General features: G+C 69.3%; 205 protein-coding genes, 1 tRNA gene and 4 pseudogenes (1 of these 210 cut by a window edge). 83 read left to right on the plus strand and 127 right to left on the minus strand.

The features are described from left to right. The first annotated feature begins 946 nt into the window (after window positions 1-946). From ASD21_RS23410 to ASD21_RS14580, 5 genes are all read left to right on the plus strand, one after another. Complete coding sequence (locus ASD21_RS23410; protein WP_082554781.1) at window positions 947-1,489, plus strand: curli assembly protein CsgF; 543 nt, start codon at window positions 947-949, stop codon at window positions 1,487-1,489. A 2-nt stretch (window positions 1,490-1,491) separates the two neighbouring features. Then, on the plus strand, window positions 1,492-2,280 hold the full coding sequence (locus ASD21_RS14560; RefSeq protein ID WP_082554782.1) for a CsgG/HfaB family protein: 789 nt from the start codon (window positions 1,492-1,494) through the stop codon (window positions 2,278-2,280). A gap of 86 nt (window positions 2,281-2,366) precedes the next feature. Next, window positions 2,367-3,425: a hypothetical protein gene (locus ASD21_RS14565; RefSeq protein WP_056442528.1), complete on the plus strand. Its 1,059-nt coding sequence runs from the start codon at window positions 2,367-2,369 to the stop codon at window positions 3,423-3,425. A gap of 37 nt (window positions 3,426-3,462) precedes the next feature. Next, on the plus strand, window positions 3,463-3,846 hold the full coding sequence (locus tag ASD21_RS14570) for a hypothetical protein (RefSeq protein ID WP_156398388.1): 384 nt from the start codon (window positions 3,463-3,465) through the stop codon (window positions 3,844-3,846). Between the two features lie 288 nt (window positions 3,847-4,134). Beyond that, on the plus strand, window positions 4,135-7,056 hold the full coding sequence (locus ASD21_RS14580; RefSeq protein ID WP_056442535.1) for a M16 family metallopeptidase: 2,922 nt from the start codon (window positions 4,135-4,137) through the stop codon (window positions 7,054-7,056). Window positions 7,057-7,120: 64 nt separating this feature from the next. Here the strand turns inward: ASD21_RS14580 and ASD21_RS14585 are convergent, their stop codons facing one another. Both ASD21_RS14585 and ASD21_RS24485 read right to left on the minus strand, forming a co-directional pair. Next, complete coding sequence (locus ASD21_RS14585) at window positions 7,121-7,537, minus strand: GFA family protein (RefSeq protein WP_056442539.1); 417 nt, start codon at window positions 7,535-7,537, stop codon at window positions 7,121-7,123. Window positions 7,538-7,547: 10 nt separating this feature from the next. Further along, a complete protein-coding gene (locus tag ASD21_RS24485) occupies window positions 7,548-7,691 on the minus strand; it encodes a hypothetical protein (protein WP_200941439.1) in 144 nt (47 codons plus the stop codon). A gap of 71 nt (window positions 7,692-7,762) precedes the next feature. Between ASD21_RS24485 and ASD21_RS14595 the strand changes: the two genes are divergently transcribed. Then, a complete protein-coding gene (locus tag ASD21_RS14595; protein ID WP_056442546.1) occupies window positions 7,763-8,686 on the plus strand; it encodes a LysR substrate-binding domain-containing protein in 924 nt (307 codons plus the stop codon). Between the two features lie 101 nt (window positions 8,687-8,787). Then, complete coding sequence (locus tag ASD21_RS14600) at window positions 8,788-8,997, plus strand: DUF3126 family protein (RefSeq protein WP_028041048.1); 210 nt, start codon at window positions 8,788-8,790, stop codon at window positions 8,995-8,997. 133 nt (window positions 8,998-9,130) lie between these two features. On the opposite strand, the gene ASD21_RS14605 is transcribed toward ASD21_RS14600, so the two are convergent. Continuing rightward, window positions 9,131-10,408 (minus strand): MFS transporter, encoded by a 1,278-nt coding sequence (locus ASD21_RS14605; RefSeq protein WP_235523910.1) that lies wholly within the window; start codon window positions 10,406-10,408, stop codon window positions 9,131-9,133. A gap of 69 nt (window positions 10,409-10,477) precedes the next feature. Here ASD21_RS14605 and ASD21_RS14610 point away from each other — a divergent pair, with 69 nt between their 5' ends. Then, window positions 10,478-11,128, plus strand: coding sequence for a TetR/AcrR family transcriptional regulator (locus ASD21_RS14610; protein WP_082554783.1), 651 nt, complete (start codon window positions 10,478-10,480; stop codon window positions 11,126-11,128). Beyond that, window positions 11,128-11,814 (plus strand): GNAT family N-acetyltransferase, encoded by a 687-nt coding sequence (locus tag ASD21_RS14615; protein ID WP_056442549.1) that lies wholly within the window; start codon window positions 11,128-11,130, stop codon window positions 11,812-11,814. The genes ASD21_RS14610 and ASD21_RS14615 overlap by 1 nt, the downstream gene beginning before the upstream one ends. Window positions 11,815-12,005: 191 nt before the next feature. Here ASD21_RS14615 and ASD21_RS14620 read toward each other — a convergent pair whose 3' ends face one another. From ASD21_RS14620 to ASD21_RS14640, 5 genes are all read right to left on the minus strand, one after another. Then, window positions 12,006-13,994 carry an OPT family oligopeptide transporter gene (locus tag ASD21_RS14620; RefSeq protein WP_056442555.1) on the minus strand — a complete coding sequence of 663 codons (1,989 nt, stop codon included), beginning with the start codon at window positions 13,992-13,994 and terminating at the stop codon, window positions 12,006-12,008. Window positions 13,995-14,087: 93 nt separating this feature from the next. Next, window positions 14,088-14,420 carry a hypothetical protein gene (locus tag ASD21_RS14625; protein WP_056442568.1) on the minus strand — a complete coding sequence of 111 codons (333 nt, stop codon included), beginning with the start codon at window positions 14,418-14,420 and terminating at the stop codon, window positions 14,088-14,090. 55 nt (window positions 14,421-14,475) lie between these two features. Then, entirely contained in the window at window positions 14,476-14,814 is a 339-nt protein-coding gene (locus tag ASD21_RS14630) for a hypothetical protein (RefSeq protein WP_056442571.1), read from the minus strand. Between the two features lie 220 nt (window positions 14,815-15,034). After that, entirely contained in the window at window positions 15,035-15,340 is a 306-nt protein-coding gene (locus tag ASD21_RS14635; protein WP_056442574.1) for a hypothetical protein, read from the minus strand. Between the two features lie 214 nt (window positions 15,341-15,554). Next, window positions 15,555-16,340, minus strand: a complete 786-nt coding sequence (locus ASD21_RS14640) for a PhoH family protein (RefSeq protein WP_156390807.1) — start codon at window positions 16,338-16,340, stop codon at window positions 15,555-15,557. 315 nt (window positions 16,341-16,655) lie between these two features. Here ASD21_RS14640 and ASD21_RS14645 point away from each other — a divergent pair, with 315 nt between their 5' ends. From ASD21_RS14645 to ASD21_RS14665, 5 genes are all read left to right on the plus strand, one after another. Then, complete coding sequence (locus ASD21_RS14645; RefSeq protein WP_056442582.1) at window positions 16,656-17,186, plus strand: gamma carbonic anhydrase family protein; 531 nt, start codon at window positions 16,656-16,658, stop codon at window positions 17,184-17,186. 74 nt (window positions 17,187-17,260) lie between these two features. After that, entirely contained in the window at window positions 17,261-18,409 is a 1,149-nt protein-coding gene (locus ASD21_RS24775; protein WP_235524892.1) for an MASE1 domain-containing protein, read from the plus strand. 50 nt (window positions 18,410-18,459) lie between these two features. Then, the gene (locus tag ASD21_RS24780; protein WP_056442587.1) at window positions 18,460-19,341 is read left to right on the plus strand and encodes an ATP-binding protein; all 882 of its coding nucleotides are present in this window, start codon (window positions 18,460-18,462) and stop codon (window positions 19,339-19,341) included. Window positions 19,342-19,428: 87 nt separating this feature from the next. Next, on the plus strand, window positions 19,429-20,079 hold the full coding sequence (locus tag ASD21_RS14660; RefSeq protein ID WP_056442590.1) for a glutathione S-transferase family protein: 651 nt from the start codon (window positions 19,429-19,431) through the stop codon (window positions 20,077-20,079). 84 nt (window positions 20,080-20,163) lie between these two features. Further along, window positions 20,164-21,828, plus strand: a complete 1,665-nt coding sequence (locus ASD21_RS14665) for a choline dehydrogenase (RefSeq protein ID WP_056442592.1) — start codon at window positions 20,164-20,166, stop codon at window positions 21,826-21,828. A gap of 113 nt (window positions 21,829-21,941) precedes the next feature. On the opposite strand, the gene ASD21_RS14670 is transcribed toward ASD21_RS14665, so the two are convergent. After that, entirely contained in the window at window positions 21,942-22,490 is a 549-nt protein-coding gene (locus ASD21_RS14670) for a PAS domain-containing protein (RefSeq protein ID WP_056442595.1), read from the minus strand. A 186-nt stretch (window positions 22,491-22,676) separates the two neighbouring features. On the opposite strand from ASD21_RS14670, the gene ASD21_RS14675 reads away from it, so the two are divergent. After that, the gene (locus tag ASD21_RS14675; RefSeq protein ID WP_056442597.1) at window positions 22,677-23,591 is read left to right on the plus strand and encodes a hypothetical protein; all 915 of its coding nucleotides are present in this window, start codon (window positions 22,677-22,679) and stop codon (window positions 23,589-23,591) included. A gap of 72 nt (window positions 23,592-23,663) precedes the next feature. Here ASD21_RS14675 and ASD21_RS14680 read toward each other — a convergent pair whose 3' ends face one another. The 3 genes from ASD21_RS14680 to ASD21_RS14690 form a co-directional block, all read right to left on the minus strand. Then, the gene (locus tag ASD21_RS14680) at window positions 23,664-24,161 is read right to left on the minus strand and encodes an HXXEE domain-containing protein (RefSeq protein WP_056442600.1); all 498 of its coding nucleotides are present in this window, start codon (window positions 24,159-24,161) and stop codon (window positions 23,664-23,666) included. Window positions 24,162-24,236: 75 nt separating this feature from the next. Further along, window positions 24,237-25,067: a serine O-acetyltransferase gene (gene cysE, locus ASD21_RS14685; protein ID WP_056442604.1), complete on the minus strand. Its 831-nt coding sequence runs from the start codon at window positions 25,065-25,067 to the stop codon at window positions 24,237-24,239. Between the two features lie 111 nt (window positions 25,068-25,178). Continuing rightward, window positions 25,179-25,787 carry an NUDIX domain-containing protein gene (locus tag ASD21_RS14690; RefSeq protein WP_056442607.1) on the minus strand — a complete coding sequence of 203 codons (609 nt, stop codon included), beginning with the start codon at window positions 25,785-25,787 and terminating at the stop codon, window positions 25,179-25,181. Between the two features lie 160 nt (window positions 25,788-25,947). Between ASD21_RS14690 and ASD21_RS14695 the strand changes: the two genes are divergently transcribed. After that, window positions 25,948-26,565 carry a nitroreductase family protein gene (locus tag ASD21_RS14695; RefSeq protein ID WP_056443170.1) on the plus strand — a complete coding sequence of 206 codons (618 nt, stop codon included), beginning with the start codon at window positions 25,948-25,950 and terminating at the stop codon, window positions 26,563-26,565. 328 nt (window positions 26,566-26,893) lie between these two features. Then, window positions 26,894-29,701, plus strand: a complete 2,808-nt coding sequence (locus ASD21_RS14700) for a TonB-dependent receptor (RefSeq protein ID WP_235524893.1) — start codon at window positions 26,894-26,896, stop codon at window positions 29,699-29,701. A gap of 65 nt (window positions 29,702-29,766) precedes the next feature. Here the strand turns inward: ASD21_RS14700 and queF are convergent, their stop codons facing one another. Then, on the minus strand, window positions 29,767-30,222 hold the full coding sequence (gene queF / locus ASD21_RS14705; protein WP_029907399.1) for a preQ(1) synthase: 456 nt from the start codon (window positions 30,220-30,222) through the stop codon (window positions 29,767-29,769). Window positions 30,223-30,292: 70 nt separating this feature from the next. Here queF and ASD21_RS14710 point away from each other — a divergent pair, with 70 nt between their 5' ends. Continuing rightward, the gene (locus ASD21_RS14710; RefSeq protein ID WP_162250239.1) at window positions 30,293-31,117 is read left to right on the plus strand and encodes an SDR family NAD(P)-dependent oxidoreductase; all 825 of its coding nucleotides are present in this window, start codon (window positions 30,293-30,295) and stop codon (window positions 31,115-31,117) included. Between the two features lie 255 nt (window positions 31,118-31,372). Further along, window positions 31,373-32,089 (plus strand): TorF family putative porin, encoded by a 717-nt coding sequence (locus tag ASD21_RS14715; protein ID WP_056442615.1) that lies wholly within the window; start codon window positions 31,373-31,375, stop codon window positions 32,087-32,089. A gap of 72 nt (window positions 32,090-32,161) precedes the next feature. Here the strand turns inward: ASD21_RS14715 and ASD21_RS14720 are convergent, their stop codons facing one another. From ASD21_RS14720 to ASD21_RS14735, 4 genes are all read right to left on the minus strand, one after another. After that, window positions 32,162-33,427: an MFS transporter gene (locus ASD21_RS14720; RefSeq protein WP_056442617.1), complete on the minus strand. Its 1,266-nt coding sequence runs from the start codon at window positions 33,425-33,427 to the stop codon at window positions 32,162-32,164. Further along, the gene (locus ASD21_RS14725) at window positions 33,427-35,826 is read right to left on the minus strand and encodes a TonB-dependent siderophore receptor (RefSeq protein WP_056442620.1); all 2,400 of its coding nucleotides are present in this window, start codon (window positions 35,824-35,826) and stop codon (window positions 33,427-33,429) included. Before ASD21_RS14725 ends, ASD21_RS14720 begins: the two co-directional genes overlap by 1 nt. Window positions 35,827-36,120: 294 nt before the next feature. Next, complete coding sequence (locus ASD21_RS14730) at window positions 36,121-36,846, minus strand: GntR family transcriptional regulator (RefSeq protein ID WP_442856979.1); 726 nt, start codon at window positions 36,844-36,846, stop codon at window positions 36,121-36,123. A 200-nt stretch (window positions 36,847-37,046) separates the two neighbouring features. Next, the gene (locus ASD21_RS14735) at window positions 37,047-37,859 is read right to left on the minus strand and encodes a MetQ/NlpA family ABC transporter substrate-binding protein (RefSeq protein WP_056442626.1); all 813 of its coding nucleotides are present in this window, start codon (window positions 37,857-37,859) and stop codon (window positions 37,047-37,049) included. 165 nt (window positions 37,860-38,024) lie between these two features. Here ASD21_RS14735 and ASD21_RS14740 point away from each other — a divergent pair, with 165 nt between their 5' ends. Further along, entirely contained in the window at window positions 38,025-38,273 is a 249-nt protein-coding gene (locus ASD21_RS14740; RefSeq protein WP_156390805.1) for a hypothetical protein, read from the plus strand. 12 nt (window positions 38,274-38,285) lie between these two features. On the opposite strand, the gene ASD21_RS14745 is transcribed toward ASD21_RS14740, so the two are convergent. The 4 genes from ASD21_RS14745 to ASD21_RS14760 all read right to left on the minus strand — a co-directional run bounded on the left by ASD21_RS14745 (window position 38,286) and on the right by ASD21_RS14760 (window position 41,691). Then, window positions 38,286-38,651 carry a hypothetical protein gene (locus ASD21_RS14745; protein WP_056442631.1) on the minus strand — a complete coding sequence of 122 codons (366 nt, stop codon included), beginning with the start codon at window positions 38,649-38,651 and terminating at the stop codon, window positions 38,286-38,288. A 9-nt stretch (window positions 38,652-38,660) separates the two neighbouring features. Next, window positions 38,661-39,326 (minus strand): methionine ABC transporter permease, encoded by a 666-nt coding sequence (locus tag ASD21_RS14750; RefSeq protein ID WP_056442634.1) that lies wholly within the window; start codon window positions 39,324-39,326, stop codon window positions 38,661-38,663. Next, window positions 39,323-40,324 (minus strand): methionine ABC transporter ATP-binding protein, encoded by a 1,002-nt coding sequence (locus ASD21_RS14755; RefSeq protein ID WP_056442635.1) that lies wholly within the window; start codon window positions 40,322-40,324, stop codon window positions 39,323-39,325. The genes ASD21_RS14750 and ASD21_RS14755 overlap by 4 nt, the downstream gene beginning before the upstream one ends. A 71-nt stretch (window positions 40,325-40,395) precedes the next feature. Then, window positions 40,396-41,691, minus strand: a complete 1,296-nt coding sequence (locus ASD21_RS14760; protein WP_056443173.1) for a Xaa-Pro dipeptidase — start codon at window positions 41,689-41,691, stop codon at window positions 40,396-40,398. A 178-nt stretch (window positions 41,692-41,869) separates the two neighbouring features. On the opposite strand from ASD21_RS14760, the gene ASD21_RS14765 reads away from it, so the two are divergent. After that, window positions 41,870-41,956, plus strand: a tRNA-Leu gene (locus ASD21_RS14765). A 10-nt stretch (window positions 41,957-41,966) separates the two neighbouring features. Here ASD21_RS14765 and ASD21_RS14770 read toward each other — a convergent pair. The 8 genes from ASD21_RS14770 to ASD21_RS14805 form a co-directional block, all read right to left on the minus strand. Beyond that, window positions 41,967-42,182: a hypothetical protein gene (locus tag ASD21_RS14770; RefSeq protein WP_235524894.1), complete on the minus strand. Its 216-nt coding sequence runs from the start codon at window positions 42,180-42,182 to the stop codon at window positions 41,967-41,969. A gap of 256 nt (window positions 42,183-42,438) precedes the next feature. Further along, on the minus strand, window positions 42,439-44,781 hold the full coding sequence (locus ASD21_RS14775) for a TonB-dependent receptor (RefSeq protein ID WP_162250240.1): 2,343 nt from the start codon (window positions 44,779-44,781) through the stop codon (window positions 42,439-42,441). A 44-nt stretch (window positions 44,782-44,825) separates the two neighbouring features. Then, a complete protein-coding gene (locus tag ASD21_RS14780) occupies window positions 44,826-46,070 on the minus strand; it encodes an MFS transporter (RefSeq protein ID WP_056442644.1) in 1,245 nt (414 codons plus the stop codon). Between the two features lie 17 nt (window positions 46,071-46,087). Continuing rightward, window positions 46,088-47,185, minus strand: a complete 1,098-nt coding sequence (locus tag ASD21_RS14785; RefSeq protein ID WP_082554787.1) for a YeiH family protein — start codon at window positions 47,183-47,185, stop codon at window positions 46,088-46,090. A 2-nt stretch (window positions 47,186-47,187) separates the two neighbouring features. Further along, complete coding sequence (locus tag ASD21_RS14790; RefSeq protein ID WP_056442647.1) at window positions 47,188-47,772, minus strand: RBBP9/YdeN family alpha/beta hydrolase; 585 nt, start codon at window positions 47,770-47,772, stop codon at window positions 47,188-47,190. A gap of 66 nt (window positions 47,773-47,838) precedes the next feature. Beyond that, window positions 47,839-48,894 (minus strand): 3-keto-5-aminohexanoate cleavage protein, encoded by a 1,056-nt coding sequence (locus ASD21_RS14795; protein ID WP_056442650.1) that lies wholly within the window; start codon window positions 48,892-48,894, stop codon window positions 47,839-47,841. Between the two features lie 54 nt (window positions 48,895-48,948). Next, complete coding sequence (locus tag ASD21_RS14800; RefSeq protein WP_056442652.1) at window positions 48,949-49,836, minus strand: TauD/TfdA dioxygenase family protein; 888 nt, start codon at window positions 49,834-49,836, stop codon at window positions 48,949-48,951. Window positions 49,837-49,853: 17 nt separating this feature from the next. Further along, window positions 49,854-50,828 carry a quinone oxidoreductase family protein gene (locus ASD21_RS14805; protein WP_056442655.1) on the minus strand — a complete coding sequence of 325 codons (975 nt, stop codon included), beginning with the start codon at window positions 50,826-50,828 and terminating at the stop codon, window positions 49,854-49,856. Window positions 50,829-50,944: 116 nt separating this feature from the next. Here ASD21_RS14805 and ASD21_RS14810 point away from each other — a divergent pair, with 116 nt between their 5' ends. After that, the gene (locus ASD21_RS14810) at window positions 50,945-51,976 is read left to right on the plus strand and encodes an AraC family transcriptional regulator (RefSeq protein ID WP_082554788.1); all 1,032 of its coding nucleotides are present in this window, start codon (window positions 50,945-50,947) and stop codon (window positions 51,974-51,976) included. Window positions 51,977-52,009: 33 nt separating this feature from the next. Here ASD21_RS14810 and ASD21_RS14815 read toward each other — a convergent pair whose 3' ends face one another. Genes ASD21_RS14815 through ASD21_RS14825 form a run of 3 tightly spaced genes read right to left on the minus strand, consistent with a single transcriptional unit; the run spans window position 52,010 to window position 57,498 of the window. Further along, a complete protein-coding gene (locus ASD21_RS14815; RefSeq protein WP_056442661.1) occupies window positions 52,010-53,398 on the minus strand; it encodes a peptide MFS transporter in 1,389 nt (462 codons plus the stop codon). A gap of 7 nt (window positions 53,399-53,405) precedes the next feature. Beyond that, window positions 53,406-55,388: a serine hydrolase domain-containing protein gene (locus tag ASD21_RS14820; RefSeq protein ID WP_200941440.1), complete on the minus strand. Its 1,983-nt coding sequence runs from the start codon at window positions 55,386-55,388 to the stop codon at window positions 53,406-53,408. A gap of 19 nt (window positions 55,389-55,407) precedes the next feature. Beyond that, window positions 55,408-57,498: a TonB-dependent receptor gene (locus ASD21_RS14825; RefSeq protein WP_056442667.1), complete on the minus strand. Its 2,091-nt coding sequence runs from the start codon at window positions 57,496-57,498 to the stop codon at window positions 55,408-55,410. Between the two features lie 242 nt (window positions 57,499-57,740). Here ASD21_RS14825 and ASD21_RS14830 point away from each other — a divergent pair, with 242 nt between their 5' ends. Together ASD21_RS14830 and ASD21_RS14835 are read left to right on the plus strand one after the other, a co-directional pair. Next, window positions 57,741-58,409, plus strand: coding sequence for a helix-turn-helix domain-containing protein (locus ASD21_RS14830; protein ID WP_056442669.1), 669 nt, complete (start codon window positions 57,741-57,743; stop codon window positions 58,407-58,409). 136 nt (window positions 58,410-58,545) lie between these two features. Further along, complete coding sequence (locus ASD21_RS14835) at window positions 58,546-59,538, plus strand: dipeptide epimerase (protein WP_056442671.1); 993 nt, start codon at window positions 58,546-58,548, stop codon at window positions 59,536-59,538. A 25-nt stretch (window positions 59,539-59,563) separates the two neighbouring features. On the opposite strand, the gene ASD21_RS14840 is transcribed toward ASD21_RS14835, so the two are convergent. The 5 genes from ASD21_RS14840 to ASD21_RS14860 all read right to left on the minus strand — a co-directional run bounded on the left by ASD21_RS14840 (window position 59,564) and on the right by ASD21_RS14860 (window position 71,494). Next, entirely contained in the window at window positions 59,564-60,859 is a 1,296-nt protein-coding gene (locus tag ASD21_RS14840; RefSeq protein WP_056442674.1) for an MFS transporter, read from the minus strand. Continuing rightward, window positions 60,852-61,934 carry a LacI family DNA-binding transcriptional regulator gene (locus tag ASD21_RS14845; protein ID WP_056442677.1) on the minus strand — a complete coding sequence of 361 codons (1,083 nt, stop codon included), beginning with the start codon at window positions 61,932-61,934 and terminating at the stop codon, window positions 60,852-60,854. The genes ASD21_RS14840 and ASD21_RS14845 overlap by 8 nt, the downstream gene beginning before the upstream one ends. A 273-nt stretch (window positions 61,935-62,207) precedes the next feature. Beyond that, window positions 62,208-65,213, minus strand: coding sequence for a TonB-dependent receptor plug domain-containing protein (locus ASD21_RS14850; RefSeq protein WP_056442680.1), 3,006 nt, complete (start codon window positions 65,211-65,213; stop codon window positions 62,208-62,210). Between the two features lie 192 nt (window positions 65,214-65,405). After that, complete coding sequence (locus tag ASD21_RS14855) at window positions 65,406-68,456, minus strand: glycosyl hydrolase family 28-related protein (protein WP_056442683.1); 3,051 nt, start codon at window positions 68,454-68,456, stop codon at window positions 65,406-65,408. Window positions 68,457-68,485: 29 nt separating this feature from the next. After that, window positions 68,486-71,494, minus strand: coding sequence for a glycosyl hydrolase family 28-related protein (locus ASD21_RS14860; RefSeq protein ID WP_056442685.1), 3,009 nt, complete (start codon window positions 71,492-71,494; stop codon window positions 68,486-68,488). Window positions 71,495-71,661: 167 nt separating this feature from the next. On the opposite strand from ASD21_RS14860, the gene ASD21_RS14865 reads away from it, so the two are divergent. Further along, window positions 71,662-72,255: a gluconokinase gene (locus ASD21_RS14865; protein WP_235524895.1), complete on the plus strand. Its 594-nt coding sequence runs from the start codon at window positions 71,662-71,664 to the stop codon at window positions 72,253-72,255. On the opposite strand, the gene ASD21_RS14870 is transcribed toward ASD21_RS14865, so the two are convergent. Next, complete coding sequence (locus ASD21_RS14870) at window positions 72,226-72,903, minus strand: FadR/GntR family transcriptional regulator (protein WP_056442687.1); 678 nt, start codon at window positions 72,901-72,903, stop codon at window positions 72,226-72,228. The genes ASD21_RS14865 and ASD21_RS14870 overlap by 30 nt on opposite strands. 227 nt (window positions 72,904-73,130) lie before the next feature. On the opposite strand from ASD21_RS14870, the gene ASD21_RS24785 reads away from it, so the two are divergent. Beyond that, window positions 73,131-73,562 (plus strand): helix-turn-helix domain-containing protein, encoded by a 432-nt coding sequence (locus tag ASD21_RS24785; RefSeq protein ID WP_235523905.1) that lies wholly within the window; start codon window positions 73,131-73,133, stop codon window positions 73,560-73,562. A gap of 112 nt (window positions 73,563-73,674) precedes the next feature. Here ASD21_RS24785 and ASD21_RS14880 read toward each other — a convergent pair whose 3' ends face one another. Further along, window positions 73,675-74,478 carry a TOBE domain-containing protein gene (locus tag ASD21_RS14880; protein ID WP_056443184.1) on the minus strand — a complete coding sequence of 268 codons (804 nt, stop codon included), beginning with the start codon at window positions 74,476-74,478 and terminating at the stop codon, window positions 73,675-73,677. Between the two features lie 187 nt (window positions 74,479-74,665). Between ASD21_RS14880 and bcsA the strand changes: the two genes are divergently transcribed. The 5 genes from bcsA to ASD21_RS14905 all read left to right on the plus strand — a co-directional run bounded on the left by bcsA (window position 74,666) and on the right by ASD21_RS14905 (window position 84,566). Then, the gene (gene bcsA / locus ASD21_RS14885; protein WP_056442693.1) at window positions 74,666-79,012 is read left to right on the plus strand and encodes a UDP-forming cellulose synthase catalytic subunit; all 4,347 of its coding nucleotides are present in this window, start codon (window positions 74,666-74,668) and stop codon (window positions 79,010-79,012) included. Next, a complete protein-coding gene (locus ASD21_RS14890) occupies window positions 79,009-82,566 on the plus strand; it encodes a cellulose synthase subunit BcsC-related outer membrane protein (RefSeq protein WP_056442696.1) in 3,558 nt (1,185 codons plus the stop codon). Before bcsA ends, ASD21_RS14890 begins: the two co-directional genes overlap by 4 nt. Then, a complete protein-coding gene (bcsD, locus tag ASD21_RS14895; protein WP_056442699.1) occupies window positions 82,563-83,075 on the plus strand; it encodes a cellulose biosynthesis protein BcsD in 513 nt (170 codons plus the stop codon). The genes ASD21_RS14890 and bcsD overlap by 4 nt, the downstream gene beginning before the upstream one ends. An 11-nt stretch (window positions 83,076-83,086) precedes the next feature. Then, window positions 83,087-84,196 carry a glycosyl hydrolase family 8 gene (locus tag ASD21_RS14900; protein ID WP_200941441.1) on the plus strand — a complete coding sequence of 370 codons (1,110 nt, stop codon included), beginning with the start codon at window positions 83,087-83,089 and terminating at the stop codon, window positions 84,194-84,196. An 85-nt stretch (window positions 84,197-84,281) separates the two neighbouring features. Next, window positions 84,282-84,566 (plus strand): hypothetical protein, encoded by a 285-nt coding sequence (locus tag ASD21_RS14905; protein ID WP_056442702.1) that lies wholly within the window; start codon window positions 84,282-84,284, stop codon window positions 84,564-84,566. A gap of 20 nt (window positions 84,567-84,586) precedes the next feature. Here ASD21_RS14905 and ASD21_RS14910 read toward each other — a convergent pair whose 3' ends face one another. The 4 genes and pseudogenes from ASD21_RS14910 to ASD21_RS25250 all read right to left on the minus strand — a co-directional run. Continuing rightward, window positions 84,587-85,033: a hypothetical protein gene (locus ASD21_RS14910; protein WP_056442705.1), complete on the minus strand. Its 447-nt coding sequence runs from the start codon at window positions 85,031-85,033 to the stop codon at window positions 84,587-84,589. 61 nt (window positions 85,034-85,094) lie between these two features. After that, the gene (locus tag ASD21_RS14915) at window positions 85,095-85,439 is read right to left on the minus strand and encodes a hypothetical protein (RefSeq protein WP_056442708.1); all 345 of its coding nucleotides are present in this window, start codon (window positions 85,437-85,439) and stop codon (window positions 85,095-85,097) included. A 199-nt stretch (window positions 85,440-85,638) separates the two neighbouring features. Next, window positions 85,639-85,998 carry a hypothetical protein gene (locus tag ASD21_RS14920; protein WP_056442711.1) on the minus strand — a complete coding sequence of 120 codons (360 nt, stop codon included), beginning with the start codon at window positions 85,996-85,998 and terminating at the stop codon, window positions 85,639-85,641. Between the two features lie 175 nt (window positions 85,999-86,173). Then, a pseudogene (locus ASD21_RS25250) lies at window positions 86,174-86,362 on the minus strand (LuxR C-terminal-related transcriptional regulator); the annotation flags it as partial. A gap of 118 nt (window positions 86,363-86,480) precedes the next feature. Between ASD21_RS25250 and ASD21_RS14925 the strand changes: the two are divergent. Beyond that, entirely contained in the window at window positions 86,481-86,870 is a 390-nt protein-coding gene (locus ASD21_RS14925; RefSeq protein ID WP_056443190.1) for a helix-turn-helix domain-containing protein, read from the plus strand. Here ASD21_RS14925 and ASD21_RS14930 read toward each other — a convergent pair. Next, the gene (locus tag ASD21_RS14930; RefSeq protein WP_056442713.1) at window positions 86,867-87,634 is read right to left on the minus strand and encodes a competence/damage-inducible protein A; all 768 of its coding nucleotides are present in this window, start codon (window positions 87,632-87,634) and stop codon (window positions 86,867-86,869) included. The genes ASD21_RS14925 and ASD21_RS14930 overlap by 4 nt on opposite strands. A gap of 51 nt (window positions 87,635-87,685) precedes the next feature. Here ASD21_RS14930 and sfsA point away from each other — a divergent pair, with 51 nt between their 5' ends. From sfsA to ASD21_RS14950, 4 genes are all read left to right on the plus strand, one after another. Beyond that, the gene (sfsA, locus tag ASD21_RS14935) at window positions 87,686-88,399 is read left to right on the plus strand and encodes a DNA/RNA nuclease SfsA (RefSeq protein WP_056442716.1); all 714 of its coding nucleotides are present in this window, start codon (window positions 87,686-87,688) and stop codon (window positions 88,397-88,399) included. 12 nt (window positions 88,400-88,411) lie between these two features. After that, window positions 88,412-89,242: a type I methionyl aminopeptidase gene (gene map / locus ASD21_RS14940; RefSeq protein ID WP_056442720.1), complete on the plus strand. Its 831-nt coding sequence runs from the start codon at window positions 88,412-88,414 to the stop codon at window positions 89,240-89,242. Window positions 89,243-89,334: 92 nt separating this feature from the next. Next, on the plus strand, window positions 89,335-90,096 hold the full coding sequence (gene radC / locus ASD21_RS14945; RefSeq protein ID WP_056442723.1) for a RadC family protein: 762 nt from the start codon (window positions 89,335-89,337) through the stop codon (window positions 90,094-90,096). Between the two features lie 199 nt (window positions 90,097-90,295). After that, window positions 90,296-91,546 (plus strand): dipeptidase, encoded by a 1,251-nt coding sequence (locus ASD21_RS14950; RefSeq protein WP_056442727.1) that lies wholly within the window; start codon window positions 90,296-90,298, stop codon window positions 91,544-91,546. Between the two features lie 132 nt (window positions 91,547-91,678). Here ASD21_RS14950 and msrQ read toward each other — a convergent pair whose 3' ends face one another. The 4 genes from msrQ to ASD21_RS14970 all read right to left on the minus strand — a co-directional run bounded on the left by msrQ (window position 91,679) and on the right by ASD21_RS14970 (window position 97,518). After that, complete coding sequence (gene msrQ, locus ASD21_RS14955; RefSeq protein ID WP_056442731.1) at window positions 91,679-92,320, minus strand: protein-methionine-sulfoxide reductase heme-binding subunit MsrQ; 642 nt, start codon at window positions 92,318-92,320, stop codon at window positions 91,679-91,681. Further along, the gene (msrP, locus tag ASD21_RS14960) at window positions 92,320-93,240 is read right to left on the minus strand and encodes a protein-methionine-sulfoxide reductase catalytic subunit MsrP (RefSeq protein WP_056442734.1); all 921 of its coding nucleotides are present in this window, start codon (window positions 93,238-93,240) and stop codon (window positions 92,320-92,322) included. Before msrP ends, msrQ begins: the two co-directional genes overlap by 1 nt. A 219-nt stretch (window positions 93,241-93,459) precedes the next feature. Further along, window positions 93,460-96,348, minus strand: coding sequence for a bifunctional [glutamine synthetase] adenylyltransferase/[glutamine synthetase]-adenylyl-L-tyrosine phosphorylase (locus ASD21_RS14965; protein ID WP_156398390.1), 2,889 nt, complete (start codon window positions 96,346-96,348; stop codon window positions 93,460-93,462). Between the two features lie 39 nt (window positions 96,349-96,387). Further along, window positions 96,388-97,518, minus strand: a complete 1,131-nt coding sequence (locus tag ASD21_RS14970; RefSeq protein WP_056442740.1) for a threonine aldolase family protein — start codon at window positions 97,516-97,518, stop codon at window positions 96,388-96,390. 134 nt (window positions 97,519-97,652) lie between these two features. On the opposite strand from ASD21_RS14970, the gene ASD21_RS14975 reads away from it, so the two are divergent. The 3 genes from ASD21_RS14975 (at window position 97,653) to ASD21_RS14985 (ending at window position 99,575) form a co-directional block, all read left to right on the plus strand. Beyond that, complete coding sequence (locus ASD21_RS14975; protein WP_035078147.1) at window positions 97,653-98,021, plus strand: BlaI/MecI/CopY family transcriptional regulator; 369 nt, start codon at window positions 97,653-97,655, stop codon at window positions 98,019-98,021. Further along, entirely contained in the window at window positions 98,011-98,910 is a 900-nt protein-coding gene (locus ASD21_RS14980) for a M56 family metallopeptidase (protein WP_056442742.1), read from the plus strand. Before ASD21_RS14975 ends, ASD21_RS14980 begins: the two co-directional genes overlap by 11 nt. Window positions 98,911-99,023: 113 nt before the next feature. Then, complete coding sequence (locus tag ASD21_RS14985; RefSeq protein WP_056442745.1) at window positions 99,024-99,575, plus strand: hypothetical protein; 552 nt, start codon at window positions 99,024-99,026, stop codon at window positions 99,573-99,575. Window positions 99,576-99,658: 83 nt separating this feature from the next. Here ASD21_RS14985 and ASD21_RS14990 read toward each other — a convergent pair whose 3' ends face one another. From ASD21_RS14990 to ASD21_RS15045, 13 genes are all read right to left on the minus strand, one after another. Further along, complete coding sequence (locus ASD21_RS14990) at window positions 99,659-101,065, minus strand: sensor histidine kinase (protein WP_056442748.1); 1,407 nt, start codon at window positions 101,063-101,065, stop codon at window positions 99,659-99,661. A gap of 3 nt (window positions 101,066-101,068) precedes the next feature. Next, window positions 101,069-101,383 carry a type II toxin-antitoxin system RelE/ParE family toxin gene (locus tag ASD21_RS23425; protein WP_082554790.1) on the minus strand — a complete coding sequence of 105 codons (315 nt, stop codon included), beginning with the start codon at window positions 101,381-101,383 and terminating at the stop codon, window positions 101,069-101,071. After that, window positions 101,384-101,605: a hypothetical protein gene (locus ASD21_RS14995; protein WP_056442751.1), complete on the minus strand. Its 222-nt coding sequence runs from the start codon at window positions 101,603-101,605 to the stop codon at window positions 101,384-101,386. Between the two features lie 47 nt (window positions 101,606-101,652). Continuing rightward, on the minus strand, window positions 101,653-102,324 hold the full coding sequence (locus ASD21_RS15000; RefSeq protein WP_056442753.1) for a response regulator transcription factor: 672 nt from the start codon (window positions 102,322-102,324) through the stop codon (window positions 101,653-101,655). A 140-nt stretch (window positions 102,325-102,464) separates the two neighbouring features. Further along, window positions 102,465-104,036 carry a trypsin-like peptidase domain-containing protein gene (locus tag ASD21_RS15005; RefSeq protein WP_056442754.1) on the minus strand — a complete coding sequence of 524 codons (1,572 nt, stop codon included), beginning with the start codon at window positions 104,034-104,036 and terminating at the stop codon, window positions 102,465-102,467. 145 nt (window positions 104,037-104,181) lie between these two features. After that, window positions 104,182-104,646 (minus strand): cytochrome c-type biogenesis protein, encoded by a 465-nt coding sequence (locus tag ASD21_RS15010; protein ID WP_056442755.1) that lies wholly within the window; start codon window positions 104,644-104,646, stop codon window positions 104,182-104,184. Beyond that, entirely contained in the window at window positions 104,643-106,619 is a 1,977-nt protein-coding gene (locus ASD21_RS15015) for a heme lyase CcmF/NrfE family subunit (protein WP_056442756.1), read from the minus strand. Before ASD21_RS15015 ends, ASD21_RS15010 begins: the two co-directional genes overlap by 4 nt. Beyond that, on the minus strand, window positions 106,616-107,119 hold the full coding sequence (gene ccmE, locus ASD21_RS15020) for a cytochrome c maturation protein CcmE (RefSeq protein ID WP_056442757.1): 504 nt from the start codon (window positions 107,117-107,119) through the stop codon (window positions 106,616-106,618). The genes ASD21_RS15015 and ccmE overlap by 4 nt, the downstream gene beginning before the upstream one ends. Beyond that, window positions 107,116-108,237: a c-type cytochrome biogenesis protein CcmI gene (gene ccmI, locus ASD21_RS15025; RefSeq protein WP_056442758.1), complete on the minus strand. Its 1,122-nt coding sequence runs from the start codon at window positions 108,235-108,237 to the stop codon at window positions 107,116-107,118. The genes ccmE and ccmI overlap by 4 nt, the downstream gene beginning before the upstream one ends. A gap of 67 nt (window positions 108,238-108,304) precedes the next feature. Next, window positions 108,305-109,645 (minus strand): hypothetical protein, encoded by a 1,341-nt coding sequence (locus tag ASD21_RS15030; RefSeq protein WP_056442759.1) that lies wholly within the window; start codon window positions 109,643-109,645, stop codon window positions 108,305-108,307. A gap of 372 nt (window positions 109,646-110,017) precedes the next feature. Beyond that, a complete protein-coding gene (locus ASD21_RS15035; protein WP_056442762.1) occupies window positions 110,018-111,400 on the minus strand; it encodes an ATP-binding protein in 1,383 nt (460 codons plus the stop codon). 152 nt (window positions 111,401-111,552) lie between these two features. Next, window positions 111,553-112,230: a response regulator transcription factor gene (locus ASD21_RS15040; protein WP_056442765.1), complete on the minus strand. Its 678-nt coding sequence runs from the start codon at window positions 112,228-112,230 to the stop codon at window positions 111,553-111,555. A gap of 38 nt (window positions 112,231-112,268) precedes the next feature. After that, window positions 112,269-112,586, minus strand: a complete 318-nt coding sequence (locus tag ASD21_RS15045; RefSeq protein ID WP_056442768.1) for a PepSY domain-containing protein — start codon at window positions 112,584-112,586, stop codon at window positions 112,269-112,271. A gap of 261 nt (window positions 112,587-112,847) precedes the next feature. On the opposite strand from ASD21_RS15045, the gene ASD21_RS15050 reads away from it, so the two are divergent. Continuing rightward, entirely contained in the window at window positions 112,848-113,822 is a 975-nt protein-coding gene (locus ASD21_RS15050; protein WP_056442770.1) for a hypothetical protein, read from the plus strand. A 277-nt stretch (window positions 113,823-114,099) separates the two neighbouring features. Here the strand turns inward: ASD21_RS15050 and ASD21_RS15055 are convergent, their stop codons facing one another. From ASD21_RS15055 to ASD21_RS15075, 5 genes are all read right to left on the minus strand, one after another. Next, window positions 114,100-115,044 carry a DnaJ C-terminal domain-containing protein gene (locus ASD21_RS15055; protein ID WP_056442771.1) on the minus strand — a complete coding sequence of 315 codons (945 nt, stop codon included), beginning with the start codon at window positions 115,042-115,044 and terminating at the stop codon, window positions 114,100-114,102. A gap of 85 nt (window positions 115,045-115,129) precedes the next feature. Further along, window positions 115,130-118,966: a baseplate multidomain protein megatron gene (locus ASD21_RS15060; RefSeq protein ID WP_056442772.1), complete on the minus strand. Its 3,837-nt coding sequence runs from the start codon at window positions 118,964-118,966 to the stop codon at window positions 115,130-115,132. A gap of 10 nt (window positions 118,967-118,976) precedes the next feature. Further along, window positions 118,977-119,399, minus strand: coding sequence for an NlpC/P60 family protein (locus ASD21_RS15065; RefSeq protein WP_235524896.1), 423 nt, complete (start codon window positions 119,397-119,399; stop codon window positions 118,977-118,979). A gap of 148 nt (window positions 119,400-119,547) precedes the next feature. Next, window positions 119,548-120,198 carry a baseplate hub domain-containing protein gene (locus ASD21_RS15070; RefSeq protein WP_056442776.1) on the minus strand — a complete coding sequence of 217 codons (651 nt, stop codon included), beginning with the start codon at window positions 120,196-120,198 and terminating at the stop codon, window positions 119,548-119,550. Beyond that, window positions 120,198-120,833: a DUF2460 domain-containing protein gene (locus ASD21_RS15075; protein WP_156390801.1), complete on the minus strand. Its 636-nt coding sequence runs from the start codon at window positions 120,831-120,833 to the stop codon at window positions 120,198-120,200. Before ASD21_RS15075 ends, ASD21_RS15070 begins: the two co-directional genes overlap by 1 nt. 63 nt (window positions 120,834-120,896) lie before the next feature. Between ASD21_RS15075 and ASD21_RS15080 the strand changes: the two genes are divergently transcribed. From ASD21_RS15080 to ASD21_RS15090, 3 genes are all read left to right on the plus strand, one after another. Next, window positions 120,897-121,430, plus strand: coding sequence for a hypothetical protein (locus ASD21_RS15080; RefSeq protein ID WP_056442781.1), 534 nt, complete (start codon window positions 120,897-120,899; stop codon window positions 121,428-121,430). Window positions 121,431-121,507: 77 nt separating this feature from the next. Then, the gene (locus tag ASD21_RS15085) at window positions 121,508-121,969 is read left to right on the plus strand and encodes a DUF805 domain-containing protein (protein WP_056442786.1); all 462 of its coding nucleotides are present in this window, start codon (window positions 121,508-121,510) and stop codon (window positions 121,967-121,969) included. A gap of 65 nt (window positions 121,970-122,034) precedes the next feature. Next, entirely contained in the window at window positions 122,035-122,328 is a 294-nt protein-coding gene (locus ASD21_RS15090; protein WP_056442789.1) for a GIY-YIG nuclease family protein, read from the plus strand. Window positions 122,329-122,471: 143 nt separating this feature from the next. Here the strand turns inward: ASD21_RS15090 and ASD21_RS15095 are convergent, their stop codons facing one another. From ASD21_RS15095 to ASD21_RS15140, 10 genes are all read right to left on the minus strand, one after another. Then, a complete protein-coding gene (locus tag ASD21_RS15095; RefSeq protein ID WP_056442792.1) occupies window positions 122,472-123,011 on the minus strand; it encodes a hypothetical protein in 540 nt (179 codons plus the stop codon). Beyond that, a complete protein-coding gene (locus ASD21_RS15100) occupies window positions 123,008-123,193 on the minus strand; it encodes a phage tail assembly chaperone (protein WP_056442795.1) in 186 nt (61 codons plus the stop codon). Before ASD21_RS15100 ends, ASD21_RS15095 begins: the two co-directional genes overlap by 4 nt. Before the next feature lie 13 nt (window positions 123,194-123,206). Beyond that, window positions 123,207-123,500: a GTA-gp10 family protein gene (locus tag ASD21_RS15105; protein WP_056442797.1), complete on the minus strand. Its 294-nt coding sequence runs from the start codon at window positions 123,498-123,500 to the stop codon at window positions 123,207-123,209. Window positions 123,501-123,654: 154 nt separating this feature from the next. Next, window positions 123,655-124,071, minus strand: coding sequence for a phage major tail protein, TP901-1 family (locus tag ASD21_RS15110; RefSeq protein ID WP_056442800.1), 417 nt, complete (start codon window positions 124,069-124,071; stop codon window positions 123,655-123,657). A 15-nt stretch (window positions 124,072-124,086) separates the two neighbouring features. After that, window positions 124,087-124,500, minus strand: coding sequence for a DUF3168 domain-containing protein (locus ASD21_RS23985; RefSeq protein WP_156398391.1), 414 nt, complete (start codon window positions 124,498-124,500; stop codon window positions 124,087-124,089). Then, the gene (locus ASD21_RS23990; protein WP_056442807.1) at window positions 124,497-124,766 is read right to left on the minus strand and encodes a head-tail connector protein; all 270 of its coding nucleotides are present in this window, start codon (window positions 124,764-124,766) and stop codon (window positions 124,497-124,499) included. Before ASD21_RS23990 ends, ASD21_RS23985 begins: the two co-directional genes overlap by 4 nt. Window positions 124,767-124,918: 152 nt before the next feature. Then, complete coding sequence (locus tag ASD21_RS15125; RefSeq protein WP_056442810.1) at window positions 124,919-126,145, minus strand: phage major capsid protein; 1,227 nt, start codon at window positions 126,143-126,145, stop codon at window positions 124,919-124,921. Between the two features lie 158 nt (window positions 126,146-126,303). Further along, window positions 126,304-126,723, minus strand: coding sequence for an HK97 family phage prohead protease (locus ASD21_RS15130; protein ID WP_056442812.1), 420 nt, complete (start codon window positions 126,721-126,723; stop codon window positions 126,304-126,306). Window positions 126,724-126,881: 158 nt separating this feature from the next. Continuing rightward, window positions 126,882-127,124 carry a hypothetical protein gene (locus ASD21_RS15135; RefSeq protein WP_056442814.1) on the minus strand — a complete coding sequence of 81 codons (243 nt, stop codon included), beginning with the start codon at window positions 127,122-127,124 and terminating at the stop codon, window positions 126,882-126,884. Window positions 127,125-127,284: 160 nt separating this feature from the next. Next, window positions 127,285-128,439 (minus strand): phage portal protein, encoded by a 1,155-nt coding sequence (locus tag ASD21_RS15140; RefSeq protein WP_056442817.1) that lies wholly within the window; start codon window positions 128,437-128,439, stop codon window positions 127,285-127,287. A gap of 136 nt (window positions 128,440-128,575) precedes the next feature. Between ASD21_RS15140 and ASD21_RS15145 the strand changes: the two genes are divergently transcribed. Then, on the plus strand, window positions 128,576-128,965 hold the full coding sequence (locus ASD21_RS15145; protein ID WP_056462920.1) for an endonuclease domain-containing protein: 390 nt from the start codon (window positions 128,576-128,578) through the stop codon (window positions 128,963-128,965). Window positions 128,966-129,057: 92 nt separating this feature from the next. Here the strand turns inward: ASD21_RS15145 and ASD21_RS15150 are convergent. The 3 genes and pseudogenes from ASD21_RS15150 to ASD21_RS15160 form a co-directional block, all read right to left on the minus strand. After that, window positions 129,058-130,215, minus strand: a pseudogene (locus tag ASD21_RS15150) (DNA-packaging protein); the annotation flags it as partial. Further along, complete coding sequence (locus ASD21_RS24790; RefSeq protein WP_235524898.1) at window positions 130,193-130,663, minus strand: hypothetical protein; 471 nt, start codon at window positions 130,661-130,663, stop codon at window positions 130,193-130,195. The gene ASD21_RS24790 and the pseudogene ASD21_RS15150, both read right to left, overlap by 23 nt. A 213-nt stretch (window positions 130,664-130,876) precedes the next feature. Further along, a complete protein-coding gene (locus ASD21_RS15160) occupies window positions 130,877-131,317 on the minus strand; it encodes a DUF1801 domain-containing protein (protein WP_056442827.1) in 441 nt (146 codons plus the stop codon). Window positions 131,318-131,623: 306 nt separating this feature from the next. Between ASD21_RS15160 and ASD21_RS15165 the strand changes: the two genes are divergently transcribed. Continuing rightward, window positions 131,624-131,851 carry a DUF4287 domain-containing protein gene (locus ASD21_RS15165; RefSeq protein WP_056442829.1) on the plus strand — a complete coding sequence of 76 codons (228 nt, stop codon included), beginning with the start codon at window positions 131,624-131,626 and terminating at the stop codon, window positions 131,849-131,851. Between the two features lie 214 nt (window positions 131,852-132,065). Here the strand turns inward: ASD21_RS15165 and ASD21_RS15170 are convergent, their stop codons facing one another. From ASD21_RS15170 to ASD21_RS15180, 3 genes are all read right to left on the minus strand, one after another. Then, window positions 132,066-133,511, minus strand: coding sequence for a dienelactone hydrolase family protein (locus tag ASD21_RS15170; RefSeq protein WP_082554792.1), 1,446 nt, complete (start codon window positions 133,509-133,511; stop codon window positions 132,066-132,068). Between the two features lie 379 nt (window positions 133,512-133,890). After that, window positions 133,891-134,574: a DUF3313 family protein gene (locus ASD21_RS15175; RefSeq protein ID WP_056442834.1), complete on the minus strand. Its 684-nt coding sequence runs from the start codon at window positions 134,572-134,574 to the stop codon at window positions 133,891-133,893. Between the two features lie 144 nt (window positions 134,575-134,718). Then, entirely contained in the window at window positions 134,719-135,204 is a 486-nt protein-coding gene (locus ASD21_RS15180) for a YcgN family cysteine cluster protein (protein WP_056442837.1), read from the minus strand. Window positions 135,205-135,272: 68 nt separating this feature from the next. Here ASD21_RS15180 and pbpC point away from each other — a divergent pair, with 68 nt between their 5' ends. Beyond that, window positions 135,273-137,423: a multimodular transpeptidase-transglycosylase PbpC gene (gene pbpC, locus ASD21_RS15185; protein WP_056442840.1), complete on the plus strand. Its 2,151-nt coding sequence runs from the start codon at window positions 135,273-135,275 to the stop codon at window positions 137,421-137,423. An 89-nt stretch (window positions 137,424-137,512) separates the two neighbouring features. Here pbpC and ASD21_RS15190 read toward each other — a convergent pair whose 3' ends face one another. Both ASD21_RS15190 and ASD21_RS15195 read right to left on the minus strand, forming a co-directional pair. After that, the gene (locus ASD21_RS15190; RefSeq protein ID WP_056442843.1) at window positions 137,513-138,259 is read right to left on the minus strand and encodes a hypothetical protein; all 747 of its coding nucleotides are present in this window, start codon (window positions 138,257-138,259) and stop codon (window positions 137,513-137,515) included. 736 nt (window positions 138,260-138,995) lie between these two features. Next, window positions 138,996-141,497 carry a response regulator gene (locus ASD21_RS15195; protein WP_056442846.1) on the minus strand — a complete coding sequence of 834 codons (2,502 nt, stop codon included), beginning with the start codon at window positions 141,495-141,497 and terminating at the stop codon, window positions 138,996-138,998. A gap of 566 nt (window positions 141,498-142,063) precedes the next feature. Here ASD21_RS15195 and ASD21_RS15200 point away from each other — a divergent pair. The 6 genes from ASD21_RS15200 to ASD21_RS15220 all read left to right on the plus strand — a co-directional run bounded on the left by ASD21_RS15200 (window position 142,064) and on the right by ASD21_RS15220 (window position 150,044). Next, complete coding sequence (locus tag ASD21_RS15200) at window positions 142,064-144,925, plus strand: TonB-dependent receptor plug domain-containing protein (protein ID WP_056442847.1); 2,862 nt, start codon at window positions 142,064-142,066, stop codon at window positions 144,923-144,925. A gap of 292 nt (window positions 144,926-145,217) precedes the next feature. Then, complete coding sequence (locus ASD21_RS15205; RefSeq protein ID WP_056442850.1) at window positions 145,218-147,050, plus strand: ABC-F family ATP-binding cassette domain-containing protein; 1,833 nt, start codon at window positions 145,218-145,220, stop codon at window positions 147,048-147,050. Between the two features lie 176 nt (window positions 147,051-147,226). Further along, on the plus strand, window positions 147,227-147,310 hold the full coding sequence (locus tag ASD21_RS23995) for a hypothetical protein (RefSeq protein WP_145688053.1): 84 nt from the start codon (window positions 147,227-147,229) through the stop codon (window positions 147,308-147,310). Window positions 147,311-147,406: 96 nt separating this feature from the next. After that, window positions 147,407-148,498, plus strand: coding sequence for a 3-deoxy-7-phosphoheptulonate synthase (locus ASD21_RS15210; RefSeq protein WP_056442853.1), 1,092 nt, complete (start codon window positions 147,407-147,409; stop codon window positions 148,496-148,498). Between the two features lie 247 nt (window positions 148,499-148,745). Beyond that, a complete protein-coding gene (locus ASD21_RS15215) occupies window positions 148,746-149,021 on the plus strand; it encodes a hypothetical protein (protein ID WP_056442855.1) in 276 nt (91 codons plus the stop codon). A gap of 90 nt (window positions 149,022-149,111) precedes the next feature. After that, a complete protein-coding gene (locus ASD21_RS15220) occupies window positions 149,112-150,044 on the plus strand; it encodes an iron-containing redox enzyme family protein (protein ID WP_056442858.1) in 933 nt (310 codons plus the stop codon). A 201-nt stretch (window positions 150,045-150,245) separates the two neighbouring features. Here ASD21_RS15220 and ASD21_RS15225 read toward each other — a convergent pair whose 3' ends face one another. From ASD21_RS15225 to ASD21_RS15240, 5 genes are all read right to left on the minus strand, one after another. Further along, window positions 150,246-152,159, minus strand: a complete 1,914-nt coding sequence (locus ASD21_RS15225) for a potassium transporter Kup (protein ID WP_056442862.1) — start codon at window positions 152,157-152,159, stop codon at window positions 150,246-150,248. A 138-nt stretch (window positions 152,160-152,297) separates the two neighbouring features. After that, on the minus strand, window positions 152,298-153,185 hold the full coding sequence (locus ASD21_RS15230) for an EamA family transporter (protein WP_056442863.1): 888 nt from the start codon (window positions 153,183-153,185) through the stop codon (window positions 152,298-152,300). Between the two features lie 101 nt (window positions 153,186-153,286). Further along, on the minus strand, window positions 153,287-153,433 hold the full coding sequence (locus ASD21_RS24490) for a hypothetical protein (protein ID WP_200941442.1): 147 nt from the start codon (window positions 153,431-153,433) through the stop codon (window positions 153,287-153,289). A 48-nt stretch (window positions 153,434-153,481) separates the two neighbouring features. Further along, window positions 153,482-153,817 carry a hypothetical protein gene (locus ASD21_RS15235; protein WP_156398392.1) on the minus strand — a complete coding sequence of 112 codons (336 nt, stop codon included), beginning with the start codon at window positions 153,815-153,817 and terminating at the stop codon, window positions 153,482-153,484. Between the two features lie 212 nt (window positions 153,818-154,029). Continuing rightward, complete coding sequence (locus ASD21_RS15240; protein WP_056442871.1) at window positions 154,030-154,227, minus strand: hypothetical protein; 198 nt, start codon at window positions 154,225-154,227, stop codon at window positions 154,030-154,032. Between the two features lie 120 nt (window positions 154,228-154,347). Here ASD21_RS15240 and ASD21_RS15245 point away from each other — a divergent pair, with 120 nt between their 5' ends. Beyond that, window positions 154,348-154,620, plus strand: a complete 273-nt coding sequence (locus tag ASD21_RS15245; RefSeq protein ID WP_056442874.1) for a hypothetical protein — start codon at window positions 154,348-154,350, stop codon at window positions 154,618-154,620. Between the two features lie 15 nt (window positions 154,621-154,635). Here ASD21_RS15245 and ASD21_RS15250 read toward each other — a convergent pair whose 3' ends face one another. After that, entirely contained in the window at window positions 154,636-155,268 is a 633-nt protein-coding gene (locus ASD21_RS15250) for a TetR/AcrR family transcriptional regulator (protein ID WP_056442877.1), read from the minus strand. A 243-nt stretch (window positions 155,269-155,511) separates the two neighbouring features. Between ASD21_RS15250 and ASD21_RS15255 the strand changes: the two genes are divergently transcribed. The 5 genes from ASD21_RS15255 (at window position 155,512) to ASD21_RS15275 (ending at window position 163,829) form a co-directional block, all read left to right on the plus strand. Beyond that, entirely contained in the window at window positions 155,512-156,591 is a 1,080-nt protein-coding gene (locus tag ASD21_RS15255; protein ID WP_056442881.1) for an efflux RND transporter periplasmic adaptor subunit, read from the plus strand. Between the two features lie 202 nt (window positions 156,592-156,793). Continuing rightward, window positions 156,794-159,874 carry an efflux RND transporter permease subunit gene (locus ASD21_RS15260; protein WP_056442884.1) on the plus strand — a complete coding sequence of 1,027 codons (3,081 nt, stop codon included), beginning with the start codon at window positions 156,794-156,796 and terminating at the stop codon, window positions 159,872-159,874. A gap of 214 nt (window positions 159,875-160,088) precedes the next feature. Further along, entirely contained in the window at window positions 160,089-161,738 is a 1,650-nt protein-coding gene (locus ASD21_RS15265; RefSeq protein ID WP_056442887.1) for a phytoene desaturase family protein, read from the plus strand. Between the two features lie 157 nt (window positions 161,739-161,895). After that, a complete protein-coding gene (locus ASD21_RS15270) occupies window positions 161,896-163,065 on the plus strand; it encodes an aromatic ring-hydroxylating oxygenase subunit alpha (RefSeq protein ID WP_056442890.1) in 1,170 nt (389 codons plus the stop codon). Window positions 163,066-163,238: 173 nt separating this feature from the next. Further along, window positions 163,239-163,829, plus strand: a complete 591-nt coding sequence (locus tag ASD21_RS15275) for a TetR family transcriptional regulator C-terminal domain-containing protein (protein WP_056442893.1) — start codon at window positions 163,239-163,241, stop codon at window positions 163,827-163,829. A gap of 39 nt (window positions 163,830-163,868) precedes the next feature. Here the strand turns inward: ASD21_RS15275 and ASD21_RS15280 are convergent, their stop codons facing one another. The 12 genes from ASD21_RS15280 to ASD21_RS15335 all read right to left on the minus strand — a co-directional run bounded on the left by ASD21_RS15280 (window position 163,869) and on the right by ASD21_RS15335 (window position 180,172). Next, window positions 163,869-164,108: a hypothetical protein gene (locus ASD21_RS15280; protein ID WP_056442896.1), complete on the minus strand. Its 240-nt coding sequence runs from the start codon at window positions 164,106-164,108 to the stop codon at window positions 163,869-163,871. A 197-nt stretch (window positions 164,109-164,305) separates the two neighbouring features. Further along, the gene (locus tag ASD21_RS15285; RefSeq protein WP_056442899.1) at window positions 164,306-164,491 is read right to left on the minus strand and encodes a hypothetical protein; all 186 of its coding nucleotides are present in this window, start codon (window positions 164,489-164,491) and stop codon (window positions 164,306-164,308) included. A gap of 249 nt (window positions 164,492-164,740) precedes the next feature. Next, window positions 164,741-166,006: a Xaa-Pro dipeptidase gene (locus tag ASD21_RS15290; protein WP_442856980.1), complete on the minus strand. Its 1,266-nt coding sequence runs from the start codon at window positions 166,004-166,006 to the stop codon at window positions 164,741-164,743. 185 nt (window positions 166,007-166,191) lie between these two features. Next, on the minus strand, window positions 166,192-167,541 hold the full coding sequence (locus ASD21_RS15295; protein WP_056442905.1) for an amino acid permease: 1,350 nt from the start codon (window positions 167,539-167,541) through the stop codon (window positions 166,192-166,194). A 271-nt stretch (window positions 167,542-167,812) separates the two neighbouring features. Beyond that, window positions 167,813-170,179 (minus strand): TonB-dependent receptor, encoded by a 2,367-nt coding sequence (locus ASD21_RS15300; RefSeq protein ID WP_056442909.1) that lies wholly within the window; start codon window positions 170,177-170,179, stop codon window positions 167,813-167,815. A gap of 127 nt (window positions 170,180-170,306) precedes the next feature. Further along, the gene (locus ASD21_RS15305; protein WP_056442912.1) at window positions 170,307-172,328 is read right to left on the minus strand and encodes a tetratricopeptide repeat-containing sulfotransferase family protein; all 2,022 of its coding nucleotides are present in this window, start codon (window positions 172,326-172,328) and stop codon (window positions 170,307-170,309) included. 203 nt (window positions 172,329-172,531) lie between these two features. After that, window positions 172,532-173,821, minus strand: a complete 1,290-nt coding sequence (locus ASD21_RS15310) for an NAD(P)/FAD-dependent oxidoreductase (RefSeq protein ID WP_056442915.1) — start codon at window positions 173,819-173,821, stop codon at window positions 172,532-172,534. Between the two features lie 133 nt (window positions 173,822-173,954). Beyond that, window positions 173,955-175,355 carry a glutamine synthetase family protein gene (locus ASD21_RS15315; RefSeq protein WP_056442919.1) on the minus strand — a complete coding sequence of 467 codons (1,401 nt, stop codon included), beginning with the start codon at window positions 175,353-175,355 and terminating at the stop codon, window positions 173,955-173,957. Window positions 175,356-175,818: 463 nt separating this feature from the next. After that, the gene (locus ASD21_RS24000; protein WP_156398393.1) at window positions 175,819-176,571 is read right to left on the minus strand and encodes a hypothetical protein; all 753 of its coding nucleotides are present in this window, start codon (window positions 176,569-176,571) and stop codon (window positions 175,819-175,821) included. Further along, the gene (locus tag ASD21_RS15325) at window positions 176,568-177,971 is read right to left on the minus strand and encodes an aspartate aminotransferase family protein (protein ID WP_056442925.1); all 1,404 of its coding nucleotides are present in this window, start codon (window positions 177,969-177,971) and stop codon (window positions 176,568-176,570) included. Before ASD21_RS15325 ends, ASD21_RS24000 begins: the two co-directional genes overlap by 4 nt. Before the next feature lie 118 nt (window positions 177,972-178,089). Then, complete coding sequence (locus tag ASD21_RS15330; RefSeq protein ID WP_056442928.1) at window positions 178,090-178,890, minus strand: gamma-glutamyl-gamma-aminobutyrate hydrolase family protein; 801 nt, start codon at window positions 178,888-178,890, stop codon at window positions 178,090-178,092. A 211-nt stretch (window positions 178,891-179,101) separates the two neighbouring features. After that, a complete protein-coding gene (locus ASD21_RS15335; protein WP_235524902.1) occupies window positions 179,102-180,172 on the minus strand; it encodes an ABC transporter ATP-binding protein in 1,071 nt (356 codons plus the stop codon). Between the two features lie 82 nt (window positions 180,173-180,254). Between ASD21_RS15335 and ASD21_RS25255 the strand changes: the two are divergent. Further along, window positions 180,255-180,368 (plus strand): annotated as a pseudogene (locus ASD21_RS25255) (hypothetical protein); the annotation flags it as partial. A 48-nt stretch (window positions 180,369-180,416) separates the two neighbouring features. Here the strand turns inward: ASD21_RS25255 and ASD21_RS15340 are convergent. The 5 genes from ASD21_RS15340 to ASD21_RS15360 form a co-directional block, all read right to left on the minus strand. Then, window positions 180,417-181,268, minus strand: coding sequence for an ABC transporter permease (locus tag ASD21_RS15340; RefSeq protein ID WP_056442934.1), 852 nt, complete (start codon window positions 181,266-181,268; stop codon window positions 180,417-180,419). A 19-nt stretch (window positions 181,269-181,287) separates the two neighbouring features. Continuing rightward, window positions 181,288-182,175, minus strand: a complete 888-nt coding sequence (locus ASD21_RS15345) for an ABC transporter permease (RefSeq protein ID WP_056442940.1) — start codon at window positions 182,173-182,175, stop codon at window positions 181,288-181,290. A 144-nt stretch (window positions 182,176-182,319) separates the two neighbouring features. Next, window positions 182,320-183,420 carry an ABC transporter substrate-binding protein gene (locus ASD21_RS15350; protein WP_056442943.1) on the minus strand — a complete coding sequence of 367 codons (1,101 nt, stop codon included), beginning with the start codon at window positions 183,418-183,420 and terminating at the stop codon, window positions 182,320-182,322. Between the two features lie 178 nt (window positions 183,421-183,598). After that, entirely contained in the window at window positions 183,599-184,972 is a 1,374-nt protein-coding gene (locus tag ASD21_RS15355) for a glutamine synthetase family protein (RefSeq protein ID WP_156398400.1), read from the minus strand. 8 nt (window positions 184,973-184,980) lie between these two features. Further along, the gene (locus tag ASD21_RS15360) at window positions 184,981-186,348 is read right to left on the minus strand and encodes an aspartate aminotransferase family protein (RefSeq protein ID WP_056442949.1); all 1,368 of its coding nucleotides are present in this window, start codon (window positions 186,346-186,348) and stop codon (window positions 184,981-184,983) included. Between ASD21_RS15360 and ASD21_RS24795 the strand changes: the two are divergent. Next, window positions 186,349-186,432: pseudogene (locus ASD21_RS24795) on the plus strand (hypothetical protein); the annotation flags it as partial. It abuts the gene before it with no gap. A gap of 88 nt (window positions 186,433-186,520) precedes the next feature. Here ASD21_RS24795 and ASD21_RS15365 read toward each other — a convergent pair. From ASD21_RS15365 to ASD21_RS15375, 3 genes are all read right to left on the minus strand, one after another. Further along, window positions 186,521-187,978 (minus strand): NAD-dependent succinate-semialdehyde dehydrogenase, encoded by a 1,458-nt coding sequence (locus ASD21_RS15365; RefSeq protein WP_162250241.1) that lies wholly within the window; start codon window positions 187,976-187,978, stop codon window positions 186,521-186,523. Beyond that, a complete protein-coding gene (locus ASD21_RS15370) occupies window positions 187,975-189,462 on the minus strand; it encodes an aldehyde dehydrogenase (protein ID WP_056442952.1) in 1,488 nt (495 codons plus the stop codon). The genes ASD21_RS15365 and ASD21_RS15370 overlap by 4 nt, the downstream gene beginning before the upstream one ends. A 244-nt stretch (window positions 189,463-189,706) precedes the next feature. Beyond that, the gene (locus ASD21_RS15375) at window positions 189,707-190,396 is read right to left on the minus strand and encodes a GntR family transcriptional regulator (protein WP_056442958.1); all 690 of its coding nucleotides are present in this window, start codon (window positions 190,394-190,396) and stop codon (window positions 189,707-189,709) included. A gap of 143 nt (window positions 190,397-190,539) precedes the next feature. Between ASD21_RS15375 and ASD21_RS15380 the strand changes: the two genes are divergently transcribed. From ASD21_RS15380 to ASD21_RS15390, 3 genes are all read left to right on the plus strand, one after another. Continuing rightward, entirely contained in the window at window positions 190,540-191,850 is a 1,311-nt protein-coding gene (locus ASD21_RS15380; protein WP_056442961.1) for an aspartate aminotransferase family protein, read from the plus strand. 169 nt (window positions 191,851-192,019) lie between these two features. Then, window positions 192,020-192,505 carry an endonuclease domain-containing protein gene (locus ASD21_RS15385; protein WP_056442965.1) on the plus strand — a complete coding sequence of 162 codons (486 nt, stop codon included), beginning with the start codon at window positions 192,020-192,022 and terminating at the stop codon, window positions 192,503-192,505. Further along, the gene (locus tag ASD21_RS15390; RefSeq protein WP_056442968.1) at window positions 192,502-193,281 is read left to right on the plus strand and encodes a site-2 protease family protein; all 780 of its coding nucleotides are present in this window, start codon (window positions 192,502-192,504) and stop codon (window positions 193,279-193,281) included. The genes ASD21_RS15385 and ASD21_RS15390 overlap by 4 nt, the downstream gene beginning before the upstream one ends. A 40-nt stretch (window positions 193,282-193,321) precedes the next feature. Here ASD21_RS15390 and ASD21_RS15395 read toward each other — a convergent pair whose 3' ends face one another. After that, window positions 193,322-193,948 carry a glutathione S-transferase family protein gene (locus tag ASD21_RS15395; protein ID WP_056442971.1) on the minus strand — a complete coding sequence of 209 codons (627 nt, stop codon included), beginning with the start codon at window positions 193,946-193,948 and terminating at the stop codon, window positions 193,322-193,324. Between the two features lie 105 nt (window positions 193,949-194,053). Here ASD21_RS15395 and ASD21_RS15400 point away from each other — a divergent pair, with 105 nt between their 5' ends. Next, window positions 194,054-195,748 (plus strand): acyl-CoA dehydrogenase family protein, encoded by a 1,695-nt coding sequence (locus ASD21_RS15400; protein ID WP_056442975.1) that lies wholly within the window; start codon window positions 194,054-194,056, stop codon window positions 195,746-195,748. A 311-nt stretch (window positions 195,749-196,059) separates the two neighbouring features. Here ASD21_RS15400 and ASD21_RS15405 read toward each other — a convergent pair whose 3' ends face one another. Both ASD21_RS15405 and ASD21_RS15410 read right to left on the minus strand, forming a co-directional pair. Then, the gene (locus ASD21_RS15405) at window positions 196,060-196,518 is read right to left on the minus strand and encodes a response regulator (protein WP_082554795.1); all 459 of its coding nucleotides are present in this window, start codon (window positions 196,516-196,518) and stop codon (window positions 196,060-196,062) included. Next, on the minus strand, window positions 196,479-197,864 hold the full coding sequence (locus ASD21_RS15410; protein ID WP_082554796.1) for a sensor histidine kinase: 1,386 nt from the start codon (window positions 197,862-197,864) through the stop codon (window positions 196,479-196,481). The genes ASD21_RS15405 and ASD21_RS15410 overlap by 40 nt, the downstream gene beginning before the upstream one ends. Before the next feature lie 313 nt (window positions 197,865-198,177). On the opposite strand from ASD21_RS15410, the gene ASD21_RS15415 reads away from it, so the two are divergent. Beyond that, entirely contained in the window at window positions 198,178-199,584 is a 1,407-nt protein-coding gene (locus ASD21_RS15415) for an amidase family protein (protein ID WP_056442981.1), read from the plus strand. Here the strand turns inward: ASD21_RS15415 and ASD21_RS24005 are convergent. Then, complete coding sequence (locus ASD21_RS24005; RefSeq protein WP_156398396.1) at window positions 199,581-199,733, minus strand: hypothetical protein; 153 nt, start codon at window positions 199,731-199,733, stop codon at window positions 199,581-199,583. The two genes, ASD21_RS15415 and ASD21_RS24005, sit on opposite strands and share 4 nt — an antisense overlap. Window positions 199,734-200,055: 322 nt before the next feature. Between ASD21_RS24005 and ASD21_RS15420 the strand changes: the two genes are divergently transcribed. After that, on the plus strand, window positions 200,056-200,400 hold the full coding sequence (locus ASD21_RS15420; protein ID WP_056443197.1) for a hypothetical protein: 345 nt from the start codon (window positions 200,056-200,058) through the stop codon (window positions 200,398-200,400). A gap of 143 nt (window positions 200,401-200,543) precedes the next feature. Here the strand turns inward: ASD21_RS15420 and ASD21_RS15425 are convergent, their stop codons facing one another. Both ASD21_RS15425 and ASD21_RS15430 read right to left on the minus strand, forming a co-directional pair. Beyond that, a complete protein-coding gene (locus ASD21_RS15425) occupies window positions 200,544-201,032 on the minus strand; it encodes a CPBP family glutamic-type intramembrane protease (protein WP_056442985.1) in 489 nt (162 codons plus the stop codon). A gap of 49 nt (window positions 201,033-201,081) precedes the next feature. Further along, the gene (locus ASD21_RS15430) at window positions 201,082-201,513 is read right to left on the minus strand and encodes a hypothetical protein (RefSeq protein ID WP_235524900.1); all 432 of its coding nucleotides are present in this window, start codon (window positions 201,511-201,513) and stop codon (window positions 201,082-201,084) included. Window positions 201,514-201,683: 170 nt separating this feature from the next. Here ASD21_RS15430 and ASD21_RS15435 point away from each other — a divergent pair, with 170 nt between their 5' ends. Then, the gene (locus tag ASD21_RS15435) at window positions 201,684-202,046 is read left to right on the plus strand and encodes an ArsR/SmtB family transcription factor (RefSeq protein WP_056442986.1); all 363 of its coding nucleotides are present in this window, start codon (window positions 201,684-201,686) and stop codon (window positions 202,044-202,046) included. After that, on the plus strand, window positions 202,043-202,501 hold the full coding sequence (locus ASD21_RS15440; protein ID WP_056442989.1) for an SRPBCC family protein: 459 nt from the start codon (window positions 202,043-202,045) through the stop codon (window positions 202,499-202,501). The genes ASD21_RS15435 and ASD21_RS15440 overlap by 4 nt, the downstream gene beginning before the upstream one ends. A 47-nt stretch (window positions 202,502-202,548) precedes the next feature. Here the strand turns inward: ASD21_RS15440 and ASD21_RS15445 are convergent, their stop codons facing one another. Next, window positions 202,549-204,084, minus strand: a complete 1,536-nt coding sequence (locus ASD21_RS15445) for an ATP-binding response regulator (protein WP_056442992.1) — start codon at window positions 204,082-204,084, stop codon at window positions 202,549-202,551. A gap of 383 nt (window positions 204,085-204,467) precedes the next feature. Next, window positions 204,468-207,296, minus strand: a complete 2,829-nt coding sequence (locus ASD21_RS15450) for a TonB-dependent receptor (protein ID WP_056442994.1) — start codon at window positions 207,294-207,296, stop codon at window positions 204,468-204,470. Between the two features lie 535 nt (window positions 207,297-207,831). Between ASD21_RS15450 and queC the strand changes: the two genes are divergently transcribed. The 7 genes from queC (at window position 207,832) to ASD21_RS15485 (ending at window position 211,336) form a co-directional block, all read left to right on the plus strand. After that, on the plus strand, window positions 207,832-208,584 hold the full coding sequence (gene queC, locus ASD21_RS15455; RefSeq protein WP_056442997.1) for a 7-cyano-7-deazaguanine synthase QueC: 753 nt from the start codon (window positions 207,832-207,834) through the stop codon (window positions 208,582-208,584). A 123-nt stretch (window positions 208,585-208,707) separates the two neighbouring features. Continuing rightward, complete coding sequence (gene queE, locus ASD21_RS15460; RefSeq protein WP_056443000.1) at window positions 208,708-209,340, plus strand: 7-carboxy-7-deazaguanine synthase; 633 nt, start codon at window positions 208,708-208,710, stop codon at window positions 209,338-209,340. A gap of 72 nt (window positions 209,341-209,412) precedes the next feature. Next, the gene (locus ASD21_RS15465; protein ID WP_056443003.1) at window positions 209,413-209,778 is read left to right on the plus strand and encodes a 6-pyruvoyl trahydropterin synthase family protein; all 366 of its coding nucleotides are present in this window, start codon (window positions 209,413-209,415) and stop codon (window positions 209,776-209,778) included. A gap of 99 nt (window positions 209,779-209,877) precedes the next feature. Beyond that, entirely contained in the window at window positions 209,878-210,192 is a 315-nt protein-coding gene (locus ASD21_RS15470) for an ArsR/SmtB family transcription factor (protein WP_200941444.1), read from the plus strand. Window positions 210,193-210,201: 9 nt separating this feature from the next. After that, the gene (locus ASD21_RS15475; protein WP_156390793.1) at window positions 210,202-210,417 is read left to right on the plus strand and encodes a hypothetical protein; all 216 of its coding nucleotides are present in this window, start codon (window positions 210,202-210,204) and stop codon (window positions 210,415-210,417) included. Beyond that, the gene (locus ASD21_RS15480; protein ID WP_200941445.1) at window positions 210,417-210,881 is read left to right on the plus strand and encodes a hypothetical protein; all 465 of its coding nucleotides are present in this window, start codon (window positions 210,417-210,419) and stop codon (window positions 210,879-210,881) included. The genes ASD21_RS15475 and ASD21_RS15480 overlap by 1 nt, the downstream gene beginning before the upstream one ends. Before the next feature lie 83 nt (window positions 210,882-210,964). Continuing rightward, complete coding sequence (locus ASD21_RS15485; RefSeq protein WP_056443010.1) at window positions 210,965-211,336, plus strand: YciI family protein; 372 nt, start codon at window positions 210,965-210,967, stop codon at window positions 211,334-211,336. A 151-nt stretch (window positions 211,337-211,487) separates the two neighbouring features. On the opposite strand, the gene ASD21_RS15490 is transcribed toward ASD21_RS15485, so the two are convergent. Further along, window positions 211,488-211,721, minus strand: a complete 234-nt coding sequence (locus ASD21_RS15490) for a hypothetical protein (RefSeq protein WP_056443013.1) — start codon at window positions 211,719-211,721, stop codon at window positions 211,488-211,490. Window positions 211,722-211,891: 170 nt separating this feature from the next. Here ASD21_RS15490 and ASD21_RS15495 point away from each other — a divergent pair, with 170 nt between their 5' ends. Further along, the gene (locus ASD21_RS15495) at window positions 211,892-212,566 is read left to right on the plus strand and encodes a tetratricopeptide repeat protein (RefSeq protein WP_056443016.1); all 675 of its coding nucleotides are present in this window, start codon (window positions 211,892-211,894) and stop codon (window positions 212,564-212,566) included. An 18-nt stretch (window positions 212,567-212,584) separates the two neighbouring features. Here ASD21_RS15495 and ASD21_RS15500 read toward each other — a convergent pair whose 3' ends face one another. Continuing rightward, window positions 212,585-213,091 (minus strand): response regulator, encoded by a 507-nt coding sequence (locus tag ASD21_RS15500; RefSeq protein WP_056443019.1) that lies wholly within the window; start codon window positions 213,089-213,091, stop codon window positions 212,585-212,587. Window positions 213,092-213,406: 315 nt separating this feature from the next. Here ASD21_RS15500 and ASD21_RS15505 point away from each other — a divergent pair, with 315 nt between their 5' ends. After that, window positions 213,407-213,619, plus strand: coding sequence for a hypothetical protein (locus ASD21_RS15505; RefSeq protein ID WP_056443022.1), 213 nt, complete (start codon window positions 213,407-213,409; stop codon window positions 213,617-213,619). Between the two features lie 160 nt (window positions 213,620-213,779). Here the strand turns inward: ASD21_RS15505 and aroC are convergent, their stop codons facing one another. Continuing rightward, window positions 213,780-214,904: a chorismate synthase gene (aroC, locus tag ASD21_RS15510; protein WP_056443206.1), complete on the minus strand. Its 1,125-nt coding sequence runs from the start codon at window positions 214,902-214,904 to the stop codon at window positions 213,780-213,782. Window positions 214,905-215,087: 183 nt separating this feature from the next. Next, on the minus strand, window positions 215,088-216,455 hold the full coding sequence (locus ASD21_RS15515; protein WP_442856978.1) for a pectate lyase: 1,368 nt from the start codon (window positions 216,453-216,455) through the stop codon (window positions 215,088-215,090). Window positions 216,456-216,764: 309 nt separating this feature from the next. Here ASD21_RS15515 and ASD21_RS15520 point away from each other — a divergent pair, with 309 nt between their 5' ends. Continuing rightward, window positions 216,765-217,877, plus strand: coding sequence for a cache domain-containing protein (locus ASD21_RS15520; protein WP_056443026.1), 1,113 nt, complete (start codon window positions 216,765-216,767; stop codon window positions 217,875-217,877). 167 nt (window positions 217,878-218,044) lie between these two features. On the opposite strand, the gene ASD21_RS15525 is transcribed toward ASD21_RS15520, so the two are convergent. Then, window positions 218,045-219,463, minus strand: coding sequence for a hypothetical protein (locus ASD21_RS15525; RefSeq protein WP_056443029.1), 1,419 nt, complete (start codon window positions 219,461-219,463; stop codon window positions 218,045-218,047). 230 nt (window positions 219,464-219,693) lie between these two features. On the opposite strand from ASD21_RS15525, the gene ASD21_RS15530 reads away from it, so the two are divergent. Then, a complete protein-coding gene (locus ASD21_RS15530; protein WP_056443032.1) occupies window positions 219,694-220,284 on the plus strand; it encodes an SH3 domain-containing protein in 591 nt (196 codons plus the stop codon). Window positions 220,285-220,401: 117 nt separating this feature from the next. On the opposite strand, the gene ASD21_RS15535 is transcribed toward ASD21_RS15530, so the two are convergent. Next, window positions 220,402-220,908, minus strand: coding sequence for a VOC family protein (locus ASD21_RS15535; protein WP_056443034.1), 507 nt, complete (start codon window positions 220,906-220,908; stop codon window positions 220,402-220,404). A gap of 264 nt (window positions 220,909-221,172) precedes the next feature. On the opposite strand from ASD21_RS15535, the gene ASD21_RS15540 reads away from it, so the two are divergent. Next, a complete protein-coding gene (locus tag ASD21_RS15540) occupies window positions 221,173-222,819 on the plus strand; it encodes a serine hydrolase (protein WP_056443036.1) in 1,647 nt (548 codons plus the stop codon). Between the two features lie 249 nt (window positions 222,820-223,068). Here the strand turns inward: ASD21_RS15540 and ASD21_RS15545 are convergent, their stop codons facing one another. The 3 genes from ASD21_RS15545 to ASD21_RS15555 all read right to left on the minus strand — a co-directional run bounded on the left by ASD21_RS15545 (window position 223,069) and on the right by ASD21_RS15555 (window position 224,624). Further along, window positions 223,069-223,668 (minus strand): TetR/AcrR family transcriptional regulator, encoded by a 600-nt coding sequence (locus tag ASD21_RS15545; protein WP_056443039.1) that lies wholly within the window; start codon window positions 223,666-223,668, stop codon window positions 223,069-223,071. Window positions 223,669-223,752: 84 nt separating this feature from the next. Then, window positions 223,753-224,400: a TetR/AcrR family transcriptional regulator gene (locus ASD21_RS15550; RefSeq protein ID WP_056443043.1), complete on the minus strand. Its 648-nt coding sequence runs from the start codon at window positions 224,398-224,400 to the stop codon at window positions 223,753-223,755. After that, entirely contained in the window at window positions 224,397-224,624 is a 228-nt protein-coding gene (locus tag ASD21_RS15555) for a hypothetical protein (protein ID WP_056443045.1), read from the minus strand. The genes ASD21_RS15550 and ASD21_RS15555 overlap by 4 nt, the downstream gene beginning before the upstream one ends. A gap of 64 nt (window positions 224,625-224,688) precedes the next feature. On the opposite strand from ASD21_RS15555, the gene ASD21_RS24010 reads away from it, so the two are divergent. From ASD21_RS24010 to ASD21_RS15565, 3 genes are all read left to right on the plus strand, one after another. Continuing rightward, window positions 224,689-224,955 (plus strand): hypothetical protein, encoded by a 267-nt coding sequence (locus ASD21_RS24010; RefSeq protein ID WP_156390792.1) that lies wholly within the window; start codon window positions 224,689-224,691, stop codon window positions 224,953-224,955. Then, window positions 224,952-225,149, plus strand: a complete 198-nt coding sequence (locus ASD21_RS15560; protein ID WP_056443047.1) for a twin transmembrane helix small protein — start codon at window positions 224,952-224,954, stop codon at window positions 225,147-225,149. Before ASD21_RS24010 ends, ASD21_RS15560 begins: the two co-directional genes overlap by 4 nt. A 222-nt stretch (window positions 225,150-225,371) precedes the next feature. Next, on the plus strand, window positions 225,372-225,766 hold the 5' portion of the coding sequence (locus ASD21_RS15565; RefSeq protein WP_056443050.1) for a cob(I)yrinic acid a,c-diamide adenosyltransferase. It continues 184 nt past the right edge of the window; 395 of the gene's 579 nt are visible here — the first part of the coding sequence; the start codon lies at window positions 225,372-225,374; its stop codon lies beyond the right edge, outside the window.

The following is a 225,766-nucleotide window of genomic DNA, read 5'->3' on the forward strand; positions in this document are numbered from 1 at the left end:
TGAGGGCCTGTTTCATCCCGATCGACGTTCCCCCTCGGACGGGCAGGATCAGGTCGCCCGGAAGGGGCCGTCGGCGACTCCGACTGATCCTGGAACAGGCCGGTTTGAACTCCCGGCCCCGTCGACCCCGGCTGTCTCGCGGTCGYCCATCCCGGGCCTTGGATCCTTCTGAGACCCGCTTCCCGACACGATCCGCCCGCCAGGCCAGCCAGGCCCCGCTCGGTTCGATCTCCATCGCCTGCTTGGGCCGGTACCAAGAGCCCTCCCCCGCGATGGGGACGGGTATGATTGTGCGCCGGGTTTGAACGCTGGCGCGGTTGTGACGCTGATTTTTCTGCAACGCGCTGGAAAGGTTGGAGTTCTTCGCGACACTGGCGGGGATAGACCTTCGCCCATCCCCTAAACCCCGTCATCCCGGGCCTTGTGCCCGGGCCCCCTGGTTCAGCCGACGGTGCAGTGCAATGGCGCGCCGGCGCGCCACACCCCCGCCCCTTGCGGCGGACAGAGGGGTCCCGGGCACAAGGCCCGGGATGACGACTGAAAAGTAGGGAAACATTCGTCAAACACCCGCCCGCAGCGGCGAGGCCGCGCCGAAGCCGGGAGGCGGACGCGGCCGCCCTCACCCTTCCGCCTGTGCGCCGCACACCGCCACCTTGCTCAGCGGGTCGCCCATGGCGATCGGCCTAACGCCATCCACGACGCTTCCAAAACCGTTCCCGTTCCAAGACAGGCAAGCGCAGCGGACGAAGTTGGCGACACAGTATTGGAAGTCGACATTCCTGTATTTCACCAAGCATGGAATACACAGACCTCATTTCCACACTACAGCCAAAACTAGGTAAAAGACCTGATTGACACCCCCAGACCCGGGGAGCAAGGGTTTGGCCATTATGGCGCCGCTTGACGGTTTGCCGTCAAGACGATCGCCATCCAGGATGGCTTGACTATGCACAGTTTCACTTACGCACCCCCCGGCGGGCGGGTGCGAAATCTCGCCGGTTCCGGCGAACGAGATCTTGCGCCGTCTCGTCGGCGGGGTTCCCGACAGGGCTCCCGGCGGCCGGGCTGGGTCGCGGGCGGCGCGGCGGCGCTGAGCCTGTCGCTGGCGACGACGCCGGCCCTGGCCACCGATCTGCGCTACGCGCCGATGTCGCCCAACTTCGGCGGCTTCAATCCCGTCGCCTTCCAGATGGCGCAGTACAAGAAGTCCCTGGAGGCCGCCGAAGCGGCGGCCGAGGCCGCGGCGGCCCGCTCGGCGACGCCCAGCGACCCCAACCAGGCCTTCATCAACGCCATCGTCTCGCAGCTCAACGGCATCGTCGCCCAGACCATCGCCCAGAAGATCGCCAACGCCCAACCCGGCCAGGCCGGCACCGTCCAGTCGGGATCGGTGACCATCACCTACGTCAATTCGGACGGGCAACTGAGCGTGACCATCACCTCGCCGACCGGCACGACCACCCTGGTCATCCCCTCCGGCGGGGCCTGAAGATGCGGGGGGGCCCAGCGTTCATCGGATTGATAGCGGCGGCCGCCCTGGCCGGCTGCGTATCCGCGCCGGTCAGCCCGCCGGAGGTGCTGGCCCAGCCGCAGATCGCCCTGCCGCCGGCGCCGGCGCGCGCCCTGACGGTCGGCGTCTACAGCTGCATCGACACCTCGGGCCAGCGGCGGCCGACCCGCCTGCCGCAAGAGCTCAGCACCGCCGTTCCGATGGACTGCACCCCCTATCTGATCGACGCCGTGCGCTCGGTGCCGCGAGGATACGTCTTCCTGGTCGAGCGGCAGCATGTCGACGAGCTGTTGCGCGAGCGGCAACTGGCCACCCTGGCGCTCAACGCGCCGACCGAGACCACCGCCCCCGCCGCCGGCCTCGAGGCGCTTCCACCGCCGCCGGTGCGGCGTCTGATCACGCTGAGGGTCGCCGAGATCCTGCTGATCGGCCAGGTGGTCGCCTACGACCGCGCCACGCGTCAGGTGGCCGGCGGCGTGGCGGTCAATTCCACGGGCGGCAGCGGAGAATACGTCACCGACCTGGTGACCTTCAGCCTTCGGGCCGTGGCCGTGCAGACGGGCGAGGTCCTCGGCCAGACCACGGTCAGCAAGTCGGTCACCTCGCTGTCGATCGGCGGACACATCTCGAAAATCTACACGGCCGACGTCGTGGAACTGGAATTCGGCGGCGCGGGCAACGAGCCCGTGGGTCTGGCGCTGGGCGCCGCCGTGCGCAGCGCACTCATCGCACTAATCAACCAGGGGCTTCGCGACGGATGGTGGTCCTGAACGGGTCCCGATAAAAAGGGAGTGAGGAAATGTCTCGGTTTCAATTCGCCGCGGGCCGTCAAGGCCGCCTGGCGCGATCGGCCAGAATGCTTCTGCTGGCGTCAGCCGCCTGGCTGGCCGCCGACGGAGCCTTCGCCGCCAACACGCTCAATATCGACATCAGCGGCGGTGGCACGGTTCGGAGCCTGCGGATCAGGCAGGACAACGTCGGACCCACCCACGTGATCACCGCGAACGGCGCCACCAACGGCGCGGCCCTGCCGATTCGGGGAGCCTGGAACACCATCGCCATCACCCAGATCGGCGAGAGCAACACCCTGGGCGGCGCGTTCACCTCGAGCGGCTCGACGACCGCCGCGCTCAGCCTCACCTATGGGGCCGCGGGAACCGGCGGCAACAACCATCACACCCTGACGATCGGCGGGACCACGGCGCCGGTCAATCCCAGCGTCACGGTGGCCGTCATCAACAGCGATCCCACGAACGCCGCCAACACGATCACCGACGTGCTGGACGGCTCGAGCCTGACCTACAACCTGACCCTGAACGGGACCGACAACGTCATCAGCAACACCTTGGCGGCCACCGGCGCGGTCACTCTGACCGAAAGCATCGCCGGCGGCGTCCTCGGGCTCGGCAACACGGTCACCAACAACGTCACCGGCGCGACCTCGATCTCCGGCTCGATCACCATCGCCTCCGACGACAACGACGTCAGCAACGTCTCAAACGGGGCCGGAGCCAAGACCTTCAGCGTCACCCTGCCGGTGGGCGGCGCCGACGGCAATACGATCAGCAACGACTTCACCGGCGGCACGGGGACCCAGGTCTCCAACCTGACCGTCACCGGCGTGACCTCCCGCGTCGACTACAGCGTCGAGGCCAGCGGCGTGGGCTCGACCGTCAACACCACGCTGAGCAATACGGTGGGCGCGGCGGGCGCGGCGGGCGTGGTGCGCGTCGTCCAGACGGGCAGCGGCGCATCCCTGGGCCTGACCGTCAACGGCGGCGCCTTCACCATGGGCTCGGACACGGTGGACGCCCTGACCGGCGGCATCCTGGTCAGCCAGGAGAGTCCCGGGGCCACCGCCAACCTGATCGTCACCGCGGGGGACAATGGCTACACCTTCGCGATCAATCAGTAGATCCAGGGTCCTGGCGTGCGCGCTGGCGATGGGCGTCGTGCTGACGACGCCCATCGCCAGCCGGGCCGCGACCTTGCTGATCTGCAGAGTGTTCGACACCGCGACGCCGCCCATCCGCGCCTTGGTGGTGCCGGCCGGTTCGCTGTTTCGCGACACCGGGCGGTCGGACGACCCATTGGCCGCCTTCACCGGTGACGCCTGGTCCCTGCGACTGGAGACCGTCGGCGACACCGTGATCCCGTCGCTGCGCGCCTGCGCCAAGACCCCCGTGCGGATCACCAGCGACTCCAGCGTCAAGTCGGTGTCCGCGAACGACAACCGGACCTTCGTCTACGCCGGCTCCAACCTGCTGCTCGACGCGCCTGAAGGCTCAGAGGAGATCTTCGGCCTCACCGGCAAGATCCTCGATCAGGCGCCCTGAGGCGTCCGCGCCCCGGCGGCCGCATCGCTCCACGGCGCCACCTTGCTCGGCAGTTCGCCGACGGCGATCGGCTTGGCGATGGGATCGTTCCTCCCGCAAGCGCGATATTTCCCGATCTGCCGGGCCAGGACATTGGCGCCGAGAGCGATGATCGGCGCCTCGGCGGCGCAGGGCTGAATCTCGCATGACCGCGCCGAAGCGTGGCCTTTCCGCCTAACCGTCGCCTTGCTTGCGCCACGCGCTCCGGCCAAGGTGCGCGACTTTCAACGCTCTGCTTCAAGGTCGCACATGATCCGCGTTTCGCGCCTGGCCCTCGTTCTCTCGGCCGGGCTCAGCCTCTCCGCCTGCGCGACCCTGTCCCATCTGAAGCCCGGCCAGGGCGACAAGACCGTCGCGTCTTCGTCGACGCCCAAGGCTCCCGCCGCGCCGGCGTCCTCCAACGCCCCGACCATCGACCTGGTGAAGCCCGGCCAGTGGCCGCAGGCGGTGTCGGACGTCGCGCCCGACCCGCGCATCCGGTTCGGCGTGTTGCCCAACGGCATGCGCTACGCGATCCAGAAGAACGCCACCCCGCCCGGCCAGGCCGCCCTGCGCCTGTGGTTCGACGCCGGCTCGCTGAACGAGACCGACGAACAGCAGGGCCTGGCTCACTTCCTGGAGCACATGGCCTTCAACGGCAGCAAGAACGTGCCCGAAGGCGAGATGACCAAGATCCTCGAGCGCCACGGCCTGGCCTTCGGCGCCGACACCAACGCCTCGACCAATTTCAGCGAGACGACCTACCAGTTGGACCTGCCCAAGACCGACGACGACACCGTCGACAGCGCCATGATGCTGCTGCGCGAGGCGGCCGGCGAGCTGACCATCGCGCCCGAGGCGGTCGACCGCGAGCGCGGCGTGGTGCTGTCGGAGGAGCGCACGCGCGACAGCCCGGGCTACCGGGTGTTCGTCAACACCTTCGGCTTCCAGCTGCAGGGCCAGCGGCCGCCGCGGCGCCTGCCGATCGGCCAGACCGAGATCCTCAAGACCGCCCCGGCCGACCGCATCCGCGACTTCTACCAGGCCTGGTACCGGCCCGAGAACGCCGTGGTGGTGGCGGTCGGCGACTTCGACGTCGACGCGATGGAGGCCAAGATCAAGGCCCGGTTCGGCGACTGGAAGGGTCAGGGCCAACCCGGCGTGAGGCCGGACCTGGGGGCGGTGGCCAAGCGCGGCCTGACCGCCAAGGTGCTGGTCGAGCCCGGCGCCCAGACCTCGGTCCAGATGGCCTGGGTCCTGCCGCCCGACCTGGAGCTGGAAACCCGCGCCAAGGACAAGGAAGAGTTGGTCAAGGCCCTGGGCTTCGCGGTGCTGAACCGCCGCCTGCAGGTGCTGACCCGTTCGGCCGAACCGCCGTTCATCGTCGCCGTGGCCATGCAGAACGACCAGGAGCACGCCGCCGACATCACCACCCTGTCCGCCACCGTCCGGCCGGGCGACTGGAACCAGGCCCTGACCGCGCTGGAGCAAGAACAGCGCCGCATCGTCCAGTACGGCGTGCGCCAGGATGAGCTGGACCGCGAGATCGCCGCCCTGCGCGCCGGCTTCGCGGCCGCCGCGGCGGGCGAGGCCACCCAGCGCACCACCGCCCTGGCCGGCGCGATCGTCGGCACGCTGACCGACCGAGAGATCGTCACCAGCCCGTCCCAGAACCTGGCGGTGTTCGACGAAGCCACGAAAGGCCTGACCGCCGACAAGGTCTCGGCGATGCTGAAGGCCCAGTTCGCCGGCTCGGGCCCGCTGATCACCATCCCGACGCCGACCGCCATCGAAGGCGCGGAGAAGGCCGTGACCGACGCCTACGCCGCCTCCGCCAAGACCCCGGTCGCCGCCCCGACCGGGCCGGGCGTCACCACCTGGCCCTACGCGACGTTCGGAGCCACGGGCGCGGTCGTCGAGCAGAAGGACGTCACCGATCTGGACACCGTCTTCGTGCGGTTCGCCAACGGCGTGCGCCTGACGGTCAAGCCGACCAAGTTCCGCGACGACCAGATCCTGGTGAAGGCCCGGATCGGCCACGGCCTGCTCGACCTGCCGGCCGCCACCCAGAGCCCGATGTGGGCCGGCTCGGCCTTCATCGAGGGCGGCCTCAAGCAGATCAGCACCCAGGACATGGAGCGTGTGCTGAACGGCAAGGTCTACAACGCCGGCCTGGGGGTCGAGGACGACGCCTTCAGCCTGTCGGGCCGCACCCGTCCCGAAGACCTCGACACCGAGCTGCAGGTGCTGGCCGCCTACGCCACCGAAGGCGGCTGGCGCCCCGAGGCCTTCGCCCGCATCAAGACCTACTACGGCACGATCCACGATCAGCTGCAGAGCACGCCCAGCGGCGTGATGGGCCGCGACCTGGGCGGGCTGCTGCACGGCGGCGACGGCCGCTGGACCTTCCCCACCCGCGAGCAGATCGCCGGCACGACGCTGGACCAGCTGAAGGCTTCGGTGTCGGGCCCGCTGGCCGCCGACTCCATCGAGGTGGTGATCGTCGGCGACACCACGGTCGACAAGGCCGTGGCGGCGGTGGCCCAGACCTTCGGCGCCTTGCCGGCCCGGGCCGACCTTCCCGCCCCGGCAGGGGCCGAGAACGCGCCCTTCCCCGCCCCGTCGCCGACCCCGATCACCCGCACCCACAAGGGCCGGGCCGACCAGGGCCAGCTGTTCATGGCCTGGAGGACCGACGACCTGTTCGCCGACCTGCAACGGGCCCGCAACACCCAGGTCCTGGCCCAGGTGATGCAGCTGCGGCTGACCGACGAACTGCGCGAGAAGCAGGGCGCGACCTATTCGCCCTCGGCCTCGGCGACGGCCAGCGTGGCCTTCACCCACTGGGGCTATCTGGCGGTCAGCGTCGAGACCCCGCCGGACAAGATCGACGGCGTGATCGCCAGCATCCGCAAGATCGCCGCCGACCTGCGCGACAAGCCGATCACCGCCGACGAGCTGGAGCGGGCCAAGAAGCCGCGCATCGACCAGATCGAGAAGGCCCGCGAGACCAACGAATACTGGCTGGGAGCCCTGTCGGGGACCCAGACCGACCCGCGCCTGCTGACCGCCACCCGCTCGGTGCTGGCCGGCCTGCAGCGGGTGTCGATCGCCGACGTCCAGAAGGCCGCCCAGACCTTCCTGGGCGACGACAAGTCGTGGACGATGATCGTCAAGCCGGAGGGGAAGTAGGGTCGAAGACCTTCAAATTGATCCGCTCGTCCCGGCGAACGCCGGGATGAGCGGAGCTTTGAGGTTACCTCGGTGGCGGATTGACCTCGAAGCTCGGCGTGTCCGCGGGCAGGTGCAGCCACCGATGTCGGTCCTTCGTCCAGACCGCCTGTTCAGGCCTGGGAAAGTCGGGGTCTCCGAAGGCCCCGACCGCCACGCCGACCAGATGCGGCATCCGCGCCGGCTCCCAGAAGACGTTCGCGCCGCAGGTTCCGCAGAAGTGGAAGGTGACCGGCTTGCCGCTGGCGGAGTCGCGGGTGAATTGACGCGGCAACCCTTGGACCAGAGTCACCGCCGCCCGCTCGTAGAAGGCCGCGATGCTCAGGATGCTGCCGGTCCGACGCTGGCAGTCGAGACAATGGCACATCGAGACCTTCCGGGGCTCGTCCCCGCACGCCAGCTGGAGGTCTCCGCAGACGCAGCGGGCGATGCGCGGCGCCACGGCCCGCGCCCTAGCGGCAAGCGATCAGGCGAACCTGATCCCGCCGGGTCGGGGCCGGCGCGTGGGCGAGAGCCCCGTAGGCCACGAGACCCCAAACGGCCAACACGGCCGCCCATTGGGCGAGGGTGACGTCGTGGGGCTTGGTCCGGTTCATGCCGGCCTTATCGACCGGTTGCCCTGGCGCGAATAACGACTTATCAGGCGGCATCTGTGAGGTTTCGTCACATGGCCGCCCGCTCGCTTCCGCCGCTCAACGCCCTGCGCGCCTTCGAGGCGTTCGGCCGACGCGGCCGGATGACCCTGGCGGCCGACGAGCTGTGCGTCACCCACGGGGCGATCAGCCGACAGATCCGCCAGCTCGAGGACCACCTCGGCGTCGCCCTGACCGAGGGACCGCGCAACCGCCTGACCCTGACCGAGACGGGCCTGACCCTGGCCCAGGCCCTGACCCAGGCGCTGGACCAGATCGAGGCGGCCCTGCCCCGATCCGCGGGGGCCGGCGACGGGACGCTGGTGGTCTCGTGCCTGCCGACCTTCGCCATGAAGTGGCTGATCCCGCGCCTGCCCGATTTCGTCGCCGCCCACCCCGAGATCCAGGCGCGGATCGTGGAGTCAAACGGGCCGTTCGACTTTCGCGCCGACGGCGTCGACCTGGCGATCCGCATGCGCCTGCCGCACGCACCGCCTTCGCCCGACGCCGACGTCACCCCGTTCCTCAAACACTATGTCGGCCCCGTGGCCTCGCCCGATCTGGCTGCCCAGGTCGACGATCTGGACAGCCTGGCCCGCCTGCCCCGACTGCACACCCGCACCTTTCTGGAAAGCTGGGCCGAATGGGAGGCCGCGGCGGGCGTCGCCCTGTCGCCGGCGACGGTGAACCGCGAGTTCGACCACTATTTCTATATGCTGGAAGCGGCCGCCGCCGGCCTGGGCGTGGCCCTCAGTCCCTACGCTTTCGTCGAGAAAGACCTGGCGGCCGGCCGCCTCGTGGCGCCGCTGGGCCTGGTCCCAGGCCAGGCCCAGGTCTGCGCCCTGACACCCCGGGGCAAGGCCACCCGCGCGGCGCGGCGGTTCCGCGACTGGCTGGTCGTCCAGGGCGCGGCGACGGCTTCCCCGCCCGACACCCGAACCGGGTTCTCAACAGGCTGAGCCGGGATCCGGCGCAAAACCCCTTACACTTTCGCGTTCCGCCCTCTAGTTTCCGCCGATCCCCCGCGCCCCGCGCGCCCCACCGAGATCAGGAGCCCGTCATGGACGCCGCCACCATCGCCAAGCTCGAAGGCCATCTGAAGCGCACCTTCGGCAACCCGCACATCGCCCTGAAGGCTCGTCCCAAGCAGAAGGATTCCGCCGAGGTCGAGGTGAAGGGCGAATTCATCGGCGTCGTCTTCCAGGACGAGGACGAGGACGGCTCGTTCATGTTCGAGATGGCGATCCTGGCCGAAGACCTGGAAGGCTAGTTCGGCTTCCGACTTGCCCCCACCTGGCGGCTTCGCCGCCTGTCCGCCCCCATAGGGGGCGGAGGACGCCACGCTCAAGACCCTCTTCCCCCCATGGGGGAAGACGGTCGCGAAGCGACCCGTAGGGGGCAAGTCAGGCCGCGCTCACGACCAAACTCCGCCGCACCATCAGCGACGCCCCCGCCGCCAGCAGTCCCGCGACGCCGGCGATGATGAACGCCTCCATGTACTGCCCGTCCCGCGCGCGGATCACCCCCGCGCCGATCGCCGCCGTCGCCGCGCCCAGCTGGTGGCCGGCCCCGATCCAGCCGAACACGACCGGCCCGTCGCGATCCCCGAACGCCTCGGTCGCCAGCCGCACGGTCGGCGGCACGGTCGCGATCCAGTCCAGCCCGTAGAACACCGCGAAAACCGACAGGCTCATCAGCGAGAAGTCCGAGAACGGCAGGTAGATCAGCGAGAGCCCGCGCAGGGCGTAGTACATGAACAGCAGCTTGCGCGGGTCGTAACGGTCGGTCAGCCAGCCCGAGGCCGTGGTGCCGAACAAGTCGAACAACCCCATCAGCGCCAGCAGGCCGGCCGCCCTGACCTCGGGCAGGCCGCGGTCGCCGCAGAAGGCGATCATGTGCACCCCGATCAGGCCGTTGGTGGTCAGGCCGCAGATGAAGAAGCCGCCGAACAGCAGCCAGAAGGTGCGGGTCTTGCTGGCCCGGTGCAGGGCGCCGAACGCGGCGGAGAGGGCGTTGGAGGCCGAGCCCTTCGGCGGCGCCGTCCAGTCGTCGGGCGCGCCGAACGGGCGCTGGCCGATGGCGGCGGGGTCCTCGGGAATCAGCAGCCAGCAGATCGGGGCCATGATCGCGGCGACGGCGGCCACGGTCAGCACCACCGGCCGCCAGCCGCCCTGATCGGCGATCCAGGCCATGGCCGGCAGGAAGATCAGCGAGCCGGTGGCCGTGGCGGCGGTCAACAGGCCCAGCATCAGCCCGCGCCGCTGGACGAACCAGCGATTGACGATGGTCGCGCCCAGCACCATGGCCACCGCCCCGCTGCCGACCCCGGCCATCACGCCCCAGGTGGCCACGTACTGCCAGCTCTGGGTCATGAAGGCCGAAAGCCCGGTCGAGGCCGCCATCAGCAGCAGGGCCAGGCTGATCGTGCGCCGCACGCCGAACGACTGCATCAGCGCCGCCGCGAACGGTCCGGTCAGGCCGTAGAGGAAGATGCCCACCCCGGCGGCCAGCGAGATCGAGCCCCGGTCCCAGTGGAAGGCCTTCTCCAGCGGCAGGATCAGCACGCCCGGCGCGGCGCGGAGGCCGGCGGCCGACAGGAGGGCGAGGAAAGTCGCGGCGGCCACGACGAAGGCGTAGCGGTTTCCAAGGGTGCGGCGGCCAAAAGCCATGAGAGTCTGCATGCGATGTAACCGATCGGTACAGGGCTTGTCGCCATGCATACGTACCGGTAAGTAACATCGTCAAGAGCCATGGCCAAGAACGACGAAAAAACCCCCGCCTTGAAGAGTTTGGGCGAAACGCCCGAACACCACCTGCCCTACGGGCCGGGCCCGCGCGCCGCCGAGCGGATCTTCGAGACCGCGCGCGAGCTGTTCTATCGCGAGGGCATCCGGGCTGTCGGGGTCGACGAGATCGTCACCAAGGCCGGGGTGACCAAGCCCAGCCTCTATCGCGGCTTCAAGTCCAAGGACGATCTGGTGGCCGCCGTGCTGCGCGAGGTCGAGGTCGGGTTCTGGGGCCGCTTCGAGGCGGCCGAGGCGGCTTTTCCCGACGATCCCCGGGCCCAGATGGTCGCCTTTTTCGAGGGCCTGGCCGCGCGGTCGGGCGGCGCGGACTATCGGGGCTGCGCGCTCAGCAACGCCGTGGTCGAATATCCGGACCGCGACCACGCCGGCCGGGCCGTGGCCCAGGTCCACAAGCAGGACCTGCGCGCGCGGCTGCGGGCCAAGGCCGAGGCGATGGGCGCGTCCGACCCCGGGGCGCTGGGCGATGCGATGATGCTGCTGGTCGAGGGGGTGTTCACCTCCAGCCAGATGTTCGACGACGACGACAAGCCGGCCCTGGCCGTGGTCGGCGCCGTCAAGGCGTTGATCGGCGCCTATTGCTCCCCAACTGAGTGATGATGAGCCATCCCCTAGACCGTCCCGTCTGGTCCGCCTTCACGGGCCGCCAAGCCGACCTTGCGCTGCGCGACGGCGGCGCGCTGCGGGTGCATCCGGACTTCGGCCTGTTCGCCGCCACGGCGGATGACGGGCCCGAGACGCTGGAGGCCCTGGGCCGGCTGGTCCGCGCCCATGGCGGCGAGGTCGGACTGGTCGAGCGGTTCGATCCGCCGCCGGTCCCCGGGACCACGGTCGTCAACCGCGCCCTCTGCTGGCAGATGACGGCCGACACCCTGGCCGAGCCCAAGCCGGTCGACTTCGAGATCCTGCCGCTGACGAACGCCGACGCGCCGGAGATGCTGGCCCTGGCCACCCTGACCGCGCCGGGCCCGTTCTTCTCGCGCACCCACGAGCTGGGCGACTTCGTCGGGGTGAAGGTCGGCGGCCGGCTGGTCGCCATGGCCGGCGAGCGCATGAGGCCCGACGGCTTCACCGAGGTCAGCGGCGTCTGCGCCCATCCCGACCATCGCGGCAAGGGCTATGCGGCGCGGCTGATGCTGCACGTGGCCGGCAAGATCGTCGACCGCGGCGAGACTCCGTTCCTGCACAGCTACGCCCACAACGCCGGCGCCATCGCGCTGTACGAGGCGCTGGGGTTCCGGTTCCGGTGCGAGCAGGTGCTGACCGTGCTGGCGGCCGCCTAGCCCCCCAAATAGCTGTCATCCCGGACAAGCGCGCAGCGCGCCGATCCGGGACCGACGCGTGAACTCAGAGCTTCCGGCGGTCCCGGGTCTTCGCTTCGCTACACCCGGAATGACAATTGGGAGGAGTTGAAACAAAAAAGGACCCGGAGAGCCTTCGCCCTCCGGGTCCCTCAAAGCGCTCAAGCCTTCAACTAGGCCTGGATCTTGTTCGCCGACCGTCTGGCCCAGCCGTACAGCCCCGCCACCACGACCGCCGCGGCGATCAGGGCGAAGATCATGCCCAGATGTTCGGGCGGCGCGAAGGGCACAGCCAGCGGTTGGGGGTTCTTGCTGAAGTAGATAATGGCCGCCAGGGCGACGTTGAACAGGCTTTCGCCGACGATGAAGCCCGAGGCGATCAGCACGCCCAGGCGCTTGGCCGCCTCGCCCATCCGGTCCTTGTCGACCATCTTATCATAGAGCCAGCCGATCACGGCCCCGACCACGACCGGCGCGGTCACGCTGCTGGGCAGATAGATGGCCAGGCCCACGCCGAGCGGCGGCAGGCTGAGGCGACCGTTGCTGACGCGGCGCAGGATGATGTCGACGATCACCAGCCCGAGGCCGATCATCGCGCCGTAGCCCAGCAGGCTCCAGTTCAGGTCGTGGCCGATCACGCCCTTGGCCAGGGTCGAGATCAGGGTCGCCTGTGGGGCGTTCAGCGGCTCCGTGCCAGCGACGGCATGCAAGTTGGGCGCGCCGGCGAAACCGTAGGAACCGTTCATCACCTCCAGCACGAAGGGGATGACGATGGCGCCGGCGACGACGCCGATGATCAGGGCCACCTGCTGCTTCCACGGCGTGGCGTCGACCAGCTGGCCGGTCTTCAGGTCCTGCAGGTTGTCGTTGGCCACGACGGCCACGGCCAGCACCATGGTGGTGACATAGAGGGCGTAGGCGACCAGGGCCTTGGCGATGTCGGGACCGATCACGCCGCGGCCGACCACGCCGACCATCAGCGAGGCGCCCAGCACCGTCAGGATGGCGATGCCCGAGACCGGGCTGTTGGACGAGCCGATCAGGCCGGCCATGTAGCCGCAGACGGCGGCGGCCAGCAGGCCGGCGACCAGGACGTAACCGACGCCGATGGCCACCAGCGGCGCGGCCAGGCTGGTGATCGGACCGCCGGTCAGGAAGTGGGCCAGGAACCAGCCGGCCGGGGCCAGCAGCAGCAGCGACACCAGGCCGACGATGCCGATCGGGATGTCCTGCTCGGTGCGCGGGATGACCGCGCCGCCGACCTTGCGGGCCTTGTTGGCCTCGAAGGCCGACATCAGGCCCGACCAGATCGGCAGGGCCAGCTTGCCCAGCGTCCAGATGGCGGCGGCGCCGATGACGCCCGCGCCCATGAACCGCACCTCGGTCTTCCAGACGGTCAGGGCGTGGTCGGCCACCGAGGCGCCGGGGATCGGGTGCAGGCCGGTCATGACCGGCACCAGCACGCCCCAGGCGATGGCCAGGCCCGCGAACATGGCGACGCCGACGGTGATGCCCATCAGGTGGCCCGCGCCCATCAGGGCCAGCGAGCTGGAGGCGCCCAGGCCGGTCGCGCCGGCCCCGGCCTTGAAGTAGCCCGCCACCTCGGCGGCGAAGATCTTGGCGGCGGCCAGGGCCGCGAACAGGGCCGAGGCGACGGTGCCCAGCACCACGGCGATCAGGCCGGCCTGGCCCTCGGCGGCGCCGGCCCGCGAGCCGGTGCCGACCTTCAGCACCTCGGCGGCGGCGACGCCCTCGGGGTAAGGCAGGTCGGAATTGGTCACCAGGGCCCGGCGCAGGGGGATGGTGTACATCACCCCCAGCACCCCGCCGACCAGGCAGGCGCCGAAGGTGGTCAGGAACGGCACGTGGCTCCACCAGCCGATCATCAGCAGGCCCGGCAGCACGAAGATCACCGACGACAGGGTCCCCGCCGCCGAAGCGATGGTCTGGACGATGTTGTTTTCCTGGATCGTCGCGGTCTTGAAGGCGCGCAGCAGGGCCATCGAGATGACCGCGGCCGGGATCGAGGTGGCGAAGGTCAGACCCACCTTCAGACCCAGATAGACCTGGGCGGCGGTGAAGACGAGGGTGATGAGGATGCCGAGAAGGACCCCTCGGATAGTGAACTCCGAACGGGGAGTCGCGGCGGCGTCGGACGACATGTAGGGTCCCAAAACAGTTAAGGCGGTCGGACCTTGCACGTCCGACCGCCCTAAACTCAAGTCTTGTTCCGCATTTCGCGGTTTTGCGGTCGTTTATGACCGCGGCGCGCAGACCTCTTCGACGCGCGACGCCAGCTTGTCGTCCTTGGCTTTCACCGCCAGTTGATAAGCGTCCGCGCACCGATTGGCGTTGATCAGGGCGGCGGCCTTGCGCGCGCGGGCAAACTGCACGGGTGTCGGGCGCGCCACCTCGACACCCTCCAGGTCGTTGGTCCAGCGCACGTTGTCGGACTGGCCGTAATAGTTGCCCGAAGCGACCTGGGCCTGAACGGACCTCAGGCTGTGAACTTGCACCGATTGGGCCATGACCGGCCCGCTGACGCCGAGCATCGCCGATACGGTCAGCGCGATTCTCATGACCTTCATCGCTGATGTTTCCTTTGCGTTGACCAGGAAAGCCGGCTTCGCCCTTTGGGATCGGTTATCCCAACGGGGAAGGCGCGGCGGTGCACACCTCGTAGACGCGCTTGGCCAGCACCTCGTCTTTCTCGTCCACGGCCAGGAGATAGGCGTCCTTGCAGCGGTTTCTGTTGATCAGACTGGCGACCTGCGTCGCGCGCTCCCATTGCACCTTTCCGGCGTGGGCGCGGGCGATGGCGGTCCGCCGTTCGTTTTGCAGGTAGAACTCGCTCATGTTGCCCGCTCCGCCTTGCGGCACAATGATCGGGATGGGCTTCGGGGTGGGCGCCTGCTGTGCGAAGGCCGGCGCGCCGGCGGCGAACAAGGCGGCGGTGATCACGGCGATTCTGACAAAAGACATCCCGGCTTCTCCATCCAGCTTCAACATGAGTAGGGCGGAACACGCTCAACGCGGCGGCTTCAACCCTAGGCAGCATGCTACACAACGGATAACGCCGCAACGTGAAACAACGGGGGCGGACACCTGGGCCCGCCGCGGTCATGGCGTGACGCGACCCAGTCGGAAGGCGCCCCGAAGCCTCGCCGCAACCGGCGAACGAGGCCGCGGTCTTATCCGCCGGCTAGAAGGTGGTCGGAGCGGTGCAGACCTCGTAGACGCGCTTGGCCAGCCGCTGGTCCTGATTGTCGGCGGCGAACAAATACGCGTCCTTGCAGCGGTTGTGGTTGATCAGATCGGCGGCCTTCACCGCGCGCTTCCATTGCGCCCGAGTCGCGTGAGCGCCCGCGATGGCCGTCAACTGACGGCCCCACATGTCCAGCGGGCTCATCGCGCCAACGTTGACCGGCACCATGGCCTGTTCGGCCAAGGCTGGCGAAGCGGCGGCAAGGAGGGTCGCGGCGATCGCGGCGGTTCGGATCAACGACATTGAACGTTCTCCGGGCTCAAACAGACATCCGATAGCTTGACCGCCTCAGCTCCTGCAGAGACAAGCTTCAACCTCTGGAAGAATAATCTCAGCCGTACACACGGCGCAATCCCCCGTTCGCCTCGAAAACCGAGGCCAGAACGAAAAGAGCGGGCCCGGATCGACCGGGCCCGCTCCTGACAGGTCAATTGACGCCGTTTGCGGCGTCGTCAGCTCAAAGGACGCCCAGCATCTCGGCGACCAGCGGGTGACGGACGATGTCGCGGTCGGCCAGGCGGACCACCGCGATGTTCTCGACGGGCTCGAACTTCGCCGAGACCTCGGCCAGGCCCGAAATGCCCGGCAGCAGGTCCGACTGGTTCGGGTCGCCGGTCACCACCATCGTCGAGTTCCAGCCCAGGCGGGTCAGCAGCATCTTCAACTGCATGTAGGTGCAGTTCTGGGCCTCGTCGATCACCACGAAGGCGTTGTTCAGGGTGCGGCCGCGCATGAAGCCGACCGGAGCGATCTCGATCGCGCCCTCGGCCATCAGGGCGCGCATCCGCTTGACCGACAGGCGGTCGCTGAGCGCGTCATAGAGCGGGCGCAGATAGGGGGCCAGCTTGTCCTCCATGTCGCCCGGCAGGTAGCCGATCGACTCGCCGGCCTCGACGGCGGGACGCGACAGCACGATGCGGCCGACCTTGCCGGCTTCCAGCGCCTCGACGGCCTTGGCGATGGCGATGTAGGTCTTGCCGGTGCCGGCCGGACCCAGCGCCATGACCAGGTTCTTGGTGTCGATCGCCTCCATCAGCCCGGCCTGACCGGGCGATTTGGGTTTGATCGTTTTGAGGTAACTCTGATCCCGATCCTCATGCCCCGGAGTCCCAAGCGGCGACCAGGCGCTGCGATGCTCCACCGGCAGGCGACGCACCTTGGCGTCGTCGTCGTAACGGCCAGCGTCGTTCGCGCCTTCGCGCACCATCCGCTTGAGAGCTCGCTTGGTCATGTAAGCCTCCATTCAGGCATGAAAAAAGGACGTGGCCGAATGGCGACGTCCTTGGAGCAGGTGGGGAGGAGATAAACGGAGACGCGAGCGCGGCCGGGCGGTTCGGAGCTTGCCCCCGAAGGCGGTAATGTACGCCCAAACCCCAAAACCGACACCCAAGGTCTCCGTTACCGGGAGGCCGCGTTCGGCGATCGAGCGCGGCTCGGATACGAGAAGAATGACTCCCGATGTGGGAGTGTTCCCCCTCGAATCGCACAAATACAATGGGGCGAGCATGGTTTACGACTCGTTAAGGCTTTGCCCAAATTTAGAACACGAGGTGTACGGATGACTGTCTATTCCCTGGGCGCCACAAATCCCTCGCTTCCCCCGGAAGGCGAATATTGGATCGCTCCCAGTGCCTCGGTGATGGGAAATGTCATCATGCGGAAGAACTCAAGCATCTGGTGGGGTGCTATAGTTCGCGGCGACAACGATCCGATCGAGATCGGCGAGAACAGCAACGTTCAGGATGGGTCAGTACTGCACACCGACATCGGCAGCCCGCTGACCATCGGGGCCAATGTGACGATCGGCCACATGGTGATGCTTCACGGCTGCACGATCGGCGACGGCTCGCTGATCGGCATCGGCTCGATCATCCTCAACGGGGCCAGGATCGGGAAAAACTGCCTGATCGGGGCCGGCGCCCTGATCACCGAGGGCAAGGTGATCCCCGACAATTCGATGGTCGTGGGCGCGCCGGGCAAGGTGATCCGCGAGATCGGCGAACAGCACGCCCTCGGGCTGCAGGCCTCGGCGCTGCACTATGTCGAGAACTGGAAGCGCTATCGAACCGAGCTGACGCGCGTGGACTAGGGCGTCGGCGACCCGACTTAACAAAATACCGACGGTTTATGAGGCACGCTCGGGCCATGGCCTGGGAAAAGCGTATGGCGGCGAGCCCGAGACGACGTTGGAATCCCGCGCACGGACGCCTGGCGGTCCTGACGCTCGTCTACGCCGGGTGCATGGCCTACGGCCTGTTCCTGGCCGGGGCGGCGCAGCACATCCCGACGATCTGGACCGCCAACGCCGTGCTGATCGCCGGCCTGCTGATCCTCAACCGCCGGCAAGGCCTGGCCCTTCTGGGCCTGACCGCCGTGCTGCACGTGGTCCTGGAGCTGTCGGTCGGCGACCCGCCGCGGTTCGTGCTGAGCGTCACCCTGCTCGACATCCTGCAGACGGCGGCGACGGCGGCCCTGCTGCGGCTGATGCGCCTGCCGATCCGCGTTCGCTCGATGCCCGGCTTCCTGGTCCTGATGGCCGTCGCGACGGCCTTGACCGCCGCGACCTCGATCGTCGTCAACGGCCTGCTGTCGATGAGCTTCGGCGGCCCGTTCTGGCGGAGCTGGAGCGAATGGACGACGTCCAACGTGCTGGGCGTGGCCATCGCCCTGCCGACCCTGCTGATCCTGTTCGACCGCCGACACCGCGAGGGCTTTCGTGTCGGCCCGCTGGAATCGTTGCTGGTCCTGGCTTTGGTGCTGGCCACCGCCGTGACCGTGTTCACCGCCGACACCGCCCTGCAGGTGCTGCTGTTCGCGCCCGCCCTGCTGGCGGTGTTCCGCGGCGGGCCGCGAGCGGCGGCGGTGCTGGTGACCGGGTCGCTGGCGGCGACCATCCCGGCGATCCTGCACAAGACCGGGCTGGACCCCGTCGCCGCCGCGCGGCCCTTGCGCGAGGCCCAGATCTTCCACCTGGTGCTCTACGCCGTCTGCCTGGCCGCCGCCCTGGCGCTGAGCCGGCAAACGCGGCTGCAGGCCCTGCTGGTCCGCCGTCAGGCCGTGGCGCGCGCCGCCCAGGCCAAGGCCCAGGCCGCCAATCAGGCCAAGTCGGACTTCCTGGCCACCATCAGCCACGAGATCCGCACCCCGCTCAACAGCATCCTGGGCTTCGCCGCCCTGGTCAGCGACGACGCCGGCCTGTCGCCGGAAAACCGCCGCCGCCTGGACCTGGTCGAACGCGCTGCCGTTCCCTGGCCGAGATCGTCAACGATCTTCTGGACTTCGCCAAGGTCGAGGCCGGCCGCCTGGACCTGACGCTGACCCCCGTCTCGCCCGCCGATCTGCTGCGCGACGCCGTCGCCATCGTGGCGCCGGCCGCCCAGGCCAAGGGCCTGGTCCTGTCGGCGCGGGTCGAGACGGTCGGCGACGGCGACGAGGCCGCGCTGCTGGCCCTCGACGAAACCCGCTTGCGCCAGGTGCTGCTGAACCTGCTCACCAATGCGCTGAAGTTCACGGCCCAGGGCCAGGTCGACGCGCGGCTGACGATCGGCCCGGGTCCCGGCGATCTGCGCTTCGAGGTCAGCGACACGGGGATCGGCATCGCGCCCGAGGTCCAGACCCGTCTGTTCCAGCGCTTCAGCCAAGCCGACAGCTCGATCAGCCGCTGCTATGGCGGCGCCGGGCTGGGCCTGGCGATCAGCAAGGCGCTGGTCAACCGGATGGGCGGCGAGATCGACGTCGCCAGCACGTCCGGCGAGGGCTCGCGATTCTGGGTGACGCTGTCGGCGCAGGTCGTCGCGGCGGCGGTCGCGGAGGCCGAACCGGCCCAGCTCGAGGCGCGCCGTCCAGCCCGCGTGCTGCTGGTCGACGACCATCCGATGAACCGCGAACTGGGCCACGCCCTGCTGACCCTGGCCGGCTGCGAGGTGTCCACCGCCGACGACGGCGTCCAGGCCCTGGCGGCCGCGCGCCTGGGCGACTTCGACCTGATCCTGATGGACGTGCACATGCCGGGCATGGACGGCCTGGCCGCCGCGCGCGCCATCCGCGGCCTGCCCGGCCCGCGCGGCGCGGTGCCGATCGTCGCCCTCAGCGCCGACGCCCTGCCCGAGCAGATCGTCCGCTGCCGCCAGGCCGGCATGAACGACCACGTCGCCAAGCCGATCCGGCGAGAGGAGCTGCTGGCGGCGGTTTCGCGGGCGCTGGAGCCGGAAGAAACCGCTCCGGCGCGAGCCGGCGGGGCCTGAGGGCCGGCGCGGCAAAAAAATTCGAGCGCATGTCGTGGAGCCGTCCGGTCGTTCGTCGTTACGATACCAAGAGCCGGGAGAACGACGATGAGCCCCACCATCACCGCCTTCAAGACGTCGCCCGATCGCGGCCGGGGGCTGGCGCGCGACATGTCGGTTCGCTGGGCGCTCGAAGAGGTCGGCCAACCCTACGACGTGCGCCTCGTGACCTTCCCCGAAATGAAAGAGCCCGCCCATCGCGCGATCCAGCCCTTTGGGCAGATCCCCACCTATGAGCAAGGCGATCTCGTCCTGTTCGAGTCCGGCGCCATCGTGCTGCATGTCGCCGAGCGTCATCCGGGGCTGCTGCCGGACGACGCGAACGGCCGCGCGCGGGCCATCGCCTGGATGTTCGCCGCGCTCGTCACGATGCAGCCGCCGATCGTCGAGCACGGAATGGCCACGCTGTTCGAACGCGAAAAGCCCTGGTTCGAGGAACGCCTGTCCGGTCTCGAACAGCAGGTCCGCGTTCGGCTGGGCGATCTTTCCAACCGGCTTGGCGACGCCGCATGGCTCGACGGCGCGTTCAGCGTCGGCGACATCGCGATGGTGACGGTGCTGCGCAGATTGGGCTCGTCAGGCCTGGTCCAGGATTATCCGAACCTGGCGGCCTACGTCGCCCGCGGCGAGGCGCGGCCCGCCTTCAAACGCGCCTTCGACGCCCAATTGGCGGTGTTCGCCGCCGCGTCGGGCGGCTGACGTAACGGCCTCTTGCCGCCTGACCAAACCCGCGTCACTCTCTGGCTTAACAACGATAACAAACCAGGGAGGCGACGTCGGGCCATGGCCAGCACGCGCTACGACTACGTCATCATCGGCGCCGGCTCGGCCGGCTGCGTCCTGGCGGCCCGGCTGACCGAGGACTCGAACGTCAAGGTCCTGCTGCTGGAGGCGGGCGGCAAGAACACCTCGATCCTGGTCAAGATGCCGGCCGGGGTCGGCGAGCTGATCAAGGCCAAGGGCGACCAGAACTGGGGCTTCTGGACCGAGGCCGAGCCGCATCTGAACGACCGCAAGCTGTGGTGGCCGCGCGGCAAGGGCCTGGGCGGCAGCTCGGCCATCAACGGCATGATCTACATCCGCGGCCATGCGCGCGACTATGACCAATGGCGGCAGATGGGGTTGTCGGGCTGGTCCTACGCCGAGGTCCTGCCCTACTTCAAGCGCTCGGAGACCCACCACGGCGGCGGCGACGCCTATCACGGCGGGTCCGGGCCGTTGCACGTCTCGCACGGCGAGTCCAAGAGCCCGTTCTATCCGACCCTGATCGAAGCGGGCCGCCAGGCGGGCCACGCGACGACCAAGGACTTCAACGGCTACCAGCAGGAGGGTTTCGGGCCCTACGACCTGACCATCCGCGACGGTAAACGCTGGAGCGCGGCGGCGGCCTATCTGACGGCGGCCCTAACCCGGCCGAACCTGACCTGCGTGACCGAGGCCCGCACCACCCGCATCCTGATCGAGAACGGCAAGGCGATCGGCGTCGAATACGTGGTCGGGGCCAATCCGGACCGCCTCGTCGCCCATGCCGACGCCGAGGTGCTGCTCAGCGCCGGCGCCGTGCAGTCGCCGCACATCCTGCAGCTGTCGGGGATCGGCGATCCGGATGATCTGCGGGCCCAGGGCATCGCGGTGACCCACGCGGCCAAGGGTGTCGGCGCCAATCTGCAGGACCACCTGGACGTCTGCCTGTCATGGACGACCAAGAACATGGTCACCGCCTATTCGGCCAACAAGGGCCTGAAGAAGCTGAGCACGGGCCTGTCCTACATGCTGATGGGCAAGGGCCTGGGCCGTCAGCAGTTCCTGGAGAGCGGCGCGTTCCTCAAGTCGCGCCCCGACCTCGACCGCCCCGATCTGCAGATCCACGGCGTGCTGGCGATCATGCAGGACCACGGCAAGACCCAGGTCGAGAAGGACGGCTTCACCCTGCACGTCTGCCAGCTCCGTCCGGAGAGCCGGGGCAAGGTGGGCCTGCGCTCGGCCGATCCGTTCGACGATCCGACCATCCTGGCCAACTACCTGGCCACCGACGAAGACCGCCGCGCCGTCCGCGAGGGCGTGAAGATCGCCCGCGAGGTGGTGGCCCAGTCCGCCTTCGATCCCTATCGCGAGGCCGAATACGCGCCGGGCGCCGACATCAAGAGCGACGCCGACATCGACGCCTGGGTGCGCGCCAAGGCCGAGACCATCTACCACCCGGTCGGCACCTGCCGGATGGGCGCGGCGGGCGATCCGCTGGCGGTGGTCGACGACCAGCTTCGGGTGCAGGGGATCGCCGGCCTGCGCGTGATCGACGCCTCGGTCATGCCCACCCTGATCGGCGGCAACACCAACGCCCCGACCATCATGATCGCCGAACGCGCCTCGGACCTGATCCGCGGCAAGGCGACCTTGCCGGCGCTGGACGTGCCGGTGTTCGAGGACGGGCGGTCGGCGGCGGCTTAGCCTAAAAGACAATGGGAAGGGGTCGCCCTGCGGCGCCCCCTTCCCATCAACGGCGCGCCCCCAACGCGCCGCCCTTTCCGTCCCCCCCGGTACGGAAAAGCTCGTGAATTTCTCTAGGCGATAAGCCGCCCGTGCAGCGTCGCCAGCCGCAGCCGCGGCGATTCCTCGTTGGCCGGACCCAGGCACTGGATCTTGCGGACGCCCAGCTCCGAGGCTGGCCGGCCCATCAGGCGCTGGATCATGGCGATGGGCTGGTAAAGGCCCAGGAAGCGGTCGGTCTGGCCGTCGGCGCCGACCATCGGAGCCAGCAGCACCTCCATGCCCACCGACGGCGCGCCTATCGAGCGGATGTCGGCGGTGATCACGACGGGCTCGCCCCGGCGGCGCGCGACCTCCAGGGCCGACTTGACCTCCAGGCGATGCGACAGCGCCCAGAAGCCCAGGGCGTCCTCGCCGCGCAGGTCGCGGGCGTGCAGATCGGTGACGAAGCCGCCGGCCAGCCGCACCGGATAACGGCCCTTGGGGTCGCGTCCAAGGATGAACACCTGCGGCAACAGATCGAGGAAATCACCCGGATTGACGCTGGCTCGCGCGGGCACGCCGTCGTCGACGGCCTTGCCACGCCAATAGTCTATCAACCGTTCCGTGCTTGGATGGAACATCGTCGTTCCCCTCGCGGGCTCACTCACGGTCCCTTTTCGACCGCACCGAGCTTGCAAGGAGAACCGGGCCACCCCCTGGACCGTGCCGTCCTGGGACAGTTTCCCGGCGGAGCGGCGGCCATGGCGTGAAACTTGCTTGGCTTCGGCCAGGCGACGCGCCGGCGTGTCGTGAAGGGAAAGAGGCCTATGAAGGCGCCGAAAATGACCTTGCCCAAGCTGTGGATCAGCCTGGCGGCCGGCCTCGTTGGAGGACTGGGCGCGCTGATGCTGGGCGGGGCCGCCTACGCCCAATGCTGCGCGCCGCCGCCGCCCTGCTGCGCGCCGCCGCCGGCCCCGCCGCGTCCGCCCACCCCGCCCAGCTGCAACACCTGCGGCGGCGGCCACAACGTCTATGTGCCCGGCATCAACATCCATGTCGGCGGCTCGGTCGTCGTCAACGCCAGCGCCTCGGCCACCAGCACCGCCGTGGCCGGCGCCGGGGCGGGCGCGGGCGCCGGCGCCGGCGCTTCGGCCGGCTCGACCGTCTATTACGGCGGCGGCACGCACGGCGGCTACTATTCCGGCCCGGTCTCGACCGGCTACATCCAGGGCCTGAACGTCGAGGGCGGCGAGGCGCGCCGCCGCGCGTCCTACGAAGCCACCCGCACCAAGTTCAAGCGCGTGGTCATCCGCGCCGTCTGTCTCGACGACCGCGACGTGCCCCACCCCGCCTCGCAGGTCACCCCCGACCGCGAGATCGGCAGCGGCTACGACGGCGAGCTCTATCGCTGCATCGCCGGGTCGCGCATGCAGTACGTGATCGGCGGCTACGAAGGCTCCAGCGAAAGCAATTTCGCCGGCGAGACCTATATCTGCGGCAAGAACGACGCGCTCTACTACGCCCCCGGCGCTCAAGGGGGCACCGTGGCCTGCCGGCCGCAGAAACCGGCCCGCGACTGCAACGAGCGCTCGCTGCTGCGCCGCTACGGGGCCGGCGTGAAGATCCTGACCATGCTGACCACCGAGAAATACACCGACTATCGCGAGGAGACGGTGCGCGAGCAGTCGAGCTCCAGCCTGAGCCTCAGCCTCGACGGCGGCGTGGGCGGGGTGGTGTACTAGTCCTCCACGCCCTGGAGACGATCAAGGGCCGCTCCTCCGGGAGCGGCCCTTTTTTGCTGGGCGGGACGGCCGTCAGACGGCGAAGTGGAACAGCCCGTACCAGATCACCAAGCCCATCAGCCCCGCGCCGAGGGCGGTCGCCGCCAGGAAGGGGCGCGGGGTCAGCAGGCGTTCGCCCAGCGCGAGCTGGGCGACGACCAGCGAAATCGGAACATACAGCAGGGCCGCCGTGACCAGGCCCGGCGAATACCGGTCCAAGGCCTGGGTCAGAACGACGTGGAACAGCGCGTCCCAGAACAGGTTGCCGCTGGACCACACGATCAGCAGGAAGGTCGCCAGCCGGGACTTGGAGACGGCGGTCCAGACCACCAGCGCCAGCAGGATCGCCATGAAGGCGGCGTTGTTCAGCGCGAAGGCCAGATCGTTCATCTCGCCGCCGACGACGTGCGTGACCCAGGCCGCGAAACCGCCTCGGTGCTCCTCGACGATATGTAGCGCATAGGCCGCCGGCATCAGCCAGATCAGACGGTGAAAGCGCGGCGATCGCGCTGAAGCCACGGTGTCCGTCATGCCTTCCTCCCCTCGGAACGACGGTTCGCCTCTAGACGAGGCGTCTCCGGAAGGCAAATCGGCGCGCAGAGAGGATCAGATCACGTAGTCATAGACCACGTCGGCCAGCGTATGGTCCATCGTCCGGGCCGGCTCGTCGCAGGTGGGACAATTGACGATCCGGGCGGGCACGCCGGCGGCCGTGCAGTGCGGCGGCACGGGCTTGAGCACCACCGAGCCCGAGGCGATCTTGGCGTAGTCGCCGATCGTGATGTTGCCCAACACCTTGGAGCCCGCGCCCAGCAGGACGCCGCGGCCGATCTTGGGGTGGCGGTCGCCGCGCTCGGCGCCGGTGCCGCCCAGGGTCACGCCGTGCAGCATCGAGACGTCGTCGCCGACCACCGCGGTCTCGCCGATGACGATGCCGGTGCCGTGGTCGATGAACACGCCCTGGCCGATGCGGGCGGCCGGATTGATGTCGACCTGGAAGACCTCGCTGGCCCGGCTCTGCAGGTAGAAGGCCAGGGTCTCGCGGCCCTGGGCCCACAGCCAGTGCGACACGCGATGGGTCTGCAGGGCCAGGAAGCCCTTGAAGAACAGGAACGGCTGGACATAGCCCTTGGTGGCCGGGTCGCGCTCGAACACCGCCATCAGGTCGGCCTCGGCGGCGGCGACCAGCGACGGATCGCTTTCAAAGGCGTCGGCTGCGAATTCACGGGCGGTCATGGCCCGCATCTCCTGGTCGCCCAGCTTGCGCGCCAGCTGGAAGGTCAGGGCGTCGGCCAGGTTGTCGTGGCTGAGGATCACGGCGTTGAGCAGCGAAGCCAGGGCCGGCTCGGCCTTGGCGGCATGTTCGGCCTGATTGCGCAGCGCGGCCCAGACGGGCGGCGTGGCTTCCTGCGTCACGACCTCTAGATGCTTGGCCACCGGGATCTCCCTCGCCTACGCCTCTTATAGAGCATCCTTTTTGGAAATGCTCCAGACGCTCTTCGATTTCAACGGCCAAGCCGCGAAACCGTTCGCCATTTAGGAACGCGCCTAAGCCAGCACAAGTCGCGCCAGGTCGGCCGGCAGCTCGCCCTTCACCGCCATATGGTGCACCCGAAGCAGTAAAGCCACTGTCAAAGAGTCCGGCATGTGGCCGGACACCGCCGCGTCGAGGGCTTCCCCGAACGGGACGCGGACCGCCGCCAGGTCCTCGGTCTCGTCCGGCGCCTTGGCCGTCGACGTCAGGTCCAGGGCCAGATAGCCGTGGCAGAACTCGTCGGTGATCGAGTTGGACAGCTCCATGGTCAGGATCAGGCGCCAGTCGGCGGCCTCCAGACCGACCTCTTCGGCCAATTCGCGCTTGGCGCCGTCCAGCGGATCCTCGTCCAGCGGCGCGCCGCCTTCGGGGATCTCCCAACTGTAGTTGGCGCACGGAAAGCGGTTCTGGCCCACCAGGGTGACCGTGCCGTCGGCGTGCAGCGGCACGATCCCGATCGCCCGGTTCTTGAACGCGACCTTGCCATAGAGCGCCGGCCGGCCGGTGGGGGCGACGGCCTGATATTCGGTCAGGGTGATCCAGGGATTGTCGTAGACGAGCGTTTCGCTGGTCACGCGCCACGGCGTCCCGTGCGGCTTCAACCATGTCGGTTTATCGGTCATGCGAGCGGCCTGCGGCTTGTGGCGGCCGAGGCTCGGCCATAGGTGTGCTGGCTCTAGAGCATTTTCGAGCGAAGTGGATTCCGGTTCGCGTGAAGAAAATGCGCCAAACAAAAAATCTGGAGACCGGAACGGTCTCCGGGCCTGTTTCTTGGAGGGCGTCTTGACCGGTTCCGTTCCCCCTGCCCCCGAATTTGGCGAAGTGCTGCCGATCGAGCCGTCGCAGGCGGTGCTGGACTTCCTGGCCAAGCGGCGCTCGGCGTCGGCCATGAGCCTGACCGGGCCGGGTCCCGACGACGCCCAGTTGGCCGATCTGCTGCGCCTGGCCGCCCGGGTGCCCGACCACGGCAAGCTGTCGCCCTGGCGGTTCGTGATCCTGCGAGGCGCGGCCAAGGACGCCTTCGCCGAGAAGATCACCGCCCTGGCCGACAGCCAGGCCAATCCGGTCAAGGCCAACGCGGCGCTGCGCAAGCTGACCCGGCCGCCGGTCGCCGTGGCGGTGATCTCGCGCTACATCCCCGGCGAGATCCCCGAATGGGAGCAACGCCAGAGCGCCTCCGCCGTCTGCCAGCAGATGCTGCTGGCCGCCGCCGCCATGGGCTGGGGCGCCAACTGGATCACCGACTGGTATTCCTATGACCAGCGCGCCAGGGCCATTATCGGCGTCGCGGACGGCGAACTGGTGGCGGGCTTTCTCTATCTGGGAACCTCGACCGAGGCTCCGCAGGAGCGTGCGCGGCCCGACGTGGCGGCGATCACCACCGAATGGTCAGCTGACTGAGCATCCCATCGCGCGCTGTTGCGTTTCCGCATCGGTCCGGCGTCTTTGTCCGAGCGATTTCCGTCCGAAATGACAGATGACGCCGCAGAATCGCCACCGGCCTAGTCTTTAGTCCCAAGGCGTGGGACTTGTTGAGCGCAAGCTTCGTCATGCATCAGCCATGACATCGAATGTAACAGTCCTGCATCAAACCGGCCTTAAGCATCGGCAACTTGTCATCTGGCCTTGTGTTGCCTAAGGCCAAGCTCGACCATGTCTGCGTATCTACACGCCGACCAAAACTTTTCGGCCGACGGGGTTTATGACGCTCTCTCTGTTAATTCTCGGCATGACCGCCGCCATCGAAGGCGCGCCCGAAGCCGCGCCCGTGCAGCAGCAACCGGCGGCTCAGGTCCAGCAGACGCCGCAGCAGCCCGCGGGGGCCGAAGTCGACCCGTACGCCGCCGAGGTCGATGCGGTCGAGGTCGTGGCCGGCAAGCCGCGCGGCGCGGTCGAGGGCGACGTCAAGCCCGACCTGACGCTCAACGCCGCCCAGATCCGCGCCTACAGCGCCGGCAGCATCTCCGAGCTGATGGCCTTCCTCGAGCCGCAGCTGCGCACCAGCTCGAGCCGGGGCGACGGCCAGCCGGTGGTCCTGATCAACGGTCGCCGCACCTCGGGCTTTCAGGAAGTCCGCGACATCCCGCCCGAAGCCATCGAGCGCATGGAGATCCTGCCCGAGGCGGTGTCCCTGACCTACGGCTACCGCGCCGACCAGCGGGTGGTGAACTTCGTTCTGCGCCGCCGCTTCCGCGCCCTGACCAACGAAGCCGGCCTGAAAGGCGCGACAGCGGGCGGGCGCACCAGCGCCGACCTGCAGAGCACGCTCTTCCGCGTTCAGGGCGACCAGCGCTGGCTGTTCAACGGCAAGCTCTCGCACGACACGCCGCTGTTCGAGACCGAGCGCGACATCGTGCGGACGCCGTCGGGCCAGCCCTACGACCTGACCGGCAACGTCACCGGACTCAGGGCCCCGGCCAACGACCCCAACAGCACCCTCACCGGTTTCCTGCCGATCGACCCGGCCCTGACCGCCCTGGTCGGAGCGCCGGTCACCATCACGCCCGTGCCCGCCTCGGCGGCGCTCGGCGCGCCGAGCCTGGCCGATTTCGCCGCCGACGCCGGATTGCCGGCCGTCGACGACCTAACGTCCTGGCGCAGCCTGGCGCCGGAGAACACCACCGCCAGCCTGACCGGCGCGGTCACCCGCCCGCTCGGCAAATCGTCGATGGCCACGATCACCGGCGGCTTCGACGACACCAGCACGCTCAGCTATCTGGGCCTGCCCGGCATCCGCGTGGTCGTGCCCGACGGCAATCCGTTCTCGCCGTTCACCCAGGACGTCCAGCTCTTCCGCTACGCCGACGACTACGTCTCGATGACCCGCAAGGTCGACACCCAGAAGGCCACCGTCACGGCGGCGGCCAACGGCCGGATCAAGGACTGGCGCTGGACCGCCACCGGTGGCTACGTCTATTCGACCAGCGAAACCACCACCGGGCGCGGCCTGGACGCGTCGGCCTTCGCGGCCGGGGTCGCGGCCGGCGACCCGACGCTCAATCCGTTCGGCAACATCCCGTCGCAGCTGCTGGCCCGGACCTCGCCCGACACCGCCCACTCGACCTCGAACAACGCCAACGGCGAGGTGGTCCTGGTCGGGACGCTTCTGCGGGCTCCGGCCGGCAAGGTGTCGACCACCTTCAAGGCCGGCGCCAACACCCAGAACCAGGACTCGCGGAGCACCCGCGCGGGTTTGGTGGTCGATCGCGACATTTCGCGCACCAGCGGCGACCTCCAGGCCAGCATCAGCGTGCCGATCGCCAACCGCGCCCAGGGCGTGCTGCCGTTCCTGGGCGACCTGTCGGTCAACTTCAACGGCCAGTACGAGGAGGTCTCGGACTTCGGCGGCCTGACCACCCTGGGCGCCGGCGCCAACTGGACGCCGATCGATCCGGTCAGCTTCATCCTCAGCTACAGCGACGACCAGGGCGCCCCCAGCGCCTCGCAGTTGAACGATCCAATCCTCTCGACGCCGAACGTCTCGATCTTCGACTTCAAGAACAATCGGACCGTGCTGGCCACCCGCATCGAAGGCGGCAACCCGAACCTGCTGTCCGACAGCCGGCAGGTGGTGAGGCTGGGCGTCAACATCAGGCCCTTGCCCAGGGACGCCAAGACCAACCTGCAGATCAACGCCAACTACACGGCCACGCGGGTCGACGATTCGACCAACAACTTCCCGGCCATCACCGCCGACATCGAGCAGGCCTTCCCCGACCGGATCCGCCGCGACGCCGACGGCAATCTGATCTCCGTCGACTCCCGGCCGGTGAACTACGCCAAGACCGAGCAGCAACAGGTTCGCTGGGGCTTCAACCTGTCGCGGCCGTTCGGCCAGCCGCGCCCAGGGGGCTTCCAGTTCCCAGGCCGCGGTGGCGGCGGCCCGCCTCCCGGCCCGCCCCCCGGCGGCGGTCCTGGCGCGAGCGGCGGTGGAGGCGGCGGCGGCGGCGGCTTCCGTGGCGGCGGCGGCTTCCGCGGCCCGCGCCCCGGCCAGGGCCAATTCCAGGTCTCGCTCTATCACACCTGGAAACTGCGGGACGAGATCACCATCCGCGACGGCCTGCCGATCATCGATCGCCTGAACGGCGGCTCGGGCGCGAGCCCCGAGCATGAGGTCCAGCTCCAGGCCGGCGTCTCCAAAAGCGGCATGGGCGCGTTCCTGAACGGCAGCTGGCGCAGCGGCTATCGCCTCAACGGCGCGAGCGCGGACAAGGATCTGTTCTTCGGCGACCTGTCGACCGTCAGCCTGAACCTGTTCGCGGACCTGTCGGCGCGACCCGACCTGCTGCGGGCCCATCCGTGGCTGCGCGGCGCGCGGGTGCAGCTCCAGGCCCAGAACCTGTTCGACACCCGCCAGGACGTCCACGACCGCCTGGGCCTCACGCCCCAAGCCTATCAGCCCGACTATCGCGACCCGATCGGCCGGACGGTGCGGATCAGCTTCCGCAAGTTGATCGGCCCGGCGCGCCCCGTGCAACCGCCGGGCCGGCGACCGCCCGCGGTCCCGACCCCGCCGCCGGCGCCGCCTCCACGCTAGGCGCAAGGAAAAAGGGGCGCGTCCGCCTGGACGCGCCCCTCGTCATTTCAGCGCTCGCGAGGCGATCAGCCCCGGCCGCGATAGGGCGCCACGCCCTGGTCGGGAACCCACAACCCCTCCGGCGCGGGGCCGGTCTGCCAGAACACGTCGATGGGAATGCCGCCGCGCGGATACCAGTAGCCGCCGATCCGCAGCCAGCGCGGCTGGGCGATCTCGACGATCTTGCGGCCGATCTTGACCGTGCAGTCCTCGTGGAACGAGCCGTGGTTGCGGAAGCTGGTCAGATAGAGCTTCAGCGACTTGCTCTCGATCAGCCAGTCGCCGGGCGCGTAGTCGATCACCAGGTGCGCGAAATCCGGCTGGCCGGTCACCGGGCACAGCGAGGTGAATTCCGGGGCCACGAAGCGGGCCAGATAGGTCACGTCGCTCTGCGGGTTGGGCACGCGCTCAAGAACGGCCTGGTCGGGGCTGGCGGCGGGCTCGACCACCTGGCCCAGCTGGGTCACATGAAGTTCGGTCATGGGCGGTCATCTAGGCCCCGCGCCCCGACGAGACAAGCGCGCGCGACGTCGCTATCGTCGCATCAAACAGATGTTGGGACAGGAAGACGCCATGAGCGGACGCGATTTCGACGGCTTCACGGTGGTGGTCACCGGCGCCTCCACCGGCCTGGGCCGGGCCATGGCGGTGGAGACCGCGCGGCGCGGCGCGGCCCTGGTGGTCGTCAACTTCGCCAGCAGCGCGCGGGAGGCCGAGGAGACCGCGCGGCTGATCGAGGCCGAAGGCTCCAAGGCCGTCCTGGTCCAAGGCGACGTGGCCCAGGACGCCGACTGTCGCCGCATCGCCCAGGCGGCGGCCGGCACGGGCCGAATCGACGCGCTGTTCAACAATGCGGGGGTGACCAAGTTCGCCCCCAACCACGCCGACCTCGACGCGGTCGACGCCGAGGACTTCCTGCGGCTCTACGCGGTCAATGTGGTGGGCGCCTTTCAGATGGTGCGCGCCGCCCGCAGCCTGCTGGAGGCCGCGCCCCAGCCGGGCGCCGTGGTCAACACCGCCTCGATCGCCGGCGTGGTCGGCAACGGCTCGTCGGTGCCCTACGCGGCCTCCAAGGGCGCCCTGACGACCATGACCCTGTCGCTGGCCCGGGCCCTGGCGCCGCGGATCCGCGTGAACGCCGTCTGCCCGGGATTCATCGACACCCCGTGGTTCGGCAAGGCCATGGACGCCGAACGCGTCGATCGTCTGCGCGCCGGCGCGGCCGCCGCCACGCCCCTGAAGGTCGCCTCGACCGCCGAGGACATCGCCGGGTCCGCGGTGTTCCTGGCCTCCCCCGACTCGCGGCACATCACCGGCGAAACGCTGTTGGTGGACGCCGGACTGCACTTGGGCGGAGCGAGTCTAGCGATGCGCTAAAGCCGCAGGTAAAGCTCAAACAAACGATCCTTTGACACTGTGGCGCCCAACGCCACTTCTGAAGCAAAATCGTCACACTTCGCCCATTCTTTGTGCCAAGGGCGCCGTTTGTGCTGGCGATTTGACCACTGTGATTGCAACTAGGGCGCAGCCGACAACTATTCCTGTTGTGCCCAAACACGCTTGCAGGCGTCGCTGGACGTCGAAGGCTCCACACCCTTCGGTCGGCAAAACGAAATCAAGGGGATAGAACACATGAAGTTTCTGAAACTGGCGCTGGTCGCCGCCGCTGCTTCGGTCGCCATGAGCGGCGCCGCGATGGCTGAAGAGCTGAAGCTCTCGTACAATGTTGGCGTGGCCAGCGACTACATCTTCCGCGGCATCAGCAACACCAACAACAAGGGCCAGATCTTCGGCGGCATCGACGCCACCTACGGCATCGGCTATGCGGGCGTCTGGACCTCGAACGTCGACTTCGGCACCCCGAACCCCGACCAAGAAATCGACGTCTACGCCGGCGTGAAGCCGGTCGTGGGCGACGTGAACCTGGACCTCGGCGTGGTCTACTACGGCTACACCAAGGACAAGAACGGCATCCCGGGCTCGTACAGCTACTTCGAAGTCAAGGCCGCCGCCTCCAAGGCGTTCGGTCCCGCCACGTTCGGCGTCGCCGGCTACTATTCGCCGGAGTTCCCGTCGGACGGCGGTGAAGCCATCTACGTCGAAGCCAACGGCTCGGCCCCGATCGGCGAAAAGCTGACCCTGAGCGGCGCCGTGGGCTTCCAGACCGTCGACGCCGACGGCTACTTCTCGGGCGTGGAAAACGACTACGTCACCTGGAACCTGGGCGTCTCGGCCGCGATCACCGACCACCTGACCGCCGACCTGCGCTACTCGGACACCGACAGCCACGACTTCGGCAAGAGCCTCTACGGCTCGGCCGTGACCGTGTCCCTGAAGGCCGCGTTCTAAGCCTAAGCGCTTCCAAAGACCGGAAAGGGCCGTCCCGACCTCGTCGGGGCGGCCTTTTCTTTTGCGCGCCGCTCAGCGCGCCTTCACGGGCGGCCGCATGAACACCGCCGCCAGGAACACCACCGCCGTCAGGGCCGCGAACAGCAGGAAGGCCGGGGTGAACGAGCCGACGCGGTCGCGGATGGCGCCGCCGATGAACGGCCCCGCGGCCGACACCGCCCCGACCAGGCAGGTCAGGGAGAACAGCTCGACATTGTTGCGCCGGCCAAAATAGTTCAGCAGCAGCAGACTGACGGCCAGCACCGTCAGCCCGAAGCCGACCCCGACTCCGACCGCGTACAGCATCAGCAGCCATGGCGTCGTGGCGCGCGACAGGGCCAGCAGCCCGACCACCAGCAGACCCTGGGCGAACACCAGCAGCCAGCGCGGATCGATCCGGTCGCCGATCGCCCCGCCCCCCAGCCGCGCGACCACCTGCATCCCGCCCTCCAGGCTGAGCATGCCCGCCGCCACCGCGCCGGCGACGCCCAGTTGGGTCAGGTGGGCCTGGGTCAGGCTGGCGGCGCTGATGCCCGCCAGCAGGTGGCTGAAATAGGCGGCCAGCAGCACGTAGAACTGCGGCGTGCGCACCGCGTCTCGGACGCTCCACTCGTGATCGGTGTGATAGACGCCGGAAGGCGTCTTGCCCGCCTTGGCCTCGGCGTCCAGCTCCCGGTCCAGGGCGGCGCCGGCCTGCTCCAGCCAGCGCGGCCCGCCGACGGCCACGGCGCAGGCCAGACCGACCAGGCCGACGACCGCCGCCTGCAGCGCCCAGTAGAGCCGCCAGTCGTTGTGGGTGGCGCCAAGAACGCTGACCACCATCCACGGCCCCGCCACCCCGCCCAGGGCCCCAAAGGTGAAATAGATTCCGAACGGCAGGGCCCGTTCCTTGAAGATCGCCGACAGCACGTGGGTGCCGGGAATCAGGGCCGCCATCTGGAAGCCGATCCCGCAGAGGGCCGTGCCCAGGAAATAGATCGGCAGGGCGTGAACCCGCGACAGGCAGGCCAGCCCCCCCGCCATCACCGCCACGCCCACCAGGATCGCGCCGCGCACCCCGATCCTGCGGATCAGCAGCGCCGGAAGCCAGGACGACAGGCCGGTGAACACCCCCAGGATCGTGAAGCCCAGGAACGCGTGCTCCCAGCTCCAGCCCAGCTCCGGAACCATGGCCGGGATCACCACGCCCAGCGACGAATAGGTCGCCGCCGTGATCAGGAACAGCAGCAGGCTGAAGACGGCGACAAGGAGCCACGGGCGCCAGTGGGTCGCGGCGCGGGAGATCGACAGCTCGGTCATCAGAACGTCCGCTTCAGGGTCACGCGCCATTCTCGCCCCTTGCCGGGCAAGGCCGCGAGATTGGCATAGGTGTCGGCGTCCGGGGTGAAATAGAGCGTGTCGAACAGATTATCGACGTTGAGCTCGGCGGTGTACGGCCCGCGGGCGATGTAGGCCGAAGCGTTGACCACGGCGTAGGCGGGATAGGTCACCGCGTGCTGCACCGTGCCCGAGGTCTTGGTCACGTGCGTGACGCCCAGGGTCGCCCCGGCCGAGCCCCAGTCGTGCGGATCGCTGGTGTAGGCGCCGTACAGGCTGACCACCGACTTGGGGATCAGGGTGTAGTCGTAGTCGCCCGCCCGGCCCGGCAGGCTGCTGAAGGTCCAGACCACATAGCTGCCGCCATAGCCCTGAGCCCCGGACACCCCAGCCGTATAGGCCGGGATGTACTGGAACGACTGGTCCGGGCCCTTCACCGTGGTGTGCTGGCTGTTGCCGGTGGCCGTGAAGCTCAGATGCTCCGAAGCCAGCCAGCGGATCTCCAGCTCCACGCCCTTGGCCCGCGTGCCCTGCACCACCGGCGTCAGGCCCGACAGCTGGGTGCGGTTCTGGCGATAGCCGGCCAGGGAGCCGACCAGGGTCCCGCGCAGCAGCTGGAACTTCACCCCCGCCTCGGCCAGGTCGCTGTTCGACAGCCACGAGCCGTCGGCGACCAGGCCCGGGGCGATGTCGCCCGCCTGACTGACCTCGAGGGCCGAGGCCTTGGCGTAGCTGACATAGGGCATCAGACCGAGCGGGGTCTGGTAGGTCAGGCTGGCGCTGTAGGTCGCCTTCCCCCGATCGTCGGTCTGGCGGCCCGCAACGGTGAACGGCAGAAAGCCGGTGTCCTCGGCCGCCACATCGTACCAGTCGTAGCGGCCGCCCAGGGTCAGGGTCAGGCGCTGGCCGAACTTGACGTCGCTGGTGAAGAACAGGCCCGTCTGGCGCCAGGTGCTCTTGTTGTCGTTCTCCCAGTCCAGCCCTTGGGCCCCGGCCGGCTCGGTGCTGAACGGACTGTCGATGATGTCGGTGGCCGTCGCGCCATGGCTGATGTCGCGGCGGTCGATGGCGATCATACCGCTGTTGAAGCTCTCGCGCCGGCGGCCGTCGAACGCGCGATAGCTGGCCCCGGCGATGGTCTTGGTCGCCACCCCGCCGAAGTCGCGGGCGAAGGCGTAGCTGGCCCGCGCCTCCCAGACCGAACTGTCGAACCAGGCCGGGTAGCCGTACGAGACGAAGCGCTTGTTTTCCTGGTCGTCATAGAACAGCTGCAGCTTCAGCAGGCTGTCGTCGTCGAACCGCTTGGCCAGGTCGAAATAGAAGGTGTTGGTCCAGGTCTTGGAGAAGTCGGCGCCGCTGACATGGACCGTGCGCGGGTCGAGCTTGGTCGTGCCCACCCCGGTGTCCAGCGTGTGGTTGGCGTCGGTGGCGGGGAAGCCGTAGTACGGAATGTAGAGCGCGCTGCCGTACGGGTAGAGGCCCACCTCGCCCGGGGTCAGCCGGCCGTTGCCGTCGGCGTCGACCAGGGTGGTGTCGCGGCCGGTGGTGTAGGTCCGGTGATCGATCAGGTCCTGGGTCAGGCGGTTCCAGCCCGCCGTCTGAATGTCGCCGGTCGAGTGATAGACCATGCCGCCGAAAGCGGTGCTCCAGCCATTGTTTAGGTCGAAGTCCGCCGAGACCTCGGCCAGCTGCCGCTTGGGATGCAGGCCCCGATAGAAGCTCTTTGAGTCGTCCAGCTCGCCATACGCGTAGACCCCGCCGTCGGCCGATCCCAGCTTGACCGGCAGGGCGACCTGGCCGGTGACGTTCTTCTTGTCATAGGCCCCGAAGGTGGCGGTGATCTCGCCCTTGGGGTCGGTCAGGAACCGCCCCTCGTCGCGCGCCGACTTGGGAATGAAGTTCAGCATGCCGCCGACCTTGCCGGCCCCGTAGATCGGCGTCGGCGGTCCGCGCACGATCTCGATCCGGGCAGCGCCGCCGATCGGGGTCGAGTAGGTGCCGCGGTTCTCGACCCGCTTGAAGCCCCGGAAATAGTTCTCGGCCAGGGTGCCGCGGATGTTGAGCGCGCCGGGCACGCCGTAGAAGCTGGCGGTGTAGGTCCCCGGCGACACCGCCGTCAGGCCGTCGATGGTCTCGATGCCGAACCGTTGCAGCGTGGTGTCGCTGACGAAGCTGGCCGAGCGCGGCGTCTCCAGCAGCGACTTTTCCAGGCCGAACACCGTGGTGCTCGGCTGCTTTTCAAGCAGGCCGGCCTTATCGCGCGCCAGGACGATCACTTCGTCGACGGCGTCGGCCTGGGGCGTATCCTCGGCCAGGGCCTGCCCCGGCGTCAGGACGCCGAAGGTCATGGCGGAGGCCAGCAGGAAGGCGCGGATCGACATCGCGGGAGCTCCAAGGCCCGCCGAGGAAGCGGCGGTGGAGCTAGCAAATGGGATGTTACGCAACGTTCGTCAAAACGTTATGTGACATTTCAGAAGGAATTATATTGAGGCGCCAATTAGGAAAGCAATCAGTGCGGCGGGACGCCCCCTCCGTCACGTCGCTGCTAGCGACGCGCCACCTCCCCCGTTGCACGGGTGAGGAGAAGAACAGCGCCGCATCCTCCTCACCCGCATCGCGGGGGAGGTGGCGCGATGCGAATACGCATCGTGACGGAGGGGGCGTCAGCCGCGCACTCAGCCCTGAACCATCGGCCGGGTCGCTTCCGGCATGATGTTGAGCACGCGCATCATGGCCAGCCTGGCGCCCTCGACGTCGCCCGTGGCGATCACGTCGGCCACCGCGCGGTGCTGCTCGACGTCGGCGATCAGTTCGGCCTCGGTGGCCGCGCCGAACGAGAACACCCAGTAGCGGGCGGCCTTGTGCTGCAGGGGGATGAGGATGCGGGCCAGGGCCAGGTTGCCGCCCGCTCGGGCGACGGCGGCGTGGAAGCGCTGATCCATGGCCACCAGGGCGGGCAGGTTGCGTTCGCGGGCCGCCTGTTCGCCGCCGTCGAAGGCCGCGCGGATGGCCTCGGCCTCGGCCTTGCTGGCGTGCCGGGCGGCCAGGCCCGCGCAGTGCGGCTCGATCAGGGCGCGGGCCTCGTAGCCCTGACGCAGTTCGACCAGGTCGAGCGGGGCGACGGTGGTGCCCGACCGGGCCCGGCGGATGACCAGCCCCTCCAGGGCCAGCCGCCCCAGGGCGTCGCGCACCCCGGCCAGGCCGGCGTCGTAGCGGGCCGCCAGCGACTGCTCGTCCAGGCGCGCGCCCGGCGCCAGGCGGCCCAGGATCAGGTCCAGCAGGATGCGCTCGTAGACCTTGGCCTTCTGCAGGTCGGGCGACCAGTCCTCGAGCCCCGAGGACGAACAGATGTCCAGAACCAGCATCCGGTCGCGGCCCCCAGCGGTTTGGCCGCTGGCCAGGGCGTCGTCAGGGGCCATGAACTGTCGCAAGGCGGGGCTCCGATGGAAAGCGAGCCTGATATGTAAGGTGAAATGTCAGACGGCGCCAGCGAGCGTTCTACTTAAGGGCGTGGATGCTGACGGGGACACACACGCGTTCCCGCGTCTTGCCCAGCAATCACGCACCGTTGGATGCGTGTGTGTCCCCAATCGTTGTCAGCCTAGAACGCCGGCACCACCGCGCCGTGGTACTTCCTCTCCATGAACGCCTTCACCTCGGGCGAGGTCAGGGCCTTGGCCAGCTTCTGGACGCGCGGATCGTCCTTGTTGTCCGGACGAGCGACCAGGTAGTTCACATAGGGGCTGTTCTTGTCCTCGATCAGCAGGGCGTCCTTGGACGGGTCCAGCTTGGCGTCGAGGGCGTAATTGGTGTTGATCACCGCCAGGTCGACCTGATCCAGGGTCCGCGGCAGGGTCGCGCCCTCCAGTTCCTTGAACTTCAGGCCCTTGGGATTGCCGCTGATATCCTTGAGGCTCAGCGATTTCTTGCTGGTGTCCAGCGCGATGACATTGCCCCGGGCGAGCAGGCGCAGGGCCCGGTCCTCGGTGCTGGCGTCGTTGGGGATGGCCACGGTCGCGCCCTGGGGCAGGTCGGCGATGGTCTTGTGGCGATGCGAATAGGCCCCGATCGGCTCGATGTGCACGCCGATCACCGGCACGAGGTTGGTGCCCTTGTCGGTGTTGAACGTCTCCAGGTACGGCAGGGTCTCGAAATAGCTGACGTCCATGCGCTTTTCGGCGACCTGGGTGTTGGGCTGGACGTAGTCGTTGAAGACCTTGACCTCGATCTTCAGCCCCTCGGCGGCCAGCTTCGGCTTGATGAACTCCAAGACCTCGGCGTGCGGGATGGCCGTGGCGGCGACGGTCAGGGTGTCGCCGGCGCTGGCGGCGGGCTTCCTGCCGCAGGCCGTCATTCCCAAGAAAAGGGGGCTCAGCACGGCGAGGCTGACGAGAAGGGCGCGGCGAGCGACCATGAACGGCTCCGTTAAGGCGATTAATCGGGTCGGGTATTGCCCGCTTCCCGTCGGATCGGGAAATCAGTTTTCCTGAACCGGCGCGCAGAGTCTTCAACCATCGTCCTTGGGGATCAATCTTCTCCGAGCCTTGACCTCGCCGCCAAACAGGTCGCCTGGATGAGGATGGCCCGAGAAACCGTCTACATCGTCCAAGCCTACAAGGCCGGCCGCGGCAAGGGCCTGAAGGCCGAGCAGCAGGTCGGCTGCAAGGACGCCGAGGAAGCCCGCCGCAAGGCCGAGCGTCTGGCTCCCATCCGCGAGGGCGTGGTGGCGTTCGCGGCCTCGGCGGACGTCGAGCTGGGGGACTACGACGAGAACCCGGTGATCCTGTTCAAGGCCGGCCGGCTGCCGTTTCCGTTCGATCAGGCCTAACAAAAATTCCGCCTATTCGGGATCGTTCGCCGGCTCTTCCGGCCCGGCGATCGTCCAGCTCGACAGGAAGTCGGGGTTCTCGACCGTCTCGCCGCCGCTCAGCGGGTACAGGCCCGGCTTGGCCGCCGTGATGTTCGAGGTCTGGGGCGGCAGGGTCGTGGTGTCGCCATCCTGTGGGCCCAGCAGGTCGAGCAGGATCCCCTCCTCCGCGTGCGCGGTGATCACCACGCCGTAGAACGCCTCGCGCCCCTCCAGCTCGCCGTCGGCGTCCAGGAAGGTCAGGTTGACCAGCATGAGCTTGCCGACCAGGCCCTGGGCGAAGCTTTCGTCCCAGTGTTCGGGCGGCGGGGCGGACAGGATGGGGATGTCGTCGGTCATGGGATCGTTCTAGCGGTGCGAAACCTTCCGCACCACCGCGTCGCCGATCATCTGCAGCGCCTGGACCAGCACCAGCAGCAGCACCACGGTCACCACCATCACGTCGGTCTGGAAGCGCTGATAGCCGAAGCGGATGGCCAGATCCCCCAGACCGCCCGCGCCGACCACGCCGGCCATGGCGGTGTAGGACACCAGGGCGATGGCCGTGACGGTCGCCGCGGCGATCAGGCCCGGCATGGCCTCGGGCAGCAGCGCGCCCAGCACCACCTGTCGGCGCCGGGCGCCCATGGCGAAGCTGGCCTCGATCACGCCCTTGTCCACTTCACGGAGGGCTGTTTCCACCAGGCGGGCGAAGAACGGCGCCGCGCCCACAACCAGCGGCGGGATCGCCCCGGCCACGCCCAGCGAGGTTCCAACCAGGGCCACGGTCAGCGGGATCATCACGATCAGCAGGATCACGAACGGCACCGAGCGCAGGATGTTGATCACCAGCGACAGCACGCCGTTGGCGAGCCGGTTCCGCAGCATCTGTCCCGGTCCCGTCAGGAACAGGATCACGCCCAGCGGCAGGCCCAGCACCACGGTCAGCGCCATCGAGCCGCCCAGCATCGACAGGGTGTCCAGCGTCGCCTGGCCGATCTCGGACCAGTCGATGTTGTCCATGAAGGCGTTCATCGGCCGGCCTCCGTGATCAGATCGACCCGGACGCCGTCGGCCTGGAACCGGGCGATCGCCGCCTCGACGTCGCCACCGGTCAGCGACAGGGTCAGCTGGCCGTACGGCGTCTCGCGCAGGCGATGGATGCGGCCGCCCAGGATCGAGTAGTCAACGCCGGTCTCGCGGGCCACCGCGCCCAGGATCGGCTTGTAGGTCGCCTCGCCGCGGAAGGTCAGGCGCACCACGCGGCCGCCGACCACCGCGCCGGCCTCGCCGGGGACCCCGTCGGCCTCCATCACGAACCGCCGGGCCGTGGCGCTGGCCGGGTGCAGGAACACCTCCTCGACCGCGCCAGTCTCGACGACCTTGCCGCCTTCCAGCACCGCCACCCGATCGCAGACGCGGCGCACCACGTCCATCTCGTGCGTGATCAGCACGATGGTCAGGCCCAGTTCGCGGTTGAGGTTGGAGACCAGCTCCAGGATCTGCTCGGTGGTCTCGGGATCCAGCGCGCTGGTCGCCTCGTCGCACAGCAGCACCTTTGGGCCGGTGGCCAGGGCCCGGGCGATGCCGACCCGCTGCTTCTGGCCGCCCGACAGCTGGGCCGGATACTTGCCCGCGAAATCGCTCAGTCCCACCCGCGCCAGCAGCTCGGCGGTGCGCGCCTTGACCTCGGCCTCGGGGCGCCCCGCCAGCTTCAGCGGGAAGGCGACGTTGCCGGCCACGGTCTTGGACGACAGCAGGTTGAAGTGCTGGAAGATCATCCCGACCCGGCGGCGCAGGGACCGAAGCCCCTCGACGCCCAGGGCCGCCACGTCGTCGCCGTCGACCACGACCTTGCCGCCCGAAGGCTTCTCCAGGCCGTTGATCAGCCGGATCAGCGTCGACTTGCCCGCCCCCGACGCGCCGATCACCCCGAACACCTCGCCGGGCGCGACCGACAGGCTGACTCCCGTCAGCGCGGCGCGGTCGCCGGCGCCGGCATAGGTCTTGGAGACGTCTTGGAAGGTGATCACGGGCGGGCTCGGGCGTTATGGAGCGCGAGCATTTAGGCGCTGGCGCTCCATTTGGCGAGAGGCGAGACCCCTCAGGGCTGCTTCACCACCGCCCCGCCCTTCATCACGAACACCGGCTTTTCCAGCGTCGTGACGTCGCTCAGGGGGTCGCCCGCCACCGCGATCAGGTCGCCATAGCGGCCCACGGCCACCTGGCCGACGTCCTTCTCCTGGCCCAGGGCCTGGGCGGCGGTGACCGTCGCGGCCTGGATCGCCTGCAGCGGGGTGGCGCCGTAGCGGACCATCACCGCGAACTGCCTGGCGTTGGTTCCGTGCGGATAGACCCCGGCGTCGGTGCCGTAGATCATCTTCACCCCGGCCTTCAGCGCCTTGCGGAAGTTCTCGCGCTGCAGCTCGCCGATGTCGCGGTCCTTGCGCAGGTTGTCCTCCAGCACGCCGTTCTTGGCGCCCTCGGCCTGGGTGTAGTCGGTGTTGTAGATGTCCATCGAGAAGTAGGCGCCCCGCTGGACGGCCAGCTTGATCCCTTCGTCGTCGACCAGGCTGGCGTGTTCGATGGTGTCGACGCCGGCGCGGATGGCGTCCTTGATGCCCGCCGCGCCATGGGCGTGGGCGGCGACCTTCAGGCCGGCCATGTGGGCCTCGTCGACGATGGCGGTCATCTCGGCCAGGGTCAGTTGCTGCTGGCCCGGCTCGTCGCCGTGCGAGAACACCCCGCCGGTCGCGCAGATCTTGATCACCTGGGCGCCGTACTTCTTCAGCTCGCGCACCCGCTTGCGGCCCTCGTCGGGGCTGTCGACGTTGTAGGGGCTCTTCTGCTCCATCGACGGGGGGAAGAACGTCGAGTCGCAGTGGCCGCCCGTCGCGCCGATGGCGTAGGTGGCGCTGACGATCCGCGGACCGGGCACGTAGCCCCCGTCGACCGCCTCGCGCAGCCCCACGTCGTCGAACTCGGCCGAGCCGACATTGCGCACGGTGGTGAAGCCGGCTTCCAGGGTGACCTTGGCGTTGCGGGTCTGGACCACGCTCCAGAAGGCGTCGCTGTATTGCAGGCCGGTGTAGCCGCCGATCTCGGCGACGCTGTCCAGGTGCACGTGCATGTCGATCAGGCCCGGCAGCAGGGTCGCGCCCGGCAGCTCGACCACCTTCGCGCCGGCCGGAATCGCGTCGCCCGCCTTGCCCACCGCGGTGATCCGACCGTCGGTCACCACCACCTGCGGATTGTCGACATACTTGCCCGTGGCCACGTCGAGCAGCCGCGCGGCGCGCACGACCTCGACCTCGGCCTCGGCCGCCTGAGCCCCATGGGAAGCGAACGGCCCGGCGCAGGCCGCCGCCAGGAAAGCCAGAGCGGCCAGTTTGCGCTGCATGATCACGACCCCCAGTCGTCGCCCAGTCCCCAGGCGATCGAGAACGGGGAAGCTATCACGCGCGGGCCGGACGTCGAGCCGCAAAGGTCCAGTTTCGCGCCGGCGCCGCGAACACAGGCGCCTGTCCGCACAGGGCCTTGGCGAGGGTCTCCCCCCATCCTATACGGGCAGGACCAGCGCGGGCGTGGCGAAACTGGTAGACGCAACGGACTTAAAATCCGTCGGGAGCAATCCCTTGCCGGTTCGACCCCGGCCGCCCGCACCAGGGCCTGGATTCAGGCGCCGGTTGCGTCCACAATGATGGCGACGGTCTTGCCTCGGGACAGCGGATCCCATCCGGCCGCGATGGCGGACGCGATGGCTCTCGCCACGAGGTCCGGAGCGATCTGCGAGGGCTTCAGTTGCGGCGCGCCGTACCGGGGCTGCGGGCCCGGCGGGAACTCCACCACCGCTTCGCGCTGGCCCTCCATGTGACGCACGGCGATCGCCATGCCGTGCCGCACCGGGGCGTCGCTGGACCACCCGGGTTGGCGATGAAGCCGCCAGACGAAAGGCTCTCCACCGACCTCGATCTCAAACTCAGGGCTTTGCTTGGTTCGTGCCATGTCAGGGTGTTAGCCCAGCAAGCGCGCCCAAGCCATCCCGCTCTCGAGCCAGGCTCGAGTCCTCGCGAATTCGTCACCCGTCTTTTGGGGCCGATCGCGGTTGGCGGGCCCGACCCGAGGTCGGACCCGCCGCTGTCGAAGCCTAGAAGGTCTTGCTGATCCGCACGCCGTAGGTCCGGGGCGTGCCCATGAAGCCGCGGTACAGGGTGTGGCCCGTGGCCGGGTCGCGCGTGCCGAAGGCGGCGTCCAGCACCTGCGGGAACTTGGTGCGGAAGACCTTCTCGTTGGTCAGGTTCTCGCCGTAGAACGCGACCTGCCAGCTGCGATCCGGGCTCGTCAACGTCACCCGGCCGCCGTAGAGCGTGACCGCATCGATCATGCCCTGCGGGCTCAGGTCGTTCGTCGAGGAATAGCTCGAGCTGTAGCTGGCGTCGCCGCGGATCGCGACGGTGAAGCCGTCCGCGAACTGGGGCGTGACGTACTCGGCGCCGAGATTGCCCGTCCACTCCGGGGAGTAGGTGGGCCGCTTGCCGGTGAGATCCTGGGTCAGCGGACAAGAGGTGGCCGCGCCGGTACAGGCCGGCAGGCCCGGCGCGAAGTGGTTGGCCGTGAACTTGGAGTCCAGGTAGGCCATGCCGAAATCGACCGAGAAGTTGGCGGTCGGCTTGGCCTGGCCTTCCAGCTCGACGCCCTGGGCGCGGATCGAACCGGCGTTGCGGACGATGAAGCTGGTGCCGTCGAATGAACGCTCCTGGAAGTCGTCCAGGTCGGTCCGGTAGGCGGTGACGTTCAGCAGCAGGCGACGGTCGAGCAACACCGACTTGGCGCCGACTTCCCAGTCCGTGGAGGTCTCGGAGTCGAACAGGCGGCGAGCGCCCAGCGCGACCGTTCCGCCGGCCGAGTTCAATCCGCCCGACTTGTAGCCGGTCGCGTAGGTGATGAAGGCGGTCACGTCCGGCGTGGGCCGCCAGGACAGGCTGGCGCGCCAGTTCGGCTGGCTGTCGTCGAACGTCAGGGCCGCGCTTTCGGGCGCGCGCAGGGTCGAGGCCAGCAGCGGGTTCTTGATCGTCTGGACGAAGGTCCCCGACTTCTTGTCCCAGGTTTCACGACCGCCGAGGATCAGGTCGAGCGTGTCGGTGAAGGCGAAGGTGGCCTGGGCGTAGGCCGCCGTGCTCTTGGCGTCCTGCGTGAAGGCGCCCACCGTCGCGGCGGTCTTGGGGAAGGTTTCGCACAACGCCCGCAAAGCCACCGGCGCGGCGAAGGTGCAGAACTGCCTGCCGACGTGGAAGACCTCGTCGATCTTGTAGTCCTCATCGAAATAGTAGAGGCCGGCGACGAAATCGAGCCGTCCGTCCATCAAGGCGCCCTTCGGGGAGATCAGCTGAAGCTCGTGGCTCTGGCTCTTGCTGTCGAAGCGGGCGTCGCGGCTCAGCAGGTCGAGGGTCGTGAAGACCACGTCGCCGTCGCTCTGCTGGTTCTGCCAGTCGCGATAGGCGTCGATCAGGCGCAGGGTGTAGCCGCCGGCGAATTCCCAGGTGATGTCGCTGCTGGCGCCCCACTGGATGTCGGCGAGGTTCAGGTTCTTGTAGAGCTGGTTGGCCGTGAAGCTGGGCGGATCGCTCAGCGTGGTCGGGTTGCCGTTGGTGCGGGCGGTGTAGGCGGCCAGCTGAGCGGGGGTGGCGGTCGAGATGTCGACCTGGTTGATGGCCACGCCGTCGCCCGAGGTATGGGCGTAGTCGGCCCGGCCGATCCAGGTGAAGGCGTCGGTCGGCTGCCACTTCGCCGACAGGCGGCCCTCGACCGTGTCCTTGGCCCCGTAGGTCTTGCCGTCCAGCTTGTTCTTGACGAAGCCGTCGGTCTCGTTGGCCAGGCCAGCGAAACGGAGCGCGAAATTTTCGCCGGCGGGCACGTTGATCATGCCGTCGACCTGGTGTTCGCCATAGTTGCCGATCTGGGCGCCGATCCGTCCGGACATCCCGCCGAACTGGGGCGCGAAGGTCTTGACCGACAGCGCGCCGACGGTGGCGTTGCGGCCGAACAGCGTGCCCTGGGGCCCGCGCAGGACCTCGACGGTCTCGACGTCGAGGAAGGTCGACAGGACGGCCCCGGGCCGCGGAATGAAGACGCCGTCGACATAGGGCGCGACGCTGGGATCGATCGCCGCGTTGGACTGGGCGCCGAAGCCGCGGATGCGGATGGCGATGCCGGACGCCTGGGCGATCGCGTCGAGGCGCAGGTTGGGGACGGTCCGTTCAAGATCGGTCGCGTCCTCGACGCCCTTGGCCTCCATGGCCTTGGCCGAGACCGCCATGATCGACAGCGGAACGTCCTGGATGTTCTCGGCCCGCTTCTGCGCGGTGACGACGACCTCCTCGACCGTCCCGGCGTTTTGAGTCTGGTCATCGGCAAGCGCGGCGGCGGGCGCCGCGCAGGCGGCGAGCGCGATCCAGGACGCGCCCCAGCACAAGATATTACGGTGTTTCATAGTGGTTCCTCCCCGACGGGCCGACATCGGCCTCTTATGAATTTTTATGGATTTCGACGTCCTCCCCTGCCGCTCAGCCAGAAAAATCCGGCGGAGAACAGGGCGGCGAAGGTGGCGACCTGGAGCGCGGCCTGGAGCCCCAGCACGTCGGCCAGGGCGCCGGTCAGCGCGGGACCGGGGGCGAGCCCGATCAGGTTGTTGGCGAGGGTCAGCACGGCCAGGGCCGTGCCGTGCAGCGCCAGCGGGGCGGCCTCGGCGACCGCGGCGCCGGCGGGGCCCGTGGTCCCGGCGGCGCAGAACAGGCCCAGGAAGGCGCAGGCGATCTGCAGCGGTCCCGCGGGCAACAGGAACGCCGCCTGCAGGAACACGAAGGTGATCAGACAGAAGGCGACGGCGAGCCGCGACCTCAGCGCCGGGCGCTTGGCGCAAAGCCTGTCGTTGAGCATGCCGCACGCCACCATGCCCACGCCGCACGACAGCAGCAGGACGGCGGCGGCCACCGCCGCCTTGGCGGGCGACAGGCCGTAGGAGCGGTTGAGCAGGCTGGGCGTCCAGGCGATCGCGGCGCCCATCACGAACAGCTGCAGGCCGCTGGCGACATAGGTCAGCACCAGGCTTTTCGAGCCGAACAGGCCCGCGGCGATCGCGCGCGGCCCCAGGCCGGCCATCGATCGGACGACGCCCTCCCCGCCCCTGCGCCGGTCGTCCCGGACGATCAGGACATAGGCGAAGGTCAGCAGGAGGCCGAACGCCGCCATCACGTGGAACGCGCCTCGCCAGCCGATGTGGGCCGTGACAAGGCCGCCGAGCGTCAGGCCGGCGAACGAGCCGAACACGCCGCCGGCCATGAAGGCGCTGGTGATGGTTCCGCGCAGGCGGGCCGGGAAGTAGGTGAACACGACCGCCAGGCCGACGCTGCCGTAGGCGGCCTCGCCGACGCCCAACACCAGCCGCGCGGCCAGAAGTTGTCCGTAGTTGGCGCAGAGGCCGCAGGCCAGGGTCGCCAGGCTCCAGGTGAACGCCATGATCGCCACGCTGCGCGCCCGGCCGATCCGGTCGGCCAGCAGCGACAGCGGCACGGTGAGCAGGCCGACCATCAGGGCCACGACCCCGCCCAGCGCGCCGAGCTTGGCGTCGGAGAGCCCCCAGTCGGCCTTCAGCAGCGGGAACACCGCCGCCAGCACCTGGCGCGACATGTAGTCAGAGAGCAGCAGGCCGAACGAGACCGCGAACACCAGCCAGGTGCGGCCCCCGATCCTCGCATCGGCGTCGGCGGGCGAAACGGTCATGGTCGGAACAGAACCTTTCATCGCCACACCAGCGTGGCTACGAGCACCAGTCCCGCGATCCAGACGGTCTCGGTGACGATCAGGAGGACGGGGCGCCAGCCTACCTTCACCAGGGCGCCGAACGACGTCTTCATGCCGAGCGCGGCGACCGCGCCCACTAGGCACCAGCGCGAAACCGTCGAGGCGGCCTCGGTGGCGACCGGCGGCAGCAGGCCAAGGCTGCCGACGACGACAAGCGCGGCGAAGCCCAGCAGGAACAGCGGCGGCTGCAGGCGGGCCCTAGGCTCGCCCTCGGCGCGACGGCCGCGCAGCGCCAGCATCAGGCCCAGGACCACCGGCATCAGCAGGGCCACCCGCAGCAGCTTGACATAGGTCGCCACGTCGCCGGTCTTGGACGAGACGGTGTAGCCCGCGCCCACCACCTGGGCCACGTCATGGATCGTCCCGCCCAGGAAGACGCCGGCGCGGGTGTGGTCCAGGCCGACGGCGGCGACCAGCAGGGGATAGGTGATCATGGCCACGGTCGAGAGCGCCGTGACCGTCACCACCGTCAGGATGGTGTCGCGCTCGCTGTTTTCCCGCCGGGGCAGCACCGAGGCGATGGCCAGAGCGGCCGAGGCCCCGCAGATCGCCACGGCCCCGCCCGACAGCACGCCGAACGCCCGGCTCTGTCCGAACAGGCGCGCGGCCAGGAAGCCCAGGCCGATGGTGGTGACGACGCCGGCCATGACCGTGGCGATCGGCATCAGGCCCAGGCCCAGGATCTGGCCCAGGGTGATCTTGGCGCCCAGCAGCGCCACGCCCACCCGCAGCACCGCCTTCGAGGTGAACTCGATGCCCGCGACGCAGCGGCCGTCCTCGTGCAGGAAGTGGAAGGCCATGCCGATCAGCAGCGCGAACAGCATCACCGGCGCGCCGTAGTGCTGCGACAGCCAGGTGGCCGCCAGCCCGATCGTCCCGGCCGCCAGCAGGCCCGGATAGACGGCGTTGAGCTGCGCCGCCATGCGGCCGCGCGATCGCGCGGCCGACGCTTGCGCGGGCAGTCCCTCCATTCCGTGAAGCGACTCGAAGAGCCCGTGGGCCTCCTGGGCGTCGGTCTGGAGATCGCTGGCCATGGTCAGCCGCCGACCGAGGTCGCCGGCGCCGCGACCGGTGCGTCCAGGATGTCGATGAAGTGGCGGCCCCTGGACCATGGCCCAAAACCCGACACCGGGTTCAGATGCCCCACGTCGCCGAGAGGGACCAGTTGGCTCCCCCAGTCGCTCGCCAGCCGAACCATTCGGTCGAAGTCGGCGAGGGGGTCGTTGGCGCTGGCGGCGAGGATGCTCTGGAAGGGCAGCGGCCGGCGCGGCGTCGGCAACCACCCGCCGTCGCGAAGCTGCTCGGGCGTGGGATAGCCGGGCGGCAGCGGCGTCTCGACGTCCGCCGGCGTGGCCAGCAGCGCCCCCTTGATCGGCCGGCCGTGGCTTTGCGCCCAGTGGGCGACCATCAGGCAGCCCGCGCTATGGGCGACCAGGATCACCGGCCCGTCGATGGCGGCGATCGCCTGGTCGAGCCTCTCGACGCGGGCCGCGCGGCTCAGCCGGTCCGCCTCCAGAGGCGGCACGGTGCGCGAACCCGGGATCTCCGCCGCCAGCAGGGTCTGCCAGTGGTCGGCGACATGATCGCGCAGGCCGGGTACGAACAGGACGGTCGACTGCACTAAGAACTCCCTCGCTTCGCGCCGCTCGGGCGCGGCGAATGACGGGAACGGGATGAGGCCGGGCGATCAGGCGTGATGCAGGAACCCCTTCTGGCCGGGCTGGCGGTTCGGGGCGAAGCCGTTCTTGGCCAGGGTCTCGTCGGTCGACTGGTAGAATTCGCCGATCCGGTAGATGCGCTTGGCTTCCTTGCCGGTGGCGATCTCGCGGCCGAATTCGCGGCTGATGCGGACCAGTTGCTCGACCTGCTCGACCGAGGTCATCTTGCTCTTCCAGTCCTGCTTCCAGAGATTGTCCTCGTTGCCGCAGCGAACGTGCAGGCCCATGGCGATGGCCATCATGTTGAGCGGCAGGGTGTGGCGCATGGACGACTCGATCGTCAGCACCGCGCCGTCGGGGACCGCCCGGATGAAGTTCATCAGCGTATAGGGATTGGCGGCGTCGAAGCCGCCGCCGATGCCGACCCAGGTCAGGATCAGCGGTCCGAAGAACTTGCCCCGCCGCATCATGCGCTCGAGGGTGTCCAGCTGGGCGACGTGGGCCAGCTGGAAGTGCGACTGGATGCCGTTGGCCGACAGCCGCTTGACGTGCTCCTCGACCCAGCCCGGACCGGCGGGCACGATCATCTCGCGATAGGCCTCGTAGAGGGCCGGTTCCGCGAGAGAGGTGGTCTTGAGGTCGTCGGGCTCCATCATCTCGAGGACGTTGAACTGGCTGGTGTTGACCGCGACCGTCACCTGGTCGGGCCGGGGCGTCAGTTCGGCCAGCATGTGGCGGGTGTCGTCCGACAGCCACTTGGCCGTCTCGCCCTCGGACTCCGGCGCGAACGAGATCGAACCGCCGACCTGCAGGACCATGTCCGGCACCGCCTCGCGCAGCCGCCCCAGGAACTCGTTGAACATCGACAAGCGCTTGGAGCCCGAGCCGTCCAGTTCGCGCACGTGAAGGTGCAGCACCGAGGCGCCGGCGTTGTGGCAATCGACGGCCGTCTGGACGTGCTCGTCCATGGTGAGCGGCAGATCCTCGGGGAAGTCCGACACCTGCCACTCGGGTCCATAGGGGGCCGCCGTGATGACCAGGTCTTCCTGGTTCTCGGGGAACAGCGAGTCGTCGAGGAAGTTCATCAGTCTCTCCTGCGGCGCCGGGGGGGGCGTCGGTAAAGCGTGCGAAGGGCGTGATTAGAAGGGGCGGTCGCCGACGATGCTGGCGCGCTCCATCTTGCGGACGGCCGGCCAGTAGTCCTGGACGGCGTAGTGCTGGGTCGCGCGGTTGTCCCAGATGACCACGCTGTTGGGCGTCCAGGACCAGCGAACCTGATACTCGGGGATCGCCGCGCGACCGATCAGGTAGTTCAGCAGGTTGGCGGCGCCGGGCGTGAAGTCCTGGCCGTAGCGGACGTTCCGCGGCGTATGGAAATTGACGAAGTGGGTGGTGAAGCTGTTGACGAACAGCACCTTCTCGCCCGTTTCGGGGTGGGTGCGGACGACGGGGTGCTCGGCGTCGGGGAACCTCTGCTTCAAAGCCAGGCGCTTCTCCTCGGGCATCGCCGCGCCGAAGCTGCACTGGATGGAGTGGCTGGCCCGCAGCGAAGCGATCTGGTCCTTGATGGCCTGCGGCAGGTCTTCATAGACCTTGGCCATGTTGACCCAGATGGTGTCGCCGCCGACCTCGGGCGTCTCGACACAGCGCAGGACGGCGCCCATCGGCGGCGCCTCGCGCCAGGTCGCGTCGCAATGCCAAGAGTTCTCGTAGTGCTCCGGCGGGCTGTCCAGATCCTTGTAGATCCGCAGGAGGCCGGGATGGTCCGGGTCGCTGCCGACGGCCGGATGATCCTCAAGCGCCCCGAAACGCCGGGCGAAGGCCGCGTGATCGGCGCGGCTGATGTCCTGGTCGCGGAAGAAGAGCACCTTGTGCTCCAGCAGCAGCGCCTTGATCTGGGCGAAGAGCCCGTCGTCATGGGCCGCGTCCGCGAGGCTGACGTTCGAAAGCTCGGCGCCGATCGCGCAGGTCAGCTTGCGGACCTTGATGGAGCCGGTGACGGCGGGAGCGGCGGCGGTGGTCGTCATGGCGCGGATCCCCTGGGTCAGAGCACGAAGATCGACGAGCCGGTGGTCCTGCGGCCCTCGAGATCGCGATGGGCGCGCTGGACGTCGGCCAGGGCGTAGTGCTGGTTGATCTCGATGCGGATGCGCCCCTCGGCGACATGGCCGAACAGTTCGCCGGCCAGTTCGGCCCGCTCGGCCGGGTCGGCGATGTAATCGGCCAGCGCCGGCCGGGTGACATAGGCCGAGCCGTGCATCGCCAGTTGCAGCAGGTCGAACGGCGGAACCGACCCCGAGGCCGTTCCGAAGTTGACGACCAGGCCGCGACGACGGACGGCGCGCAGCGAGCCGGCGAAGGTGTCCTTGCCCACGCTGTCGAGCACGACGTCGACGCCGACCCCGCCCGTCAGGGCGCGAACGCGTTCGCCCACGTCCTCGCGGCCGTAGAACACGATGTGGTCGCAACCGTGGGCCCGGGCCAGTTCCGCCTTGGCCTCGCTCGAGACCGTGCCGATCACCGTCAGCCCCAGCAGCTTGGCCCATTGCGAGACGATCAGGCCGACGCCGCCGGCCGCGGCGTGGAGCAGGATGGTGTCGCCCGCCTTCAACGGCCAGATCCGGCGCATCAGATAGGATGAGGTCAGGCCGCGCATCATCATGCCCGCGGCCGTTTCGAAGGCGATCGAGTCCGGCAGTTTCACCAGCGAACCGGCCGGCATCACCCGCGCGGTCGAATAGGCGCCCAGCGGGCTTCCGGTATAGGCCACGCGATCGCCGACCTCGACGCTCGCCACACCCTCGCCCACCGCCTCGATGACGCCAGACGCTTCGACGCCCAGGCCCGCGGGGAGCGGCGCCGGATAGAGACCCGAACGGAAATAGGTGTCGGCGAAGTTCAGGCCGACGGCGACGTGGCGAATGCGCACTTCGCCGGGACCGGGGTCGCCCACCTCGACATCCTCGAGGCGCATCACCTCGGGCCCGCCGGTCTCGTAAAAGCGCACCGCCTTATTCACTTCGCTCTCCCTTGGCGGCCTTCTTGGAACCGCCTTATTTGAACGTGAGACTAGCGCCGGCCGCCGCACCCGTTTTTCATTTGACGACAACGGATTTTCATTTCACGACAGGCGTCATGAAACGATCGGGTCATGTGCGGGGCGCCACGCTCTCGAACTACGCCGAGGTCGCCGGTCAGGTCGGCCTCGACGCCGCCGGGATGCTGAAGCGTTTCGGGATCGATCGCCGCGTCCTTGTCGACCAGGACGCGCGCATCGTCGCCGAAGGCGTGGTGGACCTGCTCGAGGCCTCCGCCCTGGAATCGGGATGCGAGACGTTCGGGCTGAGAATGGCCGAGTCGCGGCGGCTGTCGGACTTCGGCGCCGTCAGCCTGTTGATCACGCACCAGGCCACGATGCGCGACGCCCTGATGTCGGTTGTCGCCTACCGCCAGCTCGTGAACCCCGCCCTGGTGGTCGAGGTCGAGGAGCATGACGACATCGTGGTCGTCCGCGAGGAGCTGCTGCTGACCGGGCATGGGACGATGCGACAGTCCTACGAACTGGCGATCGGCGTCCTGTACCGGATGTTCCGCACCGTGCTGGGCCCGCGGTGGCGGGCGCTGAGCGCGAACTTCGCCCATGCGCCTCCCGCCGACCTCACCGTCCACCGCCGCCTCTTCGGCCCCATCTGCGAGTTCAACAGCGACTTTCACGGCCTGACCTGCGGTCGCGCCGACCTGGATGCGCCCAACCCGTCCGCCGACCCCAATCTCGCCCTGTTGGCCGAACGCTATCTGCGCTCCCTGCCCGCGACCGAGGAGCGGCCTCTCAGCCAGGACGTCCAGAAGACCCTCTATCTGATGCTGCCGATCGGCGGGGCCGCCATCGGACGCGTCGCCGCCAATCTCGGGCTCAACGAACGCACGCTGCAGCGCCGGCTCGCCGCCGAGGGCGCGGACTTCGCGGGCCTGCTCAACGGCATCCGACGCGAACTGGCCGTTCGGTACGTCGCCAATGCCGCCCTCCCCCTGTCCCGCGCCGCCGACCTGCTCGGCTACGCCCGCCAGAGCTCGTTCAGCCGCTGGTTCGCCGAGGAGTTCGGCCAGTCCGCGACGGCCTGGCGCCAGTCCGGCGCGGGGCGGAAAGCGGACTTCCTCAACCTCTGAGACGAACCGCGCGAAGGCCTGGCAAGCCCTGCATCAGGGCTTCGCGGACCCGCGGAGTGCTGTGCGTCCACGCCGTTCGGCCCGGCTTAGCCCGAACAGGCCAATTGACGCGGACATCACCGCGACCGCGCCGATGCCGAAAAAGGTCGTGGCCGGGATGGCGCCCCAATAGGCTCCCATGACGCCGGCCAGGACGCTGCCGATGAACTTGGCGATGTACCAGGCGCCCATCATCATCGAGGCCACCTGGACCGGCGACCGCGCCCCGATCAGAGCCAGGCCGGTGGGAATGACCAGCAGCTCGCCGATGGTCAGCAGGACGAAATAGCCGATCACCCACCAGGCCGAGACCGGCTGCCCGGTGGCCGCGTGAGCCGCGGCGGCGGCCACCATGACGACCATCGACAGCGCGGCGATGACGCAGCCGAAGCTCATCCGGGCCAGCAGGTCCGGCGCGCCGCGCCGCTGGGCCCGGCGCGCCCAGAACCCGATCAGGGCCGGCGTCAGCAGGATGATCAGCAGGGGGTTGATCGACTGGAACCAGGTCGCCGGGACTTCGTACCGACCGCCCAGCAAGGTGACGCCGCGGTCGGTCTGGTTGGCGACCCAAAGGGCGATGACGTTGCCGCTCTGCTCGTAGGCGACGCGGAAGAGCACCACCAGGCCGATGATCAGGACCAGACCGCCGAGACTGCGGCGCTCGCCGGCCGACAGGAGCGCGCGCGGCGTCCGGGACGCTTCTCGCGTCGTCTCCCGTGTCGTTGGGGGATCGACGGGAAGCAGCCGCCGGCAGGACAGATAGATCGTCAGGCCGACCAGCATGCCGACACCGGCGGCCGCGAAGCCCCAATGCCAGCCCAGCAGCTCGCCCAGCGAACCGCACACCAGCGGCGCCAGCAGGCCGCCCAGGTTGATGCCCATGTAGTAGGCGCTGAACGCCCCGGCGCGACGCGGATCGTCCGGACCGTAGAGCCCGCCGACCTGCACCGCCAGCGGTGGCAGGAACAGGCCGTTGCCGAGGGCCACCAGCACCAGGGCCGGCAGCAGCAGGGCCTCGGCCGCCATGGCGAAGTGGCCGAACATCATCAGCACCGCGCCCAGGACGACGCTCTTGGTCCGCCCCAGCCAACGGTCGGCGATGATCCCGCCGAAGAAGGGGCTGAAGAAAGCCGCGCCGCCATAGGCGCCGTAGATCAGCGACGCCTTGGCCTGATCGAAATGCAGTTGCTGGGTCATGTAGTAGACCAGCAAGGCCTGCAGGCCGAAGTACGAGAACTCCGCCCACATCTGGGTCATGAACAGGGCCGTCAGGCCGGGCGGGTGGCCAAACAGCGTCCGCCGGCTCCCGGCCTCGCCGCCCGCGAGGGGCGCGAGGCCGGGATCGGTCAGCCCGGGGGCAATGTCGGGCGGATCGATGGCCATGCCGTGCCTAGAAGTTCAGCGAGAGGGTGAGGGTTCGTCCGGCGATCAGCAGCCAGATCACGAACAGGGCCGACGCGGCGCCCAGCACGGCCCAGGCCAGCGTCGTCCACCGACGCTGAGGCGACCGCGCCAAGGTCCAGCAGTTCCAGACCATGAGCAACGACCCGACGATGGCGATCAGGGACAGTCCTTGGAGCAGCCGCATCCAGATGTCGAGACGGCCGTCCAGCACGCTGACGTCCTTCTCGATGGACATCACCAACGCCAGCCAACCGCCGCAGACCACCAACAGCAGCCACGGGGTGACGCGCGGCGCCCATCGGGCCAGGGCGGGGCGACCGATCACGGCCGGCTGATAGCCGTAGCGCCAGCGGGTGAAGGCCAGGACCGGCCAGGCCAGGGCGGTGAGCAGGATCACGCCGAGCGCGACCGAGGCCGCCGGCAGGATCCATCCGGCGTCGAAGCTGGCGGGGGCGGGCACGAACTCGATGATCGGGGCGAAGCCGGCGATCGAGAACCGCGTCACCTTGCCGTTCTCGACAAAGGCGGCGAGCCGATCGTCGCCGCCGACCTCGCGCCATTGCCAGGGCGCGACCTCGCGCCAGCGCTTGGGCGCGCCGCTGGTGGCCGTCAGCGCCGAGACGCTGATGGTGTCGTCGTCGTTCAGCGTCACCTGGGCCTGGCCGATCAGTCCGAGCAGCTTCAGGAAGCTGGTGACCGAGGTGCGGCTGCTGCCGTAGTGGCCGGCCAGGGCCTGGCCGTGCGCCTTGGCCGTCGCCAGGGTGGGGGTTTGCGGGTTGGGGGCGGGGAAGTAGCGGTCGGTGAATTCGGCGAACAGGCGCTCGCGCAGCACATGGGCCGCGCCGTCCTTTCCGGCGCTGTTGAACGACAGGTACAGGCCCACATGGTCGTCGAGGTACAGGTGCAGATCGGAGTGGAACAGGTCGGTGTCGCCGCCGTGGCCGATGATCGTGCGGCCGTTGCGGTCCTCGTGATAGAAGCCCAGCGCCATGCCCGGCAGGCCGGGGATCGGCGTGTTCTGGGTGGCGTACATCATGTGGGCCGTCCGCGGATCGAGCAGCGCGCCGCCGTCCGACAGGTGGGCGATCATGAACCGCGCCATGTCCGCCCCGGTCGAGGACAGGGCCCCGGCCGGCGACATGCCGATGATCTCGAAGGGCTTCGGGTCCTGGGAGGCCTGCTGGTAGCCCTTGGACATCTTGCCGACCAGGGCGGGCGGCAGGGGCTGGACGAAGCTCGACTCGGTCATGCCCAGCGGCGCGAAGATATGGTGGTCGACATAGGCCTCGAACGGCTCGCCCGACACCCGCTGGACGATGTAGCCGGCCAGGCTGGCGCCGTAGTTCGAATAGGCCGCCATCGTTCCGGGCGCATAGATCCGCGAGGGGATCGCGCGCTTGAGCACCGCCTCGAGCGGCTTGTTCTTCGCCGGATCGTCGATCAGCAGGTGCTTGGCGGTTTCCTCGAAGCCCGGGGTGTGGGTCATCAGGTGGCGCAGCGTGATCGGCTTGCCGTAGGCGGGCGGAATCTTGAAGTCCAGATAGTCGTTGATGTCCCGGTCGAGGTCGAGCTTGCCCGCCTGGACCAGCTGCATGACCGCCGTCCAGGTGAACAGCTTGGAGATCGATCCGGGGCGGAACAGCGTGTCGGTCGGGTCGACCGGGCGGCGCGTCTTGACGTCCGCCACGCCGTAGCCGCGCTGGGTCAGGACCTGGCCGTCCTTGACCACCACCACGACCGCGCCGGCGATGTCGCCGCGATCCAGGCCGTAGGGCACCAGCCCGTCCAGCCAGGCGTTGACGTCGGCCGCGGTCAGCTGGGCCGCGCCGGGCGGCGACGGGGCGAGCGGGGCGGTCGCGGTCCGGACCGGCGCGAGCGGCGCGGCGGGCTTGAGGGCGTCGGGGGCCTGGGCCGCGGCCGGCAGGGCGATCGCCGCCACGAGCGCCGCGAGGTTGGTGAGAAGTCGCATGCCGATCTTCCTCATGGGATTAATACCGAACGCCGAGGGTGACGCCGATCGAGCGCGGTCGGACCACCGCCGCCGAAGCCGCGCCGTTGGGCGCCGAGCCGGCCCCGCCCAGCGCGACGACGCCGTCGCTGTCGGTCAGATTGCGGGCGAAGGCCTCGAGACGGAAGCGGTCGATGGTGACGCCGGCATAGGCGTCGACCTGGTCGAAGGCCTCCAGATGGCGCTGGCCGTAGTTCGTATCGAAGTCGGAGCGGCGCTTGCCGGTATGCCGCCAGCTGACGCCGGCCCGTCCCGTCACCTTGTCGCTCAACGGACGCTCGTAGTCGGCGCTGAACGTGGTGGCGACGCGCGGCGCGTAGGGCAGCCAGTCGCCGGAGGCGCCGCCGATCAGGGCGGGGGCGTCCTCGGTCAGCTGGGCGTCGACATAGGCGCCGTTGGCGCCCAGGGTGAGGCCCGCGACCGGCCGGGCGGTCAGCGCCAGCTCGACGCCCTTGCTGCGGGCGCTGCCGCCGTTGGTGTTGACGGCGAAGCCGCCGACGTCGGCCAAAAGCTGGATGTTCTTCCAGTCGATCAGGAAGCCGGTCAGTTCGAGCGACAGCCTGCGGTCAAGGAGGTCGGCCTTGACGCCCAGCTCGTAGTTGGTGGTGGTGTCGGCCCCGAACTGACGCGGCACCGCCGTGGGCGCGGCGGGCGGCAGCACATTGGGCCCGCCGGGCCGGTAGCCGCGGGCGACGCGGGCATAGATCGTGGTGTCGCGATTGGGCTTGAAGGCCGGCGCGATCGAATAGGTGAAGACATTGTCCGACGAGCTGGCGTCAAGGGCCAGATCGCCGCCGACCAGCAGGCCGGAGGTCGTCTGAACCGCGCTCTGCCGGTTATGGCTGTAGCGGCCGCCCGCGGTGACGTCGAACCGCGGCGACAGGTGCAGCGTGCCGTTGGCGAAGCCGGCATATTCGTCATAGTGCGAAGCCAGACCGACCACGGCCAGGCCCGACAGGCCCGCCGCCGGCGCGCCGGTGTCGGCGTCGACGGCGTTCAGCACCTGGTCCAGCCGGTTGCGTTCGCGGGTGTAGTAGCCGCCGACGGTCCATTCGAGGACCTTGGGGCCGGACGACGCCAGACGCAGTTCCTGGGTGAAGCGGCGCTGGGCCATGCGCTGGTCGAGGGGCGCGCCCAGGGGCGTGCCGAAGGCGCCGGTCAACAGGTCGCCATAGACGCCGGTCGCGTCCTGGACCTGGACCTGATCCAAGGTGCTCGTGCTGGTCGACGAGGTCAGCGCCACCGCGCCGAAATCGTATTCTCCGGTCAGGTTGTAGATCCGATAGTCGATGGCGTTGGGCTCACGCACCGTGCGGTTCTGGATGAGCGCGCCCGAGACCGGCTCCAGGGTGACCGGGTCGACGTCGACGCCGTTCGGACCGTTGCTGCGGATGTTCTGGGCCACCGCCGAAGCGCGCAGGGTCAGGTCGGTGATCGGGCGCCAGAGGATGGAGGCGCGTCCGCCATAGGTCTCGCCGTCATTGACGTCGTGGCCCAGGCGAGGATCGTCGATATAGCCCGGATCCTCGCGGTAGGATCCGCTGACCCGCACCGCGGCGGTTTCCGACAGGGGAAGGTTGCCGGCCGCCCGCGCCGACCAGCCGGTCGTGCCGTGAGCGACGTCCTCGACGCTGGTCTCGGCGCTGAACTGGGTCGCCGTGGTGTTGGGGGCCGCGGTGACGTACTTGACCAGACCGCCCAGCGAATTGGCGCCGTAGAGCGTGCCTTGCGGCCCCCTCAGCACCTCGACGCGCTCGAGGTCGGACGGGTCGAGATCGGGCGCCAGGACCGCGCCGTTGGCCAGGGCGGTGGCCGACCCGTAGGGCGTCTCGTCGACATAGGTGGCCACCGTGGCGCCCACCCCGCCGGTGTTGATGCCGCGCAGCAGCAGCCGCGCCTGGCCCGCCTGGTTTTCGACGATCGCGGCGCTGGGGATGCGGGTGAGGTAGTCGGAGAACCGCTCGGCGTGAGCCTGGGCCAAGGTCTGCGCCGACAGGACGGACACCGATTGCGGCACGTCGAGCAGGCGCTCCTCGCGTTTTTGCGCGGTGACGACGATCTCGTCCAGCACCGCCGCCCCGGCTTGGCGCGGAGGGCTAGCGGGCGGAAGGGTTTGGGCGGCGAGCGGTCCCGCCCAAAGCGCGGCGACCGCCGCGAGCCTAGCCGTATTGCATGCCATTGCCATCGACCCGATCCCCCCCAAAGATGATCGACCATGGCACGTGTTTCTGTATTTGCAACATGTTTCGAAGACAGGGTTGCGACATTCCCTTTCGGCGCCCGTTCGGCTAGTTTTTGGGCCATGAGGCGCCGATGACGAACCCGAGGAAGACCGATCCAAGTCCTGGCGCGGCGCTGCGCGCCGCGAGAAAGGAGCAGGGACTGTCTCTGCGCGCCCTGTCGGCCCGCATCGGCATGCCGTTCTCGACCCTGTCGAAGCTCGAGAACGGCAAGATGTCGATGACCTACGACTATCTTGGCCGACTGGCCCAGGGCCTGGGCGTCGACATCAGCCTGCTGGTGGCCGGCGCGCCGCCGCCCGCGCGGCCGGCCGCCGTCGGGCGCCGCAGCGTCGCGCGAGCCGGCCAATGGCCCGACGCCAACTCCGAGCGCCACCTGCACTACTATCCGGCGGCCGATCTGCGCGGCAAGCTGATGGTGCCGATCATCGTCGATGTCACCGCCCACACGGTCGAGGAAATGGGCGGCCTGGTCCGCCACGCCGGCGAGGAATATCTGCACGTCCTGACCGGCCGCATGGAGCTGCACTCGGACCTCTACGAGCCGCTGGCGCTGAACGAGGGCGATTCCGTCTATTTCGACAGCGCCATGGCCCACGCCTATGTCCGCGTGGGGGACGAACCGTGCCGGGTGCTTTCGGTCTGCGCCGGCGAGGGCATTCAGCGCCTGGCGCAATCGGCCAGTGAGAACTGGCGCTCGCCCCCGCCCCCGGCCGAGAATTCGAAGCCCGCGCACGAGTAGGTGTTTCAGATATTGAAACACTGACGTCGCCATGAAATGGTGGCGGCATGACTCTCCATCATGCCCCCCCGCGACGCGGCCCCACCCGCCTTGCTCGCAACGCCCTTCAGGCCGGCCGCCCGCGGGGAGCGCTCGCATGACGGCGTCGCTGACGCTGCGTCGCGAGGCGATGCGCTTTCGCAAGCCCTTCCGGATTTCCGGCTACCTGTTCGAGGCGATGCCCGCCGTGGTGGCGTCCATCGCGCGCGACGGCAAGGTCGGACGCGGCGAGGCCGCGGGCGTCTATTATCTGGATGACGGTCCGGAGAACATCGAGCGCCGGATCGAGGATCAGCGTCAGGTCATCGAGGGCGGGATCGATCGACAGGACCTGGGCGCCATCCTGCCGGCCGGGGGCGCGCGCAACGCCATCGACTGCGCGCTCTGGGAGCTGGAATCATTGGAGCGGGGCCTTCCAGTCTGGGCCCTGGCGGGCGTCGGGACTCCCCGGCCGCTCACGACCACCTTCACCCTGCCGGCCGAGCCGCCGGCGATCCTGCTGGAGCAATTGCTCGAGTTCGCCCAGGCCAAGGCCATCAAGCTGAAGCTGGACGGGGATCTGGCCGCCGACACCGAGCGCGTGCGCGCCGTGCGGCGGGCGCGGCCAGACGTCTGGCTGGGCGTCGACGCCAACCAGGGTTATGGCGGCGAGGACCTCGACGCCCTGGTCGCGATGCTGGTCGATTCCGGCGTGGCCTTGCTGGAGCAGCCGGTGGCGCGCGGGGCCGAGGCCTTGCTGGAAGGCTGGAAGTCACCGATCCCGTTGGCCGCGGACGAAAGCATTCAAAGCCTGGCGGAACTGGAAGCGCTGGGCGAGCGGTTCGATGTCGTCAACATCAAGCTCGACAAATGCGGGGGGCTGACCGAAGGCCTGATGATCGCCGCCCAGGCGCGGCGCATGGGGCTGGGCGTCATGGTCGGCAATATGGGCGGCTCGACCCTGTCGACGGCGCCGGCCTTCGTCCTGGGCCAGCTGTGCGACATCGTCGATCTCGATGGGCCGATCTTCCTGCCCGACGACCTACTGGCGCCGTCCCTCTACGCCGACGGACAGATCATGGTCCGCAGCGATATTTGGGGACACCGCTGATGGCGCCCGCCCGGTCGACGGCGGCCTAGCCGGCGCTCGCGCGCGTCCTCTCCAACCGGGCCATGGCGTAGAAGATCAGCAGGCTGGTCACGACCAGCACGGCGGCGAGCGCCAACATGGGCGCGAGGTTGCTGCCCGTGGCGTCGCGCACCATCGGCACCAGGTTCTGGGCGATGAAGCCGCCCAGATTGCCGATCGCGTTGATCGCCGCGATGCCGGCCGCCGCCCGCGGCCCGCTGAGGAAGCTCGGCGGCAGGCTCCAGAACACGGGCTGCGCCGAGAAGATGGCCGGCGCGGCGATGCACAGCATGGCGAACTTCAACGCCGCCCCAGGCAGGACCACGCTCAGGGTCAGGGCGACCGCGGCCAGCAGGCAGGGCCCGGCGATGTGCCAGGCGCTGGCGCCATGGCGCGCGGCGTGGCGCGGCACGAACCACAGCGCCACGCCGACGAAGATCCAGGGGATGACATTGATCAGCCCGTTGACGGTGTTGGAGACGCCGAACGACTTGACGATGGTCGGCAGCCAGTAGCTCAGGCCGTAGGCGCCCAGCGGCATGCCGATATAGAGGCCCGCCAGCAGCAGGACGCGCGGATCGAAGATCGCCTTCCAGGCGCCGCGGTGGTCGTCGACCACCCCGCCCCGCTCCGCGTCCAGAACCTTGGCCAGCCAGTCCCTTTCGACCTGCGGCAGCCACCGGGCCTGGGTCGGACCGTTGGGCAGGCGCCACAGAACGTAAGGCGCCAACAGCACGGCTGGAACGCCGGTGACCAGGAACACCCATTGCCAACCGGCCAGCCCCAACGTGCCGTCCAGATCCAACAGCAGGCCGCCCACGGCCGCCCCGACGGCGTTGGCGACGGCGCTGGCGATCATGAACAGGCCCACCATCCGCGCGCGATGGGCCTGCGGATACCAGAGCGTCAGGACGTAGAGCACGCCCGGGAAGAACCCCGCCTCGGTGACGCCCAGCAGGAACCGCAGGACATAGAACATCGTCGCGTTCTGGGTGAAGCCCAGCGCCAGGGTGACCAGACCCCAGGTGAACATGATCCGCGCGAACCAAACCCGCGCGCCCACCCGGGCCAGGATCAGGTTCGACGGCGCCTCGAACAGGAAATAGCCGATGAAGAACAGCGACGCGCCCAGGCCATAGGCCGCCTCGCTGAGGCCGAGGGCCTGGACCATGTCGAGCTTGGCGTACGACACGTTCTGCCGATCGATATAGGCGATCAGATACATCAGGCAGAACAGCGGCATCAAATGCCGCGTCACTCGCCCGACCGTGGCGCGCTCCATGTCGACGGACGGATCAGGCATGCGATGACCTCTTATGGGCTTTGGCGCCCGGGACCTGGGCGGCGTGTCGGGGCGGGGCGGTGGACTCGCGCTCGATCAGGGCGTGATCCAGGACGTAGTCCGCGGAAGCCTCGGCCGATGGCTCGGTCGATCGCAAGACGCACATCAGTCGATCCAGGGCCACGGCCGCCATCTGCCGCACGGGCTGGCGCACGGTGGTGAGCGGCGGCCAAAGGGTGGTGGCCACGGTCGTGTCATCGAACCCGACCACGGTCAGGTCACGAGGCACGTCGAGATGTCGACGGTGGGCCACCGACACGGCCGCGGCGGCCATGTCGTCGTTGCTGGCGAAGATCGCGGTGGGCGGCGGGTCGCGATCGAGCAGCTGCTCGGCGGCGCGCAGGCCCGAACCGTAGGTGAAGGCGCCCTGAGCCAGGACGAGTTCAGCCCCCTCGACCGCCGCGATCGCCGCGCGCGCGCCCTCGAGGCGTACGACGCTGGCGGTCTGGTTGGGATTCCCGGAGATGAAGCCGATCCTTCGGTGGCCAAGATCCAGCAGATGCTGGGCCATGGCCTGGCTGGCCTGGCGGTCGTCGATGCGGACATTGATCGCATCGCTCGCCGGGCGCCCCGCGGCGACCACGGCGAGCGGCAGATTGGCGGCGCGGAGCATGTCGCGCACGACGGCGGACTCGCCCAGGGGCGGCGCCAGGACCACGCCGTGGACGCCCTGGCTCAGCAACCGCTCCAGGTCCCGCGGGGCCGGGGCCTGGCCGTCTTCGCCCCGCACCAGGATCAGCCGGGCCCCGGCGCTGGTGGCCTCCTCGAACACCCCGATCAGGAAGTCGCTCATGAAGGCGGCGCTGGGATTGGAATAGATCACCCCGATCCGCAATTCGCCGGCCATGACGAGGTTGCGGGCCGCCAGATTGGGTTCGTAGTTCAGCTCGCGGATCGCGGCCAGAACCGCCATGCGCGTCTCTTCCCGGACCTTGGCGCGATCATGGATCACCCGCGACACCGTCATGCGCGAGACGCCCGCCAGTTGGGCGACATCGACAATGGTGGCGCCCCGGGCGCGGTCCGGCCTGCTCAATGGAAACCCTTCTTGGCGTTCGCCGGCGATGCGGCGGCGACGTGTTGTCCGACCGTCCGAGGTTCGTCCCCGGCGCGGGGCAATAGGGGCGTGACGCGTTCGCGAACGCAAGCACTAGGCGACCGGCGGCGCGGATCGGCGCGCCGCGCGGACCGAAATTCAGGCGATGGCTCCACACGGCCTCTCGGGCGGCAAAAAGGACCCGGGCCGGAACGGCGGTCAGCCGATCCGGCCCGGGCGGCGCCCAGGGGGAGGTGGAACGGGCGGCTCAAGTTAGAATTCGTAGCGAAGACCCACGTGGTAGAACCGGCCCATCAGGTCGTAGAGCGCCGGGTTGGCGTCCAGACCGGTGTTGGTTTGCGGCGACGGCGTCGGGTCCTTGTTGAACAGGTTGGCGACCTTGAAGTAGGCCTTCAGACCGTCCTTGATCTGGTACGAACCGCTGAGGTCGACATAGGTCGCGCCGTCCATGCGGTTGTAGTCGATCGTCGGATAGTTGTTGTTATCCGTCGCGGTTCTGCCGACCGGGCAGCTGCCGGGGGCGCACTCGATGTACTGGCCGCCGATGACGCCGTCGCTGAACCAGCGCTCCTGCAGGCTGAGCATGAACCGGTCCGAGGTCCAGGTCTGGACGGCGAGAACCTTCCAGTCCGGCGTGTTGCCGGAGTTCTGGCCCGCGGTGTCGACAACGGAGCCGCCGGGGAAGCCCTGATTGGTGACGAACTTGTGGGTGTTGGTCGCCAGGGCGCGCAGATCGAAGTGGCCCGGCACGCTGGGCAGATCGAAGCGGTAGCTGGCCTCGATGTCGAAACCGCTGGTCTTGATCGAGGCCAGGTTGAACACCTGGGCGTTGACATAGGGCGTCACGCCGGCCGGCGGGGAGAAGTTGAAGGCGCCGCAGTATTGCGTCAGGCCCGCATAGCAGAAGTTGACCACCTGCTGGGCGCTCAGGCTGGAGATGCCGCCGTCCAGGACGATGTTGTACCAGTCGACCGAGGCGCTGAAGCCCGGCAGCCACTTCGGGTTCGAAAGGACGACGCCGAGCGTGAAGTTCTTGGCAATCTCGGGCTTCAAGTCCGGATTGCCGACCACGTTCTGGAGCACCAGCAGCGCACCGCCGGAGGGAGCGCCGGGCGGGGGCGTGCCCGTGGAGGGAATGGTGAAGTTGGGCAGCGTGGTCGTGACCGGCGCGGCGAACAGCTCCGACAGGTTGGGCGCGCGGACGTCACGCGAGGTGACGGCCCGCAGGCGGATCCCGTCGATCGGCGTGTCCCAGGTGCCGCCGACCTTCCAGGTGTAGACGGTGCCCGAGGTGCTGTAGTCGGTCCAGCGGCCGGCCATGTTGAGGTTGGCCTTGCCCGCGGCGTCCGAGTCCACCAGCGGCACGTTCACTTCCGCGTACGCTTCCTTCACGCTGTATTTGCCGGCGCCCGAGTGATAGTTGCCCGCGTACCAGTTGTTGCCCGCGGTGCTCAGGGCCGGGTCGGCCGGATAGTCGACGGTGTAGGGCGAAGCCGCCGAACCGTCGCCGTAGGGGTCGCCTTGCACGTGGTACTGCTCGCGACGGTACTCGGCGCCGAAAGCCAGCGCGACCGGGCCGGCCCAGCCCTGGATGGGCTCGCCGCTGAAGTTGATGCTGGCGACGTCCTGCTTCTGGACCGAGTGCTGATACGGGCCATTCTTCGGGGTGATGTAGGCCAGGGCCGCGTCGCTGGGCGTCTGCCCGCCGAAGACGTTGATCGGCTGGCAGCCGTTCGCGCGGGCGGTCGCATCGGCGCAGACGATCTGGCCGTTGAGCAGGGTCGCCTGGATGGCCAGCCGGTAGCGCGGGTTCAGCATGATGTCGTTGACGTGGATGTTCGTCGTGTTCTCGCCGTGCGTGTAATAGGCGTCGTAGGACCAGTCCGTGCCCACGGCGTTGAACTTGCCGTCGGCGCCCATCACCGCGCGGACCTGGGTCCGCGTCGGATGGACCGAGATGTTCCGGGGCAGCAGGGCGTTGCTGGTGCCGAACGTGAACTGGGTAATGCCGGCGTTGGCGCAGGCCGTCGCGACCGAGGCCGGCAGGTAGGGGTTGGAGCACTGCAGCGTCAGGCCGGTCGTGGCGCCGCCCGGATTGGGCTGGTTGGCGGTCTCGACGCGGGCGACGTTCAGGGTGCCGTAGATCTCGTTGTTGTCATCGATGTCGTAGGCGACGCGCGTATAGCCGTTCAGGCGCTTGAGCTCGGACTGCAGCGAGGTGCCGATGCCGACATTGCCCGACAGATCGCCGCCGACGCAGAAGCCGCCGTTCGAGTAGCAGTTGCTGACCGCGCCGTTCGCGGCCTTGGACGGCACGCCATTGGAGCCGTACTGGAACTGGAACGGATTGCCGTTGACGTCGAAGGCCGTGCCTTGCAGCGGCCCGGCGCTGATCAGACCGTACTTGGTGTACTGATAGGCCTGGGCGTGCTCGCGATAGAGGTACTGCGGCGAGCCGTCGTTGGTGACGCCGCGGTTGACCAGGGTCGCGGTCGTGTACCAGTCACGGTCGCCCGGCGCATCCTCGCCGAAGCCGCCGGCGGGCACGCCTTCCTCGTCATCGTATTCGCCGCTGACCTGGACGTGCAGGCGGTCGTTCAAGAAGTTCTTGCCCGCGGCGAGCTGCACCAGGAACTGCTCGTTGTCGCCGTAGGTCGTGACGCCCGCCGAGACATTGGCCTTGAAGCCCTCGAAGCGCTTGTCGGTGATGAAGTTGACGACGCCGCCGACCGCGTCGGACCCGTAGGACGCCGAAGCGCCGCCGGTCACGACGTCGACGCGCTGGACCAGGAGCTGGGGGAACAGGCTGATGTCGGGAACGCCGGTGACGTTGGCCGGAACCACCCGCTGGCCGTCCAGAAGGGTCAGGGTCCGGATGGTGCCCAGGCCGCGCAGCGAGAACGAGCTCAGGCCCTGCTGGCCGCTCGACGTGCTGAACGTGCCGGTGGTCGCCCCCGTCGAACCCTGCAAGGAGGGCAGCTGCGCGATCGTCGTGAAGACGTTCGGCTCGGCGTTGCGCTCCAGGTCGGCCTGGCCCAGGGCCTGGGTCGGCGTGGGCGCGGTGAAGCCGGTGGTCCGGATCCGCGAGCCCGTGACCACGATCTCGGACAGCGAGGTGGCGGCCGGTTCCGACGGCGCGGGGGCCGGAGCCACCTGCGCGTTGGCCGCTCCCGCCGCCACGGCCAATGCGACCGCGCTTGTCGCGAACAACGCGTTCAAAAAGCGCGAACCCCCTCGCGCACGACCTTCATCACTCATCCCGCTGCCTCCGATTTTTCGTTGAGACCACCGACGATGGCCTCCCTGGAAGCTGTCAGACAAAGGAGAGGTGAGCCATTACGACCATGGTCGTACGTCGGCTGATTGTGGACGAGACAGGCGGCGTCGAAAGGCGGCGTCGAAGGCGCGCTCGCGCCCTCGGCCCCGCCGATCGACCGCCTCGTCGTCGATTTAGTCGTGTCGCACCGCGTAGAGCGCGTGATGGGTCAGGACGAACAACGTCCGCTTGTCGGGGCCGCCGAAGACCAGCTGCAGCGGCCGTTCGGGGACGTCTATGCGCCCCAGTTCCCGGCCGTCCGGGGCGTAGACGAACACCTGCCCGTTGGCGACATAGACACGCCCCTCCCCGTCCGTCGCGACGCTTTCGCCGCCGCGGTCGGCGAAGACCTTCAGGTCCGTCACCGCGCCCTGCTTGCCGACCAGGCCGCTATAGGTCTTGTTCTCCGAGCTGTTGGCGACGAACACCCTCTGGCCCGGCTTGGCCGTGGTGAAGCCATAGGTGTCCAGCGAGTCCGAGAAGCGCAGCCCCCGGAAGTCGGCGGGGCCCTGCTGAAAGACGCGATAGGCCGGCAAGGTCAGGCTGCCGTCGGGCGAGACATATTCGCGAGGCTTGGTCAGCGCCATGTCCCGCGCGAACATCTGAGCCAGGGTCGTGAACTGGTAGGTCGTCAGATCCAGTTGATCCTTGAACTCGGCGTTGTTCCACCAGTTGACCGGCAACACCGTCGCCGCGCCCGCATGGTCGATCGCCGAGGTGGGCGGGATCACCGTGACCTCGGTGTCGGGACTGCCCGGCTTGAAGCTGTAGACCGTGCCGTCGCGGCCGTCCGACGACAGCACCAGCAGGTTCCCCGAGCCGTCGACGGCCAGGTTGATCGGATCCAGCGTGTTGTCGCGCACGATCGACAGCTTGCGCTCGTCCGACCAGCTGTAGATGCGCTGGTGACGCCGGTCGGTGAAGTACAGCGTCCCGGCCGCATCCACCGCGCCGCCGCCCAGCGAGTAGAAGCCGTCGCCCAGCTTCTCCACCCGCGCGCCAGCGGGGAAGGTCGAGGGCGCCGTCGGCCGCGGATCGGCGGTCAGGTCCAGCACCGCGAACTGCCGCTCGCGCGCCTCCAGCCCGCTTGTGACGTCCAGGATCGCGTTCTCGTAGGGGTACTTGGTCAAGCGCAGGAAGGCCGCGCAGCCGTTCTCGTCACAGGTCGAAAAGCCGCTTTCGCCGTTCACCGCCACGTTGCGGAAGCGGATGTCGCCCGAATTGTAGACCTTGACCGCCGCCGCCGCCGGACGTCGGGTCCGGGTGACGCGATAGCCGTGATAGTTGGCGACCAGGATGTCGTGGGAGTCGCGGATCTCCAGCGAGACGGTCTCCTCGCCTTCACCGGCCTCTTCCTCGGTCTGCGGGGCCAGAAGCTCCCAGTTGGCGACCCGGTTGAGGCTGATCTCGGTGCGCACATGGTGCTCGACCGAGGCCTGGTAGATGTGGCCGGGCGTCTGGGTGTCCGACACGTAGATGCCCGAATAGGCATAGGTGCTGGGGCTCCAGATATTGGCGAAGGTCCCCCCGCCGCCGTTGGTCACCCACAGGCTGGGATACTGGCCCGCCCAGCGCTTGGCCGGATCGGGGTCGGCCGTGGCGTTGGCGTTGTAGGGATTGAACCGCGTCCCGTCGTACAGCTCGGTGCCGTGACCGCCCTGGAACTTGACGTCGTCGACCAGCGAATTGGCGCCGGCCGTCCAGAGCAAGGCCGTGGCGCGCGGATTGATTCCGCCGGTGTTGAGGCCCAGCCCCGAGATGATGGCGTCGCCCCCGGCGGCCGAGGCGACCAGCGCCTTGGGCGCGCCGGCGCCCTGATAGCCAGGGGTGCGGTCGGGAAGCACGATCTGGGTGAGGCTGGGATGCAGGCCGATCAGCACCGTGTCCGAGCGCAGCTTCAAGGTGTCGGTGACGTGGTAGAAGCCGGCGGGGAAATAGACCACGCGGTGGGTGTCGATCGCCTTCTGGATGGCGGCGGTGTCGTCGGCGGCGTTGTCGCCCTTGGCGCCGAGGGTGCGGACGTTGACCCAGTCAGCCATGGCCGGCAGGGCCCGGATCGCGGGCGCGCGCGGAGCTGGCAGGCCGGGAATGGCCTCAGCCTTCATGTCGGTCTTGTAGGCGCCCACCTGGCCCAGGCCAGGCAGAGTCAGGCCGTGGGTGAAGGACGACACGCGATAGGCGCGGCCCTTGCCCCCCACTGGGCCGGCCACGGACTTGCCGCTGTCGCGGAGGCGGGCGAACACCGGCGTGTCGACAGCCACAGCGTTTTCGAAGCCGACCTGGGTGTAGACGTTGGCCTCGTTGGAGATGACGACGGCGGCCTTGGCGACGTTCTCGAAACGGACGTCCTTGCCCCACAGCCAGTCGCCGTAGCCGCGGTCGATCTCGATCCCGACGGGCGTGTCACGCATGGCCACATTGACCAGGGTCAGGCCAGCTTCGTGTTCGCGGATCGCCGCGTCACGTTGGCCCTCGAACGTGGAGTCCAGCAGCAGGAAGCCCCAGGCCGGCGAGGTCTTCTCGGCCAGGATGCCGTAGCGCCCGCCCTTGAAGTGCAGATCCAGAGCCGCGTTGCCGACTTGATACACCCCCGCCAGGCCCGAGCCGATGTCGAACTCCATGTGGCTGAGATAGGTGTGCTGGGCGGCATGGAAGCGGATCGCGGTCGCCGCCGGATTGCCTTGGCCGATCTTGAAATCGATGTTGCTCATCGCCGAGTAGAAGGTCCCGGAATTGGCGTCGGGGACGTCCTTGTCGAACGGCACGCTGCCCGGCGGCGGGAACGGCACGCGGCGCGCCGGGTCGCGCTTGGCGCCGGCGAAGATCACCATGTTGGCCAGGCCCTTCTGGAATCCGGGCGTCGCGTCGCCCAGCAGGATCAGCGGGCGCGTGGCCCCGACCCCGAACACCCGGACGCCCGGCCACAGGAACAGGGTCTTGCTGATGCGGTAGCGGCCGGAGGGCAGGAAGACCAGGCCGCCGCCGGGCTTGGCCGCGGCCGCGTCGATCGCGTCCTGGATCGCGGCGCTGTCGTCGGCGCGGCCGTCGCCCCTGCCCCGCACCATGACGGCGGCGGGATCGTCGGGCGCCTTGACGAAGGTCGAAACCGATGCCGCCGCCGGATCGCTCGCCGTGAGGAACAGCGCGATCAAGGCCGCGCACGGCGCAACAAGCCAACTTTTCATGGCGAACCTTTTCGTACTCGAGGTCTTGGTCAGGGCGTCACGGCGTAGAGCGAGTGGTGAGTAAGGACGAAAAGCGTGCGCTTGTCCTCGCCGCCGAAGATCAGCTGCAGCGGCCGCTCGGGCAGATCAATGCGACCGGCCGGCCGACCGTCGGAATCGTATTGGAAAATCTGGCCGTTGGCGACGAACACCCGTCCCCGTCCGTCGACCGCGACGCTCTCGCCGCCGCGATTGGCGAACACCTTCAGGTCGGTCAGGGCGCCGCTGGGGCTGACCTGGCCGCTGTAGGTCTTGCCCTCGGACTCGTTGGTGACGAACACCCGCTCGCCCACCGCCGCGCCGATCAGGCCATGGGCCTGCAGGCTGTCGGCCCAGCGCCAGCCGACATGGTCGGGCGGCCCCTGCCGCCACACCCGGAAAGCGGGCAGCGACAGGCTTCCGTCGGGCGACACGTAGGCCTGGGCCTTCGGCGCGCCGACGTCGCGGGCGAACATTTCGGCCAGGGTGGTGAAATGGTCGGTGGCCGGGTCGTACTGATCCCTGAACTCGCCGTTGTTCCACCAGTTGACCGGCAGCAGCGTCTTGGCGCCCGGACGCGCGGCGGCCGACGACGTCGGCGCGATCAGCGTCATCTGGTCCTTGGGCCCGTTCGGGTCGATCGAATAGACGCTGGCCTGCGGACCGTACGAGGACACAACCAACAGCTTGCCGGAGCTGTCGACCGCCAGGTTCACGGGATCCAGGGAATGGTCGCGCACCACCTCCAGGCCCTTGGCCTGGGTCCAGCGATAGATCCGCTGGAAACGTTTCTCGACGAAATAGAGCGCGCCGTCCGCGCCCACGGTCGCGCCGGAAATCGACCAGAAGCCGCTCTCCAGCTTGCGCACCTTCCCGTCGCCGGCCGGCGCGGCCGGCGCGGGTTGGCCGGAAACGTCGAGCACGGCGAATTCGCGCTCGCGCACCTCCAGCTTGCGGGTCTTGTCCTGGATGGCGTTCTCGAACGGGAACTTGCTGGCCCGCGCATAGGTGCCGCAACCGATCGCGTCGCAGAGGGCGACGCCGCTCTCGGCGTTGATGTGAACGTTGCGGAAGCGGATGTCCGACGAGTTGAACAGCTTCACCGCCGTTTCGGCCGGATGGTAAGACCGCGTCACCCGATAGCCGTGATAATTGGCGAACAGGATGTTGCGCGAGTTGCGCACTTCCAGCGAAACGGCGTCGGGGCCGTCGCCGACCTCCTGCTCGGTCTGTGGCGCCAGGAACTCCCAGTTCTGGACGTTGTCGAGCACGAACTCGTTGCGGACGTGGTGCTCGACCGACACCTCGTAGATGTGGCCCGGCGTGCTGGTGTCGGAAATGTAGAAGCCGGCCGAGGCGAAGGTGTTGGGGCTCCAGACGTTGGCGAACGTGCCGCCGCCGCCGTCCGTCACCCAGATGCTGGGATACTGGCCGTCCCAGCGGCCGTCGGCCACCGGGTCGCCGCTGCGGGCCTGCGCCGCGCCGAGCGGCTTGCCGTCCATGGTGGGGGTGCCGCCGCCGCCCATGATCTTGACGTCGCTCACCTGTGAATTCGCGCCCGACCGCCACAGCAGCGCCGAGGCGCGCGGATTGACGCGTCCGGTGAACAACCCGATCCCCGCGAGGATGTTGTCCCCGCCCTTGGGGCTTTCCAGCACGGGCGTCACCGGTCCGACCCCGGCGTGGCGCGGATTGTCGTCGGGAATGACCAGCTGGGTCAGGGCCGGATGCAGGCCGATCAGCACGGTGTCCGGCCGCAGCTTCAGGGTGTCGGTGACCTTGTAGAAGCCGATCGGCAGATAGAGCACGCGATGGGTGTCGATCGCCTTCTGCAGGGCGGCGGTGTCGTCGGCCTGGCTGTCGCCCTTCACGCCCAGGGTCTTGACGTTGGTCCATTCGGCCACCGGCGGCAGGGCGCGAAGAGCCGAAGCCGGCATCGCCGGGAGGGACGGCAGCGAGGCCATGTCCACGTTGGTCTTGTACTCGCCCATCTGGCCGAGGCCGGGCAGCGTCAGGCCATAGGTGAACGAGGCCACCTTGTAGGCCTTCCCTTTACCGGCCACCGTCTTACCGCTGTCGCGGAAGCGGGCGAACACCGGGGTGTTGGACGCCACGGCGTTGTCGAAGCCCACCTGGGTGAAGACGTTGTCCTCGGCCGAGATCACGACGCCGGCCTTCGAGACGTTCTCGAAGCGGACGTTCTTGCCCCACAGGCTGTCGCTGTAGCCCCGGTCGATCTCGATGCCGACCGGCGTGTTCTTGATGGCCACGTTGACCAGGGTCAGGTCGACCTCGTGCTCGCGGATCGCCGCGTCGCGCTGGCCGTCGAAGGTCGAGTCGATCAGGGTGAACTGCCAGGCCGGCGAGGTCTTCTCAGTGACGATCCCGTAGCGCCCGCCCTGGAAGTGGACGTCCTCCATGATGTTCCCGGCCTGGTAGACGCCGGCGAAGGCCGAGCCCAGGCGGAAGTTCATGTGGCTGAGGAAGGCGTGCTGGGCCATGCGGAACCGAACCGCCGCCGCCGCCGGATTGCCCGCGCCGATCTCGATGTCGACATTGGCCATGGCCGAATAGAAGGTGCCCGAATTGGCGTCGCGCACCTTGTCGGTCGGTGGGACCACCGTCGGCACCGGCACGGGAATGGCGCCGACCTGGTATTGGTCGCCGCCCGTGAACACGATCATCGTGCCCACGCCCTTCTGGAAGCCGGGCGTATTGGCCGCCAGCACGAAGACCGGCCGGGTCGCGCCGACCCCGAAGACGCGCACGCCCGGCGGCACCAGGATGCTGCGGCTCAGGCGGTAGCGGCCCGACGGCAGGAAGACGAGGCCATGGCCGGTCTTGTCGCGCGCGGCGTCGATGGCCTTCTGGACGGCGTCGGTGTCGTCCGCGCGGCCGTCGCCGACACCCTTGACGGTGATCGCGCGCGGGTCGTCGGGGGCGGTGAGCAGAACAGAGCCGGTCGAGGCCAGGGCTGGGGTCGAAGCCGCCAGAAACGCCGCTAAAAGGACCGCCTTCATGCCACTCTCCTCGTCGCAACCCCTTATCGATAAGGAATCGCCACCCCCCCGCCATCCTCGACCATGGTCGTAGTTACGCCCCATCGGCGGCCCGGTAGAACCCGATTTCAACCGTGCGGTCAGCCTGTCGGTCATTCGGCATGCCAGCCAGCCTTCAAGGACGCCGCTTGCAGCCGCCATCCCGCCCCGCCCCGTCCGCCGGGCTCGCCATCATCGCCATGGGCGTGAGCGGGAGCGGCAAGTCGACGCTCGGCGCTCTGCTGGCCAGCAAGCTCGATTGCCCGTTCCTGGAGGGCGACGACTTTCATGACGCGCGCGCGGTCGCCAAGATGCGCGCGGGCCAGCCCCTCGACGACGATGACCGCTGGCCCTGGCTCGATCGCCTGGGCCTGGCGGTCGGCCAGGCGCTGGTGTCGGGAGGACGGGTCGTGGCGGCCTGCTCGGCGTTGAGACGCGGCTATCGCGAGCGCCTGCGCGGCGCCATCGGGGCCCCCACGCGCTTCGTCCTGCTGGACGCCGGCCACGACGAGCTCCTGCGGCGGCTCACCCACCGCTCGGGCCACTACATGCCTCCCAGCCTGCTGGCCAGCCAGCTCGCCACGCTCGAGCGTCCAGGCGCCGACGAGGCGATCTTCACGCTCGACGCCGCCGCGCCGCCCGAACGCCTGTGCGAGATCACCCAGGCCTGGCTGGAAGACGACGCGCGCTGGACCGGCGGGATGGCGCGCGCTTCAGGGCATCAACCGCTTTCGCCCGCGTGAGAGATGCCAGCGCATGGCCAGGGCGGCGCTGTCGCCGTCCTGCGCCCGGATCGCCTCGACGATCAGTTCGTGCTCTTGCATCATTTCGGCGATCGCTTCCGGCGGCCGCGATCGCGAGATGTCGACGCCCGCGCGCATGATCCGGTCGACGTCGGGCTGCAGCGCCTCGAACGTGACCAGGAAGGCGGGATTGGCGGTGGCCTGCGCGATGCGGCGGTGCAGCTCCATGTCCTCGGCGTGAGCCGGCGCGTTCGACAGCAGCGCCTCGCGCAATTTCGACAGCGCGTCCTCGATGCTGGCCATCTCCTCGTCCGAGCGCCGCGCCGCCGCCAGCCGCGCCGCCTCCGCCTCCAGCACGAAGCGCACCTCGTAACTGCCCAGGGTCGAGGCCAGTTCGGACAGCGGCATGTAGGCGCTCAGCTTGTCCGACGGGCGGTTCTTGACGAACGACCCGGCCCCGCGGCGCGCCTCGGTGATGCTGTCGGCGGCCAGTCGGACGAGGGCCTCGCGCACGATCGTGCGCGACATGCCGAAGATCTCCGCCAGGCGAGCCTCGGACGGCAGGCGATCGCCGACCGCCAACCCGTCGGCGTTGATCATCTCCACGATGCCCGTATACGCCCTGTCGGCCAGGCGGCCTTCGCTCATCCCTCGGTCTCCAAACTCGACTGGCGCCAACATCGCGCCGTTCGCTTCCGTTAGAAAGCGGCCGTCGGCCGGCGCCAAGGTGGCGGCCCAGCCCTCGCGACGCCAGCGCGAACTTCACCGTGGCGGCCGGCGCGCGCCGTCGGCGCAGCCGGACAAGTCCGCGTGGAAAGTCTTTGCCGCGCCGCTGCATCCCACCAAACCTGTATGACAGATTTCGACGGAATGGCATGAACAATCAAATGTTCACGCTCACATTGCCGAACGGGCTTGAATTTGTCCAACAGATAGCGTTACCATCCGGAACGCGACCCGGATTCGCCGAACACGATCGGCGGGCAAAACAAACGGGCGTCGCACCGCCGAATGGCTGCGCTGGGATGAAGCAGAGGGGTTCTGGAATGACCACGACGGGTGTCCGCGTTATCGACCGCGATCTGGAGGCGGCGTTCGACGAGCTCACGCCGACCCAGATGAAGGTCTTGGAAGGCGTCAACTCAGGACGGCTCAACAAGCAGATCGCCTTCGACCTCGGCATCGCCGAAGCCACGGTCAAGGCCCACATGACCGCGCTGATGCGCAAGCTCAACGTTCACAACCGGACCCAGGCCGCGATCGCGGCGCAGGCCCTGGCGCACTGGCCCCGGTCGGCCGCCCGATAGGCCCACAGGCCGCGGACTGGTCAAGGTCCGGCAGGGCGATGGCGCGGTCGCCTACGACCGCGGCCTGCGCACCCTTTCGATCCGACCGCCGGGCTGAGACGCCTGGCGCGCCCTAGTCGACGGCGAGAATGACGTGCGAGGCCTTGATGAGCGCCTGGGCCCGGGCGCCGACCTTCAAGCCCAAGGCCTCGCCGCTGCCGCGCGTGATCGTCGCCGTCAGGGTTTTCCCCGGCTCCATCTCCAGCACGACCTCGTCATTGACCGCCCCCTCGTCGTGGCGGATCACCGTGCCCGCCAGGCAGTTGCGGGCGGACGTCCGCAGGCCGTCGTCGCCCGCGGCCAGGATCACGAAGCTCGACTTGATCAAGGCCAGCGCCTCGCGGCCCGGCGCCAAGCCCAGGTCCGCGACGCTCTCGCGGGTGACGATGGCGACGATGGCGACGCTCGGCGAGACCCTCAAGGTCACCTCGGCGTTGACGGCGCCTTGGGTGACGGTCTCGACGACACCCCGGAGGGCGTTGCGGGCGCTGGTCTTCATGCCAAAACTCCAGATCAGGGATTTTAGGTCGTCGTCCGCGCCGCCGAGCGCCTCTTCCAGCTGCTCGACCAACTGGGTCAGACCGTCCTCGACCTTGGCGTAGGCGGCCAGGACCGCCAGGCCGGCGGGCGTGACCTGGGCCGCGCCGCCCTGGCGGCCGCCCGTCTGGGCGGTGACCAATGGCCGTTCGAACAGATTGTTCAGCGCCTGGACCGCGTCCCAGGCGCCCTTGTAGCTGAGCCCCACCGCCTTGGCCGCGGCGGTGATCGAGCCGTGGGCCTGGATGGAGCTCAGCAGCCGGATGCGATCGGGTCCCACGCGGGACACGGGGCCCTTGCGCAGCTGAAGGACGGCCTGGATGGGAAGCGGTCGGGTCATGAACGATCTATGCGACAAGCCGGGCCCGGACGCCACGTCGGGATCGGTCGAGCGATCGTCGGTCAGGCGAAGGCCGGTCTCCACGGCGCGTGGAGTGGGGAATCACCCCATCGCAACGCCTTCCCATCAGGCGCCATTCTAGGAATGGGGCGCGGTGACGTTTAGCGCTCGCTGGGCGTGCAAGATAATGCGGCTGCTTCAAACGGCGGCGTTCGGTCTGACGTGTTTGGCGGCGCTTGTCGTCATTGCCTTCGCCGTGACGCTCACCCTCGATCTGAGGGCGCAGGCGATCTTCGGGCTGACGACGATCGTCGTCACCCTTCTGCTGAATCGCCACGGCTCACGCCGGGTCACCATAGCGCTCGGCCTCCTCTCGATCGCCGTTTCGACGCGCTATCTCTACTGGCGCACCACCGAGACCCTGCACTTTCGCTCGCCGATCGAGGCGGCCTTCGGGTTGGGCCTTTTCCTGGCCGAGCTCTATGCCTGGGCCATCCTGGTCCTGGGCTACATCCAGACCGTCTGGCCGTTGGCGCGGCCCGTCCGCCCGCTCGCCGGCGAGGCGGACAGCTGGCCGACCATCGACGTCTTCATCCCGACCTATAACGAGAGCCTGCAGATCGTGCAGGACACCGTCCTGGCCGCCCTGTCGATGGACTATCCGCGCGACCGCTTCCGCGTCTACGTCCTCGACGATGGGCGGCGCCCCGAGTTCAAGGCGTTCGCCGAGGCGGCCGGCGCCCTCTACATCGCGCGCACCGACAACAAGCACGCCAAGGCCGGCAACCTGAACAACGCCCTGGGCCTGACCGACGGCGAACTGGTCTGCATCTTCGACGCCGACCACATCCCGACCAGGGCCTTCCTGCAGATCACGGTCGGCTGGTTCCAGGCCGACCCGCGCCTGGCCCTGCTGCAGACCCCGCACCACTTCTATTCGCCCGATCCCGTGCAGCGGAACCTGCGCACGGTGAAGGACATCCCCGACGAGGGCGCGCTGTTCTACGGCGTGGTTCAGCCCGGCAACGACTTCTGGAACGCGGCCTTCTTCTGCGGCTCCTGCGCCGTGATCCGCCGCGAGGCGCTGAAGGAGACCAACGGCTTCGCCGGCGAGACGGTGACCGAGGACGCGCACACCGCGCTCAAGCTCCAGCGGCGCGGCTGGAACAGCGCCTATCTCGACATCCGCCTGGCCTCGGGCCTGGCCACCGAGCGCCTGGCCCTGCACATCGGTCAGCGCGCGCGCTGGGCGCGGGGGATGATCCAGATCTTCCGGGTCGACAATCCCCTGACCGGACCCGGCCTGAGCCTGGCCCAGAGGCTCTGTTACCTCAACGCGATGCTGCACTTCTTCTTCCCGCTGCCGCGCATCGTGTTCCTGACCTCGCCCCTGGCGTTCCTGCTGTTTGGCCAGAACATCATCTTCGCCTCGGCTCCGATGATCGCCGCCTTCGCCGCGCCGCATCTGGTGCAGTCGATCGTCACCAGCAACCGCATCCAGGGCCAGGACCGCCGCGCCTTCTGGGGCGAGGTCTACGAAAGCCTGCTGGCCTTCCACCTGGTGCTCCCGACGATCACCACCCTGCTCAATCCCAAGCGCGGCAAGTTCAACGTGACCGACAAGGGCGGCCTGCTCGACAAGGGCTATTTCGACGCCCGGCTGATGTGGCCGCACATGGCGACCATCGGCTTGCTGGTGCTCGGGCTGGTCGTCGGCTTCACGAAACTCTTTCTCGGCGGGTTCGGCGTGAACCTGGGCACCCTGCTGCTCAACGCCAGTTGGACGCTGTTCAGCCTGCTGATCCTGTCGACCGCGCTGGCGGTCGGCCGCGAGACCCGCCAGATGCGCACCTATGTCCGGGTCGGCGCCCACCTGCCGGTGATCCTGAAGTTCGGCGACGGCCGCGAGGTCCAGACGGAAACGGACGAGATCTCGATGGGCGGCTTCGCCGTCTCCAAGGTCGGCCCGGTCGACAAGAACCAGTCCATCGACGTGCAGCTGTTGTGCGGTTCGGCCTGGACGACGTTTCCAGCGCGCATCGCCTCGGTGACGGGCGACACTCTTCGAATCCAGTTCAGGTCCATGCCCATCGCCCGGCATCGGGAACTGGTGGTGGCGGTCATGGGGCGCGCCGACGCCTGGGAGCCGAACGCCGCCGCGCCCTCGGCCAATCCGATCGCCTCCCTGATCGACCTGGTGCGCGCCAGCGCCTCCCTGGTGTTCTGGTGGAGCGTCAAGCAGCCCGAGCCCTACGCCCAGCGACCGGTCGCCCCCAGCAAGGCCGATGTCGCCAAGACGGTCTCGACCCTCTGCGCGCTCCTGGCCTGTCTCGCGCTCTTCGCGGTCCCGGCGCCCGCCCGGGCGCTTGCGCCGACCGCCGCGCCGAAGCCCGCGGCCGCCGCCGCCGGCGTCCGCGAGGTCACCATCACCCTGGCCGACATGGGCGCGCGACGTCCCGTTCGGCTGCTGGGCGTCAACGGCGAGGCCGGCATCCCCTTCGCCCTGCGTCGGGACGAGGTGGTGACCGGCGCGACCCTGGTGCTGAACTTCGCCTATTCCCCCGCCCTGCTGCCCGACCTGTCGCAGCTCAACGTGTTCATCAACGACGAGGCGGTGGCGTCCCTGCCGCTGGCGCGCGAAGGCGCCCGGGGCACGGTGCTCGAGATCCCTGTCGAGCCGGCCCTGTTCCTGACCGACAACCGCCTGAACCTCCGCTTTTCCGGCCACTACGCCCGGGGCTGCGAGGACCCGCTCCACTCGTCCCTCTGGGCCAATGTCAGCAATCTGCGCTCGTCGCTGAAGCTGCGGCTGCAGCGGCTGCCGGTGCGCGCCGAGCTGGCCCAACTGCCCGCGCCGTTCTTCGACGCCGGAAGCGGTCCGCTGATCTTGCCGTTCGCCTTCGCCGCCCCGCCCTCGGACGACGCGCTGCGGGCCGCCGCGGCGACGGCCTCGTATTTCGGCATGGCGGCCAGCTATCTCGGCTTTCGCTTTCCGGTCCTGGTCGGCGACTTGCCTCCAGGCGACGGCGTGGTGTTCGCCACGGCCGGCGACCGGATCGAGGGCCTGACCCTGCCGGCGATCGACGGCCCGACCCTGGCGATCGTGGCCAATCCGCGCGATCCGTCGAGCGCCCTGTTGCTGGTCCTGGGGCGTGACCCGGCGGAGATACGCGAGGCGGCCCTGTCCCTGGCGGTGGCCGCCAAGAGCCTGACGGGCCCGGTCGCGGCCCTGGGCGCGCCGACGCTCGCCGTCCGCCAGCCCTACGACGCCCCGCGCTGGCTGCGCACCGATCGCAAGGTTCGGCTGGGCGAGATCATCGATCCCGACACCCTGCAGACCGTCGGCCTGCCGCCGGCGCCGGTGACCGCCGCCTTCCGTCTCGCGCCGGACCTACTGCTGTGGCCCCGCAGCGGCGCGCCCATGTCGCTGCGCTATCGCTATCCCATGGGCTCGTGGCTGAACCGCGAGGAGTCGCGTCTCGACGTCTCGCTGAACGGCCGATACCTGAAGTCCTTCAAGCTGGACCGTCAGACCGGGGTCGACAGCTTCCGCACCCGGCTGATGCGCGGCTTCGCGCTCAACGAGCATGACGTCTCGCTGCCGCCCTATCAGCTGTTCGGCCAGAATGAGCTGCAGTTCTACTTCGACCTCAAGGGCCACAAGACCGCCGCCTGCCAGGGTCAGCAGCCGACCAACGTCCGCAGCGGCGTTGATCCGGACACGACGATCGATCTGACCGGCGGCCACCACTACACCCAGCTGCCGAACCTGGCCTTCTTCGCCAGCGCCGGATTCCCCTTCACCCGCATGGCGGACCTGTCGAAGACCACGGTCGTGATGGCGCCCAACGCCGGACCCAACGAGATCGAGGCGTTCCTCGGCCTGATGGGCCGCTTCGGGGACGCGACGGGCGCGCCGGTCACCCGCCTTGGCATTGTCCGCAACGGCGACGAGGCGGCCCTGCGCGACCGCGACCTGCTGCTGATCGGCCCGACCAGCCTGCTGACCGCGAACGAGCATCTGATGAAAGGCGCGCCGTTCTCGAGCGAGGGGTCGCGTCTGCGCCTGCGTCTGGCGACCTTCCGCGAGCGGGCGTTCTCGATGCTCGGCACGCCGCTCGACGACGGCCAGCGCGGCGCGGCCGACGACGTCCTCGTCGGCGCCGAGACCTTCAGCGGCATGACCAGCTTCCGCTCGCCGTACGGCGGCGACCGGGTGGTGGTGGCCCTGCTCTCGGACCGCACCGAACGCCTGCCCCAGCTGGTGCAAAGGCTGGCCGATCCGACTCAGAACGCCGAGGTGAAGGGCGATCTGGTCGTCCAGTCCGACGACACCCTCGCCAGCTTTCGCGTCGGACCGACGTTCTGGGCCGGCACGATGCCTTACTTCTACCGCGCGGCCTGGTGGCTGAGCGGTCATCCGTTGCTGCTGGCCCTTGCCCTGGCCGGCGCCGTTCTGGTGCTGGCCGGACCGATCCTGCTGTGGCTCAAGGCCCACGAGCGGCGACGGCTGAAGGACGTCGAAGGGGCATGAGCCGCCGCCGTCTCCTTCCCTGGTTGCTGGCGGCCGTCGCGGCCACGTCCGCGGCGGCGCCGCAGACGGGCCTCGCGCGCCAATCCAGTCAGGAAGGCGTGAACGCGCTGGTGCGCCAGGCCGCGTTCTGGCGCGAACGCGGCCGCAAGGATCTGGCGGGACAGTCCCTGCAGCGCGCCCTGGCGGCGGACCCCAAGAACGCCGACGCCCTCGCGGCCATGGCCCGCTACGCGCGCGAGGACGGGGATGTCGCCGGCGCCGAGCGCTGGACCGCCCGCCTGCGCCGGGCGGCGCCCAACGATCCCCGACTTCGCCAGCTGGCGGCCCCCGTCGCCGCCCCGCCGAGCGCGCGCCCGGCGCCCCCTCCCGTCGCCGCCGCCGCCGCCCCACCGCCAGCGCCTCGACCGGCGGCGCCGGTCGATCGCGGGGGCCCCCTGCGGGCCGCAGGCTTCGCGGCGCTCGAGAAGGGCCAGCTGGACGCCGCCGCGCGCGACTTCGAAGCCGCGCTCAGAATCCGTCCAGGCGACCAGGACGCGCTGGGCGGGCTGGGCGTGGTGCGCCTGCGCCAGGAGCGGTTCGCCGAGGCCGAGCCGCTGCTGGCCAAGGCCAGCGCCGGGTCGCCCCAGGCCAAGGCCCGTTGGCGCGAGGCCCTGGCGTCCGCGCGGTTCTATGGCGGCCTGCGCGCGGCCCAGGCCGCGCTGGCGGCCGGCGACGCGGCCAAGGCCGAGCGCCTGGTCGCGCCGCTGGCCAACGGCTCCGGCCGCGACGTCGCCCTGGCCCAGCAACTGCTCGGCGACGCCCTGGCGCGGCAGGGCCGCCTGGCCGAGGCGGAGGCCGCCTATCGCCAGGCGGCGCGCAACGCGCCGGACTCGCCCGACATCCAGACCGGCCTCGTCGAAGCCCTGGTCGCCCAGGGCAAGATCGCCGAGGCCGAGGCCCTGGCCGCCAGGACGCCCGGCGGCGCGACGGGCTCGGTCTCGACCCGGGCGCGGATCGCCCAGGCCAGGGCCGACGAGGCCTGGGCGGCGGGCGACCTGACGGGCGCGCGCGCGGCCTTCGAGACCGCCCTGGCGGCCTTCCCGTCCGAGCCCTGGCTCCGACTCGACTACGCCCGCTTCCTGCTCGAACGCGGCGAGACCAGCTCAGCGGACGGGCTGATGTCGCCGCTGGCCTCCAGCGTGGGGGCCGAGCCGCTGCACGCCGCCGCGCTCTGGGCCGACCGGCGCAACCGGCCGCGCGACGGCCTGGCCGCCCTCGAGAAGATCCCGCCGGCCGAGCGCACCGCCCAGATGGACGCCCTGGCCCAGTCGCTGCGCGATCGCGCGGTGATCCAGCAGGCCAGGCAGGCCGCCGCCGCCGGGCGCGGCTACGAGGCCGCCAGCGGCCTGCGCGCGCTGCTGGCCAGGCCGGGACTGCCGATAGGGACCGCCGGCGAGGCCGCGTCGGCCCTGTACGACCTGGGCGATGTCGAGCCCGCCCTGGCGGCGGCCCAGCAGGCGCTGGTGGTCGACGTCCCGGCCGCGCCGGCCGCCTATGACGGCTTCGTCTCGGTGCTGGCCAAGGCTGGGCGGGACGCCGAAGCCGCGGCCCTGATCCGCCAGGCCTCGACTAAGACCGCGCCCACGCCCGAGAACCGCCGCGCCGTGGCGGGGCTGACCGCGACCCTGGCCGCCGAGCGGGCCGACCGCCTGCGGCTGTCCGGCGACCTGGCCGGCGCCTTCGACACCCTTTCCGAGGCCTCGACGATCGCCCCCGACAATCCGCGAATTCTCGCGGCCCTGGGCCGGCTCTACCTGACCGGCCGCATGCCCGACGAGGCCAGACAGGCCTATGAGGCCCTGCTGCGTCTCAAGCCGGGCGATCCCGAGGCCCTGGCGGGGATCGCCGAGGCGGCCCTGGCCCTCAACGATCTGCCCGGGGCCCGCGACAATCTCCGCCTGGCCATGGCGCGCTCGCCCGACAACGCCGATTTCTATCTGCTGAAGGCGCGGATCGAGACGGCGGCGGGCGATCGCCGCGCGGCGCTGGAGGCCCTGCAGACCGCCAAGGCGCTCGGCGCCCACGGCGGCGGCGTGCGCGGTCAGACCGGCGGCCTGGGCCCCAATCCCTTCCTGAATCGCTCGAGCGCGCCATCGCCCGCGCGTCCCGCCGCGCCGGTCGCCTGGCTGTCGCCGGCCTCGACGCCCATGGAAGCGCCGGCGGCGGCTTCGCCGTGGGCCGCCCCGCCGCCAGGCGTCGGTCCCGCCGCCCCTGCGGCGCCGCCGAGCTCGTCCTCGTCGCTGTTCGGCTTTCCGTCGTTTCCGGTCGCCAAGCGAGGTCCCGCGCCCGTCGCGACGACGCCCCAGGAGACCAGGGCCGCCGGCATCGACCGCCAGATCGCCGATCTGCGCCGTGACGCCGCGCCGCAGATCGACGTCTCCACCACGTTCCGGCAACGCTCGGGCGAGGCGGGGCTGAGCCAGCTGGGCGAGGTCGCGGGCGTCGCCAGCTTTTCGACCTCGGTGCTGGGACGCGGGCGACTGTCGTTCGAGATCGCGCCGACCGCGATCGATGGCGGAACGGCCTCGCTGGACGGCCGCCAGCGCTTCGGCGCCAACCCGATCCCCACCGCCGTCGCGATCCTCGACCAGGAACAGCCCGTGCCGCCCGGCGGGACGCCGATCATCGACGAGGAAGACGTTCCCGACCCCGGTCCGCAGACCGCCGCCGGCGCCGCCCTGAGCGTGCGCTACGCGATCGGAAGCCTGACCGCCGATGTCGGCGCGACGCCCCTGGGATTCTCGAACGTCGAGGCCGCGGGCGGGGTGAGCTGGACCCCGGCGGTCGGCGGCGCCGGCCGCGCCAAGCTGAAGGTCGAGCGCCGCCCGGTCACCGACAGCGTCACCAGCTACGCCGCCACCGTCGATCCGGTCACGGGCAAGGAATGGGGTCAGGTGATGCGGTCCACCGTCGGCGGCGGCCTGTCCTACGACAACCAGGCGACAGGCCTCTACGCGGACCTCTCGGCCAGCCGGTACGACGGCCGCCACGTGGCTGACAACAGCGGTTGGGAGATGAACATCGGCGGCTACATCCGGCCCTATCGGACCAGCGGCGCCGAGTTCCAGATCGGGGCCAACCTCAATCACCAGGCCTACGACAACAACCAGAACCTCTTCACCCTCGGGCACGGCGGCTATTTCAGCCCCCAGCAGTTCACCAGCGTGAGCCTGCCGATGCAGATGCGCCTCACCCGCGCGACCTGGAACTTCGAGCTGCGCGCGGCGCCGGGCTACCAGACCTACCGCGAGGACGCGGCCGACGTCTTTCCGCTCGACCCGGCCTTGCAGGGGACCCTGGAGTCCCTGGCCTCGATCGATCGCAGCATAAAAACCCGGTTCCCGGCCCGCAGCGAGAGCGGCTTCGGCATGGCCGGCTCGGCCGCGGCCGAATACCAGATGGGCTGGGCGACCACGGTCGGCGGGGCGCTCAGCTTCGACACCTTCGGCGACTACGACGAGGCCAAGGCCAGGCTCTATCTCAAGCAGCTGATCGGAGGGCGACAGGCGCCATGACCAACACTCCTCCCAAACGCCTTTCTCCGGCGGAGGTGCTCGCCCGCGATCACGCTTATCACGCCGTCCGAAGTTGCTCGCTGCAGTGGAGCACATTCCTTTCGGCGTTCGCGATCGAGCTGAACACGGGCGCCGAGCCGTTGGAGGTCCGCGGCTTCCTGCGCCAGATCGGTCGCCGAATGGCCGAACTCATGGTCCTGCCCAAGACCGACACCATCGAGGCCCTGGAGGCGGAGATGAACAAGGCCTGGACGCGTATCGAGTGGGGCTGGGTGAGGCTGATCCCCGAAGACGACACCATTTTCATCACCCATGGCGCCTATCCCAACGCGTTCGAGGATCCCACCAACACCGTCTGGCCCCTCGGCACGGCGGCGATCATGGAGGGCATCTACGGCGAATGGATGCTCGCCCAGGGCAGTCCCGTCTCCGTGGTGCGTCGGGTCTCGGAACAGAACGATCCGCTGGAGTTTCGCCACGGCGTCGACGTCGTGCGCGTTCCGCCCTGATGGCGTCGCCCGTGATCGTCAAACCCATGTCCAGATTGGCGGCCCTGATGCGGACCGGCGTCGATTTCGCGCGAAAAGGTCCGGCGCTCCGCGCCCTTCTGGCGATCCTGTTGCTGGGTCCGCCCCAAGGGGCCTGCGCGATGAGGGACCAGGATGGCTGGAGCACGTTCAAGGCCGACTATCTCGCCGCGGACGGGCGGGTGATCGACACCGGCAATGGCGGCGTCAGTCACAGCGAGGGTCAGGGCTACGGCATGCTGCTGGCCGAGGCGCACGGCGATCGCGCCGCCTTCGACCGGCTGTGGGGCTGGACCGGCGTGAACCTCATGCGCGACGACGTGCGGCTGTTCCGCTGGCGCTATGATCCGAGAGTCCCCCGAAGCGGCGCGGATCCCAACAACGCCACTGACGGCGACATCCTCATCGCCTGGGCGCTGCTGCGCGCCTCCAGACGCTGGAACGACCGGAGCTACGCGGCCGATTCCGCGGCGATCCGCGCCGCGATCGCCAAGAGGCTGGTCGCCGAGATCGGCGGGCGGCGGGTGCTTCTGCCGGGCCTGGACGGCTTCCGCCAGCAGGACGCCGTCATCTACAACCCGTCCTATTTCGTCCTGCCGGCCCTGCAGGCCTTCGCCGCCGCCGATCCGGCCGGCCCTTGGGACCGACTGATCCAGGACGGCCTCACCGTGGCGCGCGACGCCCAGTTCGGCGCTCAGTCTCTTCCCGCCGACTGGGTCCGGATCAGCGCTTCCGGCGCCGTCACGCCCGATCCCGGCCATCCGCCTCGCTTCGGCTTCGACGCCGTTCGCGCGCCGCTCTACCTGGTGTGGGGAGGGGTCGCCGGCCAGGCCCCCGCGACCGCTTCCGCGCGCTTCTGGCGACGGTACGAGGGCGCGAACTGGCCGCCCCCGGCGTGGATCGACGTTCAAACCGGCGCCAAGGCGGCCTTTCCCCTGTCGCCGGGCGGCCAGGCGGTGGCGCGCCTGGTCGCCGATCTGCCGGCCCAGAAACTCAAACCCGCGCCGGAGGACTACTATTCCGCCGCCCTGGGCCTTCTCGCCGAACAGGCCGCTCGGGAGCGCCGTTCCCGGGGTGCGTCACAAGGTCCCGTCAGGCCTTGACCCGGTTGAGCTTAACGGCGGTTAACACTACATCGCCTCTTGACCGTGGAACCAGGGTTTCAAGGGGCAGAACAGGACCGGCGTGATGAGCAAGGATGTCGAGCAACTGTTCCGCAACATCAACCAGACCAACATCCCCTATCGGGAGTTCGAGCCGCCGAACGTGCCGTCGCCGGCCGTCGGATACGTCGAGCTCGAACGCGAGCTGACGACCTGGGCGGACAACCCCGCCCCCGCCGCTCCCAGGAGCAAGGTGTTCCGAAGATATCTGTCGAGCGGCAGCGTCGAAGCCCAACCCGCCGCCGGAACCGCGCTGGAGTCGATCTTCGACCGCATGCGCGAAAAGTGCCAGGCCGCCACCAAGGGCTGAACCCGGCCGCCCGCGCCAACTCAGACCTTCCGGGCGCTCCACCGCCCCCAGCCGGCCTGGCCCACGCCGACCGCGAAGGCGACCAGTTCGGCGTCGCTCCACAGGTAGTAGGTGGAGAAGAAACTCCACTGCATCAGGGTCAGGTCGATGATGAAGGCCACGTGGGTCAGCACGACCAGCAGCTGGAAGGCGGTCATGAACAGGATCCAGGCCCGGCGCTCGACCGCGCACAGAGCGATCAGAAACAGCAGGTAGACGATGTCGACCGTGAAGATCCCCCACTGCACCGCGGCGCGGTCGGGGGTCTGGACGGCGGCCGAGATGAACCAGGCGGCGACGGTGGCCACGGCCAGCCAGCGCTCCAGCCGTCGGCCGATCAGCAGGGCCAGGGCGCAGACGGCCAGCATGACCGTGGCGGCGATCTGGGTCGGCAAGATCGAGAAGAGGTCCGAAAAAAACTGAAACATGCCGCCCCCGCGCCAGGAGCGACATGTTTCTCACGAATCGAGATCGCGCCAAGGGCCTTGGCTAGGCGCTCCCGACCTCCCGCAGCCGACCGGTGCGCGGAATGTCGCCCTCGTCCTTGTCGCCGCCGCCCACCAGGGTCACGCGGCGCAGCCCCACCTGGTCCTTGGTCCGCGCCAGGGCCTCGTGGGCGGCGATCAGCGCGCGACGGGCGTGGGCCATGCCCGAGGCGGCCTCCAGCACGCGGTCGACGGCGTGCTGGCCGACGCCGGCGGCCAGACCCGCCTCGAGCCGCGCGCGCGGCATGGCGGCGATCAGGTCGCCCATCAGGGCCAGGGTGGTGTCCACGGCCTCCTCGGTGGTGAACAGGCGGCTGGCCAGTTGCTCGGCGACGATGCGGCGTTTCATGTGGCGGTCTCCCCGCGCCCTCGGGCGCATTGCTGAACGGATGACGGGCGCCCGGCGCCCGCGCGGGTTCAGCCCCGGGGTCAGCCGTAACGCAGGTGTTGGAAGACGTGGGCCACTTGCCGCGTCCCCAGGAGGGCGCCGATCAGCAGGCTGCAGGCGGCGGCGATGGCGAGGACGGCCAGCACCCGCATCGCGGGGCTCAGGACATGATCGTGCCGTCCGCCCACTTCTCGTGAAAAGCCTCGTCCAGGACCGTGGCCGAGATGATCAGGATCTCGCGCAGCACCATCTCCGGCGGCTTGGGACGGGCCTCCTTGCGCACCGCCGAGACCAGGTCGCGGATCAACGGCGCCAGGTCCTCGGGCGAGAGACTCAGCAGCTGGCGCTCCAGCTCCGTCCAGGCGAACACCGGCATCGGCGGTCGGTTCGCCAAGGGCGGAAAGCCGGAGTCGAAGGCCTCGGCCGCCTCGCGGATCTGCAGCGCCTTGCGGACCAGCTGGCCCAGGCGAGCCCCCGTCAGATGGGTCGCCTCGTTGTCGTTCGTCACGCTCGTGATCATGATCTTCGTCCGTCTCTGGGGATGTCGAGACGGCAGCGGACGGCGGCGGCGGGACGGACGACAGTCCCATTGAGTCGCTGTGGGATTCAGTCCCATGGCCGGCCCGACCGGTCGCGGGGGGCGGCGGAGCGGGAGCGGCGATCTGTTCGTGGGCGGTCAGCGCCCGGGCCGCGGCGCGGCGGCCGCTGACGCCCAGCTTGCGGCAGGCGCTTTCGACCAGGGCGTCGGCGCGCGACTTGGAAACCCCCATCAGGGGGCCGATTTCCTTGGAAAGCCTGTGCTCGGCGACCCAGCGCAGGGCTTCCCGCTCACGCTGGGTAAGCAGCTCGATATTGGGCGCCGAAGGGATCGAGGACCTGTCCATCACGCTCGAGATCGATCACCGCGTGCGCCCGACGCGCCGCCTGCGGTGCAAGAATGCATTGCGGCCGGCCAAGGCCAAGCCGATAGTTCCGCATCGTCATCTCCGTGTGGGACGCGCCTTGAATACGCCGACCGGTCCAGACCCCATCGACGTCGCGGTCGGAACCCGCATCCGGGTTCAACGACGGCACTTGAAGATCAGCCAGGATGAGCTGGCCCAGGCGCTGGGGCTGACCTTTCAGCAGGTCCAGAAATACGAACGCGGCGCCAACCGGGTCTCGGCCTCGATGCTGGTGCGCATCGCCGCCAGGCTGCACACGACGGTCGGCAGCCTGGTGGGCGAGGACGTCGTGGCCGAACAGGACGTGGCCATGCTGACGGCGCTTTCGACGCCGGGCGCGATCGACCTGCTGCGGGCCTACAGCCAGGCCACGCCCAAGGGGCGCAAGACCATCCTGACCGTGGCCAAGACCCTGGTCGAGCCGGACGAGACGGCGGGCGCGGCCTAGGCGGCTCCCGCCTCCAACCGCTCGATCCCCTTGACCCCGGCCTCGGTCAGCGAGGCCACCAGCGCCTCGACAGCCGCGTCGACCTGCGCCGGATCGCGGCCGCGGATCACCAGGCTGGCGCCGTAGACGTCGGGCGGGGCGAAGAACGGATAGCTGCCGATCGACAGGTCCGGATGAGCCTTGGCCACCGCTTCCAGCGGCGCGGCGATCGTGCCCTCGCCGGTGCCGGTGACGCGGACCGTCTTGCTGATCACCACCGCCCCGGTGCGCAGGCGCGGCCCGACGTCGTCGAGCATGCCGCGCATGATCGCCGGCACGCCGGCCAGCACGAAGACATTGCCGATCTGGAAGCCGGGCGGGCCCTGGACCGGGTTCTTCACCAGCACGCCGCCTTCGGGCACGTGGGCCATGCGCCGGCGGGCGGCGTTGGGCTCGCCCCAGCGCTCGCGCAGCAGGGCCATGATCTCGGGATGCTCGGGCGCCGTCACGCCAAAAGCCTTGGCCACCGAATCGGCGGTGATGTCGTCATGGGTGGGGCCGATGCCGCCGGTGGTCACGACATAGTCGTACCGGGTGCGCAGGGCGTTGACCGCGTCGACGATCTCCTGCTCGACGTCGGGCACGATCCGCACCTCGCAGACGTCGACGCCGTAGGTGGCCAGATACTTGGCGATGGCGTTGAGGTTCACGTCCTGGGTGCGGCCCGACAGGATCTCGTCGCCGATGATCAGAACCGCCGCCGTCACGCGCTCGCTGGCCGTCATCGTCTCGATCCCCTACATCCGAACATCTCTGCCGTCCGACTTAAGGCCCCCATGCTTCTCCCGCAACCGATGGCGCGCGGCGTGATCGTCCAGCGCTACAAGCGCTTCTTCGTCGACATGGTGCTGGACGACGGACGCGAGATCACCGCGCACGTGCCCAATCCTGGAGCCATGCTGGGTCTGAAGGACCCGGGCCTGGCGGCCTGGGTGTCGTGGTCGGGCGATCCCAAGCGCAAGCTGGCGTGGACGCTGCAACTGGTGGAGGCCGACGAAGGGCTGGTCGGGGTGAACACCATGAACCCCAACCGGCTGGTCGCCGAGGCCCTGGCGGCCGACGCGATTCCCGAACTGTCCGGCTACGCGACGGTCCGCCCGGAGGTGAAGTACAGCGAGGCCAGCCGGGTCGATTTCCTGCTGACCCACCCCGACCGGCCGTCCTGCTGGCTGGAGGTCAAGAACTGCCACTACCGCCGCGACGGGACCCTGGCCGAGTTCCCCGACTGCGTGGCGGCCCGCAGCGCCAAGCACCTGAAGGACCTGGCGGCCGAGGTCGCCAAGGGCGCGCGGGCCGTGCAGCTGTTCGTGGTCCAGCGCACCGACTGCGACAGCTTCGCCGCCTGCGATGACCTCGATCCCGTCTACGCCAAGGGTTTGAGCGACGCCGCCCGCGCGGGCGTTGAAGTTCTGTGCTATCGTTGCGACATAAGCCCGAACGAGATCCGTATTTCCCGGCGCATTCCCTGGCGGGACGCGTCGTCAGTTTGAGACCAGACCGCCATGACCCTTGAAGACACGGCCGAGATCGAAGCCGAGACCCGCACCGGCGCGATCAAGATCCACAAGCCCGCCGACTTCGAAGGCATGCGCAAGGCCGGCAAGCTGGCCGCCGAGTGCCTGGACATGCTGATCCCGCACGTCCAACCCGGCGTCTCGTCCGACCATCTGGACACCCTGGCCCGCGAGTTCATCCTCGATCACGGCGCTCTGCCCGCCTGCCTGTTCTATCGCGGCTATCCCAAGACGGTCTGCATCTCGCGCAATCACGTGGTCTGCCACGGCATCCCCGGCGAGTGGGCGCTGCGCGAAGGCGACATCGTCAATATCGACGTGACCGTGATCGTCGACGGCTGGCACGGCGACACCTCGCGGATGTACGGCGTCGGCGAAGTGGGCCCGCGCGCCCGCCGCCTGGTCGAGATCACCTACGAGGGCATGAAGCGCGGCCTGGACGCGGTGAAGCCGGGCGCGACCCTGGGCGACATCGGCCACGCCATCCAGTCCTATGTCGAGGCGCAACGTTGCAGCGTGGTGCGCGACTTCTGCGGCCACGGCCTGGGCAAGGTGTTTCACGACGCGCCCAACATCCTGCACTTCGGCCGCCCCGGTCAGGGCGCGGTGCTGAAGCCGGGCATGTTCTTCACCGTCGAGCCGATGGTGAACCTGGGCAAGCCGGCGGTGAAGGTGCTGGGCGACGGCTGGACGGCCGTGACCCGCGACAAGTCGCTGTCGGCCCAGTGCGAGCACTCGATCGGCGTCACCGAGGACGGCTACGAGGTGTTCACCGCCTCGCCGACGGGACTGTTCCAGCCCGCGATCCTGGGCGGGTAGAAAGACACCCTCTCCCAGAGGGAGAGGGTTTACAATGACTCGACAACCCCCAATTGATCTGACCTACTTCCTGCTCGCATGACGAGGTCGGGATGGTCAGCGGCAGATCACTCAGGGCGACGGAGTCCAAGGCGACAGGCGTCGCGGACGCCGCCCCGCCCAAGTCCCCGCCCAGCCACGCCCCCAAACACGCGCTGGGCCACCGCGAGCGTCTGCGTGAACGCGCCAAGGCCGGCGGCCTCTCCGCCCTGCCCGACTACGAGCTGCTGGAGCTCTATCTCTTCCGCACCTTCGCGCGCGGCGACGTCAAGCCGATGGCCAAGGCGCTGATGGCGCGGTTCGGCTCGTTCGGGGCGACGATCTCGGCCTCGATCGAGGAGCTGAAGACCGTGTCCGGCGTCGGCGAGACCGCGGCGGTCGATCTGAAACTGCTGCACGAGGCCGCCTTGCGGGCCGGTCGCGACAAGATCGCCAAGCGGCCGGTGATCTCGTCCTGGACGGCGCTGCTGGGCTATGTCCGGGTCGCCCTGGCCAACGAACCGCGCGAACAGTTTCGCGTCCTGTTTCTCGACAACCGGAACCAGCTGATCGCCGACGAGGTGATGAACCACGGCACGGTCGACCACGCCCCGGTCTATCCGCGCGAGGTGATGCGCCGGGCGCTGGAGCTGTCGAGCAGCAACATCATCCTGCTGCACAACCATCCCAGCGGCGACCCGACGCCGTCGCGGCCCGACATCGAGATGACCAAGCAGATCGTCGAGGCCGGCAAGGCGCTGAAGATCAATGTCCACGACCACCTGGTGGTCGGCCGCGACGGGGTGGCCAGTTTCAAGGCGCTGGGGCTGTTCTGAGAAATCCTCCCCCTGTGGGGGAGGTGTCGGCGCAGCCGACGGAGGGGGGATAATTGGGCTTCACCGGGGCAAGACCGCTAACGCAACTCCCCCCACCGATCGCTTCGCGATCACCTCCCCCACAGGGGGAGGAACACCTTGACCCCGCCTCCCCGATCCCCGAGCGTGGCCGCAAGTAACACGCCACGTCGGAGTCAAGATGTCCCGCCTGCTGACCGTTCTCCTCGGCTCCGCCGCCCTGTTGGCCGCCACCGCCCCTCCTCCCGCCAGTTGGGCCGCCGACGCTCCGGTCTCCAAGGCCGCCAAGATCTCGAAGGAAGATTGGGCGTTCCATGAAAAGGTCCTGACCCTCGACACCCACCTCGACACGCCCGAGCACTTCGCGCGCCAGGGCTGGAGCATGGTCGACCGTCACGAGGTCAAGGCGGACGGCACCCAGGTCGACCTGCCGCGCATGAACGCCGGCGGCCTGGATGGCGGGTTCTTCGTGATCTACACTCCCCAGGGCGCCCTGACCGCCGAGGGTTATCGCGGGGCCCGCGACTTCGCCCTGGAGCGCGCCACCGAAATCCGCGAGATGGTCGCGGCCCATGCCGACAAGTTCGAGCTGGCCTACACCGCCGACGACGCCGAGCGGATCAACAAGGCGGGCAAGAAGTTCGTCTTCCAGAGCATCGAGAACAGCTGGCCGATGGGTGAGGACCTCACCCTGATGCAGACCTTCCACGCCACCGGCGTGCGCCTGGCCGGGCCGGTGCACTTCAAGAATAACCAGTTCGCCGACAGCTCGACCGACAAGCCGATCTGGCACGGCTTCTCGCCGCTGGGCCTGCGCTGGCTGGCCGAGGCCAACCGGCTGGGCATCGTGATCGATGTCAGCCACGCCTCCGACGACGTGGTCGACCAGGCCGTGCAGCTGTCGAAGGTCCCGATCATCGCCTCGCACTCGGGCGCCAAGGCGATCTACGACCATCCGCGCAATCTGGACGACGGCCGCCTGAAGAAGATCGCCGACGCGGGCGGGGTGATCTGCATCAACTCGGTCTATCTGAAGAACACCAACGCCAGCCCCGAACGCCTGGCCGCCCTGAAGGCCCTGGGAACCGCGCCCGACAGCGAAACCGCCACCGAGGCCGAGATCGTCGCCTATCTGAAGAAGCGCGCCGAGGTGGACGCCAAGTTCCCGCCGGTCCGCGCCAGCTTCGAGGACTTCATGGCCAGCCTGACCCACACCCTCAAGGTGGTCGGGCCCGAGCACGTGGGGATCGGCGCCGACTGGGACGGCGGCGGCGGGGTGGTCGGCTTCGAGGACGTCGCCGACCTGCCCAAGGTCACCGCCCGGCTGAAGGCGGCCGGCTACACCGACGCCGACCTGGCGGCGATCTGGGGCGGCAACGTGCTGCGGGTGGTGCGCCAGGTTCAGGACTACGCGGCCAAGGCGGCGAAGTAAGACCCTCCCCTGTGGGGGAGGCGGCCGAAGGCCGGCGGGGGGAGTTTTAAGGCTTCGATCCAGGTTATGGTCGCCTGCCGATCACTCCCCCCTCCGTCGGCTTCGCCGACACCTCCCCCACGGGGGGAGGACCTAGCGTCCCGCCGCCCGTCTCCGAAACGCATCCCAGAACCGCCAAAGCATCAGCGCCGTCAGGATCGCCGCATAGATCAGCGGCGGCCGATGGTCGGCTTTCACCAGCAGGTAGTAGTGGGCCACGCCCAGCGGGACGATCAGGTAGATCAGCCAGTGCAGCCTCTGCCAGGCCGCCCGGCCCAGGCGGAGCACCCAGCCGTTGGTCGAGGTCACGGCCAGCGGGATCAGCAGGGTGAAGGCCAGCATGCCCAGGGTGATGAAGGGCCGCTTGAGGATGTCCTTCCACAACTGGCCCCAGTCGAAGAACAGGTCGACGCCGATATAGGTCAGCAGGTGCAGGCAGATGTAGCTGAAGGCGAACAGGCCGATCGTGCGGCGAAAGCGGACCAGGCGCGGCTTCCGCAGGATGCGCGCGGCCGGGGTCACCGCCAGGCCGACCAGCAGCAGGCGCAGGCCCCAGACGCCGATCTGGCGGATCAGGGTCTCGATCGGATTGGCCCCCAGGTCGTCGCTGAACACCCGCCAGGCCAGCCAGACCAGCGGCGCGAAACAGGCCAGCCAGACGACGGCGTAGACCAGGTTGTCCCGGGTCTTGGAGGGGCGCTTGCTCCGGACCGGCCGCTTCACCGAGGCGTCCATCAGAAGTTCCGCTTCAGGTCCATGCCGCGATAGAGGTCGGCGACGTACTGGCCGTAGCCGTTGAACGGCAGGGTCTCGCGGCGGCGGAACTCGCCGATCCGGCGCTCGGTGGCCTGCGACCAGCGCGGGTGGTCCACGGCCGGATTGACGTTGGAGTAGAAGCCGTACTCGCGCGGGGCCAGATCGTTCCAGGCCGTGCGCGGCATCTTCTCGACCAGGCTGATCCGCACGATCGATTTGGCGCCCTTGAAGCCGTACTTCCAGGGCACGACCAGCCGGATCGGCGCGCCGTTCTGGTTGGGCAGGACGTCGCCGTAGAGGCCCACGGCCAGGATCGTCAGCGGGTGAACCGCCTCGTCGATCCGCAGGCCCTCGCGATAGGGCCATTGCAGGGTGTCCCAGCGCTGGCCCGGCATTTCGGAGGGCCGCTTCAGGGTCTCGAAGGCGACGAACTTGGCCTTCGAGGTCGGCTTGACCTGGGCCAGCAGGTCCTTGAGCGGGAAACCCACCCAGGGGATCACCATCGACCAGCCCTCGACGCAGCGCATGCGGTAGATGCGCTCCTCCAGCTTGTTGGCCTTGATCAGATCGTCGATCGCGAAGCTGGTCGGCGCCTCGCACTCGCCGTCGACGCGAAGCGTCCAGGGCCGGGTCTTGAGGGCGCCGGCGTTCTCGGACGGATCCTCCTTGTTGACCCCGAATTCGTAGAAGTTGTTGTAGCTGGTGATGTCCTTCCTGGAGGTCGGGGTCTCGGTGGTCGAGAAGCCCGGCCCGTAGGTCAGGCCCCGCGCGCTGGCCGTCCCGGCCGCCGCCAGCAGACCCAGTCCCGCCGCCCCGCCGATGAACTCGCGCCGCCGCAGATAGAGGCTCCGGTCGGTGACGTCATTGTCGGTCAGGTCGGGGGCGTGGCGGATCAGCATGGGCGGGCTCCGAGGGGGGCTACCTTGGAGGATACGTGCTGGGAGCGGGAATGGTTACAGGAAGTCTGTGGAATGCGACCACTTGCCCCCTACGGGTCGCTTCGCGACCGTCTTCCCCCACAGGGGGAAGAGGAACCGCCGCCGGCGTCGCGCGTCCTCCGCCCCCTATGGGGGCGGACAGACCGCGAAGCGGTCAGGTGGGGGCAAGTCCGTGAGCCACTAACCCCTCACCACCGCCTCGAACGCCCCCCGGGCCTCCAGCTTCGCCTTGGCCAGCTTGGTCTTCAGCGACCGGAACTCGCGCACCCCGCCCGCCCGGGCCAGCAGCGTCCGGAACGCCTTGGGCTCGGTGTCCGGGTCGTGGCCGTCCTCCAGCGCCACCTTCAGCAGCTGCGACAGGTCCTGCTCCAGCCGCCAGGCCGCCTCCAGGGCGCCCAGCGCCGCCGGGTCGCCCAGGCCCGCGCGGCCCAGGGCCGCCAGGGCCTCGCCGGTGTTCTGCGCCAGGGGACCGCCGCCCGCCGCGTGGACCAGCTGCAGGAACTGGGCGGCGAACTCGATGTCGACCAGGCCGCCGGGGGTCAGCTTGAGGTCCCAGTCGCCCTTGCCGGGCCGCTCGTCCTCCATCAGCTGGCGCATCTCCAGCACGTCGACGGCGGTCTTCCGGGGGTCCCGCGCCCGGCGCAGGGCCGCGGCGATCGCCGCCTCGGCCCGGGCCTGGAACGCGGCGGACGAGGCCCAGATCACCCGCGCCCGGGTCAGGGCCTGCAGCTCCCAAGTCTCGGCCTCGCGCTCGTAATAGTCCTCGAAGGCCGCGTAACTGACCGCCACCGGCCCCTTCGTGCCGGACGGCCGCAGCTTCAGATCCACCTCGTACAGCGTGCCCTCGCCGGTCGGCGCCGACAGGGCCGAGGTCAGGCGCTGGGTGAAACGGGCGTAGAAACTGTCGGCCGCCCAGCCCTTGATCGCCGAGACCGCATCCCCTTGGCCGGCCGGATCGTCGGCGGCGTACAGCGTCATCAGGTCCAGGTCCGACTTGGCGGTCATCTCCCGCGAGCCGGCCTTGCCCAGGGCGACGACGGCGACCTGGCCCGGGAAGCCGCCGCCCAGCCGTTCGACCTCGGCCAGGGCGGCGGGCGCCAGGCCCCGGACGATCACGTCGGCCAGGTCGGCGAAGGCAGCGCCGGCGTCGCGGGCCCCGGCCGTGCCGCTGATCACCCGCACCCCGATCCGGAAGCTCTGGTCGCGGAACAGGCGCCGCGCGGCGTCCATCGCGCCCTCGAAATCGGCCGGATCCCAGGGGGCGTCCTTGGGCATCTCCATCGGCCCGAAGAAGGCCGGGTCCAGCAGGGCGTCCAGGGCCGTGGGCCGCCGCGCCAGGGTGCTGGCCAGGCGCGGGGCGAAGGCCATGACCTCGACGATCAGCTCGAACAGTCGCGGCTGGGCCAGGAACAGCGACTGGATCTGCACGCCGCTGCTCAGGCCCGCGAAGAAGTCGCCGAACCGGTTGAAGGCGTCGTCGGGCGCGCCGGTAGCGTTGGCGGCGTCCAGCAGGCGCGGCGCCAGGCGGGTGAACAGCTCGCGGCCTCGCGCGGTGCGGGTGGCGGCGATGTGGCCGTGGTGCCAGCCGCGGATCGTGGCGGCCACCCTCTCTGGATGCGAAAAGCCCATGCGCCTGAGCGTGGCCAGGGTCTCCGGATCGTCCTCGACGCCGGTGAACACCAGGCTGCCGAACCGCGACGACAGCTCCTCCTCGCCCTTGAACAGCGCGCCGTAGCGACGGTTCACGCCCTTGAGGATGTTGCCGACCACGGCGTCGAAACCGCGCAGCGCGCCGTGTCCCCACAGGGCCGCCACCTTCTTGCGGTCGGTGTCGGACTCCGGAAGCTTGTGGGTCTGGTCGTCGGCGATCATCTGGGCCCGATGCTCCAGGGCGCGCAGGTCGCGGTAGGCCTTGATCAGATAGTCGCGGTCCTCGGGCGTGACGTGACCGGCGTCCGACAGGGCGGTCAAGGCCTCCAGCGTGCGCGGGCTGCGCAGGTCCGGATGACGACCGCCCAGGATCAGCTGCTGGGTCTGGACGAAGAACTCGATCTCGCGGATGCCGCCGCGCCCCAGCTTCAGGTCCGCCCCCTTGGCGGTCAGCCGGTCGTCCACCTTGTAGGCGTGGATCTGGCGCTTGATCGAATGGATGTCGGCGATGGCCGCGAAGTCGAGGTTCTTGCGCCAGATGAACGGCTGCAGCTCGGCCAGGAACGCCGCGCCGCGCCCGAAGTCGCCGGCGCAGATCCGCGCCTTGATGTGTGCCGCCCGCTCCCAGTTCTGGCCGACGCTCTCGTAGTAGTCGAGGGCCGCGTCGATCGGCATGGCCGGCGGGGTCGAGGACGGGTCGGGACGCAGGCGCAGGTCAATGCGGAACACGTAGCCGTCGGCTGTGCGCTCGGCCAGCAGTCGGCCCAGGTGGTTGGCGATGCGCACCGCCACGCCCTGCGGCTCGACGCCCTCGGTGACCGGCAGGGTCTCGGGCGCGTAGAAGATCGAAAAGTCGATGTCGCTGGAATAGTTGAGCTCGAAGGCCCCGTGCTTGCCCATGGCGATGCAGAACAGGCCCGGGGCCGGGCCGTCCGGCCCCTCGCCCACATGGGTCAAGGCCCCGCGCGCCACCTCCAGCCGCACGGCCTGGGCCAGGGAGGCGTGCAGGGTCGCGTCGGCGAAGCGGGTCAGGGCGGCGGTGACCGCGTCCAGGTCCCAGACCCCGCCCAGGTCGCACAGGGCGGTCAGCAGGTGCAGGTCGGCCTTCAGTTCGCGCATCGCGCGGCGGGCGGTCTCGAAGTCCGGCTCGGCCCCCACGGCCTCGGCGGCGGCCAGGATGCTGGCCAGCCGCGCCTCGGGGTCGCCGTCCAGGATCGAGGGCAGCCGCTTGGCGTCGCGCCGCGCCAGGCCGGTCAGATAGGGCGAGGCGGAAAACACCGGAGCCAAAGCGGGCCAGGCGGCCTCGACCAGGGGCGCGGCCTCGCCGACCCGTCGCGTGATCGTCTCATGCGCCCGTTCGGCGGCCTTGGGATCGACCACGGGGCCGCAGGGGGTGAGGCGTTCGAGCAGGCGAGTCATGGCGGCCACTGTGGCCGCCGCTCCCGGCTTCGTCATCCCCTAGCCGGTGAACAGCTTCACATACTCCTCGATCGGACGACGGGTGATGGTGTCGTTGACATAGACCTGAACGACGCCGCCCTCGGGCTTGAGCATCCGCACGCCCGCGACGCGCATTCGGTCGAACACCCCCTCGACGATCTTCGGCTGGAGCACCAGCTCGCGGATGTTGGAGGCGTTCGGCGCGGGCTTCAGCTTCGCCAACCCCCGCGCCTGCAGCGCCGCGAACAGCTGGTCAGCGGCGGCGAAGGCGGCGCGGTGGCGGGCCTCGAAGTCGTCCAGCGCGCCCAGGGCCAGGATCGCGCAGGGCCAGCCTTGGTAGATCGTCCCGCCGAACCGGTGGCGCAGGTCGCGGACCTTGGCGATGTCGGCCTTGGAGCCGGCCAGCACCGCCCCGAACGGCGCGTCCAGATACTTGTAGAGCGAGACATAGACGGTATCGAACAGGGCGGCCGTGCCGGCGATGTCGTAACCCGGCGGGGCCAGCAGAAGGCGCGCGCCGTCCAGGTGCATTTTGATGGACTTGGCCCTGGCGTAGGTCGAGATCTCGCGGATCAGGGCCGGATCGATCATCTCGCCCTTCAGGCGTCGCACGGGGCTTTCCAGGACGATCGCCCCGACGCGCAGCGGATAGGGACCGTTCTCGGCCTCGTCGACGGCCGCCCGGATCTCGGCGAGGCTCGGCCCCGCCCGCCCCTCGGCCAGGGCCACCAGGTTCAGGCCCGACAGAAGCTGGGTCGCGTCGCTTTCGTCGCGATAGAGATGGCTTTCGTGCTGGACGATCACCCGCGAGGCGTCGCCCGCTAGGACGCGGGCCGCCAGGTGATTGGCCAGGGTGCCGGTGGCCAGGAAGGCGCAGTCCTCCTTGCCCAGCAGCTTGGCGAACCGGGCCTCCAGTTCGGCGACGGCGCCGTTGGCCAGGTAGGAGTCGCGGGGCTTGCCGCCGCGCTGGATCAGTTCGAGCAGTCGTCGGGCGCCGCGCTCCGGATCGGGCGGCGCGCTGTCGCCGACCAGCCAGACGCTGCGGGCGTCGACAGGGGGAAACGACGGCGGGGCGGACTGCCGCGCCCAGCTCACGGCGGGGGCCGCCGCGGCGACCAGGGACAGCGACAGGAAATGGCGACGATCCATCGGAAACCCTCGTTGGCGACAGAACCCGCATACCATCGCCGGGTGCGGCCGCGACGTTAAAGCTTGCTCATGATCGCCGTCGCTTGACAGCCGATGTTACAGGCGTAATCGTTGGAGTCGGAGATCGGAACGCCATGAACATCACTCAGGCCGAAAGCCGCATCATGGACGCGCTGTGGACGCGCCATCCGTTGACGGTGGACGAGATCATGGCCGAGGTCGCCGAGCCGCAAGGCTGGGGCGAGGCGACGGTCAAGACGCTGATCAACCGGCTGCTGAAGCGCAAGGCGATCCGCTCGGACCGCATCGAGGGCCGGGCGCGCTACGCCCCGATCATCCAGCGCGCCGACTATGTGCAGGCCGAGAGCCAGAGCCTGCTGAACCGACTTTTCGACGGCCAGCTGACGCCGCTGGTGGCGCATTTCGCCCAGCATCGCGCCCTGTCGACCGACGAGATCAAGCAATTGAAGACTCTGATCGAGGGTCTCGAACATGATGGCTGAACTGCTGGCCCTGACCCTGTTGCGCACCCAGGCGGCGGCCGCCGCCGCGGTGCTGCTGGTCCTGCTGCTGCGCGGTCCGATGCGGACGGTGTTCGGCGCCGGCCTGGCCTATCGCCTGTGGGCCCTGGTCCCGGTCGCGGCGATCGCCACGGTGTTCCCCAGCCTGTCCGAGACCCTGGGTTCGGGGGCTCCTCCGCCTCTGATGGGCGAGGAGCGCGCGGTGATGGTGATGGCCGTCTGGCTGGCCGGCTGCGTCGCCCTGGCCACGGTGATCCTGCTGCAGGAACGCGCCTTCCGGGCCCGGGCCCAGGCCGGCCGCGCCGGTCCGGCGGTCATGGGCGTCTTCTGGCCTCGGGTCGTGCTGCCCGCCGACTTCGCCGCCCGCTTCGACGAACAGGCGCGCAAGATCGTCGACCTGCACGAGCGCGCCCACATCAAGCGCGGCGACCCGGTCGCCAACCTAGCCATCGCCGCCATCCAGGTCCTGGGCTGGTGCAATCCGCTGATCCATGTCGGCGCCCTGTGCGCGCGGCTGGACCAGGAAATGGCTTGCGACGCCTCGGTCCTGAGCCTGCGTCCCAACCTGCGGCGCACCTATGCCCAGGCCCTGGTCGAGGCGCACACGCGCCGGACCGGCTCGCCCCTGGCCTGCTTCTTCGCGGCCCATCCGCTGCTGCTGCGGGTCAAGCTGCTGGCTCGGCCCGAGCCCAGCTATCGCCGCCAGACCGCCGGCGCCGCCGCGATCGCCCTGATGGCGGTGATCACCGCCCTGGGCGTGTGGACGGTCACCCCGCGCGGCCCCCTGCCCAGCCAGGAGATCTCCTGGCCCGGCCGGTTCGTCGGCGACAGCCCGGTCGACGGCATCACCCTGCCCAAGCTCAACCACTGATCCCGTCGATCGATCGCGGCCCCGCGTCCGTGGCTTGACGGTCTGGATTACATCTGTAACTTTCGAAGACTACAGATGTAATCCACGCTTGGCGTGGAGGGGTGGGGCCGACCATGACCTTCGTTCTCAGGATGCCGGCGAACCGAGGCCCTCGCAGTCATCGCAAGGCGCTGGCGGTGAGGATCTTCGAGCTGAGCGTCATGGCCCTGATCACCTTCGCCGTGGGCCTGATGGTGATGTTCACCGTGCAGTACGAGCTGGAGGTCGAGCCCAAGGCCCCGGCCAGGGAGGGCGCCCAGCTGATCGCCGCCAGGTCGATGGCGCGGGTGCGCTGGGCCAGCGTCAAGCCTCGGCTGATCGCCCGCCTGGCCCAGCCGCACGCCCTGGAGCTGGGCAAGGTCTGGGCGCGGCGCGACGGACGGGTCTGCGGCCTGGTCAACGGCTGGGGCAGCTTCGGCGGCCTGACGGGCATGACCCGCTTCTACGCCCAGGGCGACGAGCCGGTGTTCAAGCAGGACGACCGCCCCGACTTCGAGCAGGAATGGTGGGCCTGCCGGCGCGACCGCTACGTGGTGATCCGCGACGGCTCGGAGGAGACGGGATTCTGCCCGACCAAGCTGGGGCGGGAGCGATGCCATGACGTGGTGTACGGGCGTCCGGAATAGGTCGAGGCGGCGATCACTTGCCCCCTACGGGCCTTCGGCCGTCTTCCCCCAGAGGGGGAAGAGGAGCGAAGGGGATGAGCCCCCTACTCCACCCGCGGCAGCACCAGGGCCACGCGCAGGCCCGGCCCGAAGCCGCCGTACTCGCCCGGTCCCTCGGCCAGTTCCAGCCGCCCGTCGTGCGAGGCGGCCACCGCCTGGACCAGCGACAGGCCCAGGCCCGCCCCCGGCTCGCTGCGGCTGTTCTCCAGGCGCACGAAGCGCTGGACGACGCGGGCACGGTCGGCCTCGGGCACGCCGGGGCCGGTGTCGGTGACCGAGAATTCCAGCTCGCCCGACGAGGTGCGCCGGGCCCGCAACATCACCGCCCCGCCCTCGGGCGTGTACTTGATGGCGTTGTCGAGGAGGTTGGCCAGGGCCTGGGCGATGAACTCGCGGTTGCCCCGGATGCTGAGCGCGGGGACGATCTCGGCCTTGAAGTCCAGGCCCTTGTCCTCGCAGCTGGCCTCGTAGAGCTCGGCCATGTCCGAGGCCAGTTCGCTGGCGTCGAAGACTTCCTGGTTGGGCGCCTCGCCGGCCGCCTGCAGACGGGCGATGGCCAGCACGGCGTTGAAGGTCTTGAGCACGCCGTCGGCGTCGACCAGGGCCGTCTCCAGCGCCGCCATCGCATCGCCCTTGCCGTTCTCGGCATCGATCAGGGCCACCTCCATGCGGGCCCGCAGGCGGGTCAGGGGCGAGCGCAGGTCGTGGGCGATGGCGTCGCCGGCGTGGCGCAGGCCGCCCATCAGCCGCTCGATGCGATCGAGCATGTCGTTGAGGCCCTCGGCCAGCTCGTCATACTCGTCGCGGGTGCCGCGCACCTGGGCCCGGGCGTGCAGGTCGCCGGCCCGCACCGCGTTCACGACGTCGACCAGGCCCTGCATGCTGCGCGAGACGTTGCGGCTGATCAGCAACCCGCCGGTCAGGCCCAGGATGATGACCAGCGCCCCGGCCCCGCGCAGGGCCCGGACGATGTTCATCACATAGCCTTCCGACTCCTGGACGTCGGCCCCGACGAACAGGGCCTCGCCGCCGGTCAGGCGCTCCTGCACGCCCCGCGCCGCGCGCTTGACCTCGGCGCCGTCGATGTCGGTCTCGGTGAGCTTGAAGGTCTCCCAGGTCGGGCCGGGGCCCTCGAAGTCGTCGATCGGCGACTCCTCGATCGAGCCGGAGATCCGCTTGCCCTCCTTGTCGAGCAGCAGATACAGGAACGGCCGCTCGCCGGTGGCGCGCTCGACGATGGTCTGGTTCAGGGCGTTGATCCCGCCCACCCGGTAGGCGGCCTCCAGGCTCTCCATTTCGCGGGTGATGTCGGCGTCGGCGCGCCGGTTCACCTCGCCGGCCGTGGCCAGGTAGATGTAGCCCATGAACGCGCTGGCGCCCGCCGCGAACAGGGCCAGGAACAGCAGGGTCAGCCGGAACGGCGTGGATCGGATCAGGCGCGGCAGGCGCATGGGCTAGCTCTTCTTGCCGAGCAGAGCCGCGACATCGCGGCGGCTATCGATAATACGAAGCAGGTGAATGCCGCTCTCGTCCTGTAAAGGTTCATACACGATGAGCCATGGCCCGACAGAAAACGATCGCGGGCCGCCTTCGAAGTCAGAGCGGAGTCGCCCCATGAGCGGGCGCCGCGCGAGACGGCGAAGAGCAGTTTCGAAACGATCGACAATCATTTCCGCTCGCGACAAACCGCTGTCTTCTACGATCCACGTATAGAGTTCTCGAATGTCTCGTCGAGCTTTCGCGGATCTTACGACCGTGGGCGACGTCATTCAGGGCTTGGAATTATTTGCGAACTCGGCACGAAGATCGGCCAATATGTCGTCCATATCCCATGGCTCGGCCTTGCCTTCCGCGAACTCCTGACGCGCTTCCCGGAGCGACTCATTAATCGCATCGCGGTTGCGCGCGATCCACGCTTCCATCTCGGCCTCGGAAAGCTCCGGGCCGAAAAGCTCGTCGTCATCGGGAACGGGCTGGGCCAGCTTGTTCATGGGTCCAACCTATCACGGGTCGGCCAACGACAAAACCTAGACGCCGCCTACGGATCGAGCCGGTAGCCCGCGCCGCGCACGGTCTGCAGCATGGCCCGGTCGAAGCCCTTGTCGATCTTCGAGCGCAGCCGGGAAATGTGCACGTCGATGACGTTGGTCTGCGGGTCGAAGTGGTATTCCCACACCTTCTCCAGCAGCATGGTGCGGGTCACCGACTGGCCGGCGTGGCGCATCATGAATTCCAGCAGTTGGAACTCGCGGGGCTGGAGATCGATCTCCTTGCCCTGGCGATGGACCGTCCGGTTGATCAGGTTCATTTCCAGTTCGCCCACCTTGAGGGTGGTCGCGACCGCGCCCGTCTCGCGGCGGCGCGACAGGGCGTCGACCCGGGCCATCAGTTCGGCGAAGGCGTAGGGCTTGACCAGATAGTCGTCGGCCCCGGCCCGCAGGCCCACCACGCGGTCGTTGATCTCGCCCAGGGCCGAGAGGAACAGCACCGGCGTCTGGTCGCCCTCGCGGCGCAGGGTCTCGACCACCTCGACGCCGTTCTTCTTGGGCATCATCCGATCGACGATCATCACGTCGAAACCGCCCTTGCCCGCCTCGGTCAGGCCGGCCTCGCCGTCGGGGGCGTGGACGCAGGCGTAGCCGGCCTCGGTCAGGCCGTGGCTCATCGCCGCCGCCGCCTCGAGATCGTCCTCGATGATCAGAATACGCATGCGCAAATCCCCAGATGCACGAAAGGGCGCCACCGTGCGAATCGATGACGCCCTCTATCGTGTTGTCGTCACGTCCCGGCGATGGTGACGTGATCCGCGCGCGGGCGAAAGCCCCCGCGCACCACCGTTACGTCATTGCGTTACGGCGTGATCTTCAGCGGCACGATCGTCGGACGACCGGCGCGGATGATCCGCAGGTTGACGCTGGGACGCTGCAGCTTCTTGGCGGCGTCCACCGCCGAGGCCACCTGGGCGGCCGAGGTGACGGGTTCGCCGTTGACGCTGGTCAGCACGTCGCCCTTGCGCAGGCCCTTCTCGCCGGCGTCGGAATTGGCCTTCACGCCGTCGATCAGCACGCCGCGGACGGCCGGGTCGATGCTGTAGGTGCGGCGCGCCGCATCGTCGATCGGCGCCAGGCTCATGCCCAGGGCTTCCGACTTCTGGACCTGCGGCTTGGCCGGCGCGTCGGCGCCGCCCTCGTCGGTGTCGTCGTCGTTGAGGGCCAGCTCCTTCTCGGTCGGACGCACGCCCGACTTGATCTCCACCGTGCGGGGCTTGCCGCCGCGCAGGACCGACAGCTTCAGGGTGTCGCCCGGACGGCCTTTGGCCACTTCGCGGGTCAGTTCCGAACCGCTCTTGATCGCCACGCCGTTGACGGCGGTGATCACGTCCTCGGGCATCAGGCCGCCCTTCTGGGCCGGACCGCCTTGCACCAGGTCGGCGACGATCGCGCCCTTGACGTCGCCCAGACCCTGGGCGTCGGCCATTTCCTTGGTGAAGGGCTGGATCTGCGCGCCGATGTAGCCGCGCACAACCTTGCCGCCGGCGATCAGTTGCTTGGCGGTGGCTTCGGCCACGTCGGCGGGGATGGCGAAGCCGATGCCCACCGAGCCGCCGGTCGGCGAGAAGATCGCGGTGTTGACCCCGATCACCCGGCCGTAGATGTCGAACGACGGACCGCCGGAATTGCCCCGGTTGATCGGCGCGTCGATCTGGATGTAGTCGACGAAGGTCGACGAGCTGTCGCCCAGGTCGCGGTTGTAGGCCGAGATGATGCCGGCCGTGGCGGTGCCGCCCAGGCCGAACGGGTTGCCGATGGTGATCACCCAGTCGCCGACCCGCGGCTTGGCCTGGTTCTCGAAGTTCACATAGGGGAACGCCGCGCCCTTGGCCTTGGGATCGACGACCTTCAGCACGGCCAGGTCGGTGCCTTCGTCGCGACCGACGATGGTGGCCTTCAGCTCGCGGCCGTCCTTCAGGACGACGTTGATGCCGTCGTCATCGGCGTCGGCGACGACGTGGTTGTTGGTGACCAGATAGCCGTCGGCCGAGATGAAGAAGCCCGAGCCCGAGGACTGCTGCTTGGGCCCCGGCGCGGGCTCTTCGCCCTCCTCGCCCGGCTTCTGGCCGCGCGGCACGATGTCGAAGCCTTCCAGGCCGGGGATGCGCAGGCGCGGGGCCGCGGCGGCCTTGGAGGTCACGTCGATCTGCACCACGGCGGGCGAGACCTGTTCGAAGATGTCGGCGAACGACATCGGCGCGCCGGGCGGCGGCGCGAACATCGGGGCCGGAGCGCCCGAGGTGCGGATCACCTGGGCCGGCTCGGCCGCCCCAGCGGGCGCCATGCGCATGCCGACCCCGGCCAGCGCCGCGCAGGCCACGCCCGCGCCGGCGACCGCACCGACAAAGAAACCAGACTTCCTAGCAGCCATCTTACGTCTTTCCTCACCCACGGCGCGCGGCGCCGGGTCCTTGGCTTGAGAACCTAGTTGCGCTGGCGAAAGGCGCAATGGTCTTCGAAGAGATCATGCGCCCACGCTCAAGATGGTCTTGCGGCGTCATCGCGGCGCAATCGTGTCATTCGTCCTTCAACAACACCTGAAGACGCGCTTCCTCCACCTGGGAAAGTGTCTGCGCATCTTCACCGTCGGCCGCCGGCGTGGGTCGCCGGCGCAGGAGCAGCACCATCAGCACGCCGCCCAAGATCAGCGCAATCCCGGGCGTGGCCCAGAGCAACGCGTTGCCGGGCGAGAACGGCGGCTTGAGGAGCACGAACTCGCCGTAGCGCTCCACCAGGAACGCGCGGATCTGCTGGTCGCTGCGTCCCTGCTTCACTTGGTCGCGTACGACCTGGCGCAGGTCGCCGGCCAGGGCGGCCTCGGAATCATCGATCGACTCGTTCTGGCAGACCAGGCAGCGCACCTCGCGGAAGATCTCGCGGGCCCGGGCCTCCTGGGCGGGGTCGGGCAGACGCTCGGCCGGGTCGGCGGCGGCGCCGGCCATGCAGACGACGGCGGCCAGGGCGATCAGCAGCCGCTTCACGCCGCCGTCTCCGCGCGCTTGGCCACGCCGAACCGCAGCCGGCGGTCCGACAACGACACCAGGCCGCCGATCGCCATGACCAGCGGGCCCAGGAAGATCAGCCGCACCCACGGATTGACGAAGGCCCGCACCAGCCAGGCCGGCTGGCCGTTCTCGCCCGCCCGGCGCTCGCCCAGCACGACATAGAGGTCGTCCAGCACCTTGGGGCAGATCGCCACCTCCGAGGTGGTCTGGCGGCCGGCGGGATAGAACCGGCGCTCGGGCTTGGCCTCGCAGACCGGCGCGCCGTCCCGGGTGATCCTCACGGTTCCGCGCTCGGCGATGTAGTTGGAGCCCTCGACCGTGCCGACGTCGGTCAGCACCAGCTCATAGGCGCCCAGCTTCAGCTGTCCGCCGACGCTCAGGGCCTGGGCCGCCTCGACCCGCCAGGTGGTCTCGAACGACGCGCCCAGCACGAAGATCCCCAGGCCGGCGTGGGCCAGGGTCGTGCCCCAGGCGCCGCGCGGCAGACCGGTCGCCCGGCGGCGCACCTCGGCCCAGGGGGCGCGGAAGGCCTTGATCCGCTCGGCCAGCTCCAGCACCGCCCCGCCGATCAGCCAGAAGCCGACCACGAGGCCGGCGCTGGCCAGGCCGCTGCGCGGGGCGACGACGGCGAAGGCGACCAGGCCCAGGATCGCGGCCAGCGCCAGGGCCAGCCACAGGCGGCGCACGACCAGCCGCGCGTCGCCGCGCTTCCAGGCCAGCAGCGGCCCGGCCGGCAGCACGGCCATGGCCAGCACCATCAGGGGAACAAAGGTCATGTTGAAGAACGGCGCGCCCACCGACACCGCCTCGCCGTCCATGGCCTCGCGGATCAGCGGGAACAGGGTGCCGACCAGAACCACCGCCGTGGCCGTCGACAGGATGATGTTGTTCAGGACGATGGCGCTCTCGCGGCTGACCGGGGCGAACAGGCCGCCGGCGTTCAGGCTGGGGGCGCGCAGGGCGAACAGCAGGAAGCCGGCCCCGGCCGCCACGCCCATGATGGTCAGCAGCAGGATCCCGCGCGTCGGGTCGACGGCGAAGGCGTGGACGCTGGTCAGCACGCCCGAGCGCACCAGGAACGCGCCCAGCATCGAGAAGGTGAAGGCCGCCAGCCCCAGGAACACCGTCCAGCCCGGCAGGGCGCCGCGCTTTTCCAGCACCACGGCCGAGTGCAGCAGGGCCGAGCCGATCAGCCAGGGCATGAAGCTGGCGTTCTCGACCGGGTCCCAGAACCACCAGCCGCCCCAGCCCAGCTCGTAATAGGCCCAGAAGGCGCCCAAGGTGATGCCGATGGTCAGGAAGCTCCAGGCCGCCAGGGTCCAGGGCCGCACCCAGCGGGCCCAGGCCGCGTCGACCCGCCCCTCGATCAGGGCGGCCATGGCGAACGAGAACACCACCGAGAAGCCCACATAGCCGCAATAGAGGAACGGCGGGTGGAAGGCCAAGGCCGGGTCCTGCAGCAGCGGGTTCAGCGACGCGCCCTCGACCGGGACGTCGAGCAAGCGGGTCATCGGGTTGGAGGCGAAGACGGTGTAGGCCAGGAACAGCACGCCCAGCGCGCCCTGGGTGGCCACGGCGTAGGCCCGCAGGCGCGGCGGCAGGGCCTCGCCGAAGCTGGCCACGGCCGCGCCGTAGCCGGTCAGCACCAGGCACCACAGCAGCATCGAGCCCTCGTGGCTGCCCCAGGCGCCGGCCACCTTGTAGAGCATCGGCTTGGCGGTGTGGGAGTTGGCCGCGACATTGGCCACCGAGAAGTCCGACATCACGAAGGCGTGGACCAGGGCCAGGAAGGTCAGGGCCGTGCAGAGGAAGGCGCCGAGCGCCGCGCCGCGGCCGGCTCCGGCCAGCAGCGCCGAACGCCGAGCGCCGCCGATCGCCGACAGGCTCAGTTGCAGCGCCGAAAGGACCAGGGCCAGGACGAGGGCGTAGGCGCCGAATTCGGTGATCATGACTTGGTCTTCGCGCCGTAGGTCGGCGCCTTATAGGTTGGCTGGGCGCCGTCGCCGCGCCACTCGCCCTGTTCCTTCAGGGCCTTGGAGACCTCGCGCGGCATGTAGCGCTCGTCGTGCTTGGCCAGCACCTGCTTGGCGACGAAGGTCCCGGACGGGTCGAAGGCGCCGGAGGCGACGATCCCCTGCCCTTCGCGGAACAGGTCCGGCAGGTCGCCCTGATAGCGCACCAGGGCCGTGGAGCGCTGATCGGCGATCACGAACTCGACCAGGCCGTCCGGATGCTTGACGACGCTGCCGGCCTTGACCAGCCCGCCCAGCTGCACCTTGCGGCCGGCCGGCACGTGGGCGGCGGCGGCCTGGGCCGGGGTGTAGAACAGCGAGATGGCGTCGCGCATGCCCCACAGGGCCAGGCCCACGGCCAAGGCCACCACGGGCGCGGCGACGGCCAGGACGGTCAGGCGGCGGCGCGCCTTGCGGGATTTGGGCAGGAAGCTCATGGCTGGGTCTTCTGGGACGGGGTCTGGGCCGCCTGACGCAGGGCGGCCAGCACCTTGGGCTGATCCTTGTAGCGCGTCTGGGCCTTGGCCAGGGCGGCGTCGCGGCGGGCGTCGTCGCCCAGCACCGAATAGGCGCGCACCAGCTTGATCCAGCCGTCGGGATCGTCGGGATTGGCCTCGAGCCGGGCGGCCAGGCCCGCGACCATGCCCTGGATCATGTCCTGGACGTCACCGCCCTGGGCGCTTTCGGCGGGGCGGCCGGTCGGGGCGGCCGAAGGCGGCAGGCCGCCCTGGGCCTCGACCTGGGCGATCTGGTGGCCAAAGCCCATGCGGCGCGGATCGTCGGGCGGCAGGTCGGCCAGCAGCGCCTTCCAGTCGGCCAGGCCGCCCTTGACGTCGCCGTCGGCGATCCGGGCCAGGCCCAGATGGTAGCGGGCGCTGGTGTTGCGGGGATCGCGCTTGAGCGCCTCGGCGAAGGCCTTGCGGGCGTCCGGCCCGATCTCGCCCTGGCCCTCGGCCACGAAGGTCTCGCCCAGCCCGGCCCACAGGTCGGCGCGGGCGGGGGCGACGATCACGGCGCGGCGCAGGGCCTGGGACGCGCCGGCGGCGTCGCCGGCGGCCATCCGGGCCAGGGCCAGGTTCTTCAGCGGTTCGGGATCGGTGGGGCGCTGGATGGCGATCTGCTCCAGCACGGCGGCGATCTTACGCGGCTCCAGCTGGGCGGGATCGGTGTTGCGCCACGCGGCCACGCGCTTCAGGTACGGCTGGTCGGCCAGGCCCGGGGCCCCGATCAGTCCATAGATCCCGAGGGCCATCACCGGCGCGACGGCCGCCAGGACCAGCACCAGCGGCCGCAGCCGGGGATTGGCGGCGGGCCACGGGGCCTGGTGGTCGGCGGCGGCGAGCAGCCGACGGCCGGCCTCGGCCCGCGCGCCCTTCAGCTCGGCGTCGGCCAGCAGGCCCCGTTCGGCCAGGTCGTCGATCTCGGACAGTTGCCGCCGGTGCACGGCGAGGCTGGCGTCGTCGCCCACGCCCAAGGATGCTCGCGCGGCGCCGCGCATCATCAGGGCGGCGACGACGGCCGACAATCCCGCCGCGGCGATCCAGAAAGCGATCATGCCCGCGTGTTAGCGGGGAAACGGCGTCGGCCGTTAGCGAAAAAAGCGCTTAAGGAACCCGATGGGGTTACGCGGCGGCCGCCATCGCCGCGGCCGCGCGCCGGCGGACGATCTCGGCGGTCTTCTCGTCGCGGCTGTAGGCGATGTAGCCGGCGGCCAGGTCGACATAGAGCCGGGCCAGGCCCTGGTCGCCGCCGTCGCCGGTGCGGACGACGTGCAGGATGTCCTCGATGTACTGGTCCAGGCGCCCGTTCAGCTTCTCCAGCACCTTGGCCCGGCTGGCCCCATAGCCGCTCTGCATGGCGCAGCCGCGGATCTCGGCGATGAACGTCAGCACGGCGGTCAGCCGCCGGCCGAGGGCCTCGTCGGGCTCGGTCGTCAGCTGCGGCACGCCCTTGCCCTTCTTGCCGCCGAGCATCGAGATCGGCCGCAGCGGCAGGGCCGCCAGCAGCTCCCGCTCGGCGCCGTTCATGCGCGTCTCGACCGCGTGGGCGACGGCCTGCTTGTGCTTGGCGATCCGCCGGCCCCAGGGACCGTCCTTGGCCAGGTTCACAGACTGCTCGAACTCGGTGATCTCCTGGGAGACCTTGTGGGCGGCCTGGGCGGCCTTGCGGCCCTCGGCCTGGCCCTTGTCCAGGTCGAAGGTCGTAATGAGGTCAATGTTCTTGGCGATGTCGGTCAGCACCCGCTCGCCGAACACGCTGACCTCCGACGAGGCCCAGAACTTGTCGTTCGGCCGCTCCATGACCGCCGAGATCACCCGCAGGATCCGCCAGTCGTCGGGCAGGTGGGCGGCCAGCATCTCGAACAGCAGGGGCCCGGCGTCCGGGCGGATCTTGCAGGCGTCCTTGTAGGCCAGGCGCGCGGCGGAGGCGCGCTCCTCGCTCATCTTGCTGACCCATTCCTGCAGCCTGGGCAGGGCGACGCGGACGATGGCCGACAGCTCCAGACACGAGGCCAGCTCGTCGATGTCGCAGATCGCGTCCAGGGCCTGGAAGCCGGCGTCGGTCTGGGCGCGCAGGCCCTTGGCGGCGATCTTGCAGAGTTCGTTGAAAACCTCGGGCGGGCCCTCGTCCAGGTCCCACGGATTGCAGCGCGCCGCGGCCTCCTCGACCTCCTTGGGGGCCTTGGCCTTCAAGGCGGACCACAGCAGGGTCAGGGTGCGGGGCGGAAAGGAGGTCTGCTCGGTGTCGCGCTGGGCGCACAGCGGGACGATCGGGGCCAGCACGCTGTTGCGGACGTAGCGGGCGGCGGTCTCGTCCTCGACGAGGCCGCGCACGGCCGCCAACGCGCCCTGCCCGCCGGCCGGACCGGCCAGGGCGAGTTCAAGGCTGCGCAAAGCGGCGTCGGGCGCGGTTTCCACCAGCTTCCGAACCATCAGCAACTTGTTGGCGGCGATCCCGGCCATAACCCCCCGCTGGACCAGTCCACTCTGGGCCGCGTCAACCATGTTGCCAACGAGGTTAAGACTTTCCGAAACCATATCTTTTTGCTGTTCAAAGAACGGTGTCGAAAGGTCGCTGGACCGTGTCCGCCGGTGTCTGTCGAAAATCGGCGAAATGCTGGGTTGAGCAAACACCGCCGTCGCTCTCCTCACCCGTGAAACGGGGGGGGAGGTGGCGCGCTGCGAATACGCAGCGTGACGGAGGGGCGTTAGGCGACATCCAGGATCTGGACCATGGGGACTGATTCTCGAGTGGGCGGTCTGGACGCCCCCTCCGTCACGTCGCCTATCGGCGCCGTGCCACCTCCCCCGTTTCACGGGTGAGGAGAAAAGGCCCTACCCTCCCGATCGCGGCAGCACCAAGGTCACCCTCAGCCCGCCCAGCGGCGAGGCGCCCAGGGTCACGGAGCCGCCGTAGGCCCGCGCCAGTTCGTCGACGATCGACAGGCCCAGGCCCGAGCCCGGGGTGTGCTCGTCCATCCGCTGGCCGCGCTTGAGGGCGTCGCTCCAGCGGTCGGGCGGCAGGCCGGGTCCGTCGTCGTCCACGGTCAGGGTCATCTGCTCGGGCGAGCTGGCCGCGGCCACGGCCCGCACCTTGCCCTTGCACCACTTGCCGGCGTTCTCCATCACGTTGCCGGCCAGCTCCATGAAGTCCTGGCGTTCGCCCTGGAAGCACAGGTTCTCCGGGCACCGCCAGTCGATCTCGACGCCCTTGTCCTGGAAGATCCGCTCCAGGGTGACGGCCAGCTCGTCCATGATCGGCTCGACCGGCGTGCGCTCGCCCGAGGTCTGCGAACGGGCGGCGGCCCGGGCCCGGCGCAGGTGGTGGTCGACCTGCTCGCGCATGGTCTGGGCCTGGCGCTCGACGACTTCGGAAAGGGCGCCGGGCCGCTGGCCCGCCTCGGTCAGCATCACCGACAGCGGGGTCTTCAGGGCGTGGGCCAGGTTGCCGACGTGGGTGCGCTGGCGCTCGACGACCTCCTGGTTGTGGGCCAGCAGGGCGTTCAGCTCGACGGCCAGGGGCTCCAGCTCCTCGGGATAGGCGCCCTCGAGCTTTTCGGACCGGCCGCGCCGCACCGAGGCCACTTCGCGCCGCAGGCGGAACAGCGGCAGCAGGCCGACTCGCACCTGCACCACCACCGCGGCGATCAGGCCGACGCCCAGGATGACCAGGGCCAGGGAGGTGATGCGGGCGAATCGGTCGGCGTCGGCGTCGATCGGCGAGCGGTCCTCGGCGGCGATGAACACCACCGGCCGCGGATAGTCCGGCAGCCGGGCCAGCAGGGCGGCGGCGCGCAGCGGCCGGTTCTGCGGGCCCCTGAGGTCGAAATACAGCGTCTTGCCCGGCTCGGCCATCAGCCGCTCGGACTGCTCGACCGAGATCGCCAGGTCGCTGTCGAACAGCGAGCGCGAGCGTTCGATGACGTTCAGCCCGCCCCCGCCGGCCGGCTGGTCGAGGATCGTCCAGTAGCGGCCCGAATAGGCCCGGGTGGCGCGGATGTCGGTCAGGAACGGGGCCTTCAGCACCCCGTCCTCGACGGTCGAGCCGGCATAGAGGTCGTCGGTCAGCACGGCCAGCGACTGGTCGAAGCGCCGGATCGCCGCGTCCCGGAACTGGGCGGTCAGGAAGACGCCCGCCAGGACCAGCACCACCAGGTTCCAGATCCCGGCCAGCAACACCAGCCGCCGGACCAGCGAGGGCTTGCTGAGGTCCCACATGATCTAGAGCCCCTCGGCCAAGGCCGCGGGTCCGAAAACCTCGTCCTTCGACAGGCTCGGGATGAGGTTTTCCACCGATCCGCCGCTCACAGTAGCCCTCATCCTGAGCCTGTCGAAGGACGAGGGCGAACCCCCGGCGTCAACCGGCGATCCTACTCGGTCGTCTCGCCTTCCAGCGGCGTCAGGCGGTAGCCCAGGCCGCGCACGGTCTCGATGCGGTCGCTGCCCAGCTTCTTGCGCAGCCGGCCGATGAACACCTCGATGGTGTTGGAGTCGCGGTCGAAGTCCTGGTCGTACAGGTGCTCGACCAGCTCGGTGCGGCCGATCACCCGGCCCTGGTGCATCATCATGTAGTGCAGCAGGCGGTATTCCAGCGAGGTCAGGCGCAGGGGCTCGCCGTTGACGCTGGCCCGGGCCGCGCGCGGGTCCAGGCGCAGGCCGCCGCACGACAGGCTGGGCGAGGCGTGGCCGGCCGAGCGGCGCAGCAAGGCGCGCAGGCGGGCCAGAAGCTCCTCGGTGTGGAACGGCTTGGTCAGGTAGTCGTCGGCCCCGGCGTCGAAGCCCGCCACCTTCTCGTTCCACGAGCCGCGGGCGGTCAGGATCAGCACCGGCGTGGCGACATTGCCGCGCCGCCAGCGCTCCAGCACCGACACGCCGTCCACCTTGGGCAGGCCCAGGTCCAGCACCACCGCGTCGTAGGGCTCGGTCTCGCCCAGGAACTGGGCCTCCTCGCCGTCGGCGGCGTGATCGACGGCGTAGCCCGCGTCGCCCAGGGCCAGCTTCAGCTGACGCGACAGGTCGGGATCGTCTTCGACAAGCAGGATGCGCATTTTTGGGGGAGCCTCTGTCTCGTGACGCGGTTTGGAGCTTAGTTGGCGCTGAGGATCTGACCGGTCCGGGCGTCGACGATGAAGTCGATGCGGCGACCGTCGGTGGTGGCCCAGCGGACCCGGTAATTGGGGCCTTCCAGGCCGGCGTCAAGCACGCGGCCGGGCGTGCGCCGGCCGATCTGTTCGATCACCCGGCTCAGCGGCACCAGCTGGCCCGACTGCACGCCGCCACGCGCCTGGTCCTGCCGGGCGCGCCAATCGGCGCCCAGCGAGTCCGGGCCGCGCTGCGCGGACGCCACGCCCGGGAGGGCGGCGGCGGCCAGAACGGCGGCGAAGAGGAAGTGGATCGGCTTCATGGGCTACGATCTAAAGCGTTGCGGCTGAATAGAGGCTGAACACGGCCGTTATGGACGTGTAGCGACGTTCTGTCACGGATTCGGCGCGGGAAAGCCCTGCCCGCCGCCGGCCGCTCGATCCCGGCGTCGGCGACGCTTCAAGCTCGGGCTTGCCAGTCAAATAACACGGTTCTAGCGTGCAATCCTCGCGTGCAGGGCGTCGGGATTCAGCCCGGACCTGGACGCGACGCCGGACCTTCGAAAGGTCCTTGGGGGGAACATATGCGACCGTTCGGAAATTTCCGGGGCCTGGCCTTGATGTGCGGCCTGGCCCTCGGCTTGGCGCTGGCCTCGAGTCCGCCCGCCACGGCCCGCGCCGACACGCCCCCGCCCAGCGCCTCGCCCGCCACGGCCGAGGGCGTGATCCAGGCCGTCGGCGTCGAACCCTCGGCCCTGGGCGCCAATTCCGACCGGCTCACCTTCCTGCCGACCGGCGCCGCCGCGCCCGTGGCGCTGACCGTCGACCGTCCCGCCGACAAGCAGGCCCTGGACCTGGGCGCCCGGCCGGGCGACCGGATCTGGCTGACGGTGGACAATCCGCTGAACCCCCAGCACGTGGTCCAGATCACCCGCGTCGCCCGGCCCGTGCCGATCCTGCAGCGACTGATCGCCCTGGTCGCCGCCTTCGCGGTCATCGCCGCCGCCGCCACCTTCGCCACCATCGGCAAGCCGTGGCGATTCCTGGTCGGCGACGACAACCGCATGAGCAATTCCCAGACCCAGATGGTGCTGTGGTTCGGCGTGGTCGCCGTGGTCTATGGCGCCGCCGTGATCCTGCGCGGTTGGTTCCTGGGCTGGGAATTCATGGGCGGGATCTCGATGACCGCCAACGTCCTGGCCATGACGGGCCTTTCGGGCCTGTCGTTCGGCGCCGCCAAGGTCGTGGCCGTGCAGAAGAGCGCCAGCGCCGCCGCCACGGGCGTCGTCGCGACCGCCGCCCCGGCGACCCGGCCCAGCTTCACCGACCTGGTGCTCAACGACTTCGGCGACGCCGACCTGGGCGACTTCCAGATGATCCTGATCAGCGGCGTGGCCACGGTGATCTTCGCCTGCGCCAGCTGGGAGTTCCTGACCCTGATCGACATCGTCAAGACCACCCAGCTGCCCGACGTCGACACCGCCCTCTTGGGTTCGTTCGGCATCGGCCAGGGGGCCTATCTGATCAAGAAGGCGGCGCTGCCGAACGGGGTGGGGTGAGGGAGCGTTAGGCTGGCTGGGTCTCTTGGCCGACGGCTGGGCCGAAGCTCTCGCTATCGGGAAAGGTCTCCGGCCGCATGCCCGCCAGCAATTCATCCAGGGTGTAGGTCGGGGCGCAAATCGGCTCGATGCGAGGCGGCCGCCATCACGGCCGTGGGAATGCGCACCGAGGCGCTGTTGCCCCACTTCTTGATCAGCACCTGCACGGTCGGACTCCAGCGCTTTAACGCTGAAGCATCCGCCTCAAACCCCGTCGTGTCGACAAATGTCGATACGTCTACCGCCGCTTCGGCGCATACGGCCGCTTCTCGCGCCAGGTCTCCGCGAACTTCTCCAGCTCCGCGTCCGGCGCGTCCGGCAGCGTCACCACCAGCCGGGCGAACAGGTCGCCGCGGTGGCCCCTGGCGTCCGAAAGGCCGCGGCCCTTGAGGCGCAGCTTGGCGCCGCTGTTGGAGCCCTTGGGGACGGTCAGGGTGACCGGGCCGTCGGGCGTGGGGGCCTCGACCTTGCCGCCCAGCACCGCGTCGGGGACGCTGATCGGCAGGTCCATGACCAGGGCGCCGTTCTCGGGTCGGTAGATCGGGTGCGGCTTGACGGCCAGCTCGATCAGGGCGTCGCCCTGCCCGCCCCGGCCGGGGCTGCCTTGTCCCTTCAAGCGAAGCGTCTGGCCTTCCTGGGCGCCGGCCGGGATGGTCACGTCGATCGTGCGGCCGTCCGAGAAGGCCACGCGCTTCTTGCCGCCCTTGATCGCCTCTTCCAGGTCGATGTCGAGCCGGGCGCGCACGTCGGCGCCCTTGGGCGAGAAGCCGCCGCGGGCGCCGCCGCCCATGCCGGCCCCGGCGCCGCGATTGCGGCCCAGGATGTCGCCGAACAGGTCGTTGAGGTCGATCTCCGGCCCCTCGCCGCCGCCGCCGCGGAAGCCGCCGCCGCCGCGCCCGCCGAAGCCGGCCCCGAACGGATTGCCGCCGCCCGCGCCGAAGCCGCCGCGCATGGTCTCGCGGCCGTCGGCGTCGATCTCGCCGGCGTCGAACTTCTTGCGCTTGTCGACGTCGCCCAGGATGTCGAAGGCGGCGCTGACCTGCTTGAACTTCTCCTCCGACTTCTTGTCGCCCTTGTTGGCGTCGGGGTGATGCTGCTTGGCGAGCTTGTGGAAAGCCTTGCGGATTTCCGCCGCGCTCGCGGTGCGGGAAACGCCAAGCTCCAGATAGGGGTCGCGCGCCAAGGAGGCTCCTCACGTCAGTTCGAAAAGGCGGAACGCTTCAATTAGGCCGTTCGGCGCGGCGCGCAAGCGTTATGTTGCATTAATATCACAGGAAGACCTGGCGTGACGCGCCCCAGCCGAACAGGGCCGAGCCTTGGGCGACCCTGACAGCCAGGGCCCCGGTCGGTCCAGCGGGGAAATCGGCGGCGCGCTGAGCGGCCGTGTAGATGAACGCCGGCGCGGTCGTTTCGGCCGCGCGGACCACGGTCCCGCCGTCCAGGATCTCGACCCGATAGACCTCGCGCTCCTCGCCCAGCGGGACCTCGGCGTCCCAGCCGTCGCCGGCCAGGCGGGTCCGGCGGATCCAGGTCACGACGGCGTCGCCGGCCTGGGCTCTCACGCGCGGGTGGGCCGGCGACCAGGGGCGGGCCGACAGGCCGCGCCAAGTCTCGAACGTCTCGCTCATCGACGGTCCCGAGGCCGGGCCGCCGGCCGGGGCGGCGCGCCAGGTCAGCGGCAGGCCGCGCTCGGCGAGGGCCAGGTCGGCGCGGACCAGGGCCTGGTCCAGCACCACCACCGCCGCGCCGGCCGGGGTCAGGGCCGCCATGGCCGGGTCGCTGCCGGACTGGCCGCGCAGCAGGCCCGACAGGGTCCAGACGTCGCTCCCGACCGGCTCGGCGGTCAGGAACTGGAGAATCTCCCATTCGCCGCCCGTCCCGCGCACGGCCAGGGCGTTGGCGCCGGCCAGGACGGCCGAGCGGTCGCGGCTGACCGGGGCCGCGCCCTCCAGCCGCACGGTCAGCCGCGTGGCGCGGTCGAAGCGGTGCAGCGGCCCGGCCGGCAAGTCCGACAGGGTGACGCCCACCGTGGCGGGGACGGCGGCCGTCGCCCGCGCGCGCAGGGCCTCGGGCCCGACGCCGGCATGGATGTCGAAGGCCCGCCACGGCGCGGCGGCCACCGCCGCCAGCGGCCGTTCGTCGGTCTGGCCCGGCAGGTCCAGCACGTGCAGCACCGGCGGGCCCGGGACCTCGCGCGGCGGGGCGGGCGTCCAGTCGAGGTCGCCCCCGACCCGCACCGGATCGACCACCGGCGCCAGCTGGGCGTGGGGATGCTCGTCCAGATCGATCCGCGTCACCCGCCAGGTCGCGCCGTCGAGCGAGAGCCGGTCGCCGGGCTCCAGGCGCAGGGCGGCCAGCGGCGACAGGTGGACGGTGGCCTCGCGCGGGTCGGCGGCGGCCAGCAGCCGCTCGGCCACGGCGCGGGCCTCGGCGGCGGCCAGCACCAGCGGCGCGTCGAGGTCGGCGCTCCCCTCCCCCGAACCTGGCCCGCTCTCGCGCCGGACGATCACCGCGCCGGTCTGGTAATCGCGGGCGGCGTCGATGAAGCGCAGGCGCAGGGTCTGGACTGGGGCGGCCAGGGTCCGGACGGCGGCGACCGGCCCGTCGCGATCCTCCGGCCAGGCCAGGTCGTCGTCGCCCACGGTCAGGGCCGGCGGGCCGGAGCGGCCGGCCAGCACGACGCCGTCCTGGCGCTCGACCGGGTCCAGGGCGAAGGCTTCCAGCAAGGGCGCCAGGGCGTCGCGCAGCCGCATCGGCCGGTCGACCACATAGCCGACCACCGAGCCGCCGGCCTCGCCGGGGTCGATCGCCACGCCGGCCCGATCGGCCAGGGCGGCGACCAGTTCAGGCAGCGGCGCGATCCCGGCCCGGCCGTTCAGCCAGTGGCCCAGCGTCCAGTTCGGCCCATCGGCCCAGACGCCGCTCCGGGCCGGAAAGTCTGGGAACGGCCGGGCGTCCCAGCACCAGGCCGCCGCGCCCTCGATCATCGGCCCGCCATAGACCGGCGAGACCGGATTGGTCGCCGGATCGGCGACGTGGGCCAGCACCGCCTCCAGCGCCCGGCGCTGGCCGACCTCGTCGCGGGTCCCGTCCGAGAACGGCGGCAGGGCGCTCTCGGCGCTCTTCTGATCGACGAACAGGTTGGGCGCGTTGGCGCCCTTGTCGACCGCGCCGCAGCCGAACTCGACCAGCCGCAGCGGCTTGGACTGCGGAACCCAGGCGGTCGGAGTCGCCGCGCGGACGCCGCCCGGACGGTTGAAGTGCTGATGGCTCCACCAGCCCCGCAGGTCCTTGGGCCGGAACACCCAGGGCTCGGCATGGGCGCCGTCGGTGATCGGGGTGCGGGTCTGCGTCGTCCGCGCGGCGTCGGAAGCGTAGAACCAGTCGAAGCCCTCGCCGCCGGTCAGGTTGCCGCGCAGATAGGCGATGTCGTGCGGCCCGCCCTGCCCCAGGTCCAGATGGTCGTCGCCGTCGCGCCAGTCGGCCATCGGCGGATAGAAGTCGATCCCGACGAAATCGATGTTCGCGTCGCTCCACAGCGGGTCGAGGTGGAAGTGGACGTCGCCGGACCCGTCGCCCGGCTGGTGGCCGAAATACTCGCTCCAGTCGGCGGCGTAGCCGAGCCTGGTCGCCGGCCCCAGCAGGCTCCGCACCTCGGCGGCCAGGCTCTTCAGCCCGGTCACGGCCGGATAGGACGAGGCCCCGTCGCGCACCGTCGTCAGGCCGCGCAGCTCCGAGCCCAGGATGAAGCCGTCCACCCCGCCCGCCAGCTGGGCCAGCTTGGCGTAGTGCAGCAGCATTCGCCGCAGGCCCCAGTCGCCGGCCGGGCCGCTGTAGGTCGGCAGGCCGTCGGCGGCCCCGAACTGGGCCGCCGTCGCCGCGCCGAAGAAGGCCGAGACCTGGGCGGTCGCGGCGGCGGTCTTGTCCGGCGAACCGGCGCGACCGGCGGCGGGATGGCAGGTGATCCGGCCGCGCCAGGGATAGGCGCCCTGGGCCGCGCCGCCGTAGGGATCGGGCAGGCCGGCGCCCGCCGGCACGTCCATCAGCACGAACGGATAGAGCGTCACGCGCAGCCCGCGCCGCTTCAGCTCGGCGATGGCCTGCAGCACGGCCCGGTCGGCCGGCGTGCCGCCATAAGCCGGGCCGCCGCCGCTCTGCGAGACCACCGCCGCGTCGGCGCGCTCCACGCCGTTGACCCGCCAGTCGAACGGGAGGGTCGCCTTGGCCGCCGTCTCGACCTTGGGCCGGATCGCGCACGACCCGCAGCGCAGGTCGTCGCCGAACCAAGCGACCACTAGGGTCACCTCCTCCACCTTGGGAAGCTGGGCCTGCAGCTGGTCGAGCGACACCATCAGGTCGGGACGGCCCTCGCTGTTGTTCAGGGTCTCGGCCGTGGTCCGGGTCAGGCCGTCGCGGCGCAGGACCAGATCCGTGGCGTAGACGAACTCGCCCGCGCCGGGGATCAGGCAGACGCCCTTCAGATGGTCTTCGAGACCCGCCGGCGCGCCGCCGGCGCGGGGGCGATGGAACACCTCGAACGACAGCTGCGGCGGACGGTTTCCGTAGGCGCCCAGCGGCAGGTCCTCGAACACCACATAGGCCGTGCCGCGATAGGCCGGGGCTTCCCCCTCGACCGCCGCGATCAGCGGATCGGGCGCCTGGTCCTCGGCCCCGGTGTGGACGCGCATGACCACCCCGGCCATGTCCATCGGCTTGCCGTCGGCCCAGACCCGGCCGATCCCGTCGATCGGGCCTTCGCAGACGGCGACGGCGAACGACAGGCTGTAGGCGGCGCTGGTGGTGCGCGGGCTCCCCTTGCTTCCGAATGGGCTTCCGCCGGCATGACCGTCGACCCAGCGTTCCTTGAACCGCGCGGCCCAGATCACCTGGCCGGCCACCCGGGCCCGGCCGAACACCGCGGCCATCGGCGCGCCCTCCGCCGCGCCCGACAGCCGAAGCGCCGGGATGCGCGGTCCGACCTGGCGGGCCGGCGTGAGGGCGTTGATCGCGGCGTTGTCGATCGCCTGGCCGACCGTGGAGCCGATCGCCCCGCCGATCGGTCCCGCCAGAGCCGAGCCGACGGCGGAGAGAATGACCTGGGCCATGGGGTGTCCTTCAGACTTCGGGAAAACGAAACGCCGCGACCAGCCGCTCGCGCCACCAGCGGCCCAGCCAGCTCTCGACGCAGGCGCGGCCCCAATAGGCGTGGATCATCCGGTCGTGCGCCGAGGCGATCGCGCAGTGCTTGGCCGGGGCGCCGGGGGCCATGCGGAACAGCAGCACGTCGCCCGGGCGGACGGCGGCGGGATCCAGCGGGATCAGCCGGCGTTCGAGCGCCTGCGCCAGCAGCTCGCGCCCGCCCAGCTCGGCCCAGTCGGGGCGATAGGGCGGCGGGGCCTCGGGCTCCGCGCCGTGCAAGGCCCGCCAGACCCCGCGCACCAGGCCCAGGCAGTCGCAGCCGACCCCGCGCAGCGAGGCCTGGTGCTGATAGGGGGTGCCGAGCCAGAGGCGGGCTTCGGCCAGGGCGCGTGAACTCACCGACGTTTCGGCGGCGAACACTTGCCCCCTACGGACCGCTTCGCGGTCGTCTTCCCCCAGAGGGGGAAGAGGGGCCGCGCACGCCGCCCTCCGCCCCCTGCGGGGGCGGACAGGCGGCGCAGCCGCCAGGTGGGGGCAAGTGGTCCCCTCACCGCCGCCCGCCGTCATTCCGCTCCCCATCACTGGGATACAGCGTCAGGAAATCCTCGCCCGGCGCCGTCGGGAAACCCCGGAAGTTCAGCCCATTGCCGAACACCTCCCGGCACGTGGCCCAGCGCTTGTCGCAGGTCGCCCCCGGAAAGGCCCCGACATCCACCCCGCACCGCAAGTCGCCGAACGCCGCGTCGCAGGACCGGCCGAACGTCCGCCCCGCCACGCGGTCCAGCGCCGCCAGCGGGCCTTCCAGGGCCAGGGTGAAGCCCCCGCCCTCGGCCTTGGCGGACGCGACGCTGGCCGTCCACAGCAACACCGACAGGCCGGGCGCCGACGCGTCGGCCACCCGGCATTCGACCCGCGCTCCGTCATAGAGCCCGGCCGCCAGGTCGGCTTCCGACAGCGCCGCGTCGTCGAAACCGCCGACCGCCGCGGCCAGGCCGGGCGAGAAGCCGGCCGCCGTCTCGGCCGCCCCGGCGGTCCAGCCGCTGGCGGCCCGGCAGGCAACGCCCTCGACGACCAGGTCGCGGTCGTGGTCGGTGAAGCCCAGCACCATCCCGTCGGCCCGGGTCAGGATCCAGGCGTGGCAGAGGCCGGCCGCGCCGCTTTCGAGGCGGTCGGCCAGTTCGGCGGGGAGCGCGCGCATCAGACCCGCACCTCGATCAGGGCCACGGCCCCGACCCGGGCGGCGTTGAAGCTTTCCAGGGTGACGTCGATGCGGTCGCCGTCGAAGCGCACCGGCACGTCGAACTCGAAGCCGGCGGTGATCGCCGCTCCGGCCGCCGGGGCGCTCGTCAGGGTCACCAGGCCCGTGGCCGTGTCGACCGCGAAGGCCCCGGCCGCCAGGGCGACGCCGGCCACCGCGACCTTGACCGTTCCGGCCACGGGCTTGGCGATCGGCCGCACCGCCGCCGTCTCGTCACTCCCATAGGTCTTGGCCAGGGCGAAGGTCTCGCGGACCCCGTCGCCGGTTCCGATCGCCTGGTCCGTGGCGGCCGGGGTCCCCGAGGGCGCGCACGACTTGCAGTCGGCCGGGTCGCGGAACCGGAAGCCGTGCAACCGCCCGCGCCGCGCCTCGAAGAACGCCACCAGCTCGGCCGCGTCGTCCAGCGGCCGTGTCGCCGTGCCGATCAGATAGCGACGTCGGCCTTGGGCCCAAGGGCTGGACCGCCGCTCGAAGCCCGAAGCCAGGGTCGTCACCTGGGTCCGTCGCTCGACCCCGCCGGTGCAGCCGAAGGCCAGGCGCGCGGGCAGGCGCGTCTCGTGGAACGCGGTCATGATTTAGCCTCTTGAATGTAAGTGAGTGTTCACTTATAGGAATTGAATGCCTGGAGGAGCCCGCCGATGAGCCTGCTGTCCCTGTTGTTCGATCCGCGCGGCGCCATCGATCGGCGCGCGTTCTGGAGCGGCCTGATCCAGCTGACGATCGTCAGCCTGGCGGTCGTTGTCGGGCTGACCGTCGTCGACATGGACGTGGCCTGGGCGGCGCTTCCCGCGGTCGGAGAGGCCTGGGTCCTCAGCGACGTCGCCGGTCACCTCCGTCACGCCGCCCCGCCGGATGTCCCGCTCATAGCGGGCGTCTTTCTGGTCGCCGCTCGCCTCTACGCCACGGCCTGCCTGATGCTGAAGCGGGCGCGCGACGCCGGAAAACGCCCTCACGCGCTGATCGTCCTCGGCCTGGCCAGCCTGCTGGTCCACGTCCTGGTCGGGTTCTGGGTGTACGACCTGTTCCCCGAAGGGATGGCGATCATCGCGCCGCTCGCGGCCGATGCGATGGTCACGGCCGTCCTGGGACTCGTCTTCACGACCTGGCTCGGCGCGTTGCGCTCGTCCCCGGCGTCCGGCCCCGCCCGATCCTGGCGGCTTTCTCCAGGTTAAACCCGCGTCATGACGTGCAATTCACTTCAACCGCGAGCGCGCCGGCCCTAATCTCGCCTCAAGATTGGGAGCTGGAAATGAACTGGAAATCGCTGTTCTTCTCCGCCGAGGGCCGCATCGGCCGCCAGGCGTTCTGGATCGGCTGGCTGATGCTGCTGGGCGTCCAGGTGGTGGCCGGGTGGATCCCGGTGATCGGCCACGCCCTGGGGCTGGTCGCGCTGTTCGCCTGGGTGTGCCTGTGCACCAAGCGCCTGCACGACATGGGCCGCAGCGGCTGGTGGCAGGCGCCGGCCTTGGCGCTGGGCCCGATGCTGGTGATCGGCTCGGCCCTCTGGATCGGCGTCGGCGCGGTCATGGCCGCGGTCACCAACCACGACCCCGAGATCGCCGCCCTGGCCGGCGTCGGCGTCCTGCTGGTCAGCATCGTCGTCGCCTTCGTGACGATGATCGGCTTCACCCTGTGGGTGGGGATCGCCGAAGGCCAGCCGGGCGAGAACCGCTACGGCGAACCGCCGCTGCTGACGCCGGTGATGGTCTGAGCGTGAAACGCTGAAACGTTGATTTCTAAGCTTTCCCCATCGTCCAGGCGGTGGGGAAATGCTGCATGGCCTTCTACACCTACATCGTCGCAAGCGGGCGGAACGGCACGCTCTACATCGGGTCCACCGATGATCTGATGCGTCGCATCGAAGAGCATCGCGGGTATCTTCGCGACGGCTTCACGGCGAAGTATGGCTGCACGGTCCTGGTCTGGTACGAGGTCTTCGAGACCCGCGAGGGCGCGTTTCGGCGCGAGCGGCGGATCAAGGAATGGCGGCGATCCTGGAAGCTGATGTTGATCGAAGCCGACAATCCGACGTGGCGAGACTTGTTCCACGATTTGAACCCCAACGCCTGAATATAGATCCGCTCATCCCGGCGAATGCCGGGACCCAGATGGAATAGCGGTGTGGTTGACGCCAAACGCGCCGAGCACTTCCAGTCAGTCTCTCCGCCATGGGATCTGGGTCCCGGCATTCGCCGGGATGAGCGGTTCGATTTTCACAGCCCCCTCGCCCCCAGGCTCACCGCCCGCGCCAGGGCCTGGGCCAGTTGGGCGTCGGAGCGGGCCAGGCTCGCGGCGTCGCCGCCCTGGACGTTGATCGTGACATTGACCCCGCCGCCGGCCCCAAGGCCGCTCAGCGGCTCGACCGCGCCGGCCCCGGCCGGGCGGAACAGTTCGGGGCCGCGCTCGCCGACCAGATAGGCGCCGCCGGCCGCGACCGGGCCGCCGTCGGCCCTCGCGCCTGAAAACCGCGAGCCAACCGCGTTGACCAGGGCCTGGGCCAGGCCGCTCCCGCCTTCGCCGGAACCCGCCGAGACCGCGTCGATCACCGCCCGCGCCAGCTCGGCCAGGCTGACCTTGCCGTCGGCGGCCGCGTGGGCCAGCGAGCGGGCCAGGCCCGTCCCCGCCTTGGCGAAGGCCTCGTCGATGGCCCGGGCCGCCTGCTCGGCCGGCGCGCGCAGGGCGGCCAGGGCGGCGGCGGCCTCGGTCGCGCGGGCGGGGACGGCGTCGAGGCCGTTCGCTTCAAAGTCGCTCATCGGATCTCCTCATCGGGAAAGCGGGCGATCAGGGCGTCAAGCGCCGCGCGGTTGAGGACCGACGCGGCCGGGGCCTCGGTCAAAGCCCGCCACTCGGCCAGGGGCAGCCGCCAGAAGGCCTCGGGCGGGATGCCCAGGCCCAGGGCCGCCAGGCGCAGGGCCGCGCGCCAATGAGCCTTCATGCGCAAGCCGCCCCTAAGCACAGGCAGAGAGGGCGGCGGCCACCGCCGCGACGGCTTCCGGGATCGAGACCGGGGCTGTGTCCAGCACCTCGGGATCCTCGCCGCCGCCTTCCAGCAGGGCCGCGAGCACCGCCAGCAGTTCGGTGGCCGACAGCCGGCCGAAACGCTCGGGCAGAGCGCTCCAGTCGTCGAGATCCAGCGCCGCCTCGATGCGGGCCAGGGCGCCCAGGGTCAGGCACAGCCGGCGGGGCGTTCCGGCCAGCGGGACGACGACCTCGCCTCGGGCGGGGTTGGGAATAGTGGGCATGGTTGAGCTCCTTCTCCTCCCCCGCATCGCGGGGGAGGTGGCGCGATGCGGATACACATCGCGACGGAGGGGCGTCCGCCGCGGCCATGCGCACGGCCGCGCCCCCTCCACCACTTCGTGGTCCCCCTCCCCCGTTGCACGGGGGAGGAGAAGATCAGATCGCCGTGAACGTCACCGCCCCGGCCGAGGCCAGGGACAGGGCGAACGCCGCCTCGCCGTCGTGATCGCCGGCATATTCCAGGGCCGCCACCAGGAACGGCCCCTCCAGCTGCACGAAGTCGGGGATCACCAGCCGCCAGGTCCGGGCGGTCTGGGCGAAGAAGCTGTCGCGCACCGCCGCGTCGGAGGCCGCGTCGCGGAACACGCCGGAGCCGGACACGGCGACCGAGCGCACGCCCGATCCGGCCAGCAGCTCGCGCCAGCGGCCGGCGCTGTCGCCGTCGGTGGCGTCGATGGTCTGGGCGTTGAGGCTGATCGTCCGGGTCCGCAGGCCGGCCACGGTGGTGAACGCCGGCGTCGGCGCGCCGTCGCTGATCTTCAGCAGGATGTCTTTGCCGGCTTGGGCGGCCATGGGGATGTCCTTTCGTTAGAGGGCTTCGGTCACCGCCCGCACCCGCAGCACCCCGAGCGACAGCTCGCGGTCGGCGGCGCGGAAGACGTCGGCATAGGTGACGCGCAGGGTGACCAGGCGACGGCCCGCGACGCTCAAGGCCGCGTTGTGCACGGCGGCGCGGACGGCGGCGGTGACGGCGCGGGCCTCCTCGGGCCCGCCGAACTTGCTGGCGCAGGTGAGCGTCAGCAGGTGCTCCAGCCCGTCCGCCCCAAGGTCGCCGTCGGACCCGAACGGCCGGCCCTCCTGGCGGCCCAGGCTGACGCACGGATAGACCGGATGGCGCGGGGCGTCGGCGTGGACGCGGGCGGCGACCAGGGCGGAGACGGCGGGCGCGGCCTTCAGGGCCTCGACCAGGGCGGCGGTGACGGCCGCGTCGGCCCCGCTCACAGCCGGGCCTCGCGGTACGGAGCCAGCCAGGCCTCGACCAGGCCGGGCGGCGGTTCGGAGCCGTCGCGATGCTCGTAGGCGTGGGCGACCAGGACCAGCACCGCCAGCCGCAGCGGCGCGGGGCTGGCCTGGGTGAGCGCCAGGCCGGCGGCGGCGGCGACCCGCGCCTCGGCCGCGTCGATCAGCAGAGTCACCAGGGCGTCCTCGGCGGCGTCGGCCACGCGCAGGAAACCCTTGGCCTCGGCCAGGGTGGTGGAGAGGGGCATGTGGGGGGTCCTGAAAGGAAGGAAGAGACTCCCCCCTCTGGTCCTTCGGACCGCCTCCCCCACAGGGGGAGGAACTGATCGCGAGGTCCTCCCCCTGTGGGGGAGGTGTCGGCGAAGTCGACGGAGGGGGGAGTTTTAGGGCGTCGCCGCGGCTACGACACCGCGAACTTCAGCAGCTTGATCGCGTCGAAGTTCTGCACCCCGCCGCCGACCCGCTTGGTGGTGTAGAACAGCACGTGGGGCTTGGCCGAATAGGGGTCGCGCAGCACTCGCACCCCGGCGCGGTCGACGATCAGATAGCCTTTCTCGAAATCGCCGAACGCGATGGCCATGGCGTTGGCCGCGACGTCGGGCATGGCCTCGATCTCGGTCACCGGATAGCCCAGCAGGCTGGCCGACTGGCCCGGCTGCAGGGCCGCGTTCCAGATGTAGTTGCCCTGGGCGTCCTTGAACTTGCGCACCGCGCTGACCGTGCGGCGGTTCATCACGAAGCGGCCGTTCTGGCGGTACTGGGTCTTGGCCGCGTAGATCAGGTCGATCAGCTTGTCGGTCGGGTTCGAGGCCGGCCAGGCGCCGGCCACGCCGGTGGCCAGGTAGCCGACCTGGCCCCAGGTCGCCGAGGCGTCGGCGGCGGCGGTGTAGGCCAGCAGGCCCTTGGGCTTGTTGACCCCGTCGCCGGCGACGAAGGCCGCCGTCTCCTGGGCGGCGAAGGCGTCCTGCACCTCCTCGGCCAGCCACTCGTCGATGTCGACATAGGCGTCGTCGAGCAGGGCCTGGGTGGCGGCCGGGCTGGCGTAGAGCTCGCCGGCCGGGAAGTCGATCACGTCCAGGGTCGGCGCCGTGGTCTCCGGACGCGAGGCGGTCTCGGCCACCCAGCTGGCGGCCAGGCCGGCGGTCGAGACCGGCTTGCGGAACGTGCCCGCGCCGATGGTGCGCACCTGGCAGATGTCGCGCATGGGCGAGGACGCGGCCAGGCGGCGCAGGATCTGCCGCTCCAGCTCGGCCGGGGCCACATAGCCGCCGGCCGTGGCCACGCCCTCGGACAGGCCCTTGGCTTCGAGCAGAAGCGCGGGGGTCTCGCCGGTCTTGATGTAGCGGTCGAAGGCGGCCTTGCGCTCGTCGGGAACGACCAGCCGGCCTTCCCCGCCGATCGTGGGCCGACGCGCGTCGGCCAGCACGCGGTCCAGCCGCGCCTGGGCGTTGGCGACCGCGTCGTCGATGCGCGCGACCTTCTCCTCCAGCAGCACGTCGGCGCGCTTGGTCTCCAGCGCCGCCAGGCGCTGATCGTTGGCGGCCTTGAAGCCTTCGAACGCCGCCAGCACTTCGTGCAGCGCGGCGCGGGCCTCCGGCGAGGCCGCGGCCTGTTTGGTTTCCTTCATGGGAATCTCCGGTTTTTGGGAAGTCGTCAGGAAAGGCCCTCCCCCCGTGGGGGAGGTGTCGCCCGAAGGGCGACGGTTGGGGGGAGTTGGCCGAGGTGGGTCTGCTCCCCCCACCGGCCCTCCGGGCCGCCTCCCCCACGGGGGGAGGGACTTGGTGATCAGCCGTCGACGCGCTTGAGCCGCGCGCCCGGCAGCATCGGGAACGTCACGATCGACACCTCCCACAGCTCGACCGCGGTCAGCACGCGCAGGCGCCCGGTGTCGTCGGGGCGGGCCTTCACGGCGCGGAAGCCGATGGACAGGCCGTCCAGCGCCCCGGCCTCGACCAGGGCGGCGACGAGGCGGCCGCGTGGCGTGGTTCGCAATATCCGTCCACGGACGAACAGGCCCGCCGCGTCCTCGGCCATCTCGTCCCAGACGCCGACGGGCTCGGCGTCGTCGTGCTGGTGCAGCATCTTCACGCCGCCCGGACCGGTGCGGGCCAGGCTGGCGGCGAAGGCGCCGGCGGCGGCGACGTCGTCGTTGAGGTCGCGGGTCCAGAAGAGGGAGGCGTGGCCTTCGATCTCCAGGTCTTTCATGAGGGCTCCTGTGCGGTGAACACTTGCCCCCTACGGACCGCTTCGCGGTCGTCTTCCCCCACAGGGGGAAGAGGGCGCCGTGCGGCGGCTGGAGCGTCCTCCGCCCCCTATGGGGGCGGACAGACGGCGAAGCCGTCAGGTGGGGGCAAGTCCGTGCGCTACTGCGCGTCCAGCTTGCTCTCGATCCGGGCCAGCGAGGCGCGGGTGGCGTCGGCCTGGGCCTCCAGGCGGGCCAGGCGCTCGGCGACCGGAGCCTGGGCGTCGAGACGCTGGCGCAGGTCGTCGATGCGGGCCGACGCCCGGCCGGCCCACAGCAGGGCGGTCGCGGCCTGCAGGGCCACGGCGACCAGCAGGCCGACGGAGACCTGGCGGTCGAGCCGCCAGCGGTGGGGTGAGGTCATGGGTGTCTCCCGGGCGGTGAACACTTGCCCCCTACGGGCCGCTTCGCGGCCGTCTTCCCCCAGAGGGGGAAGAGGACGCCGTGCGGCGGCTGGGGGCGTCCTCCGCCCCCTATGGGGGCGGACAGACCGCGTAGCGGTCAGGTGGGGGCAAGGGGGTGAGCTACCCCTCCAACCCCGCCAGCCGCCGCCGCTCGGCGTCGGTCAGGAAGCTCGCCCCCTCCAGCCGCGCCCACAGCGCGTCGCGCTCGGCGGAAAGCGCCGGCACGGCGTCCAGGTCGCAGGCGATGCGGGCGCCGGGGAACTTGGGCTCCAGCCACACCGACAGGGCCCGCGCCGCCCGCTCGGCCAGGGGCACGACGGTGTGGCGCCAGAACGCCCCGTTGGCCTCGCGGTAGTTGGCGTAGGTCGCGTCGCCCGGCACGCCCAGCAGCTGGGGCGGCACCCCGAAGGCCAGGGCGATCTCGCGGGCGGCGGCGGACTTGCCGGCGATGAAGTCCATGTCGGCGGGGCTCAGCGACATCGGCCGCCAGTCCAGCCCGCCCTCCAGCAGCAGCGGCCGTCCGGCGTTGGCCGTGCCGGCGTGGGCGTCGGACAGCTCGGCCTTCAGCCGCTCGAACTGCTCCGCCGACAGCCGGTCGCCCGCTTCACGGTTTGCGTAGACCAGGGCCCCGGACGGCCGGGCCGAATTGTCGAGCAGGGCCTTGTTCCAGGCCCCCGAGGCGTTGTGCACGTCGATCGCGAAGGCCGCCGCCTCGAGCGGCGAGAAGCCGTAATGATCGTCGGTCGGGTTGAACAGCCGCAGGTGCAGCACCGGCAGCCAGCCGGACCCGTCGCGGCCGATCCGGGCGGTGCGGCCGGCGGCCTGGTAGTCGTAGGCCAGGGGCCAGCCGCGCGGACCGGGCACCACGGTCATCCGGTCGGGCCGCAGGGCGTAGAGCTCGGTCGGGGCGTCGTCGCCCGAAGCCTCCAGATAGCCGTTCCCCGCCACCTGCAGGTGCCCGAAGAACGCTTCCATCAGGTCGGCCCCGCCTTGCTCGGGATTGGGGGCCTGGAGCAGCTTGCGCAGCGGATGGTCGTCGGCCCGCCGGCCGCCGACGAAGACCGTGAGCGGCACGGCGGCGGCGGCCTCGGCGATCATCCGCACGCAGCGATAGGCGATCGGGTTCTTGCCGAAGCCCTCGGACGCCAGGGCCGCGTAGTCGCGCGGCGTCCAGCGCGGACGGCCCGCCGTGGTCAGGGCGATCAGGCGCGCGGCCCGGGAGTCCTTGGCCTCCGGCGCCATGGGGGGCGGACGGCGGGGTTTGAACAGGGGCATGTCGGACGCCTCGCGGAGGTTGAGAACGAAAAGGGAACATGTTAGGGTTGCCTGGACCGGCGGCGCGCCATCCTCCGCCCCCTATGGGGGCGGACAGACGGCGCAGCCGTCAGGTGGGGGCAAGGGGGTGAGCCACATGACCGCGCCACGACCGACGGTCGTCAACGCCAGGCGGCTGCGCAAAGAGATGACCCTGCCGGAGCTGAAGCTATGGAACGCCATCCGGCGTGGGCAGCTGGACGGTTTGAAGTTCCGTCGGCAGCACCCGATTGGGCCCTATGTGCTGGACTTCTTCTGTCCGGCGCACCGGTTGGCGGTGGAAGTCGATGGCGCGGAACACTACACCGAAGACCGTTCGGAGAAGGACGCCGCGCGGGACCGATGGTTGGCGCGGCAAGGGATCATGACGCTGCGGATTCCAGCGAGCTGGGTGCTGGATTCGGTCGACAGCGCGGTCCTCGCGATACGTGAGCAGCTCACTCACTTGCCCCCACCTGGCGGCTTCGCCGCCTGTCCGCCCCCATAGGGGGCGGAGGAAGCGCGTCAGCGCCGGCGAACCTTCTTCCCCCAATGGGGGAAGACGACCGCGAAGCGGTCCGTAGGGGGCAAGTCAGTGCGTTACAACACGCTCAACCGCGGCCTGCGCCCCACCCCCAGCATCAGCTCGCTCACCGCCCAGACCAAGGCGTCGGCCCGGTCCGGGCTGTGGTCCAGGTCCCCCGACCCCAGGGCCATCAGCTCCTCCTCCAGGGCCGGAAAGGCCCCGCAGTGGATCACGCGGCCCTGTTCGTACAGGGCCGCCACCGGCTCGGCGCGGGCGCGCTTGCCCACGGACGCCTTGACCAGCTTGACCGCGCAGGGCGGGGCGGCCTGGGCAAGGACCGAGCGGACCATGTCGCCGCCCTGGTTGGCCTCGGCCACCAGGGCGTCGGCCGACCAGCGGACGGCGGCCTCGACCGCGCGGCGGGCCCAGCCGTTGGGCGACAGGCCCTTGGCGGTGCGGTCCTCGAGCACGAAGGCCCGGCCGTCGAAGCGCCCGCAGACCACGATGCCGCAGGCGTCGCCGCCCGCCGTGGCCGGCGGGTCGACGGCCACGACCACGCGCTCGAAGGCGGCCGGCGGCGCGCCCCGGCAGCGGGCCAGGTCCTGGGCGCGGAACAGCCCGCCCTCGCCCTCGACGATCAGCCCGTCCAGCTCCTGGGCGGCCAGGCGGGTGCCGCCGTAGAGGCTCCGCAGGGTCGACAGGAAGGCCGGCGCCAGGTGGTCGGCGTTGGCCGAGGTCGGGGCGCGGGTGTCGACCGTGCCGGGCTCGGCGATCAGGTTTCGCAGGGCGCGGATCGGCCGGGGCGTGGTGGTCACCACCAGGCGCGGGTCGGTCCCCAGGCGCAGGCCGAACCGCAGCATGGCCAGGGTCTCGGCGGGCTTGGGCCAGGCGCAGAACTCGTCGGCCCAGGCGGCGTGGAACTGCGGGCCGCGCAGGGAGTCCGGGTCCTCGGCCGAGAAGGCCTGGGCGACGGCGCCGTTGCGAAATTCCAGACGTCGCCGGCTGGCGCGCCAAGTCGGACGTTCGCCCGGCGGGTAGAGGCTCTTGAGGCCCGAAGGGCCCTCGATCATCACCTCGCGCACGTCGTGAAAGGTGGGGCCGACCAGGGCCAGGCTGCCGACATGCCGGGATTGCTCCTTGATCCAGGACGCGCCCGCGAAGGTCTTGCCGGCCCCGCGACCGCCCAGGAACAACCAGGTGCTCCAGGGCTCATCCGACGGGAGCTGGTGCGCCGCCCTCGGCTTCCACGCCGCGCGGCAGCGCGCGATCCGTCGCTCCGGCGCCTCGTCCAGCCAGTTGCTTAGATTCTCGGGCGACTCGAGCAGCCTCCAGTCGCTGTCGTATATCGGCGTGAAGCTGCGCCATCCGTTCGGGGGTGCGACGAGTGTCGTCATCCATTTCCTGCTCCTCTTGCTTGGCGGCGTCGTTCTCGTTGGCGGCCCTGGCCTTCATCGTGGAGGCCTTGATCGCCTTGGCGTTGGCCGCGATGTCGGCCTGCGCCCGACGCTTCATGGCCAGGATCGCGTGCATCCGAGCCGCGGTCAGGCCGACGGCGGCCAGCAGTTTGGTTTGCTCGATTTGGGTGCGCAGGGACGTCGTGTCGTAGATCTCTTTCACGTTCGCGACGTGCATCTCCACCATGAGGACGTCGCTGTCTCGCAGCAGGTCTTCCGAGGTCATCTCGCTTCTCCCGGCCATGGCACAAAGATACGGGAGCAGCGAGCGCCGCTGATAACTTAGGTCGAGAAAGTTTAGGACGTTGATTTCGCTGGCGTTCGTTCGCCAAGCGCCGAGGATCGACGAGGCTGGATCCCCGTCAGGGGCGCTGTCGCGGCGGGAATTTGAGGGGTCGCGACCGCCGTCGACCCGCCACTGAGGTTCGAAAGGTCCGTCCTAGGACGACGCGCCCGCCGGCCCCGGCCCCAGGGCGTCGGCGACGAGCTCCTCGAGCACGCCGAGGTCCAGGTCCTTTACGGACCTGAAGCTGATGCAATAGCCGGTGACCTTGGCCTTCCCGAGCCGCGCCCCATAGGTCCTGGACAGGTAGGTCTTGTCCTTCAGACCCATGACGTAGACCGACAGTCCGGACGTGTTGGCGCTCAGGCCGATCTTGTAGAACGCCCGGGGCTCCCCGGCGGCGTAGCTGAGCCTCTCCGAGCCGTAGCCGATATTCGGATTGGAAACGACCTTGCCGGCGTCGTTCCGGCCATCCAGGAACCAGAGCTTGGCGTCGGGCGAAATCGCCAGGATGCGCCGGTGCAGATCCCGCAATTCCTCGCGCTTGGCTGGAGACTGATCGCCAATATAGCCCTCGATCTGCTCGCGCACGCTCATGGCGAGGGTCTCCGTTTCCGTTTTCGCCAGGCCGAAACTCGGACCGCGAGCGCCAGCCTCTCATCGGGACGACGATCGAACCTGTCTGAAACCGACACGGTCCGCTGACTTTCTTCGACCTTCGGCGGCGCCGGCGACCCGCGATGGCCTTCGACAGACGTCTCACGAAAGCGCCTCGGCGAGGCCCGTCCGCTGGCGCGAACCGGCGACGACGGGGGCGAGGGGCGGGAAAAAAACACCGCCCCCTGTCGGCCAGCGCGCTTCCCGCCCGTCCTAGGATCAACAGCCACCCCACGGAGCCGCCCGATGTCCTTCCAAGCCTATCTCGACACCATCCAGGCCAAGACCGGCCTCGACGCCCCGGCCCTGAAGGCGGCGGCCGACGCGGCCGGGCTGTCGGAGGGCGGCGCGCTCAAGCCGGACGTGAAGGCCGGCCAGGTCGTGGCCTGGGGCAAGGGCCAGCTGGGCCTGGGCCACGGGCACGCCATGGCGATCTACGCCCTACTGTCGGGCAAGCGGGGGCCGGGGGATTGAGGGTCTAGATCGGAGCCTTGAGCTGCTCCAAACCCTCCCCTTCTAACCGTCATTCCCGCACTTGCGGCGGACAGAGGGGTTCCCGGCACAAGGGCGTGCGTCACCCGAGACCGACAATTGCTCGCGGCCGCGATCTGAAGGTCCGGATCGGGCTCCGCTGCAGATGGCGGGACGGGACCCGTCGCGGACGTCGCGCCGTGGGCCTTTTGCGCCCCTAGGGCTGCACCCCGAGCGCTCTCAATTGCTCGACCCCGTTGGTGTTCTTCGGGTTCAGCACCAGCGACTGGCGGTAGGCGGCGATCGCCAGGGCCTTGTCGCCGTTCTTGGCGTAGGCCTCGCCCAGGCTGTCGAAGGCGTTCCAGCTGTCCGCGTGGATCTCGGTGTCCAGCCGAAGCAGGGCGACCGCCGCGCCGATGTCGCCGTCGCCCATGCGCTGGTAGCCCCAACTCACCAGCTCGTCATCGGAGAGCATGAAGTCCGGCTCCCGGGCTTTGAAGTCCTGGTAGACGCTCGACGTCTTGCCGAAGCCCTGGCGGGCCAGTTCGGCGGCGAAAGCCGCGCGGGTGGGCGGCGCGCCCTGGCTGTGGGTCACGCGGGTGGTCAGCAGGTGGGCGGGCGCGCCGCTCTTGGCGGCCGGCAGGTCCAGGAACGCCCGGCTGGCCGCGTCGCCTTTCAGATAGGCGTCCAGGAACCGGCGGACATAGGTCTCCATCCAAGCGGTTGCGGTCGACAGCTCGTCCTTGTCGTACTCGTCGTAACGGCTGTCGCCCAGCAGGCGTTGGCCGAACATCACCGAGAAGTTCTCATGCACCATGGGGGCCAGCGTGACGCGGTAGACATCGGCATATTTCATGTGGTTGAGCGGGCTGGTCACTTCGTTGCGGCCCTCTGACAGCTCCTCGATCTCACGCGGCCGGGCGGCGACAAAGAGCAGCGGTGCGGTGGCGCGGGCCTGGGTGGCGTAGGCGGCCTGCTTGAGCAACTGGGGCCAGTACCGGACCGAGCCATCCAGGGCGACCAGGGCGTCGATGCGGCTATCCTTGGCCGCGGCCAGGACATTGGCCAGGCCGCCCCAGCTATAGCCGATCACGGCCAGGCGGTTGGTGTCGGCCTGGGGCAGGCCATGGGCGTAGCCAATCAGGAATTCGATGTCGCCCGCCTGGGTCTCGACGCCCTCCAGGTCGGTTGTCATGTCGCGCTGAGCCTGACCCAGGCTGGGGCTCGCGATGACCACATAGCCCTGGCTGGCCAGGTATTCGCACAGGTCGGCGTTCTCGAACGCCCAGGCGCTGAAGCTAGGAGCGTAGATCACGACCGGGAACTTGCCTGATACGGCGGCGGCGTCACGATGGGCCTGCATCGGCGCGGCCAGCTCGGCCTTAGCGCGCTGCGGCGACAGGGCGCCGGTCCGTTGCCGGGCGAACGCGGCCTCCAGGGCCGCGCGCTCGGCGGGCGTGTGTTCGAAATCGTCGTCGCTGGCGCCGATCTTGAGATAGTCGGCGACGGTCATAGTCGGCTCGGCGGTCTTTGCCGCAGGGTACCAGACAAAGGTCTGGATCGGCCGCGCTCGCTCTCCGGTGACCACCTTGCCCGTGGCGACGTCGGTGAGCCCCCGATAGGCGCGGGAGAAATCGTATTGCTCGACGACCTTCAGTCCCACCGCGTGCGGGCCGGGCGGGTTCGCGCGGGTAAAGTTAGAGTCTGCGAGGCCAACGGACGGTGCGGCAAGAAGCACCAGCAACAAAAACAATACGCGCATGTCTTTCCCCTCGGGCGGGGCAGCCATGGCCGCGTTCCCGAACGGCGCCAACTAAAGCTTCTGTAATGTGAAGCTGTGAGACCCAGGCGCCCGTATCGCCAGCAGGCGCGCCGGGTGCTTGCCTTTTTCCACCCCGAACAACGATCAGCATGTCCGCGCTCAGCGCCGGCGGCGGACATTGTCGGTCGCGGTGGATCCCGTCATTTCAGGGCGGGAATGACGGATCAAAGGGATGGCTCGGAGACGGGCCGAGCCGTTCAAAGTGCTGAATGCGACCGCCCTACCCCGCGATCGGCGACAGGGTCTTCAGCTTGTTCAGGCCCTTGACGCTGTTCTTGGCCCAGGACTCGACCTGCCGGTCGAAGTCCATGCGGTTGGTGACCCGGTTGCGCCATTCCATCGTGAAGTCGTCGATCGTGCGGTCGTCGACCACCCGGCCCAGCAGGGATCCGGTCAGCGAGTCCCGCGCCTCCACCACCAGGGTGATCTCGCCGGCGTCGCGGCTGTAGGTGCGCACGTTCGCCGGGCCCATGACGTCCGGCGCGCGGACGATGATGTCGATCAGGGAGGTGCGCACCCGCAGAACGTCGGACGCCGGCTCGGTCACCACCGGATAGCCGCCCGCCGTATAGGCCTTCTGCAGGATCTCGGCGGCGGACTTGCGGCCCTCCTCGATCATGCGCTGGATGTCCCGGTCGGTGACCTCCAGCGAGGTCGACCTCTGGTTATTGTTGTAGTCGCGCCGCCAGTTCTTCTCGAACGCGATCTCGGTCGGGTCGAGGATCACCTTGGTGTAGCCGCGAAAGTCGGCGCCGGGCCGCAGATAGACCTTGTCGAACCGCTTGGCCTTGACCTTGACCAGCCCGTCCCACTCGGCCCCCGGCTTGGCCGCCAGGGCGGGCCGGGCGGCGGCGGTCATCGCGAGGCTGGTGAGGGCCAGGGCGGCGAAATGGCGTCTGTCCATGGTCGGGCTCCGGATCTGCTCCGCCGGGACGATCCGGCCGTGACCTTAAGGTGTAAATCGGTGGAAACCCGGAATTGGCTCGGTTCAGCATGGCGGCCGGGCTCGCCCTTGAAACCCTCTCCCCATGGAAGAGGGTTTCAAGGCTCAGTCCTCGGGGTCGTAGATCACGTCGCTCTTGTCGTACATCAGGTCGGTGGCCACGAAGTCCAGCGCATCTTCAGGATCGCTGAACGACAGCTCCGACACCGTCTGGTCGCGCACCGAGATCCCGGCCTTGTGGGTGCTCTCCGGATCGCCGGTGATCAGCGGATGCCACAGCGGCAGGCTCTTGCCCTCGTGCAGCCGGCGATAGGCGCAGGAGGGCGGCATCCACTCCAGGGTCTCGATGTTGTGCGGCGTCAGCTTGATGCAGTCGGGCACGGTCTTGCGGCGGTTGGGATAGTCCTTGCAGGTGCAGCGGTGCTCGTCGAACAGCTGGCAATGCACCCGCGTGGGGATGATCTCGCCGGTGTCTTCGTCTTCGAAGCGAACCAGGCAGCAAAGGCCGCAGCCGTCGCATAGACTCTCCCACTCGGGGACGGTCATCTGATTTAGGGACTTCGTCTCCCAGAAAGGTTTGCGCGCCATCATCCCGGCGTCCTAAACCCTATTCGCCCTCTCTTCAAACGGGATGGGACCAAAGTGACCGGGGGGCCGACTTGAACGACTGGACGCTGCCGCCCTATCGCTTCGACGATGGGCCCAAGGGCCAACAGCCCGCGCGGCCCGCGGAATTCGCCTCGGCGCCGCCGCCGCCGCCGTCCGAACCGCCCCCGCCTCCCCCTGGGCGGCGCCCGCCGGAAGAGCCCTTCCGCGCCGACCTCAAGCACGCCAAGGCCAAGCGCGGCCGGTGGATCTGGTGGACCCTGGCCGTCGTCGTCCTGCTGGCCCTGCTGACCGCCGCCTCGGGCGCCGGCTATGTCTGGTGGAAGTACCTGCGCGACGCCCCGCCCCTGCCGTCGCGCGAGGCGCTGTTCGCGGTCAACCGCGCGCCCGGCATTCGGTTCGAGGACCGCAACGGCCAGGTGATCGCCACCCGCGGTCCGCGCTACGGCCGGCGCATCACCCTGGGAACGGTGCCCAACTACGTGCCCCAGGCCTTCCTGGCGGCCGAGGACCGGCGGTTCTACAAGCACGGCCCCATCGACCTGTACGGCATCGTCCGGGCGCTGAACGTCAACCGCAAGGCCGGCCGCACCGTGCAGGGTGCCTCGACCCTGACCCAGCAGCTGGCCAAGGGCCTGTTCCTGACCCCCGACCGGATCACCAAGCGCAAGGTGCAGGAGATGTACCTGGCCTGGAAGCTGGAGCGGGTGCTGACCAAGGACGAGATCCTGGAGCTGTATCTGAACCGGGTCTATTTCGGGGCCGGCACCTATGGCGTCGACGGCGCGTCCCAGACCTATTTCAACAAGCCGGCCAGCCAGCTGACCCTGTCCGAGGCCGCCCTGCTGGCCAGCCTGCCCAAGGCGCCCTCGCGCATGGCCCTGACCCGCGACATGAGCCGCGCCCTGGCCCGCTCGCGCCTGATCCTGACCAGCATGCGCAAGGAAGGCTGGATCACCGCCGAGCAGGAGAGCCAGGCCCTGGACAACACCCCGCGCCTGTCGCCCCTGGCCATCCAGGACGAGGGCGACTACGGCTGGGTGCTGGACTACGCCACCAGCGAGGCTGTGCGCATCGCCGGCCAGAACGCCCCGGACCTGGTTGTGCGCCTGACCATCGACCCGCGCCTGCAGCATGTGGGCGTCGAGACCGTCCGCCAGGCCATCGCCATCGGCGGCGAGGGCGCCGGGGCCCGCCAGGCGGCCCTGCTGTCGCTGTCGGCCGACGGGGCCGTGCGGGCCATGGTCGGCGGGACCGACTATATCGAAAGCCCGTTCAACCGCGCCGTCCAGGCCCGCCGCCAGCCGGGCTCGACCTTCAAGCCGTTCGTCTACGCCGCCGCCCTGGAGAAGGGCGTGCTGCCCAGCGACATCCGCGTCGACGGGCCGGTGCAGTTCGGCGACTGGAAGCCCGAGAACTACGCCGGCGGCTATCGCGGCCCGATGACCGTGCAGGACGCCCTGGTCAATTCGATCAACACCGTCGCCGTCAAGCTGGCCCAGGAGGCCGGCGGCCCGGCGATCGGCGACCTGGCCCGGCGTTTTGGAATAACGAGCCTGCCCTCCAATCCCGACCTGTCGGTGGCGCTGGGGGCCTATGAGGTGAACCTGCTGCAGCTGACCTCGGGCTTCCAGGTGTTCCAGCAGGGCGGCGCCCGCGTGCAGCCCTATGTGATCGAGAGCATCGCCACCCAGGGCGGCGAGCCGATCTTCACCCACACCGCCCCGGCCGCGCCGCCCAGCGTCTACGACATCAGCAAGGCCAGCATGATGGTCAAGATGATGATGAAGGTGGTCGAGGTCGGCACCGCCAAGCGGGCGGCGTTTGGCCGGCCGGCGGCGGGCAAGACCGGCACCAGCCAGAACTGGCGCGACGCCTGGTTCGTGGGCTTCACGCCCGACTATGTGACCGGGGTCTGGGTGGGCAATGACGACAACCGGCCGATGAACCGGGTGGTCGGGGGCGACATCCCGGCCAGCATCTGGCGGCGCTACATGCTGGCGGCCCACGAGGGGCTGGCGGTGCGCGACTTCCCCTGGTTGCTGCCCGATCCCGAGCCCCTGTCGACGCCCGATCCGCGCAACGGCTTCTACGAGACCCTGGGCGCCGAGTTCGCCCGCTCGGCCTCGGAGCTGGAGCCGGCGGCGACGCCGGAGGGGGCGGCGACGACGACGGGCGGGGCGCCGGAGCAGCTGCCGTACTAGGGTATGCAGACGTTCAGCATACGGACGGTTTTCAATTTCCGCCGTTCCCGCTCAGGACTGCCGGAGGCGCGCCTCTGACACTTGCAACATCAAGCGGCCTCGGCGAGCTGGCGATATTGCTGATCCGGCGCGGCGTCCTCGATCACATTCGCAGCCTGCGAGAGAACAGCTAGGAGCGTTCCCATGCTGCGCTTGCTTTCAACTGACGCCGCCCGTGTCGGCGCGTCTTCGCGAAGCGCCAGATCGTGAAACTTCATCGACGTAGATGCGACGGAGTTGGCGTGGGTGGTCACGGCGTCGAAAACGGCGAGGTGATCGCCGCGCTGCACCAGGGCATCGACCGTCCACTCGGTCGAAGATGCTCCCGTTATCTGTGCGTGTTTAGCGGTGTTCGGGAAGATCTTTTTGAGGCGGGCGTACAGTCGGTCGGATCGCTCGGCTACCTTCCGCTCGTTGGCCCGCTCTATGGCGAGAATGACCGAAGCCTGGGAGCAGTTTGCCACTAGCCGTACAGCTGCCCCTAGCTGCCCCATGGCAACGCGGGGTATGAAAAGGTGCCGTTTTTCGTAGATCACTCCGAACTCTTCGGAGAGTTCATTAGCCGCGCGACCGAACGAGTTGCCGACATCGCCAGCGTAAGCTTCGCGGAAGCCAGAACCTAGATCGGAAACGGAGAAGGTTTCGCCTTCACCAGCAATGCCAACTGACGCGAAGGCGCCACTTGGGTACAGCAGGGGCGTCTGCACATCCCAGCCACCCTGAGTTGGTCGGTACTGCACAAGTCCCCCCACGATGCGGGAGATGTTTTGTTCCATGAGAAGCGCGTTGTCGATCACGTCGTTTCTCCAAAAAGGTCGGATTCCCACGGAGGAATGGGAAGAATGTTAAGGTTTTGAATATTAAATCTTCCTGCGCAAAAGTCAAGTAGCTCGCTAAAATTATGCGGCTCTGGATCAATAGGCCGAGCAATTCTCAAGTTTCCCTTCCGCATCTCATCACCACTTGCACCAACATTTAGGTAAAAGTCGTGGTAGTGACTGTGCGGTATCTCAAGACCTTGCAACTCCACCGGACCCTTCATTGGATTTTGGTGCGGTGTAGTTGCCCAGCATACTCGCTCTAGCTGCCCGCCGCTGCGCTTGCCCGGCCGCTTTACTTCGAGCTGCATGACAATGGCTGCGTCTGGGCGCAGCACCCGGCCAGAGGACCGCAGATAGAGACCCTCTTGTGTAACCCCAGCGATTTCCAGTGGAGCGAAGAGTACTAATTCCCGCCCATTCCGCGCCCACTTTGGGACGGCGGACAGGAGCTTTGGGGCCTCAAATATCTCGGTTAGCGATAGCGGCATCCATATCCCCCAGGATGCCGATACTGACCCGCCAGCCTCGCGCGATCAACCTAGACCGGCGCCATCCAACCTTTGGTTCGCCTAAGGGGCGAAATTCACCATCAGCCCCCTGGCCGCAGGCGGACCTTCAGATTGGCCTGGCAGGGCATTGTCTGTCACGGCGAACATCCGTCCTTGTGGCGGGAATCTCGGCAGGCTCGGGAGACTGCGCTCCCCGCCCCCCATCAGCCGACCGGCTCAAGCTCCGCCGAGGCCTCATCCGCCACCGCCTCGATCAGCGCATAGAGCTGGCGCAGGTCGATCGGCTTGGCCAGGCAGGCGTCCATGCCCGCGGCCTCGTATTCGACCTGGTGGTGCGCCGACGCGTCGCCCGACAGGGCGACGATCGGGGTGCGCCGGCGGCCGGTCCGGGCCTCGTCCAGGCGGATGGCCCGGGCGGCCTCGACGCCGTTCATGCCCGGCATCCGCACGTCCATCAGCACCAGGTCGAACTCGTCGGCCGCCCAGGCCTCGACCGCCTCGGCCCCGTCGGCGGCCAGCCTCAGCTCGACGTCCAGCCCCTGCAGCATGGCGCGCAGCAGCGCCTTGTTGGCGGGGTTGTCCTCGGCCGCCAGGATCCGCAGGCGGCGCGCGGGACCGGCGGCGGGCCCGGCTTCGGCCTCGACTTCGGCCTGGGCTTCGGGCGCGTCGGCGACGACCCATCGCAGGTCCAGAGCCCGGCCGATGGCGCACAGCAGCTCGCCGTTGTCGATGGGCTTGGCGACGAAGTCGTCGGCCCCCGCCAGCCGGGCGCTGGCCCGGGCCTCCTCGGCGTTGTTGGCCGACACGGCGATGATCGGCGCGTCCTTCAGCGGTTCGATCAGCCGCATCAGCCGGGTGGCCTCATGGCCGTCCATCACCGGCATCTTCAGGTCCATCAGAATCAGGTCGGGCCGCACGGCCTGGGCGACCCGCACCGCCTCGCGGCCGTCGCCGGCGGTCTCGATCGTAAAGCCCAGGGGCAGCAGCAGGTCGCGCAGCAGGTCGCGGTTGTCGGGGTTGTCGTCGACCACCAGCAGGCGGCGGCGCGCGCCGGCGTAGCCGCGGATGTCGGCCAGGGCCGGGGCCCCGTCCGCGTCCAGCGCCTGGGCCAGGGGCAGGCGGACCTCGAACCAGAAACAGGCGCCTTGGCCCAGGCGGCTCTGAACCTGGATCGTCGCGCCCATCAGCCCGGCCAGCTGCCGGCTGATGGCCAGGCCCAGCCCGGCGCCGGCTTCGCGACGCTGGATCTCGCCGACCTGCTCGAACGGCTGGAAGATCCGCTCGAGCTCGTCCTCGGCGATGCCCGGGCCGCTGTCCTGCACTTCGAAGCGCAGGGTCGCGGCGGCCGCGTCGTGGTCCAGCATCGCCACGCGCAGCGACACCCGCCCCTCGCTGGTGAACTTGACGGCGTTGCCGAGCAGGTTGAGCAGGATCTGGCGCAGGCGCTTGTCGTCGGCCAGGACGGCCTCGGGCGCGTCGTCGGCGACCAGGCATTCGAACGTCAGACCCTTTTCCTCGGCCCGCACCTGGATCATCTCGGCGACCGCGGCGACCGCCTGGCGCAGCCGCACGGGCGCGGCGCGCAGCTCCATGCGCCCCGCCTCGATCTTGGACAGGTCCAGCAGGTCGGTGATCAGCGACAGCAGGTGCTCGCCGCTGCGATGGATGGTCCGGACCGCGCTCAGGTCCGCCTTGGCCAGGTTCCGGCGCTCCAGCAGCTGGGCGTAGCCCAGCACCGCGTTCAGCGGCGTGCGCAGCTCGTGGCTCATATGGGCCAGGAAGTCGGACTTGGCCTCGCTGGCCCGCTCGGCGACCGCCTTGGCCTCGGCCAGGGCCGCGCGCGCCTGCGCCTGGGCCCGTTCCTTGTCGCGGGTGTCCTTGCGCGCGCGCTCGACCCGCACGGCCATGTAGAGGCCGATCAGCACCGCCCACGAGGCCAGGATGATCAGGTACAGGGTGGCGGGCGCGACGCTGGAGCGGCGCAGGACCAGCGACTGGATCCTCATGTCGTAGCGTCCCGGGGGCGCGACCGTGGCGGTGGACACCTCCATCGCCACGATGTCGTCGAACTGGGGGCGGGCCAGCTCGGGCGCGAAGTTCTTTCCCGACAGCCACCATTCGGCGACGCTGAAGTCGCGGGGACTGAGGGTCACGGTCTGGCGGCCCTTGTGGACCGAGAACTCGACCTTGTTGATCTTGGCGGTCGAACGGTCGCCGATCTTGCTGTACCGGCCGTCCTGGTTCTTCAGATAGAACCGCAGGGCGGTGGCCGGCCCGTCGTAGTCGATCGTCAGGGTGATCGTGTCCAGCGTGCGCAGGTCCAGGCCCCGCAGGGCGCCGTTGCCGTCGAGCACCACCTCGTAGCCGCAGAACAGCGAGACCGAGGCCCCGGGCTTCAGGTCGCAGGACCAGGCCAGCGGCTTGTCGGAAGCCTTGAAGCTGGAGCTGCCGCCGATCACCTGGTCGGCATAGCCGCTGTAGCCGTAATTGGCCGCGGTGGCGTCGGCCACCACGATCTCGCGGTCGAACAGCTGGTGCTGGAATCCGATGATCGCGGCGGTCAGGGCGAACAGCGCGATCAGGCACAGCTCCGCCCCGTTGCGGGTCCACGACCGGCGACGCCGGACGGACGGCGACCAGACATCGCTGTCAACGCCCTCGCGCGAAGCGGCGACGACGCCCTCTTTCAGGCTCGATTCCGACAAGTCTGCTTCAGGTCCCACGACATCCCCCGACCGAACCAAGCCTTTTGCCGCGAAGGGGGTGGCCAAGAGCTTAACCGGGGCCCGCTGCGACGAACGGTCGCCCCGCGCCAGACGGGCGCTCGAGGCTTCCGGGGGCGCGCCCGGGCTCGCCCGCGGGCCTCGCTTTGTGCGCTTGCACATATCGATAATCGATCTCGGAATATCGACTTTCGATGAGCAACGTTATAATAGTTACAGGACTGTAAGGATTCATTTCAGATCATATAGATCAAGGAACCCTTATATTTGCAGTCAAGCTTGGATATCGGCGTTCTATCTACATCACATTGCACCGCTGACACCTAAAAGACCCATTGTCGCCGCATTTCGGTATCGGCAGTTGCTTGGATGTGACAGGTCCTAGACATATTGATTACATAGTGGCGTCGACGATTGACGGGCGTCTTTGGCGGCTCCTATCCCAAAGGCAACCGGGGACGCAGATCCATCCGGGAAACCTGAAACTGACAGGGCGACGGGACGAGCGGGTCGACGAGACCAGACTCCGAGCGCCTGGAGGGACCGATATGAAATTGCAAATCACCCGCGGACGCCTGTTCGCGACGACGATGATCGCGGGGGTCGCCACCTTCGCCGCCTTCGCCGCGAACGCGCAGACCGCGCCGGCGCCCGCCGCCCAGGCCGCGCCCGCCGACAACGAGGTCGAGGCCGTCGTCGTCACCGGTTCGCTGCTGCGGCGCACCGACGCCGAGACCCCCTCGCCCGTCACCGTCCAGACCCAGGCCCAGCTGGAACAGCGCGGCATCACCTCGGTGGCCGACGCCATCCGCACCCTGGCCGCCGACAACAGCGGCAGCATCCCCACCGCGTTCGGCAACGGCTTCGCGGCCGGTTCGTCGGGCGTCGCCCTGCGCGGCCTGTCGGTCAACTCGACCCTGGTGCTGATCGACGGCGAACGCACCGCCAACTACCCGCTGGCCGACGACGGTCAGAAAGGCTTCGTCGACCTGAACACCATTCCGTTCAACGCGGTCGAGCGGGTCGAGACCCTGAAGGACGGCGCCTCGTCGCTGTACGGCGCCGACGCCATCGGCGGCGTGGTCAACGTGATCATGAAGTCGAACTTCCAGGGCGCGGACGCCGAGGCCTCCTACGGCGGAACCCAGCACGGCGGCGGCGCCCAGTTCCGCTTCAACGCCGAGGCCGGCTATGGCGACGTCGACGCCGACAAGTACAACGCCTATGTCGACTTCGAATACCAGAAGGACGACCGGATCCGCATCGACCAGCGCGGTTTCCCGTTCAACAACAACGACCTGACCTCGATCGGTGGGGACAACAACAATCCCCAGCCCGGCTTCCGCGCCTCCGGCCCCTACGGCTACGCGGTGGTCGGCGGCGCCATCGACCCGGTCACCCACAAGGCCACGGCCCTGATCGATCCGGCGACCGGCGCGGCCTATGCCGGCAACCCGCTGCGGACCTGCGGTCCCGACGCCCCGCTGACCACCGACGCCGACGGCAACAACTACTGCGCCAGCAACATCGCCACCTATGGCGACCACCAGCCCAAGCAGGAGCGCATCGGCGGCTACGGCCGCTTCACGGTCAAGCCGACCGACCACCTCGAGGCCTATCTCAGCGGCAGCATCTTCCAGAACAAGGTCGACGTGAACAACGGCCTGCAGCAGGTCGTGGTCGGCTCGCCGCACAACACCGTGGGCATCGCCCTGCCGCAGTTCCTGCCGGACGGCAGCCTGAACCCGATGAACCCCTATTCGGGCGCCAACCCCGCCTATGCCGGCCCGACCGGCTCGGCGCTGATCAACTACGGCTTCGGCGACATTCCGTCGAAGAACACCTACACCAACCGCGTCTACCGCATGGCGGGCGGCGTGAAGGGCGACGCGCTCGGCTGGGACTACAACTCGACCCTGGTCATCGCCCACTCGTCGCTGGAGACCCGTCAGGAAGGCTTCATCAGCTACAACGCCCTGATCGACGTCATCACCAACGGCACCTACAACTTCATGAACCCGTCGGCCAACAGCCAGGCCGTCCGCGACAAGCTCGCGCCGGTGATGCTGAAGACCTCGACCACCGACCTGGACTCGATCGACTTCAACGCCACCCGCCAGTTCGGCGAGCTGCGCGGCGGTCCGATCGGCGTCGCCTTCGGCGGCCAGTTCCGCTACGAGGCCACCGAGGATCCGAACATCAATCCGTTCGGCGACACCCAGGGCCTGGGCTCGGCCCAGACCCGCGGCAACCGCACCGTGGCCTCGGCCTTCGGTGAAATCGGCCTGCCGGTGCTGGAGAGCCTCGAGCTGAACCTCTCGGGCCGCTACGACCACTATTCCGACGTCGGCGGCAACTTCTCGCCGAAGCTGGCGGCCAAGTGGACCCCGATCAAGACCCTGGCCCTGCGGGCGACCTATTCGAAGGGCTTCCGCGCGCCGAGCTTCTCGGAAGGCGGCGACAGCGCCTCGATCGGCTTCACCAACTCGCAAGGCCTGCCGGCCAGCTTCATCGCGCTGCACCCTGGCTCGTTCCCGAACGGCGGCAACGCCTACACCCAGACCTACGCGTTCCAGCTGAACACCACGGCCAATCCGGACATCAAGCCGGAGAAGTCGGAAAGCTACACGTTCGGCGGCGTCTGGGCCCCCAACCGCCACTTCAGCACCTCGCTGGACTACTACCACATCGACAAGAAGGACGTGATCGCGGCCCTGACCTCGGGCCCGGCCCTGGCGGCCTACTATGCCGGCGAGCCGATCCCGCCCGGCTACACGATCACCCCGGACGCGCCCGACCCGCTGAACCCGACGGCCCTGCCGCGCGTGCTGTCGGTGGGCTCGCCCTATGTGAACGCCGACTCCCTGTCGACCAGCGGCATGGACTGGAACATCCGCACCGACTACGACCTGCCCTGGGGCGAGGTCCGCTGGACCAGCGAGCTCGATGCGACCGTGATCTTCAACTACGACTTCACGATCGCGGGCGTGACCAGCAACTACGTCGGCAAGCAAAGCCCCTACGCCCTGTCGTCGGGCGCGGGCACGCCGAAGTATCGCGGCGTGTGGACCAACAGCTTCGCTCAAGGTCCGTGGCGGATCACCGGCGCGGTCAACTATGTCAGCGGCCAGCGCTCGATCGACGCCGATTCCGGTCCCGAATGCCTCTATGACGGCGGAACCGAGATCGACAACAAGTTCTGCCACAGCAAGGCGTTCGTCGACCTGGACCTGACCGGCTCGTACGACATCAACGACAAGGTCCAGCTCCAGGCGGCGGTGCTCAACGCCACCGACGAGGGTCCGCAGTTCAACCCGGCCAACTACGCCGGCGTGAACTACAACCCGACCTTCTCGCAAGCGGGCCTCATCGGCCGGTTCTTCCGCGTCGGCGTGAAGATGAAGTACTAGGATCTCGCGTACGGGAGCATCAGTCCGCTTCCGATGAGATGGAGGGGCCGCCCACAAGGGCGGCCCCTTTTTCTTTGGGCGGGGCGCGGGCGGGGCGCAGGGGGACACACACTCATCCCCCTGCCCGAGCCGTCCTGCCACCGTGGTTGGAATGAGTGTGTGTCCCCACGCCTCGTCCCCACGCCCCGCTGGCCCAGCCCACCGCCGCGACAAGAAAACCCCCCGCCCCCTCGCCCGCCCTGCTATACGCCCCCATCTCCTCATTCCTCGCCGACAGTAAGACCTCCCGATCATGGCCTCCCCGACTCGCGCCCCTGTCCTGGCTCTCAAGGACGTCCGCCTCGCCGATGGCGCCAAGCCGCTGTTCGACGGGGTCGACCTGGCGCTGGAGCCGCGGGTGCGCGCCTGCCTGGTCGGGCGCAACGGGGCCGGCAAGTCGACCCTGCTGAAGATCCTGGCCAACCAGGGGATCGAGGCCGACAGCGGCGAGCGCGCCGCCCAGCCGGGCGCCAAGATCGTCTATGTCAGCCAGGAGCCGGACATCGCCGGCGAGACCCTGCTGGACTACTGCACGGCCGGCGGCGCCGAGGACTACGAGGCCCACGCCACCCTGGCCGACTTCGGCCTGGACTACGCCAAGAGCACGGTGGGCCTGTCGGGCGGCGAGCGTCGCCGCGCGGCCCTGGCCCGCGCCTTCGCCGAACAGCCCGACGTGCTGCTGCTGGACGAGCCGACCAACCACCTGGACATCTTCGCGATCCAGACGCTGGAAGAGGAACTGGCCAACTCCAAGTGCGCGGCCCTGATCGTCAGCCACGACCGCGCCTTCCTGAACCGCGTCACCCAACGCACCTTCTGGCTGGAGCACCGCAAGGTGCGCCGCCTGGACAAGGGCTTCGCCGAGTTCGAGATCTGGAGCGAGCAGGTGCTGGCCGCCGAGGCCGACGAGGAGCGTCGCCTCAACAAGCAGCTGGAAAAGGAAAACGCCTGGCTGGCGCGCGGCGTCCAGGGCCGCCGGGCCCGCAACGAGGGCCGCCGCCGCGCCCTGATGGACCTGCGCGCCCAGAAGCGTGACATCCAGGCCGACAAGCGCGGCAGCATGACCCTGGCCGTCGAGAGCTCGGGCACCTCCGGCAAGAAGGTGGTCGAGGCCAAGCACGTCACCAAGACATTCGGCGACCGGGTGATCGTCGAGGACTTCTCCACCCGCATCCTGCGCGGCGACCGCGTGGCCCTGGTCGGCCCCAACGGGGCGGGCAAGACCACCCTGGTGCGCATGCTGCTGGGCGAGATCCCGATCGACGCCGGCACGATCAGCCTGGGCACCAATCTGGAGATCTCCTACGTCGACCAGAACCGCATGGCGCTGTCGGAGAAGATGACGCTGTGGGACTTCCTGACCCCCGGCGGCGGCGACTCCATCCTGGTGCGCGGCATTCCCAAGCACGTGGCCGGCTACGCCAAGGAGTTCCTGTTCACCGAGGCCCAGCTGCGCCAGCCGGTCACCAGCCTGTCGGGCGGCGAGCGCAACCGCCTGCTGCTGGCTCGGGCCCTGGCCACGCCGACCAACCTGATGGTGCTGGACGAACCGACCAACGACCTGGACATGGACACCCTGGACCTGCTGGAAGAGGTTCTGGCTGATTTCGAGGGAACCCTGATCCTGGTCAGCCACGATCGTGACTTCATCGATCGCCTGGCCACCTCGACCATCGCCATGAACGGCCACGGCCGGGTGCTGGAGACCCCCGGCGGCTGGAGCGACCTGATCGACCAGGCCCCGGACTTCTTCAAGGGCGCCCGCGGCGCGGCCGGCGACTTCGCCACCGGCACGGGCTCGCACAAGGCGGTGATCACGCCTTCGGCTCCCCCCCCGCCGAAGAAGACCGTCAAGCTGTCCTACAAGGACCAGCGGCGGCTGGAGGAGTGCGAGGCCCTGATCGCCGCCTCGCCGAAGATCATCGCCGACATCGAGGCCAAGCTGGCCGATCCGGGCTTCTACGCCCGCGATCCCAAGGGCTTCGACAAGGTCATGAAGGACCTCGACAAGGCCCGCGCCGACCTGGCCACGGCCGAGGAAGACTGGCTGGCGCTGGAAGAGAAGCGCGAGGCGATGGCGGGGTAGGGTTTCTGACGGTGAGCGAATTCCTCGTCCTTCGACAAGCTCAGGATGAGGAATTCGAATGCCAACCACACCAAACTAGCCCTCATCCTGAGCTTGTCGAAGGACGAGGGCGGCCCCTCCGCCGGGCCTCACACACCCTAGTGACACGCCGTCGACTTGCCTCTAGGCTTGCGCCCATGATCCTCGCCGCCAGCCAACAGCTGTTTTGGTATTTTAGCTATCCGACGCCTCTGGCGCCGGGAGGGGATCGTTCGGCCTGAAATCAGAGCCGCAAACGCCTTTCACCAGCCGCCAGGGGTTCCCCGGGCGGCTTTTTTCATGGCCGCCGGACCTCCAGACCTTCCAGGAGTTACGCCGTGCCTTCCTCGACCGCCGCCCATCTCGTCTCGCTGCCCGTCCCCACCGACGACCTGCGCATTGAAAAGCTTCAGACCCTCAGTCCGCCCGCCCAGGTGATCGGCGAGGCGCCGGCCACCTCGTCGGTCGCCGAGGTCGTCGGCGACGCCCGTCGCGCCGTGCACGAGATCCTGAGCGGTCGCGACGACCGGCTGGTGGTGGTGATCGGGCCGTGCTCGATCCACGACCCCAAGGCCGCCCTGGAGTACGCCCGCCGCCTGGCCGTCGAGCGCGAGCGCCATGCGGGCGAGCTGGAGGTGATCATGCGGGTCTATTTCGAGAAGCCCCGCACCACGGTCGGCTGGAAGGGCCTGATCAACGACCCGGACCTGGACGGCGGCTTCCGGATCAACGAGGGCCTGCGGCTGGCGCGGCGGGTTCTGCTGGACGTCAGCGCCCAGGGCCTGCCGGCGGCCTGCGAGTTCCTGGACGTCACCACCCCGCAATACATCGCCGACCTGGTGGCCTGGGGCGCGATCGGCGCGCGCACCACCGAAAGCCAGATCCACCGCGAGATGGCCTCGGGCCTGTCGTGCCCGGTCGGCTTCAAGAACGGCACCAACGGCGACGTGAAGGTGGCCGTGGACGCGGTGACCGCCGCCGCCCAGCCGCACCATTTCCTGGCCGTGACCAAGGAGGGCCGCGCGGCCATCGCCACCACCACCGGCAACGCCGACTGCCATGTGGTGCTGCGCGGCGGCGCGACGCCCAACTATGACGAAGTCAGCGTGGCGGCGGCGGCGCAGGCCTTGGCCAAGGCGGGTCTGGCGCCCCGCATCATGGTCGACGCCAGCCACGCCAACAGCGGCAAGAACCACGACAACCAGCCCGCCGTCGTGGCCGACCTCTGCGCCCAGGTCGCGACCGGCCGCTCGCCGGTCATGGGCGTGATGATCGAGAGCAATCTCGTCGCCGGCCGCCAGGACATCGTCCCCGGCCAACCCCTGACCTACGGCCAGTCGGTGACCGACGCCTGCGTCGACTGGGGGACCTCGGTCGGCCTGCTCGACGCGCTGGCGGCGGCGGTGCGGGCCGGGCGGCGGGCGCGGTAGGGCGGGGACACCTAACCGGCGTCGCCCAGGAGCCGGCCTCGTCCTTCGACAAGCTCGGGATGAGGCCCGCTTCTGCGACGGCTGAGTTCGAATTCCTCATCCTGAGCCTGTCGAAGGACGAGGAATTCGCCCGCCGCCCTGGCGACCTCGCGGCCAAATTGTCGCTTTTTCGACTTAGGAACGCTCCTCTCTCCGCCTCGTTGATCTCCCCGCCGGAAGCCTCCGGCGCGATCAGGGAGCGACCACCATGGGTGAAGACACCAACCGCGAAGGCCTGCAGCAACAACCGTCCGACGATCAACGCCGGCAGTCCGACCAGCAGAACCAGCAGGGCGAGACGCGCACGCCGCAACAGCAGCAGGACGAAGCCGCGCGCAACGCGCCGGGCCAGCAGAACCAGCAAGGCCAGCCGCGTCGTGAGAACGAGGGCGTCGAAGGCGAAGGCGTCGACGACCTGAACAACGGCCTGGAAGGCGGCGCCGACACCGGCGCCATCGAGCCCGGCCGCACCGACCAGCGCTGATCCCAGCGTCTTCGAACCAGGCCGCCTCCTCCCCCGGAGGCGGCCTTTTCGTCCCCTGAAAAGACCCGCACCCGATCCTAGGAACACGCCATGTTGGGTGGCGAACGACTGGCGCGCATCGGCGCCTTCAGCCCGCAATTCCCCGACGCCGAGGCCCTGCACCGGGGCCTGGCCCACTGGAACCACCGCCGCCTGGCGGTGGGAACGCCCGATCCCGACTGGCGCGCCGAGCTCTCGGACGAGGCCCGGATGAAGCGGATCGAGGGCGAGTACATCGAGCAGTTCCGCGACCTCATCCTGCCGCTGGTCGCCGGCGTGCCGACCGACGCCGACGACTTCGTGGCCTGGTTCGAGGACCTGAGCGAGACCGGCCCCGGCCAGGACGACCCGCTGTTCGATTGGATCGAGGGCGCGGCCGGCCTGGAGGACATCAAGTGGTTCCTGACCCAGGAAGCGGCCGGCGAGGCCGGCTTCGACGACCTGGTGGCGATGACCCAGGTCAAGGTCAGCGACCGCGCCAAGCTGGAGCTGGCCCGCAACTACTGGGACGAGATGGGCCGGGGCGCGGCGGCCGGCATGCATGGCCCGATGCTGACCCGCACGACGGAAGTCCTGGGCCTGACGCCGACCATCGACTCCACCCTGTGGCAGTCGCTGTGCCTGGCCAACACCATGACCGCCTTCGCCACCACGCGGCGCTACACCTACCAGTCGATCGGCGCCCTGGGCGTGGTCGAGCTGACCGCCCCGGGCCGGGTGGCCTGCGTCGACGCGGGCCTCAAGCGCCTGGGCGTCTCGCCCGCCGCCCGCAAATATTTCGCCCTGCACGCCCAGCTGGACGTCGAGCACTCCAAGGCCTGGAACGCCGAGGCCCTGCACCCGCTGGTCAGCGAACGCCCCGACTGCGCCCGCTTCATCGCCGAGGGCGCCGTCATGCGGCTGATCTGCGGCGAGCAGTGCTTCGACACCTACCGCGCCCACCTGTGGGCCCACGTGCACCCGGTGGTCTACGCGGCGGAGTGAGGACTTCGGTCGGCGCCTACCTCTTCTTGGTCGTCATCCCGGGCCTTGTGCCCGGGACCCCTGGTTCAGCTGAACCGTGAGACACAAGCGGTTCGCCGGCGAACCGCCCCCGCTGCACCTGCGGCGGACAGAGGGGTCCCGGGCACAAGGCCCGGGATGACGCCTGAAAGGGGTGCGAAGCTCGTGAGCGAAGAGGCGCCCCTACACCACCACCTGCGACCCCATCTCCACCACCCGGCCGGCGGGGATGTGGAAGTAGTCGATCGGATCGGCGGCGTTCCTGACCATCCAGATGAACAGCCGGTCCTGCCACAGGGGCATGCCGGCCCCGGGCGAGGCCACCACCGTGCGGCGGCCGACGAAGAACGAGGTCGACATCAGGTCGAAGGCCAGGCCGCGCCGCCGGCAGCTGCCCAGCGCGCGCGGAATGTGCGGCGTCTCCATGAAGCCGTAGTGGACGATCACCCGCTTGAAGCCCGCCCCCCCTCCGCCTTCGCCCAGGGGTTCGATCTCGATCCGGTCCTTCTCGGCGACCCGCGGCTGATCGGCCGTCCGCACGGTCATGATCACGTTGTCGGCGTGCAGCACCTTGTTGTGCTTGAGATTGTGCAGCAGGGCGACGGGAGCGACCGAGGGGTCCGAGGTCAGGAAGATCGCCGTGCCGGGCACCGGATGCGGCGGCCGGGCCCGCAGGTTGTCGATCAGATCGACCAGCGCGATCGAGTCGCGATGGACCTTCTGGTGCAGCAGGTCGCTGCCCGTCCGCCAGGTCCACATGACCAGGATGATGGCCCCGGCCGCCGCCAGGGGGACCCAGCCGCCCTCGGCGATCTTCAGGGCGTTGGAGCCCAGGAACACCAGGTCCAGCGCCAGGAACGGCGCCAGCAGGGCCACGCAGGCCCACAACGGCCACCGCCAGTGACGGCGCGCCACCACGAACAGCAGGGCCACGGTCACGACCATGGTGGTGGTCACCGCCACCCCGTAGGCCGAGGCCATGTTCGACGAGGTGCGGAACATGAACAGCAGGAACAGCACGCCCACCGCCAGGGCGACATTGACCTGCGGCACGAAGATCTGGCCGGCCACGGTCTCGCTGGTGCGCTTGATGTCCAGACGCGGCAGCAGGCCCAGCTGCACCGCCTGCTGGGTGACCGAGAAGGCCCCGGTGATCACCGCCTGGCTGGCGATGATGGTGGCGGCCGTGGTCAGGGCCATCACCGGCCAGTAGACCGCGTGCGGGATCAGGTCGAAGAACGGGTTGTCGATGGCGGCCGGGCGGATCAGGCACAGCGCGCCCTGGCCCAGATAGTTCAGCATCAGGCACGGCAGGGCCACCGTCAGCCAGCCGGCGCGGATCGGGCCTTTGCCGAAATGGCCCATGTCGGCGTACAGCGCCTCGGCCCCGGTCACGCACAGGAAGACGCTGCCCAGGATCGTCACGCCCAGCAGGCCGTCGGCCATCATCAGCCTGACGGCGTAGACGGGGCTCAGCGCCAGCAGGATCTCGGGCCGTTGCAGCACGAACGGCAGGCCCAGGGCCGCCAGGACCACGAACCAGACCAGGGTGATCGGCCCGAAGAACCGTCCCACCACCTCGGTGCCGCGTGACTGCACGGCGAACAGGCCCAGCAGGATGACCGCCGCCAGCGGCAGGACGAACGGCGCGAAATGGGCGCCGATCACCGGGGCGGTCGTCAGCCCCTCGACGGCCGACAGCACGGAGATCGCCGGGGTGATCAGGCCGTCGCCGTAGAACAGGGCGGCCCCGACGATGCCCAGCAGCACCAGCCAGGCCGAGCGCTTCTTCAGGGCGTTCTGGGCCAGGGCCATCAGGGCCAGGGTGCCGCCCTCGCCGCCGTTGTCGGCCCGCATCACGATCGCGACGTACTTCAGGGTGACCACCAGGGTCAGGGCCCAGAACACCAGCGACACCACGCCGAACACCGCCGCCTGCGGGTCCACGCCTCGGGCGTGGGCCAGGGCCTCGCGCATGGCGTAGAGCGGGCTGGTGCCGATGTCGCCGAACACCACGCCCAGCGCCCCCAGCCACAGGGCCCCGAACCGGGCGGCGCGCGCCCCCGGGTGGGTCGGCTCGGGTGAGGTATGGGCCATCAGGCTCGCGTCCGTCGGAGAGAAGCGGTGGCCTACAGGCGGTCGGCGTAAGGGCGCCATGTGGATTTCGGGCGCGGGCATAAGGGCGTCATAAAGATTCCGCGCCGGGGGACATGCACTTGTGCGTGTCCCCCGGCCCTAGTCGTGCAGCGGCGCCTCGGCCTGCCTGCGCGACGGGTCGGTGGCCACCGTGCCCACCGAGGCGGCGATCACGAAGGCGATGGCCAGCCATTGGCGGGGCGCCAGGTGTTCGCCCAGCACCAGCAGGCCGGCCAGGGCCCCGACCGCCGGCTCCAGGCTGAGCATCACCCCGAAACTGCGCTTGGAGATGCCGCGCAGGGCGACCATCTCCAGCGAATAGGGAATGGCGCTGGAGACCACCGCCACCACCAGGCCCAGGCCGATGGCGACCGGGTTCAGCAGCGCGGCGCCCGCGGTCGCCAGGCCGAACGGCGCGATGACCAGGGCCGCCGTCGCCATGCCCAGGGCCACCGAGCGGCCGCCGTGCAGGTGTCCGGTCCGCTGGCCCGCGATGATGTACAGCGCCCAGAACACCGCCGCCGCCGCGGCGAAGGCCACGCCGACCAGGTCGAGGTTCAGGCTCGTGTCGCCCAGCGGCAGCAGCAGGCCAAGGCCCGCCACGGCCAGGGCGATCCAGACGAAGTGGATGGGCTTGCGGGCGTGGATCATCGCCAGGCTCAGCGGGCCGGTGAACTCGATGGCGATGGCCAGGCCCAGCGGGATCGTGCGGATGGCCATGTAGAAGCACAGGTTCATCGCCCCCATCACCGCCCCGTAGGTCGCCACGGCGATCAGGTCCTTGCGGGCCAGGGGCGTCCGCCACGGCCGCCAGATCAGGCACAGGATCAGGGCCGAGAACCCCACCCGATAGGCGCTGGTCCCCTGGGCTCCGACCAGCGGGAACAGGGTCTTGGCGAACGAGGTCCCGGCGCACAGCGACACCATGGCCCCGAGCAGGCAGACGTAGGGCAGAGCGGCGCGCAGAGGCGAGGCGGCGGGAGACATACGGCGTCTCTAGCAGGGATGGGCGCGGCCGCCCATGGACCCGAACGCAAGACGCCCGCCCCTTTCGGAGCGGGCGTCCCGGCCTAGCCTAGAGGGCTGGATCAGCAGCAGGGACCGCCGTTGCAGCAGGCCGCGCCGAGGGCGCAGCAGGCTCCAACGGCCTTGGTCACGGCTTCGGGGGCGGCGGCGTAGGCGGCCGACGCCGAGACAAGCAGCATCAGCGCCGCCGTCGAAAGGATACGTTTCATGATGGGTTTCCGATTTCAGATTGAAGGATGAAATTCTGAATTCGGACCTCACCGCGGCGGCGGAAGCTCCGGGGCCGGCGCGCGTCCCGGCGGCCAAGGGGAGGGCGTGGGGGCCGGGATCGCCAGACCGGTCTCAACGGGCTCGGCGATCTGCGTCCCGGGCGCCGCGATGACCTGGCAGGCGACGACGCAGCCGTCCGAACACAGGGACTTGCCCCTGTCGTGGCCCCCATCGTGATCCATGTCGTGACACGGCGCCTGCGCGTGGCTGGAATCCATCGGCATGGCGGCGGTCGGCATCGCCGGCGCGCCGAGCAACAGGATCGCGCTCAGGAGCATCAGCCCCCGCGCCCACCAGCTTGCTTTCACGGCGCCAGGTTTCATGGTGATGACCCTACGCCGTTTCACAGCCGACGGAAGCGTGGCCGTTCCTTACGTATCGCGGGGAGAACCCTCTTCCCCCTCCGGGGGAAGACGGCCGAAGGCCCGTAGGGGGCAAGTGTTCAACTGCAGGGCGGAGGCGTACCCGCTTGCCCCCACCTGGCGGCTTCGCCGCCTGTCCGCCCCCATAGGGGGCGGAACGCTCGCTGCGCTCGCTAGAACCCCTCGTCGTCCTCGACGCCCTCTTCCTCCTCGCCGCCCATGGCCGCTTCCAGGCTCTCGATGATGTCGTCCATCTGGGCGGGCGTGATCGAGACATAGAGCGCCTCGCCGCCGATCGCCGAGACCAGCAGGCGGTAGCCGTCCTCGGTTTCCTGCAGACTGAAGGTTTCGAGGGGCTGCAGCTTGGCCATGGCGCGGGGTTCCGACGTTAGCGAAATGGAGTGGAAGGCGGGGATATAGGGGGGGACGGCGGATTTCGCCATGTAACCATTTCCGGCGCCGCGCGAACTCACCCCCATCGGGAGGACGCCATGACCAGCCAGACCACCACGATCAACGGCTTCGCGTGCAAGGACTGCACGGACATCGACTACGCCAAGAAGCACATCGACCCGGCCCATCCCAAGAACGGCCCCTACGACATCAACAAGCCCAAGGCCGAGGACGACAAGGCCAAGGGGCCCGCGGACCCGGCCGTGCTCTACGCCGGCGCGGTCACCGGTCCCGGCGCGATCGACCCGGCCCGGCGCGAGGCGCTGAAGCCGGTGCGGGTGGAAGGCGGGAACCTGGACGTGAAGTCCTGACCCCTCCCCCAGGGACTATTTGAGCGCCCCGCGTCGCAGCATCGCGATGTGGCCGGCGATCAGGGCCTCGCGCTCGGTCCACGGGAACTCCGGCCGGGCGATCAGCAGCGAGACCAGGCCGTGCAGGCCCGCCCACAGGGTCTGGGTCAGGCGCAGGGGGTCGTCGTCGTGGGTCAGGCCGGCGGCGTGCAGCTCGGCGATCATCGCCACGAAGCCCTGGAAGGCCTCCATGCCCGCCGCCATCGGCCGGCCGCCGGTGCGGGCGTTGAAGGAGCCGTCGTGGCTCTTCTCGACCATGAAGGCCACGCGGTAGGCGTCGGGCTCGCTCAGGCCGAAATCGATATAGGTCATCATCGCGCGGTCGAACATTTCGGGCGTCGGCGTCCAGCGCGACTTGCCGTCGTCCATCCGCGCCTTGAGCTTGGCGAAGGCCCGCACGCACAGCTCGGCGATCAGGTCGTCCTTGGTGGCGAAATAGGCGTAGAGCGCCGGCTGGCTGATCCCGGCCGCCTCGGCGATCTGCCGGGTGGAGACCACGTGCACGTCCTTGGCGCTGAACAGCCGCAGGGCCGCGTCGAGGATCTCCTCGCGGCGCTCGGCGCCTTGCCCCTTGGGCTTGCGGGGCGATCTGACCTGCGGCGACTTCATCGTGTTCGAGCCTTTCTCAAGCCTCGCGCGGCTTGACAAGCCGCGATAATCTATCACTGATAACTTATCACTGATCGATAGTCGAGAGGGCGGGTCATGGTCGGGGACTTGGAAGCCGGATCGGCGCGGGAGGCCCCCTCCGTCCGCTGCGCGGCCACCTCCCCCGTTGCACGGGGGAGGAGAAGGTCGGCGCCGCCTGCTCCTCACCCGCGAAGCGGGGGAGGTGGCGCGAGGCGCAGCCTCGTGACGGAGGGGGCGTCCGGCGCCGCGCTGATCGCCCTCCTCGCCCTCGCCGCCTGCGGTCCCGCCAAGACCCCCGCCGCCCCGCCGCCGCCCCAGGCGGTGGAGGCCGTCGCCGTCGGCGCCCCGCGCGCATCCGGCGGCGTCACCGCCACCGGGACCCTGGAGCGCCGTCGCGAGATGGCCCTGTCGTTCCGCATCGCCGGGGTGCTGACCAAGGTCTCCGTCGAGGCCGGCGACAGCGTCCGGGCCGGCCAGGTGCTGGCCGCCATCGACCCGGCCGCCGTCGACGCCCGCCAGCAGGCCTCGTCGTCCGACCTCGACAAGGCCCGCCGCGACCTGGAGCGCGCCAAGACCCTCTACGCCAAGGGCTATGTCGCCAAGGTGCGGGTCGACGACGCCGAGAGCGCCGTCCGCTCGGCCGGCGCCGCCTACAATTCCGCCGCCTTCGACCGGCGCTGGGCGCAGCTGGTCTCCCCCGCTTCAGGGGTGGTGCTGGAGCGCAAGGCCCAGGCCGGCGAGGTGGTGCAGCCCGGCCAGGCCGTGGTCAGCATCGCCGACCTCAACAGCCCCCTGGTGCTGCGCGTGCCCCTGCCCGATCGCGACGTGGCCGGGATCGGCGTCGGCGCGCCCGTCGAGGTCACCGTCGACGCCCTGCCGGGCCAGATCCTGGCCGGCCACGTCACCCGCGTGGGCCAGTCGGCCGACGCCCGCACCGGCGCTGTGACGGTCGAGATCGAGGTCGCCGCCCGGCCCGAGCTGCGCAGCGGCCAGATCGCCACCGCCCGCCTGGCCAGCCGCGTGGCGGCCACCACCAACGCCGGCTTCGCCCGCATCCCCGCCGAGGCCGTGCTCGAGGCTTCGGGCGGCAAGGCGGCCGTGCTCCGCCTCGACGGCGCCAAAGGGGAGATGAGAGCCCGCCGCACCCCCGTCCAGTTCGGCGGCTTCGACGGCGACGACGCCCTGGTCGCCGGCCTGCCCGACGGGGCGCGGGTGATCACCGCCGGCGCCGGCTTCGTCTCGGACGGCGACCGGGTGACGGTGACCGATCCCAGGGTGTTGGGGAAGGTGGCGGGGCAATGAAGGCGGTGGTGACCATGTCACCCCCACATCCGTCATTCCCGCCCTTGTGGCGGGAACCCCTGGTTCAGCTGACGGTGAAGCGCTTTGGCGCGCCGGCGCGCCACACCCCTGCCCTGGCGGCGGACAGAGGGGTTCCCGCCACAAGGGCGGGAATGACGGATGTGGGGGTGACATGGTCACCACCCGAGCGAGGGCCTTCGCAATGAAGTTCGACCTCGCCGGTTTCGCGGTCCGCCGCTGGCAGTTCACCCTGGTCGCCTTCGGCCTGCTGGTGATGCTGGGGCTGAACGCCTTCTCCAACGTGCCGCGTTCGGAGGATCCGCACTTCCCGGTGCCGATCGTCGTGATCCGCGCCGTGCTGCCGGGGGCCGAGCCCTCGGAGATGGAGCAACTGGTCGCCGACCCGATCGAGGACGCCGTCGACGGCCTGGACAATATCGACAAGGTCGAGTCGACCAGCCTGGACGGGGCGGCGGTGATCCGCGTCCACTTCACCTGGGACGTCGATCCCGAGCGCAAGTACGACCAGGTGGTCCGCGAGGTGAACGCCATCCGCGGCAACCTGCCGGCCGGCCTGGCCCGCCTCGATATCGACCGGGTGCGCACCACCGAGGTGGCCATCGTCCAGGTGGCCCTGACCAGCGACGTGCTGCCGATGCGCCGGCTGGAGAAGGTGGCCGACCGGCTGCGCGAGCGGCTGGACCGCGTGCCCGGCGTGCGCCAGTCGCGCTACTACGGCGCGCCGTCGTCCGAGGTGCGGGTGTCGCTGGACCTGGCCCGGCTGTCGGCCCTGAAGCTGCCGGCCACGGCGGTGTCCGACGCCCTGAAGGCGGCCGGCGCCGAGGCCCCGATCGGCGCGGTGCAGGCGGGCGACCGGCGGTTCAACGTCAAATCCGGCGGGGCCTTCCGTTCGCTGGACGTGGTCAAGGACACCCCGGTCCGCTCGATCGGCGGTCAGGTGGTGCGGGTGCGCGACGTCGCCGACGTGGCCTGGGCCCAGGACGAGCCCACCCACCTGACCCGCTTCAACGGCAAGCGGGCGATCTTCGTCACCGTCACCCAGAAGGACGGCCAGGACGTGGCCCGGATCACCAAGTCCGTCGACCGGGTGCTGGACGACTACGAAAAGACCCTGCCGGCCGGGGTGAAGCTGGAGCGCGGCTTCGTCCAGGCCAAGAACGTCGAGCATAGATTGACGAAGTTGTTCCGCGATTTCGGCATCGCCCTCCTGCTGGTGCTGATCACCCTGCTGCCGCTGGGACCGCGCGCCGGCCTGGTGGTGATGGTGTCGATCCCGCTGTCCCTGCTGATCGGCCTGGTGCTGCTGCAGGCCTTCGGCTTCACCCTGAATCAGCTGTCGATCGCCGGCTTCGTGCTGGCCCTGGGCCTGCTGGTCGACGACAGCATCGTGATCACCGAGAACATCGCCCGCCGCATCCGCGAGGGCGAGGCGCGCGCCGAAGCGGCGGTCAACGGCGCCAACCAGATCGCCCTGGCGGTGCTGGGCTGCACGGCCTGCCTGATGCTGGCCTTCCTGCCGCTGATGGCCCTGCCGGCCGGGTCGGGGGCCTATATCAAGTCGCTGCCGGTGACGGTGCTGTGCACGGTCGGCGCCTCGCTGCTGGTGTCGATGACCATCATCCCGTTCCTGGCCAGCCGGGTGCTGGACAAGCACTCCGACCCCGAGGGCAATCCGCTGCTGCGGGCGGTGAACGGCGGCATCCACCGCTTCTATCGCCCGGTGCTGCACTTCAGCCTGGCGCGGCCGTGGCTGAGCCTGGCGATCATGCTGGCCATCTGCGCCACCGCCGTGCCGATGCTGAAGATCGTCGGCTCGTCCCTGTTCCCGGCGGCCGAGACCCCGCAGTTCCTGGTCCGGGTCGAGACCCCCGACGGCAGCCCCCTGGCCCGCACCGACCGCGCCCTGCGCTTCGTCGAGGCCCGGCTCAGCCAGGAGCCGGCGATCGTCTGGCAGGCCGACAACCTGGGACGCGGCAATCCGCAGATCTTCTACAACATCACCCAGCGCGAGAGCGCCACCACCTATGGCGAGGTGTTCGCCAGCCTGAAGGCCTGGGAGCCGGGCAAGAGCGACAAGGTGCTGGACCGCCTGCGCGCCGACTTCGCCCGCTTCCCCGGGGCGCGGATCAGCGTCGTCACCTTCGAGAACGGCCCGCCGATCGACGCCCCGGTGGCCGTGCGCCTGACCGGCCAGAACCTGCAGGTGCTGAAGGCCCTGGCGGCGCGCGCCGAGACGATCCTGAAGGCCACGCCCGGCACGCGCGACGTCAACAACCCCGTGCGGCTGGACCGCACCGACCTCGACCTCGGCGTCGACGAGGGCAAGGCCGCGGCCCTGGGCGTGCCGGCCGGCGCCCCGCGCCGCGCCGCCCGCCTGGCGCTGTCGGGCGAGGAGACCGGCCGCTTCCGCGATCCGGACGGCGACGACTACGCGGTCAAGGTGCGTCTTCCGATGAGCGTGGCCGAGGGGCCCAACGCCGTGGGCAGCCGCAACGCCCTGGCCGACCTGTCGAAGATCTACGTGCCCACCGCCGAGGGCGAGGCCGCGCCCCTGGGCTCGATCGCCAGCCCGACCCTCCGCTCCAGCCCCGCCCGCATCGACCGCTACGACCGCGAGCGGACGGTGACCGTGTCGTCCTACGTTCAGACCGGATACCTGACGGCCAAGGTCACCCAGGACGTGGTCGCCCGCCTGAACCGCGAGCTGCCGATGCCGCCCGGCTACCGCCTGTCGATGGGCGGCCAAGCCGAGGCCCAGTCGGAAAGCTTCGCCGGCCTGGGCGCGGCGGTGATGGTGGCGGTGTTCGGGATCCTGGCGGTGCTGGTCCTGGAGTTCCAGAAGTTCAAGACCGCCCTGGTGGTGGCCGGGATCATCCCGTTCGGCCTGTTCGGCGCGGTCGCGGCGCTGTGGATCACCGGCTATTCGCTGAGCTTCACCGCGACGATCGGGCTGATCGCCCTGATCGGCATCGAGATCAAGAACTCGATCCTGCTGGTCGACTTCACCGAACAGCTGCGCAAGGGCGGCATGGGGCTGCACGACGCCATCGAGAAGGCCGGCGAGGTGCGGTTCCTGCCGGTGCTGCTGACCTCGGTGACGGCGATCGGCGGGCTGCTGCCGCTGGCGATGGAGGGGTCGGGTTTGTACTCGCCGCTGGCCATCGTGATCATCGGCGGGCTGATCACGAGCACGGTGCTGTCGCGGGTGGCGACGCCGGTGATGTACTGGCTGACGGCGCGGGGGAAGGCGGAGCACACCTAGGGGCTCGGTGCGGCTAGCACTTGCCCCCTACGGATCGCTTCGCGATCGTCTTCCCCCACAGGGGGAAGAGGAGCGCGGCGCGGCGTCCTCCGCCCCCTATGGGGGCGGACAGACCGCGTAGCGGTCAGGTGGGGGGCAAGTGGGTGAGCCACTGAGCCCCTTGCCTATTATACACTCGTATAGCAACCTCCCCCCACCACCCGGGGAGAGACACATGACCGCCACCCAGCACCGCGACGCGATCATCATCGGCGGCGGCCACAACGGCCTGGTCTGCGCCTTCTACCTGGCCAGCGCCGGGCTGAAGGTCACGGTCTGCGAGGCGCGCGACGTGGTCGGCGGGGCGGCCGTCACCGAGGAGTTCCACCCCGGCTTCCGCAACTCGGTGGCCAGCTACACGGTCAGCCTGCTCAGCCCCAAGGTCATCGCCGACATGGACCTGCACGGCCACGGCCTGCGGATCCTGGAGCGGCCGATCTCCAACTTCCTGCCGATCGACGACAAGACCTACATGAAGCTGGGCGGCGGGCTGGAGCGCACCCAGGCCGAGTTCCGCAAGTTCTCGGCCAGGGACGCCGAGCGCCTGCCCGCCTACTACGCCATGCTCGACGAGATCGGCGACGTGCTGCGCGCCCTGGCCGGCGAGACCCCGCCCAATCTCGGCGACGGCCTGCCGGGCCTGCTGCGGGCCCTGCGCCAGGGCGGGCGGCTGGCGGGCCTCAGCCGCGAGCGCAAGCGCGACTTGCTGGACCTGTTCACCAAGAGCGCCCGCGACTTCCTGGACGGCTGGTTCGAGAGCGACGCGGTCAAGGCCAGCTTCGGCTTCGACGCCGTGGTCGGCAACTTCGCCAGCCCCGACACCCCGGGCTCGGCCTATGTGCTGCTGCACCACACCTTCGGCGAGGTGAACGGCAAGAAGGGCGCCTGGGGCCACGCGGTGGGCGGCATGGGCTCGATCACCCAGGCCATGGCCAAGGCCTGCCGCGCCAAGGGCGTGGAGATCCTGCTCAAGGCCAAGGTCGAGGGCGTGCATGTCGAAGACCTGCCGAAAGGCGGCGGCAAGCGGGCCATCGGCGTGCAGTTGGTCGACGGCCGCCAGATCATGGCGCCGATCGTCTCGTCCAACCTCAATCCCGCCCTGCTGTACGGCTCGCTGATCGCCCCCTCGGCCCTGCCCGCCCCGTTCAGGAAGGCGATCAAGGGCTACAAGAACGGCTCGGGCACCTTCCGGATGAACGTGGCGCTGTCGGAGCTGCCGGACTTCACCTGCCTGCCCGGCAAGGCCGTGGCCGAGCACCACCAGTGCGGCATCGTGCTGTCGCCGACCCTGGACTACATGGACGAGGCCTATCGCGACGCCAAGGCGACCGGGATTTCCAAGAAGCCGATCGTCGAGATCCTGATCCCCTCGACCCTGGACGACAGCCTGGTGCCTCCGGGCCAGCACGTGGCCAGCCTGTTCTGCCAGCAGTTCGCCTGGGACCTGCCGGACGGCCGCGACTGGGACGACGAGCGCGAGGCGGCCGCCGACCTGATCATCGACACGGTCAACCAGTGGGCCCCGAACTTCAAGGCGTCGGTCCTGGGACGGATGATCCTGTCGCCGGTCGACCTGGAGCGGAAGTTCGGCCTGGTCAACGGCGACATCATGCACGGCCACATGTCGCTGGATCAGCTGTGGGCGGCCCGGCCGGTGCTGGGCCACGCCAGCCACCGGGCGCCGATCAAGGGGCTCTACATGTGCGGCGCCGGCTGCCACCCGGGCGGCGGGGTGTCGGGCAATCCGGGGCGGAACGCGGCGCGGGAGATCCTGCGCGACCGGGACTTCGCGACGGCGGTGAAGCTGAGCCTGGTGGGGCGGTAGACGTGGGAGGCTCACCCACTTGCCCCCACCTGCCCGCTTCGCGGTCTGTCCGCCCCCATAGGGGGCGGAGGACGCGCCTCTTCCCCCTTTGGGGGAGGAGGGCCGAAGGCCCGGAGGGGGCAAGTGTTAGCCGCATTGTCGCTGGAGGGCTTTCGTGATGGACCTGAACCTCCCCAACCGCGATCCCGACGCCGCCGATCCTGATGCAAATTGGGGCCTGCCCGGTTGGCTCTACGACAACGCCCGCTTCTTCCGCGAAGAACAGGACAAGGTCCTGCGGCCCTCCTGGCAGATCGTCTGCCATCTGAATGACGTCCCCAAACCCGGCGATTTCCACACCTTCGACTTCCTGGGCGAGAGCACGGTCGTGGTGCGCGGCAAGGACGGCGGGGTCAGAGCCTTCGCCAATGTCTGCCGGCACCGGGCCGCGCGACTGCTGGACGGGCCGTCGGGCCAATGCGGCAAGGGGGGCGGCCGGATCGTCTGTCCCTACCACGCCTGGACCTACGCCCTGGACGGCCGGCTGATCGGCGTGCCGCACGCCGAAACCTACCCTGCCTTGAAGATGGAAGAACAGGGGCTCCACACGGTCCAGGTCGAGGTCTATCGCGGCTTCGTCTTCGTGCGGCTCGAAGGGGACGGCCCCAGCGTCGCCGAGATGATGGCCCCCTACGACCACGAGCTGGAGCCCTACCGCTTCGAGGAAATGGTCCCGTTCGGCCGCGTCACCCTGCGACCGCGCGACGTCAACTGGAAGAACATCAGCGACAACTATTCGGACGGCCTGCACATCCCGATCGCCCACCCCGGCCTGACCCGGCTGTTTGGGCGCGGCTACGGCGTGGAAGCCGAGACCTGGGTCGACAAGATGTGGGGCCGGCTGATCGAGGAGCCGTCGCGCAATCCGTCCGAGCGGATGTACCAACGGGTGCTGCCCGACGTCGAACACCTGCCGCCCGAGCGCAAGCGTCTGTGGACCTATTTCAAGCTCTGGCCCAACCAGGCCTTCGACATCTATCCCGACCAGGTGGACTTCATGCAGTTCATCCCGGTCTCGCCCACCCAGACGATGATCCGCGAGATCGCCTACGCCCTGCCCGACAGCCGGCGCGAGATGAAGGCCGCGCGGTATCTGAACTGGCGCATCAACCGCCAGGTCAACGCCGAGGACACCCAGCTGGTGGCCCGCGTGCAGCAGGGCATGGCGTCGCGCAGCTTTACCGCCGGGCCGCTGGCTTCGAGCGAGGTGTCTCTTCGCAGCTTCGGGCGCAAGATGCGGGCGCTGATTCCGCAGGCGCGGCTGCATCGGCCGCCGGAGGGGTGGTGAGGTCGTGACGCCCCCTCCGTCACGCCGCTTCGCGACGCGCCACCTCCCCCGTTGCACGGGTGAGGAGAAGGGACGCCGCCAGATCCTCCTCACCCGCATCGCGGGGGAGGTGGCGCGATGCGAATACGCATCGTGACGGAGGGGGCGTTTCGCGAACGCTCAAGCCTTCACCCATGACCCGCGCCCCGTTCACCCGCGAAACCCCCGACGTCCGCCGCGCCGCCCTGATCGAGGCCGCCTCGCGCGTGCTGGCCGCCAGGGGCGTGGCCGGCGCTTCCGTGCGGACGATCTGCGCCGAGGCGGGGGTCAGCGCCGGGCTGCTGCGGCACTATTTCGAGGGCGTGGACGCGCTGGTCGCCGCGGCCTACGAGGCGACCGGGGCGCGGATCGACGCGGCGCTGGAGGCGGCGGTCGCGGCGGCGGGATCGGACCCCCGCAAGCGCCTGTCGGCCTATCTGACCGCCAGCTTCGCCCCGCCGGTGCTGGACCCGGATCTGCTGGCCACCTGGCTGGCCTTCTGGAGCCGGGTCAAGGTCGACCCGGCCATCGCCGCCATCCACCGGCGGACCTATGCCGGCTACCGCGCGCGGCTGGAGGAATTGCTGACGGCCTGCGATCCGCGGGTCGAGGCGCGATTGGCGGCGATCGGCCTCACGGCCGTGGTCGATGGGCTGTGGCTGGAGCTGTGCCTGGACGCGACGGTGTTCAGCCCGGCCGAGGCGGGGGCGATCGCCGAGCGCCTGGCGGCGGGGTATCTGAAATAAAAACACCCTCTCCCGGAGGGGAGAGGGTGAGTTCGGTGACTAGGCCGCGGCCTGGGCGCCCATGTTGGTGCGGCCCCAGTTGGCGCGGCGGGCTTCGGGTTCGGACACCTGGACCCGGGCGGTCTTGCCCTGGGCGCGCATGTGCCGGGCCAGCATCTCGGCCACGCCGACGGCCTCGGGCTGGGCGGGGTAGGAGCCGATCAGCTCCAGCGTGTCGTTCCAGGTGACGTGCCAGACGCCGGAGACGGGGCGAACGAAATAGGTGTGTTCGGCGGCCATGGTACTCACTCCTTGGTGCTCACTCAGCGTCGGTCTTACGGCGTCTGCGTGACAGCTGTATCAATGCTGCACAGCAACATTGTGTTGCATTGCACACTGCAGGAGCCGAGCCAAGGGGATCTATGGTCACTCCGCGGGCAGGATTGCGGCGGCTGGCCGCGAAATCCCTTATCGCGCTTGGAATCGCTGGGGATTCGTCAGTGCTTCCAGGCGAACAGCGAGACCACGGCAAGGATCAGGCTGACATAGAAGCCCAGGCCCCACATCAGGTGCTCGCCCTCGTCGTCGCTGAAGCGGGAATCGAGGAGACGATCGCCGAGCGGCAAGGCCGCGCCGAACGAGACGACCAGACGACCGGTGGCGGTGAGGAGGCGAGTGATCATGATACGGACGCTGCGCCTCAAAAGGTTAACGAGGCGCTTAAGTTGTAGGTTGCGTTTCGCTCAACGATACTATGTCGCAGGTCCGGAAAACCTTCTCCCGGAGGGGAGAAGGAGGGGCCCGCGCCGCAGGCGTGGGAGGATGAGGGGTTACGCCCTCGACCGGCGTGCCGGCGCGCCGTCAGCCGTCCCTAACCCCTCACCCTCCCACCGCTACGCGGCGGGCCCCTCCCTCTCCCCTCCGGGAGAGGGTTACTTCACCACCACCCCGCCCTTCATCACCGCGCTGACATGCTCCAGCACCGCGATGTCGGCGATCGCGTCGCCGTCGACGGCGATCAGGTCGGCGTAGCGGCCCGGCGCCACGGCGCCGACGTCGGTCTTCTTCATCAACTCGGCGGCCACGGTGGTCGCCGACTGGATGGCCTGCATCGGGGTCATGCCGTACTTGACCATGTAGGGCAGCTGGCGGGCGTTCAGGCCATGGGGATAGACGCCGGCGTCGGTGCCGTAGGCGATCTTGACCCCGGCCTTGACCGCCTTGCGGAACCCCTCGCGCTGGGCCTCGGTGGTCTCGAAATTCTTGCGCAGGGTCTCGGCCGGCCAGGCGTGGGCCTTGCCGTAGGCGTCGATCCAGTCGCCGTCATAGATGTCGGCCACCAGGAACACGCCCTTGGCCTTCATCATGGCGATGGCCTCGTCGTCCATCAGCGAGCCGTGCTCGATCGAGCGCACCCCCGCCCGCATGGCCGACTTCATGCCCTCGGCCCCGTGGGCGTGGGCGGTGGCGTAGGTTCCGCGACGGGCGGCCTCCTCGACGGCGGCCCGCATCTCGTCCTCGGTCAGCTCCTGCTGGCCCGGCTCGGTGCCGACCGTCAGGACCGCGCCGGTGGCGATCAGCTTCAGGAAGTCGGCGTGGTGGGCCAGGATGTTGGCCGCCTTGCGCCGGGCGTCGGCGGCGTCGACGACCACGCCGGCCCGCATCTCGTCGGGGATCTTCACGTCGTCGGCGAGGCCGGTGATCTCGCCGCCGCCGCCGGGGATGGTGATGTAGGCGCCGGCCACCGACATGCGGGGGCCGGGCACCAGGCCGGCGTCGATGGCGTCGCGCAGGGCGACGTCGCCGAACGCCCGCCAGGTCCCGACGTCGCGCACGCTGGTGAAGCCGGCCTCCAGGGTCGCGCGGGCATGGGCGGCGCCGATATAGGCCTGGTAGGCGGCGGTGGTCAGCAGCGGCTCGGCGATGTTCTCGGTCTGCTCCTGGTCGACCAGGTGGGTGTGCATGTCGATCAGGCCGGGCAGCACCATGCGGGTCGACCAGTCGATGACCTTGCCGTCGGTCGGGGCGGTCTTCCACGGCGCGACCGAGACGATCCGCTCGCCGTCGATCTTGATCAGCTGGTCGGTCAGGACCTTGCCCTGCAGGGTGTCGACCAGCTTGCCGGCGTGGACGTAGAGGGGGGCGGCCCAAGACACCGTGGGGGCGGCGAGCGGCGCGAGCGCCAGGGCGGCGGCCATCAGGATCGTGCGTACGGTCATAAGCAATCTCTCTCTAACCGCTCATCCCGGCGAATGCCGGGACCCAGATGGAATGGCGGTGTGGCTGACGCCAAAAGCTCTGAGCCCTTCCAACCCGACACACCGCCATGGGATCTGGGTCCCGGCATTCGCCGGGATGAGCGGATCAAAAAATCATCCGTTGGTCACTTGGCCCCCCGCCCCCGCGTCAGCCAGTAGAACGGCGCGCCGACGGCCAGCAGGCCCACGCCCAGCAGCACCGCCTGGCCGCCGGCCCCCACCAGGGTCCAGACCGAATAGACGCCGGCCAGCAGGGCGATCACCGTCAGGGCCGCGGTCGGGGCGATGCGGCGGCTGGCCTGCAGCTTCAGCGCCGCCAGGGCGCAGGCCAGATAGGCGAACAGCGAGGCCGTGGTGGCCACCAGGGCGATGAAGGTGAACAGGTCGGCCATCGACTTGGCGTAGTTCATCAGCACCAGGACAGTGAGAAAGCCGGCCGACAGCAGGTGGGCGCGGACGGGCGCGCCGCGCGCCGACTCCTTGGCCAGGAAGGCCGGGAACACCCCGCCCTTGGCCATGGCGTAGGGCATCTCGCCCTGCAGCAGCACCCAGCCGTTCAGGGCCCCGAAGGCGCTGATCGCCGCGAACAGGGCCAGGATCTTGCCGGCGTTTCCGCCCCAGTAGAGGCCCACGAAGTCCGACAGCGGGGCGTTGGAGACCTTCAGGGTGTCGGTCGGCATCAAGAGGACCACCGCCGAGCAGACCAGCAGGTAGATCACGCCGGTGAACACCGTGCCCACCAGGGTGGCGCGGGGGATGGTGCGGACCGGATCGACCACCTTGCCGGCCGGCACGGTGGCCGACTCCAGCCCCAGCAGGGCCCACAGCGTCAGGGCCCCGGCGGCGGTGATCCCGCCCGGATGGATGTCGGCGGCGCGGAACGGCGTCAGGCTGGCCCCGTGGTCGCGGCCGATCACCCAGAAGGCCAGGCCGGCCACGGCGACCAGCGGCAGCAGCTTGAGCACGGTGGTCACCACCTGCACCCCGCCGGCCAGGCGGGCGCCGGCGATGTTGATCGCCACCATCAGCCAGACCGCGCCCAGGGTGACCAGCAGGTGCAGGCCCGGAACCTCGGCGATGGCCGGGAAGATCGCCGACAGATAGCTGACCGCCCCGGTGGCGATGGCGGCGTTGCCGACCCAAAGCGAGATCCAGTAGCTCCAGGCCACCATGAACCCGACCAGCGGCCCGAAGGCTTCCTGGGTGTAGGCGTAGGGCCCGCCGGCCTTGGGGAATTCGCGCGCCAGGCCGGCGAACACAAAGGCCAGGCAGACGGCGCCGCCGATGGTCAGCAGCCAGCCGAACACCGCGTTCCAGCCGTAGGGGGCCAGGGACGCGGGCAGCATGAACACCCCCGAGCCGATCATGTTGCCGACCACCAGGGCCGTGCACATCCAGAAGCCCAATTCTCGCGAGGAGGGGGCGCGCGGGGCGGTGATCTTGGGGATGGGGACCTTCTGGGGGGTCGCTGTCATGCGGTTACGCTTTCACGGCGCGGGTCGCGCGTCCATCCATCGAAAGCCCTTCTCCCCTCGCGGGCAGGGGCGTCGCAGATGATCCAAAACGACTGTCATCCCGGACGAGCGCGCAGCGCGAAGATCCGGGACCGACGCGTGAACGCATGCGTTTCCGGCGGTCCCGGATCGGCGCCCGGCTTGCGCCGGGCTTGTCCGGGATGACAGCTTTTTTCACCGCAAATCCATATGCGAGCCCTTCCCCCATCAAGGGGGAAGGGAGCATCAGACCCTAGAACCGCTGCCCGAACTTGATGCCCATCAGCCGCGGCTGGTTGGGCACCACATAGGTGCGGCCGCCGCAGACCGTCTCGATGCACTCGGCGTAGCGATAGAGGCTGGCGCGCTTGTCGAAGGCGTTCTTGATATAGGCCTCCAGCGTCCAGGAATCGCGGGCGATCCCGGCCGTGAAGTCGGCGGTCGTGTAGCCGTTCTGGCGGCCGATGATCTCGCGCTCCTGGATCCGCAGGTCGGTCCAGCTGCCGCTCTGATAGACCGCCGAGCCCTGGACGTGGGCCTGCAGGTCGCCGATGTCCCACTCGTAGCGCGTGGTCAGGTTGAACTTCAGCTTGGGGGTGATCGGCAGCACCGAGCCGTCCGGCGCGTCCGGTCCGGTGGCGGCGCAGCCGTTGATCAGGTCCTCGCAGAAGTCCTCGGTCAGGTGGGCGCTGGTGTAGGCGCCCGAGGCGTTCAGGGTCCAGCCCTGGGCGATCGCCCAGTTGACGTCGGTCTCGACGCCCTTGACCTCGGCCGCGCCGGCGTTGCGGATCTCGGTCAGGCCGTTGGCCCCCAGCAGGCCGACCTGGAAGTCCTGCCACTTTTCCAGATAGACCGAGCCGTTCCAGCGCAGGCGGTTCTCGAGCCAGGTGGTCTTCCACCCCGCCTCGTAGTTCTTCAGGTAGTCGGACGTGTAGGGCGGGATCGTGCCGCGGCGGTTGATGCCGCCGGGCCGGAAGCCCTCGGAATAGGTGGCGTAGATCAGTTTGTCGGGCGTGACCTTGTAGGTCACGGTCACCTTGGGCGAGTTGCCGTCTTCCTTGATGCCCTTGTCGAGATTGGTGCACGGCGAGCCGGCGATCTCGGGCCCGGTGAAGCACTTGGCCTCGCCGGTGTTGCTGCTGTAGCCCGCGCCATAGCCGAAGAAGCCCTTCAGGGTGTTGTGCGCCTTGAAGAACCGGATGCCGCCGGTGATCGTCAGCTGGTCGGTGATGTCATAGGCCAGCTCGCCGAAGACGGCCTCGTCGCGGTCCACCCGCTTCTGCTTGGTCAGCCAGATGGTGTGCGGATAGCCCGGCACCGAGATCGACTCGCCGATGGCGTCGATCTTGTAGTCCTGGGTGATGCCGTGGGTCTGGCGCTGGTAGAACACGCCGGCCACGAAGCGCAGGCGGTTCTCCTGCGGGCTGGCGACGCGGATTTCGTGGCTGACCTTGGAATAGCGGTCGTTGCCGTTGATGTACTGGGCCGGATTGACCGGGTTGCCGGCGTCGTCGGTCCAGTAGGCGCCGTAGGTGGTCATGGTGTCGTAGAAGTACGAGTAGTCGGTGTAGTCGGAGTGGGAGTCGACCTCGCGCTTCAGGTACGAGCCGGCGTAGGTGACGTCGAGATTGGCGATCTGGCCCTCGACGGTCAGGGCCGCCTGGGCCCACTTGTCGTCGGAGTTCTCCGGATAGAAGTGGCCCACCTTCAGGTCGCCCAGCGACGGATCGTAGGAGAACAGGCCCCCGACCTTCTGCTGCTGGCCCATGATGGTCGGGGTGACCACCCAGTTCTCGCCCAGCTCGATGCGCAGGGCGGCCCGGCCGCCGTAGGTGTCGACGTCGTTGTAGTTCTCCTTGGCCCGCGCGGCGTTGTTGATCGTCACGCCCGAGGTGGGGAAGAACAGGCTGTTGGGCACGTTGTCGATATAGCCGCCGTCGTGCTCGGCCCAGCCGACCAGGCGCACGGCGATCGAGTCGCTGATCGGCTGGTTGACGAAGCCCTCGGCCACATAGCCCGCGTCGCCGTGGGCGATGGTGTTGGCCTCCAGGTCGTAGCCGGCGCTGAAGCCCGCGGTGCTGGGCTTGTTGGTGATGATCCGCACCGTGCCGGCCTGCGAGCTGGCGCCGTACAGCGTGCCCTGCGGCCCGGCCAGGGCCTCGACCCGGGCGATGTCGTAGATGTGCAGGTCCAGCGCGCCCTGGATCGTGGTGATCGGCTGCTCGTCCAGATAGGTGCCGACCGTGGGCAGCGGGCCCGAGTGGTTGGCGTTGTCGCCGCTGACGATGCCGCGCATGAACACGCTGGAGAAGCCCGGCGAGGTGGTCTGGATCGACACGCTGGGCAGGAACTTGATGTAGTCGTTCAGGCCGGTGATGTGGCGCTCTTCCAGGGTCTTGGTCCCCAGCGCCTGGATGCTGATCGGCACGTCCTGCAGGTTTTCCGAGCGCTTCTGAGCGGTGACCACCACCTCTTCCAGGGCCACCGATCCGCTCGGGGCGCCCTGGGGCGCGGTCTGGGCCTGGGCCGCCACGCCCGTAAGCATCGAGGTCGCCAGCAGGGCTGTGGTCCAAATCGCCGTCTTGGACGATCCGTGCGTGTTACGCTTGGTCAACGGCATTATCGCTCCCCCGAACAGGTTAGGTGAACGATGCTCTCCTTCGAATTTGGTCCCCGCAAGGATCAAAATTCAAACGAACGTCAATTCGGCCGACTGTTGCAGAAATGGCAGGGTGCGAAGCGGCTGATCAAAATTCAGGCGCGGCCGGATAACTGGAAAGCACCGGTCCCAAAGCGGTCTTCAGCGGCTCCAGCCACGATTCGTAGTTCTGCCAATGCTCGACCGCGTCCTTGAAGATGGGCCGGCGAACCTGCTCTGAGCTTGCGGTGCGCACGGCGCGGTCGTTTTCGTGGAAGTTCAGGCAGGCGTCCTCGAACGGCAGGCCGCAATACTCCAGCAGGGCGCGGATCTCGGCCTCCGGATCCTCGATCATCAATTCGTAGATCACCCGATGCACCCGGCCCGGCAGCACGGCGTCGAAATGGGCCATCAGCTCCACATAGTCGGCGTAGTAGCGGCCGATGTCCTCCAGGCCGTAGCTGAAGTTCTGGCCGCGGGCGAAGTGCTGCTTGAAGCCCGAGAAGCAGCAGCCCATCGGGTGGCGCCGCGCGTCGATGATCTTGGCGTTGGGCAGCATCAGGGCGATCAGGCCGATGTGGGCGAAGTTGTTGGGCATCTTGTCGATGAACAACGGCCGGTCGGTCTTGCGCTGCACCCGGGTGCGCGCGAGGAACTCCTCCCCCAGCGCCTTGAGATCCTCGGGACTTAGCGTGGCCAGGATCTCGGGATAGGCCGACTCGTCCTTGGCGGTCTTGGCCCCGCTCAGCCGGCGGGCCATCGCGGTGACGTCGGGCAGCTCCATCGTGCCCTCCACCGCCGAGTGGCTGGCCAGGATCTGCTCGACCAGGGTCGAACCGGCCCGCGGCAGGCCCAGGACGAAGATCGGATCGGGCGCCGGGCAGCCCTGGCCGGCCTTCGACGCGAACAGCCCCGCCGTCAGCGCCGCCTTGCTGCGGGCCACGTGCTTGGCCATCACCGCCGGGTCGTAGTGGATCTGGGCCCGCCGCAGCGCCGCGCCCTTGACGTAGTGGCCGAACGACTCGGCGTAGCGCCCGGCGTCCTCGTGGGCCTTGCCCAGGGCGTAGTCCAGGTGCAGGCGGTCGTCGTCGGACAGGTCCTCGCGCGCCAGCTGGCCTTCCATGTCCGCCAGGTCGGCGTCGCTGAAGCGGTAGGTCTTCATGTTGGCCAGGCTCCACCAGGCCTCGCCCAGCGACGGGGCCTGGTCGACGGCCTTGCGGTAGGCGGCCACGCAATCGGCCGAGCGGCCGACGGTCTTCAGGGCGTGGCCGTAGCTCATCCATCCCTTGGGCTGCTGCGGATAGCGGGCCAGCACGTCCTCGAAGATGGCGATCGACTGGGCGTATTCGCCGATCCGCGCCAGGGCGGCGGCCTTCAGATTGAGATAGGCCGGATTGCGCGGCGCCTCGGCCAGCAGCTGGTCCAGCTGGACCAGGGCCTCCTCCGAGCGTCCCAGCCGGTAGAGCACGGTGGCCAGGTTGTGGCGGGCGGCGGTGAAGCCGGGGGCGATCTCCAGGCAGCGGACCAGCAGGGTCTCGGCCTCCTCCTGGCGGCCCAGCCTCGCCGCGGCCTCGGCCAGCATGCGGATCGCCGCCGGCTCGTCGGGACGGGTCTCCAGCAGCCCGCGCAGGATCTTCTCGGCCTCGCCGGGCTTCTCCTCGACCAGGGCGACGGCGGCGGTCATCAGCACCGGGTCGCGGACCCCGCCCTTGATCTGCCGGGCCCGGGCGGCCTGGGCGCCGGCGTCGTCGCCGACCAGCTCCAGGGCCTCGGCCAGGCCGCGCCAGGCGTCGGCCAGGTCCGGCTCGGCGGCGAGCGCGCGCTTGAAGGCGGCGATCGCGGCCTGGGTCTGGCCGGCGGCGGCCAGGATCCGGCCGTGCTCCAGCTGGATCGGCGGCGACTGGGCGAAGGCCCGGGCCAGGGGATCGACCACCCGCAGGGCCTGCTGGAGGTCACCCGACAGCCGCAAGGCTGTCGCCAGAATGAGCACCGCCTCGGCGTGACGCGGCACGGCCTCCAGGATCGCCATCGCCTGCTCGGCGGCCAGACGCGGATCGACGGCCAGCAGGCGCTGGGCGTGGGCCAGGGCGGTGGCGACGCTGCCGGAGGGCTCGGTGGTCTGGGACTGCATGAGGAGGATGGGATGATGGGGCGGTGGGGTTGTCAATCAGCCGCGCCTTGCCCGCGAGCACTTGCCCCCTACGGGTCGCGTCGCGACCGTCTTCCCCCAAAGGGGGAAGAGGACGCCGGCGCGGGCGCGGGCGTCCTCCGCCCCCTATGGGGGCGGACAGACGGCGAAGCCGTCAGGTGGGGGCAAGTGGGTGAGCCACCGCCTCACATCCGATCCCTCAACGCATACCAGCTCAACCCCGCCACGGTCAGCGGCCACCGCAGCCACCGCCCGCCCGGGAACGGCGGCGTGGGAAGCCGGGTCAGCAGCTCGACCCCCTCCCCCTCGCCCAGCGCCGCGTCGGCCAGCAGCTTGCCGAACCAGGGCGCCAGCACCACCCCCTGGCCCGAATAGCCGGCGGCGATCCGCACGCCCGGGGCCAGTTCGCGGACGAACGGGGCGCGGTGGACGGTGATGCCCAGGGTCCCGCCCCAAGCGTGGCTCACCTTCACGTCGGCCAGGTCAGGATAGACCCGCAGCATGCGCCGCCGCACGAAGGCCTTAAGGTCCGGCGGGAAGCCCGGCCGGTAGTTCTCGCCGCCGCCGAAGATCAGCCGGCCGTCGGGGGACTTGCGGAAATAGTTGATCACGAACCGGCTGTCGGCGACGGCGGCGTTGGAGCGGATGATCTGGTCCGCCCGCTCGCCGAGCGGCTCGGTGGCCAGGATGAAGTTGTTGATCGGCATGACCCGCGCCCGGGCCGCGCCGCCGGCCAGGTCGTCCAGATAGCCGTCGCCGGTCAGGATCAGTTGGTCGCAGGTCACCTGGCCCCGCGGAGTTTCGACGACGATCGCGCCGCCCTCGCGCCGCCAGGCCGTGGCGCGGGTCCGCTCGTGGATCACCGCCCCCGCCGTCCTCGCCGCCCGGGCCATGCCCAGGGCCAGGTTCAGCGGATGCAGGTGGCCGCCGCCGTGGTCGATCAGGCCGCCGTGATAGACGTCCGTCCCCAGCTCGCGCGCCAGGGCGGCCTCGCCGATCGGAGCCAGCTGGTCGTAGCCGTAGCGGTCCCGCATGAAGTCGATATGGGCCGCGTCCTCGTCCTCGCCGCCCTCGCGGTGGCGGGCGTGGATCATGCCGGGCACGAAGTCGCAGGCGATGCCGTGCGCGGCGATCAGGCCCAGCAGGTGGGCCCGAGCGTCCTGGCTCATCGTCCACAGGCGCAGGGCGTCGTCGCGGCCCAGTCGCTTCTCCAGCCAGGCCTGGTCGTTGCGCTGGCCTGTATGGACCTGGCCGCCGTTGCGCCCCGACCCGCCGCTGCCGACCTGGGCGGCCTCCAGCACGACGACCGACACCCCGCGCCGGGCCAGCTCGAGCGCGGCGCCGAGGCCGGTGTAGCCGGCGCCGACCACGCAGACGTCGGCGCGGGCGTCCTGTTGGAGCTCGGGGAGCGTCGGGAAGGGCGTGGCGGTGGCGGCGTACCACGAGGTGGCGGGGTGGCCGGTGTTGGCGAACACCTACTTGCCCCCACCTGGCGGCTGCGCCGCCTGTCCGCCCCCATAGGGGGCGGAGGACACCCGTCCTCTTCCCCCTGTGGGGGAAGACGGCCGCGAAGCGGCCCGTAGGGGGCAAGTGTTCACCGCCCGAACCTCACACATTCAGCAACAAAAACTCCCGCTCCCACGGGCTGATCGTGCGCATGAAGGTCTCGTACTCGGCCTGTTTGACCGTGGCGTAGGCGTTGCAGAACGTCGCGCCCAGCAGGTCGACCAGCGGCTTGGCGGCCTCGAACAGGGCCACCGACTCCAGCAGGCTGCGGGGCAGTTCGATGCCGCGCACGCTGGCGTCGGTGTCCACGGGCGCGGTCGGCGACAGGTTCTGGGTCATGCCCAGATAGCCGGCCGCCAGGGTCGCGGCGATGGCCAGATAGGGATTGGCGTCCGACGAGGGGATGCGGTTCTCCAGACGCCGGTTGGCCGGGTCGGACGGCGGCACGCGCAGGCCGCAGGTGCGGTTGTCGTAGCCCCACTGGGTGTTGACCGGGGCGCCGCTGTCCCGGGCGATCCGGCGGTAGGAGTTCACGTACGGCGCCAGTATGGCCATGATCGCCGGCAGGTAGCGCTGCTGGCCGGCGATGAAGGCGTAGAACAGCGGGGTGGCGTCGCCGGACTTGGGATCCGAGAACAGGTTCTCGCCGTCCGCGCCCAGGATCGACTGGTGGATGTGCATGGCGCTGCCGGGCTCGGCGGCCATCGGCTTGGCCATGAAGGTGGCGTAGATCTCGTGCTCCAGCGCCACCTCGCGGATGGTGCGCTTGAACATGAACACCTGGTCGGCCAGCTCCAGCGGCGCGCCGTGCCGCAGGTTGATCTCCATCTGGGCCACGCCGCTCTCGTGGATCAGGGTGTCGATCTCCAGGCCCTGGCGTTCGGAGTACTCGTACATGTCCTCGAACAGGGCGTCGAACTCGTTGACCGCCGCGATCGAATAGCCCTGGCGGCCGGTTTCCGGCCTGCCGGAACGGCCGATCGGCGGCTTCAGCGGGTAGTCGGGGTCGGTGTTCTTGTCGACCAGGTAGAACTCGATCTCGGGCGCCACGATCGGCTCCCAGCCCTTCTCGCGATAGAGGGCCACCACCCGGCGCAGCACCTGGCGCGGGCTCTCCTCGACCGGCCGGCCGTCGGGGTGGAAGGCGTCGTGGATCACCTGGGCGGTCGGGTCCTGGGCCCAGGGCACCACGGCCAGGGTGGCCAGGTCCGGGGTCAGGAAGATGTCGGTGTCGGACTGCACCGCGTTGACCGCCCCCTCGAACTCGGGGAAGTCGCCGGTGATGGTCTGGTAGAACACCGCCAGCGGCAGGTTCATCGACGGCGCGCCCAGGAACTTGCGCACCGGCATGATCTTGCCCCGCGCCACGCCGGCCAGGTCGGGCACGACGCACTCGATCTCCTCGATGTTCTGCCGCGCGAACCAGTCCTTGGCCTCGTCGAGGGATGCGACCCCACGGGTCGTCTTGGGGGCGGGTTTGGATTTCTTTTCTTTGTACTTCATGACACCCGGGGGGTCTGAGGGAAGCGTTCGTCAGTCTATCCTTCTCCCCTTGCGGGAGAAGGTGGCGCGAAGCGCCGGATGAGGGGTCGCGCTGGCATTGGCCGCGCCCGGTCGGCCCACCGTCGCGGCGGCGCCGACTATCGACCCCTCATCCGACCTCGCGCCGCGAGGCCACCTTCTCCCGCAAGGGGAGAAGGGGTTGTCACATTATTGGTCGTCCGGAGGCGCAGGCACGACCGATGGGCGGACATCGACGCCTCGTTCATGGAGTTGGTCACGGCTAAGATTATCGGCCGCGCTGAACCCGACGACCTGGGCGCGGAGTTCGGCTTCCTGGCGCCTCAGACGCTCAAACTCTTCTTCGCTCATAGACACGGCCCTTTTTCATTCACCGACGACAGACAAAGCTCATTGGCTCAAACGAGCGACCGCACACTGGCTAATGCCATTGCGGGCTAATGAGTCAGCCAGCACTTTGCAGCTCCGCCCAAGCGTTTGGCAGGGCACCCGCGTTTTTGAGTATCCGCCTGATCGCGTCCTGAAACCCCATCATTATGTGACAAGCATTGTGATTATGGACAATTGCGGCATTGCTGAATTTATTGTTCTTATATTCGAAAAGAACAATATTTGGAAATTCTACAGCACGAAAGACATCGCTCTCCGAAATCAAAAACCCATGCTTGTAGGAATTTGATATGCCATTCAAAATGCTGAGGAAATTCGTTCTGTCCGGCTCCCGTCCAGCGACGTCGCCAAAAAGCACCGCGATCATGTCCGCGTTTCTAGCCCGCCCCGCCCCCTTCAGCGTGAGCGCCCTACCAATGGAATCGACTTCAATCGCCGATTTGTCTTCTGAAAAACTCAAACAATAAAGTTGAACAAGGAGGTCCACGCTTCTCCTCATAAAATATATCATGGATTCAAGATCATCACGCGAAACAATCTTTGAAACCTGACCATCTCGAACTTCTATTTTATGTCGCGCAATCGCAGCTCGAAAATGTTCCTCGGCACGCGCCGCATATCGAAGCAGCACCCCTCCAATAAGTAACCCATTTACCCGTCCTTCAACTGAAGGCAATTGGGGGAAGAATTTTATGTTCGAACTGAATTTCGCGAAGAAGTAATCGAACGTGGCCATAGGGCGACCTGCATCATAGTTGATCTCAACATGATCCAGGGCGTCCCAGGGTTGGCGTTCATCCTCCCTCACCCCACACCCTCCGCCTTAAGCGCCCGCAGCACCGGCTCGGCCTGGTCCAGCGACTTGCGGATGATCGCCGCCAGGTCGTCGATCTGGGCGTGGGTGATGATCAGCGGCGGGCAGCAGACGATGCTGTCGCGGATGGCTCTCACCATCAGGCCGTTCTGGATGCACAGGTCGCGCACGATCGGCCCGGCCTCGCCCTCCTTGTCGAGGAAGCGATGGTTGGTGCCCTTCTCGCGGACGATCTCGACCGCGCCGATCAGGCCCAGCGAGCGGGTCTCGCCGACCAGCGGGTGGTCGTTCAGCGTCGCCAGGGCCTTGGCCAGGTAGGGGCCGGTGTCGTCGCGGGTGCGCTCGACCAGACCTTCGCGCTCGATGATCTCGATGTTCTTCAGGGCCACGGCCGCCGCGGTCGGGTGGCCCGAATAGGTGAAGCCGTGGATGAAGTCGCCGCCCTTTTCCTTGAGCTCGGCGACGATGAAGTCGGCCACGCCCACGGCGCTGATCGGCAGGTAGCCGGACGACAGGCCCTTGGCCATGGCGATCATGTCGGGCTTGATCCCGTAGTGCTGGTGGCCGAACCACTGGCCCAGGCGCCCGAAGCCGCAGATCACCTCGTCGCAGACCAGCAGGATCCCGTACTTGCGGCACAGGGCCTCGACCGCCGGCCAGTAGCCGTCCGGCGGGATGATCACCCCGCCCGCCCCCTGCACCGGCTCGCCGATGAAGGCCGCGACGTTCTCGGGTCCGACCTCGAGGATCTTGTCCTCGATCGCCTTGACCGCGCGGTCGCGGAAGGCGGCGGGATCCTCGCCGAAGCCCTCGCCGAATGGGTAGGGCTGCATCACGTGCTCGACGCCGGCGATCGGCAGGTCGCCCTGGGCATGCATGTGCTTCATGCCGCCCAGCGAGACCCCGGCCACGGTCGAGCCGTGATAGGCGTTCCAGCGGCTGATGAAGACGGTGCGGCTGGGCTGGCCCTTCAGCTTCCAATAGTGGCGGGCCAGGCGGAAGACCGTGTCGTTGGCCTCCGAACCCGACGAATTGTAGAAGACGTGGGTCAGGTGGCCGCCCATCTTCTGGGCGATCTTGGCGGCCAGCTGGATCGGCGGCGGCGTCGCGGTCTTGAAGAAGGTGTTGTAGTACGGCAGCTCCAGCATCTGGTCGTAGGCCGCCTTGGCCAGCTCCTCGCGCCCGTAGCCGACGTTGACGCACCACAGCCCGGCCATGCCGTCCAGGATCTGATGGCCTTCCCCGTCGTGGATGTAGACGCCGTCGGCCCGGGTGATGATCCGGCTGCCGCCCAGTTCCTGCTGCAGCTTGTAGTCGGTCTGGGCCGGCAGGTGATGGGCCAGGTCCAGGCGCTTGAGCTCGGCGATGTCATGGTTGCGGATGGGGACGGTCATCGGGTGCTCTCCTGGACTTTTCTTGTTCTCTAAAATCCGCTCATCCCGGCGAATGCCGGGACCCAGATCCTATGGCGCTTGGGCTGATTGGAAGGGCGCGGCGTGCATGGGATCCACCTCAGCGCTTGGCCATCTGGGTCCCGGCATTCGCCGGGATGAGCGGACCGAGGGGTTCCCTCCGCAGCGCCCGCCCGAACACCTGGAAGAACGCCTGGCTCTGCGGATTGCGCTCAGTCTTCCATTCGGGATGCCACTGCACGGCCAGGACCGGCGCGCCGTTGACCCTGGCCGAAACCGCCTCGACCACGCCGTCGGGCGCGCGAGCCTCGACCAGCAGCCCCTCGCCCAGCCGGTCGACGCCCTGGTAGTGCACGGAATTGACGGTGGCCGCCTCGGCGTTGAAGGCCCGGGCCAGCACGCCGCCGGGGGTCAGGTCGATGCGGTGCTCGTGGTCGAACATGCCGTCGAAATCGACCTCGTCGGGGGCGTGGTGGGCGATCAGGTCGTCGGCGCCCCCTCCTTCTCCATGACCCATGTCGCGACGCAGGGTGCCGCCGAACGCGACATTGATCTCCTGGAAGCCCCGGCACACGCCGAACACCGGCCGGCCCAGGTCGAGCATGGCCTTGATCAGGTCGGCGGTCATGGTGTCGCGCGCCGCGTCGAACGGGCCCGGGGCGTCGTCGACGGCCTGGCCGTAGAGGGCGGGGTCCAGGTTGGACGGGCTGCCGGTCAGCATCAAGCCGTCCAGGCGGCCGGCGACCTCCGAAGCCTTCATCAGCTCAGGCATCGACGGGACCAGCAGGGCCGCGGCGTCGGCGTATTTCATCGCATTGGCGACATAGCGGTTCATCACCGCCTGCGCCGGCTCGATCCCGACGGTGCGGGTGCAGCAGATGATCCCGGCGACGGGTCTCATGTCCTGCCTCCATCTGACCGCGGTCCCTCCCCCTGTGGGGGAGGCGATCGCGTAGCGATCGGAGGGGGGAGTTGTCGGATCGAAGATCGTGGACCCGGCCGGCGGCCGATCACGCCCCCCTCCGTCGCCCTTCGGGCGACACCTCCCCCACGGGGGGAGGGACTTGGCGTGCGCGGCCGCCAGGTGGGGGCAAGGGGGTGAGCCACTGTCATCAGCTCAACAACACCGCCGGCGAACAGGCGTGCCAGCCCAGCCAAACCGCCTCGCCCAGCTTGAAGTCCTCCTGGTCCCACCGCGTCAGGTTCGGGCGCGTGACCTTGATCCGCCGGCCGCTCTTGATCTCGACCTCGTAGACGCTTTGGCCGCCCAGATAGGCCTCGTGCTTGATCACCCCGGCCACGGCGTTCTGACCTTGCGGGCAGTCGCCCATGTTCGGCGGGGCGCCGCCGTCGGGACGCTTGTGCAGCTCGATCTTCTCGGGCCGCAGCGCCGCCCAGACCGTGCCGCCGCGCGCGCCGGTGACGCCGTGGTCCAGGAAGATGTCGCAGTCCAGGTCGGGCGAGCGGACCACCGCGTGGCTGGGCTCGTCGACGGCCAGCACGCCCTCGAACAGGTTCACGCTGCCGATGAAGTCGGCCACGAAGCGGCTGTTGGGGAACTCGTAGAGGTCGCTGGGACCAGCCACCTGCTGCAGCACCCCGCGGTTCATCACCGCGCAGCGCGACGCCAGGGCCAGGGCCTCGTCCTGGTCGTGGGTGACCATGATGAAGGTGATGCCGACCTTCTCCTGCAGGGTGCACAGCTCGGTGCGCATCTGGTCGCGCAGCTTGGCGTCCAGGGCCGACAGTGGCTCGTCCAGCAGCAGCACGCGCGGCCGTTTTACAAGCGCTCGCGCCAGCGCAACACGTTGCCGCTGGCCGCCCGACAGCTGGTCGGGCTTGCGGCCGGCCAGGCCGTGCAGCTGGACCAGGTCCAGCGCCTCCTCCACCCGCCGGTCGCGCTCGGCCTTGCTGACGCGGTCGACCTTCAGGCCGTAGGCGACGTTGTCGGCGACGCTCATGTGCGGGAACACGGCGTAGGACTGGAACACCATGTTCACGGGCCGCTTGTTCGGCGGTACCAGGCTGACGTCCTTGCCGTCGATCAGGATCCGGCCCTCGGTCGGCGTCTCGAAGCCGGCCAGCATCCGCAGCAGGGTGGTCTTGCCGCAGCCCGACGGGCCCAGCAGCGAGAAGAACTCGCCCTCGTGGATCGACAGGGTCACGTCATCGACGGCCGCCATCTTGCCGAAGCGCTTGGTGACGTTCTCGAAGGTGATGATGGGTTGGTTGGTCACGTCGTCTGCCCCCGAGATACGTCAAACTCAGTCGCTGGGCGGCCGCTGGACGCCCCCTCCGTCACGCTGCGTATTCGCAGCGCGCCACCTCCCCCGCTATGCGGGTGAGGTGGAAGCACGCCGACCTTCTCCTCCCCCGTGAAACCGGGGAGGTGGCGGGCGAAGCCCGACGGAGGGGGCGTCCGGCCGCTCATTTGCTGTCCCCGTGTCCGGCCACGCCCGCCGGATCGCCCTGCAGCTTCAGCGCCACGGCCGTCAGGATCACGGTCAGGACGATCAGGATCGTCGAGGCCGCGTTGACCTCGGGCGTCACCGAGAAGCGGACCATCGAATAGACCTTGACCGGGAAGGTCACGGTGTCGGGTCCCGAGGTGAAGAAGGTGATCACGAAGTCGTCCAGGCTGAGCGTGAAGGCCAGCAGGGCGCCGGCCACCAGCGAGGGGGCCATGTGCGGCAGGATGACGTCCCAGATCGTGCGCCACTCGCCGGCCCCCAGGTCGCGGGCCGCCTCCTCCATCTCGCGGTTGAAGCTGGCCATCCGGGCGCGGACCACCACCGCCACGAACGGGAACGAGAACGACACGTGGGCGATGGTGATGGCCCCCAGGTTCAGCGGCCAGGGCAGGCCCACGGGCCAGGGCACGATCTTGGCGAAGAACACCAGCATGGCCACGCCCATGCAGATCTCGGGCACCACGATCGGCAGGGCCAGGGCCCCGTCCAGCACGGTCTTGCCCGGGAAGCGGAACCGCCACAGCACCAGGGCGACCATGGCCCCCAGGGCCACGCTGAGCACCGTGCACAGGGCCGCGATGGTCAGGGAGTTGGCGAAGGCCTCGATCAGCGACGAGTCGTTGAAGGCCTTGTCGTAATATTTGAGCGTGAAGCCCTTCCAGACGATGTTGCGCCGGCTGTCGTTGAAGCTGAAGGCCATCAGGGCGATCAGCGGCGCGTAGAGGAACACCCCCACGGCCGCCAGCCAGGCCTGCATCTGCCAGCGGCGGAGGTATTCGAGCGGACCGGGGGGACTGCGCTTGGTCATCGGACGCCCCTGAACACACTCATGCCGCAACCCCCTTCTTCCGCGACAGCAGCGCCTGCACCGCGATCGCCACGAAGGTCAGGTACATCAGCAGGAACGACAGGGCCGCGCCGAAGGGCCAGTCGTTGGCGCGCTTGAACTGGCGCTCGATGACGTTGGCGATCATCTGGCTGTCGGGGCCGCCCAGCAGGTCGGGGGTCAGATAGGCCCCCAGGGCCGGGATGAAGGTGATCAGTATCCCCGAGGCGATGCCCGGCAGGGCCAGGGGCACGACCACCTTGAACAGGGTGCGCATGTGCCCGGCGCCCAGGTCGAGGCTGGCCTCCAGCAGCGACTTGTCCAGGCGGTCCAGCGCCGAATACAGCGGCAGCACCATGAACGGCAGGTGGACGTAGACCAGGCCGACGATCACCGCGAAATTGGTGTGCATCATCTCCAGCGGCTGGAACGGCGCCAGCGGCACGACCTTGGCCGCCAGCGTCCAGACCGCCTCCAGGCCCTTGTTGATATAGCCCTCGTCGCGCAGCACGGCGATCAGGGCGTAGGTGCGGATCAAGAGGTTCGTCCAGAACGGCAGCATGATCAGCAGCAGGAGCCAGGTCTTGGCCCGCTGCGAGGCGAAGGTGATGGCCAGGGCCACCGGAAAGCCGATCACCAGGCACAGGCCCGTGGTGATGGCGGCCGCCCCCGCCGACTTCAGGAAGATCTTCAGGTACAGCGGCTCGATCGCCCGGGCGTAGTTCTTGAACGTGCCGGTGATGGCGATCTGGGTCAGGCCCTCGTTGTGGCCGAAGCTGTAGGCCCAGACGATGGCCAGCGGGACCAGGAAGAACAGCACCAGCCACACCAGCGGCGCGCTGAGCGCCGTGGCGAAGACGGCCTTGGCCTGTTTCCAGCTCTGCTCCATGTCGGTCCCTCTTCAATAGTCCCTCCCCCCCGTGGGGGAGGTGTCGGCGAAGCCGACGGAGGGGGGAGTGATCGAATCTCGACCGCCCTAAAACTCCCCCCACCGATCGCTTCGCGATCGCCTCCCCCACGGGGGGAGGGGCGATTAAGCCGCCCGCACCCGGGTGATGACTTCCTCGTACTGGCTGGCCTTCTCGGCCCCCTCGAACGCCCCGTACTCGCACTTGGCCAGGGCCTCGGCGGACGGGAAGATCACGGGGTTGTTCTTGTAGTCGTCCGGCATCAGCGCCTTGGCCGCCGCGTTGGGCGTCGGATAGAGGATGGTCTTGGAGATCTCGGCCCCGGCCTTGGCGTCCAGCAGGTAGTTGATGAACTTGTGGGCGTTGTCCGGACGCGGCGCGCCCTTGGGGATGCACAGGGTGTCGGAGTTCAGCAGGGACCCTTCCTTCGGGATCACGAAGTCCAGGTCCGGATTCTCCTTCATCGCCTGGGCGATGTCGCCGTTGTACTCCAGCACCAGGTCCACATCGCCGGCCATCAGCATGTCCTGGCCGTTGTCGTCGTGGAACGCCTTCACATAGGGCTTCTGGCGGATCAGCATCTGCTCGATCTCGGCGACCAGCTCGGGCGGGATGTTGTTGACGCTGTGGCCTTTGTACTTGGCGGCCAGGCGGATCAGGTCGGCGCTTTCCGACAGCAGGGCGATGCGGCCGTTATATTGGGCGCTGTCGAACAGATATTTCCAGCTGTCGGGGACGCCCTTCACCTTCTTCTTGTTGTAGCCGATGCCCAGCACCAGCCAGGTGTAGGGCATCGAGTATTTCCGGCCCTTGTCGTAGTCGGGGTCGAGGAAGGCCGGGTCGATGTTCTTGATGTTGGGGATCTTGGCGTGGTCCAGTTCCTCCAGCATGCCCGCCTGGCCCATGCGGGTGACGAACTCGTTGGACGGCACGATCACGTCGTAGCCGGCGTTGCCGGCCTTCAGCTTGGCGAACAGTTCGTCGTTGGTGGCGAACAGGCTCATATTGACGTCGACGCCGGTGGCCTTCTTGAAGTCGTCCAGCGTCGTCTCGCCGATATAGGTGTCCCAGTTGTAGAAGTTCAGCTTGGCTTCCTCGCCGCCGGCCGACTTGGCCGCCTCGCCGGCGGGCTTCTGGCCGCAGGCGGTGAAGCTGATGCCGATGGCCGCGGCGCCCATGGCCGTCAGCAGCGAGCGGCGTGTGCCGAGAATGCGGTTGGTGCTCATGGTGTCTCCCCTTGAATTCGTCTGACGACGGATGATTTCGACAACCCAAAAAACCTGTCATCCCGGACAAGGCCCGAAGGGCCGCCGATCCGGGACCGCCGGAAGCGCCTGCGTTCACGCGTCGGTCCCGGATCTTCGCGCTGCGCGCTCGTACTCTTTGTCTTTCCGCGCCCCGCCGTCAGGCGTTGCGCAGATACCAGTCATAATCCAGCGCCGTGACCACCGCGCCGAAGCGCGCCTGTTCGGTGCGCTTGACCGAGACGAACATCTCCACGAACCGCTCGCCGAGATAGTCGCGCAGCACGTCGGACGCCTCGAACAGGTTCACCGCCGCGTGCCAGTCGGTGGGCAGGCGGATCTTCTCCTTGGCCGCGGCCGCGTAGCCGTCGCCGACCACCGCCGCCCCCGGATCGATCTTGTTGGAAATGCCGTGGTGGGCGCAGGCCAGCAGCGCGGCCAGCACCAGGTACGGATTGGCGTCGGCGCCCGCCACGCGGTGCTCGACATGGCGGGTCGGCGGCGGGCCGGCCGGCACCCGCAAGGACACCGTGCGGTTGTTGACGCCCCAGGTCGGGGCGACGGGGGCGTAGCTGTTGGCCTTGAAGCGGCGATAGCTGTTGGCGTTGGGCGCCAGTATGGCCATGCAGTCGGCCATCAGCGCCTTCATGCCGCCGATCGCGTGCTTGAGCAGCGGCGAGCCTTCGGGATCGTCGCTGGCGCAGAGGTTCTGGCCCTCGGCGTCGTTGAAGCTGACATGGACGTGGAAGCCGTTACCGGCCTGGTCGGCCCAGGGTTTGGCCATGAAGGTGGCCTCGCAGCCGTGCTTCAGGGCCACGCCCTTGGCGGCCCGCTTGTAGCGCAGGGCGTCGTCGGCGGCCTCCAGGGCGTCGGGCTTGTGCTTGAGGGTCAGCTCCACCTGGCCCGGGGCGAACTCCGAGATCGCGCCTTCCAGGGGCACGCCCAGGACGTCGCAGACGTCCCACAGCTCGCGCAGGAAGGGGGCGTGGGCCTCCAGCTCGGGCAGGCCGTAGACCTGGATCCCGTGCGGCCGCTCGCCGGTCTGGTGGGAGCGGGCCGGCAGCAGCTCGCCGTTGGGGCCGCGCTGCTGGTCGACCAGATAGTATTCCAGCTCGCAGGCCGCGACCGGCGTCAGGCCGTCGGCGGCGAAGCGGTCCAGCACCCGCCGCAGCACGTGGCGCGGGTCCAGGTCGTTGGCGGCCCCGTCCAGCTCGTACAGCGACAGCATCACCTGGGCCATGTCCGGGCCCAGCCAGGGGGCCAGGGTCAGGGTCCCGGGAACCGGCCGCGCGCGGCGGTCGGCGTCGCCGTCCTCCCAGACCAGGCCGGTGTCCTCGCAGTCGGCGCCGTTGGTGTCGACCACCAGGATCGAGCCCGGCAGGAAGCGGCCGTAGTCATAGACCGCCTGCAGCTCGTGAATCCGCAGGCGCTTGCCGCGGGGGACGCCGGTCATGGAGGTGAAGAACACGTCGACGTACTTCACCTGCGGATGGGCGGCGAGGAAGTCGATGCATTCCTGGGGGTCGGCGACCATGGGTGTCGTCATAAACTCAGTCCCTCCAGCGCCCCGGCGAACCCGTCCACCGCCTCGACCAAACGGTCGATGGCGGCGTCTTCGGTCATCGGCGACACCAGCATCATGGTGTGGAAGGGCGCGATCAGCACCCCTCGGTTGATCAGCCACAGATGAAGCGCGGACAGCAGGTCCGGGTCCAGCGCCTCGCGCATGGCGGCGGCGTTTTTCGGCGGCGAGGCGGCGAAGACCAGCTCGACCCGGGTGCCGACATGGACCACCGACCACGGCAGGCCGCGCCCGGCGATCATCTTCCGCAGGGCCTCGACCAGCCGCCCGGCCCCGGCCAGCATCCGCGCGTAGGCGGCGTCGGTCATCACCTCGGTCAGCATGGCCCGCATGGCCGCCAGGGCCAGGGCGTTGCCCGACAGGGTGGTGCCGATCCCCGACTGGCCGGGCCCGACCCGGGCGGCGGCGGCGTCCATCCGTTCGGACAGCTGGGCGGTCACGCCCCAGACGGCGGCCGGCACGCCGCCGGCGATGGCCTTGCCGACCACCAGCATGTCCGGAACCAGCCCATGGGCCCGGGCGTAGCCGCCGGGGCCGGTGGAGAGCGTGTGGGTCTCGTCGAGGATCAGCAGGGTCCCGGCCTGGCGCGTCAGGTCGCGCATCACGTCCAGGAAGCCCGGCTGCGGCAGGATCATCCCGCAATTGGTCATGGCCGGCTCGGCCAGCAGGGCGGCGACGTCGCCGGGCGCCAGGGCGGCGGCCAGGGCCTCGGGATCGTTGAACGGCACGACGCGGGTGGTGGCCGTCAGGTCGTGGACCTGGCCCAGCAGGCCGGCCTTCATCGCCGGAACGCCGTCTTTCAGCGTCACGAACGCGTCGTCGACCATGCCGTGATAGCAGCCGTCGAACACCAGGATCACCGGCCGCTCGGTGACCGCCCGGGCCCAGCGGATGGCGGCGCGGTTGGCGTCGCTGGCCGTGGTCGCCATCTGCCACAGCGGCGGGCCGAAGCGCTCGGCCAGCAGCCGGCCGACGATCACCGCGCCGGCGGTGGGCAGCATGAAGCCGGTCCCGCGCCGGGCCTGGTCGGCGACGGCCCGGGCGACCGCCTCCTGGCCGTGGCCGAACATGGCCGGCGTGTCGGCCAGGCAGAAGTCGTCGTACAGCTTGCCGTCGACGTCGGTGATCTGGGCCCCGACGCCCTGGGCCGCGAAGATCGGACACGGACTGGCCCAGTCGGTCATCCAGTGCATCGGCGCCCCGCCCCGCCAGACGTCGGCCGACTGCCGCGACAGGGCGCACGAGCGCGGATGCTCGGCGACGAACCGGCGGGCCTCGTCCTGGATCAGGTCGGACAGGATGGGGGCGTTGGCGGGTTTGGGGGTCATGGGGCCAACCTGCTGGGCCGAACGCCCCCTCCGTCACGCTGCGTATCCGCAGCGCGCCACCTCCCCCGCGATGCGGGTGAGGAGGAAGCGGCGCGATCCTTCTCCTCCCCCGTGAAACGGGGGAGGTGGCGCGAGGCGCAGCCTCGTGACGGAGGGGGTGTCAGGGCGTCGGTCATCCGGAACCCACCCCGCCAAAGCACAGGTACTTGGTCTCCAGGTACTCATCGAGCCCCTCCGAAGCCCCCTCGCGGCCAAGCCCGGAATCCTTGACCCCGCCGAACGGCGCCACCTCTGTGGAGATGATGCCTTCGTTGATCCCGACCATCCCCGCCTCGATGGCCTCGGCCACCCGCCAGCAGCGGCCGACGTCGCGGCTGTAGAAGTAGGAGGCCAGGCCGAACGGGGTGGCGTTGGCCAGATCGATGGCTTCCTGCTCGGTGTCGAACTTCACGATCGGCGCGACCGGGCCGAAGATCTCCTCCTGGAACAGACGCATCTGCGGCGTCGCGCCGGTCAGCACGGTGGGCTGCCAGAACAGCCCGCCCAGGTGGTGGCGTTCGCCGCCCACCGTGGCCTTGGCGCCCTGCTCCACGGCTTCGCGCACCAGTTTCTCGACCTTGGCGATGGCCTTGGCGTTGATCAGCGGACCGATGGTCACGCCCTCGCCCGTGCCCGGCCCCACCTTCATGGCGCCGACCTTCTCGGTCAGCCGCGCGACGAACGCGTCGTGGATGCCCGACTGGACGATCAGCCGGTTGGCGCAGACGCAGGTCTGGCCGGTGTTGCGGTACTTGCTGGCGATCGCCCCGTCGACGGCGGCCTCCAGGTCGGCGTCGTCGAAGACGATGAACGGCGCGTTGCCGCCCAGCTCCAGGCTGAGCTTCTTCATGGTGCCGGCGCACTGGGCGTAGAGGGTCTTGCCCACCGGGGTCGAGCCGGTGAACGACAGCTTGCGCACCCGCGCGTCGTCGCACAGGGCCTTGCCGATGCCGGCGCTGTCCTTGCCGGTGACGACGTTCAGCACGCCCGCCGGCACGCCCGCCTCGGTCGCCAGGCGGGCGATGGCCAGGGCGCACAGCGGGGTCTCGGCTGCCGGCTTGACCACCACGGTGCAGCCCGAGGCCAGGGCCGGGCCGACCTTGCGGGTGATCATGGCGATCGGGAAGTTCCACGGCGCGATGGCCGCGCAGACCCCGACCGGCTGCTTGATCGACATCAGCCTTTTGCCGGGCATAGGACTGGGGATTGCATGACCGTAGGCCCGCTTGGCCTCGTCGGCGAACCAGTCGATGAACGCCGCGCCGTAGGCCACCTCGCCCCGCGACTCCGCCAGGGGCTTGCCCTGTTCGGCGGTCATCAGCCGGGCCAGGGCCTCGGCGTGGGCCAGCATCAGGTCGGACCATCTGCGCAGGATCGCCCCGCGCTCCTTGGCGGTCTTGGCGGCCCAGGTCGGAAAGGCGCGATGGGCGGCCTCGATGGCGACCTTGGTCTCCGACGCGCCCAGGTCGGCGACCTGGGCGATCACCGAACCGTCGGCGGGGTTCAGGACCTCGAACGTGGTTTCGCTCTCGATCCACAGGCCGTCGATGAAGGCGGCGGTTTCGACAAGTTCGAGCGTCATGGTCATCACCTCAGCGTCACGGACACCGACTTCAGGTCGGCGTACTTGTGCAACGCGTGAAGGCTGCGGTCGCGACCGAAACCCGACTGCTTGAAGCCTCCGAACGGCATGGTGATGTCGCAGGCGTCCCAGCCGTTGATCCACACCAGCCCGGCCTTCAGCCGCCGAGCCGAGCCGAGGGCGCGGTTGATGTCGCTGGTCCACAGGCCGGCGGCCAGGCCGTAGACGGTGTCGTTGGCCAGGGCGATCGCCTCGTCCTGGGTCTTGAAAGTCTGCACCCCCAGCACCGGGCCGAACACCTCCTCGCGGGCCAGGGTGTGATCGGGCTCCAGGCCGTCGAAGATGGTCGGCTCGACATAGAAGCCGCCCGTCTCCCGACGCACCCGCTTCCCGCCCAGGAGCCGGCGATTGCCCTGGCGGTCGGCGGCGGCGATGTAGTCCAGGGCGGTGTGCATCTGCCGCTCGCTGACCATGGCGCCGAACACGGTCGCGGGGTCCAGCGGGTCGCCGGGGACCATGGTCCTGGCGACGGCGATCACCTTCTCGAGGAAGGCGTCCTTGATCCCCTCCTCGACCAGCAGCCGCGAGGCGGCCGTGCAGACCTCGCCCTGGTTATAGAACACGCCCCAGGCGGCCGCTTCGGCGGCGGCGTCCAGGTCCGGGCAGTCGGCGAAGACGATCTGGGGCGACTTGCCGCCCAGCTCCAGCGAGACGCGCTTGAGGTTCGAGCGCGCCGAATAGTCCATCAGCCGGCGGCCGACCAGGCCCGAGCCGGTGAAGGCGATCATGTCGACGTCCATCGACAGGGCCAGGGCCTCGCCCGCCACGCCGCCCAGGCCGGGGACCACGTTTAGCACCCCTGCCGGGAGCCCGGCTTCGAGGGCCAGCTCGCCCAGCTTCAGCGCCGTCAGCGGCGACTGCTCGGCGGGCTTGAGGACCACGGAATTGCCCATGGCCAGGGCCGGGGCGGCCTTCCACATCGCCATGTGCAGCGGGAAGTTCCACGGCACGATGGCCCCGACCACGCCCAGCGGCTCGTGGACGGCCCAGCTCAGGCGGTCGATCGGCGAGGCCCCGACCTCGCCATAGATCTTGTCCAGCGCCTCGGCGTACCAGCGGGTCGTGCCGATCGACAACGGGATGTCGACGGCGCGGGCGTCGCGGATCGGCTTGCCGGTGTCCAGGCTCTCCAGCAGCGCCAGGTCCTCGGCGTCGCGCTCCATCAGCTCGGCCAGCCTGAACAGCACGGCCTTCTTGGCGCGCGGGCCCTGGTCGCGCCAGCGGCCGTCCTCGAAGGCGGCCCGGGCGGCGGCCACGGCGCGGTCGACGTCGACGCCCTCGCAGGCGGCGACCCGGTTGATCACCGTCCCGTCGCGCGGCGAGACGTTGTCGAGCGTCTTGCCCGACGCCGCCCCGACCAAGGCGCCGTCGATCACCGCCAGCCCCGGCAGGGACAGGCTCTTGAGGGCGTCGAAGATGGACGGGGCGGTCACGCGGGATCTTTCTGAAAATTGTGATCACAGTTTGCGGTGGGGGAGCCACTGTCAAGGTGGGGACGCGCGCTGAAGAGCCGGCGCCTGACGGTTGGGCGCCCTTCCTCCTCACCCGCGCAGCGGGGGAGGTGGCGCGATGCGGATACGCATCGTGACGGAGGGGGCGTCCGGTGGCGGCGAGCGCCCCCTCCGTCACGTCGCTGCGCGACGCGCCACCTCCCCCGTTTCACGGGTGAGGAGAGGCTCACCGCCCCGCCTCCACCGCCGCCCGCATCTTGTCCATGCCCTCCGACAGGTCGGCCGCGATGGCCCGGCGCGCGCCCTCGGCGTCGTGGACCTTCAAGGCCTCCACGGCCTCGACGTGGCGGTCGGCGACCAGGCCGTCGGCGCCGACCCGGCCGAACACCACGCGCATGAACGGTCCGATCTGCAGCCACAGGCCGCCGGCCATGGCCAGCAGCACCTCGGCGTCGGCCCGCTCGTAGATGGCGAAGTGGACGTCGTGGTTGGCGGTCATGTAGGCGTCGACGTCGCCCAGCTTCAGGGCGTCGTCGACGGCGGCGTCCAGGTCGCGCAGGCGCTTGACCAGGGCGGCGTCGACATGGGGCGCGGCGCGGGCCGCCAGCTCCGGCTCGACCCACAGCCGGGCCTGGGACAGCTGCTCCAGCCGGGCCGCCGTCAGCGACGGCACGCTGAGCCGCTTGTTGGCCGGATTGATCGCCAGGGCCCGCTCGGCCACCAGCCGCCGCACGGCGTCGCGCACCGGCATCGGCGACACGCCCAGCTCGGCCGCCAGGCTGCGCAGGGACACCCCGACGCCCGGCGCGATGCGGCCGTTGATCAGGGCCTGGCGGATGGCTTCGTAGACCTGGTCGTGGACGGCCAGGCTGTCGGCGAGGGGACGTCTCTGAGAGCCTGTGGAAGCCGGGGACACACACTCACTCCTCTGCCCGAGCCACGATCACACCGGCCGCGGGATGAGTGTGTGTCCCCATCTCCGGCCCCGGCTTGTCCGGTTTGGTCTTGCCAGCAGACCTCCAATTGCGATCACAATGCAAGCCTGATCCGGAGCTCCCCATGGCGACCAACGACCTCGACGCCTTCTGGATGCCGTTCACGCCCAACCGGCGGTTCAAGGCCAATCCGAGGATGCTCAGCCACGCCGAGGGCATGCACTACGCAACGCCCGACGGCCGCCGGATCCTGGACGCCACCTCGGGCCTGTGGTGCGTCAACGCCGGGCATAACCGGCCGAGGATCGTCGAGGCGATCCGTCGCCAGGCCGGCGAGATGGACTACGCCCCCAGCTTCAACATGGGCCATCCGGCGGCCTTCGCCTTCGCAAGCCGCATCGCCCAGATCACCCCGCCGGGCCTGGACCGGATCTTCTTCACCGGCTCGGGCTCGGAGTCGGTCGACACCGCCCTGAAGATCGCCCTGGCCTATCACCGGGCCCGCGGCAACGGGACCAAGACCCGGCTGATCGGCCGCGAGCGCGGCTATCACGGCGTCGGCTTCGGCGGCATCTCGGTGGGCGGCATCCCCAAGAACCGGATGTATTTCGGCTCGCTGCTGACCGGCGTCGACCACCTGCCCCACACCCACGGCGTGGCGGGCAACCTGTTCAGCCAGGGCCTGCCCAAGAACGGCGCCGAGCTGGCCGACGCGCTGGAAGCCATCGTCGCCCTGCACGACGCGTCCAACATCGCCGCCGTGATCGTCGAGCCCGTGGCCGGTTCGACCGGCGTGCTGGTCCCCCCCGAGGGCTATCTGCAACGCCTGCGGGCGATCTGCGACAAGCACGACATCCTGCTGATCTTCGACGAGGTGATCACCGGCTTCGGCCGGGTGGGCGCGGCCTTCGCGGCCGAGCGGTTCGGGGTGATCCCGGACATGATCTGCATGGCCAAGGGCCTGACCAACGCCGCCGTCCCGGCGGGGGCGGTGGCGGCCTCGGAGGGGATCTACCAGGCGATGATGGACGGCGCCGACGCGCCCATCGAGCTGTTCCACGGCTACACCTATTCGGCCCACCCCCTGGCCTGCGCGGCCGGCATGGCGGCGTTGGAGGTCTATCAGGAGGAAGGCCTGTTCCAACGGGCCCTGGACATGGAGCCCTACTGGCGCGCGGCCGTGCATTCGCTGAAGGACGCCCGCCACGTGATCGACATCCGCGACTTCGGCCTGATCGCCGGGATCGAGCTGGAGCCGAGGCCGGGCGCGCCGACCGCCCGGGCGATGGCCGCCTTCGAGACCGCCTTCGACAAGGGCCTGCTGATCCGCGTGACCGGCGACATCATCGCCCTATCGCCGCCGCTGATCATCACCGAGGCGCAGGTGGACCAGGTGGTGGACACGATCCGCGCGGTGCTGACGGGGGTGGACTGAGGCCGCCTGGACGCCCCCTCCGTCACGAGGCTGCGCCTCGCGCCACCTCCCCCGTTTCACGGGGGAGGAGAAGATCCGCGCCGCTTCCTCCTCACCCGTGAAACGGGGGAGGTGGCGCGCTGCGAATACGCAGCGTGACGGAGGGGGCGTTCGGCGGCATACTCAACCCATGAGGTCTTCAGCCGAGACACACTCGCGCGCCAAAACCCTGCGCCGAACCATGAGCCCGCCCGAGGTCATGCTTTGGGTCCGCCTGCGCGCCCGCCAGCCCGACGGGCCCCGCATCCGCCGCCAGCACCCGATCGGGCCATACGTCGCCGACTTCTACTGCGCGGACGCCAGGTTGGTGATCGAGATCGACGGCTGGTGTCACAACATGGGCGACGCACCGGAGCATGACGCACGCCGCGACGCCTGGATGGCGCGGAAAGGCCTGACGATCGTGCGTTACGCCGCCGCCGACGTGTTCGCCGACCCGACCGGCGTGGCGGATGGAATCTGGGACCTGGCCACGGCGCTCATTCGCGAGCGGAACGGCCGGGACGCCCCCTCCGTCACGTCGCCTATCGGCGCCGCGCCACCTCCCCGCTGCGCGGGTGAGGAGAGGAAGCTGAGCCTTCGCTCTGTCCTCGGGTGTGGGTATAAGGACGGATGACCCTCGCAGACGCCCGTCCCGCCAAGCCCGCTCCGATCAGCCCCAACGCCCTGATCCTGATCGTCATCTTCACGGGCCTGGCCTTCGCCCTGGCCCGGCTGCCCGACCCGCCCGGCGTGCTGACCTTCGCCTTCGTGGTGGCGGGCTGGATCCTCAGCGTCTCGATCCACGAGTTCGCCCACGCCTTCGTGGCCTACAAGGCCGGCGACCACACGATCGCCGAGAAGGGCTATCTGACCCTGGACCCGCTGAAATACACCGACCTGTCGACCAGCCTGATCCTGCCGCTGCTCGCCCTGGCCCTGGGCGGGATCGGCTTTCCCGGCGGGGCGGTCTATCTGCGCGACGACCTGATGCGCAGCAAGCGCGGCCGGGCCCTGGCCTCGCTGGCCGGACCGCTGGGCACGTTGACGGTGCTGATCGGCCTGGCCGCGTGCCTGGCCGCCGACCGGGCGTTCGGCGTGCAGACCAGCCCGCTGTCGCGCGCCGCCGCCTTCCTGGCCTTCCTGCAGGCCTTCGCCCTGGTGCTGAACCTGCTGCCCCTGCCCGGCCTGGACGGCTTCGGCGTGATCCGCCCCTACCTGCCGGCCGAGGTCCAGCAGCGGGCGCTGAAATTCGGCAACCTGGTGTTCATCGGCCTGTTCCTGGCGATCTTCCTCGTGCCGGCGGTCAACGACGCCATCCTGAGCGTGGTGGTGACGATCACCGACCTGTTCGGCGTGTCGCGGCCGGACATCGGCGCGGGGTATCACGCGTTCCGGTTCTGGGAGGGGTGAGCCCTCCCCTCTCCCGCGCGGGGAGAGGGTTCCGGCGGGCCTATTGCCCCAGGCCGTACGGCCCGCTCTTGGCCAGCGCCGCCCGCCAGGCCGGGCGGGCGTGCATGCGGCCGATCCAGGCCTCCAGGTTCGGATAGTCCGCTAGCTTGCCGTGCGCCTTGGCGACCTCGGCCACGAAGCTCATCTGGATGTCGGCGCCGGTCAGGCTGTCGCCGACGAAGAACTGGCGGCCGGCCAGCGCGCCGTCGACATAGGACAGGTGGTTGGCCATCTCGCCCTCGATGCGCGGATGCAGCGGCGCCCCCGCCGCGCCCAGCCGGCCGACATACATCCGCAGCAGCATCGGCAGCATGGCCGAGCCCTCGGCGTAGTGCAGCCACTGCTGGTAGGCGTCGTAGTCGGGGCCGGCCGGATCGGGCGCCAGCCGGCCGCCGGCGTGGCGGCGGATCACATAGTCGGTGATCGCCCCGCTCTCGATGATCGTCGCTTCGCCATCGGTCAGCACCGGCGACTTGCCCAGCGGGTGGACGGCGATCAGCTCGGGCGGCGCCAGGCGGGTCTGGGCGTCGCGCGTGTAGAACTTGATCTCGTAGGGCAGGCCCAGCTCCTCCAGCAGCCACAGGATGCGCTGCGAGCGCGACTCGTTGAGGTGGTGGACGACCAGCATGTTTCTTCCCCTTTTGGGCCATTTATGTTGCACTGCGGCATTGCTCGCAGGTGCGAAAAGCTCCAGAGTGAAAGAAAACAACTGTTCGGCGCACGGGAGCAAGCCATGACCACAGCGGTCGCCCAGGAAACCACCCAACCCTTGATCCTGCCGGGGCTGACCGGCCTGCTGCGCGAGGCCGCCGGCGCGGCCCAGCTGTTCGTGGCCGAGGCCAAGCCGGCGGTGAAGGCGGCGATCACCGGCGCCAACGGCAAGATCGACCGCGCCCTGGCCGACGAGCATCAGCACCAGGTGCACGGCTACGGCTGGTACGCCGCCTATGCCGAGCTGCTGAACCAGGTCGCCGGCTGGGCCGAGCGGCTGGAGGCCGAGGGCCGGTTCGGCGAGATCGAGGCCCTGCTGGCCCAGCTGCTGTTTTCCGAATACTGCGCCCAGCTGGTCGGCGGCGTGCCGATGAACCAGGGCGAGATCGTCCGTCCGGCCCACCTGATCACCGACCGCTCGGTGCTGAACCGCCTCTATTCCAACGGCCTGATGAAGCTGATGGTCGAGGGCGGCACGCAAGCGGTGAAGACCCGGGTCGCCCGGCGCCTGGCCGAGGCCCGCGGCCGTCCGACCCTCGAGCACACCGGTCTGGACGAGACCTTCGAGATGATCCGCGACCAGTTCCACGCCTTCGCCGAGGAAAAGGTCACCCCGTTCGCCCACGAATGGCACCTGAAGGACCAGTTGATCCCGATCGAGCTGGTCGAGGAGCTGGGCGCCCTGGGCGTGTTCGGCCTGACCATCCCCGAGGAGTACGGCGGCAGCGGCATGGGCAAGACCGCCATGTGCGTGGTGTCCGAGGAGCTGTCGCGGGCCTGGATCGGCGTCGGCTCGCTGGCCACCCGCTCGGAGATCGCCGGCGAGCTGATCCTGACCGGCGGCACGGAAGACCAGAAGCAGTACTGGCTGCCGAAGATCTCGGACGCCTCGATCCTGCCGACCGCCGTGTTCACCGAACCCAACACCGGCTCGGACCTGGGATCCTTGCGCACCCGCGCCGAACTCAAGGGCGAGCAATACGTGGTGACCGGGAACAAGACCTGGATCACCCACGCCGCCCGCGCCGACGTCATGACCCTTCTGGTCCGCACCGACCCGGCCACCACCGACTATCGCGGCCTGTCGATGCTGCTGGCCCCCAAGCCGCGCGGCGTCGAGGGCAACGACTTCCCGGCCGACGGCATGAGCGGCGGCGAGATCGGGGTGATCGGCTATCGCGGCATGAAGGAGTTCGAGCTGGGCTTCGACGGCTTCGCGGTGCCGGCCGAGAACTTGCTGGGCGGCGTGCCCGGCCAGGGCTTCAAGCAGCTGATGGCCACCTTCGAGAGCGCCCGCATCCAGACCGCCGCCCGCGCCGTCGGCGTGGCCCAGGCGGCGCTGGAGACCGGTCTCGGCTACGCCCTGGACCGCAAGCAGTTCGGCCAGGCGATCTTCGAATTCCCGCGCGTCCACAACAAGCTGGCCATGATGGCCGCCGAGATCATGGGCGTGCGCCAGCTGACCTATTTCGCCGCCCGCCAGAAGGACGAGGGCAAGCGCTGCGACCTGGAGGCCGGCATGGCCAAGCTGATCGCCGCCCGCGTCGCCTGGGCCGCCGCCGACAACGCCCTGCAGATCCACGGCGGCAACGGCTTCGCGATGGAATATGTCGCCAGCCGCCTGCTGGCCGACGCCCGCATCCTCAACATCTTCGAGGGGGCGGGCGAGATCCAGGCCCAGGTCATCGCCCGGCGTCTGCTGGAAGAGGGAAACTAGGGAGAGATCGACAGGCCATTGCGGGCGGCCGCGATCTCGGCCGCCCGCGCCGCGTCCGCCAAGGGGGATGCCGGACATATCGGGTAAGTCCTCGGCCGCTTCAGGCGGATCGCCTGATCCGCCCGTCATTCCAACCCGTGTATTTGAGTCCGCACCCACACGCAGCGAGGCGGACATGTCCCAGCCCATCCGTGTCACGGTCGAGAATTTCAGTCGCGCGAGTCCGACCTGTATCCGAGCGTGGTGGCCCTCAAGGAGGACGGCTTCGGCGAGTTCGAGCATCACCGTGAGCTGGCGCCGATCTCCAGGGACTATGAACCCGGGGAAAAGGCCGCGGCGCACGCCGCGTTGTCCGGTGGAAACAGGGCCGCCGCGACCTCATCGGCGAAGGTCGTCGGATTGAATGGCTTCTGGACGGTCGTCCGTTCGCTGTGGGTCCCTGTCATGCCATGGCGGCCGTAGCCGGTGACGAAGACGAAGGGCACGCCCTGAGCAGCGAGCGTATCGGCGACGGGATAGACCATTTCGCCGCCCAGATTCACATCAAGGATGGCGCCATCCAATTTGCCCGCCGCCAAAACCTTGAGGGCTTCATCGACCGAGCCCGCCGGCCCCACCACGACGCCGCCGACCTCGCCGATCAGGTCCTCGACCAACATGGCGAGCAACGGCTCATCCTCGACCAGGAGAATGCGCCGGCCCGCCAGGTCTCGGGAGTCTCCGCGAGAGCTCACGTCTCGGTTTCCAGCAGCGGGAAGTCGAGCCTGCATGCGACGCCGCGGGAACCGAAGCGTAGGCGCGCCGCCCCGCCCAGGCCGACCAAGCTGCGTTCGATCAGCCGCGTGCCGAACCCGCGCTGCGTCGGGACGGCGAGGCAAGGGCCGCCGCGCTCGAGCCAGAGCAGTCGCAGGCGAGGCGCGCCCAGCTCCGAACGCCGCCTCCATCGCACCGCGACCCTGCCCCTGTTGGAGAGCGCCCCGTACTTGGCCGCGTTGGTCGCGAGTTCGCCGAGCACCATGCCGAGAGTCACCGCCCGATTAGGCTGCAGCTTTACATCCGGCCCCGTCACGCTGAACCGGCAGGCGGAACCGCTCCCGTAGGGGCGCAGCTGCTCGGCGACGATCTCGCGGACGTCGGCGCCTGACCAATCGCTGCGCGTGAGCACATCGTGGCTCTGCGACAGGGCCGCCAGCCGTGCGGTCAGAGCCTCGCTGAAGGCCTCTGGGGAACCGGCGGTCTTGAGGGTCTGGTGGACGATCGACTGAACGCTGGCGAGGGTGTTCTTCACGCGATGATTGAGCTCGCGGATCAACAGTTTCTGCAACTCGCGGCTCTCCCGCCGCGCGGTGATGTCGCGGATCGCGGCGCAGACCAGGTCGTTGTCCTCGCCCGGCAGCAGGCTGAGGTTGGATTCCACGGGGAATTCCGTGCCGTCCTTGCGCCGCCCGAAGATATCGGCGCCTTCGCCCATCCGCCGCAGGCCCGGGCTTGCCAGGAACGCGGCGACCTTGCCGGCGTGGGGCTGCCGGAACCGTTCCGGCAGCAGGACGGCGATCGACTGGCCGATCAGCTCGGCGCGCGCGTAACCGAACATGTGTTCGGCCTGGGCGTTAAAGATGACGATGCGGTCGTCCTTGTCGGCGATCACCATGGCGTCGGGGGCGGTCTCGATCAGGTTGCGGAACTTCGCCTCGCTCCGGCGCAGGCTGGCGTTCAGCTCTCCGATCCGCTGCGACGACGCCTTCTGGGCGGCGTTCGCCGCGAGCATGGCCGAGATGATCGACACGTCCATGGTGGCGACGATGACAAACAGCACGACGGCGTTGGCCTGGGCGAGCGAAACTTCGCCGCCGTGCAACACCTGGGTCGCGGCCAGAACCGAGAGACCGATCGCCACCAGACCTGGCCATGTTCCGCAGAACAAGGTCACGAGGATCACCGCCGGAAAGAAGGTGATGAACTGCGCGCCCTCGATCCATGGGCTCAGGGCAAGACGAAGGGCCAGGGCGGCGCCGACTCCGAAGACGCAGATGACCAGATCGCCAAGCACACCGGGCCGATCGGCCAGTATGCCTCGAAGGGAGAGGATCGTACTGACGCGAATGGTCATCGACATGCCACATCCTCAGACACGGTCACGTCCGCGCGTTGATCTGGGTCAATCCAGCCTCGCTCGCGGGCGCGACACGTGCGTGGTCGGCGCCGGAGCCGCTCATTGTCGGTAGCGGCGTATCCCCGTCGTTTCAGGGCGGGAATGACGGATTAAAAGGACGGTTCGCGGCCGGCCGAGCCGGGCTCCGAGTTCGGCGAAGTTCGCCGCCTCGCCCCTCCGGCATACTGGAATTGGGGATGAAATAACTCAGTTCAAGAATTGGCGAGCGGCGTTTTATGCGTAGCTTTCGGACCCCTCAACCGAAGGGGTCTCCACCATGCATGAACTTGCCGCATCGCCGACGGCGAGCGCGACGGCGCTCGCCCAGGCCGTCCGCGCCGGATCCGTCAGCGCCCTGGAGCTGACCGACGCGGCGATCGCCCGGATCGAGGCGCTGGACGGGCCGATCAACGCGGTGGTCGTGCGCGACTTCGATCGCGCGCGCGGCCAGGCCCGCCAGGTCGACCTGGCCGTCGCCCTGGGCGCCGACCTGCCGCTGGCCGGCGTGCCCATGACCGTCAAGGAATGCTTCAACATCGCCGGCCTGCCGACCACGTTCGGACTGGAGATCGCGCGCGACTACCGGCCCACCGAGGACGCCGCGGCGGTGCGACGGCTGAAGGCGGCCGGCGCGGTCATCCTGGGCAAGACCAATGTCGCGGCCGGCCTGGCGGACTACCAGGTCGACAACCCGATCTACGGCCGGACCCGCAATCCGCACGACCTGGCGAGGTCGTGCGGCGGCTCGTCGGGCGGATCGGCGGCCGCCCTGGCGGCGGGCATGGTGCCGTTGGAGCTGGGCGGCGACGCCGGCGGCTCGATCCGCATTCCGGCCTCGTTCTGCGGCGTCCACGGCCACCTGTCGTCGTTCCCGCTGATCTCGCTGGAGGGACATGGACCGCCGGGCGGCGGCGTCATCGTGGGCCGGGCCTGGGCGGCGGCGGGGCCGATGGCGCGCACGGCCGAGGACCTGGCGCTGGCCCTCAAGGTGCTGTCCGGCCCGGAAGGGCGCGACGCCGCGGCCTACCGGCTGGACCTGCCGCCGCCCCGGCACGCCACGCTCTCCGGCTATCGGGTGTTCGTCCTGACCGGGCATCCGACCGCGACGGTCGACGACGAGATCGTCGGGGCCATCGACGCCCTGGCGGCGGAACTTGAGAAGGCCGGAACCTCGGTGTCGCGGGAGAGCCCGCTGCTGCCGTCACTGGCCGACTCCCACGCGCTGGTGGAGAAGTTCGCCTGGACCTACAGGACCGGCATGAACCCCGACGCGCCCGAGCCCAAGGGCACGGTCAAGGACTACTACGACTGCCTGATCGCCCAGGAGATGCTGCGGCGGCGTTGGGACGACTTCTTCAAGGCCTTCGACGTGGTGATCGCGCCCTGCTACGCCACGCCGGCCTTTCCGCAGTTCGCCGATCACGACCCCTGGCCGGGGCTGAACCGGACCCTGCGGATCGACGGCGCCGACGTCGCCTTCGCCCCGCAGACCGCCTGGCCGCTGATCGCCGGCATGCCGCACCTGCCGGCCACGGCGGCGCCGATCGGGCGCACCCGCGACGGCCTGCCGATCGGCGCGCAGTTCATCGGTCCGTTCCTGGAGGATCTGACCACGATCGCGTTCGCCGGGCAGATCGCCACGGCGTTCGGCCTGACCGCGGAGATCGCGGCGGCCGGACGCTAGGTCCGGTCCGCCAGGCCCCACCTGCGAAGCGTCTCGGCGCTGCTGTCCCAGAGCGGCCGGGCGCAGTCGGCGTGCCACAGCTCGCCCGACAGGCCCAGCTTGCGCGGACCGGCGACGTTCTGTCGCGGACGGCCGATGCTGCGCCGCACAACGAAAAGGCCCGCGAACCGGAGGGTTCGCGGGCCTTTTAAGATCAGCCGCCGAAGCGGGCTGTTTGAGCGTTTCAGGCGGCGTCGCGCTGCGCCTTGATGGCCGAGAGGGTCAGAACGATCAGGCTGAGCATTTTCTTCATCCAGTTGGGCGGGACATCAAATCGTCCCCATGAGCGCGACATTAAATGACAACGTTGTCATTCACAAGGGTTTTGCTGCGATGCGGCGTCGCAGGCTGGACGGCGCGTGCGCGCTTTACCGGGGGAGGCGTTTGGAGGACCCTTGGGGCCCGCCGCCGGCTTCCCATCTTGGAGACATGATGGTCGCTCTCCGCCTCGCCCCGCTCGCCCTGACCGCGGCCTTCGCCCTCGCCGGCGTCGCCCAGGCCGAGGCGACGCGGCCCGCCCCCAAGCTGTCCCTGGCCCCGGCCAAGCCCCTGGACCTGACCGCGCCCGGCCTGCCGGTGCTGTATTCGCGGGCCCCGACGCCGCTCCCGCCCGGGGTGGCGCGGACCTCGGTCGAGAGCAAGGCCGGCGACGCCGTGCTGGGCGCGGGCCTGCTGTGCGGCCTCAAACCCAACGCCGACGACAGCGGCGCCGGCCGCGCCCGCGGCTACGACCCCGACGGCAAGTTCGTGGGGGCGAAGCTGGCGTTCAGTTTCTAAATCCCCCCCCTATGGGGGAGGCGATCGCGAAGCGATCGGTGGGGGGCGTTTTCGGGTCGCGGATCGCAGGCTTGGTCGGCGTCCGATCACTCCCCCCTCCGTCGGCTTCGCCGACACCTCCCCCACAGGGGGAGGGCCTTAAGCTACAGCCGCACCCCGCCCAGCCAGGTCTGCCAGACCACGACGAAGCCGCCGTGCAGGATCACCGCCGGCCACAGCGAGCCCGTCCGCCAGCGCGTCAGGGCGCAGCCGAGGCCGAGGATCGCCGTGCAGGCCAGGAAGTCCGGGCGCAGGAACATCGCGCCCCGGGGCAGGAAGGTCAGGGCCTCCAGCGGATGCCAGGCGACGTAGAGGGCGGTCGAGACCGCGATGGCCGTCCAAGGGCGCGAAGTCTCGTCACGGCCGGGAACCAGCAGGCCGCGAAACGGGATCTCCTCGCCCAGGGCCGGCACGAACAGCACGGTCAGCAGCCGCGGCGGCAGGCCGGGAACGGTCGGGGTCAGGGCGTAGAGCCCGGTCGAAAAGCCGAGGACCGCCATCAGGCTTCCGGTGACCGCCGCGACCAGGCCGCACAGCGCCCAGCCGCGCGCGTCGGGCAAGGTGGTCAGGGATCGGCGCAGGCGCTGGAGCATGGCGCACCCTAACCCGGCGCGAAAGGCGCGGGGACCTCGCGCGTCGAGACTATCGCCCGACCGCCGTCGCGAGCGCGAGCCTTTCGCCGGGGTTCAGCCAATGGACCTCGTTGACATAGCAACGCCGCGAGCCCGCCGCCGTCCAGGCGATCGTCTCGGCCGGGTCTCCGGAGCAGATGAGGTCGCCGCCGTCGGACCGCATGGTCAGCTTGTGGGCGTCGTCCAGGGCCGGGCAATTGCTGGCGAGCCGCAGGCGAAAGATCGCCCCCTTGGGCGACTGGACATAGAGGATGTTCGGACCGGACCGATTGGCGCCGGCGATGAACCGCCCGTCGAAGCACGCCCGGGCATGGTCGCGCGGCAGGACGTTGGAATAGGCGTTCATCTGGGCGGCGTGGTCGAACCTCTGGCCGTTGTCGGCCGAGGCCGGGACCGCGGACGACATGGCCGCGGCGGCGGCTAGGAAGAGCATGGGCTTCATGGTCTGGCCTCCCAGCTGTTCTGCTGTCGCGGACGCTAGTCCCGATGCCCCTGCCGTACAAGCCGGGCGGCTGACCACCGCCAGAGGGGCGCCCCTAGGCTGCGGTCTCGGCTTTACTTGCATCATGATATCGTTATATAGCAAATCCGTTATATAATGGATGCCCCGTCGTGACCGCTTTTGACCAGTCCTTCGCCGCCCTGGCCGACCCCACCCGCCGCGCCATCATCGCGCGGCTGGCGCAGGGCGAGGCGACGGTGCAGGACCTCGCCCGTCCCTTTTCCATCAGCCAGCCCGCGATCAGCCGCCACCTGAAGGTGCTGGAAGAGGCGGGGCTGATCGAAACCCGCATCGACGGCACGGCCCGCCCCCGCCGCCTGAAACCGGACGCGGTCGAGGCGCTCTGGGACTGGCTCGGCCAATACCGGGCGCTTTGGGAGACGCGGTTCCAGAAGCTGGACGCGGTTCTCGACGGCCTGTCGGACGAAACCGACCAAGCACCTTCCGCCAATCCTGAAAGGAGCACCCGATGACCATGACCCTGGACCTGACCGAGCTGCAGCTCGTGATGGACGGCGAAACCGACATCGTCATCCGTCGCGATTTCACCCATCCGCCCGCCCGCGTCTGGCGGGGTTTGACCGAGCCCGCGCTGATCCCCCTGTGGCTGGGCGAGATGAAGCGCTGCGAGATGGACGCGCGTCCGGGCGGGGCCTTTCACTTCGAATGGGAGGCGTTCTTTTTCTGGGGGCCGATCCTGGCCGCCGACGCCCCGCATCACATGACCCATGTCGAGCATTTCAGCGGCGATGCGTCTTACCGTGTCGAGGTCACGACGGACCTGGTCGCGCGCGGCGCCGGGACCCGCATGACCCAGGTGATGCGCTACGCCAACGCCGAGGCGCGGGCCGCCGCGATCGCCGCCGGCTTCACCGACGGCCTGGACGACGTCTATGGCAAGCTGGAGGCGCTGCTGACCGCGGACTGAAGGGCCGTTCGCGACGGAGCCGTCCGAAACACCGAGCGTCGACAGCCCTAGGCCGCGGCCTCGGCGTCTTCGCCGGCGTCGTCCTCGTCGTCGCTCAGCAGGGCCGACAGCACCGCGGCCAGGCGTTCGGGCTTGATGGGCTTTTCCACCACGTCCTGCATGCCGGCGGCGATGTAGGTGGCCACGTCGTTGGGGTCGGCGTTGGCGGTCAGGGCGACGATCGGCGCGGCGCCGGCCCGGCCGGGCAGGTCGCGGATGGCGCGGGTGGCGGCGACGCCGTCCATGCGCGGCATCTTGATGTCCATCAGGATAAGATCGAAGCGGCCCGACTTGGCGGCCTCGACGGCCTCGGCGCCGTCGGCCACCTGCTCGGAGGTGCAGTCGAACATCTCGCACAGCGCCTCGGCGACCATGCGGTTGGTGGCGTTGTCGTCGACGATCAGGATGTGGGCCGAACGGGTGTCGAGCCTCGGCTCCTCGCCGGCCGACGCCGTGAGGGTCGCCTCGGGAACGCTCAGCGCGAACTGCACGGTCAGGCCGGCGCCCATGTTGGCCTCGGCCCGCAGCGGGCCGCCCATGGCGCGGGTCAAGCCGTGGGCCAGGGCCATGCCGACGCCCAGGGCCAGCTCGTTGCTGTCCTCGATGCAGCCCGCGCCCAGCGGGGCGAACACCCGGGCCAGGCGAGCCTCGGCCGAGCCGGGGGCGTTGTCGCGCACCCGACCTTCCAGCATCAGGCCGTTCTCGACGTGGTGGACCTTGAGACTGGCCTCGATGACGCCGCGGCCGCTGGCCAGGGCGCTCTCGATCAGGGCGTCGAACACCTGCAGCACGCGGTCGGCGTCGATCAGGGCGGCGGCGTCCGGGTCGCCGTCATAGGAGAACAGCAGGGTCGAGCCGCCCTCGGCCGCGCGGGGGGCCCAGCGGGCCTCGACGGCGTCGCTGAGGTCGCGCAGCAGGGCCGGCGCCGGCGCCAGGGCCAGGTCGCCGGTCGCGGCGCGGCGCAGGTCCATGGCGCGGCCGAGCACCTGGCTCATGTCGCGGCTGGTGTCGCCGATGGCGCGGACATAGGCGGCGGCGTCGGGCGTCAGCCGCGACTGCTCCAGCCGTTCGGTGAAGGCCAGGACGCCTTCCAGATGGCGGCCGATGTCGTGGGCCATGCGCTCGACCAGGGCCATGGCGTCGTCGGCCTCGCGCTGGCGGCGGCGGTGCGAGGTGAGCAGCGAGCTCAGCCCGCCGACGCCGACATAGTCGCCGGCCTCGTCGACGGCGAGATAGGCGCTGCGGAAGATCGGGGTGGCGCTTTGGGTCAGGCGGTCGACGAAGGCGGCGGCCGACACGCTGGCCTCGACCGTGCGCGCCTCGCGGTCCATGACCTCGGAGATCGGGCTTGCCGCCAGCTCGGGCGCGACGGCCATCTGGCCCTGGAACACGTCGCGATAGACCATGCCCAGCGGTTTGCCGTCCACGACCACGGCGATGGCGGCGGCGTCGGCCTGGACATGGAACATCGCCGCGACGTCACCGCACGGGGTCGTGGGAGCGATCGGGGCTCGGCGGTCGATAAGTCGGGCGAGGGTGTCCATGCGGCCGTTCGGCGAGGCGTTTTGGGGACCTCACCTTCACCCGTTGGCGTTGCGGAGTCGTAAATGGTCGACGTGTTTGGGGATTTGGGGCGTTGCGACGCGCGGTCCTTGGGGGGAAGGCCTGTCCGCCCGGCGTTCTCAAGGCGTCCGCCACGATGGGTCGCGGACATGGCGTTCCTCTCCTCACCCGTGAAACGGGGGAGGAGAAGGGCGCCAACGTCCGCTCAGGGTCGAGCGCCGAAAAACGCGATCTGCTCGCGATCTGATCTTCGGCCGCGGCGCCCCTTCGGCCCCGTCCAAACAAAAAGGGCGGCGGATCGCTCCGCCGCCCTTCCTGGTTCCGCCCAAAGTCGCCTCGAGAGAGGCGGTTTTGGCGCTCTTGCCTAGAACGACTTGGTGACGCTGACGCCGTAGGTGCGCGGCTCCAGCGTGATCAGGTTCGTGAACAGGCCCGAGCTGTCGTCGGTGGTGTAGGCGTCGGTGATCGGGGTGTCGTCGCTCAGGTTCTTGACATAGGCGTCGATCGACAGCCCCCACTCCGGCTTTTCGACCTTCAGAGTGACGGTGGTGTTGTCCCACGACTCCAGCGTGTCGTAGGCGGTGTTGTAGACCCGGGTGAACTGCTTGCTCTGGCGGTAGTAGTCGCCGCGCAGGGTGGCCGACCAGCCGCCCGAGAAGTCCCAGGTGTACTGGGCGCCGACCGAGGTGGTCCAGTGCGGCGAGTTGGGCAGCTCGTTGCCCGACAGGTCCGCCGTGGTGCCCTCGATCGAATAGCCGGCGCCGTAGTTGTACAGGCCCGTCATGTTGGCCAGGAAGGCCGCCGTGGCGGGCGGCAGGCCCGCGCCGCCGAGAGCGGCCGGGGTCTGCAGGAAGGCCTGGTAGACTTGCGGACCGCCGCAGGCGAACGGCAGGGTCGCGCCGGCCCCGGCCCCGATGATCGTGGCGGCGCCCGCGGTGGTCACCACGCAGTTGGAGCCGACCGCGGCGTTGGGCAGGCTGGGGCCCGCCTTGACCAGGGTATAGGCCGGGTTGTGCTGGGTGCGGTCCATGGTGTCGATCGACGCCACGCCGTCGGCGATCTTGGTGTGCAGGTAACCGACGTTGGCGTTCAGGCGCAGGTTGTGAACCGGCGACCAGACCGATTCCAGCTCCAGGCCGTAGACCGTGGCGTTGATGTTCTCGTTGACCGAGGTGCGGCTGACGATCTTGGAGATCTGGTAGCCCTGGTAGTCATAGTAGAAGCCGGTGGCGTTCAGCATCAGGCTGCCGCCCATCAGGGTGTTCTTCGATCCCAGCTCGAACGCGTTGACGAATTCCGGGTCGAACTGCGGCTTGACGGCCGAGCCGACCGCCGCCGGCGGGTTCGAGCCGCCGCCCTTGTAGCCCTTGGAATAGAAGGCATAGAGCAGGTTGTCGTCGGTCAGCTTGTAGTCGAAGCCGAAGCGACCGGTCAGTTCGTTGAAGACCGACTTTTCCTGCGGGTTGGTGGTGCTCTGCTTCAGGCCGATGCCCGGCGACAGCAGGACGGTGTCGTAGACGTCCAGGGTCTTGTCGTCGTGGGTGCGGCGCAGGCCCAGGGTGAACTTCAGCTTCTCGTTGGCCTGCCAGTACAGTTCGCCGAACAGGGCGTTCGACTTCAGGTGATAGGGCGAGCGGTTGTCATAATAGTTGTGGCCGCTGCCGTCCGGCGTGGCGTTGGGGTCGATGCCGATGCAGGTGGTCGGCAGGGCGACCGGGCTGCAATTGGGGTTGCCGGTCTTCTGGAAGTTCAGCGCCATCGCCGACATCGTCAGCGAGTTGCCGATCACGTAGTAGTCGGTGACGGTCTTGTAGTCGAAATAGATGCCGCCGAAGTTGAAGTTCAGCGGACCGTCGAAGTTCGACTGCAGCCGGATTTCCTGGCTCCACTGCTTGGACGTGCCCGAGGAGACGTCCAGGGTGGTGAACTTGTTGGTGGTGCCGACCTGCGGGTCGGTGAAGAAGCCACCCGGGGAAAGCCCCGTGCTGTTGAACGGAACGGTCGAGACGTTCCGGTTGTAGTCCAGCTTCGTATAGACCTCGCCCTCGCTGTACGACGTCATGGCCGTCAGGGTCAGCTGGTCGGTGAGGTCGTAGTCCAGATTGAACTGGTAGATGTCCGAGCTGGATTGGTAGATCGGGTCGAACAGCGTCTCGATTTCACGCAGGTCGTGGCTGGTGGTGTCGCCGGCGTTGGCGTCGCCGCTGGTGAAGCCGAAGATGTTGCCCAGTTCGCCGGTCAGGGTGCCCGAGGTGTTGACGGTGCCGTAGGCGTTGTTGCTGTACAGCGAGGCGTTCTGGCAGCCCTGGGTCAGGAAAGCGCGAGCCGCGCCGGTGGGCACGCCGCCGAGCGTGGCCGGGCCGTTGTCCTTGGTGCAGAGCTGCTTGCCGACGCGGGCGCGGCTGTCGTCCTCGTTGAAGTGCTCCCACATGAAGTTGGTGCGCAGCGAGTCGGTGGGATTGAACATCACCGAGACGCGGGTCGAGTACAGGTCGCGGTCGTCGACCTTGTGGCCGTTGTAGGTGTTGGTGACGAAGCCGTCGCGCTTGAGATAGTTGCCGGCCACGCGGACGGCCAGCTTGTCGCCGACGATCGGCATGTTGATCATGCCGCGCAGCTTCTGGGTGCTGTAGTTGCCGATCTCGGCCCGGATCTGGGCCTCGAAGGTGTCGGTCGGCTTGGCGGTGATGATGTTGACCACGCCGCCGGTGGCGTTGCGGCCGTACAGCGTGCCTTGCGGACCGCGCAGCACTTCGACGCGCTCCACGTCGAAGAACTCGGCGTCGAACAGGTTGCCCGACTGCAGCGGGGCGTTGTTCTCGTGGACGCCGACGCCGCCGTCGGTCGAGACGCCGACGGCCTTGTTGCCGATGCCGCGGATCGCGAAGTTGAAGCTGTTGGTGAAGTTGCCCTTGGCGAAGGTGACGTTGGGAATGGCCAGTTGCAGGTTGGGGCCGCCGTCGATCTTTTGCGCTTCCAGGCTGTCCTGGCTGAAGGCCGACACCGCGATCGGCACGTCCTGCAGGGCTTCTTCCTTTTTCTGGGCGGTGACGACCAGTTCCTCGAGCACGTTGCCGCCGCCTTGCTGGGCGCCGGGCGTGGTTTGAGCGAAGGCTGGGGTGGCGACGGCGGCCAGCACGGTCACGGACGCACCCATGGCCAGCAGGCTCCGCATACGCAGAGATCGCGACATTCTATTCCCTCCCTGGACGTCGCGGCTCCTTATGGCGGAGCCTGCGGACGTCGCGTTGTTTCCTCGGCGCCGTACTTTTAAGCACTACGCGGGCGTACGGCCGACCCCTCGCAGCATAAGGCGATTGCATACTTGGTATCTGGGGCTGTCAACCGGCCAGAGCCTAAGTAATCATTGATAGGTTACACCTTTTCACTTTACCCAAGGTCACATTCACCTCGGACGGGTAAGTTTTCATTAAAATTAGAAAAGCCGGTTCGGCGCCTGACGTAGCGTCAGGCGTGGTTTCAGCCTGGGAAACCTTGACGAGGCTTGCCGCCGCGCGTGGTTCATAGTGTCCCATTCGCGCTGAAGGTACAGCCAAAATATCGTCGTTCGAAACAAATGTTTCAGGGCTGATGACCCCAGGACACAGTCGAGAGCGCACGCCCCCACCCCCTGGCCGGGGCCGGATTGGCGATACCTTGCCGTGCACGCGCCTCGGTCGGCGGTCCTCCCACGTGCCAATCCCGCGCGCCTCGTGTAGAGAAACGCGATGTCCGCTTCCCCCCCTTCCCCGTCGACGCCGCCGCGCGCCGAGGCCGCCCTGGTGCTGTTCTCCGGCGGCCAGGACAGCAGCGTCTGCCTGGCCTGGGCCCTGGAGCGCTACGCCCGGGTCGAGACCGTCGGCTTCGACTACGGCCAGCGCCATGTGATCGAGATGCAGGCCCGCCAGGCCGTGCGCCATCGGATGGCCGAGCGCTTCCCCCACTGGGCCGACCGCCTGGGCGAGGACCACGTGCTGGACCTGACCGGCTTCGGCGCGGTGGCCCAGTCGGCCCTGACCGCCGACGTCGCCATCGAGATGACCGAGCGCGGCCTGCCGTCCACCTTCGTGCCCGGCCGCAACCTGGTGTTCCTGATCTACGCGGCCGCCCTGGCCGACCGCCGGGGCCTGGGGGCGCTGGTCGGCGGCATGTGCGAGACCGACTTCTCGGGCTATCCCGACTGCCGGCGCGACACCCTGGACGCCATGCAGAGCGCCCTGAACCTGGGCATGGACCGCGACTTCGTCATCGAGACCCCGCTGATGAAGCTGACGAAAGCCGAGACCTGGGCCCTGGCCAAGACCCTGGGCGGCGAGGACCTGGTCGACCTGATCGTGGTCGAGAGCCACACCTGTTACCAGGGCGAACGCGGCGAACTGCACGCCTGGGGCCACGGCTGCGGCGAATGCCCGGCCTGCGAGCTGCGGCGGCGGGGGTATGAGGAATGGGACGCGGCGGGGCGGGACGGGCTCGGTGCGTGAAAACCTCGTCCTTCGACAAGCTCAGGATGAGGTTTTCATTTTGAGCGCCTTTGATCTCCACCGCACCAGTAGCCCTCATCCTGAGCTTGTCGAAGGACGAGGGCGCCCCCTCGAGCGTTCCCAATGACCTACTCCGTCAAGGAAATCTTCCTCACCCTGCAGGGCGAGGGCGGCCAGGCGGGCAAGGCGGCGGTGTTCTGCCGGTTCGCCGGCTGCAACCTGTGGACCGGCCGCGAGCAGGACCGCGCCAAGGCCGTCTGCACCTTCTGCGACACCGACTTCGTCGGCGTGGACGGCGAAGGCGGCGGCAAGTTCGCCACGCCCGACGACCTGGCCCGCGCGGTCGAGGCCGCCTGGACCGGCGGGCCGCGCGACCGCCTGGTGGTCTGCACCGGCGGCGAGCCGCTGCTGCAGCTGGACCCGCCCCTGATCGCCGCCCTGCACGCGCGCGGCTTCATGATCGCGGTCGAGACCAACGGCACGGTGGAAGCGCCCAAGGGGATCGACTGGGTCTGCGTCAGCCCCAAGGCCGACGCCCCGGTCGTCCAGACCCAGGGCCAGGAGCTGAAGCTGGTCTATCCGCAGGACAAGGCGCTTCCCGAGCGCTTCGCGGCCCTGGATTTCGAGCGCTTCTACCTGCAGCCGATGGACGGCCCGGACCGCGACAGGAACACGCAATTGGCCGTCGCCTATTGCCTTTCGCACCCACAATGGCGTTTAAGCGTCCAGACACACAAATATCTCGGCCTGCCCTGACGGATAAGGCGCTCGACTTGGTGACAGGGTCGACGCGCTAGAGCCTCCCAGGCCTAGTCAAAGAAGCATTAGATGAAGCCCGTCTTCGAGATCACGAAGGCCGCGCATTTCGACGCGGCGCATTACATCGAGCAAGGTCCCGCCGACCATCGCTACCGCAAGCTGCACGGCCACTCGTTCAAGGTCGAGGCCAGCGTGCGCGGGACCATGCAGGATGCGGGCTGGGTGGCCGACCTGGACAGCCTGGACGGCGCGCTGAAGGCGGTGGCGACCGAGCTGGACCACGGTCTGCTCAACGATCGCCCGGGGCTGGAAAGCCCGACCCTGGAGCGCATCTGCCTCTATTTCGCCGAGCGCCTGACGCCCCAGTTTCCGGGCCTGTCGCGCGTGGTGGTCTCGCGCCCGACCATCGGCGAAAGCTGCGCGCTGACGCTTTAGGCCCCCACCGCCCCCTCCGAACGGAGTTGCGCGTTCGAAAGCCGCTTGACAGCTTTCATATGTCAGTTATTTATTACACATGAAATGCGGATGGATCACATGACCCCGGGGGACAGGCTGCTGGCGATCCTGTCGGCGCTGGACAGTCCGCACCGCCTGCGGATCATCGCGGCGCTGCGGGCGGGCGGGCGCAACTATGTCAGCCGGTTGGCGCGCGAGATCGGCATCAGCCGGCCGCTGCTCCACCTGCATCTGAACAAGCTGGAAGAGGCGGGGCTGGTCACCAGCCAGCTGGAGCTGTCGCAGGACGGCAAGGCCCTCAACTATTTCGAGGTCGCCGATTTCCAGCTCGAGATCACCCCCGCCCTGATCGCCGAGCGCGTCCAGTCCCTCACCCAGAAAACCGACAAGTAGGAGATGTTCATGTCCGAACACCTGTACATTCTGACGATCTGCCTCCCGCTGGGGACGGTGCTGCTGATCTTCGGCCTGCGCTACCTGGCCGCCGTGCAGCAGGCCAAGGCGCGCCTGGCCGGCGACCAGGCCTACCGGGAGATCTCGGAACAGACCCTGACCGTCCTGGTCGAGGTCCGCGCGCGGCTGGACGGGATCGAGAAGATCCTCAAGGCGGTGGAATAGTGGCCGCCGACCTTTCCCTGGCCTCCGCCGGGCGCGGCGGGGCCGCTTCGTCCGCCCGGGACCACGCCGCGCCGCCCCTCTGGCGTCTGTACGCGCTGCGGGCCGGCTACCTGCTGATCGCCGTCGGTCTCGGGATCGAGATCTGGCCGGGCATCCTCCTCGACCACGGGTCATGGGGGCTGATGCAGGGCGTCGTGCAGTGCATGCTGGGCGCGCTGTCGCTGCTGGCGCTGCTGGGCCTGCGCTATCCGCTGAAGATGCTGCCGCTGCTGCTGTTCGAGATCGCGTGGAAGGTGATCTGGCTGTCGGTGGTGGCGGTTCCGCTGTGGCGGGCGGGCCGGATGGACGCGGACACCGCGTCGACCGCCTTCGCCTGCGCCCTGGTCGTGATCTTCCCGATCATCATCCCCTGGCCCTACGTGCTTTCCGCCTTCGCCCGGGCGAAGGGCGATCGGTGGCGCTAGGCGGATTCGAAAAACGTCGGTCTTCCTTCGCGCGTCCGGCTGGCCTATCTCTGCCTCGCCAATGCCGTCGGGGAACCTCGCCCATGCTCTACATGCTGCTGTGCTACAACAACCAGGACGAGGTCATGGGCTGGACCCAGGCGCAGGACGACGCGGTGATGGGCCGCCTGTCGGTCGTCCATGACCGGCTGATCGCCGAGGGCAAGATGGGCCCGTCGGGCCGGCTGAGCGCCACGACGACCGCCAAGACCCTGGTCAAGACCGACGCCCCCTTCGTGGTCGACGGCCCGTTCGCCGAGACCAAGGAGCAGTTCCTGGGCTTCTACGTGCTGGACGTCGCCGACATGGACGAGGCCCTCGACATCGCCCGCGAGCTGGGCGTGGCCAATCCCGGCGGGGCGTACGAGGTGCGGCCGATGCGGCTGTACCTGCCGGGGGCGATCGCGGCGGGGTAAGCAATCCCTCCCCTGTGGGGGAGGCGGCCGAAGGCCGGCGGGGGAGTTCTAGGGTCGAAGGTCCGGGTTGTGGTCGTCCGCCGAACACGCCCCCTCCGTCGGCTTCGCCGACACCTCCCCCACTGGGGGAGGCCTAAGGTGGGCGGGCGCGCTAGCCCCGCCGCTGCGACTTCTTCCATTCCTTGAACTCGCGCTTTTCGCGGTCCTTCTTGCTCTCGCCGGGGATCAACGCCTTGCCGGTGGCGACCACGACCTTGCCGGTGGTTCCGACCACGGCTCCGGTCGCGCCGACCACGGCGCCGCCGGCGGCGACGGCCAGGCAGCCCTGGCTCGTGAACGCGACGGCCAGCAGGGCCAGGGCGAGAGGAAGACGACGCGCGGACATGGGCGGGCTCACTGCGGTTGGAGCCAGTGTTCTAGCCCAGGGTGCGTTAAGGATCTCCGCGTCCGATGGCCGCTGTATGGCGCCGAAGGATCGCCGATGGCCAGTCCATCGAAAACGGATATCACTAGCTGCGCCGTGGAAGGGCGCGGGGCCGCGGAGACGGGGACAATATGCGGGCGCTGGTTTTGACGATCGTCGTGCTGGGATGTCTCATCGGCTCGCCCAGTTCGGCGCGAGATGTCCGCGGGCGCCCCAATCCGCTCTACCAGCCGACCGGTTCGCGGCAGGAGCACGCCCTGAACCACGCCCGCGTCCTGATGGCGCGGCGAGACTATCCGGGGGCGATCGCGGCTTTCGACGAGGTGATCGCCCTTCAGCCGCAATTCGCCGCGGCGCTCGCCGAACGCGCCTTCGCGCGCGAGGCCGCCGGCGATCTGGCCGGCGCGCAGCAGGACCACGACGCCGTCCTGCGCCTGACGCCCGATCGCGCCAACGCCTGGAGTCACGCGGGGTGGATCCGCGCCTTGCGGGGCGTGGACCTGGATCAGGCCTTGACCTATTGCGACAAGGCGGTGGACCTGAACACGGCCATCGGTGACGTGAACATCGATCCCCTCGACTCGCGGGGCTTCGTCCACTTCCGGCGCGGCGAGCTCGGTCTGGCGCTGGCCGATTACGACGCGGCCCTGCGCCTGTTTCCCCGCTCGGCCTCGACGCTCTACATGCGTGGCCTGGTGAAGCAGCGGGCCGGCGATCCGGCGGCCGGCGCGGCCGATATCAAGCGGGCTCTGAAGATCAATCCGCGCATCGCCGATCTCTGGAAACGGCGCGGCGTCGAAGCCTAGGCCGTTTTCGCGCACCGCTCAGTACTGCAGCTCCACCACGCCCGGGTCTCCCTGGCGGCGCCAGGGGCCGATGAAGGCCGGGTCCTGGCGGCGGCGGCGGTCGGGGCCGAAATAGTCCTGGCAGCGAATGAACTGGCGGGGGTGCTCGATCAGCAGGTTGATGCGGTGGATCACGCCGCGCGCCGTCACCGGCTTGGCCAGGAACTCGTTGACCCCGGCGTCGCGCGCCTCGGCCACCCGCCGCATCGTGGAGTGGCCGGTGATCATGATGACCGGGGTGAACGGGCCGGGGCTGTCGGGCGAATTGCGCAGGAGGTTGACGAAGTCGATGCCGTCCAGCGGACCCATGGTCAGGTCGGTCATGACCAAGTCCATCTGGGTTTCGCGCATCATCTGCAGCGCCTCGGCGCCGTCCATCGCCTCGAAAATCTGCCGTACGCCCAGAGCTCGCAGGATCTCGGTCAGCAACATGCGCATGTGCTGATTGTCGTCGACTAACAGAATCTTCAGCAGATCGAAGCGCACGCGCCCCCGGCTCGCTCAGAGGACTCGCCATTTGACGCGTCGCTCAAGATCAAACGTTACGAGACGGTAATAATCGGTCAATCGGAAATTCACCCGAGACCTCGGTGTTTCTCGTCTTATGTCGAATTTCGACATAACCAGCCGTTTTCGGATTTGGCCGGGCCCGCGCAATTATGGCGAGTTTTGGCCCGCGTCTTCTTGGCGGATATTCAGATTATTCTTAATTCAGTGGCGGTTGATTACCTTTTGTCAACGAAAAAATAGGAACGAGTCGCAAGGTCCGAGAGTTGTTTGGCCGAAGGGATATGATTCCACATGGCCTCCCGCGACGAACTCATCAAACGCGAAGCTCTGGAGCTCTGGCGCCAGACGCACGACGCACCCCCGCCGGAGGTCAGCGGCGGGGAGTTGCTTGAGATCATTTGTCGAGATCTTGATGTTCGCGGCTACGACCGCGTCCAGTCGGCCTTCCTGCGCCCCACGATGATCCTGCGCCCCGAGGAATGGCCGGAGGCGCGCAAGGCGTAGTCGCCCGCCATTCCAATTTCAGCCGTCATCCCGGGCCTTGTGCCCGGGACCCCTGGTTCAGCTGACGGTGAAGCGCATTGGCGCGCCAGCGCGCCACACCCCTGCCCTTGCGGCGGACAGAGGGGTCCCGGGCACGAGGCCCGGGATGACGAGCTCTAAATCAAACCCTTTGGCCTTGGCCGCCCGGCGCGAACGCGCCGCCGCCCGTCTGGGCGCGGTGGCGCAGGAAGGCGTCGGCCAGCACGCAGGCGGTCATCGCCTCGACCACCGGCACGCCGCGGATGCCCACGCACGGGTCGTGACGGCCCTTGGTGCGCAGGTCGATCTCCTCCCCCGCCTCGTTGACGCTCTGGCGGAGCGTCAGGATCGAGGAGGTCGGCTTGAAGGCCACGCGGGCCACCACCGGCTGGCCCGTCGACAGTCCGCCCAGCACGCCGCCGGCGTGGTTGCTCAGGAACACCGGACCATCCTCGCCCATCCGCATCTGGTCGGCGTTGTCCTCGCCCGACAGGGCGGCGCTGGCGAAGCCCTCGCCGATCTCCACGCCCTTGGCGGCGTTGATCGACATCAGGGCCGAGGCCAGCTCGGCGTCCAGCTTGCCGTACAGCGGCGCGCCCCAGCCGGCCGGCACGCCGGCCGCCTCGACCTCGACGACGGCCCCGGTCGAGGAGCCGGCCTTGCGGACCGTCTCCAGATGCTCTTCCCAGACCGGAATGATCGCCGCGTCGGGCGACCAGTAGGGGTTCTCGTTGATCTGGTCCCAGTCCCAGTTCGCGCGGTCGATGACGTGCGGGCCGATCTGCACCAGGGCCGCGCGCACCGTGACGCCGGGGATCACCAGCCGGGCGATCGCGCCGGCCGCCACCCGCGCGGCGGTCTCGCGCGCCGAGCTGCGCCCGCCGCCGCGATAGTCGCGCACGCCGTACTTGGCGAAATAGGGATAGTCGGCGTGGCCGGGCCGAAAGGCCTGGGCGATCTCGCCATAGTCCTTGGAGCGCTGGTCGGTGTTGTCGATCATCAGGCTGATCGGCGTACCGGTCGTGCGCTGGCCGTCGCTGCGCTCGTCCTCGAACACCCCCGACAGGATGCGCACGGCGTCCGGCTCCTGGCGCTGGGTGACGAACTTGCCCTGGCCGGGACGGCGCTTGTCGAGGAAGGCCTGGATCTGCTCGGCGGTGATGGCGATCCCGGGCGGAACGCCGTCGACCACGCAGCCCAGGGCCGGGCCGTGGCTTTCGCCCCAGGTGGTGACGCGGAACAGGTGGCCGAAGGTGTTGTGCGACATGGGGGCGGTGTAGCGGAAAGCGTGCAGGGGGGCAAAGGTCGGGGCGGCGATCACTTGCCCCCTACGGACCGCTTCGCGGTCGTCTTCCCCCAGAGGGGGAAGAGGAGTCGCGCTTTCGTCCTCCGCCCCCTATGGGGGCGGACAGACCGCGAAGCGGTCAGGTGGGGGCAAGGGGGTGAGCCACTAACCCCGCTTCTTCGCAGCGTCCGCCAGGTAGTCCTCCAGGTTCGTCCACCCATCCCCGTTGCGGTCCAGCGCCCCGTCGGCCTTCCCGGGATTGAAGCCGTGCGCCTTCTCCCAGGCGTCCGGCATCCCGTCCCCGTCCGTATCGACCGCCGCGGCCCCCGCCGGCAGCATGGGCCACCCGCCCACCTGGGCCTGGCTGTCGATCTGCCTGCCGGTCTTGTCGCGCACGCCGGCCACCACGCGGGCGTCGACGCTGTCGCGGAACACCGAAGCCCCGGCGTCCTTCAGCACCCGCTCATAGGCGCTGGCCGCCGGATCGGCCGCCACCGGCGCGACGTCGATCGGCCCCGCCTGGCGCCAGCCCGGGGCCTGCAGCCCGCTGACCAGGCTCCAGGGATCCTCGGGCACGACGCCGTTCATGCTGTTGCCGGCGAACCAGGCCTTGGCCAGGCTGTTGCTTTCGTTGAAGGCGATGGGCTTTTCGCTGTCGGGCCCCATCACATAGGCGTTGTCGATGAAGCTGTAGGCCGCCAGGGCCGCCTTGTCGGCGTCGTAGCCGGCATGGCCCTTGCCCCAGTTGTAGAAGACGTTGGAGCGGAACTCGAAGAACGCCCCGACCGGGTCCTTGTCCGGCCCGTCGTAATTGCCCGGGCGCGGCATGCGGGCCAGGTGGTTGGCCCACAGATTGTGGTGGAAGCTGATCTTCGAGCCGCCACCGCCGCGGATCAGGCTGCCGTAGCCGTGGTCGCCTTTGGCGTGGATCGAGTGGCGCAGGCTCTCGGCGATGATCGACCATTGCACCGTGAGGTCATAAAAGCCCTGGCCTGGATCGTCGTAGCGGGCGCTGGCCGACAGGGTCTCGTCCACCGACCAGCTGGCCGAGACGTGGTCGAGGATGATCCGCCGGCCCGAATTGATCCAGATCGCGTCGCCCTCGGTCTTGCTCTCGTCGCCCAGGCGCGAGCGGATGAAGCGGATCACCACGTCGTCGGCGGCCACCACCAGGGTATGGTCGCGCAGGGTGATCCCGCCGCCCGGGGCGGTCTGGCCGGCGATGGTGATCTGGCCGTTGGCGATCTTCAGCTCGCTCTTCAGCGGGATCGTGCCGGCGACCTCGAAGACGATCGTGCGCGGACCCTTGGCCTCGATCGCGGCGCGCAGACTGCCGGGGCCGGAGTCCTCGAGGTTGGTGACCTTGATCACCGCCCCGCCGCGGCCGCCGACCGACAGCCTTCCAGCGCCCTCGGCGCCGGGAAAGGCCGTGACCTCGCGCGGCGCGGCCTGGGCCGCGATGGGGACCGCGATGGGGGCCGCGATCGGGGCGGCGGTCAGGGCCAGGGCGGCGGCCAGAGCGGTGCGGATCATCTGCGGTTTCCCCCATATTTCCGCGCACCATCCCCCGTCCCCGAATTCCTGTCCACCGGTGTCATTGGCTCACGGCAAGGCTTTACCGCGACGAAACATTGACAACGCTGTCGAGTATTGATGATTAATGAGGCAAAGATTGCCGCGAAACTGCACATATCCCCAGGCGTCATGCCGCGAAACACGCGAAAAGACGCGGCGAATTGTCCAACCCCCATCCCTGAAAGCTGACGCGGGTGTCATCCTCGCTTGTCTGGCGAGTGATTCGGCTATTCCGGGTCCCGCCGCCGGTTTCGGGGGAAACCTTTCATGGCAGACGAAAACGCCAGCCTCCGCCCAGAGCGAATCCTGGAGCTGAGCGAGCGCCTCAGCGCCGTCGCCGGCGAGAAGATCGGCGAGATCGCCTACGTCAACCGCTCGGCCAAGATGCTGGCCATCAACGCCCTGATCGTCGCCGCCCGGGCCGGCGAGGCGGGGCGCGGCTTCGCGATCGTCGCCGAGGAGTTCAAGACCATCTCCACCCAGATCGACGTGGTGGCCGCCGCCCTGGAGAGCCAGGTGCGCGCCGACCTCGACGAACTGACCAAGATCGGCGGGGCGATCCTGGGCCACCTGCGCGGCCAGCGCCTGGTCGACCTGGCCCTGAACGCCATCGAGATCATCGACCGCAACCTCTATGAGCGCACCTGCGACGTGCGCTGGTGGGCTACCGACAGCGCCGTGGTCGACTGCGTCGCCGCCCCCTCGCGCGAGGCGTCCACCTACGCCAGCCAGCGGCTGAAGGTGATCCTCGACGCCTACACCGTCTATCTCGACCTGTGGATCGCCGACACCAGCGGCCGGGTGATCGCCAGCGGCCGGCCCGACAAGTATCCGGGCGCCAGGACCGCCTCGGTGGCCGAGACCGACTGGTTCAGGAAGGCGATGCGCACCCGGTCGGGCGACGACTTCGCCGTCTGCGACATCGAACGGGTCAAGGCCCTGAACGACGCCCCGGTCGCCACCTACGCCACGGCTATTCGCGCGGGCGGCCAGGCCAACGGCAAGGTGCTGGGCGTGCTGGGCGTCCATTTCGACTGGAGGCCCCAGGCCCAGGCTGTGGTCGACGGCGTGCGCTTGACCGACGAGGAAAAGGCCCGCTCGCGCGTGCTGCTGCTGGACCAGAACCACCGCGTGCTGGCCAGCTCGGACGGCAAGGGCGTGCTGGAGGAGACCTTCAAGCTCGACACCACCAGCGGCGACATGGGCAGCTACGCCGAGGGCGCCCGCACCATCGGCTACGCCCTGACCCCGGGCTATGAGACCTACGGGGGCATGGGCTGGTACGGCTGCCTGGTCCAGACCTCGGAGGAGCAGAAGCCGGCGGCGACCTTTCGCCCCGCGGTGACGACGGCGCCGGTCGCCAAGCTCAGCGCCGCCTGATCAAGCCCTCTCCCCTCGCGGACGAAGGCGGGGGGCGGTGAAGGATTACGCCCTCACCGAGTTTCTCGCCAACGCCCTACCGGCACGCCGTCGGGCGCCTTCACCCCTCACCCTCCCAAGCTTCGCTTGGGCCCCTCCCTCTCCCCTCCGGGAGAGGGTTTCATGCCCTACGGCGCGCTCGCCACCGCCCACGAGAAGTCGGTGTGGGTCGACTGGGTGTTGAAGTAGGTCGGGTCGGTGAAGAAGACGATCGGCTTGTTGTAGTTGGCCGGATAGTTCGGGTTGGGACCGACCAGGGCGACGCCGTGACAGCTCACGCAGTTGGAGGTCACGCCGGCCGGGATGCCGGGCGAGGTCTCCAGATAGGGGTTGAAGCAGACCTGCATGGTCGAGCCGCCAGGGGTCGTCGTCTGGTCGTAGGCCGTGCAGCTGGCGTAGTTGTTCCACGGCCCGCCCAGCGCGCCGGGCTGGCCCTGCTTGCTGCCCGGGAAGTTGTTGGGCGTATCGGCCCCGGGCTGCCACCAGTAGGTCTGCCAGGTCCAGAACGGGATTTCCTTGGTGTTGACGTGCATGGCCAGCAGCACGCTGTAGTCGCCGGCCGCCGCGGCGGCGGGGCCGGAGACGCCGGTGGCGGCGTTGAAGTTCTGGGCCTCGGCGGCGTTCAACTGCGCGGCGTAGAAGGTGCTCAGCGGCGCCCACAGGAAGGTCTTGCAGGCGAGCCCCTGGGCCTGGACGCTGACGGCGCCGGCGTTGATCTCGGCCGAGGTGGCGGGGCGTACCGCTCCCGTCGCGCCCGGCTGGATCAGCACGCAGGTCGTCCAGGTGTCGGGCGTGGGATTGCCGGCGTTGGTCGAGGCCGACGGACCCTGCCACAACGGCTGGGCGGTCAGGCCGTTGGCCTTGACCAGCCCGAACACCGGCTTGGTCTCGATGGCGCGGATCGGGAACTCGTTGATGGCCCGGTTCTGGGGCGTGGTTCCTGTCGGCCAGGCGGCGTTCAGCTTGGTCAGGCTGGCGCCGCTGGCGTAGGAATAGGTCCCGCCGCCGGGACCGGCCTGCGGGCCGCCGATGAATGTCGCGGCCGGCGGATCGTACTTGCTGTCGACCGCGAGCGGGAAGTTGTCGGCGGCCGCCGTCGCCAGCGCCTTCAACCGGGCGTCCCGGGTGTGATGGAACTGCGCCGGCTTGAAGAACTTGCGTCCGGGGCTCGGCTTGGCCTGCTCGGCGGTGAGCGACGCGTTCGTGGCCTGGGGTTGCGGGAAGACGACCGAGGTGTCCGCCCAGGTGTCCCAGATCGGCAGCTGCTGATTGTTGACGGACTGGCCCGACGGGGCGGTCATGGCCTGCCAGAGGCTCCAGGCGTGAGCCCGGATCGCCGCCGTGTCGCTGTTGGCGATCCAGCCGTTGATGGTCGCGGCGGGAACCGGGAAGCTGGGGCTGTCGGGCAGCGGAACCGGCGTCACCGCGCCCGCGGTCTCCAGGGTCGCGCCCTCCTTGCCGCCGGTCGCGGCTTTCTTGGATCCATCGCAGGCCCCAACGGCGAGGAGCAGCATGGCGCTCGCCGCGATCAAACCGATATTGCGCATGTGCGCCTCCCCTGATCCGCGAACGCTCTGTCGGCGCTCGCGCGGGTAGTAACGACCGCGTCGCTGCAATCGTCAATAGCAAGTCACCTCAACGCTCGCATCGCGCGATTAGCGGAAAAATCGCACATGAACGGAATCTGTCGGACGCCCTGTCGGCGCCGTTCAGCTTCGCCTTGGCATGGTGCGTCTCACGGGGCCGACGGCTCCGGAGCATTCAAGGGACCAAGACCATGACCAAGACCAAGACCTTCAAGACCACCGCCCTCGAGACCATGATCGCGGGCCTGGCCATGACCGCCTCCGCCCTGGCCCTGGTCGCCGCGCCCGCCCCCGCCCACGCCATGTCGCAGAAGCTGGGCGGCGTGATCGGCTGCAACGCCTCGGGCGGCAAGCAGGAAGCCGGCGCCGTGATCGGCGGCCTGCTGGGCGCCGTCGCCGGCAACAAGCTGGCCAAGAACGACCGGGGCACGGGCACCGCCATCGGCGCCGTGGTCGGCGCGGGCGCCGGCTCCTACGCCGGCTGCCAGATGCAGAAGAGCCGCGCGGCCAATAACGCCGGCGGGGTCTACGTCAGCAACGGCATCCGGGTGTCCAACGCGGTCGACGCGGCCCCGATGACCAAGATCAAGGGCAAGTACGTCGCCCGCTCGACCCTGAACCTGCGCAGCGGCGCCACGACCCGCGCCCAGGCCGTGGGCTCGGTCCAGGCCGGCGAGACCTTCCAGGCCCTGGGCCGCACCGGCGACGGCAAGTGGATCCTGGTCGGCCAGGACGGCGTCGGCGTCGGCTACGTCTCCAGCGCCTACGTCTACCGCGCCTAGGCGCGAACGGATGGGGACATGCCCATAAGCATGTCCCCTACATGGGCCGCTTAGCGTCAGGCCCTAGTACGGCAAGCCCGTCCGCCCCCCGCGGACGGGCTTGTTGCTGTCTGGGCCCTAGGCGGGCTGCAGCGTACTGGCCTGCGGCTTGTGGGAGTCCAGCGCCGTGTTGGGGTCCGCCAGCTCGGTGACCGCCCCGGCGAAGCCCAGATATTCGGCCGCGAACGCCGGCGGCAGGACCTCGACCAGCCAGGTGTTCTCGACCCAGACCTCGACCACGTGGAAGTGGCCGCCGCGGTCGCAGACGAAGGCGTCCCAGCCCTTGGCGCGGGCTCGGGTCATGACGTCTTCCTGGGCCATGTCGACGCTCAGGGCGAAGTGGGTCGGCGAGCGGCGATCGGCGCCGTCCGCCTGTCGGAGGAACGCCGCGCCGGGCTCGCCGTTGGCGACCATGACGCTGCCCGCCGGATAGATTTCGATGCCGGTGCCCCGGCCGTCGGCCTTGAACACCATGAAGCTGCCGGGGTTCGGCGGAAAGTCGACGACGACGCCGCCCATGATGTCGGCGAAGAATTCGGCCGCGCCCTTGGGGTCGCAGGCGCTGACGGAGAGGTGGTGGATCATGTGGTTCCTGTGGATGTGGCGCGACCGGTCCCGCGGCGTGCGACGAGGTCACGCGCCTGGCTTTCGGCCCAAGAAATCTGGTGTTCACTGATCGGCGTTATCCGCCGAGGCCGCGCCATCTACGGGAGCGCCGACGGCGTCTCAACTTACAAGATCGTCATGAAACCGAATTAATCTTGTCCTCGGCGCCAGACCGGGCCGCCGTCTTGCTCCGGGTCCATGGCTAGGCTTCAGTGCGCGCCTGACCTTTTCCAGGACGCCTCAATGATCGCCACGACCCGCCGCGCCGCCCTGCTGTCGGCCTTCGCCACCGTCGGGGCCGCGGCGCTGGCCAGGCCGGCCTTCGCGCGCCAAGGGGGCTCTCAGACCGGCAAGGCCGGGGCGGCGATCGACCAGTTCGCCCAGGAGGTCATGGCCGCCTTCCCCGACGAGCCGGGCCTGGGGATCTGCGTGGTCGAGGACGGCCAGATCACCCTGGCCAAGGGCTATGGCGTGCGCCGCCTGGGCGGGACCGACAAGGTCACCGACTCCACCCTGTTCGGCGTGGCCTCCAACACCAAGGCCTTCACCGCCGCCGCCCTGGCCATGCTGGTCGAGGAGGGCAAGGTCGCCTGGGACGATCCGGTCACCAAATACCTGCCGGCCTTCGCTATGAGCGACCCGATCGTCACCAAGCTGATGACCGTGCGCGACCTGCTGTGTCACCGCTCGGGCCTGACCCTGGGGGCCGGCGACCTGATGATCTGGCCCAACCCCACCCACAGCCGCGCCGACATCGTGGCGGGGCTGAAGTACCTGCCGATCGGCGGCCAGTTCCGGGGCGGCTACGCCTATGACAACGTGCTGTACGTGGCGGCCGGCGAGGTGATCGCCGCCGTCACCGGCGCGCCGTGGGAAGTGTTCATCCAGAAGCGGATCCTCGACCCGCTGAAGATGACCGACAGCGTGCCCCTGCCCTCGCTGATCGGAAATCGCCCGCGCGCGGAGCCGCACGCCCGGATGGGCCCGCCGGTGCGGGGCCTGGGGCCGCAGACCGTGCTGCCGTTCGACGGCAGCTTCGACGCGGCCGGCGCCGCCGGCGGCCTCAACGCCAGCCCGCGCGACATCGGCAAATGGATGCAGGCGCAGCTGGGCCTGGGCACGACGCCAGGCGGGGCCAAGCTGTGGACCGAGGCCTCGGGCCGCGAGATGTGGAAGCCCCAGACCATCACCGCCTGGTCCGACGGACCGATCGCCGACAACCCGGTGCGCGCCAGCTTGCAGGCCTATGCGCTGGGCTGGTTCGTCAATGACCATCGCGGCGAGAAGATCGTCTGGCACACGGGGGGGCTGGCCGGCTTCATCTCCTATACCGGCCTGCTGCCGGGCCGGAAGTCGGGGATCATGGTCATGACCAACGCCGAGGAGAACACCGTCTTCCGGTCCCTTCGGTACGGCGGTCCCGACCGGCTGCAGGGGCGTGACGACTTCGACTGGATCGCCTCCAGCCGCAAGGTCCAGGCCGAGGCCGACGCCAAGACGGTCAAGGACGCGGCCGAGGCCATGACCCCCAAGGGCGGTGGCCCAAATGGCGGCGCGGCCCCTACCCTGCCGCTGGCGGCCTATGCCGGGACCTATCGCGATCCCTGGTACGGCACGGTGACGGTGTCGGTCGCCCCGGCCAAGAAGGGGGGCAAGGGCAAGAAGACGTCCCTGAAGATCGCCTTCGACAAGACCCCGGTCCTGCGCGGCGCCCTGGAAACCTTCGACGGCGACACCTTCAAGACCCGCTTCGACGACCGCTCGCAGGAGGACGCCTTCGTGGTGTTCTCGGTGAAGGCCGGCGCGGTGACGGGCGCCACGATGCGGGCGGTCTCGCCGCTGGCGGACTTTTCGTATGACTATCAGGATCTGAAGCTGACGCGCCTTTGAAACCCTCTCCCGGAGGGGAGAGGGAGGGGCCCACGCGAAGCGTGGGAGGGTGAGGGGTCACGCCCTCAGCCGGAGCGCCGCGCCGATGGCCTCGGCCACGCGGCCGTGATCGGATCCATGACGCGAGCTTGTTCGCGCCTGTGGGGATGGCAAGTGAAGCAATCGGGGTTTCGCTTTTAGCGGTGTCACCCCTCACCCTCCCACCGCTGCGCGGCGGGACCCTCCCTCTCCCCTCCGGGAGAGGGTTTCTTACAGCCGCCACCCCTGGGCGATGAACTGGATCTGCCTGTCCATCATCGCCGACAGCTCGGTCGCCGAGGCCTGGCCGCAGGCGGCCATGCGGTAGTTCCAGGCGTAGGCGGCCTTGAGCACGTCGATCGCCGTCTGCGGATCGAGGTCGGGACGGACGTCGCCGCGCTCGATCCCGTCCAGCAGCGTCTCGCGCAGCATCTCGGTCAGGCGCAGGTTGCGGCCGTACGGGGTGAGGCCCGGATCCTGGCTGGGGCTGTAGGAGGCCGCGATATGGGCCAGGAACAGCTTCACCCGCCGGGTTTCGAACTCGTAGTGGATGGCGAAGATCGAGCCCAGCCGGTCGGCCGTCGATCCGCGCAGGAACGGCACGACCCGGTCGAACTCGGCATAGAGTTCGCCCAGGCGCCGGTCCATCACATGGCTGAGCACCTCCGCCTTGGAGGCGAAGGTGGTGAAGACGCTGCCGACCGAGACCCCCGCCCGCTCGGCGATCGCCCGAATGGTGGTCTCTTCGTAGCCCGTCTCGTTGAACAGGTCGCGCGCGGCCTCGAGGACCTTCTCGCGGGTCGCCTGCTTCTGATCGTGTCTTACGCCCACGCACTGTCCCCCCGGATAGTCTGCGTCGCTCTACTTGATCCGACGGCGGACGCTCCGACAAAGAGCGTCCGCCCTTGGCCGTGATTACGCGCGTGCGCCCGCCAGGATGACTTTCAGTTGGTCCGAAAGTCGCGACAGCAGTGCCTCGACCGACCAGGCGTCGAAAATCGCCCGGCGATAGTTGGCGACATACACGTCCCAGATGATCTCGGCGAGCAGCTTAACGTCCGCGTCACTCTTCAGTTCACCACGATCGACGCCGCGGGTCAGCACGCCGTTCAGCAGGGCGAAGATGTGCTTGAGGTGACCGCGGTTGCGGCGCTCGGCCGGTTCCGACCGCGTCCAGGACACGGCGATGCTGGCCTGCAGCAGCGGCAGTTGCTCGACATGGAAGCCGTAGGCGACGGCGAACATGCCGATGACGCCTTCTTCAATGGTGGCGGCGTTGGCGCCGGCCTGCTTCATCTGGGCGTAGATGACTTCGTAGTCGGCGGTCAGGATCTCGTCGAACAGCTCGTTCTTGTCCGCGAAGCTGGCGAACACCGCGCCCGTCGACATGCCGGCGGCCTGGGCGATGTCGCGGATGGTCGCGCCTTCGTAGCCACGCTCGGTGAACAGACGGCGGGCGGCCGACAGGACGCGTTCGCGCGTGCGCTGCTTGGCCAGGGCCCGGCGCGTCAGCTTGACGGGGGTCTCGGTCGGGGACTCGATATTCAGGGATACAAAGCTCATTGGACGGTCTCCAGGCGAGCAAGCGCGGCTTCGGCGCGCTTCTCGAATTCAATGCAATATTCGTCGACGACATCCTTGAGGAGGTCGGCGTAGCGACGCGCCAGGGCGCGCCCGTCCTGCGCGGCGTCGCGCAGGTCGGTGATCAGTTGGCGGACTTCAGCCATGGCGTCTTCGCGCTCGGACGCGGAGAAGTCGGCGACGGCGATGCGAGCGCTCTGAGCCATTCTGTTTTCTCCTGCCTCCCCGCTGAAAAAGGGCGCTGACATGATCTGCGGTGAGGAGTTGATCATGTTCAACGAACGCGTACTGGAATTTGAAGGTGGCGCGTTTAGCCCCCGCCGCAAGGGTGCGCAACCCAAAAACATAACCAAAATCATCGAACAGCAGCGTTTCTGTCATCTATGGTACCGTTCGCGCCGGGTCACTGCGACAAATGCACTCAACGAACAGAGTCGGCGAATCTCGGTATGGAACTCGCTTGACGACTCGGGCCGCCCGGGTTCGGCGGACGCTCTGGCCAAGCCTGAGGCGAACGCCTACCTTTCGTCCCCATGAGTCACCTGTTCGATTTCCTGGTGCCGATCGCGCTGGCCGCGGTCCTGATCACCCTCTGCGTCGGCATCTACGCCCTGTTCCGGGGCGGCGATTTCGGACGCTCCTATTCCAACAAGCTGATGCGCCTGCGCGTGGCGCTGCAGTTCCTGGCCGTACTGGTGCTGGTGGCCGCCTTCTGGTGGCGAAACCACTGAAGCGGACGATCGTTCCGGATCTCAGAGGGGATCGAACCTGGACGACCGTCGCGCTTCAGCGATCAACGCGATGCAACGCTAAGCCACTGGACGTCGCGCGCCGGAACTGATCGACGGGCGAGGAGCAACACGGGCTCTCCATGGACGTAAGCTGAGCATGGCGACGCGGCGAAAGCGCTGGGGCAAGTTGCCCTAGGACATTTTGGCAGAGGGAGCGGCCCGATGGTGACGCTGAACCGCATCTACACCCGCACCGGCGACAAGGGCCTGACCCGGCTGTCGACCGGCCAGCCGGTCAGCAAGGCCTCGCTGCGGGTCGAGGCCTATGGCGGGGTCGACGAGACCAACGCCTTCATCGGGGTGGCGCGCCAGCACACGAAGGGCGACGCCGAGCTCGACGCCCTGCTCGAGCGCATCCAGAACGACCTGTTCGACCTGGGCGCGGACCTGGCCACGCCCGAGCAGGACGAAAAGCCCGTGTGGGAGCCGCTGCGGGTGGTCGACAGCCAGGTCGAGCGGCTGGAGCGCGAGATCGACGCGATGAACGCCCGGCTCTCGTCCCTGACCTCGTTCGTGCTGCCGGCCGGCAGCCCCGCCTCGGCGGCGCTGCACGTGGC

Source organism: Caulobacter sp. Root1455 (assembly GCF_001426905.1).
In the GTDB taxonomy this organism is placed as follows: domain Bacteria; phylum Pseudomonadota; class Alphaproteobacteria; order Caulobacterales; family Caulobacteraceae; genus Caulobacter.

Excerpts from the sequence above, each read along its gene's own strand:
- ASD21_RS23410 (WP_082554781.1), top strand. The coding sequence starts at position 947 with ATGCACAGTTTCACTTACGCACCCCCCGGCGGGCGGGTGCGAAATCTC.
- ASD21_RS14560 (WP_082554782.1), top strand. The coding sequence starts at position 1,492 with ATGCGGGGGGGCCCAGCGTTCATCGGATTGATAGCGGCGGCCGCCCTG.
- ASD21_RS14565 (WP_056442528.1), top strand. The coding sequence starts at position 2,367 with ATGCTTCTGCTGGCGTCAGCCGCCTGGCTGGCCGCCGACGGAGCCTTC.
- ASD21_RS14580 (WP_056442535.1), top strand. The coding sequence starts at position 4,135 with ATGATCCGCGTTTCGCGCCTGGCCCTCGTTCTCTCGGCCGGGCTCAGC.
- ASD21_RS24485 (WP_200941439.1), bottom strand. The coding sequence starts at position 7,691 with ATGAACCGGACCAAGCCCCACGACGTCACCCTCGCCCAATGGGCGGCC.
- ASD21_RS14595 (WP_056442546.1), top strand. The coding sequence starts at position 7,763 with ATGGCCGCCCGCTCGCTTCCGCCGCTCAACGCCCTGCGCGCCTTCGAG.
- ASD21_RS14600 (WP_028041048.1), top strand. The coding sequence starts at position 8,788 with ATGGACGCCGCCACCATCGCCAAGCTCGAAGGCCATCTGAAGCGCACC.
- ASD21_RS14605 (WP_235523910.1), bottom strand. The coding sequence starts at position 10,408 with ATGCAGACTCTCATGGCTTTTGGCCGCCGCACCCTTGGAAACCGCTAC.
- ASD21_RS14610 (WP_082554783.1), top strand. The coding sequence starts at position 10,478 with ATGGCCAAGAACGACGAAAAAACCCCCGCCTTGAAGAGTTTGGGCGAA.
- ASD21_RS14615 (WP_056442549.1), top strand. The coding sequence starts at position 11,128 with ATGATGAGCCATCCCCTAGACCGTCCCGTCTGGTCCGCCTTCACGGGC.
- ASD21_RS14620 (WP_056442555.1), bottom strand. The coding sequence starts at position 13,994 with ATGTCGTCCGACGCCGCCGCGACTCCCCGTTCGGAGTTCACTATCCGA.
- ASD21_RS14625 (WP_056442568.1), bottom strand. The coding sequence starts at position 14,420 with ATGAAGGTCATGAGAATCGCGCTGACCGTATCGGCGATGCTCGGCGTC.
- ASD21_RS14630 (WP_056442571.1), bottom strand. The coding sequence starts at position 14,814 with ATGTCTTTTGTCAGAATCGCCGTGATCACCGCCGCCTTGTTCGCCGCC.
- ASD21_RS14635 (WP_056442574.1), bottom strand. The coding sequence starts at position 15,340 with ATGTCGTTGATCCGAACCGCCGCGATCGCCGCGACCCTCCTTGCCGCC.
- ASD21_RS14640 (WP_156390807.1), bottom strand. The coding sequence starts at position 16,340 with ATGGAGGCTTACATGACCAAGCGAGCTCTCAAGCGGATGGTGCGCGAA.
- ASD21_RS14645 (WP_056442582.1), top strand. The coding sequence starts at position 16,656 with ATGACTGTCTATTCCCTGGGCGCCACAAATCCCTCGCTTCCCCCGGAA.
- ASD21_RS24775 (WP_235524892.1), top strand. The coding sequence starts at position 17,261 with ATGGCGGCGAGCCCGAGACGACGTTGGAATCCCGCGCACGGACGCCTG.
- ASD21_RS14660 (WP_056442590.1), top strand. The coding sequence starts at position 19,429 with ATGAGCCCCACCATCACCGCCTTCAAGACGTCGCCCGATCGCGGCCGG.
- ASD21_RS14665 (WP_056442592.1), top strand. The coding sequence starts at position 20,164 with ATGGCCAGCACGCGCTACGACTACGTCATCATCGGCGCCGGCTCGGCC.
- ASD21_RS14670 (WP_056442595.1), bottom strand. The coding sequence starts at position 22,490 with ATGTTCCATCCAAGCACGGAACGGTTGATAGACTATTGGCGTGGCAAG.
- ASD21_RS14675 (WP_056442597.1), top strand. The coding sequence starts at position 22,677 with ATGAAGGCGCCGAAAATGACCTTGCCCAAGCTGTGGATCAGCCTGGCG.
- ASD21_RS14680 (WP_056442600.1), bottom strand. The coding sequence starts at position 24,161 with ATGACGGACACCGTGGCTTCAGCGCGATCGCCGCGCTTTCACCGTCTG.
- ASD21_RS14690 (WP_056442607.1), bottom strand. The coding sequence starts at position 25,787 with ATGACCGATAAACCGACATGGTTGAAGCCGCACGGGACGCCGTGGCGC.
- ASD21_RS14700 (WP_235524893.1), top strand. The coding sequence starts at position 26,894 with ATGACCGCCGCCATCGAAGGCGCGCCCGAAGCCGCGCCCGTGCAGCAG.
- queF (WP_029907399.1), bottom strand. The coding sequence starts at position 30,222 with ATGACCGAACTTCATGTGACCCAGCTGGGCCAGGTGGTCGAGCCCGCC.
- ASD21_RS14710 (WP_162250239.1), top strand. The coding sequence starts at position 30,293 with ATGTTGGGACAGGAAGACGCCATGAGCGGACGCGATTTCGACGGCTTC.
- ASD21_RS14715 (WP_056442615.1), top strand. The coding sequence starts at position 31,373 with ATGAAGTTTCTGAAACTGGCGCTGGTCGCCGCCGCTGCTTCGGTCGCC.
- ASD21_RS14720 (WP_056442617.1), bottom strand. The coding sequence starts at position 33,427 with ATGACCGAGCTGTCGATCTCCCGCGCCGCGACCCACTGGCGCCCGTGG.
- ASD21_RS14725 (WP_056442620.1), bottom strand. The coding sequence starts at position 35,826 with ATGTCGATCCGCGCCTTCCTGCTGGCCTCCGCCATGACCTTCGGCGTC.
- ASD21_RS14735 (WP_056442626.1), bottom strand. The coding sequence starts at position 37,859 with ATGGTCGCTCGCCGCGCCCTTCTCGTCAGCCTCGCCGTGCTGAGCCCC.
- ASD21_RS14740 (WP_156390805.1), top strand. The coding sequence starts at position 38,025 with ATGGCCCGAGAAACCGTCTACATCGTCCAAGCCTACAAGGCCGGCCGC.
- ASD21_RS14745 (WP_056442631.1), bottom strand. The coding sequence starts at position 38,651 with ATGACCGACGACATCCCCATCCTGTCCGCCCCGCCGCCCGAACACTGG.
- ASD21_RS14750 (WP_056442634.1), bottom strand. The coding sequence starts at position 39,326 with ATGAACGCCTTCATGGACAACATCGACTGGTCCGAGATCGGCCAGGCG.
- ASD21_RS14760 (WP_056443173.1), bottom strand. The coding sequence starts at position 41,691 with ATGCAGCGCAAACTGGCCGCTCTGGCTTTCCTGGCGGCGGCCTGCGCC.
- ASD21_RS14770 (WP_235524894.1), bottom strand. The coding sequence starts at position 42,182 with ATGGCGATCGCCGTGCGTCACATGGAGGGCCAGCGCGAAGCGGTGGTG.
- ASD21_RS14775 (WP_162250240.1), bottom strand. The coding sequence starts at position 44,781 with ATGAAACACCGTAATATCTTGTGCTGGGGCGCGTCCTGGATCGCGCTC.
- ASD21_RS14780 (WP_056442644.1), bottom strand. The coding sequence starts at position 46,070 with ATGACCGTTTCGCCCGCCGACGCCGATGCGAGGATCGGGGGCCGCACC.
- ASD21_RS14785 (WP_082554787.1), bottom strand. The coding sequence starts at position 47,185 with ATGGCCAGCGATCTCCAGACCGACGCCCAGGAGGCCCACGGGCTCTTC.
- ASD21_RS14795 (WP_056442650.1), bottom strand. The coding sequence starts at position 48,894 with ATGAACTTCCTCGACGACTCGCTGTTCCCCGAGAACCAGGAAGACCTG.
- ASD21_RS14800 (WP_056442652.1), bottom strand. The coding sequence starts at position 49,836 with ATGACGACCACCGCCGCCGCTCCCGCCGTCACCGGCTCCATCAAGGTC.
- ASD21_RS14810 (WP_082554788.1), top strand. The coding sequence starts at position 50,945 with ATGAAACGATCGGGTCATGTGCGGGGCGCCACGCTCTCGAACTACGCC.
- ASD21_RS14815 (WP_056442661.1), bottom strand. The coding sequence starts at position 53,398 with ATGGCCATCGATCCGCCCGACATTGCCCCCGGGCTGACCGATCCCGGC.
- ASD21_RS14820 (WP_200941440.1), bottom strand. The coding sequence starts at position 55,388 with ATGCGACTTCTCACCAACCTCGCGGCGCTCGTGGCGGCGATCGCCCTG.
- ASD21_RS14830 (WP_056442669.1), top strand. The coding sequence starts at position 57,741 with ATGACGAACCCGAGGAAGACCGATCCAAGTCCTGGCGCGGCGCTGCGC.
- ASD21_RS14835 (WP_056442671.1), top strand. The coding sequence starts at position 58,546 with ATGACGGCGTCGCTGACGCTGCGTCGCGAGGCGATGCGCTTTCGCAAG.
- ASD21_RS14840 (WP_056442674.1), bottom strand. The coding sequence starts at position 60,859 with ATGCCTGATCCGTCCGTCGACATGGAGCGCGCCACGGTCGGGCGAGTG.
- ASD21_RS14850 (WP_056442680.1), bottom strand. The coding sequence starts at position 65,213 with ATGAGTGATGAAGGTCGTGCGCGAGGGGGTTCGCGCTTTTTGAACGCG.
- ASD21_RS14855 (WP_056442683.1), bottom strand. The coding sequence starts at position 68,456 with ATGAAAAGTTGGCTTGTTGCGCCGTGCGCGGCCTTGATCGCGCTGTTC.
- ASD21_RS14860 (WP_056442685.1), bottom strand. The coding sequence starts at position 71,494 with ATGAAGGCGGTCCTTTTAGCGGCGTTTCTGGCGGCTTCGACCCCAGCC.
- ASD21_RS14870 (WP_056442687.1), bottom strand. The coding sequence starts at position 72,903 with ATGAGCGAAGGCCGCCTGGCCGACAGGGCGTATACGGGCATCGTGGAG.
- ASD21_RS24785 (WP_235523905.1), top strand. The coding sequence starts at position 73,131 with ATGAACAATCAAATGTTCACGCTCACATTGCCGAACGGGCTTGAATTT.
- ASD21_RS14880 (WP_056443184.1), bottom strand. The coding sequence starts at position 74,478 with ATGACCCGACCGCTTCCCATCCAGGCCGTCCTTCAGCTGCGCAAGGGC.
- bcsA (WP_056442693.1), top strand. The coding sequence starts at position 74,666 with ATGCGGCTGCTTCAAACGGCGGCGTTCGGTCTGACGTGTTTGGCGGCG.
- ASD21_RS14890 (WP_056442696.1), top strand. The coding sequence starts at position 79,009 with ATGAGCCGCCGCCGTCTCCTTCCCTGGTTGCTGGCGGCCGTCGCGGCC.
- bcsD (WP_056442699.1), top strand. The coding sequence starts at position 82,563 with ATGACCAACACTCCTCCCAAACGCCTTTCTCCGGCGGAGGTGCTCGCC.
- ASD21_RS14905 (WP_056442702.1), top strand. The coding sequence starts at position 84,282 with ATGAGCAAGGATGTCGAGCAACTGTTCCGCAACATCAACCAGACCAAC.
- ASD21_RS14910 (WP_056442705.1), bottom strand. The coding sequence starts at position 85,033 with ATGTTTCAGTTTTTTTCGGACCTCTTCTCGATCTTGCCGACCCAGATC.
- ASD21_RS14915 (WP_056442708.1), bottom strand. The coding sequence starts at position 85,439 with ATGAAACGCCGCATCGTCGCCGAGCAACTGGCCAGCCGCCTGTTCACC.
- ASD21_RS14920 (WP_056442711.1), bottom strand. The coding sequence starts at position 85,998 with ATGATCACGAGCGTGACGAACGACAACGAGGCGACCCATCTGACGGGG.
- ASD21_RS14930 (WP_056442713.1), bottom strand. The coding sequence starts at position 87,634 with ATGACGGCCAGCGAGCGCGTGACGGCGGCGGTTCTGATCATCGGCGAC.
- sfsA (WP_056442716.1), top strand. The coding sequence starts at position 87,686 with ATGCTTCTCCCGCAACCGATGGCGCGCGGCGTGATCGTCCAGCGCTAC.
- map (WP_056442720.1), top strand. The coding sequence starts at position 88,412 with ATGACCCTTGAAGACACGGCCGAGATCGAAGCCGAGACCCGCACCGGC.
- radC (WP_056442723.1), top strand. The coding sequence starts at position 89,335 with ATGGTCAGCGGCAGATCACTCAGGGCGACGGAGTCCAAGGCGACAGGC.
- ASD21_RS14950 (WP_056442727.1), top strand. The coding sequence starts at position 90,296 with ATGTCCCGCCTGCTGACCGTTCTCCTCGGCTCCGCCGCCCTGTTGGCC.
- msrQ (WP_056442731.1), bottom strand. The coding sequence starts at position 92,320 with ATGGACGCCTCGGTGAAGCGGCCGGTCCGGAGCAAGCGCCCCTCCAAG.
- msrP (WP_056442734.1), bottom strand. The coding sequence starts at position 93,240 with ATGCTGATCCGCCACGCCCCCGACCTGACCGACAATGACGTCACCGAC.
- ASD21_RS14965 (WP_156398390.1), bottom strand. The coding sequence starts at position 96,348 with ATGACTCGCCTGCTCGAACGCCTCACCCCCTGCGGCCCCGTGGTCGAT.
- ASD21_RS14970 (WP_056442740.1), bottom strand. The coding sequence starts at position 97,518 with ATGGATCGTCGCCATTTCCTGTCGCTGTCCCTGGTCGCCGCGGCGGCC.
- ASD21_RS14975 (WP_035078147.1), top strand. The coding sequence starts at position 97,653 with ATGAACATCACTCAGGCCGAAAGCCGCATCATGGACGCGCTGTGGACG.
- ASD21_RS14980 (WP_056442742.1), top strand. The coding sequence starts at position 98,011 with ATGATGGCTGAACTGCTGGCCCTGACCCTGTTGCGCACCCAGGCGGCG.
- ASD21_RS14985 (WP_056442745.1), top strand. The coding sequence starts at position 99,024 with ATGACCTTCGTTCTCAGGATGCCGGCGAACCGAGGCCCTCGCAGTCAT.
- ASD21_RS14990 (WP_056442748.1), bottom strand. The coding sequence starts at position 101,065 with ATGCGCCTGCCGCGCCTGATCCGATCCACGCCGTTCCGGCTGACCCTG.
- ASD21_RS23425 (WP_082554790.1), bottom strand. The coding sequence starts at position 101,383 with ATGACGTCGCCCACGGTCGTAAGATCCGCGAAAGCTCGACGAGACATT.
- ASD21_RS14995 (WP_056442751.1), bottom strand. The coding sequence starts at position 101,605 with ATGAACAAGCTGGCCCAGCCCGTTCCCGATGACGACGAGCTTTTCGGC.
- ASD21_RS15000 (WP_056442753.1), bottom strand. The coding sequence starts at position 102,324 with ATGCGTATTCTGATCATCGAGGACGATCTCGAGGCGGCGGCGGCGATG.
- ASD21_RS15005 (WP_056442754.1), bottom strand. The coding sequence starts at position 104,036 with ATGGCTGCTAGGAAGTCTGGTTTCTTTGTCGGTGCGGTCGCCGGCGCG.
- ASD21_RS15015 (WP_056442756.1), bottom strand. The coding sequence starts at position 106,619 with ATGATCACCGAATTCGGCGCCTACGCCCTCGTCCTGGCCCTGGTCCTT.
- ccmE (WP_056442757.1), bottom strand. The coding sequence starts at position 107,119 with ATGAGCTTCCTGCCCAAATCCCGCAAGGCGCGCCGCCGCCTGACCGTC.
- ccmI (WP_056442758.1), bottom strand. The coding sequence starts at position 108,237 with ATGATCGCTTTCTGGATCGCCGCGGCGGGATTGTCGGCCGTCGTCGCC.
- ASD21_RS15030 (WP_056442759.1), bottom strand. The coding sequence starts at position 109,645 with ATGGCCGGGATCGCCGCCAACAAGTTGCTGATGGTTCGGAAGCTGGTG.
- ASD21_RS15035 (WP_056442762.1), bottom strand. The coding sequence starts at position 111,400 with ATGTGGGACCTCAGCAAGCCCTCGCTGGTCCGGCGGCTGGTGTTGCTG.
- ASD21_RS15040 (WP_056442765.1), bottom strand. The coding sequence starts at position 112,230 with ATGCGCATCCTGCTTGTCGAAGACGATCCCGACCTGTCGCGTCAGCTG.
- ASD21_RS15045 (WP_056442768.1), bottom strand. The coding sequence starts at position 112,586 with ATGAAGCCGATCCACTTCCTCTTCGCCGCCGTTCTGGCCGCCGCCGCC.
- ASD21_RS15050 (WP_056442770.1), top strand. The coding sequence starts at position 112,848 with ATGCGACCGTTCGGAAATTTCCGGGGCCTGGCCTTGATGTGCGGCCTG.
- ASD21_RS15060 (WP_056442772.1), bottom strand. The coding sequence starts at position 118,966 with ATGGCCCAGGTCATTCTCTCCGCCGTCGGCTCGGCTCTGGCGGGACCG.
- ASD21_RS15070 (WP_056442776.1), bottom strand. The coding sequence starts at position 120,198 with ATGCGCGCGCTCCCCGCCGAACTGGCCGACCGCCTCGAAAGCGGCGCG.
- ASD21_RS15080 (WP_056442781.1), top strand. The coding sequence starts at position 120,897 with ATGAGCCTGCTGTCCCTGTTGTTCGATCCGCGCGGCGCCATCGATCGG.
- ASD21_RS15085 (WP_056442786.1), top strand. The coding sequence starts at position 121,508 with ATGAACTGGAAATCGCTGTTCTTCTCCGCCGAGGGCCGCATCGGCCGC.
- ASD21_RS15090 (WP_056442789.1), top strand. The coding sequence starts at position 122,035 with ATGGCCTTCTACACCTACATCGTCGCAAGCGGGCGGAACGGCACGCTC.
- ASD21_RS15095 (WP_056442792.1), bottom strand. The coding sequence starts at position 123,011 with ATGAGCGACTTTGAAGCGAACGGCCTCGACGCCGTCCCCGCCCGCGCG.
- ASD21_RS15100 (WP_056442795.1), bottom strand. The coding sequence starts at position 123,193 with ATGAAGGCTCATTGGCGCGCGGCCCTGCGCCTGGCGGCCCTGGGCCTG.
- ASD21_RS15105 (WP_056442797.1), bottom strand. The coding sequence starts at position 123,500 with ATGCCCACTATTCCCAACCCCGCCCGAGGCGAGGTCGTCGTCCCGCTG.
- ASD21_RS15110 (WP_056442800.1), bottom strand. The coding sequence starts at position 124,071 with ATGGCCGCCCAAGCCGGCAAAGACATCCTGCTGAAGATCAGCGACGGC.
- ASD21_RS23990 (WP_056442807.1), bottom strand. The coding sequence starts at position 124,766 with ATGCCCCTCTCCACCACCCTGGCCGAGGCCAAGGGTTTCCTGCGCGTG.
- ASD21_RS15125 (WP_056442810.1), bottom strand. The coding sequence starts at position 126,145 with ATGAAGGAAACCAAACAGGCCGCGGCCTCGCCGGAGGCCCGCGCCGCG.
- ASD21_RS15130 (WP_056442812.1), bottom strand. The coding sequence starts at position 126,723 with ATGAAAGACCTGGAGATCGAAGGCCACGCCTCCCTCTTCTGGACCCGC.
- ASD21_RS15135 (WP_056442814.1), bottom strand. The coding sequence starts at position 127,124 with ATGACCTCACCCCACCGCTGGCGGCTCGACCGCCAGGTCTCCGTCGGC.
- ASD21_RS15140 (WP_056442817.1), bottom strand. The coding sequence starts at position 128,439 with ATGCCCCTGTTCAAACCCCGCCGTCCGCCCCCCATGGCGCCGGAGGCC.
- ASD21_RS15145 (WP_056462920.1), top strand. The coding sequence starts at position 128,576 with ATGACCGCGCCACGACCGACGGTCGTCAACGCCAGGCGGCTGCGCAAA.
- ASD21_RS24790 (WP_235524898.1), bottom strand. The coding sequence starts at position 130,663 with ATGACCTCGGAAGACCTGCTGCGAGACAGCGACGTCCTCATGGTGGAG.
- ASD21_RS15160 (WP_056442827.1), bottom strand. The coding sequence starts at position 131,317 with ATGAGCGTGCGCGAGCAGATCGAGGGCTATATTGGCGATCAGTCTCCA.
- ASD21_RS15165 (WP_056442829.1), top strand. The coding sequence starts at position 131,624 with ATGTCCTTCCAAGCCTATCTCGACACCATCCAGGCCAAGACCGGCCTC.
- ASD21_RS15175 (WP_056442834.1), bottom strand. The coding sequence starts at position 134,574 with ATGGACAGACGCCATTTCGCCGCCCTGGCCCTCACCAGCCTCGCGATG.
- ASD21_RS15180 (WP_056442837.1), bottom strand. The coding sequence starts at position 135,204 with ATGATGGCGCGCAAACCTTTCTGGGAGACGAAGTCCCTAAATCAGATG.
- ASD21_RS15200 (WP_056442847.1), top strand. The coding sequence starts at position 142,064 with ATGAAATTGCAAATCACCCGCGGACGCCTGTTCGCGACGACGATGATC.
- ASD21_RS15205 (WP_056442850.1), top strand. The coding sequence starts at position 145,218 with ATGGCCTCCCCGACTCGCGCCCCTGTCCTGGCTCTCAAGGACGTCCGC.
- ASD21_RS23995 (WP_145688053.1), top strand. The coding sequence starts at position 147,227 with ATGATCCTCGCCGCCAGCCAACAGCTGTTTTGGTATTTTAGCTATCCG.
- ASD21_RS15215 (WP_056442855.1), top strand. The coding sequence starts at position 148,746 with ATGGGTGAAGACACCAACCGCGAAGGCCTGCAGCAACAACCGTCCGAC.
- ASD21_RS15220 (WP_056442858.1), top strand. The coding sequence starts at position 149,112 with ATGTTGGGTGGCGAACGACTGGCGCGCATCGGCGCCTTCAGCCCGCAA.
- ASD21_RS15225 (WP_056442862.1), bottom strand. The coding sequence starts at position 152,159 with ATGGCCCATACCTCACCCGAGCCGACCCACCCGGGGGCGCGCGCCGCC.
- ASD21_RS15230 (WP_056442863.1), bottom strand. The coding sequence starts at position 153,185 with ATGTCTCCCGCCGCCTCGCCTCTGCGCGCCGCTCTGCCCTACGTCTGC.
- ASD21_RS24490 (WP_200941442.1), bottom strand. The coding sequence starts at position 153,433 with ATGAAACGTATCCTTTCGACGGCGGCGCTGATGCTGCTTGTCTCGGCG.
- ASD21_RS15235 (WP_156398392.1), bottom strand. The coding sequence starts at position 153,817 with ATGAAACCTGGCGCCGTGAAAGCAAGCTGGTGGGCGCGGGGGCTGATG.
- ASD21_RS15240 (WP_056442871.1), bottom strand. The coding sequence starts at position 154,227 with ATGGCCAAGCTGCAGCCCCTCGAAACCTTCAGTCTGCAGGAAACCGAG.
- ASD21_RS15245 (WP_056442874.1), top strand. The coding sequence starts at position 154,348 with ATGACCAGCCAGACCACCACGATCAACGGCTTCGCGTGCAAGGACTGC.
- ASD21_RS15250 (WP_056442877.1), bottom strand. The coding sequence starts at position 155,268 with ATGAAGTCGCCGCAGGTCAGATCGCCCCGCAAGCCCAAGGGGCAAGGC.
- ASD21_RS15260 (WP_056442884.1), top strand. The coding sequence starts at position 156,794 with ATGAAGTTCGACCTCGCCGGTTTCGCGGTCCGCCGCTGGCAGTTCACC.
- ASD21_RS15265 (WP_056442887.1), top strand. The coding sequence starts at position 160,089 with ATGACCGCCACCCAGCACCGCGACGCGATCATCATCGGCGGCGGCCAC.
- ASD21_RS15270 (WP_056442890.1), top strand. The coding sequence starts at position 161,896 with ATGGACCTGAACCTCCCCAACCGCGATCCCGACGCCGCCGATCCTGAT.
- ASD21_RS15275 (WP_056442893.1), top strand. The coding sequence starts at position 163,239 with ATGACCCGCGCCCCGTTCACCCGCGAAACCCCCGACGTCCGCCGCGCC.
- ASD21_RS15280 (WP_056442896.1), bottom strand. The coding sequence starts at position 164,108 with ATGGCCGCCGAACACACCTATTTCGTTCGCCCCGTCTCCGGCGTCTGG.
- ASD21_RS15285 (WP_056442899.1), bottom strand. The coding sequence starts at position 164,491 with ATGATCACTCGCCTCCTCACCGCCACCGGTCGTCTGGTCGTCTCGTTC.
- ASD21_RS15290 (WP_442856980.1), bottom strand. The coding sequence starts at position 166,006 with ATGGCCGCCGCCCTGGCGCTCGCGCCGCTCGCCGCCCCCACGGTGTCT.
- ASD21_RS15295 (WP_056442905.1), bottom strand. The coding sequence starts at position 167,541 with ATGACAGCGACCCCCCAGAAGGTCCCCATCCCCAAGATCACCGCCCCG.
- ASD21_RS15300 (WP_056442909.1), bottom strand. The coding sequence starts at position 170,179 with ATGCCGTTGACCAAGCGTAACACGCACGGATCGTCCAAGACGGCGATT.
- ASD21_RS15305 (WP_056442912.1), bottom strand. The coding sequence starts at position 172,328 with ATGCAGTCCCAGACCACCGAGCCCTCCGGCAGCGTCGCCACCGCCCTG.
- ASD21_RS15315 (WP_056442919.1), bottom strand. The coding sequence starts at position 175,355 with ATGAAGTACAAAGAAAAGAAATCCAAACCCGCCCCCAAGACGACCCGT.
- ASD21_RS15325 (WP_056442925.1), bottom strand. The coding sequence starts at position 177,971 with ATGACCGTCCCCATCCGCAACCATGACATCGCCGAGCTCAAGCGCCTG.
- ASD21_RS15330 (WP_056442928.1), bottom strand. The coding sequence starts at position 178,890 with ATGAGACCCGTCGCCGGGATCATCTGCTGCACCCGCACCGTCGGGATC.
- ASD21_RS15335 (WP_235524902.1), bottom strand. The coding sequence starts at position 180,172 with ATGGCGGCCGTCGATGACGTGACCCTGTCGATCCACGAGGGCGAGTTC.
- ASD21_RS15340 (WP_056442934.1), bottom strand. The coding sequence starts at position 181,268 with ATGACCAAGCGCAGTCCCCCCGGTCCGCTCGAATACCTCCGCCGCTGG.
- ASD21_RS15345 (WP_056442940.1), bottom strand. The coding sequence starts at position 182,175 with ATGGAGCAGAGCTGGAAACAGGCCAAGGCCGTCTTCGCCACGGCGCTC.
- ASD21_RS15350 (WP_056442943.1), bottom strand. The coding sequence starts at position 183,420 with ATGAGCACCAACCGCATTCTCGGCACACGCCGCTCGCTGCTGACGGCC.
- ASD21_RS15355 (WP_156398400.1), bottom strand. The coding sequence starts at position 184,972 with ATGGTCGCCGACCCCCAGGAATGCATCGACTTCCTCGCCGCCCATCCG.
- ASD21_RS15360 (WP_056442949.1), bottom strand. The coding sequence starts at position 186,348 with ATGACCCCCAAACCCGCCAACGCCCCCATCCTGTCCGACCTGATCCAG.
- ASD21_RS15380 (WP_056442961.1), top strand. The coding sequence starts at position 190,540 with ATGGCGACCAACGACCTCGACGCCTTCTGGATGCCGTTCACGCCCAAC.
- ASD21_RS15385 (WP_056442965.1), top strand. The coding sequence starts at position 192,020 with ATGAGGTCTTCAGCCGAGACACACTCGCGCGCCAAAACCCTGCGCCGA.
- ASD21_RS15390 (WP_056442968.1), top strand. The coding sequence starts at position 192,502 with ATGACCCTCGCAGACGCCCGTCCCGCCAAGCCCGCTCCGATCAGCCCC.
- ASD21_RS15395 (WP_056442971.1), bottom strand. The coding sequence starts at position 193,948 with ATGCTGGTCGTCCACCACCTCAACGAGTCGCGCTCGCAGCGCATCCTG.
- ASD21_RS15400 (WP_056442975.1), top strand. The coding sequence starts at position 194,054 with ATGACCACAGCGGTCGCCCAGGAAACCACCCAACCCTTGATCCTGCCG.
- ASD21_RS15405 (WP_082554795.1), bottom strand. The coding sequence starts at position 196,518 with ATGCAGGCTCGACTTCCCGCTGCTGGAAACCGAGACGTGAGCTCTCGC.
- ASD21_RS15410 (WP_082554796.1), bottom strand. The coding sequence starts at position 197,864 with ATGTCGATGACCATTCGCGTCAGTACGATCCTCTCCCTTCGAGGCATA.
- ASD21_RS15415 (WP_056442981.1), top strand. The coding sequence starts at position 198,178 with ATGCATGAACTTGCCGCATCGCCGACGGCGAGCGCGACGGCGCTCGCC.
- ASD21_RS15420 (WP_056443197.1), top strand. The coding sequence starts at position 200,056 with ATGGTCGCTCTCCGCCTCGCCCCGCTCGCCCTGACCGCGGCCTTCGCC.
- ASD21_RS15425 (WP_056442985.1), bottom strand. The coding sequence starts at position 201,032 with ATGCTCCAGCGCCTGCGCCGATCCCTGACCACCTTGCCCGACGCGCGC.
- ASD21_RS15430 (WP_235524900.1), bottom strand. The coding sequence starts at position 201,513 with ATGAAGCCCATGCTCTTCCTAGCCGCCGCCGCGGCCATGTCGTCCGCG.
- ASD21_RS15440 (WP_056442989.1), top strand. The coding sequence starts at position 202,043 with ATGACCATGACCCTGGACCTGACCGAGCTGCAGCTCGTGATGGACGGC.
- ASD21_RS15445 (WP_056442992.1), bottom strand. The coding sequence starts at position 204,084 with ATGGACACCCTCGCCCGACTTATCGACCGCCGAGCCCCGATCGCTCCC.
- ASD21_RS15450 (WP_056442994.1), bottom strand. The coding sequence starts at position 207,296 with ATGTCGCGATCTCTGCGTATGCGGAGCCTGCTGGCCATGGGTGCGTCC.
- queC (WP_056442997.1), top strand. The coding sequence starts at position 207,832 with ATGTCCGCTTCCCCCCCTTCCCCGTCGACGCCGCCGCGCGCCGAGGCC.
- queE (WP_056443000.1), top strand. The coding sequence starts at position 208,708 with ATGACCTACTCCGTCAAGGAAATCTTCCTCACCCTGCAGGGCGAGGGC.
- ASD21_RS15465 (WP_056443003.1), top strand. The coding sequence starts at position 209,413 with ATGAAGCCCGTCTTCGAGATCACGAAGGCCGCGCATTTCGACGCGGCG.
- ASD21_RS15470 (WP_200941444.1), top strand. The coding sequence starts at position 209,878 with ATGACCCCGGGGGACAGGCTGCTGGCGATCCTGTCGGCGCTGGACAGT.
- ASD21_RS15475 (WP_156390793.1), top strand. The coding sequence starts at position 210,202 with ATGTCCGAACACCTGTACATTCTGACGATCTGCCTCCCGCTGGGGACG.
- ASD21_RS15485 (WP_056443010.1), top strand. The coding sequence starts at position 210,965 with ATGCTCTACATGCTGCTGTGCTACAACAACCAGGACGAGGTCATGGGC.
- ASD21_RS15490 (WP_056443013.1), bottom strand. The coding sequence starts at position 211,721 with ATGTCCGCGCGTCGTCTTCCTCTCGCCCTGGCCCTGCTGGCCGTCGCG.
- ASD21_RS15495 (WP_056443016.1), top strand. The coding sequence starts at position 211,892 with ATGCGGGCGCTGGTTTTGACGATCGTCGTGCTGGGATGTCTCATCGGC.
- ASD21_RS15505 (WP_056443022.1), top strand. The coding sequence starts at position 213,407 with ATGGCCTCCCGCGACGAACTCATCAAACGCGAAGCTCTGGAGCTCTGG.
- aroC (WP_056443206.1), bottom strand. The coding sequence starts at position 214,904 with ATGTCGCACAACACCTTCGGCCACCTGTTCCGCGTCACCACCTGGGGC.
- ASD21_RS15515 (WP_442856978.1), bottom strand. The coding sequence starts at position 216,455 with ATGATCCGCACCGCTCTGGCCGCCGCCCTGGCCCTGACCGCCGCCCCG.
- ASD21_RS15520 (WP_056443026.1), top strand. The coding sequence starts at position 216,765 with ATGGCAGACGAAAACGCCAGCCTCCGCCCAGAGCGAATCCTGGAGCTG.
- ASD21_RS15525 (WP_056443029.1), bottom strand. The coding sequence starts at position 219,463 with ATGCGCAATATCGGTTTGATCGCGGCGAGCGCCATGCTGCTCCTCGCC.
- ASD21_RS15530 (WP_056443032.1), top strand. The coding sequence starts at position 219,694 with ATGACCAAGACCAAGACCTTCAAGACCACCGCCCTCGAGACCATGATC.
- ASD21_RS15535 (WP_056443034.1), bottom strand. The coding sequence starts at position 220,908 with ATGATCCACCACCTCTCCGTCAGCGCCTGCGACCCCAAGGGCGCGGCC.
- ASD21_RS15540 (WP_056443036.1), top strand. The coding sequence starts at position 221,173 with ATGATCGCCACGACCCGCCGCGCCGCCCTGCTGTCGGCCTTCGCCACC.
- ASD21_RS15550 (WP_056443043.1), bottom strand. The coding sequence starts at position 224,400 with ATGAGCTTTGTATCCCTGAATATCGAGTCCCCGACCGAGACCCCCGTC.
- ASD21_RS15555 (WP_056443045.1), bottom strand. The coding sequence starts at position 224,624 with ATGGCTCAGAGCGCTCGCATCGCCGTCGCCGACTTCTCCGCGTCCGAG.
- ASD21_RS24010 (WP_156390792.1), top strand. The coding sequence starts at position 224,689 with ATGTTCAACGAACGCGTACTGGAATTTGAAGGTGGCGCGTTTAGCCCC.
- ASD21_RS15560 (WP_056443047.1), top strand. The coding sequence starts at position 224,952 with ATGAGTCACCTGTTCGATTTCCTGGTGCCGATCGCGCTGGCCGCGGTC.